The 192,275-nt window shown below is 54.9% G+C and carries 181 protein-coding genes and 3 pseudogenes; 92 read left to right on the top strand and 92 right to left on the bottom strand.

Features of this window, described 5'->3' with window-relative positions:
• The 3 genes from fdnG to fdnI all read left to right on the top strand — a co-directional run.
• On the top strand, nucleotides 1-2,214 hold a 2,214-nt coding region (gene fdnG / locus RTU33_RS08030; protein ID WP_312626492.1), incomplete at its 5' end, for a formate dehydrogenase-N subunit alpha.
• An 11-nt stretch (nucleotides 2,215-2,225) separates the two neighbouring features.
• Nucleotides 2,226-3,110, top strand: coding sequence for a formate dehydrogenase subunit beta (gene fdxH / locus RTU33_RS08025; RefSeq protein WP_312626491.1), 885 nt, complete (start codon nucleotides 2,226-2,228; stop codon nucleotides 3,108-3,110).
• Nucleotides 3,103-3,750 carry a formate dehydrogenase-N subunit gamma gene (gene fdnI, locus RTU33_RS08020; protein ID WP_312626490.1) on the top strand — a complete coding sequence of 216 codons (648 nt, stop codon included), beginning with the start codon at nucleotides 3,103-3,105 and terminating at the stop codon, nucleotides 3,748-3,750. Before fdxH ends, fdnI begins: the two co-directional genes overlap by 8 nt.
• A gap of 39 nt (nucleotides 3,751-3,789) precedes the next feature.
• On the opposite strand, the gene RTU33_RS08015 is transcribed toward fdnI, so the two are convergent.
• The 3 genes from RTU33_RS08015 to RTU33_RS08005 form a co-directional block, all read right to left on the bottom strand.
• Nucleotides 3,790-4,080, bottom strand: a complete 291-nt coding sequence (locus RTU33_RS08015; RefSeq protein ID WP_312626489.1) for a HigA family addiction module antitoxin — start codon at nucleotides 4,078-4,080, stop codon at nucleotides 3,790-3,792.
• The gene (locus tag RTU33_RS08010; protein WP_312626488.1) at nucleotides 4,080-4,358 is read right to left on the bottom strand and encodes a type II toxin-antitoxin system RelE/ParE family toxin; all 279 of its coding nucleotides are present in this window, start codon (nucleotides 4,356-4,358) and stop codon (nucleotides 4,080-4,082) included. Before RTU33_RS08010 ends, RTU33_RS08015 begins: the two co-directional genes overlap by 1 nt.
• Before the next feature lie 209 nt (nucleotides 4,359-4,567).
• Nucleotides 4,568-5,770, bottom strand: coding sequence for an FAD-dependent oxidoreductase (locus RTU33_RS08005; protein WP_312626486.1), 1,203 nt, complete (start codon nucleotides 5,768-5,770; stop codon nucleotides 4,568-4,570).
• Nucleotides 5,771-5,902: 132 nt separating this feature from the next.
• Here RTU33_RS08005 and RTU33_RS08000 point away from each other — a divergent pair, with 132 nt between their 5' ends.
• Nucleotides 5,903-6,412, top strand: a complete 510-nt coding sequence (locus tag RTU33_RS08000; protein ID WP_312626484.1) for an Rrf2 family transcriptional regulator — start codon at nucleotides 5,903-5,905, stop codon at nucleotides 6,410-6,412.
• A 50-nt stretch (nucleotides 6,413-6,462) separates the two neighbouring features.
• Here RTU33_RS08000 and adhP read toward each other — a convergent pair.
• The 4 genes and pseudogenes from adhP to sra all read right to left on the bottom strand — a co-directional run.
• A pseudogene (gene adhP, locus RTU33_RS07995) lies at nucleotides 6,463-6,606 on the bottom strand (alcohol dehydrogenase AdhP); the annotation flags it as partial.
• A 63-nt stretch (nucleotides 6,607-6,669) separates the two neighbouring features.
• Nucleotides 6,670-8,388 (bottom strand): ABC-F family ATP-binding cassette domain-containing protein, encoded by a 1,719-nt coding sequence (locus RTU33_RS07990; protein WP_312626483.1) that lies wholly within the window; start codon nucleotides 8,386-8,388, stop codon nucleotides 6,670-6,672.
• Nucleotides 8,389-8,716: 328 nt separating this feature from the next.
• Complete coding sequence (locus RTU33_RS07985; protein ID WP_312626482.1) at nucleotides 8,717-10,414, bottom strand: NAD-dependent malic enzyme; 1,698 nt, start codon at nucleotides 10,412-10,414, stop codon at nucleotides 8,717-8,719.
• A 205-nt stretch (nucleotides 10,415-10,619) separates the two neighbouring features.
• Nucleotides 10,620-10,760, bottom strand: a complete 141-nt coding sequence (gene sra, locus RTU33_RS07980; RefSeq protein ID WP_312626481.1) for a stationary-phase-induced ribosome-associated protein — start codon at nucleotides 10,758-10,760, stop codon at nucleotides 10,620-10,622.
• 264 nt (nucleotides 10,761-11,024) lie between these two features.
• Here sra and RTU33_RS07975 point away from each other — a divergent pair, with 264 nt between their 5' ends.
• The 3 genes from RTU33_RS07975 to RTU33_RS07965 all read left to right on the top strand — a co-directional run bounded on the left by RTU33_RS07975 (nucleotide 11,025) and on the right by RTU33_RS07965 (nucleotide 13,232).
• Nucleotides 11,025-12,071, top strand: a complete 1,047-nt coding sequence (locus tag RTU33_RS07975; RefSeq protein WP_312626480.1) for an NAD(P)-dependent alcohol dehydrogenase — start codon at nucleotides 11,025-11,027, stop codon at nucleotides 12,069-12,071.
• A 51-nt stretch (nucleotides 12,072-12,122) separates the two neighbouring features.
• Nucleotides 12,123-12,551 carry an OsmC family protein gene (locus tag RTU33_RS07970; RefSeq protein ID WP_312626479.1) on the top strand — a complete coding sequence of 143 codons (429 nt, stop codon included), beginning with the start codon at nucleotides 12,123-12,125 and terminating at the stop codon, nucleotides 12,549-12,551.
• 141 nt (nucleotides 12,552-12,692) lie between these two features.
• Nucleotides 12,693-13,232 (top strand): NUDIX hydrolase, encoded by a 540-nt coding sequence (locus tag RTU33_RS07965; protein WP_312626478.1) that lies wholly within the window; start codon nucleotides 12,693-12,695, stop codon nucleotides 13,230-13,232.
• A 93-nt stretch (nucleotides 13,233-13,325) separates the two neighbouring features.
• On the opposite strand, the gene RTU33_RS07960 is transcribed toward RTU33_RS07965, so the two are convergent.
• Nucleotides 13,326-14,750: an MFS transporter gene (locus RTU33_RS07960; RefSeq protein ID WP_312626477.1), complete on the bottom strand. Its 1,425-nt coding sequence runs from the start codon at nucleotides 14,748-14,750 to the stop codon at nucleotides 13,326-13,328.
• A 125-nt stretch (nucleotides 14,751-14,875) separates the two neighbouring features.
• Between RTU33_RS07960 and RTU33_RS07955 the strand changes: the two genes are divergently transcribed.
• The 4 genes from RTU33_RS07955 (at nucleotide 14,876) to RTU33_RS07940 (ending at nucleotide 17,600) form a co-directional block, all read left to right on the top strand.
• Nucleotides 14,876-15,781: a LysR family transcriptional regulator gene (locus RTU33_RS07955; RefSeq protein WP_312626503.1), complete on the top strand. Its 906-nt coding sequence runs from the start codon at nucleotides 14,876-14,878 to the stop codon at nucleotides 15,779-15,781.
• A gap of 117 nt (nucleotides 15,782-15,898) precedes the next feature.
• Nucleotides 15,899-16,414, top strand: a complete 516-nt coding sequence (locus tag RTU33_RS07950) for a hypothetical protein (protein ID WP_312626476.1) — start codon at nucleotides 15,899-15,901, stop codon at nucleotides 16,412-16,414.
• Nucleotides 16,415-16,590: 176 nt separating this feature from the next.
• Nucleotides 16,591-17,046 (top strand): hypothetical protein, encoded by a 456-nt coding sequence (locus RTU33_RS07945; RefSeq protein ID WP_312626475.1) that lies wholly within the window; start codon nucleotides 16,591-16,593, stop codon nucleotides 17,044-17,046.
• The gene (locus RTU33_RS07940; RefSeq protein ID WP_312626474.1) at nucleotides 17,043-17,600 is read left to right on the top strand and encodes an RNA polymerase sigma factor; all 558 of its coding nucleotides are present in this window, start codon (nucleotides 17,043-17,045) and stop codon (nucleotides 17,598-17,600) included. The genes RTU33_RS07945 and RTU33_RS07940 overlap by 4 nt, the downstream gene beginning before the upstream one ends.
• A gap of 68 nt (nucleotides 17,601-17,668) precedes the next feature.
• On the opposite strand, the gene RTU33_RS07935 is transcribed toward RTU33_RS07940, so the two are convergent.
• The 3 genes from RTU33_RS07935 to RTU33_RS07925 form a co-directional block, all read right to left on the bottom strand.
• Nucleotides 17,669-19,024 carry a glycoside hydrolase family 10 protein gene (locus RTU33_RS07935; RefSeq protein ID WP_312626473.1) on the bottom strand — a complete coding sequence of 452 codons (1,356 nt, stop codon included), beginning with the start codon at nucleotides 19,022-19,024 and terminating at the stop codon, nucleotides 17,669-17,671.
• A gap of 61 nt (nucleotides 19,025-19,085) precedes the next feature.
• Nucleotides 19,086-19,436, bottom strand: a complete 351-nt coding sequence (locus tag RTU33_RS07930) for a ProQ/FinO family protein (protein WP_312626471.1) — start codon at nucleotides 19,434-19,436, stop codon at nucleotides 19,086-19,088.
• A 281-nt stretch (nucleotides 19,437-19,717) separates the two neighbouring features.
• Nucleotides 19,718-20,035: a helix-turn-helix transcriptional regulator gene (locus RTU33_RS07925; protein ID WP_312626470.1), complete on the bottom strand. Its 318-nt coding sequence runs from the start codon at nucleotides 20,033-20,035 to the stop codon at nucleotides 19,718-19,720.
• Nucleotides 20,036-20,247: 212 nt separating this feature from the next.
• On the opposite strand from RTU33_RS07925, the gene fusA reads away from it, so the two are divergent.
• The 3 genes from fusA (at nucleotide 20,248) to yjjJ (ending at nucleotide 24,297) form a co-directional block, all read left to right on the top strand.
• A complete protein-coding gene (gene fusA, locus RTU33_RS07920; RefSeq protein WP_312626469.1) occupies nucleotides 20,248-22,350 on the top strand; it encodes an elongation factor G in 2,103 nt (700 codons plus the stop codon).
• A gap of 167 nt (nucleotides 22,351-22,517) precedes the next feature.
• Nucleotides 22,518-22,811, top strand: a complete 294-nt coding sequence (locus RTU33_RS07915; protein WP_312626468.1) for a VF530 family protein — start codon at nucleotides 22,518-22,520, stop codon at nucleotides 22,809-22,811.
• 181 nt (nucleotides 22,812-22,992) lie between these two features.
• Nucleotides 22,993-24,297: a type II toxin-antitoxin system HipA family toxin YjjJ gene (gene yjjJ, locus RTU33_RS07910; protein WP_312626502.1), complete on the top strand. Its 1,305-nt coding sequence runs from the start codon at nucleotides 22,993-22,995 to the stop codon at nucleotides 24,295-24,297.
• Nucleotides 24,298-24,446: 149 nt separating this feature from the next.
• Here yjjJ and RTU33_RS07905 read toward each other — a convergent pair whose 3' ends face one another.
• Nucleotides 24,447-25,112, bottom strand: a complete 666-nt coding sequence (locus RTU33_RS07905) for a hypothetical protein (protein ID WP_312626467.1) — start codon at nucleotides 25,110-25,112, stop codon at nucleotides 24,447-24,449.
• Nucleotides 25,113-25,114: 2 nt separating this feature from the next.
• The gene (locus tag RTU33_RS07900; RefSeq protein ID WP_312626466.1) at nucleotides 25,115-26,329 is read right to left on the bottom strand and encodes a hypothetical protein; all 1,215 of its coding nucleotides are present in this window, start codon (nucleotides 26,327-26,329) and stop codon (nucleotides 25,115-25,117) included.
• 336 nt (nucleotides 26,330-26,665) lie between these two features.
• Between RTU33_RS07900 and RTU33_RS07895 the strand changes: the two genes are divergently transcribed.
• The 4 genes from RTU33_RS07895 to RTU33_RS07880 all read left to right on the top strand — a co-directional run bounded on the left by RTU33_RS07895 (nucleotide 26,666) and on the right by RTU33_RS07880 (nucleotide 31,202).
• The gene (locus RTU33_RS07895; protein ID WP_312626465.1) at nucleotides 26,666-27,397 is read left to right on the top strand and encodes a hypothetical protein; all 732 of its coding nucleotides are present in this window, start codon (nucleotides 26,666-26,668) and stop codon (nucleotides 27,395-27,397) included.
• A gap of 22 nt (nucleotides 27,398-27,419) precedes the next feature.
• Nucleotides 27,420-27,926 carry a CS1 type fimbrial major subunit gene (locus tag RTU33_RS07890; RefSeq protein WP_312626464.1) on the top strand — a complete coding sequence of 169 codons (507 nt, stop codon included), beginning with the start codon at nucleotides 27,420-27,422 and terminating at the stop codon, nucleotides 27,924-27,926.
• Between the two features lie 53 nt (nucleotides 27,927-27,979).
• Nucleotides 27,980-30,445, top strand: coding sequence for a CS1-pili formation C-terminal domain-containing protein (locus tag RTU33_RS07885; protein ID WP_312626463.1), 2,466 nt, complete (start codon nucleotides 27,980-27,982; stop codon nucleotides 30,443-30,445).
• A 64-nt stretch (nucleotides 30,446-30,509) separates the two neighbouring features.
• Complete coding sequence (locus RTU33_RS07880; protein ID WP_312626462.1) at nucleotides 30,510-31,202, top strand: response regulator transcription factor; 693 nt, start codon at nucleotides 30,510-30,512, stop codon at nucleotides 31,200-31,202.
• A gap of 388 nt (nucleotides 31,203-31,590) precedes the next feature.
• Here the strand turns inward: RTU33_RS07880 and RTU33_RS07870 are convergent, their stop codons facing one another.
• Both RTU33_RS07870 and RTU33_RS07865 read right to left on the bottom strand, forming a co-directional pair.
• Nucleotides 31,591-33,888: an ATP-binding protein gene (locus RTU33_RS07870; RefSeq protein ID WP_312626461.1), complete on the bottom strand. Its 2,298-nt coding sequence runs from the start codon at nucleotides 33,886-33,888 to the stop codon at nucleotides 31,591-31,593.
• Nucleotides 33,889-34,002: 114 nt separating this feature from the next.
• Nucleotides 34,003-36,285 (bottom strand): ATP-binding protein, encoded by a 2,283-nt coding sequence (locus RTU33_RS07865; protein WP_312626460.1) that lies wholly within the window; start codon nucleotides 36,283-36,285, stop codon nucleotides 34,003-34,005.
• Nucleotides 36,286-36,976: 691 nt separating this feature from the next.
• Between RTU33_RS07865 and RTU33_RS07860 the strand changes: the two genes are divergently transcribed.
• From RTU33_RS07860 to RTU33_RS07850, 3 genes are all read left to right on the top strand, one after another.
• Nucleotides 36,977-37,957 (top strand): DUF1852 domain-containing protein, encoded by a 981-nt coding sequence (locus RTU33_RS07860; RefSeq protein WP_312626459.1) that lies wholly within the window; start codon nucleotides 36,977-36,979, stop codon nucleotides 37,955-37,957.
• Between the two features lie 27 nt (nucleotides 37,958-37,984).
• Nucleotides 37,985-39,016 (top strand): methionine synthase, encoded by a 1,032-nt coding sequence (locus RTU33_RS07855; RefSeq protein WP_312626458.1) that lies wholly within the window; start codon nucleotides 37,985-37,987, stop codon nucleotides 39,014-39,016.
• A 276-nt stretch (nucleotides 39,017-39,292) separates the two neighbouring features.
• Nucleotides 39,293-39,538, top strand: a complete 246-nt coding sequence (locus tag RTU33_RS07850; protein WP_312626457.1) for a DUF2543 family protein — start codon at nucleotides 39,293-39,295, stop codon at nucleotides 39,536-39,538.
• A gap of 332 nt (nucleotides 39,539-39,870) precedes the next feature.
• Here the strand turns inward: RTU33_RS07850 and msrA are convergent, their stop codons facing one another.
• The 3 genes from msrA to RTU33_RS07835 form a co-directional block, all read right to left on the bottom strand.
• A complete protein-coding gene (gene msrA, locus RTU33_RS07845; protein ID WP_312626455.1) occupies nucleotides 39,871-40,557 on the bottom strand; it encodes a peptide-methionine (S)-S-oxide reductase MsrA in 687 nt (228 codons plus the stop codon).
• Nucleotides 40,558-40,570: 13 nt separating this feature from the next.
• Nucleotides 40,571-42,322, bottom strand: coding sequence for a cytochrome c biogenesis protein DipZ (locus tag RTU33_RS07840; protein WP_312626453.1), 1,752 nt, complete (start codon nucleotides 42,320-42,322; stop codon nucleotides 40,571-40,573).
• A gap of 120 nt (nucleotides 42,323-42,442) precedes the next feature.
• Complete coding sequence (locus RTU33_RS07835) at nucleotides 42,443-43,186, bottom strand: SDR family oxidoreductase (RefSeq protein ID WP_312626451.1); 744 nt, start codon at nucleotides 43,184-43,186, stop codon at nucleotides 42,443-42,445.
• A 123-nt stretch (nucleotides 43,187-43,309) separates the two neighbouring features.
• On the opposite strand from RTU33_RS07835, the gene RTU33_RS07830 reads away from it, so the two are divergent.
• Nucleotides 43,310-43,657 carry a helix-turn-helix domain-containing protein gene (locus tag RTU33_RS07830; protein ID WP_312626450.1) on the top strand — a complete coding sequence of 116 codons (348 nt, stop codon included), beginning with the start codon at nucleotides 43,310-43,312 and terminating at the stop codon, nucleotides 43,655-43,657.
• A 62-nt stretch (nucleotides 43,658-43,719) separates the two neighbouring features.
• On the opposite strand, the gene RTU33_RS07825 is transcribed toward RTU33_RS07830, so the two are convergent.
• Together RTU33_RS07825 and RTU33_RS07820 are read right to left on the bottom strand one after the other, a co-directional pair.
• Nucleotides 43,720-44,904 carry a PLP-dependent aminotransferase family protein gene (locus tag RTU33_RS07825; protein WP_312626449.1) on the bottom strand — a complete coding sequence of 395 codons (1,185 nt, stop codon included), beginning with the start codon at nucleotides 44,902-44,904 and terminating at the stop codon, nucleotides 43,720-43,722.
• Nucleotides 44,905-45,088: 184 nt separating this feature from the next.
• Nucleotides 45,089-45,703: a class I SAM-dependent methyltransferase gene (locus RTU33_RS07820; RefSeq protein WP_312626448.1), complete on the bottom strand. Its 615-nt coding sequence runs from the start codon at nucleotides 45,701-45,703 to the stop codon at nucleotides 45,089-45,091.
• A gap of 112 nt (nucleotides 45,704-45,815) precedes the next feature.
• Between RTU33_RS07820 and RTU33_RS07815 the strand changes: the two genes are divergently transcribed.
• Nucleotides 45,816-47,015 carry a TCR/Tet family MFS transporter gene (locus RTU33_RS07815; RefSeq protein ID WP_312626446.1) on the top strand — a complete coding sequence of 400 codons (1,200 nt, stop codon included), beginning with the start codon at nucleotides 45,816-45,818 and terminating at the stop codon, nucleotides 47,013-47,015.
• Between the two features lie 14 nt (nucleotides 47,016-47,029).
• Nucleotides 47,030-47,668: a TetR/AcrR family transcriptional regulator gene (locus RTU33_RS07810; RefSeq protein ID WP_312626444.1), complete on the top strand. Its 639-nt coding sequence runs from the start codon at nucleotides 47,030-47,032 to the stop codon at nucleotides 47,666-47,668.
• Nucleotide 47,669: 1 nt separating this feature from the next.
• On the opposite strand, the gene RTU33_RS07805 is transcribed toward RTU33_RS07810, so the two are convergent.
• Entirely contained in the window at nucleotides 47,670-48,107 is a 438-nt protein-coding gene (locus RTU33_RS07805; RefSeq protein WP_312626442.1) for an Rrf2 family transcriptional regulator, read from the bottom strand.
• Nucleotides 48,108-48,226: 119 nt separating this feature from the next.
• On the opposite strand from RTU33_RS07805, the gene RTU33_RS07800 reads away from it, so the two are divergent.
• Both RTU33_RS07800 and RTU33_RS07795 read left to right on the top strand, forming a co-directional pair.
• Nucleotides 48,227-48,865 carry a class I SAM-dependent methyltransferase gene (locus tag RTU33_RS07800; RefSeq protein WP_312626441.1) on the top strand — a complete coding sequence of 213 codons (639 nt, stop codon included), beginning with the start codon at nucleotides 48,227-48,229 and terminating at the stop codon, nucleotides 48,863-48,865.
• 308 nt (nucleotides 48,866-49,173) lie between these two features.
• Nucleotides 49,174-50,448 (top strand): Glu/Leu/Phe/Val dehydrogenase, encoded by a 1,275-nt coding sequence (locus RTU33_RS07795; protein WP_312626439.1) that lies wholly within the window; start codon nucleotides 49,174-49,176, stop codon nucleotides 50,446-50,448.
• A gap of 53 nt (nucleotides 50,449-50,501) precedes the next feature.
• Here RTU33_RS07795 and RTU33_RS21860 read toward each other — a convergent pair.
• Together RTU33_RS21860 and RTU33_RS21855 are read right to left on the bottom strand one after the other, a co-directional pair.
• Nucleotides 50,502-50,750, bottom strand: a pseudogene (locus RTU33_RS21860) (acetyltransferase); the annotation flags it as partial.
• A gap of 18 nt (nucleotides 50,751-50,768) precedes the next feature.
• Nucleotides 50,769-51,116 carry a hypothetical protein gene (locus tag RTU33_RS21855; protein WP_409438229.1) on the bottom strand — a complete coding sequence of 116 codons (348 nt, stop codon included), beginning with the start codon at nucleotides 51,114-51,116 and terminating at the stop codon, nucleotides 50,769-50,771.
• A gap of 223 nt (nucleotides 51,117-51,339) precedes the next feature.
• On the opposite strand from RTU33_RS21855, the gene tam reads away from it, so the two are divergent.
• On the top strand, nucleotides 51,340-52,101 hold the full coding sequence (gene tam, locus RTU33_RS07785) for a trans-aconitate 2-methyltransferase (RefSeq protein ID WP_312626438.1): 762 nt from the start codon (nucleotides 51,340-51,342) through the stop codon (nucleotides 52,099-52,101).
• A gap of 156 nt (nucleotides 52,102-52,257) precedes the next feature.
• On the opposite strand, the gene RTU33_RS07780 is transcribed toward tam, so the two are convergent.
• The 11 genes from RTU33_RS07780 to sad all read right to left on the bottom strand — a co-directional run bounded on the left by RTU33_RS07780 (nucleotide 52,258) and on the right by sad (nucleotide 64,381).
• Nucleotides 52,258-52,698: a GNAT family N-acetyltransferase gene (locus RTU33_RS07780; RefSeq protein WP_312626437.1), complete on the bottom strand. Its 441-nt coding sequence runs from the start codon at nucleotides 52,696-52,698 to the stop codon at nucleotides 52,258-52,260.
• A 9-nt stretch (nucleotides 52,699-52,707) separates the two neighbouring features.
• Nucleotides 52,708-53,622, bottom strand: a complete 915-nt coding sequence (locus RTU33_RS07775; RefSeq protein ID WP_312626435.1) for a bestrophin family ion channel — start codon at nucleotides 53,620-53,622, stop codon at nucleotides 52,708-52,710.
• A 334-nt stretch (nucleotides 53,623-53,956) separates the two neighbouring features.
• Nucleotides 53,957-55,408 carry a tagaturonate reductase gene (locus RTU33_RS07770; protein WP_312626501.1) on the bottom strand — a complete coding sequence of 484 codons (1,452 nt, stop codon included), beginning with the start codon at nucleotides 55,406-55,408 and terminating at the stop codon, nucleotides 53,957-53,959.
• 116 nt (nucleotides 55,409-55,524) lie between these two features.
• Nucleotides 55,525-56,052, bottom strand: coding sequence for a GNAT family N-acetyltransferase (locus tag RTU33_RS07765; RefSeq protein WP_312626433.1), 528 nt, complete (start codon nucleotides 56,050-56,052; stop codon nucleotides 55,525-55,527).
• A 70-nt stretch (nucleotides 56,053-56,122) separates the two neighbouring features.
• Complete coding sequence (locus RTU33_RS07760) at nucleotides 56,123-57,103, bottom strand: sensor domain-containing diguanylate cyclase (protein WP_312626500.1); 981 nt, start codon at nucleotides 57,101-57,103, stop codon at nucleotides 56,123-56,125.
• 67 nt (nucleotides 57,104-57,170) lie between these two features.
• Entirely contained in the window at nucleotides 57,171-58,163 is a 993-nt protein-coding gene (locus tag RTU33_RS07755; protein ID WP_312626499.1) for a diguanylate cyclase, read from the bottom strand.
• Nucleotides 58,164-58,357: 194 nt separating this feature from the next.
• Nucleotides 58,358-59,794 carry a GGDEF domain-containing protein gene (locus RTU33_RS07750; RefSeq protein WP_312626432.1) on the bottom strand — a complete coding sequence of 479 codons (1,437 nt, stop codon included), beginning with the start codon at nucleotides 59,792-59,794 and terminating at the stop codon, nucleotides 58,358-58,360.
• A gap of 115 nt (nucleotides 59,795-59,909) precedes the next feature.
• The gene (locus RTU33_RS07745) at nucleotides 59,910-60,269 is read right to left on the bottom strand and encodes a DUF4186 domain-containing protein (RefSeq protein ID WP_312626431.1); all 360 of its coding nucleotides are present in this window, start codon (nucleotides 60,267-60,269) and stop codon (nucleotides 59,910-59,912) included.
• Nucleotides 60,269-61,189 (bottom strand): glutaminase B, encoded by a 921-nt coding sequence (gene glsB, locus RTU33_RS07740; protein WP_409438232.1) that lies wholly within the window; start codon nucleotides 61,187-61,189, stop codon nucleotides 60,269-60,271. The genes RTU33_RS07745 and glsB overlap by 1 nt, the downstream gene beginning before the upstream one ends.
• 54 nt (nucleotides 61,190-61,243) lie before the next feature.
• Nucleotides 61,244-62,833 (bottom strand): methyl-accepting chemotaxis protein, encoded by a 1,590-nt coding sequence (locus RTU33_RS07735; RefSeq protein ID WP_312626429.1) that lies wholly within the window; start codon nucleotides 62,831-62,833, stop codon nucleotides 61,244-61,246.
• 162 nt (nucleotides 62,834-62,995) lie between these two features.
• Complete coding sequence (gene sad / locus RTU33_RS07730) at nucleotides 62,996-64,381, bottom strand: succinate-semialdehyde dehydrogenase (RefSeq protein ID WP_312626428.1); 1,386 nt, start codon at nucleotides 64,379-64,381, stop codon at nucleotides 62,996-62,998.
• A gap of 103 nt (nucleotides 64,382-64,484) precedes the next feature.
• Here sad and ptrR point away from each other — a divergent pair, with 103 nt between their 5' ends.
• Nucleotides 64,485-65,363, top strand: coding sequence for a putrescine utilization regulator PtrR (ptrR, locus tag RTU33_RS07725; RefSeq protein ID WP_312626427.1), 879 nt, complete (start codon nucleotides 64,485-64,487; stop codon nucleotides 65,361-65,363).
• Here the strand turns inward: ptrR and RTU33_RS07720 are convergent.
• Both RTU33_RS07720 and RTU33_RS07715 read right to left on the bottom strand, forming a co-directional pair.
• Complete coding sequence (locus tag RTU33_RS07720; RefSeq protein WP_312626426.1) at nucleotides 65,360-66,148, bottom strand: PhzF family phenazine biosynthesis protein; 789 nt, start codon at nucleotides 66,146-66,148, stop codon at nucleotides 65,360-65,362. The two genes, ptrR and RTU33_RS07720, sit on opposite strands and share 4 nt — an antisense overlap.
• Nucleotides 66,148-66,948 carry a PhzF family phenazine biosynthesis protein gene (locus tag RTU33_RS07715; protein ID WP_312626425.1) on the bottom strand — a complete coding sequence of 267 codons (801 nt, stop codon included), beginning with the start codon at nucleotides 66,946-66,948 and terminating at the stop codon, nucleotides 66,148-66,150. The genes RTU33_RS07720 and RTU33_RS07715 overlap by 1 nt, the downstream gene beginning before the upstream one ends.
• A 192-nt stretch (nucleotides 66,949-67,140) precedes the next feature.
• Here RTU33_RS07715 and RTU33_RS07710 point away from each other — a divergent pair, with 192 nt between their 5' ends.
• Nucleotides 67,141-68,334, top strand: a complete 1,194-nt coding sequence (locus RTU33_RS07710; RefSeq protein WP_312626424.1) for a sugar transporter — start codon at nucleotides 67,141-67,143, stop codon at nucleotides 68,332-68,334.
• Between the two features lie 38 nt (nucleotides 68,335-68,372).
• On the opposite strand, the gene bla is transcribed toward RTU33_RS07710, so the two are convergent.
• Together bla and RTU33_RS07700 are read right to left on the bottom strand one after the other, a co-directional pair.
• Nucleotides 68,373-69,227 carry a class A beta-lactamase gene (gene bla, locus RTU33_RS07705; protein WP_312626423.1) on the bottom strand — a complete coding sequence of 285 codons (855 nt, stop codon included), beginning with the start codon at nucleotides 69,225-69,227 and terminating at the stop codon, nucleotides 68,373-68,375.
• A gap of 43 nt (nucleotides 69,228-69,270) precedes the next feature.
• Nucleotides 69,271-69,939: a MarC family NAAT transporter gene (locus RTU33_RS07700; RefSeq protein WP_312626422.1), complete on the bottom strand. Its 669-nt coding sequence runs from the start codon at nucleotides 69,937-69,939 to the stop codon at nucleotides 69,271-69,273.
• A 258-nt stretch (nucleotides 69,940-70,197) separates the two neighbouring features.
• Here RTU33_RS07700 and marR point away from each other — a divergent pair, with 258 nt between their 5' ends.
• The 3 genes from marR to marB are packed head-to-tail and all read left to right on the top strand — an operon-like array spanning nucleotide 70,198 to nucleotide 71,287.
• Nucleotides 70,198-70,632, top strand: a complete 435-nt coding sequence (gene marR / locus RTU33_RS07695; protein ID WP_312626421.1) for a multiple antibiotic resistance transcriptional regulator MarR — start codon at nucleotides 70,198-70,200, stop codon at nucleotides 70,630-70,632.
• 23 nt (nucleotides 70,633-70,655) lie between these two features.
• Complete coding sequence (gene marA, locus RTU33_RS07690; protein WP_312626420.1) at nucleotides 70,656-71,039, top strand: MDR efflux pump AcrAB transcriptional activator MarA; 384 nt, start codon at nucleotides 70,656-70,658, stop codon at nucleotides 71,037-71,039.
• Nucleotides 71,040-71,068: 29 nt separating this feature from the next.
• Complete coding sequence (gene marB / locus RTU33_RS07685; protein ID WP_312626419.1) at nucleotides 71,069-71,287, top strand: multiple antibiotic resistance protein MarB; 219 nt, start codon at nucleotides 71,069-71,071, stop codon at nucleotides 71,285-71,287.
• 40 nt (nucleotides 71,288-71,327) lie between these two features.
• Here marB and eamA read toward each other — a convergent pair whose 3' ends face one another.
• Nucleotides 71,328-72,227 carry an O-acetylserine/cysteine exporter gene (eamA, locus tag RTU33_RS07680; RefSeq protein ID WP_312626418.1) on the bottom strand — a complete coding sequence of 300 codons (900 nt, stop codon included), beginning with the start codon at nucleotides 72,225-72,227 and terminating at the stop codon, nucleotides 71,328-71,330.
• Nucleotides 72,228-72,421: 194 nt separating this feature from the next.
• Here eamA and ydeE point away from each other — a divergent pair, with 194 nt between their 5' ends.
• Nucleotides 72,422-73,615 (top strand): efflux MFS transporter YdeE, encoded by a 1,194-nt coding sequence (gene ydeE / locus RTU33_RS07675; protein ID WP_312626417.1) that lies wholly within the window; start codon nucleotides 72,422-72,424, stop codon nucleotides 73,613-73,615.
• 1 nt (nucleotide 73,616) lies between these two features.
• Here the strand turns inward: ydeE and RTU33_RS07670 are convergent, their stop codons facing one another.
• The gene (locus RTU33_RS07670; RefSeq protein ID WP_312626416.1) at nucleotides 73,617-74,450 is read right to left on the bottom strand and encodes a helix-turn-helix transcriptional regulator; all 834 of its coding nucleotides are present in this window, start codon (nucleotides 74,448-74,450) and stop codon (nucleotides 73,617-73,619) included.
• Between the two features lie 99 nt (nucleotides 74,451-74,549).
• Here RTU33_RS07670 and RTU33_RS07665 point away from each other — a divergent pair, with 99 nt between their 5' ends.
• The gene (locus tag RTU33_RS07665) at nucleotides 74,550-75,446 is read left to right on the top strand and encodes an SDR family oxidoreductase (protein ID WP_312626415.1); all 897 of its coding nucleotides are present in this window, start codon (nucleotides 74,550-74,552) and stop codon (nucleotides 75,444-75,446) included.
• A 95-nt stretch (nucleotides 75,447-75,541) separates the two neighbouring features.
• Here RTU33_RS07665 and urtE read toward each other — a convergent pair whose 3' ends face one another.
• From urtE to RTU33_RS07625, 8 genes are all read right to left on the bottom strand, one after another.
• Nucleotides 75,542-76,240, bottom strand: a complete 699-nt coding sequence (urtE, locus tag RTU33_RS07660; protein WP_312626413.1) for an urea ABC transporter ATP-binding subunit UrtE — start codon at nucleotides 76,238-76,240, stop codon at nucleotides 75,542-75,544.
• A gap of 9 nt (nucleotides 76,241-76,249) precedes the next feature.
• Nucleotides 76,250-77,047, bottom strand: a complete 798-nt coding sequence (gene urtD / locus RTU33_RS07655) for an urea ABC transporter ATP-binding protein UrtD (RefSeq protein WP_312626411.1) — start codon at nucleotides 77,045-77,047, stop codon at nucleotides 76,250-76,252.
• Entirely contained in the window at nucleotides 77,047-78,120 is a 1,074-nt protein-coding gene (urtC, locus tag RTU33_RS07650; RefSeq protein ID WP_312626409.1) for an urea ABC transporter permease subunit UrtC, read from the bottom strand. The genes urtD and urtC overlap by 1 nt, the downstream gene beginning before the upstream one ends.
• Complete coding sequence (gene urtB, locus RTU33_RS07645; RefSeq protein WP_312626408.1) at nucleotides 78,120-79,685, bottom strand: urea ABC transporter permease subunit UrtB; 1,566 nt, start codon at nucleotides 79,683-79,685, stop codon at nucleotides 78,120-78,122. The genes urtC and urtB overlap by 1 nt, the downstream gene beginning before the upstream one ends.
• A gap of 124 nt (nucleotides 79,686-79,809) precedes the next feature.
• Entirely contained in the window at nucleotides 79,810-81,081 is a 1,272-nt protein-coding gene (gene urtA / locus RTU33_RS07640; RefSeq protein ID WP_312626406.1) for an urea ABC transporter substrate-binding protein, read from the bottom strand.
• Nucleotides 81,082-81,283: 202 nt separating this feature from the next.
• Nucleotides 81,284-82,387 (bottom strand): cobalamin-independent methionine synthase II family protein, encoded by a 1,104-nt coding sequence (locus RTU33_RS07635; RefSeq protein WP_312626404.1) that lies wholly within the window; start codon nucleotides 82,385-82,387, stop codon nucleotides 81,284-81,286.
• Between the two features lie 143 nt (nucleotides 82,388-82,530).
• Nucleotides 82,531-82,926, bottom strand: a complete 396-nt coding sequence (locus RTU33_RS07630; RefSeq protein ID WP_312626402.1) for a rhodanese-like domain-containing protein — start codon at nucleotides 82,924-82,926, stop codon at nucleotides 82,531-82,533.
• A gap of 113 nt (nucleotides 82,927-83,039) precedes the next feature.
• Nucleotides 83,040-83,894 (bottom strand): 5'-methylthioadenosine/S-adenosylhomocysteine nucleosidase, encoded by an 855-nt coding sequence (locus tag RTU33_RS07625; protein WP_312626400.1) that lies wholly within the window; start codon nucleotides 83,892-83,894, stop codon nucleotides 83,040-83,042.
• A 184-nt stretch (nucleotides 83,895-84,078) separates the two neighbouring features.
• Between RTU33_RS07625 and ftrA the strand changes: the two genes are divergently transcribed.
• The 4 genes from ftrA (at nucleotide 84,079) to RTU33_RS07605 (ending at nucleotide 90,115) form a co-directional block, all read left to right on the top strand.
• Nucleotides 84,079-85,053: a transcriptional regulator FtrA gene (gene ftrA, locus RTU33_RS07620; protein ID WP_312626398.1), complete on the top strand. Its 975-nt coding sequence runs from the start codon at nucleotides 84,079-84,081 to the stop codon at nucleotides 85,051-85,053.
• 122 nt (nucleotides 85,054-85,175) lie between these two features.
• Nucleotides 85,176-85,271, top strand: a complete 96-nt coding sequence (gene mgtS / locus RTU33_RS07615; RefSeq protein ID WP_097163057.1) for a protein MgtS — start codon at nucleotides 85,176-85,178, stop codon at nucleotides 85,269-85,271.
• 982 nt (nucleotides 85,272-86,253) lie between these two features.
• Nucleotides 86,254-86,838 (top strand): S6 family peptidase, encoded by a 585-nt coding sequence (locus RTU33_RS07610; RefSeq protein ID WP_312626397.1) that lies wholly within the window; start codon nucleotides 86,254-86,256, stop codon nucleotides 86,836-86,838.
• Nucleotides 86,729-90,115, top strand: coding sequence for a S6 family peptidase (locus RTU33_RS07605; RefSeq protein WP_312626396.1), 3,387 nt, complete (start codon nucleotides 86,729-86,731; stop codon nucleotides 90,113-90,115). Before RTU33_RS07610 ends, RTU33_RS07605 begins: the two co-directional genes overlap by 110 nt.
• A gap of 113 nt (nucleotides 90,116-90,228) precedes the next feature.
• Here RTU33_RS07605 and dcp read toward each other — a convergent pair whose 3' ends face one another.
• Nucleotides 90,229-92,274 carry a peptidyl-dipeptidase Dcp gene (dcp, locus tag RTU33_RS07600; protein WP_312626395.1) on the bottom strand — a complete coding sequence of 682 codons (2,046 nt, stop codon included), beginning with the start codon at nucleotides 92,272-92,274 and terminating at the stop codon, nucleotides 90,229-90,231.
• 79 nt (nucleotides 92,275-92,353) lie between these two features.
• Nucleotides 92,354-92,878, bottom strand: coding sequence for a hypothetical protein (locus RTU33_RS07595; protein WP_312626394.1), 525 nt, complete (start codon nucleotides 92,876-92,878; stop codon nucleotides 92,354-92,356).
• 150 nt (nucleotides 92,879-93,028) lie between these two features.
• Between RTU33_RS07595 and ydfG the strand changes: the two genes are divergently transcribed.
• Complete coding sequence (ydfG, locus tag RTU33_RS07590; RefSeq protein ID WP_312626393.1) at nucleotides 93,029-93,778, top strand: bifunctional NADP-dependent 3-hydroxy acid dehydrogenase/3-hydroxypropionate dehydrogenase YdfG; 750 nt, start codon at nucleotides 93,029-93,031, stop codon at nucleotides 93,776-93,778.
• Between the two features lie 92 nt (nucleotides 93,779-93,870).
• Nucleotides 93,871-94,557 (top strand): GntR family transcriptional regulator, encoded by a 687-nt coding sequence (locus RTU33_RS07585; RefSeq protein ID WP_312626392.1) that lies wholly within the window; start codon nucleotides 93,871-93,873, stop codon nucleotides 94,555-94,557.
• Between the two features lie 124 nt (nucleotides 94,558-94,681).
• Here RTU33_RS07585 and RTU33_RS07580 read toward each other — a convergent pair whose 3' ends face one another.
• The 9 genes from RTU33_RS07580 to RTU33_RS07540 form a co-directional block, all read right to left on the bottom strand.
• Nucleotides 94,682-96,145: a mannitol dehydrogenase family protein gene (locus RTU33_RS07580; protein WP_312626498.1), complete on the bottom strand. Its 1,464-nt coding sequence runs from the start codon at nucleotides 96,143-96,145 to the stop codon at nucleotides 94,682-94,684.
• 148 nt (nucleotides 96,146-96,293) lie between these two features.
• Entirely contained in the window at nucleotides 96,294-97,628 is a 1,335-nt protein-coding gene (locus RTU33_RS07575) for an MFS transporter (RefSeq protein ID WP_312626391.1), read from the bottom strand.
• Nucleotides 97,629-97,652: 24 nt separating this feature from the next.
• Entirely contained in the window at nucleotides 97,653-99,035 is a 1,383-nt protein-coding gene (locus tag RTU33_RS07570; RefSeq protein WP_312626390.1) for an MFS transporter, read from the bottom strand.
• A gap of 52 nt (nucleotides 99,036-99,087) precedes the next feature.
• Nucleotides 99,088-100,107, bottom strand: a complete 1,020-nt coding sequence (locus RTU33_RS07565; RefSeq protein ID WP_312626389.1) for a Zn-dependent oxidoreductase — start codon at nucleotides 100,105-100,107, stop codon at nucleotides 99,088-99,090.
• Nucleotides 100,108-100,141: 34 nt separating this feature from the next.
• Complete coding sequence (locus RTU33_RS07560; RefSeq protein WP_312626388.1) at nucleotides 100,142-101,695, bottom strand: MFS transporter; 1,554 nt, start codon at nucleotides 101,693-101,695, stop codon at nucleotides 100,142-100,144.
• A 25-nt stretch (nucleotides 101,696-101,720) separates the two neighbouring features.
• Nucleotides 101,721-103,127, bottom strand: a complete 1,407-nt coding sequence (gene uxaC, locus RTU33_RS07555) for a glucuronate isomerase (protein WP_312626386.1) — start codon at nucleotides 103,125-103,127, stop codon at nucleotides 101,721-101,723.
• Nucleotides 103,128-103,162: 35 nt separating this feature from the next.
• Nucleotides 103,163-104,377 carry a starvation-sensing protein RspA gene (gene rspA, locus RTU33_RS07550; RefSeq protein ID WP_312626384.1) on the bottom strand — a complete coding sequence of 405 codons (1,215 nt, stop codon included), beginning with the start codon at nucleotides 104,375-104,377 and terminating at the stop codon, nucleotides 103,163-103,165.
• Between the two features lie 158 nt (nucleotides 104,378-104,535).
• Complete coding sequence (locus RTU33_RS07545) at nucleotides 104,536-105,819, bottom strand: MFS transporter (RefSeq protein ID WP_312626383.1); 1,284 nt, start codon at nucleotides 105,817-105,819, stop codon at nucleotides 104,536-104,538.
• A gap of 164 nt (nucleotides 105,820-105,983) precedes the next feature.
• The gene (locus RTU33_RS07540; RefSeq protein ID WP_312626381.1) at nucleotides 105,984-106,310 is read right to left on the bottom strand and encodes a YnfA family protein; all 327 of its coding nucleotides are present in this window, start codon (nucleotides 106,308-106,310) and stop codon (nucleotides 105,984-105,986) included.
• A gap of 111 nt (nucleotides 106,311-106,421) precedes the next feature.
• Here RTU33_RS07540 and RTU33_RS07535 point away from each other — a divergent pair, with 111 nt between their 5' ends.
• The 3 genes from RTU33_RS07535 to speG all read left to right on the top strand — a co-directional run bounded on the left by RTU33_RS07535 (nucleotide 106,422) and on the right by speG (nucleotide 107,690).
• Nucleotides 106,422-106,637, top strand: coding sequence for a hypothetical protein (locus RTU33_RS07535; protein ID WP_312626380.1), 216 nt, complete (start codon nucleotides 106,422-106,424; stop codon nucleotides 106,635-106,637).
• 101 nt (nucleotides 106,638-106,738) lie between these two features.
• A complete protein-coding gene (locus RTU33_RS07530; RefSeq protein WP_312626379.1) occupies nucleotides 106,739-107,080 on the top strand; it encodes a DUF1283 family protein in 342 nt (113 codons plus the stop codon).
• A 55-nt stretch (nucleotides 107,081-107,135) separates the two neighbouring features.
• Entirely contained in the window at nucleotides 107,136-107,690 is a 555-nt protein-coding gene (gene speG / locus RTU33_RS07525) for a spermidine N1-acetyltransferase (RefSeq protein ID WP_312626378.1), read from the top strand.
• Here speG and RTU33_RS07520 read toward each other — a convergent pair.
• On the bottom strand, nucleotides 107,684-108,364 hold the full coding sequence (locus RTU33_RS07520; RefSeq protein ID WP_409438231.1) for a YnfC family lipoprotein: 681 nt from the start codon (nucleotides 108,362-108,364) through the stop codon (nucleotides 107,684-107,686). The genes speG and RTU33_RS07520 overlap by 7 nt on opposite strands.
• Before the next feature lie 133 nt (nucleotides 108,365-108,497).
• Here RTU33_RS07520 and RTU33_RS07515 point away from each other — a divergent pair, with 133 nt between their 5' ends.
• The 8 genes from RTU33_RS07515 (at nucleotide 108,498) to RTU33_RS07480 (ending at nucleotide 116,853) form a co-directional block, all read left to right on the top strand.
• Nucleotides 108,498-108,755 carry a DUF1161 domain-containing protein gene (locus RTU33_RS07515; protein ID WP_312626374.1) on the top strand — a complete coding sequence of 86 codons (258 nt, stop codon included), beginning with the start codon at nucleotides 108,498-108,500 and terminating at the stop codon, nucleotides 108,753-108,755.
• A 131-nt stretch (nucleotides 108,756-108,886) separates the two neighbouring features.
• On the top strand, nucleotides 108,887-111,331 hold the full coding sequence (gene ynfE / locus RTU33_RS07510; protein ID WP_312626373.1) for a selenate/tellurate reductase subunit YnfE: 2,445 nt from the start codon (nucleotides 108,887-108,889) through the stop codon (nucleotides 111,329-111,331).
• A 166-nt stretch (nucleotides 111,332-111,497) separates the two neighbouring features.
• On the top strand, nucleotides 111,498-112,112 hold the full coding sequence (dmsD, locus tag RTU33_RS07505) for a Tat proofreading chaperone DmsD (RefSeq protein WP_312626372.1): 615 nt from the start codon (nucleotides 111,498-111,500) through the stop codon (nucleotides 112,110-112,112).
• A gap of 285 nt (nucleotides 112,113-112,397) precedes the next feature.
• Complete coding sequence (gene osmY / locus RTU33_RS07500) at nucleotides 112,398-113,111, top strand: osmoprotectant ABC transporter permease OsmY (protein WP_312626371.1); 714 nt, start codon at nucleotides 112,398-112,400, stop codon at nucleotides 113,109-113,111.
• Nucleotides 113,112-113,130: 19 nt separating this feature from the next.
• On the top strand, nucleotides 113,131-114,033 hold the full coding sequence (gene osmX / locus RTU33_RS07495; RefSeq protein WP_312626370.1) for an osmoprotectant ABC transporter substrate-binding protein OsmX: 903 nt from the start codon (nucleotides 113,131-113,133) through the stop codon (nucleotides 114,031-114,033).
• 9 nt (nucleotides 114,034-114,042) lie between these two features.
• Nucleotides 114,043-114,690, top strand: a complete 648-nt coding sequence (gene osmW, locus RTU33_RS07490) for an osmoprotectant ABC transporter permease OsmW (protein ID WP_312626369.1) — start codon at nucleotides 114,043-114,045, stop codon at nucleotides 114,688-114,690.
• Nucleotides 114,690-115,838, top strand: a complete 1,149-nt coding sequence (gene osmV, locus RTU33_RS07485; RefSeq protein WP_312626367.1) for an osmoprotectant ABC transporter ATP-binding protein OsmV — start codon at nucleotides 114,690-114,692, stop codon at nucleotides 115,836-115,838. Before osmW ends, osmV begins: the two co-directional genes overlap by 1 nt.
• A 202-nt stretch (nucleotides 115,839-116,040) precedes the next feature.
• The gene (locus RTU33_RS07480; RefSeq protein ID WP_312626366.1) at nucleotides 116,041-116,853 is read left to right on the top strand and encodes a DUF4225 domain-containing protein; all 813 of its coding nucleotides are present in this window, start codon (nucleotides 116,041-116,043) and stop codon (nucleotides 116,851-116,853) included.
• A gap of 466 nt (nucleotides 116,854-117,319) precedes the next feature.
• Here the strand turns inward: RTU33_RS07480 and tolA are convergent, their stop codons facing one another.
• Nucleotides 117,320-117,724, bottom strand: a complete 405-nt coding sequence (gene tolA, locus RTU33_RS07475) for a cell envelope integrity protein TolA (protein ID WP_312626364.1) — start codon at nucleotides 117,722-117,724, stop codon at nucleotides 117,320-117,322.
• A gap of 133 nt (nucleotides 117,725-117,857) precedes the next feature.
• Between tolA and clcB the strand changes: the two genes are divergently transcribed.
• Nucleotides 117,858-119,153, top strand: coding sequence for a voltage-gated ClC-type chloride channel ClcB (gene clcB / locus RTU33_RS07470; protein ID WP_312626363.1), 1,296 nt, complete (start codon nucleotides 117,858-117,860; stop codon nucleotides 119,151-119,153).
• Here clcB and bioD read toward each other — a convergent pair.
• From bioD to RTU33_RS07455, 3 genes are all read right to left on the bottom strand, one after another.
• The gene (bioD, locus tag RTU33_RS07465; protein ID WP_312626361.1) at nucleotides 119,106-119,801 is read right to left on the bottom strand and encodes a dethiobiotin synthase; all 696 of its coding nucleotides are present in this window, start codon (nucleotides 119,799-119,801) and stop codon (nucleotides 119,106-119,108) included. The two genes, clcB and bioD, sit on opposite strands and share 48 nt — an antisense overlap.
• A 127-nt stretch (nucleotides 119,802-119,928) precedes the next feature.
• Nucleotides 119,929-121,149, bottom strand: coding sequence for a sugar metabolism global transcriptional regulator Mlc (gene mlc, locus RTU33_RS07460; RefSeq protein ID WP_312626360.1), 1,221 nt, complete (start codon nucleotides 121,147-121,149; stop codon nucleotides 119,929-119,931).
• 93 nt (nucleotides 121,150-121,242) lie between these two features.
• Complete coding sequence (locus RTU33_RS07455; protein WP_312626359.1) at nucleotides 121,243-122,172, bottom strand: LysR family transcriptional regulator; 930 nt, start codon at nucleotides 122,170-122,172, stop codon at nucleotides 121,243-121,245.
• A 169-nt stretch (nucleotides 122,173-122,341) separates the two neighbouring features.
• Here RTU33_RS07455 and RTU33_RS07450 point away from each other — a divergent pair, with 169 nt between their 5' ends.
• Nucleotides 122,342-123,592: an MFS transporter gene (locus tag RTU33_RS07450; RefSeq protein WP_312626358.1), complete on the top strand. Its 1,251-nt coding sequence runs from the start codon at nucleotides 122,342-122,344 to the stop codon at nucleotides 123,590-123,592.
• 29 nt (nucleotides 123,593-123,621) lie between these two features.
• Here the strand turns inward: RTU33_RS07450 and RTU33_RS07445 are convergent, their stop codons facing one another.
• Nucleotides 123,622-123,714, bottom strand: coding sequence for a KPN_01571 family protein (locus RTU33_RS07445; RefSeq protein WP_312626357.1), 93 nt, complete (start codon nucleotides 123,712-123,714; stop codon nucleotides 123,622-123,624).
• A gap of 127 nt (nucleotides 123,715-123,841) precedes the next feature.
• Between RTU33_RS07445 and RTU33_RS07440 the strand changes: the two genes are divergently transcribed.
• The 3 genes from RTU33_RS07440 to RTU33_RS07430 all read left to right on the top strand — a co-directional run bounded on the left by RTU33_RS07440 (nucleotide 123,842) and on the right by RTU33_RS07430 (nucleotide 127,089).
• Entirely contained in the window at nucleotides 123,842-125,326 is a 1,485-nt protein-coding gene (locus RTU33_RS07440; RefSeq protein ID WP_312626355.1) for a carboxypeptidase M32, read from the top strand.
• 250 nt (nucleotides 125,327-125,576) lie between these two features.
• Nucleotides 125,577-126,005: an acid resistance repetitive basic protein Asr gene (gene asr / locus RTU33_RS07435; RefSeq protein ID WP_312626354.1), complete on the top strand. Its 429-nt coding sequence runs from the start codon at nucleotides 125,577-125,579 to the stop codon at nucleotides 126,003-126,005.
• 259 nt (nucleotides 126,006-126,264) lie between these two features.
• Nucleotides 126,265-127,089, top strand: coding sequence for a serine protease (locus RTU33_RS07430; protein WP_312626352.1), 825 nt, complete (start codon nucleotides 126,265-126,267; stop codon nucleotides 127,087-127,089).
• Here the strand turns inward: RTU33_RS07430 and RTU33_RS07425 are convergent, their stop codons facing one another.
• From RTU33_RS07425 to mdtJ, 3 genes are all read right to left on the bottom strand, one after another.
• Nucleotides 127,090-129,252, bottom strand: coding sequence for an EAL domain-containing protein (locus tag RTU33_RS07425; RefSeq protein WP_312626351.1), 2,163 nt, complete (start codon nucleotides 129,250-129,252; stop codon nucleotides 127,090-127,092).
• A gap of 104 nt (nucleotides 129,253-129,356) precedes the next feature.
• Nucleotides 129,357-129,686 (bottom strand): multidrug/spermidine efflux SMR transporter subunit MdtI, encoded by a 330-nt coding sequence (mdtI, locus tag RTU33_RS07420; RefSeq protein ID WP_312626350.1) that lies wholly within the window; start codon nucleotides 129,684-129,686, stop codon nucleotides 129,357-129,359.
• Nucleotides 129,673-130,035, bottom strand: a complete 363-nt coding sequence (gene mdtJ, locus RTU33_RS07415; protein WP_312626348.1) for a multidrug/spermidine efflux SMR transporter subunit MdtJ — start codon at nucleotides 130,033-130,035, stop codon at nucleotides 129,673-129,675. Before mdtJ ends, mdtI begins: the two co-directional genes overlap by 14 nt.
• A 398-nt stretch (nucleotides 130,036-130,433) precedes the next feature.
• Between mdtJ and RTU33_RS07410 the strand changes: the two genes are divergently transcribed.
• On the top strand, nucleotides 130,434-131,471 hold the full coding sequence (locus RTU33_RS07410; RefSeq protein WP_312626347.1) for an AI-2E family transporter: 1,038 nt from the start codon (nucleotides 130,434-130,436) through the stop codon (nucleotides 131,469-131,471).
• A gap of 272 nt (nucleotides 131,472-131,743) precedes the next feature.
• Here the strand turns inward: RTU33_RS07410 and RTU33_RS07405 are convergent.
• Both RTU33_RS07405 and RTU33_RS07400 read right to left on the bottom strand, forming a co-directional pair.
• Nucleotides 131,744-131,842: pseudogene (locus RTU33_RS07405) on the bottom strand (transposase domain-containing protein); the annotation flags it as partial.
• 34 nt (nucleotides 131,843-131,876) lie between these two features.
• Nucleotides 131,877-132,251: a hypothetical protein gene (locus tag RTU33_RS07400; RefSeq protein WP_312626345.1), complete on the bottom strand. Its 375-nt coding sequence runs from the start codon at nucleotides 132,249-132,251 to the stop codon at nucleotides 131,877-131,879.
• 137 nt (nucleotides 132,252-132,388) lie between these two features.
• Here RTU33_RS07400 and mdcA point away from each other — a divergent pair, with 137 nt between their 5' ends.
• The 8 genes from mdcA to mdcH all read left to right on the top strand — a co-directional run bounded on the left by mdcA (nucleotide 132,389) and on the right by mdcH (nucleotide 139,460).
• Nucleotides 132,389-134,044 carry a malonate decarboxylase subunit alpha gene (gene mdcA, locus RTU33_RS07395; RefSeq protein ID WP_312626344.1) on the top strand — a complete coding sequence of 552 codons (1,656 nt, stop codon included), beginning with the start codon at nucleotides 132,389-132,391 and terminating at the stop codon, nucleotides 134,042-134,044.
• Nucleotides 134,044-134,904 (top strand): triphosphoribosyl-dephospho-CoA synthase, encoded by an 861-nt coding sequence (locus tag RTU33_RS07390; protein WP_312626342.1) that lies wholly within the window; start codon nucleotides 134,044-134,046, stop codon nucleotides 134,902-134,904. The genes mdcA and RTU33_RS07390 overlap by 1 nt, the downstream gene beginning before the upstream one ends.
• Nucleotides 134,905-134,914: 10 nt before the next feature.
• Complete coding sequence (mdcC, locus tag RTU33_RS07385) at nucleotides 134,915-135,214, top strand: malonate decarboxylase acyl carrier protein (RefSeq protein WP_041145768.1); 300 nt, start codon at nucleotides 134,915-134,917, stop codon at nucleotides 135,212-135,214.
• Nucleotides 135,207-136,040, top strand: a complete 834-nt coding sequence (locus RTU33_RS07380; RefSeq protein ID WP_312626340.1) for a biotin-independent malonate decarboxylase subunit beta — start codon at nucleotides 135,207-135,209, stop codon at nucleotides 136,038-136,040. Before mdcC ends, RTU33_RS07380 begins: the two co-directional genes overlap by 8 nt.
• Nucleotides 136,040-136,840: a biotin-independent malonate decarboxylase subunit gamma gene (gene mdcE, locus RTU33_RS07375; protein ID WP_312626497.1), complete on the top strand. Its 801-nt coding sequence runs from the start codon at nucleotides 136,040-136,042 to the stop codon at nucleotides 136,838-136,840. The genes RTU33_RS07380 and mdcE overlap by 1 nt, the downstream gene beginning before the upstream one ends.
• Before the next feature lie 139 nt (nucleotides 136,841-136,979).
• A complete protein-coding gene (locus RTU33_RS07370; protein ID WP_312626338.1) occupies nucleotides 136,980-137,939 on the top strand; it encodes an AEC family transporter in 960 nt (319 codons plus the stop codon).
• A gap of 1 nt (nucleotide 137,940) precedes the next feature.
• Entirely contained in the window at nucleotides 137,941-138,558 is a 618-nt protein-coding gene (locus tag RTU33_RS07365) for a malonate decarboxylase holo-ACP synthase (RefSeq protein WP_312626337.1), read from the top strand.
• Nucleotides 138,558-139,460: a malonate decarboxylase subunit epsilon gene (mdcH, locus tag RTU33_RS07360; RefSeq protein ID WP_312626496.1), complete on the top strand. Its 903-nt coding sequence runs from the start codon at nucleotides 138,558-138,560 to the stop codon at nucleotides 139,458-139,460. The genes RTU33_RS07365 and mdcH overlap by 1 nt, the downstream gene beginning before the upstream one ends.
• Here mdcH and RTU33_RS07355 read toward each other — a convergent pair.
• The 5 genes from RTU33_RS07355 to ycgZ all read right to left on the bottom strand — a co-directional run bounded on the left by RTU33_RS07355 (nucleotide 139,450) and on the right by ycgZ (nucleotide 142,013).
• The gene (locus RTU33_RS07355; RefSeq protein WP_312626335.1) at nucleotides 139,450-140,376 is read right to left on the bottom strand and encodes a LysR family transcriptional regulator; all 927 of its coding nucleotides are present in this window, start codon (nucleotides 140,374-140,376) and stop codon (nucleotides 139,450-139,452) included. The genes mdcH and RTU33_RS07355 overlap by 11 nt on opposite strands.
• 92 nt (nucleotides 140,377-140,468) lie before the next feature.
• A complete protein-coding gene (locus tag RTU33_RS07350) occupies nucleotides 140,469-141,032 on the bottom strand; it encodes a LuxR family transcriptional regulator (RefSeq protein ID WP_312626334.1) in 564 nt (187 codons plus the stop codon).
• Between the two features lie 97 nt (nucleotides 141,033-141,129).
• On the bottom strand, nucleotides 141,130-141,396 hold the full coding sequence (locus RTU33_RS07345) for a biofilm development regulator YmgB/AriR family protein (protein ID WP_312626495.1): 267 nt from the start codon (nucleotides 141,394-141,396) through the stop codon (nucleotides 141,130-141,132).
• Nucleotides 141,397-141,439: 43 nt separating this feature from the next.
• Nucleotides 141,440-141,739 carry a hypothetical protein gene (locus RTU33_RS07340; protein ID WP_312626332.1) on the bottom strand — a complete coding sequence of 100 codons (300 nt, stop codon included), beginning with the start codon at nucleotides 141,737-141,739 and terminating at the stop codon, nucleotides 141,440-141,442.
• A 34-nt stretch (nucleotides 141,740-141,773) separates the two neighbouring features.
• Nucleotides 141,774-142,013: a regulatory protein YcgZ gene (gene ycgZ / locus RTU33_RS07335; RefSeq protein WP_312626330.1), complete on the bottom strand. Its 240-nt coding sequence runs from the start codon at nucleotides 142,011-142,013 to the stop codon at nucleotides 141,774-141,776.
• A gap of 335 nt (nucleotides 142,014-142,348) precedes the next feature.
• Between ycgZ and RTU33_RS07330 the strand changes: the two genes are divergently transcribed.
• From RTU33_RS07330 to RTU33_RS07320, 3 genes are all read left to right on the top strand, one after another.
• A complete protein-coding gene (locus RTU33_RS07330; protein ID WP_312626329.1) occupies nucleotides 142,349-143,569 on the top strand; it encodes a diguanylate phosphodiesterase in 1,221 nt (406 codons plus the stop codon).
• Nucleotides 143,570-143,789: 220 nt separating this feature from the next.
• Nucleotides 143,790-144,521: a MerR family transcriptional regulator gene (locus tag RTU33_RS07325; protein ID WP_312626327.1), complete on the top strand. Its 732-nt coding sequence runs from the start codon at nucleotides 143,790-143,792 to the stop codon at nucleotides 144,519-144,521.
• A gap of 36 nt (nucleotides 144,522-144,557) precedes the next feature.
• The gene (locus tag RTU33_RS07320; RefSeq protein ID WP_409438228.1) at nucleotides 144,558-145,523 is read left to right on the top strand and encodes a hypothetical protein; all 966 of its coding nucleotides are present in this window, start codon (nucleotides 144,558-144,560) and stop codon (nucleotides 145,521-145,523) included.
• Between the two features lie 245 nt (nucleotides 145,524-145,768).
• On the opposite strand, the gene RTU33_RS07315 is transcribed toward RTU33_RS07320, so the two are convergent.
• On the bottom strand, nucleotides 145,769-146,077 hold the full coding sequence (locus RTU33_RS07315; RefSeq protein WP_312626326.1) for a porin: 309 nt from the start codon (nucleotides 146,075-146,077) through the stop codon (nucleotides 145,769-145,771).
• Nucleotide 146,078: 1 nt separating this feature from the next.
• Here RTU33_RS07315 and RTU33_RS07310 point away from each other — a divergent pair, with 1 nt between their 5' ends.
• Nucleotides 146,079-147,857 (top strand): ATP-binding protein, encoded by a 1,779-nt coding sequence (locus RTU33_RS07310; RefSeq protein ID WP_312626324.1) that lies wholly within the window; start codon nucleotides 146,079-146,081, stop codon nucleotides 147,855-147,857.
• A gap of 97 nt (nucleotides 147,858-147,954) precedes the next feature.
• Here the strand turns inward: RTU33_RS07310 and RTU33_RS07305 are convergent, their stop codons facing one another.
• On the bottom strand, nucleotides 147,955-150,144 hold the full coding sequence (locus tag RTU33_RS07305; RefSeq protein ID WP_312626323.1) for a hypothetical protein: 2,190 nt from the start codon (nucleotides 150,142-150,144) through the stop codon (nucleotides 147,955-147,957).
• Nucleotides 150,145-150,660: 516 nt separating this feature from the next.
• Here RTU33_RS07305 and RTU33_RS07300 point away from each other — a divergent pair.
• Complete coding sequence (locus RTU33_RS07300; RefSeq protein ID WP_312626322.1) at nucleotides 150,661-151,164, top strand: NlpC/P60 family protein; 504 nt, start codon at nucleotides 150,661-150,663, stop codon at nucleotides 151,162-151,164.
• A gap of 48 nt (nucleotides 151,165-151,212) precedes the next feature.
• On the opposite strand, the gene RTU33_RS07295 is transcribed toward RTU33_RS07300, so the two are convergent.
• A complete protein-coding gene (locus RTU33_RS07295; protein WP_312626321.1) occupies nucleotides 151,213-152,349 on the bottom strand; it encodes an alpha/beta hydrolase in 1,137 nt (378 codons plus the stop codon).
• Nucleotides 152,350-152,520: 171 nt separating this feature from the next.
• Here RTU33_RS07295 and RTU33_RS07290 point away from each other — a divergent pair, with 171 nt between their 5' ends.
• Nucleotides 152,521-153,480, top strand: coding sequence for an omptin family outer membrane protease (locus tag RTU33_RS07290; protein WP_312626320.1), 960 nt, complete (start codon nucleotides 152,521-152,523; stop codon nucleotides 153,478-153,480).
• A gap of 156 nt (nucleotides 153,481-153,636) precedes the next feature.
• On the opposite strand, the gene RTU33_RS07285 is transcribed toward RTU33_RS07290, so the two are convergent.
• Both RTU33_RS07285 and RTU33_RS07280 read right to left on the bottom strand, forming a co-directional pair.
• Nucleotides 153,637-154,053, bottom strand: a complete 417-nt coding sequence (locus RTU33_RS07285; RefSeq protein ID WP_312626318.1) for a hypothetical protein — start codon at nucleotides 154,051-154,053, stop codon at nucleotides 153,637-153,639.
• Nucleotides 153,959-154,285, bottom strand: coding sequence for a hypothetical protein (locus tag RTU33_RS07280; protein WP_312626317.1), 327 nt, complete (start codon nucleotides 154,283-154,285; stop codon nucleotides 153,959-153,961). Before RTU33_RS07280 ends, RTU33_RS07285 begins: the two co-directional genes overlap by 95 nt.
• A gap of 458 nt (nucleotides 154,286-154,743) precedes the next feature.
• Here RTU33_RS07280 and umuD point away from each other — a divergent pair, with 458 nt between their 5' ends.
• The 4 genes from umuD (at nucleotide 154,744) to map (ending at nucleotide 157,617) form a co-directional block, all read left to right on the top strand.
• Complete coding sequence (gene umuD / locus RTU33_RS07275) at nucleotides 154,744-155,163, top strand: translesion error-prone DNA polymerase V autoproteolytic subunit (RefSeq protein WP_312626316.1); 420 nt, start codon at nucleotides 154,744-154,746, stop codon at nucleotides 155,161-155,163.
• A gap of 2 nt (nucleotides 155,164-155,165) precedes the next feature.
• On the top strand, nucleotides 155,166-156,428 hold the full coding sequence (umuC, locus tag RTU33_RS07270; protein ID WP_312626493.1) for a translesion error-prone DNA polymerase V subunit UmuC: 1,263 nt from the start codon (nucleotides 155,166-155,168) through the stop codon (nucleotides 156,426-156,428).
• 210 nt (nucleotides 156,429-156,638) lie between these two features.
• Nucleotides 156,639-156,857 carry a ParD-like family protein gene (locus RTU33_RS07265; protein WP_097163124.1) on the top strand — a complete coding sequence of 73 codons (219 nt, stop codon included), beginning with the start codon at nucleotides 156,639-156,641 and terminating at the stop codon, nucleotides 156,855-156,857.
• Nucleotides 156,838-157,617 (top strand): type I methionyl aminopeptidase, encoded by a 780-nt coding sequence (gene map, locus RTU33_RS07260; protein ID WP_312626313.1) that lies wholly within the window; start codon nucleotides 156,838-156,840, stop codon nucleotides 157,615-157,617. Before RTU33_RS07265 ends, map begins: the two co-directional genes overlap by 20 nt.
• 42 nt (nucleotides 157,618-157,659) lie before the next feature.
• Here map and smrA read toward each other — a convergent pair whose 3' ends face one another.
• On the bottom strand, nucleotides 157,660-158,223 hold the full coding sequence (gene smrA, locus RTU33_RS07255; protein WP_312626312.1) for a DNA endonuclease SmrA: 564 nt from the start codon (nucleotides 158,221-158,223) through the stop codon (nucleotides 157,660-157,662).
• A 372-nt stretch (nucleotides 158,224-158,595) separates the two neighbouring features.
• Nucleotides 158,596-159,507, bottom strand: coding sequence for a LysR family transcriptional regulator (locus tag RTU33_RS07250; RefSeq protein ID WP_312626311.1), 912 nt, complete (start codon nucleotides 159,505-159,507; stop codon nucleotides 158,596-158,598).
• A gap of 168 nt (nucleotides 159,508-159,675) precedes the next feature.
• Between RTU33_RS07250 and RTU33_RS07245 the strand changes: the two genes are divergently transcribed.
• From RTU33_RS07245 to uspE, 6 genes are all read left to right on the top strand, one after another.
• Nucleotides 159,676-160,986, top strand: a complete 1,311-nt coding sequence (locus RTU33_RS07245) for a M20 family metallo-hydrolase (protein ID WP_312626310.1) — start codon at nucleotides 159,676-159,678, stop codon at nucleotides 160,984-160,986.
• Entirely contained in the window at nucleotides 160,986-162,431 is a 1,446-nt protein-coding gene (locus RTU33_RS07240) for a M20 family metallopeptidase (protein WP_312626309.1), read from the top strand. The genes RTU33_RS07245 and RTU33_RS07240 overlap by 1 nt, the downstream gene beginning before the upstream one ends.
• 54 nt (nucleotides 162,432-162,485) lie before the next feature.
• Complete coding sequence (gene abgT / locus RTU33_RS07235) at nucleotides 162,486-164,012, top strand: p-aminobenzoyl-glutamate transporter (RefSeq protein WP_312626308.1); 1,527 nt, start codon at nucleotides 162,486-162,488, stop codon at nucleotides 164,010-164,012.
• A 9-nt stretch (nucleotides 164,013-164,021) separates the two neighbouring features.
• Entirely contained in the window at nucleotides 164,022-164,537 is a 516-nt protein-coding gene (gene ogt / locus RTU33_RS07230) for a methylated-DNA--[protein]-cysteine S-methyltransferase (protein WP_312626306.1), read from the top strand.
• 194 nt (nucleotides 164,538-164,731) lie between these two features.
• Nucleotides 164,732-165,484, top strand: a complete 753-nt coding sequence (fnr, locus tag RTU33_RS07225) for a fumarate/nitrate reduction transcriptional regulator Fnr (protein ID WP_152958553.1) — start codon at nucleotides 164,732-164,734, stop codon at nucleotides 165,482-165,484.
• A 138-nt stretch (nucleotides 165,485-165,622) separates the two neighbouring features.
• Nucleotides 165,623-166,573, top strand: coding sequence for a universal stress protein UspE (gene uspE / locus RTU33_RS07220; protein ID WP_312626304.1), 951 nt, complete (start codon nucleotides 165,623-165,625; stop codon nucleotides 166,571-166,573).
• A 77-nt stretch (nucleotides 166,574-166,650) separates the two neighbouring features.
• Here the strand turns inward: uspE and RTU33_RS21850 are convergent, their stop codons facing one another.
• The 6 genes from RTU33_RS21850 to pntA form a co-directional block, all read right to left on the bottom strand.
• Nucleotides 166,651-166,728, bottom strand: a complete 78-nt coding sequence (locus tag RTU33_RS21850; protein ID WP_409438230.1) for a YdiH family protein — start codon at nucleotides 166,726-166,728, stop codon at nucleotides 166,651-166,653.
• Nucleotides 166,728-168,419, bottom strand: a complete 1,692-nt coding sequence (locus RTU33_RS07215) for a methyl-accepting chemotaxis protein (RefSeq protein WP_312626303.1) — start codon at nucleotides 168,417-168,419, stop codon at nucleotides 166,728-166,730. Before RTU33_RS07215 ends, RTU33_RS21850 begins: the two co-directional genes overlap by 1 nt.
• 155 nt (nucleotides 168,420-168,574) lie before the next feature.
• Nucleotides 168,575-169,693 carry an S-(hydroxymethyl)glutathione dehydrogenase/class III alcohol dehydrogenase gene (locus RTU33_RS07210; RefSeq protein ID WP_312626302.1) on the bottom strand — a complete coding sequence of 373 codons (1,119 nt, stop codon included), beginning with the start codon at nucleotides 169,691-169,693 and terminating at the stop codon, nucleotides 168,575-168,577.
• 54 nt (nucleotides 169,694-169,747) lie between these two features.
• Nucleotides 169,748-170,386 (bottom strand): leucine efflux protein LeuE, encoded by a 639-nt coding sequence (gene leuE / locus RTU33_RS07205; RefSeq protein WP_312626301.1) that lies wholly within the window; start codon nucleotides 170,384-170,386, stop codon nucleotides 169,748-169,750.
• A gap of 107 nt (nucleotides 170,387-170,493) precedes the next feature.
• A complete protein-coding gene (gene pntB, locus RTU33_RS07200) occupies nucleotides 170,494-171,882 on the bottom strand; it encodes a Re/Si-specific NAD(P)(+) transhydrogenase subunit beta (protein WP_312626299.1) in 1,389 nt (462 codons plus the stop codon).
• Between the two features lie 10 nt (nucleotides 171,883-171,892).
• Entirely contained in the window at nucleotides 171,893-173,422 is a 1,530-nt protein-coding gene (gene pntA / locus RTU33_RS07195) for a Re/Si-specific NAD(P)(+) transhydrogenase subunit alpha (RefSeq protein ID WP_312626297.1), read from the bottom strand.
• Nucleotides 173,423-173,947: 525 nt separating this feature from the next.
• Between pntA and ydgH the strand changes: the two genes are divergently transcribed.
• The 3 genes from ydgH (at nucleotide 173,948) to folM (ending at nucleotide 177,215) form a co-directional block, all read left to right on the top strand.
• Nucleotides 173,948-174,898 carry a DUF1471 family protein YdgH gene (ydgH, locus tag RTU33_RS07190; protein ID WP_312626296.1) on the top strand — a complete coding sequence of 317 codons (951 nt, stop codon included), beginning with the start codon at nucleotides 173,948-173,950 and terminating at the stop codon, nucleotides 174,896-174,898.
• 176 nt (nucleotides 174,899-175,074) lie between these two features.
• Nucleotides 175,075-176,457, top strand: a complete 1,383-nt coding sequence (locus tag RTU33_RS07185) for an amino acid permease (RefSeq protein ID WP_312626295.1) — start codon at nucleotides 175,075-175,077, stop codon at nucleotides 176,455-176,457.
• 35 nt (nucleotides 176,458-176,492) lie between these two features.
• Nucleotides 176,493-177,215, top strand: a complete 723-nt coding sequence (gene folM / locus RTU33_RS07180; protein WP_312626294.1) for a dihydromonapterin reductase — start codon at nucleotides 176,493-176,495, stop codon at nucleotides 177,213-177,215.
• Here folM and RTU33_RS07175 read toward each other — a convergent pair.
• Nucleotides 177,212-177,547 (bottom strand): GlpM family protein, encoded by a 336-nt coding sequence (locus RTU33_RS07175; RefSeq protein ID WP_312626293.1) that lies wholly within the window; start codon nucleotides 177,545-177,547, stop codon nucleotides 177,212-177,214. The two genes, folM and RTU33_RS07175, sit on opposite strands and share 4 nt — an antisense overlap.
• Nucleotides 177,548-177,672: 125 nt before the next feature.
• Between RTU33_RS07175 and rstA the strand changes: the two genes are divergently transcribed.
• From rstA to tus, 3 genes are all read left to right on the top strand, one after another.
• On the top strand, nucleotides 177,673-178,392 hold the full coding sequence (rstA, locus tag RTU33_RS07170; RefSeq protein WP_312626292.1) for a two-component system response regulator RstA: 720 nt from the start codon (nucleotides 177,673-177,675) through the stop codon (nucleotides 178,390-178,392).
• A gap of 23 nt (nucleotides 178,393-178,415) precedes the next feature.
• Nucleotides 178,416-179,720: a two-component system sensor histidine kinase RstB gene (gene rstB / locus RTU33_RS07165; protein ID WP_312626290.1), complete on the top strand. Its 1,305-nt coding sequence runs from the start codon at nucleotides 178,416-178,418 to the stop codon at nucleotides 179,718-179,720.
• Nucleotides 179,721-179,792: 72 nt separating this feature from the next.
• Nucleotides 179,793-180,725, top strand: a complete 933-nt coding sequence (gene tus, locus RTU33_RS07160) for a DNA replication terminus site-binding protein (RefSeq protein WP_312626289.1) — start codon at nucleotides 179,793-179,795, stop codon at nucleotides 180,723-180,725.
• Here the strand turns inward: tus and fumC are convergent.
• A complete protein-coding gene (fumC, locus tag RTU33_RS07155) occupies nucleotides 180,715-182,118 on the bottom strand; it encodes a class II fumarate hydratase (RefSeq protein ID WP_312626288.1) in 1,404 nt (467 codons plus the stop codon). The genes tus and fumC overlap by 11 nt on opposite strands.
• Nucleotides 182,119-182,322: 204 nt before the next feature.
• Nucleotides 182,323-183,969, bottom strand: a complete 1,647-nt coding sequence (fumA, locus tag RTU33_RS07150) for a class I fumarate hydratase FumA (protein WP_312626287.1) — start codon at nucleotides 183,967-183,969, stop codon at nucleotides 182,323-182,325.
• 201 nt (nucleotides 183,970-184,170) lie between these two features.
• On the opposite strand from fumA, the gene manA reads away from it, so the two are divergent.
• Nucleotides 184,171-185,349: a mannose-6-phosphate isomerase gene (gene manA, locus RTU33_RS07145; RefSeq protein ID WP_312626286.1), complete on the top strand. Its 1,179-nt coding sequence runs from the start codon at nucleotides 184,171-184,173 to the stop codon at nucleotides 185,347-185,349.
• Between the two features lie 96 nt (nucleotides 185,350-185,445).
• On the top strand, nucleotides 185,446-186,981 hold the full coding sequence (locus RTU33_RS07140) for a YdgA family protein (protein ID WP_312626285.1): 1,536 nt from the start codon (nucleotides 185,446-185,448) through the stop codon (nucleotides 186,979-186,981).
• Between the two features lie 91 nt (nucleotides 186,982-187,072).
• Here the strand turns inward: RTU33_RS07140 and RTU33_RS07135 are convergent, their stop codons facing one another.
• Complete coding sequence (locus RTU33_RS07135; protein WP_312626284.1) at nucleotides 187,073-188,098, bottom strand: Mal regulon transcriptional regulator MalI; 1,026 nt, start codon at nucleotides 188,096-188,098, stop codon at nucleotides 187,073-187,075.
• Nucleotides 188,099-188,270: 172 nt separating this feature from the next.
• On the opposite strand from RTU33_RS07135, the gene malX reads away from it, so the two are divergent.
• The 3 genes from malX (at nucleotide 188,271) to add (ending at nucleotide 192,203) form a co-directional block, all read left to right on the top strand.
• Nucleotides 188,271-189,863 (top strand): maltose/glucose-specific PTS transporter subunit IIBC, encoded by a 1,593-nt coding sequence (gene malX, locus RTU33_RS07130; protein WP_312626283.1) that lies wholly within the window; start codon nucleotides 188,271-188,273, stop codon nucleotides 189,861-189,863.
• Between the two features lie 70 nt (nucleotides 189,864-189,933).
• Nucleotides 189,934-191,106, top strand: coding sequence for a MalY/PatB family protein (locus tag RTU33_RS07125; protein WP_312626282.1), 1,173 nt, complete (start codon nucleotides 189,934-189,936; stop codon nucleotides 191,104-191,106).
• A 98-nt stretch (nucleotides 191,107-191,204) separates the two neighbouring features.
• Nucleotides 191,205-192,203, top strand: a complete 999-nt coding sequence (add, locus tag RTU33_RS07120) for an adenosine deaminase (protein WP_312626281.1) — start codon at nucleotides 191,205-191,207, stop codon at nucleotides 192,201-192,203.
• Nucleotides 192,204-192,275 lie beyond the last annotated feature (72 nt).

The raw sequence follows: 192,275 nt of genomic DNA, 5'->3' as shown, positions 1-192,275 counted from the left end.
ACGGACATTACGTTCCTCTCCGGCGTGCTGCTGTACCTGATTGAAAACAACAAAATCAACGCGGAGTACGTGAAGCACTACACCAATGCCAGCCTGCTGGTGCGCGAAGATTTTGGCTTTGAAGAGGGCCTGTTCAGCGGCTATGACGAAGCGAAGCGCCAGTACGACAAATCGTCCTGGAACTATCAGTTCGACGGAAACGGCTTTGCGAAGCGTGACGAAACGCTGAGCGATCCGCGCTGCGTGTGGAATTTGCTGAAACAGCATGTTTCCCGCTATACGCCTGACGTAGTGGAAAACATCTGCGGCACGCCAAAAGCCGACTTCCTGAAGATCTGTGAAGTATTGGCTTCAACGAGCGCGGCCGATCGCACGACCACCTTCCTCTATGCGCTGGGCTGGACTCAGCATACGGTAGGCTCGCAAAACATCCGTACCATGGCAATGATCCAGCTGCTGCTCGGTAATATGGGCATGGCCGGTGGTGGGGTGAATGCGCTGCGCGGTCACTCCAATATTCAGGGCCTGACCGACCTTGGTCTGCTGTCGACCAGCCTGCCGGGTTACCTGACGCTGCCGTCTGAAAAGCAGACCGATCTGCAAACCTATCTGCAGGCCAATACGCCAAAAGCGACGCTGGCCGATCAGGTGAACTACTGGGGCAACTACCCGAAATTCTTCGTCAGCCTGATGAAAGCCTTCTACGGCGACAAGGCGCAGAAGGAGAACAGCTGGGGCTTCGACTGGCTGCCGAAATGGGACCAGGCCTATGACGTCATCAAGTATTTCAACCTGATGGACAAAGGCGAAGTGAACGGCTATTTCTGCCAGGGCTTCAACCCGGTGGCGTCGTTCCCGGATAAAAACAAGGTCGTGCAGAGCCTCAGCAAGCTGAAGTACATGGTGGTCATCGATCCTCTGGTGACGGAAACCTCAACCTTCTGGCAGAACCACGGCGAGATGAACGACGTCACCCCGGCAGATATCCAGACCGAAGTGTTCCGTCTGCCGTCCACCTGCTTTGCGGAAGAGGACGGCTCAATTGCCAACTCCGGTCGCTGGCTGCAGTGGCACTGGAAGGGTGCGGAACCACCGGGAGAAGCGCTGAATGACGGCGAAATTCTTGCCGGCATTTACCATCGCCTGCGCGAAATGTACGCGGCAGAAGGTGGCAAAGGCGTGGAACCACTGCTTAGCATGAACTGGGGCTACAAGCTGCCGGACAGTCCAGCTTCCGACGAAGTGGCAAAAGAGAACAACGGCTATGCGCTGAAGGATCTCTTTGACGCCAACGGCGTACAGCTGGCGAAGAAAGGCGAACTGCTGAACAGCTTTGCGCTGCTGCGTGATGACGGTTCAACGGCGTCTTCCTGCTGGATCTACACCGGCAGCTGGACCGAAAAAGGCAACCAGATGGCGAACCGCGACAACGCCGATCCGTCCGGACTGGGCAATACGCTCGGCTGGTCGTGGGCGTGGCCGCTGAACCGCCGCGTGCTCTACAACCGTGCTTCGGCGGATATCAACGGTAAGCCCTGGGATCCGAAACGGATGCTTATCCAGTGGGACGGCAAAAAGTGGGCGGGAAATGATATTCCTGACTACAACACCGCCGCACCAGGCAGCGCCACCGGGCCGTTTATTATGCAGCCGGAAGGGCTGGGTCGCCTGTTTGCGCTCGATAAGCTCGCCGAAGGGCCGTTCCCGGAACACTACGAGCCGATGGAAACGCCGCTTGGCACTAACCCGCTGCATCCGAAGGTCGTATCGAGCCCGGTGGTGCGTATTTATGAAGACGATATCGCGCGCCTCGGCAAAAAGGACAAGTTCCCGTATGTCGGTACCACCTATCGCCTGACCGAGCATTTCCACACATGGACTAAGCACGCGCGCCTGAATGCTATCGCGCAGCCGGAGCAGTTTGTTGAAATCAGCGAAGGGCTGGCGAAAAGCAAAGGCATTGCCAACGGCGACAAGGTGAAAGTGAGCAGCAAGCGTGGCTTTATTCGCGCGGTAGCCGTGGTGACCCGTCGTCTGCATACGCTGAACGTCAACGGTCAGCAGGTGGAAACCGTCGGTATTCCGCTGCACTGGGGCTTTGAGGGCGTGGCGCAGAAGGGCTATATCGCCAATACCCTGACGCCAAACGTCGGCGATGCCAACTCTCAGACGCCGGAATACAAAGCGTTTCTGGTTAACATCGAGAAAGCGTAAGGAGCGAAGCTATGTCAATGGAAACACAGGACATCATCAAGCGCTCGGCCACTAACGATATTACGCCTGCGCCCCGGGCGCGGGATTATAAAGAAGAAGTGGCGAAGCTTATCGATGTCTCCTCCTGCGTGGGCTGCAAGGCCTGCCAGGTGGCCTGCTCGGAGTGGAACGATATCCGCGATGAAGTGGGTCACTGCGTGGGCGTTTACGATAATCCGGCCGATCTGAGCGCCAAATCCTGGACGGTGATGCGCTTTAGCGAAACCGAACAGAACGGCAAGCTGGAGTGGCTCATCCGTAAGGATGGCTGCATGCACTGCGAAGATCCTGGCTGCCTGAAGGCCTGTCCTTCGGCGGGCGCGATCGTGCAGTACGCCAACGGGATTGTTGATTTTCAGCAGGACAACTGCATCGGCTGCGGCTATTGCATTGCGGGCTGTCCGTTCAACGTGCCGCGTCTCAATAAAGAGGACAACCGGGTTTATAAATGTACGCTCTGCGTCGACCGCGTCAGCGTCGGCCAGGAGCCTGCGTGCGTGAAAACCTGTCCGACGGGAGCCATCCATTTTGGCACCAAAAAAGAGATGCTGGCGGTTGCGGAAGAGCGCGTCGGAAAACTGAAAGCGCGTGGTTATCCTCACGCGGGGGTGTACAACCCGCAAGGCGTGGGCGGCACCCATGTGATGTATGTACTGCATCATGCCGACCAGCCGGAGCTGTACCACAAGCTGCCGAAGGATCCGAAAATCGACACGTCGGTTAATCTCTGGAAGGGCGTTCTCAAGCCGCTTTCTGCCGCCGGGTTTATCGCCACCTTTGCCGGGCTGATGTATCACTACATCGGCATTGGCCCGAACAAAGAGGTGGACGACGACGAGGAGAGCGACCATGAGTAAATCGAAAATGATTGTGCGCACAAAGTTTATCGACCGGGCCTGTCACTGGACGGTGGTGGTGTGCTTCTTTCTGGTGTCGCTGTCCGGGATTTCGTTTTTCTTCCCGACGCTGAAATGGCTCACCGAAACCTTTGGTACGCCGCAGATGGGGCGCATTCTGCATCCCTTCTTCGGCGTGCTGATTTTCGTGGTGCTGATGTTTATGTTCTTCCGCTTTGTGCGGCACAACATCCCGGATAAGCAGGATATTCCCTGGCTGAAGGGGATTGTTGAGGTGCTGAAGGGCAACGAGCATAAAGTGGCGAAAGTGGGCAAGTACAACGCCGGACAGAAGATGATGTTCTGGACCATCATGAGCATGATTTTTGTGCTGCTGGTGACGGGCGTTATTATCTGGCGGCCGTATTTCGCTGACTATTTCCCGATTCAGGTGATTCGCTACAGCCTGCTGATTCATGCTGCATCGGCCATTGTCCTGATCCACGCCATTTTGATTCACATGTATATGGCGTTCTGGGTAAAAGGTTCGATAAAGGGCATGATCGAAGGTAAGGTCAGCCGTCGTTGGGCACGGAAACACCATCCTCGCTGGTACGCTGAGGTGGAACAGCGCGAAGCGCAGCAGAAAACTACCGACTAAAAACTGAAAAAGCATGGCGCCTTAACCGGCGCCATTTTTTTATGCTTTGTGCGTTTTGAGCGGCTTTAATCCCGATACATCCACGCGTTTTTTCGCCTCAGCCAGGCTCCAGTTCTGCTGCACATTAAGCCAGGTCTGCGCAGTACTGCCGATCACCGCTTCAAGCCTGATAGCCATTTCTGGCGTTAATGCCGCTTTCCCCGTCAGCAGACGGCTGGCCGTGGATGGTGCAATATCCATCGCTCGCGCAAATTCGCGCAGGCTGACGTTCAGCTCGACCAGCGCATTCTGAATGATTTCTCCAGGGCTTACGGGGTTTGCCATTTTCATCAGTGATAGTCCTCATAATCTAACAGGTAAGCGTCACCGTTAATAAACTCAAACGTCAGACGCCAGTTACCTGAAACTTTTACTGACCACACGCCTTCACGGCCGCCTTTCAGCTCATGCAGGCGATAACCTGGTATGTCCATCGCTCTGGGGGGGGTGGCTGCCTGCAGTAGCGTTAGCTGTTCTTTCAAGCGCTTAACGTGCCAGGGATGAACACCTGCAGTTTCATCGTAATAGAACAAATTACGTAATCCTTTATGCCGAAAGCTCACGATCATCGGTTCCTCTCGTGTTCCTTCATGAGGAACGGTATATGAGTGTTGCGTTTCACGCAACGATTATTTTTTCGTCATGTAACAAGGGGCGGGAGGGATTTTTGTTCGGCGGGGGCGTGGCAACAAGCGGAACGGGAGGATTCTACGAGCCTCGCCGCAAAAGAAAAAGGCCTGGTATAACACCAGGCCTTTACAGAGGACAAAAGCCAAAACTAGACGAATTTCGCCAGTGGGTCTGCGGCAGCAAAGGCTACATCACGATCGGCTTTTGGCGGATAAATCAGTTCATTGGTGATAGCGATTTTCAGCTTTTTCGCTTCTTCCCGCACCATTTTCACTTCCTGATCCCAGCCTTCGGTATAGACCGCGCCCCAGGCGCCCAGATCGAGACAGGTCACGTAAACTTCCTGGCGATAGGGAAGGCCTTCAATACCAAGCAGGCTGGCGGCGGCGTTGTGCCCGGCGAATTTGCCCAGCTGAATGGCGTGCTGACAGGTCATCAACGCAGTATTGCCGAGGCTGTCGGTTTTAGCGTGTGCCATATCGCCGGTGGCATAAATATTGTTATAGCCCGGAATCTGGAGTTCTTCGGTGACCACAAAACGGCCCAGGTTATCGCGGTCGGCGGTGAGGTTCTCGCCAAACGCGCTGGCCTGAACGCCCGCAGTCCAGACGACGGTGGCGGCATCAATGCGGCTGCCATCCTGTAAAGTCACGCCCTGAGCGTCGACCACTTCAACGGCCGCGTTCAGGCGCCATTCAATGCCGAGCTCGTCGGAGGCATCACGAATGATATTGCGCAGCGCTTCGCTGTAGCGGCCACCAATCTGTGAACCTCGCTCAACTACGACTATTTTAGTATTTGTATCGTTACCCAGAAGCGATTTCAGGCGGGAAGGGAGCTCGGTGGCGAGCTCAATCCCGGTGAAGCCCCCTCCGCATACCACAACGGTATTACGGGCGGCACTTTCGGGCTGGCTCGCCAGCGCATTCAGGTGATCTTCCAGACGCTGAGCGGTGTACAACTGATCGATATCAAAGCCGTATTCGGCAATGCCTTTAATGCCAAAGTGGTGCAGGCGGCTGCCGCTTGCAATAACCAGCTTATCGTAGGGCATGAACGTCGACTCGGATTCCGGCGTTTTGTACCAGACGCCGTTTACAGCGGCATCCACACGCTCTGCGTGTCCGGCGATAAAACAAATATCCAGTTCGTCGAACAGCGGCTGTAAATCAGCGGTTAAGGTCGAGACGTTGGCTTCATAAAAACGCGGTCTGACACGCAGTTCCGGTTGTGGAGCCAGCACCGCGATTTCAAGGTCAGTGCTGCCCTGCAAATGTGCCACACGTGCCGCGCTGACTGCGGTCCACATGCCCGCAAAACCGCTGCCGATGATAAGAATACGTTGTTTCATGGTGATTCCTTTTTGTATATTTGGGCCACCTGGCCCCGATAACTGCCACTATACTTGTCGGAGTTAACTCCGACAAGATCTTTCTGAGTATCTGAGTTATCATCTGCCGCAGAAACAGCACAGGAGCACAAAATGGCGTTTTACAGTTCTGGCGTGGAATACGGTATTCATAGCCTGATAAGCATGGTTGATGCGAACGGCGACGCGCGTGATATGAGCGTGCGCGAACTGGCAGAGCTGCAGAATGTTCCGTATGACTATCTTGCAAAGATTTTTACGCGTCTCTCACGTGCGGGGCTGGTGGTGAGCACGGAAGGAAAGGGCGGTGGTTTCCGGCTGGCGCGGGCCAGCGAGCTCATCAGCGTGCTGGACATTGTCCACGCCATTGACGGACAGAAGTCGATGTTTGAGTGCAAAGAGATCCGCCAGCGGCTGGCGCTGTTTGATGAAAAGCCGCCCGCCTGGGTTTGCGATGGCCCATGTGGCGTACGTTCGGTGATGGACAGCGCTCAGCAGCGAATGGAAGAGGAGCTTGCGCGCCATACCGTGCTCGATCTGGCGCGTAAAATGTTCCGTAAAGCGCCGGATACCTTCAGCATTGAAGTCAAACAGTGGGTTAACGACAGGCGGAGCAAAGCTTAATCCAATACAAAAACGGCGCCCAATGGCGCCGTTAGTCATTTGAATCGCAATTAATGGTGCTGGTCGATGTCCATACGTCCGCGGATCTGCCTCTGTTCCATCTCTTTGAAGGTAGCGTTGATGTCGCCGAGCGGGCGCATTGTCTCTTTGGGCACCACTTTGCCTTCAGCAGCAAACTGGAAAGCCTCAACCAGCCTATGCGAACGGTAGGCCGGGCAAACGAAGTGCCGCCCGGCAATGCCGGGCGGTATCGAAAACTACAAAGACTCAATCCGGGCGTTAAGTAACCTGATTTCATGCTGGCACTGCGCCTGAAGCTGGGGCTTCTGGTGCTTAGGTTTTCTGGCCAGATCGTCTGCGAGCAGGGTTTCCAGCTCGATGAGTTTTTCCAGCAGATCGTCCGCAGCGTGGTTCGCGAGATTATCCTGTGCGACATCGGTCGCCACCAGGCTATCGGGAAGCGGTTCCCGCAATCGCTCCCACGCGGCATCCGCATCGTGCCACTCTTCCAGTGCGCCGTTTTCGATTAACCAGAAGCGGTTGCAGCTTGCTTTCAGCAGATGACGATCGTGGCTGACCAGCAGGACACCTCCGGCAAAAGAGTGCAGGGTTTCCGCCAGCGTCTCTTTGCCTTCCATATCCAGATGGTTGGTCGGTTCATCCAGCATCAGCAGGCTGTAGCGCGCCAGCGTCAGGCCGATAAACAGCAGTCGCGATCGTTCACCACCGCTCAGTGACGCCACACGCTGACCGTGGCGGGCAAACGCAAACCCTGCACCAATCAGCGCCATTTTGCGTTCTTCAGGAGCGGGCGCGAACGGCTCCAGTGCCTCAAACAGCGTTGCGTCATCTGCCAGCTGATGCAGCGTCTGGTCGTAATAGCCCAACGCCACGCGCGGGTGAATTTTAAGATCTTCCGCCTGCATGCCTGCCTGATAGTGCTGCCAGATCAGACGCAGCAGGGATGACTTTCCGCAGCCGTTGCGGCCGATCACCGCCACCCGATCGCCGCTTTTCAGGCGAGCGACCGGCGTGCGAAACAGAGGCGGTAGTCCGAAGGCTGGCGGAACAGGAAGATTATCCAGCTCCAGTAGCCTGTCGGCCCGCAGCGTATCGCCCTGAAGCTGCAATCGCCACTGGCTACCCGCGGTGACGTCGGTCTGGTTCTCTTTCAGCCGTTCCACCTGCTTTTCCATCTGTTTAGCCTTGCGGGAGAGCGCTTCGTTGTCGTAAACGCTTCCCCAGACAGCGAGCCTTTTGGCGCTGGTCGTCACCCGGTCTATCTCTTTTTGTTCTGCCTTAAAGCGCAACGCATCGCTGGCGTCCTGTTCTGCCAGCGCCTGACGGGCTGCGCTACAGGGAAGGGCAAAGCTGTGCAGCTTGCGATCGCGCAGGATCCAGCTGGTGTTCGTCACGTTGTCCAGCAGCTGCTGGTCGTGCGAAACGACAATAAAGCTGCCGTTCCAGCTGTTCAGGTAACGCTCCAGCCACAGCAGGGTGGGCAAATCGAGATGGTTGCCAGGCTCATCCAGCAGGAGGAGATCGGGTGAGGTCATCAACGCGCGGGCGAGCAACAGGCGGGTATGCTGTCCTCCGCTCAGCGTTGCTGCGGTTAACGCCCTCTCTGCCGGGCCGAAACCCATTTCTGCCAGCAGGGCCTCAGCTCGCCAGCGCTGAATTTCACGTTCTGCAACGGGCAGTTTATCCAGAACAGCATCAAGCATGGAAAGCGGGTGAAGCGAGTCCGGTAAATGCTGCTCAACGCGAGCCAGAAGGCAGTGGTTCGCCACCGAAACGGAGCCCGACGCGGGGGACAGCGAGCCGTCAAGCAGCTTCAGCAGGGTACTTTTCCCACAGCCGTTGTAGCCGATAAGCCCGACGCGATCGCCTTTTTTCAGGGTGAAGGTGAGGTTGATAAACAGGGGGCCGAAGGCCGTGTCGCTGCACAAAGCCTGTGCATTCAGTAGTGTGCTCATAGAACTTACTCAAGTGTTACTGGCGTAAAAACGCCTCGTCAAATAACGCCGACGATAACCCGGTAAGCCCGAGGAAGGGATTCAGTCTTTGGTGTCTTCGCTCAAGCCGAAGTTATCGCAGCACGGTACGGATAACGCTTGAGCAGGTGCGATCGCCAAAGGTATGTGAAATATCAAACATTTCACAGTACGGCATGGGGATCCTCCTTTTATATTCAGCAGGTTAACAGGTGAGCAGAGTGTAGCTAAGATTTCCCGACGGCGCTACGCTTGCCGGGCCTACGAAAATCCGTAGGTCTGACAAGCGCAGCGCCATCTGGCAACTGCATCAGATAGACGTGCGGCGGTAGCTGCGGTATTCCGGCTGCCAGAAGTTGTCGTCGATGGCCTGTTGCAGGGCTTCCGCTGAGGTTTTAATCGCCACGCCTTGCTGCTGTGCCATTTTACCCACGGCAAAAGCGATAGCGCGCGAGACGGTGTGAATGTCTTTCAGCTCCGGCAACACAAGACCTTCGCCGTTATTGACCAGCGGAGAGTGTTTGGCCAGCGTTTCACTGGCTGACATCAGCATTTCGTCGTTAATGCGCGTGGCGCCGGAAGCGATCACGCCAAGGCCAATACCCGGGAAGATGTACGAGTTATTGCACTGCGCAATCGGGTAGGTTTTCTCTTTCCATACGACTGGCGCGAACGGGCTGCCGGTGGCAACCAGCGCACAGCCTTCGGTCCAGGAGATGATGTCCTGCGGCGTGGCCTCCACGCGGGACGTTGGGTTAGAGAGCGGCATAACGATCGGGCGCGGGCAATGCTTGTGCATTTCGCGGATGATCTCTTCGGTGAAGAGGCCGGTCTGGCCGGAGACGCCAATCAGAATATCCGGTTTCACGTTACGCACCACGTCCAGCAACGACAACACATCTTCACCGCTGTCCCAGCCGCTCAGGTTGTCGCGTTTTTGCACCAGCTTAGTCTGGAACGGCAGCAGGTTTGGCATCTGATCGGTCAGCAGACCGAAACGGTCGACCATAAACACGCGGGATCTCGCCTGTTCTTCACTCAAACCTTCGCGCTGGGTCTGCGCGATAATCTGCTCAGCGATGCCACACCCGGCAGAGCCTGCACCGAGGAAGACAATTTTCTGTTCGCTGAGCTGGCTGCCCGCTGCGCGGCTGGCGGCAATCAGCGTTCCGACGGTGACCGCTGCGGTGCCCTGAATGTCGTCGTTAAACGAACAAATCTCATTGCGGTAGCGGTTCAGCAGCGGCATGGCATTTTTCTGCGCGAAGTCTTCAAACTGCAGCAGCACGTTCGGCCAGCGGTGTTTCACCGCCTGGATGAAATCGTCGACAAACTGATAATACTCGTCGTCAGTAATACGCGGATTACGCCAGCCCATATACAGCGGATCGTTCAACAACTGCTGGTTGTTGGTGCCTACATCCAGCACCACCGGCAGGGTATATGCCGGGCTGATCCCACCGCAGGCGGTGTAGAGCGAGAGCTTACCGATAGGAATACCCATCCCGCCAATGCCCTGGTCACCAAGGCCTAAAATGCGCTCGCCGTCGGTGACGACAATCACTTTGATGTTGTGATTCGGCACATTTTGCAGAATGTCGTCCATATTGTGGCGGTTCTCATAGGAGATAAACACGCCGCGGGAGCGACGGTAAATTTCCGAGAAGCGTTCACAGGCGGCGCCAACGGTCGGGGTATAGATAACCGGCATCATCTCTTCAAGGTGATTTTCGACCAGACGGTAGAAGAGCGTTTCGTTGGTGTCCTGGATGTTGCGCAGGTAGATGTGTTTGTCGATTTCGGTTTTGAAGCCCTGATACTGAATCCAGGCGCGTTCGGCCTGCTCCTCGATGGTTTCGACTACCGCGGGCAATAATCCTAACAGATTGAAATTGCGACGTTCTTCGAGGCTGAACGCACTGCCTTTATTGAGGAGCGGGAACTCAAGTAAAACGGGGCCTGCATAGGGGATATAAAGAGAACGGTTATTTTTAGGGTTGGGTAACATCTCACTGATCCTTTGTCATCACGGCCCGACCAGGCAGAGCGTGCAGGGCTGGCTGGGTCTTCGGCGGGGCAAAGTATAAAGCAAGTGTTAATAAAAAGGGAAAAAGCGGCGGTTGAGAAAGTAAAAAAAACACCATCTTTTGTTAAAGATGGTGTAGGTCTTTATCGAAACCTCTTTGCCGAAACGGCAGCCTTACGGCGCGGGGTTACTCGGTGCGACGCTTACGGCCTGTCGCATGAATGTGATTCTGCTGGGTTTCTGAATCGCCTTCGATAAGGACTTTTTTCTGGTTGGAGAGCTTGTAGTTCAAGCCGAGGATATGACGTGCCTGACGGTTCGATTTCATTCTGACTCCTTAATCCTGTGAATGGTTTCAAGGTCATTCCCGGTGGATCCGGGCGAAATTTACCCCATAGCGCGGGCAATTACTGTGTCTGCCTGCGTGATTGATACTTGACCATTCTGAATGAAATAGCAACACAAGATGGCGCTTTCAGGAACTCTCCGAGCTTTAACCCTTTGTGCGACCGTCATCACACCGCCATGTCATTGAACTATGCTTGAGGCTTCGCCCTGAGGTTTTTCGTTTTGCTTATCGTGAGGGTTGTCCATGAAAGTTTTAGGTTATGCCGCACAAAATCCCACTACGCCGCTGGCTCCTTTTTCATTTGAACGCCGCGCGCCACGACCGGACGACGTAACGATTGAAGTGCTGTACTGCGGCGTGTGTCACTCCGATCTGCACCAGGCCCGCAACGATTGGGGGTTCAGTACCTATCCGCTGGTTCCAGGACATGAAATTGTTGGACGGGTAACGTCTATAGGTGACAATGTCACTAAATTCAAGCCCGGTGACCTGGCTGCTATCGGTTGCATGGTGGATTCCTGTCGCGTTTGCTCGCCGTGTAAAGAGGGGCTGGAGCAGTATTGCGAAGAGGGGAATACCCAGACTTACAACGGCCACGACCGACATGACCATCAGCCTACCTACGGTGGCTATTCACAGTTCATTCTTGCAAGCCAGGATTTCGTGCTGCACGTGCCGGAGGGGCTTGATTTACAGGGCGCGGCACCGTTGCTGTGCGCCGGAATCACCACCTGGTCTCCGCTGCGTCACTGGAAGATTGGGCCGCACAGCAAAGTGGCGGTGATCGGTCTCGGCGGCCTGGGGCATATGGGCCTGAAGCTGGCGCATGCGCTGGGCGCGGAGGTTACGCTGTTTACGCGATCGCCGGGTAAAGAAGCCGATGCCCGACGCCTGGGTGCGCATAACGTGGTGCTGTCATCCGACGAACAGCAGATGGCGGCGGTGCATAACCAGTTCGACCTGATTATCGACACCGTGCCGTACGAACACGACATTAACCCGTATCTGCCAACGCTTTCGCTGGACGGCACCCTGGTGTTCGTTGGCCTGCTCGGCGATACGCCGGAGTTCAATACCATCCCGATGTTGATCAACCGTCGCTCCATTGCCGGATCGGCGATTGGCGGTATTGCTGAAACCCAGGAGATGCTCAATTTCTGCGCCGAAAAGGGGATCGCCGCCGACGTCGAAGTGATCAATATTCAGGATATCAATCACGCTTACGAGCGAATGCAAAAAAGCGATGTGAAGTACCGCTTTGTGATTGATATGGCATCACTTCAGGCCTGAGTCAGGTCCATGTTCTATACTTATCAGCCCACGGAAAAAAAGGAGTGAAAGATGACTATCCATAAGAAAGGTCAGGCCCATTGGGAAGGCGATCTGAAACGCGGCAAAGGTACCGTTTCCACCGAGAGCGGGGTGCTTAACCAGCAGCCTTATGGCTTTAACACCCGTTTTGAAGGCGCCAAAGGGACCAACCCGGAGGAGCTGATTGCCGCAGCGCATGCGTCCTGCTTCTCTATGGCGCTGTCGCTGATGCTGAGCGAAGCCGGATTTACCGCCACCTCCATCGACACCGAAGCGACCGTTTCGCTTGATAAATCCGACGCCGGATTCTCCATTACTAAAGTAGCGCTGCAAAGCAAAATTGCCGTGCCGGATATCGATCCAGGCACCTTCGATGGCATCATCCAGAAAGCAAAAGCGGGCTGCCCGGTGTCTCAGGTGCTGAAGGCCGAAATTACGCTGGATTATACGCTGAACTGATTTGGCCGATTGCCGGGTGGCGCTCACGCTTACCCGGCCTACTGATGCAAGCAGATTCATGCAAGCGCATGCCCCGAGGGCAGCATAACTTCCACAACCTATCCGGGGTGCCATCGCGTACAACGGTAAAAATGAGTGGCTATGAGTGAAATTAAGACCCTGAGTTCGCAGGAGATTTACAGCAATCAGTGGATGCGGTTGAAAGAGGATCGTATTGAACGCGCCGATGGTTCTCACGGCGTCTATTCCGTTATCGAGAAGCCAGATTTCGCGGTGATCGTGCCGGTGTCAGAAGGCGATATCTGGGTAGTGGAGCAGTACCGCTATCCATTAGGCAAGCGGACGCTTGAGCTGCCGCAGGGGTCGTGGGAGCTGAGCCCTGACGCTGACCCGATTGCCGTTGCCCGCGGAGAGCTGGCGGAAGAAACCGGATTACTGGCAAACAGCATGACGCAAATCGGTTACCAGAAGCTGGCGCAGGGTTATTCCAGTCAGGGCTATCACGTCTGGCTGGCAACGGATTTTGTTGCCACTACGCAAAACCTGGATGCGGAAGAGGTCGGGCTGACCTGCCGCAGGATGGCGGTGGCAGAGTTTGAAGCGCTGATAGCAGAAGGTAAAATCAGCGATGCCACATCAGTCACGGCCTTTTTGTTAGCGAAGCTAAAGGGGTATGTGTGACGTTGTCACCTGCATTTATTGCCCGGTGGCAGCTACGCCTTACCGGGCCTACGGTCCTGTAGGCCTGACAAGCGCAGCGCCATCAGGCAATCCTCAGACAACACCGTGATGCAAATAGCGCAATCGACTCACGCTGAACGCAATCGCCGCACCTGATGCGATAACCGCCGCCCACAAACTCATCCTCACGGCCAGCGCCTCCTGTGTGACAGGATTTGAGGACGCCATCGCCGCCAGCATGACCCCGACAATCGCGGCCCCCAGACACTGGCCGAACGTTCTGACGATCGCCAGCACACCGGAAGCATAGCTGCTGAATTCCCGCGCCACGCTGGACAACATCTCCCTGTTATTCGGGCTCTGGAAACAGCCAAATCCCATGCCGCAAATCAGGCTGCGCAGGCCAATATCCCAGGAAGCAGCGTGTGCAGGCAACATGGCCAGCAGCGCCAGTCCGATAACAAAAACCCCCAGTCCGAGAGTAGAAATCACCGACGGTGAGTATTTGTCCGCCAGCCTTCCCGCATGAGGCGCCACCAGTACAATGCCCACCGGCCATGGCGTGAACAGCAGCGCTGAGGTAAAGGCGCTGTAGCCATAAACGCTCTGGAACAGAAACGGCAGGGCGACAAACGTAATCCCCTGGCTGATAAACGACGCCAGCGACGTCAGTGCAGCAAGGGAAAAGCGCGTAGAGGTGAAGATGACCGGTGGCAGCAAAGGTGCCGCAGCTCGCCGGATGCGCCAGATAAATGCCAGCCCGCTGACCAGCGCCAGTAAACTCCAGCCGTACACGGCGGTATTCAGGGCATGCGTGGTGGCATGAGGCTCTGCAAAGCTGTTCGCCGCCATAATCAGGGAACCTAAAAGCGTGGCGGAAAGCACGGAGCCTGCCGCATCAAACTTCTGTAGTTTCAGGCCAGGCTGATGCGGAATCGCCTTCAACGCCAGCGCAATGGCCACCGAGCCTGGAATTACGTTCACCGCAAAGAGCCATGGCCAGCTGAGCGCGTCCAGCAACGTTCCACCGAGGACGGGGGCGATAGCGGTGCTGGAGGCAATTAACAGTGCGTTCAGGCCAAGGATCCTCCCAAGCAGCCTGCCCGGAAAGACGGATCGCAGTATTGCCGGAGCAATACTCAAGGTTGCAGCCCCGCCAATGCCCTGCAGGATGCGCATCGCAATCAGTATCTCAGCAGACGAAGCCACCGCGCAGCCCAGCGACGCCAGGGTAAAAAGCGTCAGGCCAAAAAGAAAGACTGCGCGAAAGCCAAAGCGCGTGGCCAGCGCCGCGAAAATCGCCAGCGTCATAGCAGCAGAGAGCAGATAGCCATTGGCAAACCAGACAGCAACGGAGGTGGTAACCTGTAAAGCGTGTGCCATCTGCGGCAGAGCGATATTCACCATCGAGCCGTCAAATACTGCCATCAGCGTTGAGGTCATTACCGCGGCCATCGCAAACGCCCGTGCACGCCCAGGCAGGCCGTCATCACCCGGTTGTTCAGAAAAAAGTGTCATCTCAGTGCCTCATCAGAAATTGTCAGAATGGGCAAAGGATAGGCCTGTCAGAAAGAAGGCGGAAGGCACAGCATTGATACAGTATAGTTGCATCAGACGCCTTATCTCTGCGAAAGGAGAATATGATGACCGATCCGGATTTTAACTTGCTGATAGCGCTTGATGCGCTGCTGACGGAAGCCAGCGTCGCCGGGGCCGCGCGGCGGCTGAATTTGAGTACCTCGGCAATGAGCCGCACGCTGGGGCGCTTGCGTGAGGTTACAGGTGACGCTTTGCTGGTGCGAGCGGGGCGAAATATGGTGCTGACGCCTTACGCGCAGGCCACGCGCGACAGAGCAAAAAACGCCGTGCTGGAAGCCCGGGCGGTTCTGCAACCCTCTGCCGACGTTCTCAATCTGGCAGAGCTGCAAAGAACCTTTACCGTCCGCGCGAATGACGGATTTATTGAATCCTTTGGCCCACCGCTGATTGCCGCCCTGGTGGCTGCGGCGCCAGAGGTCTGCCTGCGTTTTGCGCCGAAGCCGGAAAAAACGGCCCGCCATCTGCGTGAAGGCCTGGTGGATTTGGAAATAGGCGTGCTGAGTAACATGGGGCCGGAGATCAGGCTACAGGCACTGTTTCGCGACAGGTTTATTGGTGTGGTTCGGGAAGATCATCCGCTTGCGGCGAAAGAGAAGGTGAGTATCGATGACTATATAGCTTGGGGACATGTGGTGGCTTCACGCCGCGGCCAGCCGCAGGGCCCCGTGGATGACGCGCTCGCCGAACTGGGGCTACGGCGGAAGATTGTCAGCGTGGTGCCGGGGTTTCCCTCCGCGCTTGCGGTGGCGCAGGCCTCCGATCTGATTGCGCTGGTTCCGGCTTCATTTTTACGCCGGACGGCGATGCCGCTGCATCTCTTTGAGCTACCTTTTAAAACCCGCACCATTACCGTTTCGCAGATGTGGCATCCACGTATGGAAAAGGATCCGGCGCATCGCTGGCTAAGGCAAACGGTACTGGCTGTCTGTCAGGGGGAATATCCTTCTTAACCATATTTTGCGCTGCATCGCAGCGCTGAACGGGCTGATTCGCATTGTGAATGCCGTTGTGCCAGGCTTTTTCATTGCGGAGCAACGGCTCCGCTTATGCACCGGCAGGTACTGCGAATGGTCGATTTTATTGCGCATATGTTGGCTGATACGCCCGTCTGGGTGTACGTGCTGTTTGTGTTTTTACTGCTGCGCGGCATAAAAGCGCGCCAGCCCGCGACGGTTACGCTGGAAAGGCTGGCTCTCATTCCTCTGATATTTATCGTCTGGGATCTCTACGATCTGGTGGTTTACCGGCATCTGACGCCGGGTATTGTGGCGCTTTGGGTCGTCGGGCTGTTGGCTGGCGTGGTGCTGGGCTTCTGGCTGATTCGGCCTGAACGCGTGAGCCGGGCGACGCTGCCGCGGGCCATTAACCGCCAGGCCGACTATTCGGCGCTGCCGCTGATGATGATTGCCTTTGCCATTAAATATGTTTTCGGGGTGCTGACAGCGGTTTCACCACAGACGATGCAGCAACCTGCGGTTAGCGCCGCGGCGGTGATTGCGGGCAGTATTTTTGCCGGAAGCTTTGTTGGGAAGTTTACGCGCTATTTGCAGTGCTACTTTTCCCCGGTACGTTCGCTGAATTAAGACGATCCTTCCTCCAACGGGCTGGCAATATTCAGGTAGCAGACCAGATGCCTGGGATATCAGCACAACGTTTTCTCCAGTGTCGGTGACCAGCTATCTTCTTTTTTTCGTTTTTTCAGCAATATTTCGCAATCTCATTCGTCTACCTCAGTACGCAACGTAATGAGGAAAAAACCATGAGAGATTTTGATATGCATGAACACCGTCGTGGGCACGGCTTTGGCAGCCACCGGATGGCAAAACCGCTGGTCATTGGCGCGGTGATTGTGGCGGTCCTGGGGCTGCTGGTGATGTCCCTGTGGAATGCGCTGCTGCCCGCGCTTGTTGGCGTGAAAGCCATCGGTTTCTGGCAGGCGTTAGGGCTGCTGGTTCTGTGCCGAATTCTGTTTGGCGGTCTCGGCTTCCGTCCGGGCATGTTCGGCATGCGCCGCCGTATGCACGAGCGCTGGATGCAGATGACGCCGGAACAGCGTGAGGCGTTTATGCAGCACCGTCGTGAAGGATTTGGTCGTCGCGGTCATCATCACCATGACCACTGCGGCTGGCGCGGCCGTCGTGATGAACGCATGGATCCTCGTCCGGCGCCGGATGCTTCGACAACGGACACACCCGACAGCGAGCCACGCGGATGAAATCTGACGTGACAGGGGATTCACTGCTTGTCTCGGCGCTCAACGCCTGTCGTTCGCGGCTCACGGCATTTATCCGTGGACGAACGGCGGGGCGTGAAGATGCCGACGACGTTTTGCAGGAGATCACCTGGCAACTGATAAAGGTCGAACAGCCGGTGGAGAACATCGCCGCCTGGCTGTTTCGCGCCGCCCGCAATGAGCTGACGGACAGGTCGCGCAAAAAAAAGGAATTGCCGCTGTCATCCTTCTTTACGGCAGATGAAGAAGGGGATTATCCGGAGGATGAGCTGGCCGAAACGCTGTTTGGCGTGGCGCAGACCCCGGAAGAGGATTACCTGAAGTCGCTGCTCTGGGAAGAGCTCAACGATGCGCTGGCGGAGCTGCCTGACGCGCAGCGAGAAGTGTTTGAGCGCACCGAACTTGAAGGACTGAGTTATAAAGCGCTGGCAGAAGAAACCGGCGACAGCGTGCAGGCGCTATTGTCCCGTAAGCATAAGGCCGTGCTTTATCTTCGTACTCGCCTGCGTAGCGTGTATGACGACTTAATTGCCTGATGGCGCTCCGCTTATCAGGCCTACAAACATGTAGGCCCGCGCCCGCGGAGCGCCGCCCGTACATTCAATCAGCTTCCCCAGCGGCTCTTCAGATAGTTCACTGCCTGTTGGGCCTGCGGCTGATTCAGATTGTTTTCACGGAACAGAATCGTGCCGCTGATTTCCGGCAGCGTATCGTTGAGATCGAGCTGTTTTTTCAGCTCCGGCACGCCGCCCTGAACGCTCCAGTCTGGCTCATTTCTTGACGGCTCGCCGACTTTATACAGCGCCACCCCAATATAAAGCCGGGTGTGCGTTGGCTTGACGACGTTAGCCCACCATTTTGCCAGCACGTCATAGCGGGCGGCATCGCGGGCAAACGGCCAGTAAACCTGCGGCGCGATGTAGTCCAGCAATCCCTTTTGCACCCACAAGCGCGTGTCAGCGAATGATTCATCATATGCCGCAGCCCCTCGCGTATCGGAACCCGCCGGATCGTGCGAACGGTTACGCCACACGCCTGCCGGGCTGACGCCAAACTGCACGTTTGGATTGAGCTGTTTAATCGTACGGTAGACCTGCGCAATCAGCTCTTCCGTATTTTTCCGCCGCCAGTCGGCTTTCGACGCAAAGCCCTGACCGTAGGCGCGGAAGGTCTGAGTATCGTTGAGCATCGAACCGGGCGATTCGGTATAGAAATAGTCATCGAACTGCACGCCATCGACCGGGTAACGCGCCACGACTTCGGCCACGATACTGGTTATCCAGTCGCGGGCTTCCGGGATACCTGGATCAATAACATAGCGATCGCCAGAAGTGCGGATCCAGTCGCGATGCGTTACGAATACGCTTGCCGGATGGAGGGAACTCGTACCGTTGAGCGCGGCGGTAGTAGTAGATTTAATGTTCGTCGACACGCGATATGGGTTAAACCACGCGTGGACTTTCATCCCGCGCTTGTGTGCCTCATCGAGCATAAACATCAGCGGATCGTAGCCGGGATCCTGGCCAATTGTGCCGGTCAGCATATCCGACCACGGCAGAATTTTTGACGGCCAGAGGGCGGTGCCGTCCGGCTTCACCTGGAAGAACACGGTATTGATGCCAAGGCGCTGCAGGTTATCCAGCTTGTCGGTCAGCGCCTGCTTTTGCATGCGGACACGGGTGGCCGGATCGCTGACGTTCACTGACGGGATCGGCGGCCAGTCGAGGCGGGATACCGTCGTCAGCCAGACGCCACGCACTGGCTGGTGGTCTGATGAAGACGAATCTGGCAATGGATGTTTGGCAATCGGCGGTAGCGGCGTTACCAGCGATTTGGGTTGTTTTGAGCCACAGCTGGCGAGCACCAGCGCGGTGGCTATCAGAAGGCCAGCGCGGGTGAATCGGGCGGCTAACGGGAGTCGACGTGAGCTGATGATGGTGTCCCTACAGGTATCAGGCATTAACGAAGAACGTCATTTTCGTCCTCTTCTCCAGCCAGAGCAACAGATCTTCGTGCGGTTCTCAGCGCGGCTCTTTCTCTGGTAGCGATTTTTCTGCACCCTGCGGATAGTGCGGATTATTATTTAGCCAGGTTAACGCCATCTTACGCTGCTCTTCGGTCACCACGCCGTCGGGCTGGCCATCAATCCCGTAACGCAGAGAGCTGTTTGCCAGCGCCAGCTGATAAGGAATGGTACGCGTATAGCGCTTCAGGGCTTTACCAATGTCCAGCCCCGAAAAATCAATTTGTCGCTTTTCGGCATCGGCAATCAGGTCCTGCATAATGCCCGTTTTCATCGGCTTGAGCGGTTCCTGCGCAAAGAGCAGAGGCCAGCTCTCACGCAGCATCCTGGCGCGTTGGTTTTTGTCCAAAGTCAGTATCCATCGTTACGGTTTGTCTTTATCAGTATTAAACATAGTGAGACCTGGCGTTTTGTGCTGACAATCGAAAACGGTAATGCGCAAAATCGCTTAGGCTACAAACAGTATCGGACGGTCACGCGGAAAACTTAGGGAAAATCAATGGAAAGGGATGTTGATAATCGAATTGAGCAGGCCAATGCGCGGGAACGCCACCAGTACCGCTATCATCGTTGGATATTCAGAGGGCTCTTGTGGGCCTCCGTAGCCTGGATGATAGGGGACTTATACCGTCATTCCTGCCAGTTGTTACGAAGAGCGGCTTCTAACAGCGTGTCCAGCAGACCGGGGAAACGGGCGTCTAAATCTTCCCGGCGCAGTGAAATCAGATTTTCCCGCCCCTGAGGGCGCTGCCAGATAACGCCGCTGTCGCGCAACACGCGCCAGTGGTGAGTCATGGTCGATTTCGCCACGTCCTGGCGCAGGGCGCCGCAGCTCAGTTCGCTGCCGTCGGCCAGGGTTTTCACTATCTCCAGACGCAGTGCATTCCCGAGCGCAAAGAGCACATTTTCGAGGCGAATCTGTTCACGTTCCGGATGGTTGGCGATCATACTGTTCCTGTGTCTGCATAGCGGGCGCTGGTGGGCGGTAATATACCGAAAGCCCTGAATGAAAGCCACGCGCGTTCCCGCCGTTTCATCGATACCTGTGATAGGTAATATAGTTCGAATATACTCGTACAGTTGTACTATTATTGACAGCGTTAAAAGCAGGGCGGCGAATACCCGTCGCTCACTGACAGTCAACAGACTAAGGACGCATCATGCCCCGACCCATCCCTCTCGAACGTTATCGCAACATCGGTATCTCCGCGCATATCGATGCCGGTAAAACAACCACCACCGAGCGCATTCTGTTTTACACCGGAATGAGCCACAAATTGGGTGAAGTACACGATGGCGCGGCAACAACTGACTGGATGGCGCAGGAGCAGGAGCGCGGCATTACGATCACTTCCGCCGCGGTCAGCACTTTCTGGCCGGGTATGGACAGTAATTTTGAACCGCACCGGATTAACATTATCGACACCCCGGGCCACGTAGATTTCACCATTGAGGTGGAGCGTTCTATGCGCGTGCTCGACGGCGCGGTGATGGTTTATGACGCCGTCGGCGGCGTGCAGCCGCAGTCGGAAACCGTCTGGCGACAGGCCAATAAATATCACGTTCCACGACTGGCGTTCGTCAACAAGATGGACCGCCAGGGAGCGGATTTCTTCCGCGTGGTGCAGATGATGAAGGACCGCCTGAAGGCCAATCCGGTGCCGATTGTGATTCCCGTCGGCGCGGAAGAGCATTTCTCCGGCGTGATTGATCTCATTAAGATGCGCGAGATCCACTGGAACGATGCCACTCAGGGCATGACGTTCAGCTACGGGCCTGTCCCGGAAACGTTGCTGACAACCGCGCAGGAGTGGCGCGAGAAAATGGTCTCCGCAGCGGCAGAAGCCAGCGACGCGCTGATGGATAAATATCTGGAGACGGGCGATCTCAGCGAAAGTGAGATCGTCGCCGGTCTGCGGATCCGTACGGTTTCCGGGGAAATCCAGCCGATGCTTTGCGGCAGCGCGTTTAAAAACAAAGGCGTACAGCGCATGCTCGATGCGGTGGTTGAGTTTATGCCGTCACCGCTCGACGTGCCGGCTATCGACGGGGTGGATGAAAAAGGCCAACCGGCGGAGCGTCATCCGAGTGATGATGAACCATTCTCGGCGCTGGCGTTCAAGCTGATGACCGATCCATACGTAGGCCAGCTGACCTTTATTCGCGTCTATTCTGGCGTACTGCGCAAAGGTGACGCCGTGTATAACCCGGTTAAAGGTAAAAAGGAGCGAATCGGACGCATCGTGCAGATGCATGCCAACGACAGGCATGAGGTCGACGAGCTGCGCGCCGGGGATATCGCCGCCTGCGTGGGGCTGAAGGACGTTACCACCGGGGATACGTTGAGCGATCCGGACAAGGTGATTACGCTTGAGCGCATGGAGTTTCCGGAGCCGGTAATTTCACTCGCCATCGAGCCGAAAACCAAGGCGGACCAGGAGAAAATGGGTATCGCGTTGCAGCGCCTGGCGTCGGAAGATCCGTCGTTCCGCCTGCATACGGATGACGAGTCTGGCCAGACGATCATTTCCGGTATGGGTGAGCTGCACCTCGACATTATCGTCGACCGCATGAAGCGTGAGTTTGGCGTGGAGGCCAACATTGGCCGACCACAGGTGACGTACCGCGAGACGATCCGCAAAGCGGTGAATGAGATCGAAGGCAAGTTTGTGCGTCAGTCCGGCGGGAAAGGGCAGTACGGTCACGTTGTGCTCTCTCTCGAACCGCTGGAGCCGGGAAGCGGCTTCAAATTTGAGGATGCCACCAAGGGCGGCGTGGTGCCGCGCGAGTATATTCCTTCGGTGGAAAAAGGGCTGCGTGAAGCCATGAACACCGGTGTGCTGGCGGGCTATCCTGTCGTGGATGTGAAGGCGACGCTGACGTTTGGTTCTTATCATGACGTCGACTCGTCGGAAATGGCGTTTCGCATGGCGGCTATCTTTGGCTTTAAAGAGGGCGCGCGACGGGCAGATCCGATAATTCTTGAACCGGTAATGCACGTCGAAGTGGAAACGCCGGAGGAGTACGCCGGGAACATTATGGGCGATCTCTCTTCCCGTCGCGGCATGGTGCAGGGCATGGAGGAGCGCTTTGGCAGTCAGATCATCCGTGCTGACGTGCCATTGGCCGAAATGTTTGGTTATTCCACAACGCTGCGTTCGATGTCGCAGGGGCGGGCAACTTACAGCATGGAGTTCCATCACTACGCAGAAGCGCCACGCAACGTGGCGGACGAGATCATCGCCCGACGCGCTAAGTCATAATCAACACGGCAGCGTTCCGCAAGGAGCCTGCCGTTATTTTGGCTATCGTTACATCAACCGCCAGCCTCTGAAAATGACGTAAAGGGCGGGGCAGAGCCACTGCGTATTGCGCATCGCTTGCTGAGTCAGTAAGGTGTGCGCAAATTCATAAGCGACCAGGACCGACAATGACCGCCCAGCCTTCGAAAGATCCGTTACATGGCATCACGCTTGAAGCGTTACTCACGACGCTGGTTGAGCGTTACGGTTGGGCAGAGCTGGCAAAGCATGTCAACATCAACTGCTTTAAAAGCGACCCGAGCATCAAATCAAGCCTGAAATTTCTTCGCCGCACGCCATGGGCCCGCAAAGAAGTTGAAGCGCTCTATATCGATTCGCTGCAGGATGTGCAGCATGCAGAAACAGCCCCGGCTGATAATCCGTGGGCAAACTGGCAGAGCAAAAAGCCCTCAGAGCGCTGAGACCGACAACAAAGACTTCGCAGTCCCCTTCAGACGCCTGTCCCAACGCTCCCAAAAGAAATGAAATCCGTTCACCGATTCTCTGCCTGACTGGGCGGAGAAACGTCCTGCGCGGATGACATCTCAGCAATTAACTGTTAATTTATCTATTCACACATCTATTCATAAAGCGATTCGCATCATGATAAATCGATCCGATACGATCTGCCAGTTACTGCGCCAGGGGCCCATGCCTGCAAGGAAACTTATTGATATAATTGGCATTAGTCAGCCGACGTTGTCTCGTACCCTAAGAACACTCGGTGATGATATTGTTCGGATCGGCTCAGGTCCATCTATTCAATATGCGTTACGCGATGCTTTTCGTGGGTTCAGTTCTGCCCCTGTTTATCGCATATCCGAAACAGGCCAGATAAAACCGCTGGGCAAACTCATTCCGGTTTATCCGGACGGATTTGTCATGGAGCAGGATGACAAAATATGCCTCCATAGCGACGGCCTGCCATGGTGGCTATTTGATATGCGACCGCAGGGATATCTTGGAAGAGCTTATGCATCAACCTATTCAGCCGGGCTTGGCTTATCTTCTAATCCTGAAAACTGGACCGATTCGGATGTGATCAGAGCTTTGTTGTCTCATGGACACGACGCCGTAGGAAATCTGTTGATAGGAGAACAGGCAAGAAATCAGTTCGTGGATATGCCAACTCCCAGCCCCGTTGACCGCGCGACAACTTATCCTATGCTGGCGCGGGCTGTCAGCTCTGGCGAGGTGCCAGGTTCATCTGCCGGCGGTGAGCAACCAAAATTTTGCACTTATACAGAGCGTGGCCATGTGCTGGTGAAATTCACGGCTCTGGACGATAACCCCGTGAGCGAGCGCTGGCGCGATCTGCTACTGGCCGAGCATCTTGCCTTAAAAGTACTCGGTGTAGAAACAGAAGTGTTTGATTTTGAAGGACAGCGTTTCCTCGAGATCCCCCGGTTCGACCGTGCTGGCCAACTGGGCCGCATTGGTCTCTTTTCTTTGCGGGCGCTGGAGGCGGAATTTGTCGGGCGGGCGAGGGACCCATGGCCCATTCTGGTTAATGAGCTGGTTAAGCAGGGTTGTGTTCATCCTGATGCCGCCGTTGGCACGGCGCGGCTTTGGGCATTTGGGGGGCTGATCGGCAATACCGACATGCACCACGGTAATTTATCGTTCATCAGCGGTCATGGTCGTCCATACCAGCTTGCGCCAGCCTATGACATTCTGCCGATGGGTTTTGCCCCTAAATCGGGTGGTGAAATTGTGAATACGCTTCGGCCAGCGACGCTGCTTGAGGTGATTAGTGGGGAGATCTGGCGAGAAGCGCTCGAATTAGCCGAGAGCTTTTTGGCGTTAGCCCGTGACAGTAACCGCCTGTCTGCAAATTTTGCCCCTTGTCTTGTGGCGTTACGCAGCCATCTTGATGAAGCAAAGTCACGCATATCACGCCTGGAGTAATATCGCCGAGGTTAAGCTTTGCCAAAAGAATGTGCAGCCTCTGTGTTAAAGCGGTTTTTTTGTTTCTGCGATGGATTAAATAAAAAAACGCCCGATGAGGATCATCAGGCGTCGTCAGCTCTGTGGTCAGGTCTTAGCGGCGAGACGTCTTACTGGTATGAGTAATAAAAATCATCTCCGGCCAGTTGCCTTGCCAGCGGCAAGAGCTCCGGCTTGACGCCGGCAATCTGAATAAACTTGCCCCCGTTCCGATAAATTTGAAGTTGTTCCTGATTCTCTGGTTTAGCGATAAGTTCGTCCATCTCATACATTATGCCGTCGCATCCCCTGATAATGTGGTTATCTGTTCTGTCGAGACTGCATCCATCGATAACAATGCTACATCCCCGGGATTTCAGGTTCTTGATATTGGTTTTCAGATGTCGGCCCAGTGACGCCTTTTGTTCAGGAATGATGTGCAGGAGTATGGGGTTTGTGAGCTGTTTGAAGTTGATAATTCTGTCCAATAATTCCGGCAGGTCGGGGTAGGCGAGCCACTCATCGGTAATACTGAGCATCACGGGCGTAATTTCCAGTAAATCCATTCTGATTATCTCCTGCAGCAGCCGCAGGTTGAGTACCAGCTCCAGCCCGGTTGCTTCGAGAGTATTTATTTTTGTGCACAGCGCATCCAGTTCGACGCTGCATATCACGCGTTTACCACTCTGGCTATCGAGCCAGTAGTGGAAATCTTTGATGAGCGGGGTCGGATGGAGGAGGCGCTCAAGCAATTCGCTTTGCCCTACAGGGGCGTTAACGGAAAGCGGTATTGTCATTTTCAGGCTCCCGGAATAAACGGTAATTCAGAGTCAAAAATCAGCGTCGCGGCGCCTCGCCAGGTTGAGCCTAAATGTTCGACCATCAGAGCACTGGCCGGTTCACCGACGGTAAAATCAACGCTGCCAATTGTATTGACGTAGCTCACGGGTTCGATAACCGTTCCCACCACACCTCCCCGATATAGCGGAATGAAGGTATCCACAACGTCCCCCCCGGTCTCTCTGATACGCATTCCAGGAATAGTAAGGTTAACCAGCACAGGGACTTTTTCCGTTGAGCCATCCTTTTGCAGGGCGCAGGTGTTGAGGACACTGTGGGTGCATTCCACACTAAGGCTGAGCGGGGACGATGCCACTACAGTGAAGTTCCCGCGACCGCTGAGCTTGAAATCGGGGGCGCCGCCGTGATTCCAGTTGTCCCAGCCTCCCGGTGGTTGCAGGCTGATACGGGTGTTACCCAGTGTGCCAACTCTTAGCTCATGCTCAATGGTTGCTTCAATATTGATGCGCAGAACATTATCGCTGTAATCACCCTCACCCAGATCAATATCCATACCGCGACCAACCGAATATTCAATGGAGCCGCGAAAAGTACCGTTAGGCATAGTCATCGGGCTCGGACTACGGAGCTGGTAACCGATTGAAATTCTATCAATAGTGACATCATTACGAACAATATTAAGAATATTTTTGGTACAAACAGAACTGCTTGCTTCAGGGTGACTCCAGGCCAGATGATAAACATTCGTCGATACTGCGCCATTGTTACCGGAGCATGCCCCTTCCGGGTTGGCGCTGGCCCCCTGAAAGTCAGAGGTGGCCCAACTGACCTCCGGGCGGAAAAAGCGCTGAGCAAGCAAATTCAGGCGAAATTCAACAGTAACCCAGCGGCCAGATTCCCGGTGAAAAAGGTGCACCTCGCGCCACTCCGAACGGACTTTTTGATAGGAGTGCAGGCGCTTATCGGCGAGATTAGTGCTATCGATAACACGATTATTAACCATCAACCCGGTCAGAATGGAAAACCTTCCAGAAGCGCATGGATAAGTGGCGCAATGTCCGCTTTGCGGCGTATCGTTCTTAAAGTTATCGTAATCTGGGTTGTGTGCTGAAGGCCGGAAGGAGGCTGAAATAGTCAAATCCTCGGCGCTGGCACAGGCTGAAAGTGCGCCTAAAACACAGAGGGCACTAAATAGTGTTTTAATTTTTTTCATCAAGTATTCTCACTCTATTACAGTGTGTAATACACAAACGGCAAGTGATTTGGGGGAGTGCGTCCTATCATAAAGATCTCTCTTATAACGGAAACAAGACCACTCTCAAAAAAACGCTTTTAACTGTTTTTTGGCAAAAATCAATAAATAATAAAAAAATGTTATTTCATTGTTATGTTATTGGTTGTGGTTGAATTTTTATTTTTCCCTCTGAATTTTTTGAGAGTGGTCTTGTATGAGATCATTCTTGTCTTGATGCATATTAGCTTTCGTTAATTACGTGCCTCTTTTTCATACGTCAGGTCTGAGACAGGCACTTCAGCGTGTGAGGAAACTATGTTAAGAGTAACAGCTCTCATTTGTTTAATGAGTATTACCTGGGCGGCAAATTCTGCTCCCGTATTAAATGTTGGTGCTATGTACGAAATAGTCGATGGCGATAGAAGCACGCAACTCAAGCGTGTGCGTAATAATGGTGATAGCACCGCCTTTGTACGAGTAGAAGTCCGTGAAGTGACTTACAGCCCTGATGGTAAAAAACAGGAAACCCGCATCGATGCGCAGGATGCAGCGAAAAGTAATATTGACGGGCTTATTTTCACCCCGGGAAGGATGATTATTCCGGCCAAAGGGATGCAGTCTGGCCGTCTGGTTGTTACCGGCAATCGTGACCGTGAACGCTACTATCGCGTACGTTTTATTCCGGTCATGCCGAAAGATAAAAATGAATTTGGACAGTCGCAGAAAGAATTCGACGAATATTCTGCGAAAGTGAATGCCGGTATCAGTGTGCTAACGGGATATGGTGTGATGGTTATTGTGCACCCTAAAAACCCGCAGTATAAAACGGTATTTGAAACACAGGGTAATAAAATTATTGTTCATAACAAGGGCAATAGCAGTGTTAGCCTGGAAGATATTAAACAGTGTAAATCGGAGAAGTGCTCTGATCCCGTTTATACCATTGTTCGACCTGGCTCTCGCTATGAGCTGAAAAAAGAGATCAACGCCGTCACGCAATTTACGTTGCTTGAAGGCAAAAAGAAAACGCCGAAGTCTTTCGGATAACCCCGTCCTGTAAAGTTAAGGAATGATGATGAACTTTAAAACAACCGTAATGGCAGCAGTATTTGCAACTACCATGACCACCGCAGTTACGCCAGCAATGGCCGCTGACCCGTCAACGCTGACTTTTGACCTGGCAGCGACCATTCCAGTGGAGCGTTATTACGTGGTATTCAGCGACCCTTCTTTTTCTGGCGTCACGCATACCATGCCGTGGAATAACTATACGGAAACGCTGGAAAACGTGAGCACCTACCTGAAGGCGAAAAACACCTCCGGCAAGATCACGGCTCACCTGAGTGCAGCACCACAGCTTGTTCACACCACTGAACCGTTAAAGATTATTCCGCTGGATATCAAAATTAACTCCGTGACCCTGCCTGTGGGGTCTGGTACCCCGGCTGAAATTCTGTCTGCAGCGGAAACAGCGGAGCAGACATTGCCTCTGGTGGTGAGTCCAGGGACAGTATCAGCTTATGATGCGGGTGCTTACGAGGGTACGATCAATATGGTGTTTGACTACGAGATCTAACCCTTTTGCAGAGTTAAGGGCACGTTGTGCCCTTTTTTAATCTGGATGAATCTATGTCATTTCCTTGTAAAAATCAGCTGGCTCTGGCTGTGGCTATGGTGCTGACGTCGCTGTCGTGTGCTGCAATGCCCATGGACGATCTTTTTATGCAGGCAGATAATCTGCCTGAAGGATTTAGTGATCATATTTTCGGGGCGCCGCTCATTTCCAGAGTAGAACTGGATGGCCAGTACCTGGGGGACGCCACTATTTTACTGTCTCGCGCTAAAACGGTACAACTGGCGAATTTCACCGAAACTCAGAACAGTACAATATCATCCGCCATCCGTGGCCAGTGGGCGAAAGCGCTGGGTGATGCTTTTCCTTTAGGTAAGTGCGAAAGCGACTGCCCGCGAGACTTACAAAGCCTGTACTACAGCCTCAGCGCTGCCACGCTTTATATTGTCACGACGGCGGCCAAAGAGCCTAAAGGAAAAGCCAGAACCATCGCGCTGCCGGAAGAGGGTAGCCTTGGGATGATTCTGCGTAACCAAATGAACCTGGCCGGCGGGGAGCTTCAGCCCTGGTCCGGTTATCAAAACCTGCAGCTGGAAAGCAGTATCGGTCACTGGACCGGGCGGGCCAGCAGCCAGATTAGCCGCAGCGATCTGAAAGAGAGCGAGACCCAGGCGCGCATCAGCTCACTCTATTTGCAGCGCGAATTTCCGCATCATGCGGTACGTACCGGGTTATTTTTGCCGGATACGCAGGGTATTTTACGCCAGCCGGTTATGCCGGGGCGTAACAGCCAGAAAACGCTGGTTGGGGCAATGCTGAGCAGCTCCGATACGTTGCTGGAAACATCAGCGAGCGCCAGCCTTTACCCCATCTATATTACGGCGAACCGTGAGTCCGTTGCGGAGATCTATCGCGACGGGGTGCTCATCAATAGCCAGCCGGTGGATACCGGAATGCAGCAGCTGGACACGACGGTTCTGCCGCCGGGCATTTATGGCATTGAAGTCCGCCTGCTTGAGGATGGCCAGGAGGTTAGCCGTACGGAAGAGACAGTCTATAAGCCAGGTCACTGGAAGAACCCGGATCGCCGTCTGAACTACAATCTTTTCGGCGGTGTGGAAAAAGAACTGGGTAACCAGGAGCGTGATGAAGGTGAGAATAAAGCGGCGCTGGGTGCCAGTGCGAACTATTTGCTGACGCCGAGAGTCGTCCTTGGCGGCGCCGTACAGCGCAATGCACAGACGGATCAGATTGGTGCCTCAGCGGATATCCAGATGAATGACGCCACCCGTTTTTATGGCAGCGTGGGGACCAGTAACGACTGGGGAGCGCGCTACGATGCGCAGCTTAACTGGCAGTTTATGCCGCAAACCAGCCTGCTGTTGAATCACAGCCAAAGCTGGTATCAGTCAGAAGAGAGCCTGTGTTCAGCGACAAATTGTGACTTTAATCGTCAGCAGAATAGCGGCGTAACGCTGAACCATCGCTTCAGCAATGGCGACACGGTCTCCTTGCGGGGCGCTCATAGTAATAAACAGAGTGGTCTCGGGTTAGATGCCAGCTGGCGCTCCCGTTTTAAAGTTAAAAATACCCCCGTCAGCGTGACAGTGAATGGTTTTGACCGCCCATATAGCCAATATAGCGGAAAGCGTAATCGGGGAATGAATGTGAATTTTTCTTTCTCCTTGGGTGAAAGCAACCGGGCAGTGAATGCCAGCCTGGGAAGCCGAAACGACAGCCGCGGGGGCAGAGATTATTTCGCCAGCGCAGGCGTAACGCAGAGATTTGAAAGCGGGCCGGTTAAACATGCCAGCGTGGGTGCCATTGCGGATAAGTATGGTGTGGGCGGAAATGTGTATGCTGAATTTGACCATCGTTATGCCAGCGGTTCGGTATTTGCCCAGCAATCGACGTTAAATCAGAAGATGAGTGGTGGCATGAATATGAACAATACGCTTGCCATCGGCGGGGGGAAAATTTCCGTCAGCCATAGCCCCGAAAGCTGGGCCAGCCATACGGGAATGATTGTTGATGTTGAAAGCGATGACCCGAATGTGAAGCTGAAAGCCTGGGATAACAATGGCATGAGCAGCACTCTGCACGCCGGTCGTAATTTTGTACCCGTCAGTGCCTGGAAATCCGGGCAAATTCAGGTGGATTTCGACGGTAACGATGCGCCGCCAATGAAGATCTGGCCAGCTGAATTACCTTATCACCTCAATAAAGGCGGAGTAGCCTACAATAGCGTACGCGTGATGAGCACGGTAACGGTGGTCGGCCGTCTGGTTGACGGGAAAGGTGAACCGGTATCCGGTGTTAAACTGGCTAACCATGCAGGTTATGGTATATCTGAACACGATGGTTTCTTTGTGACCGACATGCATCAGAAAAACCGTGAACTGACGATTCATCATAAAGAAGGAAAATCGTGTACGGTTAAGTTAGATAATGCCCGGTTTAAGCAGGAAAATGGCACGCTTATGGTCGGCGATATTAGCTGCAATACAGGTGCAGAAAGCTAACATTACTCTATAAATAAGAAGCGGCAGTATATCTGCCGCGGATGCTTTCATGGGAAAAGTGATTATGAGTGTAAATAAATCGAGCCAGGTTCGCATTGTCACATTGGATGACCATGCGATTTTGCTGCATGGTATGAACGATATGCTGAGTCGGGAACCGGATTTTCATCTGGTTGGCAGCTACAGCAGCAGCCGACAGCTGCTTCCTGCGTTACAGAAAATGGACGTGGATGTTGCGGTGGTTGACTACGCGCTCGCCCCGGATGATATGGATGGTCTTAATCTGCTGAAAACATTGCAGATCCATTTTCCGTCACTCGTTGTGTTGGTTATTTCTGCTCTGTATAACAGCGCGACGGTTGCTCTGGCGCTGCGCAGCGGTGCGAAAGGGTTTATCGGTAAAAACGGGCCGATGAATGAGCTGATCCACGCTGTTCGGGTCGTCAGCAGTGGGAAAGTCTATATTGAACCAGAAATGGCGCTTCAGCTCGCACAATTGCAGGACACCACGCAATTTATGAATGGCCGTGAAAGCCACAGTACCGAAACGGTACAGGAGGCCGTAAAACTCTCTGTACTTTCACCTAAAGAGCAGGAGGTGATTCGCTGCTTTATGGAAGGGATGACGGTGACGGACATCGCGAGTAAATTTAACCGCAGTATCAAAACTATTAGTGGGCAAAAACAAACGGCCTTACGTAAACTGGGACTCAAAGCCGATCACGAGCTGTTTCTCATCCGCGACACGCTGAAATAAGCGCCCGCCAACTCACGAAATCATCAGTAAAATTATGTCATTGCCTGTCCAGTCATGGAGACAGGCAAATTAATGGCGCAGATGGATAACAAAATTTTATCCCTGTGCCCCCCCGTGAAATCCTCGCCCTGAAATATCACCCACACCGATATCCTAATGTCGCTGACGCCGTAACGTCGAATTGCCATTAAGAAACGCAAAATATTCCCGATAAATGACCCGATACGAAAGAGATTTATCTGGCAAAAAAGGATGCTGCGAGAAAATGGAGTATACCAATCCGGAACACACAGCCGGCAGTGGAGCGTTTTATTACCGGGTTCGGCGACCGCCTGAGCGATCGCCGTTAAGCGCGAGCCGTTACGCAGAATTCCGGGCGACCACTATCTTACATTTCCGATTCCCACCCCCTGAGTGCGATTGTCCAGGCGTCAATTTGTGCCGGAGTAGGGGGATTTCCCTCCCGAAGGGTATCTTCAATTTCTTTTGCATGACGTGCCAGTGGCATGAGCTGATAGAGATTCGCCACCCCGTTTAAACGGTGTACGTAATGCACCATCCAGCGTATATCGTGCTTTTCCGCTGCGGCACAAAAATGACGAATATCATCAGCAATGTACTGCCGGGGGTCATCCAGCGTCACTTCGGGTAAAGCGGCCGGTCGTTCGCTGTACAGCGGCTGACACCAGCGAGCCAGCATCTCGCTGAGGGCATAAATTGAAAGTGGCTTAGACAGCCACGCATCCATCCCGCTGTCACGGCACTGCTGCTGATGTTCCGGGCCGCTCAGCGCCGAGATGGCAACAATGGGAGTCGCCTGTCGTACGGTTATATTTTCAAACTCCCGTACCCGTTTAGCGACTTCATAACCGTCTATGTCCGGCAGGTTGCAATCCAGCAGGATGACGTCAAAATAATTTTCATCTTCAAGCAGTGCTAATGCGCTGGCGCCATCTCCGACGAGTTCATATTGACAGTTAAGGGCATCGAGCTGTGCTGCCAGCATTTTCTGGTTAGCAGGGTGATCCTCCACGACCAGGACGCAGGTGTCAGGGCTAAAGTGCCGGAGTGTTTCGATTGTTTGACTCTCGACGGGGGCTTCACAAAACGTTACCGGCAACTCTACACGAAAGACAGAACCCACCCCGGGCTCGCTCTGGCAGATAAGCGCTCCGCCAGCCAGTGACACCAGTTCATGACAGATATACAGCCCGAGACCGCTGCCGTCGTAGCGGCGTGTGGTGGCGTTGTCAGCCTGCGTCCAGGCTTCGAAGAGGGTACGCCGCGCTTGGGGGGAGATCCCAATGCCGGTATCGGCAACCTCAATGTGCAATATCGGATCGCCTTTTGCCGACAGATGCTGTTGCACATCGAGTGAAACGCACCCGTGGTCCGTGAATCTGATGGCATTTGCCAGCAGATTACCAATCACCTGCCGTATTCGATGCTCATCCGCAACGATCCACTGTTCCCGCAGGACAGGAGGAAGGCTGGCGCTAATCTGTAGTCCTTTCCGGTGCGCCAGCGGGTGATAAATGGCCTCCAGCTCTTCAATCATCTTACGTAGCAGAAAGCAGTGATTGTCCAGTTTTAGCTGATTTTGCGCCAGTTTGCAGTGGTCGAGAATGTCATTCAGCAAACCCTGCAGATTCTTAGAGGATGAGAGCGCCAGCTCCAGATACTCTTCTCGCTGTTGGGCGGCGGCAGGCAGGCGAAGCAGTTCAAGCGCGGCAACCAGCGCATTCATTGGCGTGCGGATCTCATGGCTCATCATGGCGAGAAACTGGCTTTTCCGCTCTTCACTGAGCACGGCGCGCCGCTTATGAACCAGCGCCCGACGCAGGGCCCAAATTAGACTTAACAGCAATAACATAATCAGTCCGATCTCCACTGGGTAGAGGGCGAAAATTAATTCAGCGGTGAGCTTTCCGGTTTTTAAATCGCCCACCCACTGACTGAAAAGCCGGTCGCTTTGACTGGCTGGCATACTGGCTAGCGCTTTAGAAAGGATGTTGCGCAGCGGCTCCCACTCTGGTGAGATGGCCATATGTAACCCGGTAACCATCTCAGGTAACTGACCGGCCACCACCAGTTTGTGGGCGTAACGGCGGTACAGTAGGGGGCGTAATACCAGATCCGCACCAATGGCGGCGTCCGCTTCCCCTGAGAGTACGCTCTGTAGCAGACTGCTCATATCCGGCTGTGGAGAGAGTTCGATTTCGGGATAATAGTGGGTTAGCCACTCTTCATATGGGCTGCCCATGCGAACAGCAACACGCTTTGTTCTGAGGTGGTCGAGAGTGCGGATATGATCAGAATCATGGCTTGTCACTACCAGAGCATTGGCGGTGACCCAGCGTTGGGCCCAATGCCATTTAGTACGCTCAGGCTCCGTCATTAAGGCCGCCGGCATGTTAGTGACAAAGGCGGGTGACTGTTGTTCACCGGCAAGCTTAAAGCGTAACCCCGTCATTTTTTCTATCTGCTCGAGGTACGCCCGGCTCAGGCCAAAATGTCTGCCCTGATCGATATAATCGAGCGGCCAGTCATCAATAATATCGTAGAAAATCACCGGATTTTCGGCAATCCAGGCGCGTTCTTTTTCGCTGAACAGCGGGGCTGCCTGTACGGTGAAGACGAGCAGGCAGTTTATCAGTAGCAGAATCGTTTTATACCAGGGCATCATGACCTTTCTTCAATCCTAGTGGCTGTCGCGGTATGCGAGCCAGTCTCTTGGGGCGAATGGGATTGAACGAAAATGGCCATGCAGAGCACACAAGAGCACTCTCAAAAGCTCTTATTAGGACAGAGTTGTCAGCTTATTGAGCATTAGCCCCCATGTTTGTGCCTGCCAGTGTTCGCGTGGCAGCCCGGCCCGCAGGCTCTCTTCCAGGGAGGCGGCGTACTCCGCGAGGTTATCAATCTGGTACATTTGCGCTACGCCTTTAATACGATGGATATGGTGCAGCATCCAGGATAGCTCCTGTTGCTCGGTGTAAGCGATAAACTTCCGGGTATCATCCTGAAGCGCCAGCCAGACATCCTCCCCGATCGGCAAATGAGTGGCCATCTGTACCGTCTGGCTACCCGCTGGCGTGCACCATTTTTGCAGGGTTTCCGCCAGTGTGTTCAGTCGAATCGGTTTGGTGAGGACATCATTCATGCCGCTTTCGAGGCAGCGTGCGAGATGCTGAGCTGAGCTTTGCGCCGAAATCGCTACCACAATCATGGCCTCCCGGTTTTGTTGCTGTTCAAGCATGCGGATCTTCCGGGTAGTGGTATAGCCATCGATACCCGGCAGGCCGCAGTCCAGCAGGATAATGTCGTAGTAGTTTTCGTCTTCAAGCAGCAAAAGTGCGCTTTCTCCATCCTCGGCGGTTTCAAAATGACACCCCAGACGGGCCAGCTGAGCGGTCAACATCTGGCGGTTGGCTGCGTGATCTTCCACCACTAATATGGAACATTGCCCGGCGAAATCAGGGAGTGTCATCGAGTCCGGCTTTGCGCTATCGTCCGGGGTGGTGCAGTGTTGTAGAGGTAAAACGATTGCTACGCGCGTTCCTTTGCCTGGTTCACTCACCAGTTCCATCGTGCCTTGCATCTGCTTTACCAGCGATCGGCAGATATAGAGCCCAAGCCCGCTGCCGCCAGCCTGATGCTCACCCTGTTGCCAGGCCTGCATCAGACGCTTTTGCACCGTTGGTGAGATACCGGCTCCCGTGTCCTCCACGGTCAATAGCAGCCTGTCCGCCGACTCGGCAAGATGAACGGAAACTCCGCCATTTTCAGTGAATTTTATGGCATTTGACAGCAAGTTATTAATAATTTGCCGTAATCGGTGTGCATCCATCATAACCCAACTGGCGGGAGCAGGGCGCTGATCCATGAACGTAAGATATAACGCTTTACGCTGTGCTGACGGCCGCTGGCTGTCGCATACCGTCTCAAGCAGGATACCAGGTTCCACCGGTTCAGGTTGAATCGCCAGGCGGTTATGGCTTATTTTTTCGTGATCCAACACGCTGTTGAGTAGGTCCAGCAGATCTTGCGAGGAAGAGTAGGCCAGATCAATATACTGTTGACTTCGTGAAGGGCTGCGGATCTGTTTCAGCAGCTCGAGCGCGGCAACAATGGCATTCATCGGCGTTCGAATTTCATGGCTCATTACTGCCAAAAAATCACTTTTGTGCCGCTCACTGCGTAATGCCCGACGTCGGGAAACCAGTGCAAAACGCACCGCGATCAGTAACAGAACAATTAACGAGGCGATAACCATCAGCGGATATCGATATTGCCAGAGAACAAAATTGAGCGTAGGCGTGCCTATGTCGACGATGCCAATCCAGTGGACAAACATATCCTGCGCATCGCCAGCCGTAATTTGCTCCATGCTTTTATTCAGAATCGATTGCAGCTCAGGATAAGCTGGATTAATCGCCATGCTGATGCCACTGGCCATCTCCGGGATTTGTGCAACGATCGCCAGCCGGTGGAGATAGTGACGCTGAAGGATAGGGAGCATGACCAGGCCGGAGGCAATAACCGCGTTGTTTTTACCTGATTCAACAGACTGTAAAGCAGTGAGGATATCGGGCTGCTCATCCAGATTCATGGCGGGGAAATGACGTTGCAGCCAGGGGGTAAAATCAGAATCTTTGACTACGGCAATCTGTTTATCCTGGAGCTGTTGCAACGTACGCACCTGAACAGCCTCTTTTTTACTGACGATCATCGGCATAGTATTGGCCCACGGAAACGTGAATAGCCATTTTTTCCGTTCTTCATCAGTAAGTAAGTTATCGTTAACAGCACTGACCATCATCACCGGCGTTTTTGCCATTTTATCTGGCGGCACAAACACAAACGTCAGGCCGGTGCGCTGGGAAACCGCATCCAGAACTTCACGGCTGATTCCGTTGTGGATACCATTGCGTACCGTTTCCTGGGGCCACAGATCTTTGACCGTGTAATAGACGCGCGGGTGAGCCGCTATCCAGGACTGCTCCTGTTGAGTGAACAGAGGCTCGGCCCGAAGCGTCAGGCTCCAGAACATGATCAACATGAACAGCGGAAACTTAGACATACTTTCCCTTTAAGGTTTATCAGAACGCATTGATACTTATCATTATTACAGAGGAGGAGGCGATATGGTTGGGATTTTAATGCATGATTTCTGGTCACCGGGATGTAGTGCATGAGCTTATTGCTCATGTGTCATGTGATTTAACATAATATACATTATGCGCACCAATATGGAATTAGACAGAATCCGGGGTTTTGTGGGCATCGTTGACCTGGTCGCTGATGGCCTCTGAACGCTCTTTCTTCCGTGTTGATCTCTTCGCTCTGTCCGTCTGATGGCTAATCTGCTCGCCGCAATGTTTTCCACGACGCACTTGTTCGTACGATTTCACTTTCCTCTATGCTCATCGGTCGTTCGCAAACGGCATGCTGACATGCTCCTGCTTGTCCAGTCCACAACGAACTAAAACTCTTTTTCCGGCATTTCGTCTCAGATTATGCGTACTTTGGTTACATCACCATCTCTGCTGCGGCAAACCGAGCGTTCACATTACGTCGCATTTCTCATGATGAAGTTGGCTCATGCAGCATTGAAATTTAGTCGCTTTCACTCCGCCACTGGCTCTGGCATAAAAGACATATGTTAATTAATTGATAACAAGAAAATGACATTGCGCTACTGCTCCCATCACGTACGGGTAAGCAGAAAACCAGCGCCATTTTCTGTTTAATCCTCAGGATGCCGCGTCACCATGAAAACAGATATCACATTTACGATTAAAAGCAGCCGTTTCGACGAGAACTATAACCCTTCTGAGAATACGCGTATTACGACCAATTTTGCGAATCTGGCCAGAGGACAAAACCGCCAGCAAAATCTGCGCAACACGTTGGTGATGATCGACAATCGTTTCAACAGCTTAGCTTATTGGGATAACCCTAAAAGCGATCGCTATAGCGTCGAACTTGATATTATTTCAGCTGAACTGAATCTCGGCGAGACTGGCGAAAGTTTCCCGGCAATTGAAATTTTACAAACCTGCATCATTGATAAAAAAACGAATGAACGTATTGAAGGCATTGTCGGTAATAACTTCTCCTCCTATGTCCGTGATTATGACTTCAGCGTATTATTGTTAGATCACAATAAAGGCCTGCGTGACTTCAGCATCCCGGATGATTTTGGTGATTTGCATGGCAATATCTTCAAACATTTCATCCATTCAAACGAGTACAAACAGCGATTTAAAAAGTCCCCGGTAATTTGCCTGAGTATTTCAAGCAAAGAGGTTTATCACCGTACAGGAAATGAACATCCGATATTGGGCATCGAGTATGAGCAAAAAACAGGCGCATCTTTAACTGAACAATACTTTAGTAAAATGGGGCTGCAGGTTCGCTATTTTATGCCTAAAAACAGCGTTGCGCCGTTAGCATTCTATTTTACCGGTGATTTACTTCACGATTACACTTCACTGGAGTTGATCGGCACTATCAGTACGATGGAGACCTTCCAGAAGATCTACCGCCCGGAAATTTACAATGCTAATTCGGCGGCAGGCCTGGTTTATCAACCCAGCCTGAATCATCAGGATCATTCATTAACAAAAATTGTTTACGATCGGGAAGAACGCAGCCAGCTGGCAATTATTCAGGGACAATTTACTGAAGAGCACTTTATTAAACCTTACAAGCATGTTTTTGAGTCCTGGTCTACTCACTACGCTCTTTAATTAACCGGAAATACAAGGCGCTTTATTATGACAATCTTACTTCCCACGTCCACCGCTGGCAGCTTACCGAAACCTTCCTGGCTTGCGGAACCGGAGAAACTTTGGTCCCCCTGGAAACTGCAAAATGAAGAGTTAATTGACGGGAAAAAAGATGCGCTGAGCCTTGCCCTGTTTGATCAACTGCGCGCGGGGATTGATATCGTCAGCGACGGCGAGCAAACGCGTCAACACTTTGTCACGACCTTTATCGAGCACCTCAGCGGTGTCGACTTTGAAAAACGCGAAGTCGTTAAAATCCGTAATCGTTATGAGGCGAGCGTGCCGACGGTCGTTGGTGCAGTTGAACGCCAAAAACCGGTATTCGTTGAAGATGCTCGTTTTTTACGTCAGTTAACCAACAAACCCATCAAGTGGGCACTCCCTGGGCCTATGACGATGATTGATACGCTTTATGATGCCCACTATAAAAGCCGCGAGAAACTGGCATGGGAATTTGCCAAAATCCTCAATCAGGAAGCAAAAGAATTAGAAGCAGCTGGCGTTGATATTATTCAGTTTGATGAGCCTGCCTTTAATGTTTTCTTTGATGAAGTCAATGACTGGGGTATTGCCGCACTGGAAAGAGCCATTGAGGGGCTAAAATGTGAAACGGCTGTGCATATCTGCTACGGATATGGCATCAAAGCCAATACCGACTGGAAGCAAACATTGGGCTCAGAGTGGAGACAATACGAAGAAGCGTTCCCTAAACTGCAAACGTCCAATATCGATATTGTTTCACTGGAGTGCCATAACTCACGAGTGCCAATGGACCTGCTCGAGCTTATTCGCGGTAAAAAAGTAATGGTTGGAGCGATCGACGTGGCGACGAATAATATCGAAACCCCTGAGGAAGTCGCGGATACTTTACGTAAAGCACTGCAATTTGTTGATGCTGATAAACTCTACCCTTCAACCAATTGTGGCATGACGCCGTTGTCCCGAAAGGTCGCAACTGGAAAACTTAATGCATTAAGCGCAGGCGCCGATATTATTCGCCGGGAACTGTCAGGAAAATAATGTCACCTGATAAGAGAACGGCGCTGATACGTTATATCAGTCCTGGGTTCTGAGCAGATATTTCAACTGAGCCGGGTCGCAATCGCCATTTCATGACCCAGGCTCTCACTTAGTATTACGGGATTTCCTGATGTGCTGACGGGTCCCGTCGCGTTTTTACCCGCCTCGATGCAGTAAGGTCCGCCCTGCTCTTTTCATTCAACGGGATGCTGCCGCCTTGCTAACAATGCTAAAATAGCACGCACATCCGCTGAATCGCCTTAAAAGGACGCGAAAATGAACAATGCAATCCCGCTGAAGTTTTACGACATCGTTGACGAATATTCAGACGAGACCGCCACGCCGGTGAAAGACGCCGAGCGCGATGCGCTCGCCCATTATTTCCAGGCGCTGATCACCCGCCTGAACAACAATGAAGAAATCAGTGAAGAGACCCAGGGCGAACTTGCCCACGAAGCCGGGATTGCTGACTTCCGCATCGACGATATTGCAAACTTCCTGAATCAGTGGGGAAATGAGTAAGCGTTGATTGCCGAGCGTCCGGCGTCCGCGGCTATGGTTTCACGGCCCCGGTCTGGACGCTCGTCGCTTCGCCTTCCGGCTGCAGGCCTTTCATTGCCTTCTGTTTGCGGGCGATTTCATCCAGAAGGAAGCTGCTCAAGATTGTCCACTTTCGCCGACGTTGGGCCTTACAGAACTTAATAATCATTATCTACAATGCCAAATTTGTTAAATGGTCTTCGCAGTGCCCACAACTGGCTAAACGCACTCAATAAGTCGCACTTTATGAAAGGTCGTTTTATACGACCTTTTCGTCTTCCAGAATTTTATAAACCGTTTTCGTGGCTTCACCCCTACTCTTTGACCAGGGTCGGATCCGATTGCCAGAGCGCAGGGAAAGCTGCTTTTAGCTGCTGTACTTTGGGCAGATCGTTGATGACGATGTATGGATAATCAGGATTGTCGTGAAGGAAATTCTGGTGATATTTTTCTGCCGGATAAAAGGTTGCCTTCGCCTCAATGCGTGTCACGATGGGCGCGGGGAAATAGTGCCCGGCGTTGAGCTGTGCGATGTAAGCCTTCGCCACTTTCTCCTGCTCCGGATTCTGAACAAACAGCGCGCTGCGATACTGAGTGCCATAGTCCGGCCCTTGCTTATTCAGCTCGGTCGGGTCATGTGTCACCGAAAAGAAAATCTGCAACAGTTGGCCATAGGTCACCTTCGTTGGATCGTAGGTGACGCTGACGGATTCAGCATGGCCCGTCATACCCGTGCTGACGGTCGGATAGTTGGCCGTTCGCGCTTTGCCACCCGCATAGCCTGACACGGCATTAGTCACGCCTTTTACGTGCTGGAACACGCCCTGTACGCCCCAGAAACAGCCACCCGCGAAGACGGCAGTTTCATTACCTGATTTAACGGGCGCTTCATCCTGTGCAGGTAACGGGATAGCCTTCGTTTGTGACCAGCCCGCGCTCTGGAATAATACGGTAGTGGTCAACACTGCTGCGGCGACGATAAAGCTTTTCAGGTTCATCATTTTCCCCTCCTTCTCAACCGAACGTGAAGGCGAAAGCTGTCACCCCAGGCTTGTCGAACTCAATGCTGAAGGTGTGCTCGCCTTCGCCGTCGGTCTGGCGAATCAGCTGATACAGACGCTGATCGGAAACCGTGCCGCGGCCATCCGGGGCAATGTCGCTGCCGTGCTGCGAGCCAGGTGCTTTACCATCCAGCATTACCGTAAAATTAATGGGCTGACCGTTGTCTCCCGGGCCTAAAACCAGATGCAGATCGCGCCCCCGGAACTGATACACAATCCTGCCTTTCTCGCCATCGAGCGTGATGTGTTCTCCGCCGATGGTCCAGCGCCCTTCCAATCCCCATGCGTTCAGGGGTAAAGCTACCGGCTTGTGATAATCCGCCGGTTCATCCTCGCTTACGCTGCCGGAGGCAAAATTTTCCGCGCGCTGATAGCCAAGATACGTTTCGGGCGAAATGTCATTCATCCCGCTCGCCGCCTGCTCCACGCCTTTACCCGCTACGTTTGCGATATTATCGTTAACGTTCTTTGCTCCAGCCTGGCGCAGCAGTTCCTGAATGACGCGTTCCGATTCGGCATAGTTTCCCTCACCAAAATGCATATAGCGGACATGCCCGTTGGCGTCGATAAAGTAGTGCGCAGGCCAGTACTGGTTGTTAAACGCCTGCCAGATGCTGAAGTTGTTATCAATGGCAATCGGATACGTCACGCCGAGCTTTTTGGCCTCTTTCGTCACGTTGCTGATATCGCGTTCAAAGGCAAACTCAGGAGAATGCACGCCAATCACCACCAGGCCCTGGTCGCGATACTTTTCAGCCCAGGCTTTAACATAAGGCAGCGTACGCAGACAGTTGATGCAGGAGTATGTCCAGAAATCCACCAATACCACTTTGCCCCGCAGCGATTCCGACGTCAGCGGCGGTGAGTTGAGCCACTGCACGGCTCCGCTCAGTGGCGGCATCATGCCAGCATCAATCAACTGCGGCGAATCGGAACTGGCGGCTGCCAGCGAAACCGGCGGCGCGGCCGGGGAAAGAGTGCTCTGTGGCTTCAGCTTTTCGACCAACGTCTGCTCAATACCGCCTGTGGACACGGTAGACAGCCTCGCCAGCACGCCAGTATCAAGACCGAGTGAAATCGCCGCCACACCGAGTAACATTGCCGCTCCAAGCCCACGGCGGAGCCATTCACCAACCCCCAGCGAGCGTTTCATTGCGCTGAACACTTTGCCGCCAATCAGCAATGCCAGCGCCAGCGAGGTGACGGCACCTGCGGCGTAAGCCAGCAACAACAGCGTTGAACCGGCGTTGGCTCCCTGAAGCGCGGCGCCTGTTAACACCAGTCCCAGAATCGGCCCGGCGCAAGGCGCCCACAGCAGCCCGGTCGCCACGCCTAACAGCAGCGAGCTGCCCGGCCCCGCAGAGCGGTTGGCGGCAATTTTTTCAGAGAGAGAATTACCGGCGTTGACCAGTGGGTGCATCAGCCGTTCGCCGAGCTGCGGAAACAGCAGCGTCACGCCAAATACGGCCATCAGCACCAGGGCGGCTATTCGCCCGTACTGATTGGCGGCGACAACCCATCCACCGCCCACGGCTGCAAGCGTAGCAAACAGCGTAAACGTCAGCGCCATGCCAAGCAGCAGCGGAAGCCCGGAACGGACAAAAGGCTGGTCCGAGCGCGCGAAAACAAAAGGTAACACCGGCAGGATGCACGGGCTGGCAATGGTCAGCAGACCGCCGAGATAAGCAAGGATAATAACCAGCATGGTAAAGGCCTCAGTCAGGACAACGGGATGTTGATGCCCTGACTGTAGCCGCAGAGTGATTACGGGATCCTCGCCAAATAATCACTTTTTTGTGATAACTGGCGGGCATAGCCGATGGGCTTACAAATTCCCTACTCCACCATCGACCAGTAAATCGGTACCGACCACATATGCCGACTCATCAGATGCCAGAAACACGGCCGCCTTCGCCATTTCCGTAGCGGTGCCGAGCCGCCCAATCGGGACCAGTGAACGGATTTCTTCGCGTAGTTTGTCATCTTCCACGCCGTTGCCGAGTTTCCCCAGCGCCGGCGTTTCCGTTGGACCCGGGCTTAAGCCATTGACGCGAATGCCACGCGGATGTAACTCTGCCGAGAGCGTACGCGCCAGCGACAGAATAGCCGCTTTACTCGCCGCATAGACGCTGCTCTGCGGTAGCCCAATTCGGGCGCTGACCGAGCCACAAACAATCACCGACGACGGGTTCGCCAGCAGAGGCAATGCCGACTGAATGAGGAAAAGTGGCCCTTTGAAGTTCGTATTCATCAGTCGCTCATAGGCGGCCTCATCCCACTCCTCCAGGCTGCGATGCGTGACGTCTCCAGCGTTGGCGAAAAGAATATCCAGCCTCGGCCACTGCGCCTGTAATGTTTTAATCAGTTCCTGCTGCTGAAAGACATTCCCCGCATCGCTCTGAAAAACAAGCACATCGCCAAGCTGCTGTCGTATTTCCTCCAGTGCCGTTTCACTGCGACCGGTAATCGCCACTTTTGCGCCCTCGGCCAGAAACTGCCGCGCGGTTTCCAGCCCGATTCCGCTGGAGCCGCCAGTGATTAATGCATATTTGCCGCTGAGTCTGCCCATTGCTGCCTCTCTCACTTTGTATTGGTGAAGGCATTATTTCCGCTATAGTATCCTTTGGGTAGTAGGCACCTTTTGGATACTAAGGCGCATCGTGGAATGCATTGCCGAATAGCGGGAGTTTGAATGACAAAAAAAATTTCTCTTATGCCTGGTACAGAACAGGCATGTCCGATGGTGAGTTTTGTGAACCTCATCGCCGGAAAGTGGGCTATCCCAATCCTGTATCGTCTGATCATGATTGATAGACCGGTCCGCTTCAGCGAATTGCAGCGTGCCGTTGAGCCTATCACTCAGAAAGAACTCACCAGACAGCTGCGCCAGTTTGAAGCGCGAGGTCTGGTTCATCGGCAGGTTTATGCGGAGGTCCCGCCGCGAGTGGAATATCAGATAACAACGCTTGGAAAATCACTGCGTCCGACGCTGGATTCACTGGCCGACTGGATGCGGGTTAATGCCTGTGAGATGGGCTAAATCTTGCCGGGTGGCGCTGACGCGGGCCCGACCTACAAAGTCAGGCCACACGACAATCGGGATTACAGCGCCGATTTCAAACGCTGTACTGCCTCAAACAGTTGTTCTTCAGTCGCGGTTGCGTAGGAGAAACGCAGCGTTTTCTTGTCGGCACGATCGCTGAAGAAAAATTCACCCGGTACATACACAACGCCTTTTTCCAGCGTCTGCTGCAGCCACTTCGTGGTGTCAAAATCGTAACGGAACTGCGCCCACAGGAACATCCCGCCCTGCGGCTGGTTGAAGGTGATGTGCTCGTCGAGCTCCGCCTTCAGGAAGCGGGAAAGCGCCTGGCACTTCTGCTTGTAGGCTTCGCGAATCAGTGCGATCTGCGGTTCGAGTCGGTTGGTGGAGAGATACGCCGCGACCAGAGACTGAGCGAAGGAGTTCGCGTGCAGGTCGGTGGCCTGCTTCACGATCGCCACTTTTTGCTTCATCCATTCCGGCAGAATAATCCAGCCCACGCGCAGGCCCGGTGCGAGAATTTTCGAGAACGTTGAGGTGTACACCACGCTGTCACGATCGCCCATTTCAGCGGCGGTCTGGAACAGGGTTTTCTGGCGCTCTTCGGTAAAGCTGATGGCGCCGTACGGATCGTCTTCAATAATCACGAAGTCGTGTTTTACCGCCAGTTTAACCAGTTTCTCACGACGTTCGGCGCTTAACGTTGTACCGCTTGGGTTACCGAAGGTGGGGACGATATACACCGCTTTAATACGCGTGGTGCTGAGCAGCGCTTCAAGTTCATCGACGATCATGCCGTCGGCATCGCTGCCAACCGACTGAACGGTGGCGTCTGTCAGACTTAAAATTTGCAAAGTAGCCAGATACGTAGGGCGCTCAACCACGAACACATCACCCGGATTTGCCAGCGCACGAATAAGCAGATCCAGCGCCTGCTGCGAGCCGGAAGTGATCAATAGCTGGTCTACCGAAGTTGTCATTCCACGCGCTTTGCACAGCCCGACCAGCTGCTCACGAAGCCCAACGTTGCCTTCGGTCAGGCCATACTGGAAGGCGTCGGCGAAGCTTTCATCAAGCACGCGCTGAGTGGCGCTTGCCAGCCCTTCTTTATCGAATAATTCGCCTGAGGGGATACCGCCCGCCAGGGAAATGACACCCGGCATTTTGCTGTGTTTGAGTAATTCACGGATGGCGGAAGGCTGAAGCTGCTGGATACGGTCTGCGAGGTGGTTGCTCTTGCTCATATTGTTTTCTCTGGTTTTTATTCATTTGAAATATACATAGCCCGCAAATGAATAAGCAATGCCTTTGACCAACAAAAGCAAAAAACCGTGCTGGCGTACTTTTCGATCCTGGCAGTGGCCTGTCCTGACACGATAAAACCTCCCAGGCGTTAACGAGCCTGCCCAGGAAATATTCGGGGCAGCCTCACTTCTCTCTTTGCGCCAGCCAAACCGTCCGCCCACCGCAGTCAGGATCCTCCGTTACCTGCCTCAAAACGCGAAAGCCATTATCTGCCAGCAGCTGCCGGTACTCATCGTGATCGAGACTCGCATGATAAAGAGGTTGCCCCATAAATTCGCCGATAGCTTCGCCGTTGTCGGGTCCGGAAGTAAACATCAGCACCGTTTCCTGTTCGCTGTGATGGTGAAAAACGGAAAACATGTGGCGCTGATCGCGGCGCGTCAGATGGAAAAAGCTGTCCCAGGCGAGAATGCCGCCGAACGTTTTACGCAATGCAATACGCCGCATATCCGCCAGATGCCACTCGGCATCGGGAAAACGCTGCTGGCAGAGTGCAAGCAGCGGCGCTGAGCTGTCGACGCCACAGACGTGATAGCCGTGCTGCACGAAATATCCGGCAATCGGATCGCCACCGCCGCAGCCCAAATCCAGAATGTGTGCTTTTGCCGGCAGCAAGGCACGGTAGCGTTCGAGCCACGCCAGCTCGATACAGTTCCCCTTTCGCACGCTGTCCCAGGCTTCCGCCCCTTCGTGGTACAGCGCGATGATGTTTTCCGCAGACGGATGATCGCGTTCCATTGTTTGCCCTTTTCAGACTGGCGTTGACAAGCGGTCAACGATCGCACAGAATTAAATTGTACTGGGTACATTTTTGTTCTGAGTATACTTTCTTACTTCTTTCGGGACACCTATGAATAAATCTTTGATTGTTATCTTCACAACAATCTGTCTTGATGCGGTCGGCATTGGCCTCATCATTCCGATCCTTCCCCGCCTGCTGGAAGATGTGGTGCATGCCAGCAACATTGCGCCCTGGATGGGCATTATGACGGCGCTTTACGCCGTGATGCAGTTTATTTTCGCGCCGGTGCTCGGTGCATTGAGCGACAATCACGGGCGCCGCCCAGTCCTGCTGGTTTCGCTGGCAGGTGCCGCGGTGAACTACCTGATTCTGGCCTTCTCGCCGCAGCTGTGGATTTTGTTTATCGGGCGTGCCATCGCCGGTCTCACCAGCGCCAATATGTCCGTTGCCACAGCCTACATCACAGATATTACTCCCCCGGACAAACGCGCTCGCCGCTTTGGTTTGTTCAATGCCATGTTTGGCGTCGGTTTTATTATCGGTCCGGTGCTGGGCGGAATTTTGGGGGATATCTGGATCCGCTTGCCGTTTCTGGTCGCCGCCGTGCTGACGGGCGTGAATCTGCTGATGGCGCTGTTCATTCTGCCGGAGTCGCGCACCCCGACGCATCATAGCCTTCATCTGGCGGCATTCAACCCGCTGAAACCACTGCGCTGGGCGTTCTCGATGCGCAAGCTGTTGCCTCTTGTCGCCGTGTTTTTCATTCTGAGCGGTATTGGCGAAGTGTACGGCATTTGCTGGGCGCTTTGGGGAACCGACACGTTCCAGTGGAACGGCATGTGGATTGGCCTGTCGCTGTGTGCCTTTGGGCTCTGTCAGGCGCTGGTGCAGGCCTTTCTGCCCGGCCCTGCGGCCCGCCTTTTCGGGGAGCGCGGTGCCGTGCTCGTTGGGGTTGCCTGTTCCTGCGTAGCGCTGACCATTCTTGCCTTCGCGCAGCAAAGCTGGATTGTGTTTGCCATTATGCCGCTGTTTGCGCTTGGCGGGATTGGCACACCGGCGCTGCAGGCGCTCGCGACTCGTCAGGTCGACGTAAATCGCCAGGGGCAATTCCAGGGCGTGTTAGGATCGGCTATCAGCCTGGCGTCGATCGTCGCCCCGCTCGGTTTTTCAGGTATTTACTACCTGGTTCAGCAGAGCTGGCCGGGCGCTATCTGGCTTTCCGTGGTCGGCGTGTATGCGCTGGCTGTACCGCTGATTATTCTTGGCACCCGCAAGGCTCCACCTGCGGAATCTGCCCCTGTCGCTTAATAAAAGGAGAAAAGATGAGTGACCTCGCCGATCGTCGCGCCAGAAAACGCCTGGAAACCCGTCGGGCTATTTCCTGGGCCGCCACGCAACTGTTCGCTGAAAAAGGGTTCGATAACGTCACCATCGACCAGATCGCCTCCGCGGCCGACGTCGGACGCATGACGGTGTTTAACCATTTCCCGCGTAAAGAAGATATGTTTTTCGACCGTGACGAGGAGATCCGCACGACGCTTGCTGAAGCGCTGCATCAGCGAAAACCGGCAGAATCGCCGCTGGAATCGCTGCGCCTGCTGGCACACCGTCTGGTCGCCGAAAAGCGCCCTTACCTGCAATTCTCTGAAGACAGCCAGGGGTTTATTGCCATTATTACCGCCAGCGAAACCCTGAAAGCCAGAGCAAGGGCCATTCGAGATGAGGTGGCGAACGGCATTGCCGCAGAGCTGGCTCGCGGAGCAGGCCGGGACGAAACTGACCCCGACGCGCAGCTGGCCGCCGCCCTGCTGCTGGCAACGTGGAGCGTGGCGCTGACTCGTGCCCATACAGAGTACGGCGAAAGCCGAGATGCAGAACAGGCCGCCGCCACGTTTCTGGCTCTGATAGACAAAGGCGCCGCCGGACAAAAAGCGGCTCTGGCTGGGACGCCTTACGCCTGAATCACTCTGCGAACTCTGATGCTGCACGCTTATCAAAGCGTTCAGCCAGGTTCGCCAGGGTAATTTCGCCGAACTTCGTCAGTAGCTTCTGTTCTGCCTCTGCCAGCACGCTGCCCAACTCTTCATTTACCGCCGCTTCGACGGCGCAGTTCGGGTGTTCGTCTCCACGGCCGATGGCAAAAAGCTGCTTTATGCCGACCCCCTGATAAATATCCAGTAGTGTTATCTCGCTGAGATCGCGGGCAATTCGCCAGCCGCCATGATGCCCCTTTTCCGACGCGACAAAACCCGCATCGCGCAGGCCTGCCAGGGTGCGCCTGACAACCGCGCTGTTGCTGCCGAGCATCATTGCGATCTGTTCTGAAGTGTACGCTTCGTTGTTTCTGGCCATGTGCAGCAGAACGTGCAGCATGCGTGAAAGTTTGTTGTCCTGACGCATGGTCAGTCCCTCCGGTTAACGTTTCATGTATCTTACAATGATACGTGAGATTGACAAGCTCTGAAGTCATGTGATTTTATAAGTCACGTGAAATAATCATTCTGCCATTGGAGAACGTCATGACTCAATCACTTACCTCAGCCCGGTTCTGGGACGATCGCTACGCCAGCGCTTCCCCGCATTCCAGCGGCAAACCCGGAACGGTGCTGGTGCGTTTCACTGAGCATCTCCCCGCAGGCCGTGCGCTGGAATTAGGCTGCGCCCGTGGCGATGATGCTGTCTGGCTTGCAAAGCAAGGGTGGCAGGTAAAAGCGGTCGATATTGCCCAACAGGCGCTGGCCTATGCCGCCGACAATGCTCGTCGAAATGACGTCGCCGGGCGCATCCGCTTCGAACAACACGATCTTTCACAAACTTTTCCAGAGGGAGAATATGATCTCGTCACCGCCTCGTTTCTTGAATCCCCCGTCGACTTTGGCCGTCCGCAGGTGCTGAGAAAGGCCGCAGCCCTTGTGGCACAAGGGGGTTCATTGCTCATCACCTCTCACGGTTCGGCGGCAACATGGTCCGACCATCGTCATACGCCCTTCCCCACACCTGAAGAAGCACTGGCGGAACTGCAGCTTGACGCCGGGGAATGGGAATCGGTTTTTGTCGGAAATATTGAACGGCTGGCGACCGGGCCTGCTGGTGAAACGGGTAAGATTCTTGATACCGTGCTGCTGCTGAAGCGGCGTCAGGCTCTTCGTCGATCGTGAAACAAAGTCAACACAGTTAATTATCATTATATTTACTTTTTGAGGTGCGTCATACTTCTGGTAAATAGCCGCCAGCGCTTATTATGCACTTAAAGTGAATGAATTTGGGCCTGAAAAGGGGCTATAACGCCTTTTCAGGCTGGATAACTATTCAATTCCTCTGTCAAAAATTAATTCCACTCCCTCTCATTTCCGCGTTTCGCCTGATGCTAAATTTTAAAAAAGTGTTAAATTTATACTCACATAGTGAGTAACACTATGCTCCACGGCTAATTAAGAACATATTACTTACAAAACTAAGGTTCATCATGGATAAGTTATCTTACGCTTCAGATAGCAACACATCTGCCTGGAATACCTACCTGCAACAAATCGAGCGCGTTGCCCCTCACCTCGGCGAACTTTCCCGCTGGGTTGATACGCTTCGTCATCCGAAGCGCGCCCTGATTGTGGATATTCCTGTTCAGATGGACGATGGCACCATCCGTCACTTTGAAGGTTATCGCGTGCAGCACAACCTCTCCCGCGGCCCGGGCAAAGGCGGTGTTCGCTACCACCCGGATGTGGATCTGAACGAAGTAATGGCGCTCTCTGCCTGGATGACCATTAAATGTGCGGCGCTGAACCTGCCCTACGGCGGCGCAAAGGGCGGTATTCGCGTCGACCCGTTCAAGCTCTCTGAAGGTGAACTGGAGCGTCTGACCCGCCGCTATACCAGCGAAATCGGCATCATTATTGGGCCGCAAAAAGATATTCCTGCGCCGGACGTCGGCACCAACGGCAAGGTTATGGCGTGGATGATGGATACCTATTCCATGAACCACGGCACCACCATTACCGGCGTTGTAACGGGCAAACCGATTCACCTCGGCGGCTCGCTGGGACGTGAAAAAGCCACCGGCCGTGGCGTATGGATCAGCGGTCGTGAAGTGGCGCGTCGTGCCAATATTCCGGTAGAAGGCGCTCGCGTGGCAGTGCAAGGTTTCGGTAACGTCGGCAGCGAAGCCGCACGTCTGTTCGCCGCATCCGGTGCTCGCGTGGTGGCTATTCAGGACCATACCGCGACGCTGTTCAACGCGACGGGTATTGACATGAACGCCCTCACCGCCTGGCAGATTGAGCATAAACAAATCGCCGGATTCCCGGGCGCGGACACCATCGCCAGCGAAGCTTTCTGGGATGTGGATATGGATATCTTGATTCCGGCCGCGCTGGAGGGTCAGATCACCCGCCACCGTGCCGAAGTACTGAAATGTAAGCTTATCCTCGAAGGCGCAAACGGCCCGACCTACCCGGATGCCGACGACGTACTGGCCAGCCGCGGCATTATCGTCGTACCGGACGTGGTTTGTAACGCCGGCGGCGTCACCGTCAGCTACTTCGAATGGGTTCAGGACATGGCGAGCTTCTTCTGGAGTGAAGAAGAGATCAACGAGCGCATGGACAAAATCATGACCGATGCCATGGTTCACGTTTGGGAAAAAGCGGCGGAAAAGTCCTGCTCCCTGCGTACCGCCGCATATATCGTGGCCTGTGAGCGTATTCTGCTGGCGCGTAAAGATCGCGGTATCTATCCAGGCTAAGGCCTGCACACCGGTGAGTCGTTTTGCGGCTCACCGTCGCTTCTGTTTGACGCTCAGCGATATTTCTCACAAAACCGCGAAACGTCATCCTGCTGAAAATCACTCAGTCGTCCGATAATTGTCTCCAGCGGCCAGTCCCACCAGGCGATACGCTGCAGCTCCTTAGCGATCTCTTCAGAAAAACGCATGCGCAGCACTTTAGCCGGGACGCCTCCGACAATGCTGTAAGGCGCAACGTCTTTCGTTACTACGGCTCCCGCCGCAAGTACGGCACCCTCACCCACTGTGACGCCCGGCAGGACAATGACCCCATGACCGAGTCAGACGTCGTGGCCAATCACGACCGTGTCCTGTCGGCGTGCCGCGAAGAAATCATGGTCGCGCGTGGCATCCGGAGAATAGTATTCCGGACAGTATGTAATACGGTGCTGTGAAGCTCGCTGCATCGGATGATTAGGCGCGCCAATACGCACCTGGTTGGCGATCGCCACAAACCGACCAATCTGCGCATCGGCAATCGTGCAATATTCCCCGACGTACGAAAAATCTCCCAACGATGCATATTCCATTACGCTGTGCGCCAGTACTTCGCACTGCTGGCCAATGCGGCACTCACGCAGACGCACGCTGCTGTCGATAGACGCTTCTGCCAGTTTTACGGTTTTCATGAACGGGTCACTCCGGTAACAAATACAGCCACTCTATTGCGCATTTATTAACGGATAATGACGAAGCAGCACGCCTTGCCCGATCTCAGTCGACGTACAGGGTGATTCAGGTTTTTTCGCCTGAATGGTCAGAATTCTTTCGGCGTGCTGCAAACTTTGTGGCTATCTTAAAGCATCGCTGGTCTAAGATTTGCTTCGTCTCAACAAGCCTCGAGGAACGAAAATGGCCGACTGGAATCCCTCTCTGTATTTGCAGTTTGCATCTGAACGTACCCGCCCGGCGGCAGAGCTACTCGCCCGCATTGCTAAACCCGCGGCAAAATATGTGGCGGATTTGGGCTGCGGCCCGGGTAACAGCACGGAATTGCTGCGTGCAGCCTGGCCAGAAGCAGTGATAACCGGCGTGGATAACTCTCCGGCGATGCTGGAAAAAGCGCAAAAGGCACTCCCGGACTGCCAGTTCGTCAACGCCGATATCAATCAGTGGCGGCCAGAGCAGCCTCTGGATGTCCTTTACGCCAACGCCTCGCTGCAATGGCTGAGCGATCATTCAACGCTGTTCCCGCACCTGACCACTTTGCTCGGTGATGAAGGTGTTCTGGCGGTGCAAATGCCGGATAACTGGCAGGAGCCATCGCACGCATTGATGCGGCAGACGGCAAGCGAGCTGGGGCATCCGGCGCGCGGCAGGGTTCCGCTTGAGAGTGTGCAGACGTATTACGATTTACTGAGCAGTAACGGCTGTGAGGTGGATATCTGGCGAACGACCTATTTCCATCCGATGGCGTCGCATCAGGCAATTATTGACTGGCTGAGCGCAACCGGACTGCGGCCTTATTTGCAGGATCTGGACAACGTCAGCCAGCAGGCGTTTCTGAAGCGCTATCTGCAACTGCTGGAAGAGCACTATCCTCGTCAACAAAACGGTCAGATCCTGCTGGCGTTCCCGCGCCTGTTTATCATTGCAAGACGGGTTACCAGCTAAAGTCGCGTACTAACGAGAGGTCCCAGGCCGTCGCAAACAGGGAAACAAAAATAATGATGTTTACGACGGTCTCTATTTTCTTTTCCATGATGATTCTCCTGATGGCCCGTTGACCATTACACAGTGAAAATCTTAATGATTTCTTAAAGGCTACGGCTATAGATTCATCCGATAAAGCACAAAATCCTCAACGTCGGTAAACTGGTCATACAGCTTTCTGGCAGGGTTACTTTCCCGCGTGTGCCAGTACAGCCGTGACCAACCCTCCGCTTTACCTTCATCAACCAAAGACTGAATCAGCTTTCGTGCAAGACCGCGGCCGCGCGTTTCAGGAGCAACAAACAGGTCCTCAAGATAGCAAATGGGGGCGATGACCCACGTTCCTTCATGCAGCACAATATGGGCAAAGCCCTGCACGTCCCCGTTCACTACCGCAACCCGGCCATAAATGGATGAACGTTCATCCAGTATGCGCTGCCAGGTTTTTTCGGTGATCGCTTCGCTGACGGTTGACGCATAAAACTGGTTATAGCCGTTCCACAGCGTGCGCCACTGAGCTTTATCTGCGGCCTGAATTTCGCGAATCACAACGTCCATCGGAAGTCCTTAAGTCAGCTGATAGCATTTGTCGGGAAGGATTTTCGCCGGAATATGGGTTTCGTTGTTCATCTGCAGCAGATCGATTTCTATGGTGTTGCTGATGGCATCCAGCGGCAGATCATTATTTTCCACGCCGAACGGTTCTTCAAGTTCTTCTGCCAGAACGTCCAGCGCGATAAAGGTGTAAGAAATTAGCATCGAAACAAACGGTGTCATGTAGTGGAGGTCACTCACCAGCGCAAACGGCAGCATGATGCAGAACAGATACACGGTACGGTGCAGAATTAACGAATAGGCGAACGGTACGGGCGTGTTCGCAATACGCTCACAGCCCGCCAGCACGACTGACATATCGTTCAGGCGGTTGTTGAGGCTATGGAAAAGAATATCCGACAGCGCGCCCTTCTGACGGTATTCCGCCAGCCAGTTTCCCATCAACAAAAGAATGTGGTTCGCGGGTGACTGTACCGCCACAACTTGCGCGAGCTGCTCGTCCGTCAGGTATTTCGCCAGCGTCTGTTCCTGCGGTAAACGCCGGAGCTGCATACGTAGCGAATGCACGAAAGCAACCTGCAGCCTGACAAACGGTCCGCAGTCTGTATTATCCGGCAGCGTATTTTTCACTTCACGCAACAATGAGCGCGAGGCGATCATCAGTTGCCCCCACAGCAAACGGGCCTCGACGTAGCGTGCGTAGCAGGCGTTATTGCGAAAGCCGAGAAAAATGGCAATTGCCACACCAAGAATACTGAACGGTGCGACGGTCAGCTTCACGCCAAGCGAGGTATACCACGGCAGCATGGCAATAACGGCCACGGAAAGCAGGAAATTCAGCAGCAGGCGTGAGAAAATTTTCGATAGCACCGAGCCATGCCAGACGAAGATGCGTGACAGCCAGTGTTCTTGAGGTCTGAGGATCATGAGTGAGGTTCTGCAAAAAGGAAGCGCGTTACTTTAACGTGATCCAAATCACTCTTTCAAGTTTATATCGACATTTCGCTACATTTTAATAACAAGATAAATTTTTACTTTCTACCGGAACAGGGGCTACTCGAAAAACCGCCAGGCCGTGGGCGTAATACTCGCTATCAGATTCGTTTTTCAGGCTGAGCCAAATAAAATGCAGATTCGGCTCATGACGCCCTTCCAGACGAATATTTGCAGAGGAGTTTGATGAGTAATAGTAAAGCAAACAAAATGTATGTTGTAACTAATTAGTTCTGTTTTAAACCCGGCACGATGGCCGGGTGTGTTATCAACAAAGCGGCTTAACGGCTTCCCGCATACCCTGCGTGAGGATTGCATCCAGATCGTGGGTGACCTGTTGCACCAGCCCTGGTACCTGCGTCAGATTCTCCTCCCAGTGCTCTTTCACCGCCAGTACCGACTCAACCAGCGATGCGGTGCTGATTTGCTTATCACGGTGTAGCATCCAGAGCTGTTGATAGCGCTCGATCCAGTAGGCGTCATCCTGAACGGGATAGCCCTCACCGTTACGTTCAGCCCGGTAAAACGCAATCAGCGCCGCAAGCGCAAAGGTCAGGCGTGGGGGGAGTTTTCCGTTTGTAGCCTGCCCTGCCAGCAGCTGCGGCAAAATACGGGTGCGGAATTTGGTCATGCCGTTAAGCGCAATCGACAGAAGCTGGTGCTTAATGTACGGGTTGCGGAAACGCCCCGTCACCGCACTGGCGAACGACGCCAGCTCATCTCGCGGTAAATCCAGCACCGGGATGATTTCCTGACAAATCGCTTTTTCAACAAACGCGCACACTTGCGCATCGTTCATCGCCTCACCGACGGTATCCAGCCCGGCCTGATAAGCGACCGGCACCAGCGCCGTGTGAGCGCCGTTCAGAATCGCCACTTTGCGCTCTTTGTACGGTTTGATGTCATCAACAATCAGCACGTTGAGCGGAAATTTATCAAGCCGCAGTTCGCTGGCCAGCGTTTTTGGTCCCTGAATAACGAATAAGTAGAAATGTTCAGCGGTATCAAGGAAGGCATCTTTATAACCCAGTTCTGCTTCAAGCTGGGCAGCCTCTTCTCGCGGATAACCCGTCACGATACGGTCGACCAGCGTGGAGCAAAACGCATTAGCGGTATTCAGCCATGCCACAAATTCTGCCGGAAGCGCCCATTCCTGTGCGTAGCGCAGTACCAGCTCACGCAGCGCCTCACCGTTGTAATCAATCAGTTCACACGGAATGATGATCCAGCCTTTATCTGCGGCACCGTTGAAGTAGCTGTAGCGCTCGAACAGCAGCCGGGTCAGTTTTGCCGGATAGCTCACGGCCGGCGCGTCATCGAACTTATCGCCCGCGTGATAGCTAATGCCCGCTTCCGTGGTGTTAGAGAACACGAAACGGATGTCCGGGTTGTGGGCCAGCCTGAGGAATTCGGCGTAATCGCGGTAAGCGCTGATTTCACGGTTAACGGAACGGATAAGTCTTGTCTCACTGACCGCTTCACCCTGCTCGTTCAGGCCGCGAATAAGGGTGGTGTAGAGGCCATCCTGGGTGCTGAGCGACGGCGGAAAGTCGCTGTCGATAGGACGAACCACCGTCACACCAGCGTTGAGATCGGTGTGTTCGTTCAGAAGGTCAATTTGCCAGTCGACAAACGCGCGTAAAAAGTTGCCTTCGCCAAACTGAATAATGCGTTCAGGGTACTGAGCGCCGGGAAAGTCGAGGCGGTTAACGGTTTTCATCATGGGTTTCCCTTATTGATTGGTCATATAGCCTTCGTTATTGGTCCAATAACTTAGCAGACTTTAAAACCAGGAAACCCTGTTTTGATCAAAGGGCGGCAGCTTTTCTGCGCGGTTTAAACAAATTTGTAAAACACCGAGGTCGCGGTGAGTTCCCCTTCCGGCATCAGCGCATAGCGTGGGATTTCCCCGGCCTTTTGCCAGCCGCACTGTTGATAGAAATGCTCCGCGCCGCTGCCGGTTGAAGTATCCAGCACAAGCACCGTTTTCCCCTGCCGCTTTGCTTCAGCTTCCAGCTCAGCCATCAGCTTACGGGCAATGCCCTGCCGACGACCGCGAGAGTGGACCAACAGCTTTGCCACTTCGGCCCGATGGGGTTGATTTTCAGGCAGATCGGTGATCAGCTGCACCGTCCCTACCAAAGTGCCATCAGCCTGTTCAGCGGCAAGAACCGTGCGTTCACCGGCGGCAACGCTTTGCGCAACCTTCTGCCAGAAGGCCACGGCTTTATCGGGATGGAACGGCAGCATAAAGCTGACGGAGGCCCCGCCGATAACGCTATCGACAAGCATCCCGGTCAGTTCAGGAAGGCGCTGTAAAATATCAGATTGTGAAAGGGAAATCAGACGAATGGACGAGGTCATGAGGGCTCCTTATGAAGACCCCTCACTATCTACTTAACAGTTTGATAACACAACGTTTCAGCCAGAGGGATTACTTATTCATCGGCAAGTCGGCTTCATGCTGCTGCTTCATGGCGTACATGCGTTTGTCCGCCGTGCGCAGCAGGCCTGATACGTCGCGAACATCATCATGGTTGACTTCACTCACTCCCCAGGAAAACGCCAGCGCCCAGGGTTTGCCGGACGTCTGGTTGAACGCATTGGCCTCTTCAGTCAGGTGCTGCATCGCGATCCATGCCCCGCTTTCGTCCGTATCGGAAAACAAAATCCCAAATTCGTCGCCACCATGGCGGACCAGCAAATCGGTATTACGAAACGCTTTAGTCAGCAGCCTCGCCATTTCCCTCAGCGCACAATCGCCTTCAGCATGACCATAGCGATCGTTAATCTGTTTGAATTTGTCGAGGTCGAGCCAGCCGAGCGTCAGCGGTTCAGCGCGACGTTCAGCGGAGGCAATGGCGAAGTTCGCCAGATGCTCGAAGCCACGACGGTTGAATAACCCGGTCAGGGAATCGGTGGTGGCTTCGCTTATCGCCTTAAATTCATCTTCCACAATCGCCGCCAGATCGTGCAGCAGCGCCTGTTCTTCGCTGCTAAACGAACGTGCGTCATGGCCGAGTAAGCAGAACGCCCCAACCATGGCTCCGTCAGGCAGTCTCAGCGGATGGCCAGCGTAAAAGCGGATATGCGGGTCGCCGGTCACCAGAGGGTTATCGCTGAAGCGCGAATCCTGCATTGCATCGGGCACAATAAGCGGGTTGTCGCTGAGAATAACGTGGCCGCAAAAAGAGAGCTGACGCGGCAATGTGGCATAGCACAGCCCGTCACAGGACTTAAACACCAGCGATTCGGCATCCACCAGGCTCACCATCGCCATCGGCACGTTGAAAAGGTGACGGGCAAGGCGCGTCAGGCGATCGAAACGAGCCGGTTCACCCGTATTGAGAATGCCAGACTCCCGCAGAGAGGTCAGGCGCTGGACTTCATTTGCCGGGATATCTGGACTCTTCATCATCTCTCCTCATGCAGAAGTATTAACAGCTTAGCCTGGATTGAATCGTTTTTACGGGAACGGAAAATCAGTGAGCGAAGATTTGATTCTTCCCACGCCTTTTTGCTTCATAAAGGGCGTCATCGGCGGCTTTCAGCCAGGCATCGACGTCCTCCATATCCGGCCGCGCGCAGGCCACACCGATGCTCAACGTCAGCGGTAGCTTGCTGTCCGGCAGCACGGTAATGACGGCGGTCGCTTCCATAATGCGGTGGGCAATCATGACGGCCTCTTCCTGCGAGGTATCAGGGAGCAAAACCACAAATTCATCGCCGCCAAGCCGGGCCGGCGTGTCGGTGCTGCGGGTGGCAACGTGTAAAATCTGCGATACCGTCTGGAGCATCGCGTCACCCACTTTATGACCATAACGATCGTTTACGTCCTTAAAGTTATCCAGATCGATAAACACCAGCGCCGAATCGCCGCAGGCATTTTGCAGGCGGCTCAGCTCCCAGGCGATACGTTTCTCCAGCAGGCGACGGTTGGCAATGTCCAGCAGTGGGTCCTTCATCGCAATCCGCTCCAGCTCCTGGCTTTTTTGTCTGAGCTTAGCCGCCAGAATGTCCGTTAATGTGCACAGCGCCAGCAGATAAATGGCGATCAGCGGCAGCGTGGCAAACATCGTTCGCGGCGATACGTCAGGGCGAATGTCCATTCCAGTGCAGAGCCAGGTAACGGCGAAAACGCTGAGCATTATCACTGCGGCTTTACGCATCAGCACCACGCCTCCCGCCGCCATGCGATCGGCGAGGAGGATCGTGGCAATCACTACGGAAGGCAGAGGGTTAAGCGCCATCATGGCTATCCAGAATCCGCCCGCGCCGGCCTCGATAAGCAGATTCTGATGTTCAGCCACCAGCGGCACGCGCGCATTGCGGGCGCGCAGATAAGCCAGCGTCGGCCAGACGAAAGCATTCACGGTCAGCAGCACACGCAGCCAGAGCGCACGATCGAGTTCATCGAGAGTGGAAAGAATGGGGAAAAAACAGAGAAATGTACCCAAAATGCGCATCAGATACATACGGCGAACGAACCGCATTCCGGGGACCTTATCATTCGTATTCTGTTGGTCAAAATCGTTCATTGAATGCAACTTTTCCGATGAGAGGTCAGCGTTATCGTATTTTCTTTGACCTGAGCCCACACGCTATCACTTGAGATAGTTGACTGTTTTGGCTCAATTATCAAGCCTGAAGGTGACAGTGTCACCCTGCATCAGGAGGCGACTGAATTCAGGACACCCTCTTCAGCGAGGTGTCGGGCACAGGTTTTGTTTCGCCCTGCTTTTTTAGCGCGATAAAGGTATTCATCGGCTTCCACCAGCAGTTCGTTAAAGACGTCAATCACCGCTCTGTCTCCCTGCGTTCCGTTGCCGGTACCAATGCTGACCGTCACGCGCAGCGGCTGCTGTCGCCACTGGAAGACATAAGACTCAATGCGCAGGCGAATTTTCTCTGCCAGATGAAAACCGTTCAGCGGATTGTCGGTTCTGGCCGCTATCACAAACTCTTCTCCCCCCATTCGAGCCACCAGCCCCTCATCTCCGACCGCATCATGTACCTGGCGGGCAAACGCGGCCAGCACGTAATCGCCGCATTCATGGCCATAGTTGTCGTTCACGCTTTTGAAGAAGTCGATATCCAGCAGCATCACCGTCAGGTGCTGTCCGGCGCTTCCCGACTGGTTTTTCAGCGCTTCATAAAGACCTGAACGTGAATAAACACGGGTCAGAAAATCGAAATCGGCACGTAGCGATACCTGACGAATCAGGTTATTGATGGCCGCCACGCTGGTCGCGACAATCACCGGGCTAATCGCAAGCGTGGCGATACCCAGACGCGTGGAAAACAGCTGTGGGGTTTGCAGGGGCCCGGAAACCGCAAGGTTGATAATCGAGTTCGCCACCAGGATGATTTCACTTGCGCCCGTCACCAGCGTCAGCGCACAGGTTACCGGCAGCGGGTAGCGAATGGCGCACCAGATAAGCGCCGGGAGTGGAAAAGCAAGGCTCCCCGCGCCGCCCACGGCGATGGCCGCTACAACGGAAAGCACCAGCGTTAGCGCCGGAAGAAGCAGATTCCAGCGAATGCGAGGAATTTCATGCGGCAGCGTCATGGTCATTACGCAAGGCAAAATCAGCACGCCTGTAGAAAATTGCTCGCTGAACCAGTCCGCAAACAGCGGCATAAAAGATTGCCGATCGATCCCCTCGGATCCTAATGCCCCCAACAGCGCACAAAAGACGGCTGAAATAAGGCAATAATAGAACAGCCGTAGCGCATTCATTGGCCCGGGCTCCGTTCCCGCCTGCCGCTTATCGCGCATCACCAGCTGCGCCACCATAACGATAAACACCATATTCGAGGCGTTAATCACCAGCGACGCCAGCCCCCATTGCGTGGTCATCACGTCAAAGAGCAGCATCGCGCCATAGCAGATGGCGTAATAATGCCAGCGGTTCAGCCAAACGTAGCGGGCAAATATTGCCGCCATAACTGCGTTCAACGGCCAGAATAGCGACAGCTCCTGCACAAGCCGAAGCATGGCCCCAACGGCGTAAAACAGCGTGGTAATAACAAACAGGAAAAAGGCATTACGCAGGGCGTGTGCTTCGCTGAATACGGTAAACCGGGGGACGGAAATCGAACGCATTAATTATCTTTCCATATAATCGCGAGGGGCAATTATTCAGGGAATTACAGGTAAATGATCGGTAATAGTATCTACTATTGATCACAATGCGCGTATTAACAATTCTCCGTGTTAGTTATTTGTTATTCATTTGCAATACCAACCAGTGGTGGATGACCCCGACGATATAGTGCTGTTCCTGCGAAGTGAGTTCCCTGCCCGCGTCAATGTTATGCCATTTCGCGAGGCAGCCCCGACAGCAGGTGGCTGTGGCATGCTGAGCGATAAATACCGGATGACCGCGCATGGGCGTCTGTTTGCCGTCATTATGCGGATGGGCAGGTGCAAGACGCTTTGCGACAAAATCGGCGGCGTGCTGGTCGATAACTTCCGCGCCTTTATCCCAACAGTATTGCCGCTCTTTCTCGCCTAAACGAAAGCGGGCACGAAACGGCGAACGGGAAAGTCGACCGAATAAGCTTTCCAGAGAAACCATCAGTAAATCGACCGCCCCAGACGCTGGGAAAGCTTCTCGAGCACCGCGATCCCCGCCAGGGAGTTCCCTGCCGCATCGAGCTGAGGGCTCCAGACCGCAATCGCCATTTCATGCGGCACAATCGCCACAATTCCGCCGCCCACGCCGGATTTCGCCGGCAGCCCCACGCGCCAGGCAAACTCTCCGGCGTTCTGATACATGCCGCTGGTCGCCATCAGGGCGTTGACCTGGCGGGTCTGTAATGGCGTGATAACAGGACGATCGCGCTCCGGGAAGTGGCCCTGGTTGGCGAGGAACAGGAAAGTGCGCGCAAGTTCAGCGCAGCTCATCTTCAGCGAGCAGTAATGGAAGTAGTTTTGTAAAACGGTCGTGACGTCATTATGAAAGTTGCCGAACGACTTCATGAGCCAGGCAATGGCGGCGTTACGAGCAGAATGATCGAACTCAGAGCGTGCCACTACGGCGTCATAGGCGATGTCGTCCACGCCAGAAAGCTCACGGACAATCTCCAGCATTCGCTGACGCGGCGCGCTGAGGCGGCTTTGCAGCATGTCGCAAACGACCAGCGCCCCGGCATTGATGAACGGATTGCGCGGGATCCCCTGCTCAATCTCAAGCTGCAACAGCGAGTTAAACGGCTGCCCGGAGGGATCTTTACCAACGCGCTGCCAAATCTCCTCTTCCTCGTAGTGATTCATCGCCACCACCAGGCTCAGGACTTTTGAGATCGACTGCACGGAAAAACGCTCCTGCGCATCTCCGGCACAGAAATACTGGCCGTCAACGGTGCTGATGGCGATCCCGAGCTTATTGCCATCCACGCAGGCGAGAGCCGGAATGTAATCCGCCACTTTGCCTTGTCCTATCAGCGGTTTTACCTCTGCCAGAATCGATGCCAGCATGTCGTTATTGATGACCATTGCCACTGTAGCTCCTTGCCCGCAGGCCTTTTTCGGCCTGCGAGTATAGCAGCGTCAGGCCGGCAGACGAAAGCGCATTACCGCCTGCATCAGCTGCTGTGCGCTGGTTTCAAGATGGCGGGATGAGGCGGCACTGGCCATCACCAGGTCTCCCGTTTTTCCGGCAACCTGATTAAGGGAATGCAGCTGGCGCGTCACCTGATGAATATTTTCACCCTGATTCAGCGTGGCCTGTGAAATCTCCGTCAGTAGCGTACTCAGATTGCTCACCAGCAGAGTCACCTGCTGCAGGTTATCTTCCAGTCGCCCGACCGCCTGTGAGCCCTCTTCAATTCCCTGTAATGAGTGATTGATGAGTCCCTGAATGGTCTGCGTCGATTCGCTGCTCTGTCGGGCCAGCAGCCCAACTTCTCTGGCCACCACCGCGAAACCGCGCCCCTGGTTGCCCGCATGAGCCGCTTCAATCGCCGCATTGAGCGCCAGAATATTGGTCTGAAACGCCACGCTGTCGATCATCGCAACGATCCCTCGCATTTCGGCGGAACGCGCCACGATTGCCTGCATGGAAGCGTTCACCGTGACCATCATGCGATCGCCGCCCGCCACCATCTGACTCGCCTCCTCCGCCCGCTCACGGGCGAGCCCCGCATAGCCGGCGTTCCCTTCCACATGCGATTCCAGTGAGGCAATATGACGCGTCACGTCGTCAAGCTCCTGCGTCTGCTTTTCTGCCTGCAGGGAGAGCGCCTCATTGCTCTGCGCCAGACGCGAAACATTACCGGTAATCGATCCGGTGGCATCGCTGACCTGGGCCACGAGCCGTTGCAGACCGCTTTGCATATCGGCAAGCGTAGTGCTGATTTGCGCCACCTCACGGTTTACCTGCGAAACTTGCGGCAACGGCTGAGAGAGATCGCCATCAGCCAGGCTTTTAATATGCGTGATTAAACGTCGCAGCGGCACGATCACCCAGCGCGACATCCCACGCCACATCAGCAGAGCCACCACAAGTAAAGCCGCCGGGGCCAGCATAAACAGCTGCTGGAGATGCGTAAGACTTGCCATCAGGGATTCACGCCCCTCTGAAGCTTGCCGTTCACTGGCGGCCTGAAAGCGGGCGTAGTTGTCGTTGAAGTCGCTCTGGAAAGCCTGCACCGGCACGGCAAAAAAGGCATCGATGGATTGCGTCTTTTGCAGGCCGTTAAGCTGCTCTTCAATAGCGCCATAAAACTGCTTATAGCTGTCGATCAAAGCTTCATCCCGCGGCGGGCTCATTGCCAGCCACGCCTGCCAGGCTTTTTGCGAGACCTTAAGACTCGCGCGTGCATCCTGCAGCAAGCCATCAGAGCTGCCCACCGAGCCTGTTTCTTTATCCTGCATGAAATAGACGCCCGCGCGATTGAGCAGATCGCTTGCCGCGAGCAAAGACACGCGAGCCCGATCGACGTGGACCTGCTGCAAATGTGCTCTTTGATTATGCTGCTCGCTCAGGCGTGCATTATGCAGCGACCAGGAGAGCAAAAACGAAGAGGCTATTTGCAGCGCGCAGAACAGCCCAATGATGGTAAACACGCCGGCAAGTAAACCAAAATGCTGCGGGAAAAAGCGACGGAGAAAACGACGAGGAATTTGTATTAAGTTCATAATTTTCATCTATAACAACATGTTAGACACGAGTGTACGAAATGAAAATGACAGAACCATGACAGGAAAGGTGTGGGATGTGGCTGGCGGCGCCGCTGCTTGCCGGGCCTGCAATATTGTAGGCCCGGCAAGCCTGCGCCGCCGGGCAAAGGATTCAGAGAATCAGTGACGATCCTTCCACACGGTTTGCACATTACAGAACTCGTGCAGACCAAAATGCGACAGTTCGCGGCCGAAACCGCTTTTCTTCACGCCGCCAAACGCCACGCGGGCATCCGAGGCGCTGTAGCCGTTGATGAACACGCCGCCGCACTCCAGCTCGTCAGCAAAGCGCTGCGCCAGCTTTTCATCCGCCGTGTAGACGGTTGCCGACAGGCCGAAGTCGCTGTCGTTCGCCAGCGCCAGAGCATGCTCGGCATCGCGGGCGACGGTAATTGCCGCAACCGGGCCAAACATCTCCTGACGGAAGGCCGTCATGGATGGCGTGACGTTGCCTAACACCGTCGCCGCGTAGTAGTTGCCCTTCCCGGCTATCTTCTCGCCGCCGAGCAGCAGGGTCGCGCCCTCTTCCAGTGTGGCCGTCACCTGGTTGTGCAGTTCATCACGCAGATCGTACCGGGCCATAGGACCGAGATAGTTTTGCTCGTCTTCCGGATTGCCCATTTTGAGCTTCGCAGCCGCAGCCACAAACTTCTCAGTGAAGGCATCAGCAATACCGGCTTCGACGATAAAACGTTTCGCGGCGGCGCAGACCTGCCCGGTATTCTGATAACGGCCAACTACCGCCGCTTTAACTGCCTCATCAATATCGGCATCGTTAAGGACGATAAACGGATCGGATCCGCCCAGTTCAAGCACGCATTTTTTGAGCGCCGCACCGGCCTGCGCGCCAATCACCTTCCCGGCACGCATGCTGCCGGTCAGCGTGACGGCGGCAACACGCGGGTCGTTAATCATCTGCGATACACCGTCATTGGTGGCATTCACCCAGCCGAACACGCCAGCAGGAATGCCCGCTTCCGTGAAGATCTCACCAATCAGCTTTGCACTGCCCATCACGTTTGGGGCGTGCTTCAGCAGGTAGCTGTTACCGGCCAGCAGAATCGGCACAGCGCCGCGCATTACCTGCCAAAGCGGGAAGTTCCACGGCATCACCGCCATAATCGGGCCCAGCGGGCGATATTCGATCACTGCTTTGTTCTGCTCGACCTGAGTCGCTTCGGTGGCAAGCATCGCCGGACCGTGCTCCGCATACCAGTCGCAGAGGTTGGCTGACTTGGCCACTTCACCCCGAGCCTGTGCAATCGGCTTGCCGATTTCACGGCTGATGAGCAGCGCCATCTCTTCAGCGTGCTGGCGGAGCACAGCGCCAACCTTGCGCAATGCATCTGCACGTTCCGCCACGGGAATACGTTTCCACTGGCGGAACCCAGAATCGGCCAGCGCTACGGCCTGGTTGACTTCGTCGCTTGTCGCCCACGGCAGACTGAAAAAAGTCTCGCCCGTTGCCGGGTTGAGGGAAATAGCGTGAGTTGCAGGTGATGTCATTTTGTTCTCTCTGTTCAGTGAGGCTGTTGCCTGATACTGCCCCACTCTGCTATTTATGAATAATGAATAATATTAACCACCCTATTCACAATATGAGAACACAATGGATTTGACCCAGCTTGAGATGTTCAACGCCGTCGCGCAGACCGGCAGCATTACCCAGGCCGCGCAGAAAGTGCATCGCGTGCCCTCAAACCTGACAACCCGTATTCGTCAGCTGGAGGCCGATCTGGGTGTTGAGCTGTTCATTCGTGAGAATCAGCGCCTGCGTCTTTCCCCCGCCGGGCACAGCTTTCTGCGCTACAGCCAGCAGATTTTAGCCCTGGTGGATGAAGCGAGGATGGTGGTTGCCGGAGATGAGCCGCAGGGACTGTTCTCGCTCGGCTCGCTGGAAAGTACCGCCGCAGTGCGTATTCCGCCGACGCTCGCGTTATATAACCAGCGCTATCCGAAGATTCAGTTCGATCTGGCAACCGGCCCGTCGGGTACGATGATTGACGGCGTGACGGAAGGCAGGCTCAGCGCCGCTTTTGTCGACGGCCCGGTGGTACATCCAAATCTTGAAGGCGTGCCGGTCTATCAGGAAGAGATGATGATCGTCGCCCCAAAAGGTCACCCGCAGGTTACGCGAGCCAGCGACGTCAACGGCACCAGCATTTACGCCTTTCGCGCCAACTGCTCCTACCGCCGTCATTTTGAAAGCTGGTTCCACGCAGACCGCGCGACGCCAGGACGCATTCATGAGATGGAGTCCTATCACGGCATGCTGGCGTGCGTGATTGCTGGCGCGGGGCTGGCGATGATCCCCCGCAGCATGCTGGAAAGCATGCCGGGACATCATCAGGTGGATGCCTGGCCGCTGGCCGAAAAATGGCGCTGGCTGACCACCTGGCTCGTCTGGCGACGCGGTGGCATGACCCGCCAGCTTGAGGCGTTTATTACCCTGCTGGATGAAGCGCAGCCTTCCGATACACAAGCTTAACGCAGCAGGATCTTGCCCTGCATCCAGGTGACCGCCGTGCCGCTCATCTGCACGCGGTCACCCCGGAGTTCACAGCGCACATCGCCGCCGCGTGCCGAAACCTGACGCGCCAGCATGGTCGTTTTCCCGAGTTTTTCACTCCAGTAGGGAATCAGCATCGTGTGCGCCGAGCCCGTGACCGGATCTTCAGGCACCGCCACGCCCGGCGAGAAGAAGCGGCTGACAAAATCGTACTTATCATCGCCCTTCGCCGTCACGCAAACTTTGTGTTCATCCGGGAGCATGGCAGCGAAATCAGGCATAAGCACCTCGACCTGCTCACGATTATCCAGCTCAATGAGCCAGGCGCGCCCCTTGCGTGCGTGGCGATAGTGCGTAACCCCAAGCGCTTTCAGCATATCAGGCGGTGGCGTCAGTTCTGCCGTTTGTCCTGCCGGGAAATCGAGCGTCATCCATTCCCCATCGCGACTGACCGTCAAACGACCAGAGGCGGTATCAAAATGAATGCGCGCATCCGGGTAATCGAGATGGTTAAAGATGACATGCGCGGTGGCAAGCGTAGCGTGACCGCACAGATTGACCTCCACGAGCGTGGTGAACCAGCGCAGTTCGAAGCCGCCTTTCGCCGGAATAAAGAAAGCCGTTTCGGATTGATTGTGCTGCTGCGCCATTTGCAACAGCTGGTCGTCCGGCAGCCAGCGCTCAAGCGCGCAGACGGCGGCAGGGTTTCCGGTAAAATTATTCTCGCTGAAGGCGTCGACCAGCCAGACGGGGAGCGTTTGCATCACATCTCTCCTTCACGCAGAAAAACGCTGCCGATCAGATAAGTGGTCGCCTGCCCGCCAATCAGCACACGATCGCCCTTCCATTCGCAGCGCAGCTCACCGCCTCTGGCGGAAACCTGGCGGGCCATCATCTGCGTTTTGCTCAGTTTCTCCCCCCAGTAGGGAATCAGCATACTGTGCGCCGAGCCGGTAACAGGATCTTCCGCCACGCTTTCGCCCGGACAGAAGAATCGACTCACGAAGTCATGCTTATCGCCCGGTGCCGTCACGCAGACCATTTTGCCAAGCGGCAGCATGGCATGGATATCGGGCGTGAGCGCCTCCACCTGATGCTGATTATTCAGCACCACCAGGTAATCCCGAGCGACACGTACTTCTTCATAGTTTTCAATGCCAAGCGCCTTCAGCAGAAGCGCAGGCGGATCCGCGGGTTCCGTTTTCCACGCCGGGAAATTAAGCGTCAGCCAGTCGCCGCTGCGGGTGACGATCAGCTCGCCAACAAAACGGGTAGAGAAACGGATTTCCGTATGGGGATAATCCAGAAATTCAAAAATAACGTGGGCGCTGGCAAGCGTGGCGTGACCGCAGAGATTGATTTCCCCCTGAGTGGTGAACCAGCGTAGCTCGAAGCCGCCGTCGGTTCGCACAAAGAAGGCGGTTTCTGACTGGTTATGCTCCTGCGCCATCTTCAGCAAAGTCGCATCCGGCAGCCACTCCACAAGCGGGCAAACCGCCGCCGCATTGCCGCCAAACGTGCGGTCGCTGAAGGCATCTACCATGTAAAACGGAATTTCCTGCATAGTCTCTATCCTTTGTTTTTATAACGACTTAGCAACATTAATAGCGCCTTTGGCGGCAAAATACGAGCGGATGACGCATCTTCGGCCACAAGCTTCCGTTATGCGATCTCAGTCACAAAACGATTGTGTTTTGCACAACGATGGTTTTAAGATCGCCTTCTCTTCCTCCCGCAAACCATCAAGACAAGTGCTATGACAACAAACACAGTCTCCCGCAAGGTCGCGTGGCTGCGCGTGGTTACCCTTGCCATCGCCGCCTTTATTTTCAACACCACTGAGTTTGTCCCGGTAGGACTGCTGTCTGATATTGCCCGTAGTTTCTCAATGGAAACCGCACAGGTTGGCATCATGCTGACCATCTACGCCTGGGTCGTGGCGCTGATGTCCCTGCCGTTTATGCTGCTCACCAGCCAGATGGAGCGCCGTAAGCTGCTGATCGGGTTATTTGTGTTATTTATTGCAAGCCATGTACTCTCTTTCCTGGCGTGGAATTTTAACGTGCTCGTAATTAGTCGTATCGGCATCGCATTCGCCCACGCGGTATTCTGGTCGATTACCGCATCGCTGGCTATCCGGCTTGCTCCGGCCGGGAAACGCGCGCAGGCGCTTAGCCTGATCGCCACCGGCACGGCGCTGGCGATGGTGCTTGGCCTGCCGATTGGTCGCGTCGTTGGGCAGTATTTCGGCTGGCGTACGACCTTCTTTGTTATCGGCCTCGGCGCGCTCATCACTCTGATGGCGCTGATCAAACTGCTGCCGAAGATACCGAGCGAGCATTCCGGTTCGTTGAAAAGCCTGCCGCTGTTGTTCCGCCGCCCGGCGCTGATGAGCCTCTATTTACTGACCGTCGTCGTCATCACTGCCCATTACACGGCCTACAGCTATATCGAACCTTTTGTGATTAACGTCGCCGGGTTTAACGCCAACTTCGCCACCTTGCTGCTGCTTACCCTTGGCGGTGCGGGCATTATCGGTTCAATCGTGTTCGGTAAGCTGGGTAATCGTCATGCTTCATCACTCGTCAGCGGTGCCATCGCCCTGATGACGGTCTGCCTGGTGCTGCTGCTGGCTGCGGCGCAAAGCGAACTACACCTGACTCTCCTGAGCATTGTGTGGGGTATTGCCATTATGGTGATCGGTCTTGGAATGCAGGTGAAGGTGCTGGCGATTGCACCCGATGCCACGGACGTGGCGATGGCGTTGTTTTCGGGGATCTTTAACATCGGGATTGGCGCCGGTGCGCTGGTCGGGAATCAAATAAGTTTGCACTTATCCATGGCCGATATTGGCTATATCGGCGCGGTGCCCGCGCTGGCCGCACTTATCTGGTCGGTGATTATTTTCCGCCGCTGGCCGGTGGCGCTCGAGGAACAACCGCAGCAGTAAAAAAAGGTGGCGTTTGCCACCTTTTTCTTTCTACCAGCTTACCAGTGTTTAATCAGCGCATCGCCAATCTCTGCAATCTGAGCATTACGCTCGTTCATCGTGGCCTGGGTCTCGGTTAAGTAAATCACCACAATGCGTGAAGGTTTTCCGTCAGGCCCCATCGCCGCCACGATGCCACGAGCGCCGCGCTCACCCGCCCCGGATTTGTCGGCAATAAACCATCCCTGAGGAAGCACCGAGCGCAACAGTGGCCCCGCGACTTTGTCCGCTGTCATCCAGTTGATTAATTGCTTTTGCGAGGCGGCAGTCAGCACATTACCGGTTAAAAGTTGACGCAGCGTCTGCGCCATATGCTCCGGGGTCGTTGTATCACGGCTATCGCCAGGTAGCGCCTCGTTCAGTTCAGGCTCCCAACGGTCGAGGCGCGTTACATTGTCACCCGCTTTACGCAAGAAATCGGTGAGCTTTTGCGGGCCACCAATGGCCTTAAGCAGCAAATTCGCCGCTGTGTTATCGCTCATGGTGATGGCGGCTTCACATAATTCGCCGAGGGTCATCCCGTCAGTCAGATGTTTTTCAGTCACGGGTGAGTAGACGATAAGATCGCTTTTTTGATAGCTGACACGTCGATCGAGTTGTTCTTTACCTTCGTCAACCCGGGCCAGAACCGCGCCGCAGAGCAGCACTTTGAACGTACTCATCATCGGAAAACGTTCAGTAGCACGGTAGCCACTCAATACTTTACCGCTGGAGAGCTCCAGCTCTGCATAACCCACGCGCGCTTTAAGTTGCGTCTCCGCTTCTTTGGCTTTATCCAGAGGCAGCGTCTGGGCAAACGCTGGCACGCAAAAAGCGGCCAGCAGAGGAATAAGAGAAAGACGAACAAGTGGCATAAAATACTCTTCCTTGGGTGTGAATGATGCTTTTAAAATAAGATCATGCCGGATACGTCGAAATAATTTCCAGCACGCCGTTAATAATGAACTGCACGCCCATGCAGACCAGCAGGAAGCCCATCAGGCGGGAGATGGCTTCGATGCCGCCCTTTCCGACCAGGCGCATAATTGCCCCGGAGCTGCGCAGACAGCCCCACAGAATCACTGACACCGACAGGAAAATCAGCGGCGGGGCTATCCATACCACCCAGTCCGGGAAATCGACGCCGTGCTTCACGGTAGACGCCGAACTGATGATCATCGCAATCGTCCCCGGCCCGGCCGTACTTGGCATCGCCAGCGGCACAAAGGCGATATTCGCCGTTGGCTCATCCTCCAGTTCTTCCGACTTGTGCCGCGCTTCAGGCGAATCGTGGGCTTTTTGCTGCGGGAACAGCATCCGGAAACCAATAAACGCCACGATAAGGCCACCGGCAATACGCAGACCGGGAATAGAGATCCCGAAGGTGTTCATCACCACCTGGCCGGCGTAGTACGCCACCATCATGATCGCGAACACGTACACCGAGGCCATCAGCGACTGACGATTGCGTTCGGCGCTGTTCATATTCCCGGCAAGGCCAAGGAACAACGCCACGGTGGTCAGCGGGTTTGCCAGCGGCAAAATTACCACCAGCCCAAGGCCAATGGCTTTAAACAAATCCAGCATAAAAAACACTCCTGTGATAGCAGTCACCTGCCGGCTGAGTATAAGAGCATTCCCGCAGCCCATGCCATGGTTAAATGTTGTCTTTTTTTTGCCATGCAAACACATAACGGACAGTTATCAAATAAGCAGAATAAAGACGTAAAAGTGTGATCCATCTGACTTTAGCAAAAAGTGTGATTAGCTTATTCATTCGATTGACTTATGGTTGCCTGGGCAATAATATCGCCAGCAACTAAACTACTTGCCAGGGCAACCTTTGTGAAAAGCACCAGTGACCTGTTTAACGAAATCATTCCACTTGGTCGCTTGATCCATATGGTCAACCAGAAAAAAGATCGTTTACTGAACGACTATCTGTCGCCAATGGATATCACCGCTTCGCAGTTTAAAACGCTTTGTTCTGTTCGCTGCGCAGTGTGCATCACTCCGGTTGAGCTGAAAAAAGCGCTGTCGGTCGATCTCGGTGCCCTGACCCGAATGCTTGACCGCCTGGCTTGCAAAGGCTGGATTGAACGTCTGCCTAACCCGAATGATAAGCGCGGCGTGCTGGTGCAACTGACACCGGACGGCGCAGCAATATGTGAGCAATGCCACCAGCTGGTGGGACAGAACCTGCATCAGGAATTAACAAAAAACTTAACGGCGGACGAGGTCGCAGCCCTTGAGCTTCTGCTCAAGAAAATCCTGCCGTAACAGAAGAAAAAAGAGGTAAGACGATGTCCAGACGTAATACTGACGCTATCACTATTCATAGCATTTTGGACTGGATCGAGAGCAATCTGGAGTCACCACTGTCGCTTGAAAAGGTGTCAGAACGCTCCGGTTACTCGAAGTGGCACCTGCAGCGGATGTTCAAGAAAGAAACAGGACACTCCCTGGGGCAGTATATTCGCAGCCGTAAGCTCACTGAAATCGCACAGAAGCTTAAGCAAAGCAACGAGCCGATCCTGTATCTGGCCGAACGCTATGGTTTCGAATCCCAGCAGACGCTGACGCGCACCTTTAAGAACTATTTCGACGTACCGCCGCACAAATACCGCATCACCAATATGCCCGGCGAGTCGCGTTATCTGATGCCACTAAACCACTGTAATTGTTAATCGCCTGCACAAGACGTATCGAGGAAAAAATGAAACTGTTCGCCTCCGCCGCCCTCACCTTATTGGTGCTGGTCTCCGGCCAGAGTTTTGCGGAGCAATCCACGTTACCGGCGAGTCACGGTAGCCACGACACCATGATTATGCCGTCAACCCAGGACAAGTCACCGTTTGACTTCAACCACATGGGTTCCGGCAGCGACAAATCCGACGAACTGGGCGTACCTTACTATAACGGAAACTCCCAGTAACTTTTTTGCCCCGCTTTTGCGGGGCTTTTTTCTTTTAGCCTTACCCCTGCACTGCTTTTACCCGCCGGATCCTCAGGCCAAACACGTTGATATACAGCCCCGCCATAATCAGCAGCGCCCCCAGCAGCTGAAGCGTTGACAGCGTTTCACCCAGCAGCAGTGCCGCGCTGGCAATTCCGACAACCGGTACCAGCAAAGAGAGCGGTGCCACGCGCCAGGTTTCATAACGTCCCAGCAGCGAACCCCAGATGCCATAGCCGATAATGGTCGCCACAAACGCAAGATAGACCAGCGACAAAATCGTTGTGAGATCGATGTTCACCAGGCTTTGCACCATCGCCGTCGGCCCCTCCAGCAGATAAGAGGCCAGCATAAACGGCAGAATCGGGATCAGCGCACTCCACACCACCAGCGACATCACCGCCGGACGCGCCTCATGCTGCATAATTTTCTTGTTAAAAATATTCCCGCATGCCCAGCTGAAGGCTGCCGCCAGCGTCAGGAAAAAGCCGAGTATTGCGACGTGCTGCCCGTTGAGGCTGGCCTCAATCAGCACCAGCACACCAAAGACGGCAAGCGTAATGCCCGCCAGCTGCTTGCCCTGAAGCCGTTCACCGAAGACAAATGCGCCAAGAATAATGGTGAAAAACGCCTGCGCCTGAAGCACCAAAGAAGCCAGCCCGGCGGGCATTCCAGATTTAATGGCGCAGAACAGGAAGGCAAACTGACCGAAGCTGATGGTCAGGCCATAGCCGAGCAACAATGAGAGCGGAATTTTCGGGCGGGCGACGAAGAAAATGGCGGGCACGGCGACCAGCATAAAACGTAAACCGGCCAACATCAGCGGCGGCATGTTGTGCAGCCCTAGTTTGATGACCACAAAGTTCAGTCCCCAGACCACCACCACCAACAGCGCCAACAACCCGTCTTTCCGCGTCATACCCTGCCTCTGAATTATTAAATTTTTGTAAACAGATTCAAGGTAACGAAAAAAACGCGCGAGGAACAGATCATTAATTCTGGCAGGTATTCAAGGCACTGATGAATAAATTGGGGTCTGTACAAGCCCCTTAGCGCGTGATAATCCTGATACGACACAACATAACGATCACATAAGCAATTGTCGGATAAACAATGACACCCTCTGTTAAGCGTTCAACCTCAGCGTTGCTGGCGTCGTCGTTGCTGTTAACTATCGGCCGCGGTGCGACACTGCCCTTCATGACCATTTATCTGACGCGCCAGTACGGCATGAGCGTCGAAGCGATTGGCTACGCCTTAACGGTAGCCCTGACCGTCGGGGTGTTATTCAGCCTCGGCTTTGGCATTCTCGCCGATAAGTTCGACAAAAAACGCTACATGATCGTCGCCATTGAGGCTTTTATCGCCGGTTTTGCCGCCATACCGCTGGTCAACAACGTCATCCTTGTGGTGTTTTTCTTTTCGCTGATCAACTGCGCCTACTCCGTCTTCTCCACGGTGCTGAAAGCCTGGTTTGCCGATGTGCTGAGCGTCGGTGAAAAAGCGCGTATTTTCTCACTCAACTACAGCTTTCTGAATATCGGCTGGACCGTGGGGCCGCCGATTGGCACCTGGCTTGTGATGTACAGCCTGCAGTTGCCCTTCTGGCTTGCTGCCGTCTGTGCCGCCTTCCCGCTGGTATTTATTCAGTTTTACGTCCAGCGCAGCCAGGAGAGCAGTGAAGAGAAAGTTGCCACCGTCTGGCAGCCTTCGGTGCTGCTGAAGGATAAAGCGCTGTTCTGGTTTACGCTCTCCGGGCTGCTGGCCTCTTACGTCGGTGGCTCGTTTGCCACCTGTATTTCGCAGTATGTGCTGACGGTGGCCGATGACGCAGATTTCGCGCAAAAGGTAGTATCGGTTGTGCTGCCGGTGAACGCCGTGGTGGTGGTCAGCCTGCAATATGTTGTTGGCCGGAAGATCACGGCCAGCAACATTCGCCCATTGATGGTCGTGGGGACGCTCTGCTTCCTGCTGGGCCTTGGCGGATTTATTTTCTCGGGCGAAAATTTGGTGTACTGGGGCATTGCCGCCGCGGTGTTTACCATTGGTGAAATCATCTATGCGCCTGGCGAATACATGCTTATCGACAGCATTGCGCCGCCGGGCATGAAGGCGAGCTATTTCTCTGCTCAGGCGCTGGGCTGGCTCGGCGCGGCAGCCAACCCGATGATCACTGGCCTGATTCTGACTTCTCTGCCGGCCTGGACGCTGTTTGCCATCATGATGCTGGCTATCGTCCTGGCCTGGCTGATGATCCTGCGCGGGATGAGCGTCAAAGCGTGGGATCGCGAGCTGAAAACCGCCTGACTCAGCATCGGAGCGGGTTCGTGGCGATCCAGCGCTCTATTTTCTCTTTACTGTCCCCGGTTGCCGGATTGAAGACCATCATCGTCAGGTCCGGCCGCCCTTCAACCGAGAAGGTGGAGAACTCCAGCGCAATGGTCCCGATTTGCGGGTGGTTCAGCCGCTTTAACCCTTCCCCGTGCCCGGCGACATCGTTATTACGCCACAGGCGGGCAAAATCGGCGCTTTGAGCGGACAGCTCCGCCACCAGTCGATCGATTTCGTCTGAAGCGCCCAGGCGCGCGGCATCCGCCCGAAAAGCATTGACGATAAGCCGCGCCACGCCCTCCCAATCTTCCTGCATCTCCTTCGCTTCCGGGTCAGTGAACAGCAGGCGCAGAATATTGCGCCGCCCGGGCTCGAGCTGACCATAATCCTTCAGTACAATCGATGCCGGGTGGTTCCATGCCACCACGTCCCAGGTCGCGGTTTTGATAATCGCCGGAATCATCATGCTGTCCAGTACGCGCTGTAACCGCGGCGTGATGCTGTCGGAGGGGCTCACCCGGTTTTCCGGTGGATGCCCAAAAGCCAGGATAAACAGATGATCGCGTTCGGGCGACGTCAGCCGCAGCCCGGCGGCAATACGGTTAAGCACCTCCCGGGAAGGGGCACCTCCACGGCCTTGCTCAAGCCAGGTATACCAGGTCGGGCTGATATTGGCGAGCTGGGCCACCTCTTCGCGGCGCAGGCCCGGCGTGCGGCGACGTCCGGGTAAAAAGCCAAACGAAGCCGGGTCAATGCCCAGACGACGGGCCCGTAAAAACTCACCCAATGGATTCTCAGAAAGCAGCGTCATAGATTAGCCTGTTAATGTTTATACCCTGATAAAGTCACTACTTTAATAGTAAGAGATCCGGGCTTACGCTGTCCCGGTAAATCACTCAGGAGACAGGCTATGCGTATTTTTGTAACCGGTGCGACGGGCTTTATTGGCTCGCGTGTGGTATCGACTCTGCTGGCACGTGGCCATCAGGTGACAGGGCTTGTACGTTCGGAGGAAGCCGCCCGTCAGTTGACCGACAAGGGCGCAACCGCCCAGCACGGCACGCTGGAAGATCCACAGGCGTGGGTAGCAGGCATTGAACACTGTGATGCGGTGATCCACACCGCTTTCGATCATGACTTCAGTCGCTTTGTAGAAAATTGCGAGAAGGATCGCCGCGTTATTCGCGCTATCGGTTCTGTGTTGCAGGGCAGCCAGCGCCCACTGCTTATCACTTCCGGCACGGGAATGGGCGATAATGGCGACGGCCAGCCTGCTCTTGAAAAGTATTTTAACCCGGCCCATCCGAACCCTCGCGTAGCCTCAGAGCTGGAAGGCAATCAGTTGCTGGATTCCGGCATCGACGTGCGCGTGGTGCGTTTGCCCCAGGTACATAACACGGAGCGTCAGGGCTTAATCAGCTATTACATTCCGCTTGCGCGGGAAAAAGGCGTCGCAGCGTACATTGGCGAAGGTGAAAATGCCTGGTGTGCCGCACACGTGGATGACGTGGCTGAACTCTATGTGAAAGTGCTTGAGCAAGGCAAACATGGCGAACGCTATCATGCGGTGGCGGAGGAAAGCATTACCTCACGGTTGATTGCGGAAACCGTGGCAACAGGGCTGGGCATCCCTGCTGTTTCGCTGAAACCGGAACAGGCCGCGGAGCATTTCGGCTGGTTCGCCGCCTTCGCAACAATAGATTTGCGTGCCAGCGGTGAGTGGACGCGCCAGCAGCTCGGCTGGCAGCCGCAGGGCCCAGGGCTTATCGCTGATTTGAGCAAAATGGATTATTCAGCCCAATCTTAAACCCAGCGCCGGGTAGCGGCTTTCGCCTTACCCGGCCTACAGTTCCTGAATAACGCACAGGCCCGGCCAGCAAATCGCCACCGGGCAACAACAAATCAAATCGTTACCATTCCCCGCACGCCGTCATTTTCCATGTTTTCTCCGCGCCCCTGCTGAACGATCGTGCCGCGAGACATCACCAGATACTGATCGGCCAGACCGGCAGCAAAATCGTAGAACTGCTCCACCAGCAGAATAGCCATCTCACCACGTCGGGACAGCTCACGGATCACTTCCCCGATCTCTTTGATCACCGATGGCTGGATGCCTTCCGTCGGTTCATCCAGTATCAGCAGCTGAGGCCGACTGGCCAGCGCGCGACCGATAGCAAGCTGTTGCTGCTGCCCTCCGGACAGATCGCCCCCTCGGCGGTGTTTCATTTCCCGCAGCACCGGGAAAAGCTGATAGATGTCTTCCGGCACCCTGGCCGCTTCGCGGGCCGAAAAACGGGACATGCCCAGCAGCAGATTTTCTTCTACCGTCAGGCGCGGGAAAATCTCTCGCCCCTGCGGAACATAGGCCATTCCGGCCTGCACACGCTGGTGTGGCTTGCGCTGAGTGATGTTGCTACTTTGCCAGTTTACCGTGCCGCTACGCGCCGGAATTAGCCCCATCAGGCATTTCAGCAGCGTGGTTTTTCCGGCCCCGTTTCGCCCCAGCAGGCAGGTGATTTCCCCCGGCTTCGCCGTAAAGCTGACGCCGCGCAGAATATGGCTGCCGCTGTAGTACTGATGCAGTTCCTGAACCTCTAACATCCCGCCTCCTTAGCGCCCTAAATACACTTCAATCACCTGCTCGTTGGCCTGTACGTCCTTCAGCGAGCCTTCCGCTAACACCTGTCCCTGATGCAGTACCGTAACGCGATCGGCGATGGTTTCAACAAACCCCATATCGTGCTCAACCACCATTAATGAATGCCTGCCGGATAGCGTGCGAAACAGCTCAGCGGTGTATTCGGTTTCCGCGTCGGTCATGCCCGCAGCCGGTTCGTCGAGCAGCAGCAGGTGTGGCTCCTGCACCAGCAGCATGCCGATTTCCAGAAACTGCTTTTGGCCATGCGACAGCAGTCCGGCTCGCCGCGCACGCTCGCCCTCCAGACGCAGTAATTGCAGGACTTCATCGATTCGGTCCTGCTGCTCGCCGGAGAGTTTTGCCCGCAGGCTCGCCCAGACGGACTTATCGCCACGCATTGCCAGCTCCAGGTTCTCCGCCACGGTTAAGGCTTCGAACACCGTTGGCTTCTGAAACTTTCGACCGATGCCCTGACGGGCGATGGCTATAGGGTTCAGCGTGGTCAAATCCACCGACTGGTCGTAAATGGCCCTGCCGCTCTGGGGCCGCGTTTTACCGGTGATCACGTCCATCAGCGTGGTTTTACCAGCACCATTCGGACCAATCACACAGCGCAGTTCGCCTACGCCTATCTGTAATGAGAGGTTGGTCAACGCCTGAAAACCGTCGAAATTGACGTTGATATTTTCCAGCAACAGCACCGGATCCGTTTGGTCGCGATAGCGATCCCCTGGCAGCTGGCGAGTAAAAAGTCCTTCATCGGGATGCATTATTTATCTCCTTTGCGCAGCAGGCCAATCACGCCACGGGGCAGAAACAGCGTCACCCCGATGAAAATCAGGCCGAGGAACAGCTGCCAGTACTCCGGCATCGCCACCGTAAACAGGCTTTTTGCGCCGTTCACCAGCCCGGCGCCAAGAATAGGCCCCACAAGCGTACCGCGACCGCCGAGCGCTACCCAGATAGCAGCCTCAATTGAGTTGGTCGGCGACATTTCTCCGGGGTTGATAATGCCAACCTGTGGCACGTAAAGCGCGCCTGCAAGGCCGCACAGCACGGCAGAAAGCGTCCACACCAGCAGCTTGAAGCCACGCGGATCGTAGCCGCAGAACATCAGCCGGTTTTCCGCATCGCGCACCGCCGTCAGGATGCGGCCAAACTTGCTGCGGGCGAGCAGCATGCCGATGGCAAGCGTCACCAGCAGCAGGATCACCGTGGCAAGAAACAGCGCTGCGCGTGTGCCGGTTGCCGTCACCGGGAAACCCAGAATGGTGGTAAACCCGGTAAAACCGTTGTTGCCACCAAACCCGGTTTCGTTACGAAAGAACAGCAGCATGCCCGCGTACGTCAGTGCCTGAGTCATGATCGAGAAATAGACGCCTTTGATTTTCGAGCGAAAAGCGAACCAGCCAAAAACCAACGCCAGTAGACCTGGCACCAGCACGACCAGCAGCATCGCCCAGGCAAAATGCTGCGTACCCCACCAGAACCACGGCAGGTCGTTCCACGATAAAAAAGACATAAAAGCAGGCAAACCATCGCCCGCAGCCTGGCGCATCAGGTACATGCCCATTGCATAACCGCCCAGCGCAAAGAATAAACCGTGCCCCAGTGACAGCATCCCTGCGTAGCCCCACACTAAATCCAGCGCTACCGCGACCACCGCGTAACAAAGGATTTTCCCCACCAGCGTCAGCGTCCAGGTGGAAACTGCCAGCGGGTGCGAGGCAGGCAGCAGCGCCAGAAACGGCATCATCAGCAGTGCCAGAACAGCGAAAATGCCGGCCCAGCGCAGCGGTTGCGGCGCCCGGCGGGCAAGCGTTAAGGTGAGTGGCTGGCTCATCAGTCAATGACCCTCCCTTTCAGTGCAAACAGCCCCTGCGGACGCTTCTGTATAAACAGAATAATCAGCACCAGAATCAAAATCTTGCCCAGTACAGCGCCCATCTGCGGCTCAAGAATTTTATTGAAGATCCCAAGTCCAAATGCGGCCGCCACGCTCCCTGCCAGCTGCCCGACGCCGCCGAGCACCACCACCAGGAAGGAATCAATAATGTAGCCCTGGCCGAGTTCCGGCCCAACGTTACCTAACTGAGAAAGCGCCACGCCGCCGAGACCGGCAATACCGGAGCCGAGCCCAAAGGCCAGCATATCGACTCGCCCTGTCGGCACGCCGCAGCAGGCCGCCATCGCGCGGTTTTGCGTTACTGCCCGCACGCGCAATCCGAGCCGGGTTTTGTTAAGGATGAGCCAGGTAAAGCACAGCACCAGCAACACAAAGCCAATGACCACGATGCGGTTCCACGGCAGAATGAGGTTCGGCAACGCCTGAATCCCGCCAGACAACCAGGCCGGGTTGGCTACCTCGACGTTCTGCGCGCCAAACAGCATGCGCACCAGCTGGATTAGCATCAGACTGATACCCCACGTCGCCAGCAGCGTTTCCAGCGGACGACCATAGAGATGGCGGATCACCGTGCGCTCCAGCAGCATGCCGATCCCTCCGGTGACGGCAAAAGCCACCGGCAGCGCCAGCAGTGGATAAAAGGCCAGCCACTGCGGTGCAAACTGGCTGAGCGCCTGCTGCACCAGCCAGGTGCTGTACGCTCCAAGCATCAGCATTTCACCGTGCGCCATGTTGATAACACCAAGCAGGCCATAGGTGATAGCCAGCCCCAGTGCGGCCAGAAGCAGAATCGATCCCAGCGAAATCCCCATAAACGCCTGACCAAGAATGTCCCCCCAGAACAGACGATGCTGAATTTGCTTCAGGCTTTTTTCTGCCGCCACGCGCACGCTGGCATCCGGTTCGTGCTGTTCATCAGTAAAAGGCTGAAGGCGCGCCTGGGTTTCCGGATCGGCTGAGTGCCCCAGCAGCGTCATCGCTTGTCTGCGAACCGCGGCATCCGGGCTGGTGAGCTGTAAATTGGCGAGTGCCAGTTCCAGCTGCTGCTTCACGGTGGCATCCGTTTCCACGGACAGCCGTTTTTGCAACAAAGGGATAAGATCCGGCGAGGCGTCTCGCTGAAGCGTTTTCGCCGCCGCCAGACGTTTAGTGACACTGTCACTCACCAGCTGATGCGGAGCCAGCGCGCCCGCGACTAAATTGCGCAGACGGTTGGTCAGGCGCACAGGTTTCAGTTCCCCCTGCGACCGGGCTGCGGAATCCAGCGCGCGGGGTTCACCTTTGTCCAGTACAAAGGCGTGGCGGGCGCTGTCAGAACGCAGATTCTCCGCGCTCAAAGCCTGTAGCAATGGTACGCGTTGCGGCTGCGGATCTGCCGCCCATTTTTCCAGCAATGCCGACTGCTGGCTGCGGTTTGCCGCCACGAAGTCATCTGCGTCGCCCGCATGGGCGAAACATGGCAGCAGCCAGGCGACGGTAAGCAGCCTGCGAATCAATGTCATGGTCGCCTCCTGTGGCACCGTTTCATTTTGAGTGGCGAAAGTGCGATTCAATGTCCTGTACGCTCCCTCTCCCAAAGGGAGAGGGAGAAAGGCAGCCTCACTATTCATCCACCAGACAGCCCTGTCAGTTGCTCGCCATTTTCATTGGCCGATCCGGCTTTTTGTCGTTGCCAGGAATGTACGGACTCCACGGCTGCGCGCGAACCGGTTTGTCGGTCTGCCACACCACGTTGAACTGGCCGTTGCTTTCGATTTCGCCGATCATCACCGGCTTGTGCAGATGGTGGTTGGTGGCATCCATCGTCAGCGTATAGCCCGACGGTGCTTTAAAGGTTTGTCCGGCCATCGCAGCACGGACTTTGTCGACGTCCGTGGTGCCCGCTTTCTCCACCGCCTGCGCCCACATATGAATGCCGACCCAGGTCGCCTCCATTGGATCGTTAGTCACTACGGTATCGGCATTAGGCAGCTTGTGCGCCTTCGCGTATGCGCGGTAGTCCGCGACGAAGCTTTGGTTGGTCGGATTGTCCACGGACTCGAAATAGTTCCACGCGGCCAGATTGCCGACCAGTGGTTTGGTATCAATGCCGCGCAGCTCCTCTTCACCTACGGAGAACGCCACTACCGGCACGTCAGTGGCCTTCACGCCCTGGTTAGCGAGCTCTTTATAGAAGGGAACGTTCGAATCGCCGTTAATGGTCGAGACCACCGCCGTTTTGCCCCCTGCGGAGAATTTCTTGATGTTGGCGACGATAGTCTGGTAATCGCTGTAGCCAAACGGCGTGTAGACCTCTTCGATGTCTTTATCCTGAACGCCTTTAGAATGCAGGTAAGCACGCAGAATTTTGTTGGTGGTGCGCGGATAGACGTAATCCGTGCCCAGCAGGAAGAAGCGCTTAGCCGCCCCGCCGTCTTCGCTCATCAGATATTCCACCGCAGGGATGGCCTGCTGGTTTGGCGCCGCTCCGGTATAGAACACATTCGGCGACATTTCTTCGCCTTCGTACTGCACCGGGTAGAACAGCAGGCCGTTCAGCTCCTCAAATACCGGCAGGACCGATTTCCGTGACACGGACGTCCAGCAGCCAAACACGACCGCGACTTTATCCTTGGTCAGCAGCTGGCGGGCCTTTTCGGCAAACAGCGGCCAGTTCGAGGCCGGGTCCACCACCACAGGCTCCAGCTTTTTGCCGAGCACGCCACCTTTGGCATTGATTTCATCAATGGTCATCAGCGCCACGTCCTTCAGCGGCGTTTCTGAAATCGCCATGGTGCCGGAGAGCGAATGCATGATCCCCACTTTAATGGTGTCAGCCGCATAGACGCTGACGCTAAAACCCAGGGCAATCGTGGAGGCAGAGAGAGCAAAAGCTTTAAGCAGTGTTCGACGGCGCATGGTTCACTCCTGAGATAAAGGCAACAAGGATTAATAACATCGGTGTAGTCATCAGGAGTCAGGCAAAAAGGATGCCAGGTCGTAAAGGTTCAGAAAAACAGGTGGTTTGCAGGCGGGGTATCGCTGTGATTACAGAGTAGAACGGCAAATTCAGCGGCAGCGCTGCTTTAAAACGGTGCAACGCTGCCTCCTTTTGAGCGGATTACCAGATCTGAGCGGCGATCTCCGTTACCAGGCGTACTTTTTGCCACTGCTGAGCTTCGCTCAGGCTGTTGCCTTCTTCAGTTGAAGCAAAGCCGCACTGCGGGCTCAGGCAAATCTGTGATTTCGCGACAAACTGCGCGGCTTCCTCAAGGCGAGCCTTCACCCCTTCCGGGTTTTCCAGCTCGCCGTTTTTAGTGGTTATCAGCCCCAGAACCACCTGCTGATGGCCTGGACGCACGAAGCGCAGCGGCTGGAAATCACCTGAACGGTCGTTGTCGTATTCGAGGAAGAAGGCATCGACGTTCACGGTGCCGAACAGCACCTCCGCCACGGGCTCGTAGCCACCGGAAGAGATCCAGGTTGAACGGAAATTGCCCCGGCAAACGTGCAGTCCAATGGTCAAATCATCCGGCTTGCCTTCCAGCGCTTTATTCAGCACGCGGGCATAGGTTTTTGCCAGCTCATCCGGATCGTCGCCGCGCTCGCGCACCTGCTGACGCTGCTCGTCGGAGCACAGATAGGCCCAGACGGTGTCATCAAGCTGTAAGTAGCGGCAGCCTGCATCGTAGAAAGCACGGATGGCATCACGCCAGGTCGTGGCAAGGTCGTTGAAATAATCGGCCAGATCGGGATAAACGGTGGCATCAATGTCTTTACGACCACCGCGAAAATGCAGCACGCTCGGGCTCGGAATCGTCATTTTTGGCTGTGCATTACCGCTGATGCTTTTCAGGTAGCGGAAGTCATTGAGCATCGGGTGGTCGCCGAAGCCCAGTTTCCCGGTGACGCGCACGCCGTGGGCTTTTGTCTGAACGCCGTTGAACTGAATCCCCTTGTCTGAGTCATAACACTCAACGCCCTGGAGGCCATCGAAAAAATCGAAATGCCACCAGGCCCGACGAAACTCACCGTCGGTCACTACATGCAGGCCGCAGTCGCACTGCTGTTGAACCACACGCAGGATCGCTTCATCCTCTACGGCGCGCAGCGTCAGGGCATCAATTTCCCCTTCTGCAAACTGCTGACGGGCGTGCTTAATGCTGTCCGGGCGCAGGAAACTGCCGACAATATCGGCGCGGTATGGTGCAGCGAACTGGGTCATGGTCTCTCCTTGACGCCAGGCAACTGATTGCCTGGCGTGATAATTAACGATATTAATTTAGACTTCTGGATGGCTATATATTCAACTTGCCATGCGGGAGAGGCGCAGGCAAACGAGATAAATTCATCAGCCGTGAAGAAAATTCATGATGTCGCGAAGGCTAATCCTTCATCCTCCCAACCGGTCAGTCCACCGATCATAAGCTTCACGGGCCTGCCGAGCTGTGCCAGCTTCAGTGCGGCCCGGTCCGCCCCGTTGCAGTGCGGACCAGCACAATAGACGACAAACAGCGTCTCCGGCGGCCATTCGTTCATTCGTTCGGCGGTCATCAGGCGATGCGGCAGATGCAGTGCTCCAGGAATATGCCGACGGGCAAAAGCCTGCGCAGAGCCGACCACATGCAGCAGAACAAAGTCCATATCGTGATTTTCGATAGCGGCATGTACGTCCGCGCAGTCCGTCTCGACGTTCAGGCGACGCTGGAAATGGGCAATGGCTTCATCAGGAGTGGCAGCAGAGAATTCAGAAACATAGCTCATGGTTTTTCCTTTGGCTTGTGTTAACAGGCCACTATCTCACCATGAACCAGCATCCCCTTGCCGCCCTCACTCCGGCCAAAAATCGCCAGGATCGTGACAATCCTGGCGGGTCTTTACTCTTTCGCGGATGGCAGCTTGCTTATGTAGGTCTTCACCACCTGATAAACATAGTCCTGGCAGGCCAGTCCCGTATTGGGATCGTACTTGCCGTTGTTGGTGATGTTATTGGACAACACGCGGATGCCGATGAACGGCACGGAGAACGCCGCGGCAACCTGGGCTGCTGAAGCAGTTTCCATCTCTTCAACTGAGGTCTGATAATCCTTATGGAAATGGCTGATGCGATCGAGCTCGCTGTTCCAGAGATCCGCCGAACCAATAACGCCTTCAACTACTTTTCCTTTGCTGTAGCTGTCTTTAACGCTCTCAGCGATCGCCAATAGCTGCGGGTCAGCCGGGAATTTGCGGATAGTATGCGGGTTTTTATCCTCCCCGGCGCTGCCCTTCGACGCCAGAAGATCCATCGGTTTCCACTGCGTGGAATCGCTACCTTCCCCTTTCAGCTTATGCGGCGTTTTGAATGCACCGAGGTTGACCGAATACTTGCCCAGCACGATGTCATAAACGTTCAGCGCAGGATCGTGCCCACCTGCGGTACCCTGATTGATAAACGCCGCAGGCTGGAACTGCGTGGCGGCAATCGCGGTAGCCGCCGCCGCGTTGGACATTCCCTTCAGCGTTTCGGATACCACCACCGGATAGCCATCCACCGTACCGCGCCAGAAGCGCCACTCGCCAATGTGTTCCTCTTTCGCATTGTCCAGACGTTGAGCAAAACGTTCAGCCTCAACAGGCATAGCGCCCTGTACCACAATCGGCCTTTTTTCCTGAGATTGTGCAAAAGTGATTACCGGGAGCGTCAGGCAACAGGCGGTTATTGCCTGAAAAAGTACTTTTTTAGGGTGCATTCAATTAATCCTCCATGCGCAAACGTTTACCTTAACAAAGTTCGGCCCGGGCAGTTATGTTTTTCACCCTGTTCATGCATGGACTGATGGTTTTATCCTCAGCTTCGGGAAGGGAAGCCGTTTGACTTGAAGCTGCCGCCACAGGCATGTTAAAGCCTTCTGAGTTATTGAGATGAAACCGCCCATGACCGCGCCTGGCTGCCCTGCCGCTTCCCGACCGCTTGTTGTCACTCTCGCCTATGATGGCCTTTGCACATTTGAATTTGGCGTGTCCGTTGAAATTTTCGGTTTGCCACGCCCGGAGCTTGGCGATAGCTGGTACCGCTTTGCGGTGGCGGCCGTCGATGAAGGCGAGCTGCGAGCCACGGGCGGCGTGCGGCTGATGACAGACGGTGGCTATGAGCTGCTTGAACAGGCCGATACGATTGTTATCCCCGGATGGCGCGGTGCGAATATGCCTGTGCCGGAAAAGCTGTGCAGTGCCCTGCGCCTGGCGCATCAGAGAGGTTGTCGGCTGATCTCAATCTGCTCCGGCGTGTTCGTCCTTGCGGCAAGCGGCCTGCTGAACGGACAGCAGGCCACCACTCACTGGCGCTATACCGATGAACTTCGTCAGCGTTTTCCGGCCATAAAGGTGGTGGACGATGTCCTGTACGTGGGTGACTCGCAGCTAATGACCTCGGCGGGCAGCGCCGCAGGGATCGATTTGTGCCTGCACGTGGTGCGTGAGGATTTTGGGTTAGAAGTGGCGAACAATGTCGCCCGCAGGCTGGTGGTACAGCCGCACCGGGATGGAAGGCAGACGCAGCATCTTGAACGGCCGGTGGCGCGCAGCCGGGAGAGCGAGCGACTCGGCCAGCTGTTCGACTGGCTACATCTGCATCTTGCAGAACCCCATTCGCTGGCGTCACTTTCACGCCGCGTCGGCATGAGTCAGCGCACGCTGCTGCGCCGCTTCCGGGAAGCCACCGGCGTTACCCCTGCCCACTGGCTGCTTAATGAGCGCCTGCGTCAGGCTCAGCAGGCGCTTAGCGAGAGTCGCATCAGCATTGAGCAAGTCGCCCTGAACAGTGGCTTTGGTAGCGCCAGCGCCTTACGTCATCATTTCCAACAGCAGTTCGCCATTAGCCCACAGGCTTATCGCAAAAAATTTACGTAATTAACAAAATAGTCCACATAATTCATGATTCGTTTAGGTTGATTCGGTTAATCTGTGTTCATCGCGGCTAAAAAAGGTAAGAGAGGCGTTATCGTTTAACTTTAATTTCAATGGAGGTTACCATGCTCGGAAATATGCATGTCTTTATCGCAGTATTAGGAATCATCGTTTTTTCCGGTTTCCTTGCTGCATATTTCAGCCATAAATGGGATGACTGATGAATACTGACAATCCCCACCCTTAACAGCCCCTTGCTGCAGTCTGTGCAAGGGGCTTTTTATTTGCCCCGAAAAAGACGAAAAAAACCGCCAACGGTGTGGCGGTAAATGCTTGCATGGATAGATTTGTGTTTTGGTTAGTCTGCAGTACAGGCTATTCCTTGCCTGGTTGCATCGTGATGTAATCCTATCACGCATAACCTCAATAAAGACTAAACGAACAGGGTTCAGCCTCTCACGCCCTTTGCCATGCCTTTTTCTTCGTGTGGCTGTCGCGCTGTCCTGGCCAGCAGCGTCGGAAGAGCATGAGAACAGGCACACAAAGTGCGCACCTGAACGGAATGAGCAGACCGCAGGACTCGACACTTTCTTATATGACTTCAGATAACTTTCCGCACTCAAACTGAATTTTTCCCGCCGCTACCTGATATTCCTGTTGCATCAACCAGCCCGAGAATATTCTGAAAAAAAACGGAAGGTTACAGCTGCTAATCACGCAGGCCGGGGGAAATAAATAAAACGTCACTAATCATTCCTGTGGAATATTCCTAAAAAAGGATCCTCTTCAGAAAAACGCTCATCAAAGTCAGGCGAACTAACATCCGATGCCAGCCACAATCTGGCTATTATTTGCCGATGAAGGCTATTTGGCTTCCGCTCAGCTTGTTAAGCATTGCTACATATTTACTTTCTTTCCGCTGGCCCGCAATGACGTAATCTGCCCGTTCCCTTAGTCTGTTCGCCATTGACACGATCCGCGCTCATTGCCAGGATACATTCCACCTTTCAGCCTGACCGCTGCGGCTATATTTAATTTCTGTGGCGCCGCCACGGCAGCAGAAATATGCACACACATTCGGATGTGGGTTTGCAAAAATGGAGTGCAGTACCTCAGGGAGAATTATCGCGCACTATCACTCCTGAAGCCATATTGCCCCTCTTCGGAATAATAAAAATAATTGATGGATACTAAGGCTTAGCTTTGAAAAAAATAAACACGCTCTTTTATTGTTCCCTGGCGGTTTCTGCCGGAACGTGCGCCAGCGTTATGCGCCATGATATTTCCGTTCAGGACTACAGGGACTTCGGAGAAAATCTGGGTAAATACCAGGTTGGAGCTACCCATATACCGGTATATCGAAAGGACGGCACGCTTGATGACTATCTGCAATTTCGTATTCCTGATTTCGGAATGGTCGTAAACGGCGGCTATTCCACGCTGGTTTCGCCTTCCTATGTTGCCAGCGTTCGCCATAATACAGGGTATCAAAGCGTCTCATTTGGCAATGGTGCAAAATACGCGGCCAGCTATAAGCTCATCAACCGAAATGAAAGCCAGATATCCAATATCGACTTCCACCTTCCCCGCCTGAATAAAGTCGTGACGGATGCAGCCCCGGCGACCATCGTCGATAAATCCACTATTCGTTCAGGCGACCGGGCGCGCTATTACTGGTATGCCCGCACCGGCGGCGGCACGCAGAAGCAAATCAGCGACGATCAAACAAACCGAGGAACTGGCGATCGCCGGTGCGTACAAGTGGAAAAGCGGCGGTACCTTCGCTAACGCCTCAGTGACTCTGCCGGATGGCACCCTGCGCTGGAAGAACGACGGGCCGGATACCCCAAACTCCACCCCTTTCAGTGCCGCCGCGATTAGTGGCGATAGCGGAAGCCCAATTTTCGTTTATGACGAACTGGAAGAAATGTGGAAGCTGGCGGGCGTACATCACGCCAGCATCAGTAACAAAGGCATCTACCAACGCATCAGTGGCGCAGAGTACATACCGGATAATTATCTGCAGGATATCCCGGCCATAAATAGCGTTCCCGATGTCACCGATACAACCGGTACCGGAGACATCCTCTGGGCGCAGGATGCTATCACCCAGGGCAGCAGCCGCTGGCGCTGGGCGGGGCTTGCTGAAAAATATAAAAATCTGGCCCCGTCACAGGCGAGCAATGAGGAGCTTGACGCAACTAAAGATCTTCGCTTTAACGGCGCCGGCGGCCGCCTTATGCTTGACGACGCCATTAATATGGGTGCCGGTAAGCTACAGTTTTCTGCCGATTACGCCGTTCAGCCCGGTAGCAATCCGGCGGCAACCTGGGCAGGAGGCGGGATTGAGGTCGATGCAGGACGCCAGGTTCTGTGGGGAGTCAATGGCGTTGCCAGTGATGCGTTGCATAAGATCGGCAAAGGAACGCTGCGCGTCAACGCTATCGGAATTAACCCTGGCTCCCTGAACACCGGTGACGGCACCGTCGTACTTGACCAGCAGCCGGACGGCGCGGGAAACAAGCAGGCATTCTCCTCCGTCACTCTGGTCAGCGGACGCCCAACGGTGGTGCTCGGCGATGCGAATCAGGTCAGCCCCGATGCTATCTTTTTTGGCTACCGCGGCGGCTCGCTGGATTTAAACGGCACCAGCCTCAGCTTTCGGGAGATAAACCACACTGATGACGGCGCCACGCTGATAAACCATAGCCTTTCTGCCGCCTCCACGCTCACGCTGACGGGCCACTCCCGGGATGAAACAGAGATACACAGCTGGACCTCGGCCCGTAAAGGAACGCCCGGCGATCTTTATGTCTATAACAATCCCCACAGCCATAAGACCGAGTATTTCCGACTGAAAAAGTCCTCCTACTCCTATTTCCCGACAGACGGAATGAGTACTGATACCTGGGAATATATGGGAGAAAATCAGGAGCAGGCCGTCTCTGTGATTACAGGGGAGCGCAATCGTCTGGTGTTCCGGGGCTTCCTCGGCGAGCGGGATCCGACACGCTCCCAGGGCACACTGAACCTCAACGTAGCGATGCCTGAAAGCACCCGTTCGGTGATGGCACTGACCGGCGGCTCGAACATCAACGGCACCATTAACGTGAAGGCCGGAACGCTGCTGCTCTCCGGTCAGCCGGTTCCCCATGCGGGGAGCGTGGTCTATGACGACGACTGGCAGACCGCCGATTTCAGGGCCCGTGCCATCAACGTTCAACCGGGTGCCGCCCTGCAGGTCGGTACCTGGGCCCGGGTAGATGCGAATATCAACGCCGCCAACGGGGCACAGATTATGCTGGGGTATCGTGATGCAGAAGACGGCGGCTCACCGTTGTGGCGCTGCTTTGCCGTGATAAACGCCGCTGATGCCAGCTGTGGCCAGACCCCTCTTTCGCAGGCGGTGGCAGATGCCCTGCCGCAGAGCACTCTCCGGGGCGATATTACTCTCGACAACGGCGCGTACCTCCAGCTTGGTAAAGTCGCCTGGCAGGGTATGCTCAGCGGCCAGGCGCAGAGCAGCATGAACATGGCGAAAACCTCCCTGTGGCAAATGACGGACAGCAGCACGGTCTCATCTCTGGCCGCGGTGTCGGGAAGCCGAATCTCTTTTTTACCGGCACAGAACGCCGCCTGGCGCGCCAAAACACTGACGGTCGACGAACTCAACGCCACGGGCGCGCTGCTGAGCTTAGGTCTGGATGCCGCCGCCGGAACCAGCGATACGCTGACGATCCGCAATAAAGTCACCGGCGGCAGCAATACGCTGAATATAGTGCCCGAGGGCGATATTCAGAATTTATCGTCGCTAAAACAGAACGTGGTGTTCGCCGACGCGCCAGGAGGAACGAGCCACGACTACTTCCGTCTGGCCTCGATGCCTCGCGGCTTCACGCTCTACACCCCTGACTATCAAATTCAGGATGCTGACGGGCGAGTACGGTGGCTGCTTCGCGGTGAGGAGGAACACAAACCTGATGACGACACCACCCCACCGGATAACGGCAGTGATATTCCGTCTGATAACGGCAACGCAACCCCATCGGACAACGGTAGTAACACTCCGCCTGATAACAACACCGCCTCACCGGACGATGGCCACGAGGTAAAACCGTCACCAGAAGCTAAGCCGGATGAAAAACCTGCACCAGACAGCGACAAGGGAAGCTGGCTGATTGCCAGCGATAATCTCCGCCTTATTCAGGATACGCGGACGCTGATGGACACGCGCCGCTATCTTCTGGACAGAGCATCGAATGAGCTTCAGAGCCGCCCGCGTCAGCTGCACCAGGCGGAGTCACCGGACGGGGCCTGGGCAAACATAGAGCAAACGCGCGGTGGATATGGCCGGTCGGATATCACCCGCAGCGTGCTGAACGTGGGCGTAGACAATTTTGTCGATAACCAGCTGTATGGACTCAGCGCCAGCATTACTCAGGGCAACGTCAAAGGCGCTGGACGCGAGCAGCATAACCTCTATGCCGCAGGTGCCTACTACGGTTGGGAAAGCCAGGGACTGAGCGTCGATCTTTCAGCCCAGTATATGCGCCTGACACAGGACTTTAGCCTCGATCCCTCTCTGGAGATGGGGAAACAGAAACAGGACAGCGACATTCTGGCCGCCAGCCTGCGCACAGGCTACCGGCTTCCGGTCAGCCCATGGGGATTCACGTTGACCCCATACGCGGAGCTGGGTGCTGCTGCGGTTTCCGGCTATTCGATGACAGGGAAAGATGCCCGAATTTCGCTAAGTTCCGGAACGCCCTGGCGCTTTGCCTCCGGCCTGTCAGCAAGTAAGCCGCTGGGCGAATTGCCGCTGGCGGTAACGGCCGATCTCGCCTGGCAATATTCAGGTGATGAAGGAGGATCCACGCTGATGCTTACCGACAGTCACGGAAGCAGGTCCTACAGGGAGGGCACCGACAGCAGCATGCTTGCAGAGCTGGGGCTCCAGGGACAGCTCGCGGCGAACTGGTCGGCCAGCGCCAGAATGAGCTACCGTACCGGTACGCTTTTCAGCGACGAAGCCGGAGGAGGCATAGGCATTAACTATCAGTTCTGACTTACATCGGCGAAAGCGGCGGGCCGAACGGCACCGCCTGTTCGCTTGCTGACGACTGACGCAAAAAAGACCCCGGAGGGTCTTTCACGTAACGCTTACGCCAACATGAGATGTTATTCACTCAGCCCGCGGTTTTTCAGCATCGGTTCCGGGCGTGGATCGTGCCCGCGCCAGCTGTGGTAAAGCGCTTCCAGATCGCTGCTGTTTCCGCGCGACAAAATACCTTCGCGGAAGCGCTGACCGTTTTCACGGGTTAATCCACCCTGCTCCACAAACCACTGATAGCCGTCATCTGCCAGCATTTGCGTCCAGATATAGGCGTAGTAGCCCGCCGCATAGCCGCCGCCAAAAATATGCGCAAAATAGCTGCTGCGGTAGCGTGGCGGCACGGCTGCCATAGTGAGTCCTTCAGCCTCAATGGCCTGCTGTTCGAACAGGTTTACGTCATCGGGAAGGCTGTCGGTATTCAGGCTATGCCAGTGCATGTCGAGCAGCGCTGAAATAACCAGTTCGCTCATGTCGTAGCCCTTATTGAAAGTGGCTGCACGCATCATGCTGTCGCGTAATGCATCCGGCATCGGTTCACCTGTCTGCCAGTGACGGGCGAAGCGCACAAACACCTGCGGATGACGTGCCCAGTGCTCATTGATCTGTGAGGGGAACTCCACAAAGTCACGCGGCGTGCGGGTCCCGGAAAGGCCAGGATAGCGTTGAGTGGCGAACAAACCGTGCAGCGTGTGGCCGAATTCATGGAACAGCGTGACGACATCATCCCAGTTCAGCAATGCAGGATGACCCGGCATCGGCTTTGGATAGTTGCAGACGTTGTAGATTACCGGCCGCTGTGCCAGCAGCGTGGACTGCTGAACGAAGTTGTCCATCCACGCGCCACCGCCTTTGGAATCACGGGCAAAGAAATCGCCGTAGAACAGCGCCAGCCCTTCACCATTGGCGTCAAAAATTTCCCAGACCCGGACATCAGGATGGTAGACGGGGATATCAAAGCGCTCGACAAAACGGATGCCAAACAGCGTGGAGGCCGCCCAGAACACGCCTTCCGTCAGCACGCGGTTCAGCTCGAGATAAGGCTTAATTTGGGCTTCGTCCAGAGAGTAGCGGGCCAGACGCACCTGCTCGGCGTAGTACGTCCAGTCCCAGGCCTGAGCGGTAAATCCGCCCTGCTGCTCGTCGATAATATGCTGAATATCTGCCAGTTCACGCTCCGCCCGGGCACGAGCTGCAGGGGCAATTTTACGCATAAAGCTGAAGGCGGCTTCCGGCGTTTTCGCCATCTGATCCGCCATGCTCCAGCTTGCATAATCCGGATAACCAAGCAGTTTTGGCTGCGCAGCCCGTACGTTCACCAGTCGCAGGATAAGGGCCCGGGTATCGTTGCGATCGCCCTTCTCGTTACGCATCCAGCCCGCACTGAACAGATTTTCACGGGTCTGTCGGTCGCGAAGCTGCGCGAGCATCGGATGCTGAGTGAAGTTCAGCAGCGGAATCAACCATCTGTCATTCAGCCCTTTCTCCACCGCGGCGCTGGCGGCGGCGGAAATTTCTTCCTCCGTCAGACCGTCCAACTGATGGCGATAATCCAGCACCAGCCCGCCAGATTTGGCCGCAGCCAGCAGGCTCTGGTGGAATCGGGTGCTGAGGGTGGCGGCTTCGGTATTCAGCTCACGCAGCTGCGCTTTTTGCGGTGCGCCGAGCTTCGCGCCTGAGAGAATAAAGCGTTGATAAACTACCTCCACCAGGCGCTTCGATTCAGCATCCAGACCCAGCGCTTCACGCTGTTGCCAGACTTGCTCGACGCGGGCGAAAAGCACGTCATTCAGATAGATATCGTTGGCAAGCTCCGCCAGTTCGGCAGAAAACTGGGCATCAAGCTGCTGGAGCGTGTCGTTCGTGTGAGCGTTGGTCATCGCAAAAAAGACCGATGTGACGCGCTCCAGCAGCTCACCACTTTTTTCCAGCGCCTCAAAGGTGTTTTCGAAAGTGGCCGTATGTGGGTTGCCGGCAATGGCAGCAATCTCTGCCCGCTTGCGCCGCAGGCCTTCATCAAAGGCCGGACGGTAGTGTTGATCCTCAATCAAATCAAATCTCGGTGCCTGATACGGCAGCAGGCTTACGGTCAAAAACGGGTTTTCTGAGCTCATCTCTTACTCCGGAACGCAGGATTTTCCTTAGATTAGGCAACCCCTTGATAAATCGCAATGATTTCACTGGCCTGAGCAACTACCCCAGCCTGTACGCAAAAACGTGAATCATATTGGCCGCTAAAGGGTAAATCCCCAGAGACTCGGTTCTCTCCTTTGCTTCGTTGAGCGTAAGCCCGGATACGGGTTCACGCCCACCCCAGATGAGCAGCCCCTTTTTAGCGTAGTCTTCCACGACTTCGAGGGTTTTCCCATTGTTAAGCTCTATCACCACATTTTTACTTGTCAGTGGAATCAGATGGCCATTGTTTTCAGAAATGAACAGATCCATTTTTATGGGGCTCATTACGTTTTCACGGCACGGCGCGACGATAATCCCATTGGCGGCCACGGAAGTAATATTAAGTTGGGCGTGTTTTATGGCTGGCGCGTGCTCTGAGGGTTCCCGCCCTCCCCAGATAGTCATACCGTCGGGTATGGCCGGAGGCAAAGGTTGCTGACTATCCGTCAGTTCCAGTATTTTGCCGTCTTCAAACTCTGCCACCACGCTTCTTCCCTGCTGAGGCTTAAGAGCGCCATCCTTCATAACGGTAAAAATTTTCATCTGCTCTCCTCTTCAGCATTTTTCCCTGGTCAATACAATAGCCGATTCCCCCCTCACTGTACGATGTGACTGGAAACAAAGTTCCGTTAACGATGGCCAGCGGTGCGTGCTATGGTATGAGTTCAGTTAAAGCATTGAGGAACAGGAAGAATGATTGTACTCGTTACCGGAGCCACCGCCGGGTTTGGTGAAAGCATCACCCGCCGTTTTATCGCTAATGGTCATAAAGTGATTGCCACGGGTCGCCGCCACGAGCGCCTGCAGGAGCTGAAAGAGGAACTCGGCGATAACCTGTTAACCGCACAGCTCGATGTCCGCAACCGTGCGGCGATTGAAGAGATGATTTCCGGCCTCCCCGCCGACTGGCGCAACATCGATATTCTGGTCAACAACGCCGGGCTGGCGCTGGGCATGGAGCCTGCGCAAAAAGCGAACGTTGATGACTGGGAAACCATGATCGACACCAACAACAAAGGTCTGATCTACATGACCCGCGCGGTGCTGCCGGGCATGGTGGAGCGTAACGCCGGCCACATCATCAATATCGGCTCAACTGCCGGCAGCTGGCCATATGCGGGCGGCAACGTTTACGGCGCGACCAAAGCGTTCGTTCGCCAGTTCAGCCTGAATTTGCGCACCGATCTGCACGGCACCGCCGTTCGCGTCACCGACATCGAACCAGGCCTGGTAGGCGGCACCGAGTTTTCCAACGTTCGCTTTAAGGGCGACGATGCAAAAGTCGGGAAAACCTATGAGAACGCCAATGCGCTGTCTGCGGAAGATGTGTCCGAAGCCGTGTGGTGGGTGGCAACGCTGCCAAAACACGTCAACATCAATACCCTTGAAATGATGCCGGTCAGCCAGACCTACGCCGGGCTGAGCGTCCACCGTCAGGGTTGATACCGTTCTGCCCTCCCGGCTACGTGCCGGGCTGGGCGCAGCGTTAAAATCAGCGTAAAATAACACACTTCTTTCAGGATCAAGACAGAGCAATGACCGCAGAATCGCAACTCAATCCGACACAGCCCGTTAACCAGCAAATCTACCGTATTTTGCGCCGGGATATCGTGCATTGCCTGATAGCGCCGGGCACGCCGCTGTCTGAGAAAGAAGTGTCAGTCAGGTTCAACGTATCGCGTCAGCCCGTCCGTGAAGCCTTTATTAAGCTTGCCGAAAACGGTCTGATTCAGATTCGCCCACAGCGTGGCAGCTACGTGAACAAAATTTCGCTCTCACAGGTGCGCAACGGCTGTTTTGTGCGCCAGGCCATCGAATGTGCCGTGGTGCGCCGCGCGGCCACGCTCATCACCGATGCGCAGTGCTATCAGTTAGAGCAAGACCTGCACCAGCAAAGAATTGCCATCGACAGACAGCAGATTAACGACTTCTTTATGCTTGATGACGAGTTTCACCAGCGGCTGTCGCAAATTGCCGATTGCCAACTCGCGTGGGATACCATCGAAAATATCAAAGCCGCCATCGACCGCGTGCGCTATATGAGCCTGGACCACGTCTCCTCCCCGGATATGCTGCTGCGCCAGCATCAGGACATTTTCAGCGCGCTGGAGAAACGGGACGTTGATGCAGTCGATAAAGCGATGACCGTACATTTGCAGGAGATCAGCGAGTCGGTGCTGTTGATTCGGCAGGAAAACCGCGACTGGTTTAGCGAAGAATAGTTCTGCGAAATGCCGTTGCCTGGCGGCGCTACGCTTGCGCAAGCCTACAGGCCTTGCAGGCCGGGCTGGCAATAGCTCCCCGGCAAAAAAGAGAATGCCGCCCCGAATGAGGCGGCATTTTTTATTACAGCTTCGCAGTAAACTCCGCCACGGTCGCTTTCGCTCCCTTCGCCAGCAGCGTGAGATAAGCTTCTGTAACCTGCTGCACAAAGCGGGTTTCCAGCAGCAGTTCTTTACCGAAAATCGCTTCGATGCCCAACAGCGCCTTCACACGAGCCTCGCCCTGCTCGCTGGCATTGACAGCAGCCTGAATGGTGGTCAGCAGCGGGTCGCACACCTCAATGGCTTCGCCTTGCTCGTCGGTGCCGTCAACGTAGCGCATCCAACCCGCCACGCCCAGCGCCAGCAGGGAAAAATCGCTATTTTTCACCAGATGCCAGCGGACGGAATCGAGCATACGCTGCGGTAATTTCTGGCTGCCGTCCATCGCAATCTGCCACGTGCGGTGACGCAGCGCCGGGTTGCTGTAGCGATCGATAAGCAGGTCGGCATAACGGGCCAGATCCACCCCTTTCACTTTCAGCGTCGGCGCCTGCTCTTTCAGCATCAGCGCATGAGCAGCACGGCGGTAGTTGTCATCTTCCATGCATTCGTTAATGTGCTGATAACCGGCCAGATAGCCGAGGTATGCAAGGAAGGAGTGACTTCCGTTCAGCATGCGCAGCTTCATTTCCTCAAACGGGATGACGTCGTCCACCAGTTCCGCGCCTGCTTTTTCCCACTGCGGACGTCCCGCCACGAAGTTGTCTTCAATCACCCACTGACGGAATGGCTCACAGGCCACACCAGCCGGATCGCGCACGCCGGTGATGGATTCGATTTTATCCAGCGTATCTGGCGTAACGGCAGGCACAATACGGTCCACCATGGTAGACGGGAAGGTGACGTGCTTTTCAATCCATGCGGCCAGATCTGCATCCAGCGCGCGGGCATAGGCGCGTACCACGTTGCCAAGCACATGGCCGTTTTCCGGCATATTGTCACAGGACATCACGCTGAACGGTGCCAGGCCAGCCGCTTTACGGCGAGCCAGCGCTTCCACCACCACGCCAGGTGCGGACGTTGGCTGGTGTGGGTTTTGCAGATCGGCGGCGATCATCGGGTGATCGAGGTTCAGCTCACCCGTGGCAGGATTATGGCAGTAGCCTTTTTCGGTGATGGTTAACGAAACGATCGCCACCTGCGGCTCGCACAGTTTTGCAAAAACCGCTTCCAGACCATCAACCTGGGCGTGCAGCGCGTCTTTCACTACGCCAACTACGCGAGCGGTCCAGGCATCGGCGGACATTTCCGCCACGGTATAGAGGTTGTCCTGACGTTTCAGGTCAGCAATCTGCTGCTCGCCGCCAATCAGGTTAACTTCGGTGTAGCCCCAGTCGCTGCCGTGCTCCTGGGCAAGAATATCGGTATAAACGGCCTGGTGCGCGCGATGGAATGCGCCGAAGCCGAGGTGAACGATGCGGGAGACCAGCTTTGTACGGTCGTAGTTCGGGAGTGACGCTTTAGCTTTCAACAGGTTATTAGTCATCATGAGGCTCATTGTTGTGAGAGGTCGTCGAACTTTAGGCTGTAGACCATCTCATGCAATTGGTATGACATCTTTGATTTTCATCAACTGCCATACAAGAAGGGAGTTGCAGAGCAGGCAAATGCGACCTGCCCCGCAAAACGATTAGCTACTTTTCTCCCCAGTGTTGATATTCTGCCTTCCTTTTAAGCGGTGCGGTTTCCGGCATCAGCGCCAGCCCCACCAGGGAAACGGCGCCGAGCACAATTACGTAGGTAGCCATTCCGTAGTAATGTCCGCCCGTCGCCTGCAGGATTTTCACCGCGACCAGCCCCAGAATGCCGCTGCCAATCAGCGACCCCAGTTGCCAGATAAGTGCGATACCGCTACAGCGAATATGGGTTGGAAACAGCTCCGGGAACCAGGAGGCCTGAGGGGCATAACACATGCTGTGGCCGAAGGTGATCACCAGAATCATCGCCAGCTGCGTCAGCCAGAAGCTGTCCTGATTAATCGCCAGAAAGAACGGGACGATCGCCAGGACCTGAATGATTGCCCCGGTGATGTAAACAGGTTTTCGCCCGATACGGTCGCTTAGCGCGCCCATTGCGGGGATCGCGACAATTTCCAGTAAAACGGCCACGATCATTGCATCCATCAGCCAGGTGGCATTGAGCTGGTTCGCCTTTCCATAGGCAAGCACGATCACCGTGAACATCGCAAAAGTGCAGGCTTCGATGAGTTTGGCGCTGACCCCCTTCACCACCAGCCCCGGATAGTCGCGTATAACCTCCACCACCGGACGCGATTCTGCCGCTTTGGTATCGCGGATCTGGGCAAAGACCGGCGATTCATCAATTTTCAGACGGATAAACAGCCCGACAAACACCAGCACCGCACTCAGCAGAAAAGGAATGCGCCAGCCGTAATCCATCATCTCTGTACTGGTCAGGGTCATATTCAGGATGGCAAACAGCGCCATCGGCAAAAGAAAACCTGTCGGTGCCCCAATCTGTACCCAGCTGGCATAGAATCCCCGCCGCGACGGCTCGGCATATTCGGCGGTCATTAACACTGCGCCAGCCTGTTCGCCCCCTACGCCAAAACCTTGCAGCACGCGAATGAAAATAAGCAAAGCGGGAGCCCAAAAACCAATTTTCTCATAAGTGGGTAACAGCCCGATGCAGAACGTCCCGAGGCCGACGATGAGAATGGTGATCACCAGCGCTTTTTTGCGCCCGACTTTATCGCCAATATGCCCGAATACGATGCCACCCAGTGGCCGGGCAAGGAACCCTACGGCATAGGTAGCAAATGCTGCCAGCGTGCTAATCAGCGGATCGCTGCTTGGGAAAAACAGGTGGCCGAAAAACAGGACTGCTGCGGTGCCGTAAGCGAAAAAGTCATAATACTCTGCCGCCGTACCGATCGCCGATGCCGTTGCAACACGGCGGATTGTCGACACGTTACTCGTCTGATACGAAATATTGTCTATGTTCGCCATATCATTAACCTCAGTAAAGTTGTACTAGCGGTTCACTGTTTGCCCATACGGCACCGCAGTGCGTTCAGGCGCTTGCTCCGCAGCATCCTGCAACAGACTCAAATCGCGATCGCGCACTTCTGGCATCAGCGCAGCAGAAATCAGGCCTATCAGCGAGTAGCAGATAATCATCGCGACCATCGGCCACCAGCTTCCGGTCAGGTTGCAGAAAATCCCCGCCAGCAACGGACCGAATCCAACGGCCACCAGCCCACCCGCCTCTTTGGCAATGGCCATCCGGGTAAAGCGATTTCGCGAGCCAAACATTTCCGCCATGGTGATATTTTCCAGCGCAAACAGGCCCAGCACCGCCACGTTATGGATAACAATCAGGCTGGTCATGATGACGCCCGGCGCGTGGCTCTTGTCGACGATAAGCGCCAGCATCGGATAAGCCAGAATGATGGCCGAGATATTGAGAATGATGTACGGCAGGCGGCGGCCATATTTGTCCGAAAGCCAGCCCAGCAGCGGGATGGTGATAAAGCCAATGACTGAACTTATCATCAGGGCGTCGGTGGGAATCGCCTTATCAAACACCAGGGTTTGTACCAGATACCCCGCAAGGAACGTCTGAATCAATCCTGAGTTACCCGCCTGCCCGAAACGCAGCCCTGTCGCCAGCCAGAAGGTTTTGCTGCGGAACATCGCGCCAAGCGTGTTTTCCTCATGCTGACTCTGGTTTGCTACGGCCCCGCTCTCGCTGACTTTCTCAAACACCGGGCTCTCTTTGAGATTCAATCGCAGCCAGATAGCGAAAATCATCACCACTACGCTTGCCAGGAACGGCACGCGCCAGCCCCAGGCCACCAGCGACTCGCGATCGAGTACGAAGAACATCAATGCCCAGATGGCCGTGGCGCTGAGCGTACCGCAGTTAGTACCCATCGCCACCAGCGAGGAGATAATCCCGCGTTTACCTTTCGGCGCGTACTCAGCCAGCATGGTGCCCGCACCGGAAATTTCGGCCCCGGCTCCCAGCCCCTGAATGATGCGCAGCGTCACCAGCAGCACCGGCGCGAAAATACCAATCTGTGCGTAAGTCGGCAGCACGCCGATAAGCGTGGTGCAGATCCCCATCATGGTGATGGTGATAAACAGCACCTTTTTGCGCCCGATCCTGTCACCCATTTTGCCGAAGATAAAGGCTCCGATGATGCGGGCAATGTAGCCCGCGCCGTAGGTGCCCATCGCCAGAATCAGCGCCATCGCCGCCGACTGCTCCGGGAAAAATATTTCATGGAAAACCAGCGCAGCCCCAAGCGAATAGAGTTGAAAATCCATGAACTCCAGCGCGGTGCCTAGCCAGCCGGAGACCGCGGCGCGGGTTAAATCTTTCGTGCTTCGTACAGGTTGATGTTGCGTCATAGTGTTGTTCTCGAAAGTAAGAGGCGTACGGCTCACTCGCTCTCTGTTTTAATTATTCTGCAAAGGTCAAGAGCACCTTGCAGCAACGCTTCTGGTCTTTTTCAAACACCCCGATGGCCTCACCGACCTGTCGGTAATCCATGACGTGGGTAACCAGCTTGTCCGGGTCTATAAGCCCTTTCTCCAGCCAGTCGATAACCACCGGGAACTTGTTGGCGTTGAGGCGCGAGGAGTAGACCGTCAGCTCTTTGCCGGTGATCCCCTGCTGCGCCACCTGGGAAGGTTCTCCAGAGAAGCCCATCAGCACGATTCGCCCTGCCGGAGAAGCCAGGTTCACGGCCTCCTGCAAAATCGACGGATGACAGGCCGCGTCGATAATCAGCGTTGGCTTGATACCTTTTGCCTCAAGCTCCACCTGTAACGACCGATCTGCATTGTTGATCGCCCAGTCCGCGCCGCTTTGCTCAGCCATCGCGAGGCGCTCCGTAATACGATCGACGACAATCACCTGGCTGACCTTATAGACGCCCTTCAATGCCTGGACGGTCACCAGCCCCATCGGCCCGGCGCCATAAACCAGCGCTACGTCCTGCGGCGTCGGTTTTGCTTGCCCGGTCACGTTCGCTGCGATGGTGAATGGTTCCACCATGACCGCGTGCTTGTCCTGAATAGCGTCCGGAATCGGCCAGGCGTTCTTTGCGGGCACGACGGCGTACTCACTGAACCCACCGTCCCGATGCACGCCCAGCACCACAAGCGAAGTACAGACGTTCGGTTTGCCGACCGAACACGGGTAACAGTGGCCGCAGCTGATGACCGGGTCGACGCTGACTCGCTCGCCCAGGCGGGCGTCGCTTATCCCTTCGCCAACCGCGTCGATGACGCCAAAAAATTCGTGACCAATCACGCGTGGGTATTTCGCAAACGGGTTGTGGCCGCGGTAGATATGACTGTCGGAGCCACAAATCCCCGCCAGCTTCACTTTTACCCTCACCTCACCAGCAGCCGGAGTCGGCAGTGTGCGCTCTTCAATCACTAATTCATCAGGTTGACGAATGACTATGCTTTTCATTTTGTAGGTTTCCTGTAATCACGACGTCATTGCGTCAGTGAGCTGATGTAACGGATGCTGTCTTCCGGTTGCCTGCCCGCATCGCAGTGTCGTTTTCAAGCCATAGCGCGTCATAGCTGTAGCCTGTTAAATCTTCAACGACCTGACGGGTCTCGTCGCTGACGTCGCTCTTCAGCCCGCGAGCCTTCAGCCGCTCCACTTCGTCGACGAAAATCTTGTGTGTGCGCTTGTTAAGATGGAATGTGCATGCCTGCCACAGAGCTATGATCAATAGCCCTCCCGTACCGATGAACAGCATTGCAGCAATGGTGGAGATCGCTTCCTGAGGCTGGACCAGACTGCCTTTCACAAACCCGCCGCTTTGCAGCATCACGCCAACGACAAACGTCGCGATGGCTACCGTCGTCTTACGTGAGAAGGTCATGACTGCGGCAAACAATCCCTCACGACGCTGCCGGGTGATCATCTCGTCAATATCGGGAATAAACGGGAAGACGTTCCAGGGGGTAAACTCAAGAACGCAACGCCCAATCTGATAAACAGCGGCAAGGCAAAGGAGTACTGTCACTTTGTTATCAGGCGGGAACTGATAAACCATAAAGAGACCCGCCAGACACAATAGCATCGTGGTATAGGCAAAAACGTACAGTCGGGACGGTCCGAACTTAATGATGGCGACGCCCGCCAGTAACGTCACCGGCAGCCCCACAATACTCATTGACAGCAATGTTCCCGAAAGCGATGAAGAGACATTCAGGCAGTACACACAAAAGAAGACAAAGACGGTGTTATAAACATCCTTTGCGGTAAAGGAGAACAGATAGATTGCCAGATGTTTACGAAACGCCCTCACCTTTAAGGTTGATAAATATTCCCTGAAGAGATTCCCTACGGTGGCAATTTTTTCATTCAGTGAACGTGGCGCTGTCTCCTTTTCCATTTCCGCGAGCATTTCAGGCGTCAGTTCCCGCTCCCATGTCACCTTCCAGGAGATAAATACGCAAACCATAAACAGCACGGCGAATACCACACCATTAATAAAGTATGCGTCAGGATCCTGTTCACCAAAATGACCGATCAGCAGTCCTGGAATAAAGGTTGCCAAAAACGTTCCTGACGCCGAAAGGAACATCCGGCACGTTGAAAGTTTGGTCCGCGAGTTGAAGTCCTTAGTCATTTCCGAAGGAAGCGTTTCCCATGGAATTAAAACCATGGCGGCAATCACTTCAAACGCAAGGTAAACGGCGAGGTAGAACCAGAAGTTCATTCCATTTACCCAGAGCAGTATATAGACCAGCATCAACGGCGCCCCAATCAGCAAGAAGAAGCGGCGGCGACCAAATCGTTTACCCAGCGCATTTTTATAAAAATGATCGGTAAAACTCCCCATAAACAAACTGACTATTGCATCCACGACTCTGGCAATAGCCACAATGGATGCGGCCTCCATGGGAGAGAGGCCAACAAAAGTGGTGTAGTAAAATAATAACCATGCACCGATAACGGTAAACGCACCGCCGCCCATAATATCTGTCAGACCATAACCGATGCTGACAGGTATTGTTATTTTTTTAAAGGTACGAGCCATGTTCTATCCTCTTACGAGAAGATTTTTAAAATTTGAAGTAGTTACAGGCGTTATCGTGGCAAATATTTTTAACCATTCGGGTCAGGATATTATTATTATCAGGGACCTCGCCCCGCTGAACCCACTCGCCTATTAAGTTGCACAATATTCGACGGAAATAATCATGTCGCGGATATGAAACAAGGCTGCGCGAATCCGTCAGCATTCCCACAAAGTGCATTAGTAATCCCTGGTCCGCCAGACAAGTTAACTGGTTCTCCATACCTCTTCGCGTATCGTTAAACCACCAGCCTGAACCAAACTGAATGGGGGACTTAATCCCATCTTCGGCTGACTGGAAGTTGGCGATAGTCGTCGCCACCACATCGTTGTAGCTGGCGTTAAGGTTGTAGATAATCGTTTTTGGCAGGCCTGCATGCTGGTTCATTGCGTTAAGCAACTGATTCAGATTCAAGGCCAGTCCGTTTTGATCGCTAATGGAATCGAACCCCGTGTTGATTCCGAGCTTGCTGTACATGTCACTATTATTATTCCGAAGCGCGCCGAAATGAATTTGCATCGCCCAGCGGTATTTTTTGTAATGCGCAGATAACATGACAAACATCGCACTATTTAACTGTGCATGCTCATGCCCGGTGAGTTCTTCCCCAGCGCATTTTCTTGTAAACAGACTGGCAATACATTCAGGTGTAGCGCTGCAATAAGTGATATTAACGGGGCCGTGATCGGAGATACGACAGCCGGACTGATGGAACCACTCAATTCGCTGCGCAATGGCTTTATCAAAATCAGCAAATGACGCTATCTTTACATGGGTTAACGCAGCCAGTTTATCCACAAAGGCAGAAAATACTGCCGATGATTCTTCAAAAATGTCGTCTGGTCGAAATGTCGGTAATACTTTTGTGCTAAAGGAATTATCTTTTTGAAGCAGACGATGATATTCCAGTGAGTCCAGGGGCGCATCTGTTGTACAAATCACTTCTACATTCGAGCGCGTAATTAAACTCCGTGGTCTGAATGCCTCCGTTTTTAACAGTCGATTGCAATGTTCCATCACCTCACGCCAGTTACTGCTATCCAGAAGAAGATGACAGGAAAAATATTTACTCAGTTCCAGATGGGTCCAGTGATAAAGCGGATTGCCAAACGCCGATTCAACGGTTTCAGCCCATGCTTTAAATTTCTCTTCTGAGGTAGCATCACCTGTAATAAAACGTTCATCCACACCATTCGCCCGCATCGCGCGCCATTTATAATGGTCGCCGGAAAGCCAAAGCTGTGTAATATCTTTTATTTCTTTATTTTCATAAATTTCTTTTGCGTCAAGATGGCAATGATAGTCGACGATCGGCAATTGCGAAGCTACTTCTTTATAAAGCCGAACACCGACTTCATTGTTGATCATAAACCGATCGTTAATGAAGTCCATGTTTGTTTCCCTTATGAATGAATGTGCTTAATTCCTTACCAGTTCCATAAAGTCCCGTCTTCAAGTCTCGCTACCGGAAGATAAGCCGGATCGTAGGGATATTTCGCAGCCAGCTTTTCATCGAACTCAATGCCAAGACCCGGCTTGTTGCCTGGATGCATATAGCCGTTGTCAAACGTCCAGCTGTGCGGGAAGACTTCCAGCATCTGTTCGGAATAGCCCATATATTCCTGCACGCCGAAGTTAGGCACCCACAGGTCAAAGTGCAGCGCAGCAGCCATGCACACAGGTGAAAGGTCTGACGGGCCATGCGAACCCGTGCGGACCTGGTAAAGCGAGGCAAAATCTGCAATGCGGCGCATACCGGTGATCCCACCCGCGTGCGTTATCGTGGTGCGGATATAGTCGATAAGCTGCTCTTCTATCAGCTGCTTGCAGTCCCAGATGCTGTTAAATACTTCACCCACCGCAATCGGCGTGACGGTGTGCTGACGAATCAGGCGGAAACACTCCTGATTTTCCGCAGGGGTCGGATCTTCCATCCAGAACAGACGGTAGTCTTCGATGCTTTTACCAAAACGCGCAGCCTCAATCGGCGTCAGGCGGTGGTGCATGTCATGCAGGAGGTGTTCGTTGAAGCCGAATTTTTCGCGCACGGCGTCAAACAGCTTTGGCGTGAAGTCGAGGTATTTTTCCGTCGACCACAGCTGCTCTTCCGGCCACTGGCCTTTGGTCGCCGGTTCATACGCCAGCCCTTTTCCTTTCGCCATGCCGTAGGTGGTTTTCATGCCCGGCACGCCACATTGCACACGAATGGCTTTAAAGCCCATCTCTTTGTGCCGCGCGTAATCTTCCAGCACGTCGTCAATGGTGTGCCCGGTGGTGTGACAGTAAACCATAACGCCTTCGCGTGACGCGCCACCGAGCAGCTGATACAGCGGCATGTTGGCGGCTTTGGCCTTGATGTCCCACAGTGCCATATCAACGGCAGAAATGGCCGACATGGTGACCGGCCCGCGGCGCCAGTAAGCTCCTTTATAAAAGAACTGCCAGATATCCTCGATTCGGTGAGCATCCCGCCCTATCAACTGCGGGCAAAGATGATCTTTCAGGTAGGATGCTACGGACAGCTCGCGTCCGTTTAACGTGGCATCACCAAGACCGGTGATGCCTTCGTCGGTGGTGATTTTCAGCGTAACGAAATTACGCCCTGGGCTGGTGACAAATACCTCTGCGGCTACAATCTTCATTTTTGATCCTTAGGTCTCATCGTCTATGGGCGAAACTTAGCGCCTTTGATAACTACCATACAAGTATATTGATCAAAAAGAGTTCAGCAGATCACAAAAAAGAAACCAGCGAGGGAGTGAGAAACCCGGCAGCAGATCTGCACCGGGCCAGAGAGGGGTTATTCGATGCGGTCTTTAACGATGAAGAAATAGCAAAGCGCACCGGTAAAGGTCACACAGGCGGCAATCACCAGTGCGAGGTTAAAGGAGTGCGTGGTGTCGACCACCCAACCGGTGACAATGGGCGCGAAGGAAGCAAAAACAAAGCTGCCAAAGTTCTGGATAGCCGCAACGGACGCCACTTTGGTTTCTGCGACCATCACCTGCACCAGTCCCCAGGCGGACGTTCCGGCAAAATGCACGCAGAACAGCGCCATCGAAATAAAGGCCACGGCCTGGGCAGGAGAAGACGACTGTACCACCAGCAGCGTGCCCAGCGCCGAGAGGATGAGACCCAACACGATGGCCGTTTTACGCGTTTTCGCAAGGTCATAGCCGCGTCGCGCCAACGCATCCACCACCAGGCCATTAGTCCACATGCCTACCGCCGCGGCCAAAAACGGTATCGCAGCAACCCAGCCTGTTTTCGCCAGGCTGAGGCCCTGCTCCGCCTGCAGGTATCCTGGGAGCCAGGCAATGTACAGCCAGCCGGTATAGTTCACGCCAGAAAAGCCGAGGATCATGCCCCAGGTGGTCCGGCGTTTAAATAACGCCAGCCATTCGCTGAACGCCAGCTTTGGCTTCGCCACTACGGGCGCGGAGAGGTACTCACGTTCGTCCTCGTTCAGGGTGAACTGCGCGCGGTTGCGATACCAGGCATACCAGCAGATTCCGACCAGAATCCCCGCCAGGCCAATCACCACAAACATCGTTCGCCAGCCCCAGGCCAGCTGCATCACCACCAGCGCTGGCGGGGCGATGGCCTGCCCAATCACCGTTGAAGAATTAAAGATACCCAGCGCCGTGCCGCGTTCTTTTTGTACGTACCAGTCACTGATCGACTTTACCCCCGCGGGCATAAACGGTGCTTCGCCGATGCCAAGACCAATACGCAGTAAAATGAAGTGGCTGAAGGAGTTAACTACGCCGGTCAGCGCCTGCATGGCGGACCAGAAAATCAGCCCGGCTCCGAGTACCACGCGTGGCCCGAAGCGGTCGAGCAGGATCCCCGCAGGCAACTGCGAAAAACCGTATGAGAGTGAGAAGGCTGAAAGCAGCACACCAAATTCCGTCGCCGAAAGGCCCAACTCGCCGCGGATGGCCTCCCCGGCAACGCTTAGCGATGAGCGGTCGAGAAAATTCACAATCCCGGCAATAAACAGCAGTGCCAGGGTCACCGTCTGAATCGTTTTTATTCGGGCAGGCTTTGCAGGCCCCGCCTCTGCCACCACATCAATTGCCATACGCGCTCTCCTGTCAGTCTTGAGTGCGCACCGTTCAGGATGCGCAAAGTAGCGGAACAAATCCGGCTACTACCATACAAGAACAACAGGTAAGAAAATGCAGAACGATCACAATTATGAAACATTCAGGAAACCCTCACCGTCCCACAGTGAGGGAAACAGGGTCAGGCTCGACCCCAGCCCGCCACGATAATTAACATACCGCACAGGGCAGTCGCCGCCCCGGCCCAATCGTAGACGCTCAGACGCACGCCATCAACATAGCGCAACCACAGCAGCGCAGTGCAGACATAAACGCCGCCGTACGCGGCATAGACCCGACCACTCGCCGCCGGATGCAGGCTCAAAAGCCAGACAAACAGCGCCAGCGAAACGCCCGCGGGTAGCAGCAGCCACACTGTTGCCCCGCGTTTTAGCCACAGCCATGGCAGGTAGCAGCCAATGATTTCGCATAGCGCGGTGGCAAAGAAGAGCAGACTCGTTTTCAGCATGAAGGATTATTTCCATCCACAGTCGGCAAAGTTCTTAAGGATAAATTAATCTTTATAAAGGGAGAATCGCTTTTCTCTCTGAAAGTCCCGAGGCCATTGAGGTGCAGTAAGATGAGTATCGACAGAATGGCGAAGATGGTGCTCCGCCGCCAGGGCATTGGCGTAAAGGATAAAGTCGTGCGGTTTCGCGGGAGTACGATTGTGTTTCGCTACAACCTGGACGGCTACGACATTTTCATCAACGGGCAGAAAATCAGCTTCGTTAAAACCAAAGACGTAAACGAGGCCGTGCGAATCTATAAATCCACGCTTAGCAGTCCTTGCTGACCCTCCCAGCGTCAGCTCGCCAGGCGGCTATTCCCTGCTCAGGAGTTGGTGTAAACTCTGCGTGTGGGATTACCGTTTTTATCACCCTAAAGGAAACAGCAATGAAAGTGACCCTTAGCAAACGCCTGTGCCTGACGGCTATGCTGGCACTGGGTGCCATCGTGTATACCGCGACTGCATCTGCGGACACCAGCAAACTCATCATTGAGTCCGGTGACAGCGCGCAGAGTAAGCAGAATGCGGCGATGGACAAGGAGCAGTGGAACGATACCCGTTCCCTTCGTCAGAAGGTGAACACCCGCGTTGAGAAAGAGTGGGATAAAACCGACGTGGCCTTTGATACCCGCGACAAGTGCGAGAAGAGCGCAAACCTGAACGCGTACTGGGAACCGAATACCCTGCGCTGCCTCGACCGCACCACCGGTCGTCCGCTAGTGCCGTAATTCCTCAAGGGCGCCCATCGGCGCCCTTCTTCTGTCGACTTAAAAAGGACATCACATGGCCGATGCTTATACCGTTAGGCTGCGCCCGCTGGAACGCGAAGATCTGCGCTTTGTACATCAGCTGGATAACAACGCCAGCGTTATGCGCTACTGGTTCGAGGAACCCTACGAGGCGTTTGTTGAGCTTTCTGACCTCTACGATAAACACATTCACGATCAGAGCGAACGACGATTTGTTATCGAGTGCAACGGCGAGAAAGCGGGTCTGGTGGAATTAGTGGAAATTAACCACGTTCACCGCCGCGCCGAGTTCCAGATCATCATTTCCCCGGACTTTCAGGGTAAAGGGCTCGCCACAAAAGCCGCGCAGCTGGCGATGGATTACGGCTTCACCGTGCTCAATCTCTACAAACTCTACCTGATTGTGGATAAAGAGAACGAAAAAGCGATCCATATCTATCGCAAGCTCGGTTTCCAGGTGGAAGGCGAACTCATCCATGAGTTTTTCATTAACGGGGAATACCGCAACACCATTCGTATGTGCCTGTTCCAGCATCAGTATCTGCCCAAACACAAGGGCCACACGCTGCTGAAACCCACGGCTCAATAATATTCAATGGTGTTTTTGATGGTGTAATGCCGGGTAACAGGCGGCTTTGCACTGTCATCCACTATCTCTAAATCACAGCTCAGCGGGTTGTTGTGCCTGTCGTAGTCGCAGGTCTGCGCCACGTTACCGATCGTTTTGTCATTCAGCAGGCTGACCGCAGTGTAGTCCAGCTTTTTAAGCGCGTCTTTCGGCGGCGCGGCGATCACCTTCAGCGTTTCTTTGCCGCTGACGGTCGTTTTACCCAGCGGATAGCCGTCTTTGTCATAGCGATAATCCACGGTAAATTCTTTGCCGTGCGCGGCAACGATAAAGCCGTTGTCGTCCGTATCCCACGTTACGCCCGCCGTCGGCATCCCCGCAAGCTGGCATTTGCCCTGCAACAAAATGCGCTTTTCCTGAGTTGTGCCGTCGAGATAGTAGTTGGCGTCCAGCACGAGCGTCGCCCCGGTATTATTCTCCAGATCGTGCAGCTCAATGAGATCAAAGCAGCCCTCTTCAGAAAGGCGGGCGCTGACGCGCTTAGTGACTTCACCCTTTTCATTCATCAGCGTCTGCCTGAAATCTTTGACCGGCCCACGCAGGGGATCGAAATCAAACTCATTGGAAAAACTGGCCATCTCCGGCGTAAAGGCTACCGGCCCCGAGGCATTGTCGCAGGCGGTGAGCAGGCTCATCAGCGGTAGCACGAACAGCAGTTTCTTCACAGCGCGTCCTTCACGTTAGAATTTTCTCAATCATATTAGCAAATACAGCACTTTACACTAAGGGTGCTATGCTTTTATCTCACTCAGCGATAAGGAGATGCGTATGAAAACGACTCACTGTCTGGTTGCCCTGCTGCTGGCCGTGTCTGCGCCCGCCTTCGCCGCGGCCCCCGAGTCCTGCGAGCGCGTAAAGGAAGACATTCAGCAGAAAATTGTGAATAACGGCGTGCCGGAGAACGGCTTTACGCTGGACATTGTGCCCAACGATCAGGCCGATCGTCAGGATGCTCAGGTCGTCGGCCACTGCGCCAACGATACCTTTAAAATTCTCTATACCCGCAGCGGCAACGATCAGCAATAGCCCCCTGCAAACGAAAGATATTATCTCTGGCTTGACCAGGGATAATATCTGCATACTCCTAAGTAAGTAACATCCCTCCATCCAAAAGCCGCGATCGCGTCCGGCTAATAATGACAACGATGGAGTGAACAATGTCTGAACAAAACCAGCATGAACACCCAGGCGGGATCAGTCGCCGTTCTTTGATCAAATCCTCCGCACTCGGTTCTCTGGCGCTCGCCGCCAGCGGCATCTCTTTACCTTTTACCCTTAAAAGCGCAGCGGCAGCCGTCCAGCAAGCCACTCAGGCTGACGATAAAGTCGTCTGGGGTGCCTGTTCGGTTAACTGCGGCAGCCGGTGTGCGCTGCGTCTGCACGTGCGCGATGATGAAGTTTATTGGGTTGAAACCGATAACACCGGCGAAGACATTTACGGCGATCATCAGGTCCGTGCGTGCCTGCGCGGGCGCTCCATCCGCCGTCGCATTAATCACCCGGAACGCCTGAACTACCCGATGAAACGCGTTGGCAAACGCGGAGAGGGAAAATTTGAGCGCATCAGCTGGACGGAAGCGCTGGATATACTGGCAGACAGCCTGAAGCATGTGGTTAAAGAGTACGGCAATGAGGCCGTCTACATAAACTACACATCCGGGATCGTCGGCGGCAACATCACCCGCTCTTCTCCTTCCGCATCGCTGGTGGCACGCCTGATGAACTGCTACGGCGGCTCCCTTAATCAGTACGGAACCTACAGTACAGCGCAGATTGCCTGCGCCATGCCTTACACCTATGGCTCCAACGACGGCAACAGCACTTCGGACATTGAAAACAGCCAGCTGGTGGTGATGTTCGGTAATAACCCGGCGGAAACGCGCATGAGCGGCGGCGGCATCACGTACTATCTGGAACAGGCGCGTGAACGTTCCAATGCCCGCATGATCGTCATCGACCCGCGCTACACCGATACTGCCGCAGGCCGTGAAGACGAATGGGTGCCAATCCGGCCGGGCACGGACGCCGCGCTGGTCGCCGGTATGGCATGGGTGTTAATCAGCGAAAACCTCGTGGATCAGCCTTTCCTTGATAAATACTGCGTCGGCTACGATGAAAAAACGCTGCCGGAAGGCGCACCCGCTAACGGCCATTACAAAGCCTGGATTCTGGGCCAGAGTGATGATGCAACAGCCAAAACACCGGAATGGGCTTCACGCATCACCGGTATTCCGGCGGATAAAATTATCAAGCTGGCGCGTGAAATCGGTACCGCTAAGCCGGCCTATATCTGCCAGGGCTGGGGCCCACAGCGCCAGGCCAACGGCGAACTCACTGCCCGCGCCATCGCAATGCTACCCATCCTGACCGGTAACGTCGGTATTAGCGGCGGCAACAGCGGCGCACGTGAATCCACCTACACCATCACCATCGAGCGCATGCCGGTGCTGACAAACCCGGTAAAAACCGCCATCTCCTGCTTTACCTGGACCGATGCCATCGAGCGCGGAGCCGAAATGACCGCAACCCGTGACGGCGTGCGCGGCAAAGACAAGCTGGACGTACCAATTAAGTTCATCTGGAACTACGCGGGTAACACCATCATCAACCAGCACTCGCAGATCAACCGCACTCATGACATCCTCCAGGATGACAAAAAATGCGAGATGATTGTGGTCATCGAAAACTTCATGACCGCCTCAGCGAAATACGCCGATCTGCTGCTGCCGGACCTGATGACCGTCGAGCAGGAAGACATCATCCCCAACGACTACGCAGGCAATATGGGCTATCTGATTTTCATCCAGCCCGCCACCCGCGAGAAGTTCGAGCGTAAGCCGATTTACTGGATCCTGAGCGAAGTGGCTAAACGGCTTGGCGCAGACGTTCACCAGAAATTTACTGAAGGCCGCACCCAGGCCGAATGGCTGCAGTACCTGTATGCCAAAATGGTTGCCAAAGACCCGCAGCTGCCGTCTTACGAAGCGCTTAAAGCGATGGGCATCTACAAGCGCAAAGACCCCAAAGGCCATTTTGTTGCCTACCAGGACTTCCGCAAAGATCCAGAAGCAAACCCGCTGAAAACACCGTCGGGAAAAATTGAAATCTACTCTGAACGGCTGGCGAAAATTGCTGAAAGCTGGGATCTGGAAAAAGATGACACCATCAGCCCGCTGCCGGTTTATGCCTCCACCTTCGACGGCTGGGATGCCCCCGAGCGCCGCGAATATCCGCTCCAGCTGTTTGGCTTCCACTACAAAGCCCGGACCCACTCCAGCTACGGCAACGTCGATGTGCTGCAGGCCGCCTGCCGTCAGGAAGTGTGGCTGAATCCACTGGACGCGGCCAAACGCGGCATCCGCAATGGTGATAAGGTGCGCGTGTTTAACGATCGTGGCGAACTGCGCATTGAGGCGAAAGTCACACCGCGTATCATGCCGGGCGTCAGCGCGATGGGCCAGGGCGCGTGGCACGACGCCAGCATGAGCGGCGATCGTGTCGATCATGGTGCCTGCATTAACACCCTGACAACGCATCGACCCTCGCCGCTGGCGAAAGGTAACCCTCAGCACACCAACCTCGTGCAGATTGAGAAGGTGTAGAACCTTCAGTCTCGCCCGGCGGCACGTTGTTTGCCGGGCCTACATATTCCTGTAGGCCCGGTAAGCAGAGCGCCACCGGGCAATGCTCCCCGCGCTGTCTGTTGGTTATAATTACTCACATTGAAAACCCGGCGGAAGGTATCCCGCCGACATCAGGAAAATCGTTATGTCTCAACCGAAATTCGTTAAAGCCATTGCCGTTACGGGCCGCGTGCTCGGCGGTCTGTTTTATTACGACCCACAAAGTGAAAACATGCGCCCGCTGGTCAGCGCCTTTCGCGACGGCAGCTGGGCGCAGGAGTGGCCAGAATCCATCCCCTTCAATGCAGCGCTGATCAACGCCTTTCAGGCTGAATCCCCGGAGCCGCTAAGCGACGCTTTTCAGCGTCTTTTCATCGGCCCTTACGCATTGCCCTCACCGCCATGGGGCTCCGTCTGGCTGGATCGGGAAAATGTGCTGTTTGGTGACTCTACTCTCGCTCTGCGTCAGTGGATGCGCGAAAACGGGGTTGCTTTTGAAGCCCAGCAGAACGAACCGGAAGATCACTTTGGCACGCTGCTGATGCTGGCCGCATGGCTGAAAGAAAACCAGCGCGAGGAGGCGTGGCAACAGCTCCTGAGCTGGCACCTTCTGCCATGGTCAGGCCGATTTCTTGAGGAGTTTGTGGCCCAGGCAGGTCATCCGTTTTACGAAGCACTCGGCAAGCTGACGCAGCAGACTCTGGCTTTCTGGCAAACGCAGCTGCTGGTGCCGGTGGCCGACAAAAAGCTTTACCGCTAATGCCCTTACGCCCGCCGCATGCGGGCGACTTAACTTAAATTTCAGCCACCTGCCCGCCCTAAATTGTGACAATGTCACTTTTCCTTTTCCGTTTTAAGACTTTTCTGTTCATTGACCCTTCAGCCGTTATGCTCTAAGGCGTAACACCTCATTTACAATCAGCGCCCTGCTCGCTTATTTCGGCCTCTTTCTGGAATCCTTCCCAATCGCTTGCTATAGGTCTGAAACCCTGCCGGAACATGGCATTACAACACTTATAAGCATGCACAGGGAGACACATCTGCAATGCAAAGCTCATTACTGACCCGCGCGCTGCTGTTTATCGGCGCAATTATCGTGGTCCTGGCGTTACTCACGTGGGGAATTGGCCTGGAGACGATCCGCGAACGTAAAGTAGATTTGCTCTATCTCGGCCAACAGCACCTGATCCTCGTCTTTTCCTCGATGTTTTTCGCACTGTTAGTCGGTATTCCCAGCGGAATTTTGCTCAGCCGTCCTGCTGCCAGGGGCATAGCGGAATACGTGATGCAGATTTTCAATATCGGTAACACCCTGCCTCCTTTGGCGGTGCTGGCGCTGGCAATGGTGGTGGTTGGCATCGGCGATAAACCCGCCATCGTGGCGCTGTTCCTTGCTTCACTTCTGCCCATTGTGCGCAATACCTACGCCGGGCTGCGTTCAGTGCCAGGATCGCTGCTGGAAGCCGCCAACGGTATCGGCATGACCAAGTGGCAGCGGCTGATGCAGGTCGAGCTGCCTAATGCCTGGCCCGTGATGCTGTCGGGCATTCGTATCGCTACCGCCATCAACGTCGGTACGGCACCGCTGGCGTTCCTGATTGGCGCCAGCAGCTACGGTGAGCTGATTTTCCCCGGCATTTATCTCAATGATTTCCCGACGCTGATTCTGGGTGCGGTCGCCACGGCGCTGTTTGCGCTGATCCTCGATACGCTGCTGGCAGGTCTCGGTCGTTTACTCAGCCCGCATACCGTCGAATAACAACAATAAGGAGCTAACCATGAGACGACTGACACGCCTGTTTGTCGCCGCCGCTACGGCTGCGCTGCTTGCCAGCCAGGTACACGCAGCCCCGCTGATTCTGGCAACCAAAAGTTTTACCGAGCAGCATATTTTGTCGGCCATGACCGTGCAGTACCTGCGCAAGAAAGGATTTCAGGTTCAGCCTCAGACCAACATTGCTACGGTTATTTCTCATAACGCAATGATTAACAAACAGATTGATATTACATGGGAATACACCGGCACTGCGCTAATCATCTTCAACCACATTAACAAACGCATGTCGCCGGAAGAGTCATACGAAACGGTGAAACGCCTGGAAGCGAAGCACGGCCTGGTGTGGCTGAAGCCTGCAGAGATGAACAACACCTATGCCTTCGCGATGCAGCGTAAGCGCGCCGAAGCAGAAAACATCAACACCATGTCGGAAATGGTGGCGAAGATTGAGCATATCCGTCAGACCGACCCAAAGAATAACTGGCTGCTTGGGCTCGACCTCGAGTTTGCCGGACGCAGTGACGGCATGAAACCACTCCAGCAGGCCTATCAGATGCCGCTCGACAGGCCGCAGATCCGCCAGATGGACCCGGGTCTGGTGTACAACGCCGTGCGTGACGGGTTCGTCAATGCCGGGCTGATTTACACCACCGACGGGCGGGTAAAAGGCTTCGACCTGAAGGTTCTGAAAGACGACAAAGGCTTCTTCCCGAGTTACGCCGTCACGCCGGTGGTGCGCAAAGACACGCTGGAAGCCAATCCGGGTCTGGAAGAGGCGCTGAATACGCTGTCCGGGTTGCTGAATAACGAGGTGATCACCGAGCTGAACAAGCGCGTGGATATCGATCACCAGACGCCGCAACAAGTGGCGCAGGACTTCCTGCGCAGCAAAGGCCTGGTGTAAGGAGAACCCATGGAAACGCTGCATTACATGATTGATAACTGGGGCTATCTCGCCACCCTGACCTGGCAACATCTGTGGCTGGTTCTGCTGGCTGTGGGGCTGGCGATCGTGATTGGTGTTCCGCTGGGCGTACTGATCGTGCGTCACAAATGGCTCGCCACGCCGATTCTGGGAGTGACCACGATCTTGCTGACCGTTCCCTCCATCGCCCTGTTTGGCCTGATGATTCCGTTGTTTTCGCTGATCGGTCAGGGTATTGGTGCCCTGCCCGCCATTACGGCGGTCTTCCTCTACTCGCTGCTGCCGATTGTGCGCAATACCTACACGGCGCTGGATAGCCTGCCACCGGGGCTGCGTGAAGCGGGCCGCGGCATCGGTATGACCTTCTGGCAACGCCTGCGCTGGGTGGAAATTCCGATGGCGCTGCCGGTTATCTTCGGCGGCATTCGTACCGCCGTCGTCATGAATATCGGCGTGATGGCGATTGCCGCAGTCATCGGTGCCGGTGGCCTTGGCCTGCTGCTGCTGAACGGCATCGGCGGGAGTGATATTCGTCTGTTAATTGCCGGGGCGCTGATGATTTGCCTGCTGGCCATTGTGCTCGACTGGTTGCTGCATCGCCTGCAGATTGTCCTGACACCAAAGGGGATCCGATAATGATAAAGTTAGAAAATCTGACCAAACAATTTACGCAAAAGAACGGCCAGAGCTTTAACGCCGTAGATAACGTCAATCTCAACGTGCCGGAAGGCGAAATGTGCGTTCTGCTGGGCCCGTCCGGCTGTGGTAAAACCACGACGCTAAAGATGATTAATCGTCTGATCCCGGCAAGCAGCGGGAAAATCCTGATCAACGGCCAGGACACCAGCGAAATGGACACCGTCAGCCTGCGCCGCAATATCGGCTACGTCATCCAGCAGATTGGCCTGTTCCCGAACATGACCATCGAAGAGAATATCACCGTCGTGCCGCGCATGCTGGGCTGGGAGAAAGCCCGCTACAAGGCTCGCGCCGAGGAGCTGATGGATATGGTGGCGATGGATCCAAAGAAATTCCTCAGCCGCTACCCGAAAGAGATGTCCGGCGGACAACAGCAGCGTATCGGCGTGATTCGCGCGCTGGCGGCCGATCCTCCGGTGCTGCTGATGGATGAACCGTTCGGTGCGGTCGACCCCATCAACCGCGAGGTTATTCAGAACCAGTTCCTTGAGATGCAGCGCCAGCTGAAGAAAACCGTCATGCTGGTGAGCCATGATATCGATGAAGCGCTGAAGCTTGGCGATCGCATCGCCGTGTTCCGCCAGGGCCGCATTGTGCAGTGCGCCAGCCCCGATGAGCTACTGGCGAAACCGGCGAACGAGTTTGTCGGCTCATTTGTTGGTCAGGACAGGACGCTGAAGCGCCTGCTTCTGGTTTCTGCGGGTGACGTCACCGATCGGCAGCCAACCATTACGGTCAAGCGCGATACCGCCCTGCCGGAAGCCTTTGCGACGATGGACGATAACGATATTCGCGCTATTACCGTGGTCGATAACGGAGGTAAACCGTTAGGCTTCGTCAAGCGCCGCGAAGCGCGCAATGCATCAGGCAGCTGTGCGGATCTCCTGCACCCGTTCCGCGCCACGGGCAAAGCGGACGACAACCTGCGCGTGGTGCTCTCGAAGCTGTATGAAAGCAACACCAGCTGGATGCCGATTGTCGATGAGGAAGGACGCTACAACGGCGAGATTTCCCAGGATTATATCGCCGACTATTTAAGCTCCGGCAGGACACGACGGGCGCTGAATATAGGCTCGGAGGAATAGAGTATTGCCCGACGGAGATAAAAGTAAAAAGCCACCTTCTGAGAAGGTGGCTGGTGCTGGTCGCTCCTCTCCCGCTTTCTGGCGTACCCGCCGGGACCATAAGGTGCTTATTCCTAAAAAATAGCCAATTGTTTGATTTTTAATCAGCTCAGTAACAAAATCCGCGTACATATGACCTTCAGATATAACAGGGAAAATGCAAATGGATACAGCGTTACTTGAGATGGCAGGCCCAGGCAGAAGAAACAAAGCCTGGGCAGAAAGCATGGTTAACCTTGAGGCCAGAAAGCTGGTGAGTACAGCGAATACGCTGTCTGCCTTCCACCTTAAGGACAGCCTGATACGAATAAATTTTGTCCGGGATATACAGGCCGTTGTTGAACAGCAGTTTGCCATCGCCAGACGGGCAAAATCAGACGAAGAATGTATGGTATGCGTCAAAAATCTGAGGGCAGAAACCGAAAACCTTGAAGAGCAGGGAAGGATGCTGCGGATGAAAGCAGCTAAACTGTACGCCAAAGTGGAGTTCGTTCGGGAAAATAACAAGATTGTCGGGTATATGATCAGCGCCGTTAAAGTTGTGGCATCTGGATTAACAGCCATTGCCGGCGGTGTAATGCTCGCAACCATGCAACCTATAGGAATGCTGGCAGGTGCAATACTTATTGTTGATGGGGTTAATGGTATATCAAAAGAAATCAACTCGTTGTTAAATGGTGATAGATCCAATACAGAAGGATATTTTGCGGATAAAAGCATGGAGTTAGCCAGGTTTATGGGATTCAAAAACGAGTCAGGGCTTGCTGTATATAATGCCATTTCATTAGCATCCAGCATTTATAGTATTGCTGGATTATCCAGAAGACCAGAAGCCTGGCGACTTTTCCGTTACTTGCCAGCCGACTTTTACAGAAAAGTAAACACTATGAGCACCCCAAAACTGACTATGAAGATAGTCGGTTACGGTGTGAAGGCCAAAGTGATATTTGACCTTATCAACACCGATAAGAACTAAATTTATTTTCCCCTACAAAACCGCCAGCATTTAAATGAGATGACTGGTGGTTGAAGGAATACAATAAGTACAGATACAATAGCAAAAGATAGTCCAAAAGAGATGATCTCATTCATAGAGTCAAACAATAGAACATAAATAAAAAAAACAAAAAGAAACATAATCATAAAAAATATCCTTTTAAATCTTTTCGCTAAATCCCTGATAACGTCCTCAATCGTTCCCCCGAAGTTATCAATATTGTTCTGAAGCTTCTGTAACTCCTTCGCAGTAAACCCTGAAGCCAGAAGACGTTCTTTGCTAAAATCTATTGTCATTACATCAACATCCTTATCTGTATAATTTAACCTGTCTAATAATCACAAAATCAGCCCGAATTTGCCATAACATCTGCTACCAGCACTGCCCTCGTATTTCATGGTGCTCACCCAGAATACATTCAAGTTTGCACAGCCGGGCAGCACTATCAGAATACAAAATCCAGACGTGCATTGTTGAAACGCTGATAAACCTTCTCGTCAGGGGCCGGAGGTATTTTTGCCTGACGGACTGCCTTCAGAATAGCTTCACAGAAGGCGGGATCGCCCTCTACAGCCCGGGCATTTTTCACGGTGCCATACCGATCCAGCGCTATCTGAACTGAGCAAGCTTTGCCTCTGAATGCATCCCCCATACGCACTTCTTTCTCAACAGCCGCTTTAAGCTGTGCCGCATATCCGTTAATGCCTTGCCGATCTTGCTTGCCCAGTGACGCCAGTAAATCGTCCACCTGCACATCAATCTGTTGATCAACCGGAACGGGCGTTGTGCTCTGCCCCGCAGACTGACACCCTGCCAAAATCAGCGTGGCTACCAGTAAAAACGTTTTCATGAGTTATCTTCCTTAATGGCGATTCCGATGGTGAAACCTGAGGGCTGATTTTCTTTCGCTTAATGACATTTATCAATCGTCATCAGCGTGTTGTGTATATTATTCAGTATCCTGTTGCTGACCTGTTGACCTCATGCGCCGTCTTCACGCTTACCCCGATATTCAGGCTATCTTTCGCCGACTGCTGATTGCGACACTTGTCGGCATGCTTGCCGCGCTCGCCGTCGCGTTGTTTCGCCATGCCATGTACACCCTGGAATGGCTGCTGCTCAGCAACGACAGCCGCAGCCTGGTCAATGCAGCAGGCAATCTGCCCTGGTGGCGACGTCTGCTAACGCCCGCACTCGGCGGGCTGGCGGCAGGTTTGTTACTGTGGGGCTGGCAGCGCTACACGCGTCAGCGTCCTCACGCCCCGACCGACTACATGGAAGCGCTGGAAACGGAGGACGGCAAATTCGACTTCGGCGCAAGCCTGGTAAAATCGCTGGCATCGTTACTGGTGGTTGTCAGCGGCAGCGCCATTGGCCGTGAAGGGGCAATGATCCTGCTCGCCACCCTCGCCGCCTCTTTCTTTGCCCAGCGCTTCACGCCGAAAACGGAATGGAAGCTGTGGATTGCCTGCGGTGCCGCAGCCGGGATGGCCAGCGCCTATCATGCACCGCTGGCAGGAAGCCTGTTCATCGCCGAAATCTTATTCGGCACCCTGATGCTGGCATCGCTTGGGCCGGTGGTTGTTTCTGCGGTGATCGCCCTGCTGGTGACGAATCTGCTCAGCGGCGGTCCGGCGCTGCTGTACAACGTTCATGTGGATGCGCCGCACAGCGCGGGCACCTACGCAATGATGCTGGCAACAGGCCTTATCGCAGGCCTGTGCGGGCCGCTGTTCGTCTGGCTGATGGGCGCAACGCACAATCTGTTTTTACACCTGAAGCTTTCTCCCCCGTTGCAGCTTGCACTCGGCGGCACCGTTGTCGGTTTGCTGTCGTTGCTGACGCCAGCGGTATGGGGCAACGGCTACAGCGTGGTGCAAAGTTACCTGCTCGCACCACCGCTGTTTGCGGTGATTGGCGGCGTGTTTATCTGCAAACTGCTGGCCGTACTCGCCAGCAGCGGATCGGGTGCACCGGGCGGTGTCTTCACGCCGACGCTGTTTGTCGGTATGGCAATCGGCATGCTGTTTGCGAGGATGTGGGGGCTATGGTTGCCGGACGGCAATGAAATGGCGGTTCTGATGGGATTGACGGGGATGGCCACGCTGCTGGCGGCGACCACCCACGCGCCGATAATGTCGACGCTGATGATCTGTGAAATGACCGGGCAATATGCGCTACTGCCCGGTTTACTGATTTCGCGTGTAGTAGCGTCGGTGCTGTCACGAACCCTACGCGCTGACTCCATCTACCGTCAGCACGTCGCCGAACATGGTTAAATCAATATACTGGCTCAGTTCGCGCTGTTCCGCTCGCGGCAGATAAGGCAGCTCGCCCACCAGCGGCGCGGGCAGTTTTTTACTCAGCACATCAATGATCCCGGCGTAGTGCGCAAGGCCCGGGTTGATGCGGTTCGCCACCCAGCCAATCAGCGGCAGATCGTCATTGGCAATCGCCTGAGCCGTCAGCAACGCATGGTTAATGCAGCCTTCCTGGATACCAACTACCAGTAATACCGGTAGCTGCTCCTGAACGACCCAGTCAGAGAGCGGACGCAGATCGTTCATCAGGCTGCGCCAGCCGCCAGTGCCTTCAATCACCACGTGATCGACGCGCTGGCTCAGTGCGGCGAGCCCTTCCGACAGCAGCGAATAGTTAATCGGGCAGCTGTGCGCCACGCTGCTTTCATCTTCGCTCAGCGCGACAGGATTGATGGCGCTATAGGGTAAATCGGGGGTGGAAACGCTTTGCAGCACCAGCGCATCTTTGTTGCGCAACCCTTCCGGCGTTTCCTTGCTGCCTTTGGCGACAGGCTTGTAGCCCGCAACGCTGCCGCCGCTCGCGGCCAGCGCCTGCAACAGTGCGCGAGACACGACCGTCTTGCCCACAGAGGTATCCGTACCCGTAATAAAGAAACGCTTAAGCATGTTCACTCCACAGCTTTGACGGTGAATATATAAATCAGGGTGATAATTCAGAGCGGGGAGAGTGTACGTGATCGACCTAAAAGCCAGCTTGAGTTAGCGCAATTTTTAGCTTAACAATGAAAATTTGCTACCCCTGTAACAGTCTGATTAGCAGAGAGCCGTTATAGAGCGCGTCTTTCACCAGCGCCGCGCCGGTCATCGTGCCACGGTTGCGGAACTGGGTGCTTTCGACGCTAATATGCTTGCTGTAGGCAGGCAGAGACTGCTGACGGATGCAGGCGCTGATGGCGGGAAAGAGAATGTCTGAGGCCTGGTTGAACGGCGAACCGATAAGAATTTTTTGCGGATTAAATAAATTCACCATAATCGCCAGAATGCGCCCGACGTGGGTGCCCACGCCGCTGATGATATCTTTGGCCAGCAGATCGCCCTGCTGCGCCGCCTGGCACAGCCACTCCACCGTCAAAGGCTGCTGGTGCAGCATCGAGCTCATCGACTGTTTCATGCGGACCTGAGTGAGTTCCAGCACGCTCTCAACGCTTGCGATAGTTTCCAGACAACCGTGGTTGCCGCAGTAGCAACGCTTGCCGTAAGGGTCAACCTGAGTGTGACCTATCTCGACCAGACTGCTGCTGCCCGCATGCAATAAACGCCCGTCGGTGATCACGCCCGCCCCTACGTTGTGATCGATAACCACCTGAATCACGTCTCTCGCACCGCGTGACGCACCAAACAGCGCCTCTGCCATGGTCCATGCGCTGATATCGTGTTGCAGATAGACCGGCACGCCGGTGCGGGATTCAAGCGCTTCACCGAGCGCTACGTCCTTAACGTCATCGTAAAACGGCATGCGGTGGATAATGCCGTTTTCAGTATCAATAATGCCAGGGAGCGTTATCGCAATAGACGTTAATCGCTCCAGTTTTTGCTGATGGCGAATAAAGAAGCAGTCGATGTGCTCAATGACCCGGTCGAGAAACGATTTATCATCAACCAAAGGCAGGGTTTGTTCTTCTTCCACAACGAGTTTGCTGCTGAGATCGCGCAGCGCCAGATTGATTTCCCCCCGGCTGATGCGCAGCGACAGATAGTGCCAGGCCTCGGTTTCCACCATCAGCCCTACCGCCGGGCGGCCACGACTGCCGGGCTCCTGGATTTCAGTTTCCTGCACCAGATGGGCTTCAAGCATTTCGCGAACGATTTTGGTGATGCTGGCAGGAGCAAGCTGGGCGAGGCGAGAAAGGTCAATGCGGGACACCGGGCCGAGCTGATCAATTAGGCGATACACGGCGCCTGCGTTGGTCTGCTTAATCTGATCGATATGCCCTGGCTGACTTTCTGCTACCACCGCAGACTCCCTTATTTTCGCGCTTCGAAATAAACTTTTGCTATGTTGAATCACTTCGACGCAACACGTCAAATTTTTACTTAGGCTTGTGATTTACCGCACATTTTTTCGTGCCTTTTCGGCAAAAAAGTCGACGCTGGCCGCCGCCAGAAGCTGCTCACGAAAACGCTGTGCCGCCTGCGTTTGTTCATGATGGCGGGACCACACCAGCCACATTTCTGACACAGCCTCTTCGTCCGCGATCGGCAGCCAGCGCATTTCATTCAGCTGCACTTTTTTGAAGGAAGCCGGAAGAATGGACACGCCCAGCCCGGCGGAAACCAGCCCGATGATGGTCATGGCCTCACCCACTTCCTGAGTGATGATCGGCGCGCCATAAGGCCGCAGCAGGCCAAGGATATCGTCGTAAAGCCCGGTGCCCACGCGAGGATCGAAAAACACCAGCGGCTCCTGCACCAGTTCGGCCAGCGTTACCGCATCGCACTGCGCCAGGCGGTGATCGCGCGGCACCATGGCCAGCAGCGGCTCACGCAGAATAACCTGCCAGTCCAGCGTGTCCGGCAGCTGGGTTTTACGCATCAGGCCAAGATCGAGCGCGCCCTCATTCAGCGGAGCAATTTGCTCCCGGGTATTGCTTTCACGCGTCTGAAGATGAACGTCCGGATACTGTCGCCGAAAGCGTGACAGCGTATCGGATACCGCCTGAATAAATGGCGCTGAGGAGGTAAAACCAATTCGCAATTCTCCCGTTTCCCCGTGGTGCAAACGGGCCGCTCGGGCAGCAGCTTCCTCTACCTGCATCAGAATTTGCCTGGCATCATTAAGAAATTGCTTCCCGGCGGCGGTCATACTGACGCTGCGGTTCGTTCGGGCGAACAGCCGGGCGCCAATCTGCTGCTCAAGGATTTGAATCTGCTGACTTAACGGCGGCTGGGAGATGTTCAACCGGGCGGCAGCGCGCCCAAAGTGCAGCTCTTCAGCCACCGCCACAAAGTAGCGTAAATGTCGTAGCTCAATATTCATATTTTAGATGTATCATTTGAGATTATTAATATATTAGACAGAATATTTACATTTTCCTACTCTGTTATTCATCGCATCATCATCGCCCGGTGGCGCTGCGATTACCGGGCCTCCCCGTCTCATCCAGGCCCGCCACCTGGCAAAAAACGCATCAATACAAGGATCTTCCGTGAGCCGTACTACCACCGTTGACACCGCCCCGGCCCGTGACGTCAGCGATATTCGTCTTCCTGCGCCGGGCCAGTTTATTCAGCGCGGTACGCCGCAGTTTATCCGCGTCACCCTCGCGCTCTTCTCTGCCGGACTCGCCACCTTCGCCCTGCTTTACTGCGTGCAGCCTATCCTGCCGGTGCTTTCGCATGAGTTCGGTGTTTCGCCCGCCAGCTCAAGTATTTCACTGTCGATATCGACCGCGCTGCTGGCGGTCGGGCTACTGTTTACCGGACCGCTTTCCGATGCCATCGGCCGCAAGCCGGTGATGGTTACCGCACTGCTGCTTGCTTCCTGCTGCACTCTGCTGTCAACAATGATGACCAGCTGGCACGGCATTCTGATCATGCGCGCGCTGATTGGCCTCTCCCTGAGCGGCGTCGCAGCCGTCGGCATGACCTATCTCAGCGAGGAGATTCATCCGAGCTTTGTCGCCTTTTCGATGGGGTTATACATCAGCGGCAACTCGATTGGTGGGATGAGCGGTCGTCTGCTGACCGGGGTGATGACCGACTTCTTTGGCTGGCGCGTGGCCATTGCCATGATTGGCTGCTTCGCGCTCGCCGCAGCCCTGATGTTCTGGCGTATTCTGCCGGACTCCCGCCACTTCAAGGCCGCCTCGCTGCGCCCGAAATCGCTGTTCATCAATTTCCGCATTCACTGGCGTGACAAAGGGCTGCCTCTGCTGTTCGCCGAAGGATTTCTGCTGATGGGTGCGTTCGTGACGCTGTTCAATTATATCGGTTATCGCCTGATGATGTCGCCGTGGTCACTGAGCCAGGCGGTGGTAGGCCTGCTGTCCGTTGCCTATCTCACCGGGACATGGAGTTCGCCGAAGGCAGGTGCCATGACCCAGCACTATGGCCGCGGTCCGGTGATGGTTGGCTTTACCGCCGTGATGCTTTGCGGTTTGCTGCTGACCCTGTTCACATCGTTGTGGCTGATTTTCTTCGGCATGCTGCTTTTTTCCGCAGGCTTCTTCGCCGCCCACTCCGTTGCCAGCAGCTGGATTGGCCCTCGCGCCCGTCGCGCACGCGGGCAGGCCTCATCGCTCTATCTGTTCAGTTACTATCTTGGCTCAAGTATTGCGGGGACGCTCGGCGGGGTGTTCTGGCATAGCTGGGGATGGAATGGCGTAGGCGGATTTATTGCAGCAATGCTCGTCCTGGCGCTGATTACCGGCTCTTGTCTGCACAAACGCCTGCACTAATTCGGGTTGCCCGCGCCCGGCGGGCTGCTCTACAACTGGCTGAATATGGCGGTTAAGCCGCCCATATCCTGCACTGCGCCAATCGACAGCAGCGTGATAAAGATCCAGACGAACGGATTCATAGTTTGCCGCCCCCTGTTGACCTGTGATAGTGATCATCATGATCTAAAAATCGCACTTCGCCTCATACTTTCGTCGCATTTTTCACCATTCGCGTCGTCATATTTCACTTTTTTGGATTAAGGCAAAATGGCAAATAACGCTTACCCGCAACTCACCCGTATTTTCCAGCGCTTATCGCATTTCTCACACCTGTCCGCCATCGCTGGCTGGGATATGGCCGCCATGATGCCGCCGGGCGGCAGTCAGGCTCGTGGTGAAGCACTGGCAGAGCTCGGCGTGCTTCAGCACCAGATCCTGACCGACAAAAACGTCGCCGTCCTGCTTGATGCAGCCCAACAGGAAAACCTGAGCGACGATGAACGCGCCAACCTGCGCGAAATGGCGCGCTCATACAACCAGGCGGCCCTTCTGCCGGAGAGTCTGGTGGAAGCGAAATCCCTGGCCGGGAACCGCTGCGAGCACGCCTGGCGTACTCAGCGTAAAAACAATGACTGGGCAGGCTTCGCACCAAACCTGAAAGAGGTGGTTCGCCTGAGCCGCGAGGAAGCGAAACTCCGCGCAGAAGCCAGCGGCGGTTCCCGTTACGACGCCCTGCTTGATATCTACGAACCCGGCATGACCAGTGCGCGCCTGGACGTACTGTTTGCCGATCTGAAAAGCTGGCTGCCGGACCTCCTGCAAACCGTAGTCGATAAGCAGGCCAGCCGGTCGCTTATCAACCCGCAAGGCCCGTTCGCCACGGAATCACAGCGCGATCTCGGTCTTGAGGCGATGAGCCTGCTCGGCTTTGATTTTAACGGCGGTCGGCTGGACGTCAGCACCCACCCCTTTTGCGGCGGTGTACCTGAGGATGTCCGCATCACCACGCGCTATGACGAAGACGATCTGCTCAGCGCCCTTTTCGGCGTGATCCACGAAACCGGCCATGCACGCTACGAGCAAAACCTGCCCCGCCAGTGGGCCGGACAGCCGGTGGCGCTTGCCCGTTCAACAGGCGTACATGAATCACAAAGTCTGTTCTTTGAGATGCAGATCGGGCGCAGTGCAGCCTTTCTGAAGCACATTCTGCCGCTCATCCAGCAGCGTTTCGGCAATCAACCAGCCTTTACCCTGGACAACTTTATCGCCTGGAGTCAGACCGTTGAGCGCGGATTCATTCGCGTAGATGCCGATGAAGTCAGCTACCCGTCGCACGTCATTCTGCGCTACGAAATCGAACGTGCGCTGATTGACGGTGACATTGAAGTGGATGACATCCCGGGACTGTGGAATGAGAAAATGCAGCAGTACCTGGGGCTGTCAACAGAAGGCAACTACCGAAACGGCTGCATGCAGGACATTCACTGGACCGACGGCGGCTTCGGCTACTTCCCGTCTTACACCTTAGGTGCAATGTACGCCGCGCAGCTGTTCCAGGCCGCGCGCAAAGCGCTGCCAGACCTCGACAGTCAGCTGGCCGAAGGCAACTTCAGCCCACTGTTCAGCTGGCTGCGTGAGAATATCTGGCAGCACGGCAGCCGTTTCAGTACCTCAGAGCTGATTACCCGCGCAACCGGGGAAGACCTCAACAGCCGCTATTTCCGCGAGCATTTGACGACTCGTTATTTGTAATCCTTTGCCGGGTGGCGGCTCGCGCCTTACCCGGCCTACACGTTGCCCCGGCCCTCCCTCAGGGAGAGGGAGCACACGCTAAAAAAGGCGCTTTAAAAGCGCCTTTTTGCTTTTACCTCCGTACACCTTGTACAAACGGTTACACGCCGATACCAATCACTCACTGAAAGCGTTGATCCACAAGTCTATAGTTCATTTCAACGGCCCCGCAGTGGGGTTGAACATAGAAACCAAATTCGAGGATTTCAGAATGAAAAAAGTATTAGCTCTGGTTGTTGCCGCTGCTATGGGTCTGTCTTCTGCCGCTTTCGCTGCTGACACTACTGCTACCGCTCCGGCTGCTGCACCTGCTGCTACTCACGCGGCTCCAGCGAAAACCACTCATCACAAAAAACACAAAAAAGCAGCGCCAGCGCAGAAAGCTCAGGCTGCCAAAAAGCACCACAAAAAAGCCGCTGCAAAACCAGCAGCAGAGCAGAAAGCTCAGGCCGCTAAAAAGCACCACAAAAAAGCAGCAACTAAACCCGCTGTAGCTCAGAAAGCTCAGGCTGCTAAAAAACACCACAAAAAAGCAGCAACCAAACCCGCTGTAGCTCAGAAAGCTCAGGCTGCTAAAAAACACCACAAAAAAGCAACTAAACACGAAGCTGCTAAACCAGCCGCTCAGCCAGCTGCATAAGTTCGCAACCGGTAGTACGGTCTTGTCTACTAAATCGGCGCTGTTACAGCGCCGTTTTTTTCTGGAGAGCAATGATGTTGCGCCGCTATCGCTTTGAGCTCATCCTTTTATTGCTGATCGTCTGTGCACTGGTAGCCACCCGGTTCTTCCTGTACTGAGTGTAGTGCGCTGATTTTACTCCCACTTTTCATTCATCCCGTCTATAGTAATCTCATTGGGTTTACCTTTTAATAATCATAATCGCCCTTCAGAGAGTGTTATGCGCAGATCCATAGTGGTTGTACTGGGAGCCGTTTGCCTTTTTTCTCCCCTGACCCACGCTGACGACGACAGCGACGATACAGGCATCAGTGCCAAAGATCTTAAAACCTTATTTTTCGGTCATGACGACCGCGTCAGGGTGACGAATCCAGGGCAATCTCCCTGGGATGCAATTGGGCAACTCGAAACCGCGAGCGGTAACCTGTGTACCGCCACGCTGGTTTCCCCACACCTGGCCCTCACCGCCGGACACTGTCTGCTGACGCCGCCAAAAGGCAAGTCAGACAAAGCCGTGGCGCTGCGCTTTATTTCGCAAAAAGGGGGCTGGCGTTATGAGATTCATGACATTGAAGGCCGCGTGGAGCCGTCGCTGGGGAAACGCCTGAAGCCAGATGGTGAGGGCTGGATTGTTCCCTCATCCGCCGCACCCTGGGATTTTGGGCTGATTGTATTGCGTAACCCTCCTTCCGGGATCACCCCGCTGCCGCTGTTCAACGGCGATAAAGATGCGCTCACCGCGGCATTAAAAACTGCCGACCGCCAGGTTACGCAGTCGGGTTATCCTCTCGATCATCTGGATTCCCTTTATACGCATAATAATTGTCTGGTGACGGGCTGGGCGCAAAACACCGTGCTGTCGCACCAGTGCGATACCCTGCCGGGCGACAGCGGTTCGCCGCTGATGTTGAAAACCGAAAATGGCTGGCAGCTGATTGGCGTTCAGAGCTCTGCACCCGCGGCTCAGGACAGATGGCGCGCCGACAACCGCGCGATCTCCGTCACCGGTTTTCGCGACAAGCTCGAGGCACTGGCGGGCGAGTAATCAGCACTGTCGCTGCTGGCGCAACTGCAGCAGCGACGCTATTGGCATCGGCTCGCTGAACCAGAAGCCCTGCAGCTGATCGCACCCTGCAAGCCTCAGCAGCTTCATCTGTTTTTCGTTTTCCACCCCTTCGGCAATCACCGTCATCCCTAACGCACTGGCAATGCGGATAGTGCCGCTCACTAAGGCGGCTGCCTGATCGTCATTGTCTACCAGCCCCGCCAGAGATTTATCAATTTTTATGGTGTCGAAATTGAAGCGCCGCAGATAGCCAATGCTGGAGTAGCCCGTCCCGAAATCATCGAGCGCCACGGCAGTGCCAAGCTGCTTAAGCGTGGAGATCGCCCCGCGCGCCCGTTCAGGATTTTCCAGTACATAGGTTTCAGTGACTTCAAGCTGTAACCGATACGGCGGGAAGTGGCTGGATTCAAGGACCTGAGCCACTTTGTTTTCAAACTCCGGATCGCGGAACTGCGCAGGCGAAATATTTACCGATAGCTTAAGGTCTTCCAGCGCCTGTAAATCGGCACATGCCCGGCGCAGCACAAACTGGCCGAGCGAGTAAATCAGCCCGCTGGTTTCGGCGATGGCGATAAAGGCATCGGGTTTGAGTTCACCTTTTGGCCGCCGGGGCCAGCGTACCAGCGCCTCCACGCCGGTCATTTTCTGCGAACGCGCATCAACAATCGGCTGATACCAGACCTCAAACTCATCGTTATCCAGCCCGTCACGAATGTCATTTTCGATACTGAGCTGGTATTCGCGAGCGCTGTTCAGTTCAGCGTCGTAATGCGTGATCCGCCCTTTCCCGGTCATTTTCGAGTGATACATGGCGATGTCCGCCCGGCGAAACAGCTCTGAGCTGCCGCTGCTGGCGAGCGTTCCGCTGGCTATTCCGATACTGGCGCTAATGTGAATGGTGCGTTCGCCGAGACGAATTGGGGTGTTCAGATAATCGAGCACGCTTCCGGCAAACGCAGCCGCTTTTTGCCCCGCCTCTACGCCGCTGACCGTCATGGCGAACTCATCTCCGCCAAGCCTTGCCAGCATGCCGCCCGGCGGTACCTGCGTTTGCAGAGTATGGGCGATGTGCACAATCAGCGCATCGCCCACGTCGTGGCCGTAAATGTCGTTCACATCCTTGAAGCCGTCCAGATCGATAAACACCACCGTTTTCAGTGCATCTTCACTTCGCAGGCTGGGCCGTTCCAGATGCTCAATCAGCGCCCGGCGATTAGGCAAATGGCTCAGCCAGTCGGTGAGCGAAATGTCTCGCGCCTGTTTTTCGCCACGCGCCAGCTTGTACAGCCCCAGGCTGCTCAACATGATGAACAGCAGAATCAGCCCCGCCGCCAGCGCGACAATTTTCCGGATTTCCGGCGAGGCCGCCATCGCCGCTTCCGCGCCCGGCAAACGTGGCTGCCAGTTAAGATAGCCCACGGTTTCACCGCCGGACGTTTTGAGCGGCACGCTGGACTCGCTGTACTTTTGCGGCGTGAAGTTAAGATTGGCTATCTGGAAGGTATTTCCCAGATCTTTCAGAATTTGTGGATTGAGATGGCGGGTAATCACCAGATAACGCCGGGTGGCGTCGTAGACCTGCAGGCGACTGGTCATCGGGCGGATCAGACCTATCCCGATAAACGCCACGCCTTCCCGCGTGCGGGTGATCCCGGCATAGATATTTTTCCCGCTCGCCAGGTCGGCTTTGTGTTTCATAATCAGCGCCTGCAGTCCTTCGCCGAAAAACGCCAGATTGCGCTCATTAAACGGCTGGCTGTGAAACGATCCCCACAGCACCTGGTAATTCTGGTCCAGCACGAAGGTGCCGTCGTAGAGATTATTGATTTTAAAACCCGCGCCCCAGGTATCGTACAGCCAGCGGGTATCAAGCTCCGGGGGATAAACTTTATGCACCGCGTCATCCCAGATAGCGTTATCAACGACAAGTGACAGCACGCGGTTTACGGATGTCTGAATAGCGCCATCCACCGACAGCGCCGAACGGTGCGCGTCTATCGCATTGGTTTTGCTGCTGATCAGATGCTGGGAGAGGTAGAGCAGAGAGACAACGGAGACGATGAGACCGATGCCGGCCATAAAGAGCATCACGAACAGGACTCTGGCAGTGGCGAGATTACGCCAGCGAGATGGATTAAACATTCACAACCCTCATGCACGCAACAGGCATCGGGGAAATGCACCCTATTCAGATAGCGTAATACACCTGACATTTTTCGCTGCCCGCATTTGCGGGCAGCGTCACGTCATGCAAGTTTAATCATCACCATACCGGCGATTAACAAGCCTAAACCAATCCAGCCTTTGTTGTTCAGACGCTGACCAAAGAGGATCCAGCCTGCGGCAAGCGTGGCCGCCACGCCAAAACCACCCCAGATGGCATACGCCACGGAAAGGTCGATCCCTTTCACCGCTTGCGACAGCGCGCTGAAGGCCGCCAGTACCGCCGCCAGTGACAAAATGCCATACAGCTTGCGACGAAAACCGTCTGAGAATTTAAGGAAAATATTGGCGACAATTTCCAGCACAATCGCCCCCGCCAGCCAGACCCCGTGAATCCACTCAAATTGCGGCATGATTCACCTCCGCAGGCTGCTTTTCCGCTTTGCGGGTGCCCGATTTAATCAGCACAATCCCCGCCACCAGCGTTGCCAGCCCCGCCACTTTCATCACGGTGAGCGTTTCATCAAACAGCGTCACGCTGAACAGCGTAATCAGCAATATCCCCACCCCCTCCCACAGGGCATAGGCCACGCCGAGGGCGATTTTTTTTACCGCGAAGGATAAGAATATATAGGAAAGTGCAATCATGCCGAGCATTAAAATATAACCGGCGTGACCGTTGCTGACGCTGGCCCATTTCATGGAAAGCGTACCAATAATTTCCGTGGCGATCGCCAGGGCTAATAATATCCAGTAAAACATACGACTTCTCCTGCCTGAGAATATAATCCGTTGCAGCTTGCGAAACGCGCAAACCGAATAAAAACGATTAAAATTTAGCTCAAACGAAGAAGGAAACTATAGCGCAGAGCGCCAGTGCTGCTCACCAGATTGCGTAGCAAAGGAAGGAAAAACAATAAATTGACAGGAAGTTCGGGTTTTGAACAGGATGTCCATAAAATTACAATTATCCGCGGTATTGCTTCTCGTCATTGCGGATGAAAATTGTCCTCAGTAGTTAAACACAGCGCAATTCTGGCATAGCGCCACAATAAACTCAAAGTCTTTTCAATTCTTTACTGAGGCGGTTTAGCCTTTATTCGTTTATTCTCAACCCATCCACCTTTATGATGTTGCTAAACAGATTAAGGAAGCGTGTCATGGCAAAAACGGGTATTACGCTCAATGGATTAAAAATAGCCATCATGCTGGGAATGCTGGTGATTATTCTCACCGGCATTCGTTTCGCCGCCGATATCGTGGTGCCGTTTATTCTGGCGCTGTTTATCTCAGTGGTGCTCAACCCGGTGGTGCAGTGGCTGGAGCGCCTGCGCGTACCGCGGGTACTTGCAATAAGCCTGCTGATTGGCCTGATAATCCTGGTGGCGGTGCTGCTGCTCGCCACGCTGGGCACCTCACTGAACGAACTGGCCCGTACCCTGCCGCAGTATCGTTCATCACTGGTTGTTCCGCTGCAAAATCTGGAGCCGTGGCTTCAGCGGTTTGGTATCGAAGTCTCGGTCAACGAGCTGGTGAAGTATATTGACCCGAACGCCGCCATGACGTTCGTCACCAGCCTGCTGACCCAGCTCACCAACGCTATGTCGTCTATTTTTCTGCTGCTGTTAACGGTGGTGTTTATGCTGTTCGAAGTGCCGCAACTGCCCACCAAACTGAAACAGATGATGGTGCGTCCGGTGGAAGGTATGGCGGCGATTCAGCGGGCTATCGACAGCGTCTCCCACTATCTGGTGCTGAAAACTGCCATCAGCGTGGTCACGGGCCTGGTGGCCTGGGCAATGCTCGCCGCGCTCGACGTGCGGTTTGCCTTTATCTGGGGGCTGCTGGCATTCGCACTCAACTATATTCCCAATATCGGATCGGTGCTCGCCGCTATTCCGCCGATTCTGCAGGTGTTGGTTTTCGGCGGGCTGTATGATGCGCTGGTCGTGCTGGCAGGCTACCTGGCCATCAATATGGTGTTCGGCAATATACTGGAGCCGCGAATCATGGGGCGCGGGCTGGGGCTTTCAACGCTGGTGGTGTTCCTGTCGCTGATTTTCTGGGGCTGGCTGCTCGGCCCGGTGGGCATGATGCTGTCGGTGCCGCTGACGATCGTTGTTAAAATCGGCCTGGAGAACACCGAAGGAGGGAAAAGCATCGCGGTACTGCTCAGTGACTTAAGCAAAAAGGCGTAAACGCCCGGCAGGCTGACGTGAAAAGTGCACTCGCGCTCACATGATCAGCCTGTCAATCCAGCCTGCAAGGATGGCCTGTCGCGCCAAAAAAATCAGTGCTGCCCAGAAAACAATCAACTTTACCACCGCCGCTCCCTGCTCTTTCATTTTCACCACCTTCTCTGCATGCCGTCCTGGCACAGAGTAAAGCCCTGCGGGTATATGTAACATAAACAGAACGCCCCTAAATTGCAGGGTAAGCGTACACCGAGGGCCGTATTGACGGGGATGTGTTATTCAGTTGGCAGTGTGATGCGCCAGGGTAGCAGTTCGCTGACCCGATTGACAGGCCAGTCGGCTATGACGTCAAGCACATAGCGGAGGTAGCCTTCTTTTGGTGTACACCACTTTGTCGAATACATCAGGTCATGACCAGACGGTTCTCGCTGTACGCTTACATTGCAGGAACATATACGGATGGTGAATATGTGAAATCAGACAGGTTTTGGCGGCGTGCCGGCTACTCTTTGCTCGCCTTTCTGACGAAAAAATCAACGAAAAAACAGGGCTGAATAAAACAATATCATCCAACGTTTGTATAAAAATAAATAAACCATCGCTTGTCATTGCGCGCGCTTTATTGCGAAAGAGTACATTAATCCAGTCACTCAGATTTATTTTGGGAACCACGCATTTCCTCTGTCCGTTATCTGAACACTCCTCTCGCTTTACTGAATTTTCACCTGCTCCTGTCTCCCTGTACACATAGTCTACACTTCCCATTCCGACTTCGATCGCCATCACATAATTCCGCAGGCAATTATTACTCTTAGGCTAACAATCTGTCCCCCGGGTTAATTGATGGGTTACTCCTTACGGAGCAGACTAACTGCAGCATAAATCCAGGCAAAATGATTTGCTGAATCAGGAGGTTAATAATGAATGCTGGCCAAAATCCAGCCCGAAACTGGAACACACGCCGCAGCGAAAAAGCGCGCCGTGTCGCTTCCCTTTCGGTGCAGGGGAAAGTCATTCCCACTGACGGTCTGGTGGACGCACTGGAAAAACTGATTGCCCCAGGCGACCGCGTGGTACTGGAAGGTAACAACCAGAAGCAGGCCGATTTTCTCTCCCGTATGCTTGCTGAAGTGAGCCCGGCAAAAGTGCACGATCTGCATATGATCATGCCAAGCGTCGGTCGCAGCGAGCATCTCGACATCTTCGAAAAAGGCATTGCCCGCAAGCTCGATTTCTCCTTCTCCGGTCCGCAGAGCCTGCGCATTTCGCAACTGTTGCAGGACGGTCAACTCGAAATCGGCGCCATCCACACCTATATCGAACTTTACTCCCGCCTTTACGTCGATCTCTGCCCCAACGTGGCACTGATTGCCGGGTATAAAGCCGACCGCAAAGGCAACCTCTATACCGGGCCAAGTACCGAAGACACCCCGGCGCTGGTTGAGGCCGCCGCCTTCCGCGACGGGATCGTTATCGCGCAGGTTAACGAAATCGTCGATGACGAATGTGACCTGCCGCGCGTCGATATTCCGGGCTCGTGGATTGATTACGTGGTCGTCGCCGACAAGCCGTTCTTTATCGAACCGCTGTTCACCCGCGACCCGCGCCTCATCAAGCAGGAGCATATCCTGATGGCGATGATGGCAATTAAAGGCATCTACGCCGAACATCAGGTGCAGTCCCTGAACCACGGCATCGGCTTCAACACCGCCGCCATCGAGCTGCTGCTGCCGACCTACGGCGAACAGCTTGGCCTGAAAGGCAAAATCTGTAAGCACTGGACGCTCAACCCGCATCCAACGCTTATCCCTGCCATTGAAAGCGGCTGGGTGGAAAGCGTGCACTGCTTCGGCGGCGAGCTGGGGATGGAAGAGTACATCCGCGCCCGTCCGGACATTTTCTTCACCGGTGCCGACGGCTCCATGCGCTCCAACCGTGCCTTCTGCCAGCTGGCAGGCCAGTACGCGGTGGACATGTTCATCGGCTCTACCTTGCAGATTGATGGGCTTGCTAACTCCTCTACCGTGACACGCGGTCGTCTGTCCGGCTTCGGCGGCGCGCCGAATATGGGTCACGATCCGCACGGTCGCCGTCACGCAACCCCTGCCTGGCTGAACATGATCACCGAGCCAGACCCAATGCAGCGCGGTAAAAAACTCGTCGTGCAAATGGTCGAAACCTTCCAGGCGGGCGTGAAGCCAAGCTTTGTCGAGCAGCTGGACGCCGTTGAAGTGGCGAAATCCTCCGGGATGCCGCTGGCGCCGGTGATGATTTACGGCGACGACGTCACTCACGTATTGACCGAAGAAGGCATCGCCTACCTCTATCGCGGTGAAAGTCTTGAAGAGCGTCGAGCAATGGTTGCTGCCGTCGCCGGGATCACCGATATCGGCCTTGGCGTGGATGCCAAACGCGTCGCTGAGCTGCGCAAAAGCGGCAAAGTGGTCTACCCGGAAGACATGGGCATCCGCCGTTCTGACGCCACCCGTTCCCTGCTCGCCGCAGGCAGCGTGGCGGATCTGGTCGAATGGTCCGACGGTCTTTACAACCCACCTGCGAAATTCCGGAGCTGGTAATGAAACTCCTGTCACAGACTCATGCCGAGGTGCAGGCAGAAAGGCTGGCGTTCATCGCCCGCGACTGCCTGATCGACGAAGCGCGATTAAGCCCGAAGCCGGGTCTGGTGGACAGCCGGGGAAACGGTGCCCATCACGACCTCTCTTTGGCGCTGATGGAGCGCTCGGCACACAGCCTGACCCCAACGTTTCTGCAACTGGCCCAGCAAAGCTGGCTGCGTCCCACCGACATCGCCCTGCGCGAAACCGTCGGTCGTTTAGGGCGCGAAGGCGAACAGCAGATGATGGCCGCCACCCATGGCGTGAATACCCATCGCGGCGCCATCTGGGCACTCGGCTTACTGGTCAGCGCCGTGGCGATGCATGGCGGTAACGCAGGCGCACAGCAGATTGCACAATCCGCTGCCCTGCTCGCCCGCCTGCCGGACGGCGCTGCGCCGAAGACCTTCAGTAAAGGGCTGAAAGCCACGCATCAGTACCGGGTGCCGGGTGCACGTGAAGAGGCGCAACAGGCGTTTCCGCACGTGATGCAGCTCGCGTTACCGCAGCTGTTACGCAGCCGCGCAATGGGTGCGAACGAGAGCGAAGCCCGCCTTGATGCACTGATGGCGATCATGACCTCGCTCAGCGACACCTGCGTACTTTCGCGAGCGGGCATGCCCGGTCTGGAAGCGATGCAGGCCGGAGCCCGCACGGTGCTGAATGCAGGCGGTTGCGCCACGGCACAAGGCCGCGAAGCGCTCGCTGAACTCGATGCTCAGATGCTCGAACTTAACGCTTCGCCCGGTGGTGCTGCGGATCTTCTCGCCGCCACGCTGTTTCTTGACAGGGTCAGCCAGCCCGCGTCTTGCTCAATTTAAAGAGGATGTTATGGAACACATTACATTGTCATTTCCTGCCAGCCGCACCTTCAGCGGTAAAGCACTGGCAGGCGTCGTAGGCTCCGGTGATATGGAAGTGCTGTTCACCGCAGCCGCCGGGGAAACCCTCAGTATTGATATCACCACCTCCGTGGACAACAGCACCCGCCGCTGGAATGCACTGTTCGATCGCCTGAATCTGATCAACGGCCTGCCTGCGGGCAAGCTGATCATTCACGACTTCGGCGCAACCCCTGGCGTGGCGCGCATTCGTATCGAACAGGTATTTGAAGAGGTGGCTCATGCGTAACGATCGCAGCTTTATCGAATTACGGGCCCGCGAACGTGCCCATGCGCTGCTGGACGAAGGCAGCTACCGTGAATTGCTCGACCCGTTCGAAGGCATTATGTCGCCATGGCTCGCACCGCAGGGCGTTGTGCCGCAGTCCGACGACGGCATGGTGGTCGCTCGCGGCACCATCAACGGCCAGTCCGCGGTGGTGATTGCCATCGAAGGCACCTTCCAGGGCGGCAGCATGGGCGAAGTCTCCGGTGCCAAAATGGCAGCCGCGCTCGAACTGGCGGCAGAAGATAACCGCAACGGCATTCCCACCCAGGCCGTGCTGAGCCTTGAAACCGGCGGCGTGCGCCTGCAGGAAGCCAACCTCGGCCTGGCAGCCATTGCCGATATCCACGCCGCGATTGTCGATCTGCGTCGCTATACCCCTGTAGTCGGCATCGTGACCGGTACCGTTGGCTGCTTCGGCGGAATGTCTATTGCCGCCGCCCTTTGTAGCTACCTGATTGTTACCCGCGAAGCGCGCCTTGGCCTCAACGGCCCGCAGGTTATTGAGCAGGAAGCCGGGATCGAAGAGTACGACTCCCGCGATCGCCCATTCATCTGGAGCATGACCGGCGGTGAAATCCGTTACGCAAGTGGCCTGGTCGATGCGCTGGTCGATGACGGCGTTAACGCGGTGAAAACCGCCATGAACGACGCTATCGCCAAAGGCGTTCCGGCACAAAACCGCAGCGACAAATATGCCGACTTCCTGACCCGTCTGAGCAACTTTGACACCCGTCAGCAGGCCGATACCGCGCAGATTAAACAGCTTTTCGCCGGGGAGGTGAAATGATGACTCAGTCCAATAGCCGTGGAGCCTTGTGGCTGGAAAAACTGGCGCCAAATGCGCCGCGCATGACTGGCCTGTGCCCTTCAGTACGGGTCGCCGACGGTGAACTGAACAATGAGGCCGTACGCTTCATCGCCGTCGTACCCGATGCCAATAACCACTATCCGCGCGCCGCGAAAGGCGAAGTGGGCCTGCTGGAAGGCTGGACGCTGGCAAAAGTGGTGAATGAAACCATCGATGCCGACGCGAACAGCGACGTGAAGCGCCCAATTGTGGCGGTGATCGACGTTCCAAGCCAGGCCTATGGTCGCCGTGAAGAAGCGTTCGGCATTCACCAGGCGCTCGCCGGTGCCGCCGGTGCCTATGCGAAAGCGCGCCTGGCGGGCCATCCGGTGATCGGTCTTATCGTCGGCAAGGCGATGTCCGGGGCGTTTCTGGCGCACGGTTATCAGGCTAATCGCCTGATTGCTATCAACGATAAAGGCGTACTGGTGCATGCGATGGGCAAAGAATCCGCCGCGCGTATCACCCTGCGTACCGTCGACGCGCTGGAAAAACTGGCAGCGACCATTCCGCCAATGGCCTATGACGTCAGCAACTACGCCACCCTCGGCCTGCTCTCCGACCTGCTGAACCTCAGCAACCCGGACGCGCCGTCCGATGCTGACCTGGCGCTGGTGGAGCTCACCGTGCAGAAGGCAATTTCTGATGCACGTAAAGACCCAAGCCTGAAAAATCGTCTCGGCGCGGAAAATCGCCGCAGCTCTGCCCTGGTACGCGAACGGATGCGCGCCAGCTGGTAACGGGCAACCTCAGAAGTACGTAAAAAAAGACCTGCCGAAAGCGGCAACCGTCGGGCGCAGCATAGCGCCCACGGCAAGCCGCTTTTAGAAAATTATAAACATCGCAAATGTTCTCTATTTTTCTTACTACAGGTGATCTATGACTTATGTAATTGTTCATGCCCTTGCGCCGATTTTTCTGATCATGCTGCTGGGCTTCTGGGCCGGCAAAGCCAAAATGGTCGACAACAAAAACGTGTCGCTGCTCAATATCTTCGTAATGGACTTTGCCCTGCCCGCCGCGCTGTTCAGCGCCACCGTGCAGACCCCATGGGCAGGTATTGTCGCCCAGTCACCGCTAATTGTGGTGCTGACCGGCGCAATGTGGATCACCTATGCGGCGATCTACTTCCTGGCTACCAGCGTATTTAAAAAATCCCCGCAGGATGCTGCCGTGCTGACCCTCACCGTGGCGCTGCCGAACTATGCCGCGCTTGGCCTGCCGATTCTCGGTAGCGTGCTGGGTGAAAGCTCCGCGACGTCTCTTTCCGTCGCCGTCTCCATCGCCTGCGGCTCCGTGCTGATGACGCCGTTCTGCCTGCTGATTCTGGAGCGTGAAAAAGCACGCGCTGCCGGTGAAAACAGCGGTTCTACGCTGGCGATGCTGCCGGTGCTGATGTGGCGTTCGCTGAAGAAACCTATCGTGATGGGCCCGCTGCTCGGCGTGATCCTCTCGGCGATTGGTATCAAAATGCCGGATCTGGTGCTGGCTGCTATCAAGCCGCTGGGCCTGTCGGCAACCGCTGCCGCGCTGTTCCTGACCGGTGTGATTCTGTCAGCCCGTAAGCTGCAGCTGAACGCCATGGTGAGCATTGCGACCATCACCAAGCTGCTGATCCAGCCGTTTATCGCCTGGGCTATCGTTCTGGCTTTCGGCCTGCACGGCTCCGTGGCGATCACCGCTATCCTGATGATTGCGCTGTCCGCGGGCTTCTTCGGCGTGGTGTTTGGTAACCGCTTTGGCGTACAGTCGCCGGATGCCGAAGCCGTGCTGCTGTTGAGCTCCGTTCTGTGTATCCTGTCGTTACCGCTGTTCATCACTTTAACTTCAGGTATCTGATATGACATTCACCTCGCGCCCTCACGATTTGCTGTGGCTGAAAAGCCGCGACGCCCTGCTCAACGTTGAGGAGGCGTGGGTGGCCAGCCAGTGGCAACCGGGCCTGCCCGTGGTCGTACGGCGCGACGTGAATGACAGCGGCGATATTCCGGTAGGCGTGCGCGGCATGAAGCGCGAACAGCGCGCGGCCGGATGGGTTAAAGCAGAGTCCGTTTCCCGCGTCATCACACCGGAAGCACTGGCCGAACGCCAGCACCTGCTGCACTCGCCGTTTGTTTCCCAGCCGCCTGTTCAGGCGGCTATTTTGCTGACCACCTTTGCGTGGCCGTGGCTCTGGGGCATTACCGGCAGTACGGCCTATGCCCTTGCTACCGAAATTCCCGTGCTGCACGCCGACAGCGATCTCGATTTACTGATTCGCGCTCCTGAACCGCTGACCAATGACGAATTGCGGCAGTGGCAGGCGCAAGTGGATAAGCTGCCGTGCCGCGCCGACACCCAGATTGAAACGCCCTTTGGCGCATTTGCGCTCAACGAATGGCTGCGCGAAGGACGCGTTCTGCTGAAAACCGCCACCGGACCGCAGCTCACCGCGACGCCGTGGCACAGGGAGTCATGATGAAAATCCTCTTTACCTTTCCCGGCCAGGGCACCCAACGTCCGGGAATGCTGCAAAATCTTCCCGACGGTGAGGCCATTCTTGCCGAAGTCCACGCCGTACTTGGCGATGAAGCCTACCAGCTCGACACAGCCGATGCGCTGAAGCACACCCGCGCGGTGCAGCTTTGTTTGCTTATTGCGGGCGTGGCGTGGGCTAACGAGCTTATTCGCCACGAAGTCAAACCGGATATCGCAAGCGGCCTGTCGATTGGCGCTTACCCTGCGGCGGTAGTGGCTGGCGCGCTGGATTTTCGCGACGCGCTGCGGCTGGTCGCCCTGCGCGGTGATTTAATGGAACAGGCGTATCCGCACGGTTACGGCCTGATGGCTATTGTTGGCCTCACGCTGAATCAGGTTGAAAAGCTGATGGCGGAAAGCGGAACTTACATCGCCAACCTCAATGCCGAAACGCAGATAGTGATTGCCGGTCGGGATGAGGATATGGCGGAGGTTGCGAGAAAAGCATTGGCCGCCGGAGCCAGCAAGGCGACCCGGCTTGCGGTAAGCGTACCCTCACACTGTGCCTTGCTGGATAAACCGGCGGCAGAATTAGCTCAGGCGTTTGAATCCGTGACGTTGTCACGCCCATCACGTGCGTATCTCAGCGGATCAACCGGTCGTGTACTGTGGGAACCGCAGAAAATTGCCGTGGACTTAGCCTTCAACATGGCGCGCACCGTACAGTGGCAGGATGCGATGGTTTCCGCCAATCAGCGCGATGCACGGCTGGCGATTGAGATGCCGCCCGGTAGCGTGCTGACCGGGCTGACGCACCTCGCAGGCTGGCAGGGCGATGCCATCTGTATGGAGCGTAACAGCGTTGAAGTGGCGCAGCATCTGGCGAAACGCCTCAGCCGTTGAGGCTTCGGGCGTACATCCGTCCTTCCGCCGCCAGCGCCAGTAAATCCTGATCGCGCTCGCGGTGGTGTGAATAGACAATCGAAATCAGCTGGCGCATCTGGTACGGCTCCGCCAGCTTCAAAAGCTGAACATCATTCTCGTACACTTTCTTCATGCGGCCCGGGATGAGCGCAAAGCCGACTCCCGCCTGCACCAGGCTTATCATCGAGAAGATATCATTTACGCGGGTGACGATTTCCGGCTCAAAGCCAGCAATCTGAAATGCTTCCTGAAAACCTGCGTAGGTGGCGAACCCTTCCGCAAGCGAGACGAACTTGCGGTCGCCGTAATCGCGCAGATCGGCCGCCTGTGAGGTATTCAGTTTGATGCTGGCGGGTGCGGCAAGAAAAATATCGTCATGGAACAGCGGGATAACATCAAATTTTGACCCGGCGAATTCACCTTCATTGGTGGAAATCAGAATCGCATCCAGCGCGTCGTCCTCCAGCATATCCAGCAGCATCTGGTTGGATCCCATGGTCAAATCCAGCTCCAGCGATGGTCGGCGCAGCTTCATGCCCATGATGATTTTCGGCACTGTCTCCAGCGTGAGCGAATAGAGCGTGCCGATGCGTAGCCGACCCCGGCCCACGCCCGCTACCTTGCGGGTCTCCTCCAGTCCTTTACTCATCAGGCTTATGACATCCTGACAGTACTCCAGCAGCGTCCATGCTGCCGGAAGCGGCAGTAAATTACGCCCTTTATGAATAAACAGCGGGCAGCCAACGCCCTCTTCCAGCGTATGCAGCGCCCGGTGAACGCTGACGCTGCTGAGCTCCAGCGCTTCCGCCGTACGGGCAATATTGCCTTTACTCATAAACATCATAAAGACGCTGAGTTTACGAAAGGTAATGTCCTGATTGATATCGTCTTTCATCGCTGTCCGTTTCTCCCGGGCTGAAGGCAGTCATTATACCTGCTTTTCGTGATGACCCGTTGAAACGATCTCGCGGCTGGATTATTTCAGCATCAATGATATTGATGGCTTTCCATCAGCCAGTTTTTAAAGATATCGCTGCGCAGCGTACGCAATAGATCAATGGCACCGGAACAGCCTATCTTTTTAATCAGCGTCTGGCGTGTCTGATAAACGGTTTTGATATGCAGATTGAGGTATTCCCCCATCTCCGCCATTTTTTTACCTTCTTTTATCAGGTCAATAAGCCGCCGTTCCCTGGCAGTCAATAAAACAGGCTTTTTTGATTCCAAAGGTTTATCCGCAAGATAACTAATGGAAATAACGAAGTTTTGTAGCTCGTGTACCGTCACCCTTTTAGGTAGCTGATAAAAAGGAGCCGTATTAAGAAAATTAAATGATGTTCCTTCCGTGAGCAGCACAATACGGTTTTTAGTCAGATCGTAATTATGCTTTAACACATCGGTGTAGTGATGTTCCGTTAAAAAGACATATCGTAAACCAGTATTATCAAACTTAATTTTTTGCAGAATGTTCTCTAAACCCATTCTGAGATAGTTATCCGTCAGCCAGATATCGGCGTGATCGTGCTGTGTGTAGTCTTCACCGCGCATCATTCACATCGCCTTTTTCAGGAAGCAGAGATCGTAAGACCAGTGATATCACAGGCCCGTCAAATAGGTGAAATACGGTTTAAAACAGAAAAAGAATGTGTTAAATATCATCCATAGTATGGCCAACGACAATTTCAATCGTTTTGCGAATCACGTCGGCCTGCACCACATCTTCCGTTGATTCCAGGCGGCGAATCAGCGCCAGCATAATATTTTTATTATTAATACTCTCCCCGGCGATAATCACATTACGAATTGCAGCACCCAGCGCTACAGATTCTTCAGCCAGAATATCACCGGCGTGGCGAAAATAATCAGATAACGCGTTATCGGCCAGAGCACTATAAATATCAGGTTGTTGAATCATTGCTGTATTCATCTGTTTCACCATTATGAAATGAAATCGCTTGCTAGTGGATTTTGCCTTTGCCCGACGCAGACATCCCGTCCACCATCATTTGCGCACTCTCCTTATGCTGACGTTTTGTTGTGGGCGTTTCCTGCTCACTCTTATCTGTCATCACTGCTTCGATATAAGCGACAATCAGCGGAAGGGCTCCGCGTCTGCGGGGATCCCGCTCTACGGCCTGCATGTTACGTAGCTCTGTAAGTAGAGCCATTGAGCTCACCGGCGCCTTGCGTTTCAGCAGAGACAGCACTGCCTCGCCGATCAGTTCATCTGTGAGTTGTTCAATGTCGCTTCTGTTCATCACTAACGTCTCTGCTTGCCGTACAACCTGACGATCAGCGCTCGAACAGCAGACCAATCAGGGCATTATAGTGGCCTTCCTCTTCCGGGCAGGAAGCCTGGTCGAGCCGGCGCAGTAATTTGGTGCACAGCGATTTACGGTTGAGGTTGCGGCCATCGTTCAGAATTTCCACCACAATCTGCCCCAGCGTTTCCTGTTGAGTCGGCATATTGACCTTAGTGAAATACTGTGCAATCGCGGTAGCGGTATCCGGGATGTAACCATTCTGCTGCATATGTCGCTCCTGTACGAATCAGTAAAAGGGTTAAAAGTTCGTTATTCAAACTTAGAAAAATTGTACATAAAATCTGTACAAGTGCGTTATTGATTTTTAGCAAAAAGTGCTAATTCAATGATTTCAATTCGTTATAAACATCAAACAGGACCAGCGCCTCAATTTATCCGTACATCAATCACCTAAAACCCTGTACAAAAACTGAGACAGAATTTCACCATGTCTGTACAACGTCATTTTACTGTAAAACGTTTGTTAATTTAATGTGTTATATAACAAGACATCCTGCTGCCTATCTGCCAGGATTAAGTCTCTTCTTCTCTAAGTGAAAAATCATGCTCACCACCATTATTTACCGCAGCCACTTTTGCGATGACGTCCCCGTTAAAGCGCTCGAGAGCATGGTTGCTGCCGCCAGTATCAAAAATCGCGATGCGGACGTGACCGGCATCCTTCTTTTCAACGGCACCCATTTTTTCCAGCTGCTCGAAGGGCCGGAAGAGAAGGTAAAGGCGATTTATCAGACGATTTGCGAGGATCGCCGCCACTACAACGTGGTGGAACTGCTGTGCGACTACGCCCCGTCCCGCCGCTTCGGCAAAGTAGGCATGGAGCTCTTCGATTTGCGGGAGCACGACCGTGATGAGGTATTGCAGACTATTCTCGACAAGGGCACCTCGAAATATCAGCTCACCTTTAATGACCGGGCCCTGCAGTTCTTCAGAACCTTCGTTGAGGCGACGGAAAAAGAGAACTACTTTGAGATCCCGGTCGATAACGGCTGGGCGTTTATTCCACAGGGTAACGCCCGACGCGTCGATCCGCAGGTCGCAATGCAGCTTGCAGAGTGCGGATTTGCCTTTCAGCCCATTATCGACCCGCTCTCTCAGGAGATCGTTTCGCTGGAAGCCCTGTTACGCACCGCCTCCGGTGATTCGCCAAAAGCTTTTTTTGCCGCCCTGAGCGGCGAAGCTGTTTATGAAGCCGATCTCAGAAGCAAGCAGGCGGCTTTTGCGCTGGCCTCGGCGCTCGATCTGCATGAACAGACCATCAGCGTAAACCTGTTGCCAATGACGCTGGTGAAGATTCCCAATGCCGTTCCGACTCTGCTGCAGGCCATTGAGCTAAACGGCCTGGTGCCTGAGCAAATCATCGTCGAATTCACCGAAAGCGAGGTGATTTCCCAGTTTGACGCCTTTACCCAGGCGGTGCGTTCTCTGAAAGCTGCCGGGATAAGCGTTGCCATTGACCACTTCGGAGCAGGGTTTGCCGGACTTTTGCTGCTGGCCCAGTTCCAGCCAGATCGCATCAAAATCAGCCGTGACCTGATTCGCGACGTACACAAAAGCGGCCCGCGCCAGGCTATCGTGCAGGCGATTATCAAATGTTGTGCATCGCTCGAGATCGCCGTTTCCGCCGTTGGCGTCGAGAAAGCGGAAGAGTGGATGTGGCTTGAGTCGGCCGGCATCTTCCAGTTCCAGGGCCACCTGTTTGCCGAGCCTTGCTTCTGCGGGATCCCGCCTGTCGCCTGGCCGGAAAAGAAAAGCCTGTTGTAATTTCCCACAGAAGAACCCGCTCGCAGTCAGCAGTTCACGCGAGCGGGGTACTCACCTTTTGATTTCCCCCTAATCGTAATTTCAGATTTTGTTCACCTTTTGTTAAGGATTTTGTTGCTACCCTTAGGATGAGCTGCTGTACAATAAATAATAAATTGTACAAGCCAGTCTGATTCGTTAGTTTAGGCACGGACGTATCGGTATTCGTATGAGGGAAACTATGGCCTTTTACAGCATCGGCGATGTCGCCGAACGATGCGGTATCAACCCCGTGACTCTGCGCGCCTGGCAGCGACGCTACGGTTTACTCAAACCCCAGCGCAGCGAAGGCGGGCACCGGCAGTTCGATGAGGAAGATATTCAGCGCATCGAAGAGATCAAACGCTGGATTAAAAACGGCGTGCCGGTCGGCAAGGTCAAGGCGCTACTTGAAGAGAGTAAAGTCGCCGCGCGTGACGACTGGGGCACGCTACAGGAAGAGATGATGGCGGCGCTGCGTTCAGCCCACCCGGCAAAGTTACGAGCCAAAATCGTGGCGTTAAGCCGTGAGTACCGCGCAGACGATCTCATCGACCATGTCTTCATCCCTACCCGCCAGCGCCTGAGCCTTGATCACAATACCGCCCGTATCATGTGCAGCATGCTGGATGGCGTACTGATTGAGTTTGTCGCCATCAATCTCGCGGAATTGCGCAAGAAAGCCGGGAAAGACGCCCTGCTGATCGGCTGGGATACCGAAGACAGAACGCGGCTGTGGCTTGAAGCCTGGCGCCTTTCTCAGCAGGGCTGGCACATTGCCGTGCTGGCCGAGCCGCTCGATTCCCCGCGCCCGGAGCTGTTTCCCGGGCAGCAGCTTATCGTCTGGACAGGAATCACCCCTACCCGCCGCCAGCAAGAGCTTTTACAGCACTGGCATGAGCAGGGCTACTCGCTTATTTTTCACCAGCCCTGAACCAGGGTCGGGAGTGAAGCACGCCCGGAGAGAAGCATGCACCGCAGGATGAATATCGTCGTTTTATCGGCACTGGTTGCCGCCCCGACAGCGGGCTTCGCCGCCCCACAAAACTATCTCTATACCTCCTCCGGCGAACTGGCAGAGCACCGCACACTCCTGGAACGCCCGGACATTCAAGGTGTACAAATCGTCTATTCATGGAAACAGCTGGAAACGGCCAAAGGCGTTTACGACTTTTCGGCAATTGAACAGGATCTTGCGCAAACGGACACGCTGCATAAAAAGCTGTTCATCCAGATCCAGGACCGTTTTTTCGAAGCTCAGGCACGCAACATTCCCGCCTACCTGCAAACGCCAGCCTACGGCGGTGGCTTAGTGGCGCAGACCGATAATCCCGGCGAAAACAAAGCCCCCGCACAAGGCTGGGTGGCGATGCAGTGGAACGCGCAGGTTCGTGAGCGTTACCAGCAGCTGTTAACGGCGCTGGCGGCGAAATTCGATGGCAAAGTAGCGGGCATCAACCTGCCGGAAACGGCAATTGATATCGACATGAAAGACCCAAAAAGCGGCTTCACCTGCGATCGTTATTTCAACGCCACTCTCGACAACATCCGCTTTGCCCGCCAGGCCTTCACCCGCTCGCACGTGGTGCAATACGTGAATTTCTGGCCGTGCGAATGGAACAACGACAAACGGTATATGTCGCGCCTGTTTGCTACCGCAGAAAAAAATCACATCGGCCTGGGTGGCCCGGATATCGTGCCGAACAAGCAGGCACAGATGAAAAATGCCTATCCGTTTTTCCATCAATACAAGGGCAAGCTGAGCCTTGTAGCAATGGCGGTCCAGGAGCCGACGCTCAGCTACACCAACCCGAAAACCGGAAAGAAATTTACTCGTGAGGCGTTCACACAGTTTGCCGACGATTATCTGGGGGCAGACATCATTTTCTGGAGCACGCAGTCTCCATGGCTCAAGCCGCCACGCGCGGCGTTTTAAGCCCGTCCGTACTCTGCAACCTCTGTCATCTGCAAGACGCCAAAGCCCACCTGCGACATTTCAGGTTAGTTGCAGGCTCCGCGTTGTAGGGGCATGATGCCCCACTGTTCCGCTACTTCAATTGTTTAGCCAGGAAACTTGCCAGCCGGCAACAATCCGCTATATGAGTAACATTGAGGAAAGCTCATGTAATACCGGCCGAAGCCATTCTGCCGGTATTACATGTTTCAGAAGGAAAAGAGCGATCAGAAGTGATAAACCATGCCGGCTGCGGTGACGTTAGCGCTGCTTAGCTCATGCGCTCTCACGGCATCCGATCCGCCGTTCAGCCGGTTAATTTTATGGTCGACATACAGGGTGAAATGCTCGTTGAGATCGTAAAACAGCGCCAGATCGAGATATTTAACCCTGTTGAAGCGAGAATGCTCCGGCGTGTACGCCACGGACTGGAGCCACGCGATGGACGGGCGGAACCCGGACTCAAACTGATACTGTCCGACAATCTCAAGATTTTTTGTTTTCTGCGCCATCGCGCCATCATCAAGCGCCGTCATATTGTGCGTTTCCCCCCAGCTCACCGCCATTGAGCACATCGAGTTCGATCTGGCGGATATCGCCACCCGCTCCCTGGCCATTTTCGCCCCCGTGGCTCAGGCCAAAGGGGTTACGCTTGTCGGTGAGCCCGGCAGCACGGTTACCCTGCCGATGACCGGCGATCCCACCTGTCTCCAGCAGGTCCTCAATAATCTGCTTTCAAATGCCCTGAAGTTTACCGAGAGAGGACAGGTTGTACTGCGTCTGCGCGTTGATAATACGGCCGGTGAATTACACATTGAGACAGAGGATAGCGGCATCGGCATGACCGCCGAGCAACAGGCGCTGATTTTCAATCCCTTCAGCCAGGCGGATGAAACCATCAATCGTCGCTACGGCGGCACCGGTCTGGGGCTGGCGCTGTGTATGCGGCTGGTGCACACCATGGGTGGTGCGATTTCAGTCACCAGTGAGCCGAATAAAGGTAGCCTGTTTCGCATTACCTTCCCGCTCTCCGCCTGCACCGGGCAGGCAGAAAGCCCCCGCTTTGACGGCCAATCGGTGACCCTCATTTGCGCCGATCCCTCACACCGAGCCTGGTTGGTTCAGGCATTGCAGACCTGGGGACTGAGCGTCGAGGACTTTCAGCATCCGGCGCTTCTTGATGACGGGGCATTATCCCGCCTGTCTACCCTGATATTGTGGGGCGATCGCAGCACCTGGCATCCGGACGACGAAAACCGGCTGGTCGAAGAGGCCAGCCAGGTTATCGATTGTCTTCTCGGTGGGCCGCAAACGCCCGTCAAAACCGGACGCCTGCTCAGTACATCGGTGTATGGCCTGAGAGGCCTGGCGCAGGCCCTGGGGCATGTGATGCAGGGCGCTCCTTTACCGGCCGAAGAGAGTCCTGAGACAGGATTTTCCCGCTCGCTGCACGTCCTGGTGGCAGAAGATAACCCGGTAAACGCCCAACTCTTCGAAGAGCAGCTACAGCTGTTAGGCTGCTACACGACGCTGGTTACGGAGGGAGAAGAGGCGCTACGACAGCTGCGGCAGGCAAAGTTCGACATTCTGCTCACCGATTTGTCGATGCCGGGTATGGATGGCTACACCCTCGCGAGGCGGGTCAAAGCCGAGTGGCCGGATCTTCCGGTAATGGCCATTACCGCCAACGCCACCGAGCAGGAGTATCAGGCTTGCGAGGTCGCCGGAATGACGCGGGTACTGACCAAACCATTGCTGCTGGCGGAGCTGAAAGACGTGCTGTCCGGGATTATGAATGACGACGAAAACGCCACTGATGCGCACGAAGACTCTCTACCGCTGTATATTCCCTCGCGCCCCGCACCCGCTCCGGGTTTTCTCGGCGGCAGCACTCTTCCCGATGACGTGAAGATTATTTTTGAGAAAACCTGTGCCGATTCCCTGCTTGCCATTGAACTGGCCCGTCACCATGATGATGCCGACACCATCTTCCAGCAGATACACTCTCTCAGCGGCGCGTTCGGCGTGTTTGAGATGAAGGGCATGATTGATCTGGTGAATGAGGCGGCGCACGTCGTGAAATCGTCAGGTGTTCGGGCAGCAGATGTGCAGCTGGAAACGCTTTGTCAGGCGCTGGCAAAAGTGGTGAAAGGTGAAAGTGTTGAAGTGCACAACAGCAAGCCGGAGGTTTATCTGTTGCTCGACCAGATAGTTGCACTGGCGAACGCTACCGCGCCCCCTGAAGTCAGCACACAGATAGCCAGGCTGGAGCAAAAGCTTCGTCTGTTATTGGCCGTTAATACTCAACCGGATTGAGCGAAAAAAAAACGGTAACCCGACTGGCGGATTACCGTTTGATTTCATGTTGCCGGATGGCGGCGTTATCGCCTTATCCCGCCTACAAAACGACGAGTTACATCACCGTCACGTGGATATTCTGTTCAACCAGTACTTCCGTTGAGCCAGATACCCAGGTGTGATAAACCACGCCGCCGACTTCAGCCGCACCGGTTTCCGTCCAGTTATCCGTCTGGGTATCAACCAACTGCAGGCTGTTGGAGCCATCGCCGTTCACCACGAACTGGTTCTTACCATCGGCAACCATCAGGTCCTGCTGGCCGAGGCCTTCCAGGGCACCCGCGCTCAGGCTCAGGCTGTTGGCGTTCCCCTGGCCGAGATCGATCTTCTCGATACCGGTGATACGGCTCACCAGCGCATCCAGATCCAGCGACATGTTTTTGCCGTCCAGCAGCAGCGTGTCGATACCGTCACCGCCGCTAATGGAGGTAAACGCCGTGCTGGAGATGCCAATCACGTCATCACCTGCACCACCGCGTACCGAAGTCAGCGAGTCGCTGCTGAGCAGCAAACCGGACTGTGAACCATCGTCAAACAGCATCCACAGGTCGCCGTGGGCCGCGCCGTCTGTAAGGCTGAAATCATCGATACCTGCCTGAACAGACGTCTGATCCGGAGTGACTTCCAGGCCGAGGCTGGTATCCAGATCGATAAGACGACCTTTCACCGCCGAGCCACTGCCGTCACCCACACCGTTGTCGGTCCAGGTGACAAACAAGCGACCATCATCAAGGAACGTCGCATCAGGGCTAACCTGATCGCCTTTCATCAGTTGATGAATACGGATCTCCTGGCCGATGCGGTGGCCCGCATCGTCAAAGAACTGAGCGTAAATACCGTAGCTATTAGCACCCGGCGCGATGTCCGCCGCCGACAGGTACAGGGTCACGAACCCGCCGCCCGGACGGTAAATGGTCACCGGCTGCTGCTGATTGCCAGGCGTATAGGAGTTTATCAGGAACTCATTGCTGACGGCTTCGCCCTGTGGATTATAAATACGCCCCCAGGCTCCCCATCCTGACTGGTCAAGGCCAGAATTGTCGTTAGAATCCCAGGTCACAACAAAGTTACCATTAGCGAGTTTCGCAATGTTAGGTGTTCCCTGTGTGCCATTAGTCGTTTGGTTTGCCCGAATTTCCTCGCTGTAAGTTTTTGTTTTCGTATCATAAATACGGAAATAGGCATCACCACTGGTGGTATTTTTAGCGTATGTAACAACAACCAGCCCGTTATCCAGTGAAGTCACCCCAGCGCTAGACGCAGGTTCTGCCCCGCCCCAGTCTATGCTAGTGACCTGCATCTGGCTTCCCGCAACCTGCTGACCTTGAGCAGTATACTGAGCACTGCAAATCTGCCATGTTCCGCCATTACTTGCCTGCCAGACCAGCATGTAGCCACCGTCCTCCAGAGCGGTCATTACCGGGTTATGACTGTATTTCAGGTCCGCTTGCGAAATGATTTGCTCATCGCCTAACGTAACCACCCCGCTGATCTGTCCATTTTGATCGTAAGTGTAACCATAGTGCTGAGTACGGATGAAGTCGCCCGCCCCTTCCTTGCTGTGGTAACTCACAACAAACGAACCGTCGCTCAGGGTGATAACATCCGGTTTGCCCTGGAAGTTCGAGGTAACGCTGTTATTGACCCGGAATTCATCTCCGACAGGCATACCTGTGGCATCAAAAACCTGCGCCATCACGTCAAAATTACCCGTCTGATAACTTTGCCAGACCACAACGAAGCCACCGCCTGGCAGTGAGGTCGTTGATGAATTCGACTGCTCGTTGGTCATTGTCCGGTTGACCTGGAATTCAGAATAGAAGCTGGCATCAATATCAATTGTGACCCCTTCAATACCGAATTTGTTGCCATCGATCTGATCGCTTTGCCAGGTGATGAAGATATCGCCATTGTCCAGTACAGCGGCATCGATAATATTGAGCAAATCAATATTATCCCAACCAGCACCCTGGTTCCCCAGAATGGTAGGGTTGACCAAAAATTCATGCCCTACCCATTTCGCCGCATCACGGGAGGTGATAACCAGGTTATCCCCCACGCGTTCTGCCTGCAGGATCTCCTCAATAACACGACCGTCGGCCTGGTGGATAACATAAACACTGGAGGAGGCGTACAGCAGATTTTGTGCCGGATTCGCCTGGCTGGCATCCAGAGAATAACTCTGAATGAGTGACTCATCAGTGATAACGGAGAAGTAGAGAGAACTGTCAGTAATGTTTTTCATTTAAATACATATCATCAGATAATAAATAAAGGAGCTTCTAAGATGGTCCGCAAAACCATAAAAGTTTCCCCAGTGGAATAACCTGTAGCGCAACGGTGTGAGCAATATCAAAGATAAAAGGATCGATGCTCTTACCGTTTTCATCAGGCATGCCGGGCTGAGGCTGCTTAGAAAATGTTGCGACTTGGCGCGATGAGAAGATTACGGTGGGTGGCTAAAAATAAATACCTGACCAGTTCGAAATCACGCCAACCTGAAGGCTTACCGGAGATGATTTTCACTTTTCAGGGGCAGACCTGGAGCCAACGTGCGGCTTTCACGTTCGGAGCGGGAGGAAGTTATCAGCTCATACTGCCAGCACAATGCTATCGAGGGGGAGTGGGCCAAATGGCGCTGGCAAATGAAAGTCATATTCTGCATTCCATTTTTTAGTACTAGTAATATTGTCCCCCCCTCCCCATCAGGTTACTTTTTAACCACACCCCGTTTTTTATTTTTCACATGAACTAATTAACTATGTATTATCCATTTATAACGCTCTGCTTTTTATTATCACTGTTTCTTTCTTCTGATGTAAAAGCCTCAAATTTTTATATTAACGTCGAGCGAACGCCTTCTCACACCAAAGTCAAAGAAGAGGATATTCGCAAGAAGATACTCTCACAATATTCCCACTGGCAGGGCGTGAAATATCAATTTGGCGGAACTACAAAAAAGGAAATTGACTGCTCTTCATTAATGCAGCAGATATTCCATGCGGCCTTTCCGGATACGTTGCGCACCCGCCTTGCGCGCACCACGGCAGAGCAAATCAAGCAGGGAGCTCAGGCCTCTCCTGTTAAGCTCATGCCCGGCGATCTGCTGTTCTTTCAAATGTCGCCCCGTGAGCGTCATGTCGGCGTTTATATTGGTAACGAGCAGTTTGTGCATGCCTCAACAAGCAAAGGCGTTATGATTTCGGATCTGAAAAACGATTACTGGAAAATACGCTTTAAAACCGCCAGCAGGGTTATTTCATAATTAAAGTATGCTAAAACTCAGCCCGCGCGAAAGGCGGACTGAACCGGATTATTTCTCTGCCTTCAACCCCAGCACAAATGGCACGGAGTCCCGCAATGACGGATTAACGGTGCCGCTGTGATCGAGGCCCGGATAGAGATGTTCGCTCACCTGCGTGCCTGCCGCACGAACGTCGCGGGCAAACTGCTGCTGCATTGCTGTAGGCACGTTGATGTCATCCCCGCCGATGCCGATAAACACCGGATGTTTCAGGTGCAGCGTCGGGTACGAAAGCGAACTGACGGAGGCGTTCAGCAAATCCTGAATCCCCGGCCTGAGGCTGTTCTCCATCGTCAGTTTGTCTTTCATCACGCTTTCCGTTAATGGCGTTATGCACTGGCTTTTCGCCTCGCCGAGCAGAGCCAGCGCCGCAGTCTGGAAATAGTCTGCCGCTTTCAGGTTCGGATCCCGGTCTGCCGCTGAGTGATAAATGTAGAACACGTAAGGGATTTTCGGGTCGCCGGCGGTGCGCTGCTTATCGCCTGTGGTGGTAAAGAGGCCGGAGACCTGGCTTTGCGCGGTGAAGTACGGCGTACCGGTTAGTACGGTGCCAATGATATTCAGCTCCGGCGCATAGGCGGGCTGGTAACCGGCGGTAGCAAAGGCGGCATGTGCGCCCTGCGACTGCCCCACCAGCACCAGCTGATTTTTCAGCGGAAACGCTGCCAGCGCTGCGCGAATGCTGTCGAGCGTGCTCCACGCTTCAGCACGGGCATCCAGATAGTGGTGCAGCCCGGCGGAGCCGAGCCCCGGATAGTCGGGCGCCACAATGGCATACCCAAGCGAAAGCCAGGTGTTGAGATACTGGCTGTCACGCGCGGTGCGCGGGTTCAGAGACGGCGCGCAGCTATGGGCAATGCCCACGGTGCCGTGCGTCCACACAACTACCGGCCAGCCGCCTTCCGGGGTCGGGCCTTCGGGTAAAAAGACCGCGGCGCTGTCCACACGCATCCCTCTTCCTCGCACGCCATCCATTGAGCGGTATTCCACGCGGTACTGGCTGGCTGCCTCCTGCAGGCCTGCCGTCTGTGCCAGAATGGATTGACTGACGATCTGTCCCGTTTCAGCAGCAAACGCAGCGCTTAACGGTGCCAGCAGCAGACAGGCCAGGAGGTTTTTCCTGAGCGATCCTGTGACTTTGTTCATCAACAACTCCCTGATCGATTTTTGTGTTCAGAGCACTATTTTACGCCACAGAAGACTGAACCGTGGGTCAACAAGGGGGGTGAAAGCAGCAGAATGGCATTTCGGGCAAACACGTATAAACTTTCGGTATTCTTCAGCGGCTTCGTTGCCCCCTGACCTCTACGAGACCTCATGAAAACTCATCCGCTACTTTTTCTGCTCTCCGTTACCGCCTCTTTTTCCACCTGCGCAACGCCCTATCTCACCGGTGAACCGACGCAATATGAACATGATGGCCTATCGCTGAACGCGTCCCTGGGCTACCTCAGCGGAGAATCAAAGGAGTTTGTCTATTATCAGGGGCAGCAGCTCAGCCGCCTGGACTGGAAGCTGAAAAATGCCGCCATTATTAAAGCGGAAGCTAACTATGATGCCCTGCCCTGGCTTAGCCTGAATGCCCGGGGCTGGACGACGCTCGCCTCCGGCAGCGGTCATATGAACGACTACGACTGGCAGGATCTGAATTCGAGTCACTACACCGACAGTTCCTCAAGCCCGGCGACCGTTAACGAAGCCAACGAGTACGATCTCAGTCTGCGCTTCTGGATGTTCAATCAGCCTTCCTACAAATTCGGCGCGGTGGCAGGCTATCAGGAGAGCCGCACCAACTGGCTGGCAAGCGGTGGCACCTATGATTACGCGGGCACCGATGCCAACGGTGACTATGACCCGAACGCTCCGCGTGAGCAGGGTTCCTTCAAGGCAGGACAGCCCGCAGTCGGCTATCGCCAGGTCTTTAAGACCCCCTATATTGGCCTCGCGGGCTACTATTCTCTGGCGCAGTTTGAGCTCAGCGGATTGCTGAAATACAGTCATTGGGTAGACGGCACGGATCATGACGTCCATTACATGACCAACGCGACCTCCACCACCAGCACCAACAGTGGCGAGCTCTGGGCGGGCGTGGTCAATGCGGGATACTGGGTCACTCCACAGGCCAAAGTCTTTACCGAAGCCGCATACACCTATTACCCGAACAAGCACGGCGATGAAAACCAGTGGGATGAAGATGGCCATGAATACGGCCCTGGCGGCGGCGGATTGCAGAGCCGGGCCTGGAGCCTGTCGGCAGGCGTGCAGTATTTGTGGTAAAACGGGCCTTGATCCCCCCCTCTTTCCGCGATACTGATTATTTATACAGTATCGCGGAAAATTATCACCATGTTCGCCCTTGTCGACGATGCGCTGTCTCACGGAAAGTCATACTGTCGTACCCGTTTCCTGGAGCCATCGATCAGAACTGCCACCTTACCCCGCCGGTATAACCCCAGCCTTTGGCTCCATTGCTATTGAATTCTTTGCGATAATCCACCTCTGCGTACAGATTGCGCCCCCGTTGGCGCCAATCATCTCCAGGGTTTTTCCGGCAGCCACATTGACCCTTGCATTCGGACCGCTGGCATTAATGACAATGCGATTGCCGATGGCCTGCGCGACATCGTCCGTCGGGTCATCAGCGGAAATGCGGTAATCCACTGCGCTTCTACTGCGGGTAAAGGCTTTATTGAATTCAGTGAGGTAGGGCATTTTGTCGAGGTTGCCCGTTTTAAGCTGGGCGATCAGCCAGTCGTTATAGTTTTTCAGCCCTGCCGCCGTCGACGTTGAACAGCGTGCTCTGCTTGGCTGCCAGCGTCCGGCCGTTGGTTGACGCGCTGGATGTCGCATTGTTCTGACCAATATTGACGTTCAGCGTACCGTTCGTCACGTCGGCAATCCGCATATTGATGTACTGGTTGTCCTGAATACTCCCCACATCGGCACCCAGTACGCCACGATCGTTAACAATACGATTGATCCCCTGGCGTGTGCCAATCGTCGTACTTACCGAGCCATCCACTCCGGGTTGAAAAAGCTGATTACCGGTTAAATCAACCAGCAGACCATCCGAGACCGACATGTGTCCATATAACTGATCGTTATCGACGGGGTTATAGGCCTGTAATGTTACGGCAGCCGCAGGAAGCGGAAACAGAATGATTGACGGGGAAGAAAGTGAAGAAAAGACAGCAAGGGTGATTCTGGACAGACGTAAACGTGAGTACGATACAATATGCGTAATGGTCTTATTAAATCCCAATGTTGTATTGGGATTAATCAATGTATAGATGCAGTTGTTTCATTTATCAAAGGCAAGTTGGAAACAGTAAAGGCTTAGGATTTTTATGGTTTATGGGTAAGCGTATACCGACTGCTTACGACTTCGCTGCTGCAAACTTACTCAGCTTACTGCTTACAAGGTAAAACCTAAATTCTTCGCAACTTCAAACGGTTCCAGAAACCTGCTTAGAAGAGGGTTGAACGTGTGAAAAACTCAGTGATACTGTATATAAACACAGTTACATTGAGTTCCTCACCATGCAGCTTTTTTATCCCACAGAGATTGCCCCCGCCATCCATCTTCCTCTTTTTACGGAGCGAGTATCTTGTGGTTTTCCTAATCCCGCACAAGACTACGTCGAAGATAGGCTGAATCTCAATACGCTTTTAATAGCCCATCCTTGCGCCACGTATTTTATTAAAGTAAGCGGTGACTCGATGACGGGTGCTGGAATTGGAGATGGTGATCTTCTGGTCGTTGATCGTTCGCTGTCGGCAAGCCATGGCGATATTGTGATTGCTGCTGTAGCCGGCGAGTTTACTGTCAAGGAATTACGTACGCACCCAGCCTTGCAGCTGGTTCCTTATAATGACAATTACTCGCCGATTACATTTCATAACCCAGAAGATCTCGAAATATTTGGCGTAGTGACATTTTCAGTGAAGTCACATAAATGACGATGTTTGCTTTGGCCGACGTCAACAGCTTTTATACGTCATGTGAAACGGTATTTCGCCCGGATTTAAAGGGAAAACCCGTGGTGGTGGTCTCTAACAACGACGGCTGCGTCATTTCGCGTTCAGCAGAGGCAAAGACGCTCGGCATCGCTATGGGAGAGCCTTTTTTCAAACTGAAAAAGAAAACGTTCTCATCTGCAGTGCACGTATTCAGCTCGAACTATGCTCTTTATGCTGACCTCAGTGCGCGAGTTATGCAGACGCTGATGGAGATGGCGCCAGCCATTGAGATCTATTCAATCGATGAAGCCTTTATCGACTTATCCGGCGTAGCCAACTACATGTCGCTGACAGAATTTGGCAAGGCCATGCGGAACCAGGTGCTTAAAAATACCGGGCTCACGATCGGAATCGGTGCTTCGCAAACTAAAACGTTAGCAAAATTAGCAAATTATGCAGCCAAACGATGGCCGGGTACGGGAGGCGTGGTTGATTTATCCGACATATCACGTCAGCGGAAGCTGCTAGATCGCGTGCCTGTGGAGGAGGTATGGGGAGTCGGAAGGCGCATCAGCAAAAAACTGAACAATATGGGGATCAGTACAGCGCTGGACTTAGCCAATAGCTCACCCTGGGTCATCAAAAAACATTTCAACGTTGTTCTGGAAAGGACGCTGCGTGAGCTGCGCGGTGAATCGTGTCTGGAGCTTGAGGAGTTCGCGCCGAATAAACAACAAATTATGTGCAGCCGCTCTTTTGGGTATCGCATTACCGAGTATGCAGATATGCGCCAGGCTATCTGCACCTATGCTGAACGCGCTGCAGAAAAATTACGTAGCGAACACCAGTTTTGTGCTTTTGTTAGCGTCTTTCTACGCACCAGCCCGCACGCAGATAATGAAATTTATTATGGGAACCAATCATCTACGAAACTACTGATACCCTCTAATGATACACGTGACATTATACGTGCATCTACAGAATCACTGGATCGGATATGGGTCGATGGTTATCGCTACATGAAAGCTGGCGTAATGCTTGCTGACTTTTTTAGTCGCGGCACTGCACAGCTTAATTTTTTTGATGATCTCGCCCCCAAGGCTAATAGCACTGCACTAATGACGGTAATCGATGGTATTAATGCGTCGGGAAAAGGGAAAGTCTGGTTTGCTGGTCAAGGTATCCAGAAGCCCTGGGCAATGAAGCGTGAAATGCTATCCCCGGCTTATACTACGCGCTATTCAGACCTGCCTGTCGCTAAATAAGAACGAGAGCTGGCCTTTCAGGCTCGGTTGCTGTAGCGATACTTTCTCCCGCTGCGCCAGCGCAGGCTGATGGCGCGTACGCCGGTGGAAGGAGTCTGGGGCGTGGCCCCCCCCCCCCGGTTGAGCGACGTTCCACGCACAATTGACTAAAGACATCCTCATGCAAACAATATACGATTTATATATGTTTCATATACGGTGTGTATATTTATGGGAATCGTCAAAATTTCGGACCTGCTGCACGAGGACATTCGTGATGCCAGCAAAGCGATGTCGCGTTCGGTCAACGCACAAGCGGAATACTGGATCCGCCTCGGCATGATGAGCGAACTCTATCCGGAGCTGAACTATCAGCAAATCAAAATGATGATGCTGAAATCAGGATCTGACCGCTTACTGGAGGTGATCAATGCCATCAATTCCCATTAAAACCGCCGATGAGCTCGCCCGCCAGCGTCATGCCGGTGAGCTGCTGGCCTCCGTCTTTGACATGCTGGACGTCTTTATTCAGCCCGGCGTCACCACCATGGCAATCAATAACAAAGTCGAAGATTTTATCGTCAACGAGCTGCATTCGCGCCCGGCCAGCAAAGGTCAGTATGACTATCCTTACGTGCTGAATACCTCGGTTAACGAGGTGGTGTGTCACGGTATTCCAAAGGAGACGGAGCATCTGCGTGCCGGAGCCATCGTCAACGTCGATATCACCCTGGAAAAAGACGGCATGATTGCTGACTCCAGCAAAATGTACCTGATTGGCGACGTCTCCCCACTGGCCCGCCGCCTGGTGAACAAAACCTATGAAGCAATGTGGAAAGGCATTCAGGTGGTGAAGCCCGGCGCCACGCTCGGTGATATCGGGCACGCCATTCAGAAATACGTTGAAGATAACGGCTACAGCGTGGTGCGCGAATACTGCGGACACGGCATTGGCAAAGAGATGCACGAAGATCCGCAGATCCTGCACTACGGCAAGCCAGGCGTTGGCGACGTGCTGCGCGAAGGGATGGTCTTTACCATCGAGCCGATGGTGAATCAGGGCGACAGCAAAATCAAAACCAAAAAGGACGGCTGGACGGTGGTGACACGCGATAAAAAGCTGTCGGCGCAGTGGGAACATACCATTGCCGTTACGGCCGACGGCTTTGAGGTGCTGACGCTGCGTAAAGGGGAAAGCATTCCGGCATAAGCGTTTAAGATATTGCCCGGCTGCGCCAGATGCAGTGTGGCATTAGCGGCTGCGCTTGGCGTGGCGTTCCCAGTTATCCAGTTTTGCCTGTTCGGATTTTTTCAGCGCCACATAGCACGCTCCGCTGCCGCCGTGATGCGGTAGCGCGCAGCAAAACGCCTGCACGTCTTCAAATTCCGTGAGCCATCGCGCCAGATAGCTACGAACAACATTGGCGTGTGAGCCATCTGCTTTGCCTTTGCCGTGGACAATCAGAACGTTTCGCAGTCCGTCCCGGTGGGCCTGAAGAATAAACGCATACAGCATCTGTCGGCACTGTTCCACGGAGTGGCGCAGGAGCGTGAGGCTCGCCTGCTGGCTGTATTTCCCGGCGCGCAGCTTATCCAGTACGCCGTTTTGCAGCCCTTCTCGCTTAAACTCCAGCGGTGTGTCGAGCGGAACAATATCGAGAAAACCGGTGGTGAGAAAGTTATCGAGCTGTAGCGTGTCGATGTGGGCCGGAGCACGGGTATTACGGGTTGGCTGCCAGTTCGCCTCGTTGTTACGCTTCAGGGGCTGTACGTCCTCCATGGCGTCAAGAAACAGAAATTTGTCGTCAGGGTTCATCGTTACCTCCTCCCGCTACCTTCACTGCCGGAAGGCTACTATAGCCGCGCCCTGTCCTGCGCTCAACGCTTTTGGTTATTTCTGGAAACAGATTTCCTGAAGAATATATTCTGGTTCGAAAGTGAAGCGAATAAAGGAAAAAATAGTTAACCATTACTTAACTAAAATTAATTGACGTTAACATGCAACACACTATTAACGAAACGTGAAATATATCACCCAAGAAACTGGTATTTATGCCTGAATTCGCTATAACTGTATTACCTGCACGGGGGAATCAGGGGCAGGAAGACGGTATGGAAATATTGCTGTGTATACTGTGGGATCTGGCGGATGTCGGCAGATCCTGTTTTTTTATTTAGCTATAAATAATCACCCCTGGAATAATTGCTGACTTTGTCGGCGAAATTGCGTAATCAGCGATGCGGCAAGCGGCGTCTGCTGCGCATCCCGGCGCTGAATCAGGTAGTAAGCGGCTTTCGGTAAAGGCTCCACCACCGGGATCATCACCAGACGGTGCGCAATCAGCGGGTCAGTGCCTAACTCTTCCGGCAAAATACTTAAGAAATCACTTTGCGCAACCAGGCTAATACAGGATGAGAACGTTTCACATACCACGCCGACGGTCGGTATTTGTGCCCGATGGCTGAATAACTCCTCAAGCTGTTTGTAATAACTGCCGCGCGGAGTCGGCATCGTCCAGTTATATTTCAATAGCGCACTAATGGATTGCGCACCCTGCGCAGGATGATCGCGCCGGGAAAATATCGCGAAGTTTTTTTCAAATAATTTTTCAAACGTAAATTCGTAATCGTAAGGGCCCTTATAATAACTGTTGATGGTGAAATCCAGTTCGCCCTGACGTAATTCATTGATCATCGACACCAGCTGCCCTTCCATGATCCTGACCTTCACGCCCGGGTGCTGCTGGTGAAAGCGGTTAATCACCGGCGGCATCAGCGTGCGTGCCACGCTTGCGCCCATCCCGATATTTATCTGCCCGGTTAATCGCCCCTGGCGCTGCTGAATTTCCTCCTGCGCCGCACGCAGCTCTTCCAGAATTAAATTAGCGTGCTGGTAGAAACTTTCCCCGCATTCGGTTAATGCCACGCCTTTGCTGCGGCGAATAAAGAGCTGGGCTGAAATCCCCTCTTCCAGCTCTTTTATCGATTTGGTGAGCGCGGGCTGTGAGAGCTGAAGCGCACGGCTTGCACCACGAATACTGCCCTGCCTCGCGACCTCCACGAAGGCCCGAATTTGATGAATTTTTACCTGAAAGGTCATGCCCGCTCCGCGATAACCACTGTTTATCAGACACAAGAAACTGGCATCTACTGTAATGCAAAGGGATATGGCAGGGTAATGAGCGAAACGTTAAAAAATTATTACTGATAAGTAAAAACTATCGCACCGTGAAGCGATTCACACTTTTTACCGATAACAGGAAACGTTATGTCATTACTTACCGAATATGTGGCGTCGCTGGCGACGGATCTGCGTGCCTGGCGCCGTGAATTTCATCATTATGCCGAATCCGGCTGGCTGGAATTTCGCACTGCCGCGCGCGTGGCGGAGATCCTCGACGGCCTGGGTTATCAGCTGGCCGTTGGTCGCGATGTGGTGGATGAGCAGAGCCGGATGGGTCTGCCGGATGAAACGACTCTTGCGCAGCAATATGAAAGAGCCCGCCAGCAGGGTGCGCCTGAGCGCTGGCTGCCTGCTTTCGAAGGTGGTTTTACCGGCGTGGTCGCCACGCTGAATACCGGGCGTCCCGGCCCGACTCTCGCTTTTCGCGTTGATATGGACGCACTCGACCTCAATGAGCATCAGGACGACAGTCATCGCCCTCACCGGGACGGATTCGCCTCCTGTAATGCAGGCATGATGCACGCCTGCGGCCACGACGGGCATACCGCCATCGGTCTCGGCCTTGCTCATGTGCTGAAGCACTTTTCCGGCGAACTCCGCGGCACGATCAAACTGATTTTCCAGCCTGCCGAAGAAGGCACTCGCGGCGCTCGCGCAATGGTCGCCGCAGGCGTGCTGGACGATGTGGATTACTTTACAGCGGTGCATATCGGCACCGGCGTGGAAGCTGGCACGGTTCTGTGCGGTGCCGATAACTTTATGGCTACCAGCAAGTTTGACGTGCGTTTTACCGGTGTTGCCGCGCACGCAGGCGGAAAACCGGAGGAGGGTCGCAACGCGCTGCTGGCTGCGGCGCAGGCAGCAATATCCCTGCACGCGATTGCCCCGCACAGCGCGGGAGCCTCACGGGTGAACGTTGGCGTGATGCAGGCCGGGACCGGGCGCAACGTAGTGCCTTCATCAGCGCTGATCAAAGTGGAAACGCGTGGCGAGAGCGAAGCCATCAATCAGTACGTTTTTGACCGGGCTCAGAGCGTGATTGCAGGTGCTGCGGCGATGTACGAAGTGAGCGCCGATGTAAAACTGATGGGCGCAGCGACGGCAAGTTCCCCTTCCCCTGAATGGGTAAGTTTCCTGCGCGAACAGGCGGTTCAGGTGCCCGGCGTGGAAAAAGCGATAGACAACGTGCCCGCTCCGGCAGGATCGGAAGACGCCACGCTGATGATGGCACGCGTCCAGGCGCGCAACGGCCTCGCATCATACATGGTGTTCGGGACCGATCTGAGCGCCGGGCATCACAACGAAAAATTCGATTTCGACGAGCAGGTGCTCGGCATCGCCGTGGAAACCCTTGCCCGCGTAGCGATGGGCTGTGCACAGAAAGGAGTCAATTAATGCAGCAGATATACGATTTTGTAGCCGATACCCTTAACGCCCGCCATCAACAGTTCAGCGATATCGCCGACGAGATTTGGGATCATCCGGAAACGCGCTTTGAGGAGTTCTGGTCCGCCGAACGGCTCGCGAGCGCCCTGGAAGCCGAGGGCTTCAGCATCACGCGCGAAGCGGGCGGTATTCCGAATGCCTTTATCGCGAGCGTAGGCAGCGGAAAACCGGTTATTGCCGTGCTGGGCGAATATGATGCGCTGGCAGGCCTCAACCAGCAGGCGCACTGCGCGGAGCCCACTTCATCGACCCCAGGCGCGAACGGCCATGGCTGCGGACATAACCTGCTGGGTACAGCGGCTTTTGCTGCCGCCGTTGCGGCTAAAGCATGGCTGGAACAAAACGGTCGTGAAGGCACGCTGCGTTTTTACGGCTGCCCGGGCGAAGAAGGCGGCTCCGGCAAAACCTTTATGGTGCGCGAAGGCCTGTTCGACGACGTGGACGCTGCCGTCACCTGGCATCCTGAGGCTTTTGCGGGGATGTTCAGCACCAGTACGCTGGCGAATATTCAGGCCGCCTGGCGCTTTACCGGCGTCGCGGCGCATGCGGCAAACTCACCGCATTTAGGCCGCAGCGCGCTGGACGCGGTGACGCTGATGACCACCGGCACAAATTTCCTCAATGAGCACATTATCGAAAAAGCCCGCGTGCACTACGCCATTACCGACACCGGCGGTATTTCTCCCAACGTCGTGCAGGCGCAGGCCGAAGTGTTGTACCTGATTCGCGCGCCAGAGATGGCCGACGTTCAGCAGATTTACCAGCGGATTGAGAAAATTGCTCAGGGCGCGGCGCTGATGACGGAAACGACGGTCAGCTGTCGTTTTGAGAAAGCCTGTTCCAGCTACCTGCCCAACCGCACGCTGGAGGCGGCAATGTATCAGGCGGTTCAGCACTACGGCACGCCAGTATGGAGTGAAGAGGAACTGGAATTTGCCCATGCGATTCGCACCACGCTAAGCGAAAACGATCTGCAAAACAGCCTGCAAAACATCGCTCGCACCGGCGCGCAGGAAGGTATTAACTTTGCCCGCCGTCATCAGAAAACGCTGCTTATTGATGAGGTTGCGCCGTATGTGCCCAATAGCGAAGTGTTGCCGGGGTCAACGGACGTGGGTGACGTCAGTTGGAAAACCCCTGTCGCGCAGTGCTTCAGTCCCTGTTTTGCCGTCGGCACGCCTCTGCATACCTGGCAGCTGGTCAGCCAGGGCCGCACATCCATCGCGCATAAAGGCATGCTGCACGCCGGGAAAATCATGGGCGCAACGGCCATTAACCTGTTTGATGACCCGGCACTGCTGGAAGCCTGCCGGACAGAGCTGGCACAGCAGCTTGAGGAGCGGCCATATCACTGTCCGATCCCGAAAAACGTGACACCGTCACCACTTAAATAATCATTATAAAACAACTCATAACACAACAAACACAACGACACCCGAGGAACGCCCATGAGTATGTCTTCCATACCTTCGCATTCCCCCACCGGTAAGCTGTATGGCTGGGTAGAAAAGATTGGTAATAAAGTGCCGCACCCTTTCCTGCTGTTTGTGTACCTGATTGCGGCATTGATGATAGCCACTGCCGCGCTTTCGGCTTTCGACGTGAGCGTAAAAAGCCCAGCGAACGGCACCACCGTTGTGGTCAAAAACCTGCTGAGCGTGGAGGGGCTGCACTGGTTTTTGCCGAACGTCATTAAGAACTTCAGTGGGTTTGCGCCGCTCGGTGCCATCCTCGCGCTGGTATTGGGCGCAGGCCTTGCCGAACGCGTCGGGCTGCTGCCCGCACTGATGGTGAAGATGGCTTCCCACGTCAGCGCGCGTTACGCAAGCTATATGGTGCTGTTTATTGCCTTCTTCAGCCATATTTCGTCCGACGCCGCGCTGGTGATCATGCCGCCGATGGGCGCTCTGATCTTTCTCGCCGTTGGTCGACATCCGGTTGCAGGCCTGCTGACCGCCATTGCAGGCGTTGGCTGTGGTTTTACTGCGAATTTGCTGATTGTTACCACCGACGTTCTGCTCTCCGGTATCAGCACCGAAGCCGCGAAAACCATGGACGCCGCGATGTACGTCAGCGTTATCGACAACTGGTATTTTATGGCAAGCTCGGTAATTGCGTTGACGGTTGTCGGCGGTCTCATCACCGATAAAATCGTCGAACCGCGTCTTGGCCTGTGGCAAGGCAACGATGAGGAAAAGCTGGAAACCCTGAGCGCCGAACAGCGCTTTGGCCTGCGGGTGGCGGGAATTGTCTCGCTGCTGTTTATCGGTCTGATTGCGCTGCTTATCGTTCCCGAAAACGGCATTCTGCGCGATCCGGTCCTGCACACCGTGCTGCCGTCACCCTTCATTAAAGGCATCGTGCCGCTGATCATCTTTTTCTTCTTCGTGATCTCGCTGGCGTATGGCCTGGCGACAAAGAAAATCCGCAGTCAGGGAGACATTCCACACCTGATGATCGAGCCGATGAAGGAGATGGCCGGGTTTATCGTCATGGTCTTCCCGCTCGCCCAGTTTGTGGCCATGTTTAACTGGAGCAATATGGGCAAGTTTATGGCGGTTGGCCTGACCGATATTCTGGAAGCCGCAGGCTTGAGCGGCGTGCCTGCGTTTGTCGGGCTGGCGCTGCTCTCTTCTTTATTGTGCATGTTTATCGCCAGCGGCTCGGCAATCTGGTCGATTCTGGCGCCGATATTTGTGCCAATGTTCATGCTGCTTGGCTTTCACCCGGCGTTCGCGCAGATCCTGTTTCGGGTGGCGGATTCCTCTGTGATCCCGCTGGCACCGGTATCTCCGTTCGTGCCGCTGTTTCTCGGCTTTCTCCAGCGCTATAAGCCAGAGGCGAAGCTCGGTACCTACTATTCTCTGGTATTACCCTATCCGCTTATCTTTTTAGGGGTATGGTTGCTGATGCTGGTGGCGTGGTATCTTGTCGGCCTCCCCATTGGGCCGGGGGTTTACCCGCGGCTGAACTAAGGAAATGTGATGCTGAGATTGCTGGAAGATAAAATCGCGACCCCGGTCGGGCCGCTGTGGATCCTGTGTGATGAACAGTTCAACCTGCGCGCCGTCGAGTGGGAAGAGCACAGCGATCGTATGGTGCAGCTGTTGGATCTGCATTATCGCGCGGAGGGCTATGAGCGAATCCCTGCCAGCAATCCTAACGGGCTGAGTCAGAAGATGAGAGAGTACTTCGACGGCGATCTCAGCATAATCGACTCCCTGCCAAGCGCTACGGGCGGTACCGACTTTCAGCGTGAAGTCTGGCAGGCGCTGCGCTCTATTCCCTGCGGTCAGGTGATGCGCTACGGGCAGCTTGCCGAACAGCTCGGACGACCAGGCGCGGCGCGGGCTGTAGGCGCGGCCAACGGTTCGAATCCGGTAAGCATCGTCGTGCCCTGCCATCGCGTGATAGGCAGCAACGGTACCATGACCGGTTATGCTGGCGGCGTGCAGCGAAAAGAGTGGCTGCTGCGCCACGAAGGCTACCTGCTAATTTGATATTTAGTGCCTTTCTGGAAATATCAGACAACTTTACTGACAGCAGGCTCCAGTTTAAATTCATAGATTTCATGGGGATATAACCCTTCGGTTATTTCCCTTGCTTATATTACGTGAATCGGATTTTGAAGGCTTACTTGCTCCCCAAAAAGATGTTAAAATTGACCAATATCAATTAAAGCCTGAGCAAATCTATGATCCCGGAAAAGCGAATTATTCGACGCATCCAGTCTGGCGGTTGTGCTATCCACTGCCAGGATTGCAGCATCAGCCAGCTCTGTATCCCGTTCACCCTCAATGAACATGAGCTCGATCAGCTTGATAATATCATCGAGCGTAAAAAGCCGATTCAGAAAGGGCAAACCCTGTTCAAAGCAGGCGATGAGCTGAAATCGCTGTATGCCATCCGCTCCGGCACGATCAAGAGCTACACCATCACCGAACAGGGCGATGAGCAGATTACCGGTTTCCACCTGGCAGGCGATCTGGTCGGTTTCGACGCCATCGGCACCGGTCATCACCCAAGCTTCGCGCAGGCGCTGGAAACGTCCATGGTTTGCGAAATCCCGTTCGAAACCCTGGACGATCTTTCCGGTAAAATGCCGAACCTGCGCCAGCAGATGATGCGTCTGATGAGCGGCGAGATCAAAGGCGACCAGGATATGATCCTGCTGCTGTCGAAGAAAAATGCGGAAGAGCGCCTGGCAGCGTTTATCTATAACCTCTCCCGTCGTTTCGCCCAGCGCGGCTTCTCTCCGCGTGAGTTCCGTCTGACCATGACCCGCGGTGACATCGGTAACTACCTCGGCCTGACGGTAGAAACCATCAGCCGCCTGCTCGGTCGTTTCCAGAAAAGCGGCATGCTAGCGGTAAAAGGTAAGTACATTACCATCGAGAACAGCGATGCGCTGGCCGTTCTGGCCGGACAGGCCCGCAACGTCGCCTGATCCCCCTTTTTTTCCGTTCGCCGGATCGCTAAATTTTTGTGATTTATTGATCTGGCGAAGGTTATCCCCTGTTTCAATCACTCCGGATGGGTTATCTTTTATTTACAGACTGTGGTGACAGTTGTAAGGAGACCCTGTATGGCAAAGTATCAAAGCATGCTGGTAGCCATCGATCCTAACCAGGACGATCAACCCGCATTACGGCGCGCTGTGTACCTTCATCAACGGATTGGTGGAACCATTAAAGCCTTTTTGCCGATCTACGATTTTTCGTATGAGATGACCACCCTTCTGTCGCCTGACGAGCGCACGGCTATGCGTCAGGGCGTCATCAGCCAGCGGACCGCGTGGATCCGCGAACAGGCAAAATTTTACATAGATGCCGGCGTGCCGATTGACATCAAAGTCGTCTGGCATAACCGCCCCTTCGAAGCCATTATTCAGGAAGTGATGAGCGGCGGGCACGATCTGCTGCTCAAGATGGCCCACCAGCACGACAAACTGGAAGCGGTGATTTTCACCCCCACCGACTGGCATTTACTGAGAAAATGCCCCTGCCCGGTGTGGATGGTGAAAGATCAGCCGTGGCCGGAAGGCGGCAAAGCGATTGTGGCAGTCAATCTCGCCAGCGAAGAGGAGTATCACAACGCCCTCAATGACAAACTGGTACGGGAAACGCTGCAGCTTGCCGAGCAAATCAACCACACCGAAGTGCATCTTGTGGGCGCCTACCCGGTCACGCCAATCAATATCGCGATTGAGCTGCCGGATTTCGACCCGAGCGTGTACAACGACGCCATTCGCGGCCAGCATCTGCTTGCCATGAAGGCGCTACGGCAGAAATACAGCATTTCAGAAGAGATGACCCACGTCGAGAAAGGCCTGCCGGAAGAGGTCATCCCGGATCTGGCTGAGCATTTGCAGGCGGGGATTGTGGTACTGGGCACGGTTGGACGCACAGGCCTTTCTGCCGCATTCCTTGGGAATACCGCGGAACAGGTTATCGATCATCTGCGCTGCGACCTGCTGGCGCTGAAGCCGGATCAGTATCAGACCCCGGTCGAGCTTGACGACGAAGAAGACGACTAAGCATCCAGCCTTAGTCTCTTAAAAAAAGAAAAACCCGGTGAGCTTCCTCACCGGGTTTTTTATGTCTGACAGAGGGATCAGTGGATACCCAGACACCAGGCGTAGTTGATCTCTTCTTTGAGTTCGAAGGATGACAGTGCCACCGGCCTTTTCATCAGAACGTTTCCCAGTTATCGCCCTCGGCAAGTGCCGGGCGCTGTGGCTGATAGCGACTGGCGGAAGGCGCAGGCGGCTGGCGATTTATGCTACCCGCGTGCTGCAAACGAAACGCACCGACTGCCTCCGTGAGGCGTGCGGCCTGCTCTTCCAGTGAACCAGCCGCCGCAGAGGCCTCTTCCACCAGCGAGGCATTTTGCTGGGTGACGTTGTCCATCTCCGTAATCGCCTGACTCACCTGCAAAATCCCCCGACTCTGCTCATCCGAAGCCGCGGCGATTTCCAGCATGATGTCGGTGACGCGTTTGACCGCCTCCACGATGTCACTCATGGTGCTGCCCGCCGCAACGACTTCTCCGGAACCGCGTTCAATCAGCATGACGGATTCACTGATAAGCCCTTCAATCTCTTTTGCTGCCTGGGCGCTGCGGCTGGCGAGCGTGCGTACTTCGCTTGCGACCACAGCAAAACCTCGTCCCTGTTCCCCTGCACGCGCAGCTTCCACCGCGGCGTTCAGCGCCAGAATGTTGGTCTGGAAAGCAATGCTGTTAATCACAGCGGTAATTTCAGATATTTTCTTCGAACTGGCAGAGATGTTGCCCATCGTCGACACCACGCCGGAGACAATCTGCCCGCCGCGCGTAGCTTTCCCGGAGGCATCTTCCGCCAGTCTGGAGGCGTGATGCGCGTTATCGGCGTTCTGTTTCACCGTGGCGGTCAGTTGCTCCATGCTGGCGGCTGTCTGCTCAATCGCCGCGGCCTGCTCTTCAGTACGGGAGGACAAATCCGTGTTGCCTGCGGAAATTTCGCTGGTACCGCGATAGATCTCTTCGGTGCCCTGACGCACGGTGCCAACGGTTTGCGCCAGCGCGTGCTGCATTTTTTGCAGGTCGTGGCTCAGCTTACCGATTTCGCTGCGGCCCGTCGCTTCATCGGCCAGCGTCAGATCGCCATCCGCAATTTGCTCGATACGGTGCAGAGCGCGACGCAGAGGATTAATAACGGTTCGGCGTAACGCAACAAACGTAAGCAACGTTAAAACCAGCGCCAGCACAAAGGCCCCAACCATAAAGGCGAGACCAAGCTGGGTGCGGCTGTGTGCCGTTTCGGACAGATGACGAGCCCGTTCGCTGCGGATCTGAATCGCCTTAAGCAACACGTCGTTGTAAGCGGCATCCAGTTGGCGGGCGTGCTCGTTTTCATGGTTGATGATCGCCTCAAACATACCGTTTTTGGCATATTTCAGCATCGGCTGCATGCCATCGATGTAGGCTTTGTAGCGCGCATTGATCTCACCATCCAGCGCTTCATCAGCCGGTGTTTTCACTTCACGATTCACGTACTGCGCGAAGCCTTCCTGAGACTGTTTGATGCGCTGCTCCGCTTCGGCGATATTGCGCTTCATATCATCCATTTCGGCAATGCGGCTGGCGGCGCCGGCGTGGATCAGGTTGATACGTGCTGTTCGCAGATGGTTTGAGCTGTTCGATAAACCCATGCGAACTTCTAATTCCTGAGTAACGTCACCCTGGTCACGATCGGCCTGCAGCAAAAAATAGCCCGCAAGGCCCGAGCTCAGCGCGAACAGCAGCAGGATCCCCCCGAGAATGGAGGAGAACAGCGGCACGAGACGGATATGGTGTAAAAAACTGACGGTTTGCGACTTTTGCCCTACGGCTGATTTATCCATGGCTTATCGACTCTCTTATAGTAAAGACGTATCAAAACGTCCGTAAGATTGTCATCGGCCCGGCGCGCCGATTGCTTACCGGTAAAAGCGCTACGTGGGTCACATTTTGAACATTAAAAAGGAAAGCCAGCGGACGAACGCCGCTGGCCTGCGCATCAGTTATCGCCGAAATGGATAACGGTGCGGATAGATTTACCTTCATGCATCAGATCAAAAGCTTTGTTGATCTGATCCAGCGGCAGACGGTGGGTAATGAACGGGTCGAGGTTGATTTTGCCAGCCATCGCATCTTCTACCATCCCCGGCAGTTGAGTGCGCCCTTTCACGCCGCCGAACGCCGAACCGCGCCACACGCGCCCGGTAACCAGCTGGAACGGGCGAGTTTTGATCTCCTGGCCTGCGCCCGCCACGCCGATAATGACGCTTTCGCCCCAGCCTTTGTGGCAGCATTCAAGCGCCGCGCGCATGACGTTCACGTTGCCGATGCACTCGAAGCTGAAATCAACGCCGCCGTCGGTCAGTTCAACAATCACGTCCTGCACCGGTTTGTCGTAATCGTTCGGATTGATGAAATCGGTCGCGCCCATTTCACCCGCCAGCTTAAATTTTTCCGGATTGGTGTCGACGGCAATGATGCGGCCCGCTTTCGCCTGAACGGCTCCCTGAATTACCGCCAGGCCAATCCCACCAAGGCCGAACACGGCCACGGAATCACCCGCTTTCACTTTAGCAGTATTGTGCACTGCCCCAATTCCAGTGGTGACGCCGCAGCCCAGCAGACAAACTTTGTCGAGTGGCGCCTGCGGGTTCACTTTCGCCAGAGAAATTTCCGCGACAACGGTGTACTCGCTGAAGGTGCTGGTGCCCATGTAGTGGTAAATCGGTTCTCCGTTCAAGGAGAAACGCGTAGTGCCGTCCGGCATCAGGCCTTTGCCCTGAGTCGCACGCACGGCCTGGCAAAGGTTAGTTTTGCCGGATTTGCAGAACTTACACTCGCGGCATTCCGCTGTGTACAACGGGATAACGTGATCGCCCGGCTTCAGGCTGGTGACGCCTTCGCCGACTTCAACCACAACGCCACCGCCTTCATGGCCTAATACCGCCGGGAATACGCCTTCAGGGTCGTCACCGGAGAGCGTGAAGGCATCCGTGTGGCAAACGCCCGTGTGGGTGATCTTAACCAGTACTTCGCCCTTCTTCGGCGGCGCGACGTCGATTTCGACAATTTTCAGCGGCTGGCCCGGGCCAAACGCAACTGCAGCACGTGATTTCATCTTCCGTCTCTTCCCTTGTTGTCAGTTATTTTAAATACGATGGTAGCAGAGCTATTAAGATTGTAACGATGCCAGGCGCGCGGCGAAGCCCACAAACACCAGGCCAATCAGGCTGTTGCCAAGCTTCACCAGTTTCTTGCGGCTACCCACAAAGCGGGTCACCAGCGTGCCGGACACAATCAGGAAGCTGAGATAGATAAAGCTCACCGTCTCCAGCGTAACGCCCAGGATCAGGAACGCCAGCCCCGGCGTACTTGAGTTCACGTCGATAAACTGCACGAAGAACGAAACGTAAAACAGAATGGCTTTTGGGTTAGTCAGGCTCAGCGTCAGGGCGCGCTTAAAGATGGTGCTGCGCTGTTCGGCATGGTGCGCGTGCTCGCCGCCCTTCTGTTTGATGACCGCCCACAGCATTTTTATGCCGAGATAAAGCAGATACAACGCGCCGAGATAACGAACGATGTTAAACAGCACTGGCGTCGTTTTAATGAGCGTGGCAACGCCCGCGTACGAAAGAAACATCAGCACCGCATCGCCGATAAATACCGCCAGCGCAGCGAGGTAGCCTGTACGAATGCCGTACGCTGCCCCGGTTTTGAGCACAAAAAAGGTATTTGGCCCAGGCACCAGAATGATAAAAATCGCGCCCACCAGGTAGGTCCAGTAATTCAGTACGCCAAAATCCGCAAACACGCCGTTCTCCCTTCACCGTTGTTTTCAAATGTGACGGCCATCATAACAAAAAAGCCGCCTTCCTTTCACGGGAAGACGGCTTTAAGCGCACAAACCTGTAAGCCGATTTACAGCGCTTTCAGAATCGCATCCACGCTGGCTTTAGCATCGCCAAACAGCATGTGGGTGTTCTCTTTGAAGAACAGCGGGTTCTGAACGCCTGCGTAGCCGGTGTTCATGGAGCGCTTGAACACGATAACGTTCTGCGCTTTCCATACCTCCAGCACCGGCATACCGGCAATCGGACTCTTCGGATCGTCAAGGGCCGCCGGGTTCACGGTGTCGTTGGCGCCAATGACCAGCACGGTGTCGGTATCGCGGAAGTCGTCGTTGATTTCGTCCATTTCCAGCACGATGTCATACGGCACTTTCGCTTCCGCCAGCAGTACGTTCATGTGCCCTGGCAAACGCCCCGCTACCGGGTGAATGCCGAAACGCACGTTGATGCCACGTGCGCGCAGCTTCTCGGTGATTTCAGCCACCGGATACTGCGCCTGAGCCACTGCCATGCCATAGCCTGGGGTGATGATCACCGAATGCGAGTTTTTCAGCATCTCAGCGGTCTCTTCAGCGCTGATTTCACGGTGTTCGCCCACTTCTTCGTCTACACCGGTGGAAGAGCCGTCAGTACCGAAACCACCGGCGATGACGCTGATAAACGAACGGTTCATCGCCTTACACATGATGTAGGACAGGATCGCACCCGACGAACCAACCAGCGCACCGGTGACGATCAGCAGGTCGTTGCTCAGCATGAAGCCCGCTGCCGCCGCTGCCCAACCGGAGTAGGAGTTCAGCATGGAAACCACTACCGGCATATCCGCCCCGCCGATAGACGCCACCAGATGCCAGCCAAACGCCAGCGCGATAACGGTCATGATCAGCAGCGCCAGCACCTGCAGCCCTACGCTTTCGGTGCGCACAAACACCACCAACAGCAGGAAGGAAACCACCAGCGCCGCGAGGTTCATTTTGTGACGGTTTGGCAGCATCAGCGGCTTAGAAGAGATCTTGCCGCGCAGTTTACCAAAGGCCACGATAGAACCAGTGAAGGTCACCGCACCGATGAAGATGCCGAGGAACACTTCCGTCAGGTGAATGTTCACCAGAATCGGTTCCAGACCCGGCTCGTGATACAGATAGCTGTTAAAGCCCACCAGCACCGCTGCCAGACCCACGAAGCTGTGCAGCACCGCTACCAGCTCCGGCATTTCGGTCATTTCGACGCGTTTTGCCAGGCGAATACCGATTGCGCCGCCAATGATCATCGCAACAATTATCCACGCCACATTGCCGGTATCCGGCCCGAAAATAGTGGCGATCAGCGCGATCGCCATCCCGGCGATACCGAAATAGTTGCCCTGCTGAGACGTTTCATGTTTCGAAAGCCCGGCCAGGCTGAAAATAAACAGGATCGCGGCAACAATGTATGCAGCTGTAACTAATCCTCCAGACATGTGCTACCCCTTACCCTTTGCGGAACATTTTCAGCATGCGCTGAGTCACGGTGAAGCCACCGAAAATATTGATGCTGGCGATCAGCACGGCGATGAAGCTCAGGAAGCTTACCCAGCCGCCGTGACCAATCTGCAACAGCGCCCCGACCACGATGATCCCTGATATCGCATTCGTGACCGACATCAGCGGCGTATGCAACGCATGAGAGACGTTCCACACTACGTAGTAACCCACCACGCAGGAAAGCGCGAACACGGTGAAGTGACCGAGGAACTCTTTAGGTGCGACATCGGCAAGCCAGCCGAACAGGATAATCGCCAGCGCCATCAGGGCGTATTTGCGCCACGGTGAGGCTGGTTTTTTCTCTTCAACCGGGGCCGCTTCAGCTTTTGCCGCCGCTTTGGGCTGTGCGGAAACCTGAATCGGTGGCGCAGGCCAGGTGACTTCACCTTCGCGCACGACGGTTACGCCGCGGATCACCACGTCGTCAAAGTCGATGATGATATTGCCGTCTTTCTCTTTGCACAGCAGCTTCAGCAGATTCACCAGGTTGGTGCCGTAGAGCTGGGATGACTGCGTTGGCAGACGTCCAGCCAGGTCGGTATAGCCAATCACCTTCACGCCATTGGCCGTGGTGAAGACTTCACCAGGCACGGTATATTCGCAGTTGCCGCCGTTCTGCGCGGCGAGATCGACCACCACGCTGCCCGGCGTCATGGAATCAACCATTTCTCGAGTGATTAACTTCGGTGCCGGCTTGCCCGGAATCAACGCCGTGGTGACGATGATATCGACCTCTTTTGCCTGCGCGGCAAAGAGCGCCATTTCTGCTTTGATAAACGCTTCGGACATCACTTTGGCATAGCCATCGCCGCTACCCGCTTCCTCTTCGAAATCGAGTTCGAGGAATTCCGCGCCCATACTCTGAACCTGTTCTTTCACTTCCGGACGGGTATCAAAGGCGCGCACGATGGCACCAAGGCTGTTAGCCGCGCCAATGGCTGCAAGACCGGCAACGCCTGCGCCAATCACCATGACTTTAGCTGGCGGAACCTTACCGGCGGCGGTGATTTGCCCGGTGAAGAAACGCCCAAACTCGTGGGCTGCCTCAACAATCGCACGATAACCGGCGATGTTCGCCATCGAGCTCAGGGCGTCGAGGGACTGCGCGCGCGAAATGCGCGGCACGGAGTCCATCGCCATCACGTTGATATTACGTTCGGCCAGTTTTGCCATCAGATCCGGATTTTGCGCCGGCCAGATAAAGCTAATAAGCGTGGTGCCCGCGTTCAGCCGTGCAATTTCGGTATCGGTTGGGGCATTGACCTTCAGAATAATGTCAGATTGCCAGATGGCTTCTGCGCTAACGACTTCCGCACCTGCCTCGGTAAAAGCACGATCCTCGAAGCTCGCAAGCTTCCCGGCCCCGCTTTCTACGGCCACCGTAAACCCAAGCTTCAGCAACTGTTCCACCGTTTTCGGCGTGGCTGCAACGCGGGTTTCCAGGGCCAGCGTCTCTTTTGGTACCGCAATACGCATAGTTTTCCCTTCCATCGAGTGTAATGATGGTTTGTTGTCTCATCGGGTTCCGTCACTAAGAGCATCAGCTTTCGAAGAGGCGAAGCACCCGCAATAAATAAAACAGTAACAAACTTTCTATAACCTACTGAAAATAACGGCTGTGATCCACAGCCCGTAAACAGTAATTTTGATTTTATTAGGGAAAAGTCACTTTCACTGCGCTCAGGCAGCAATATTTACCTGATTTTGTCAGGCAGGCCTGATAATTCGCTTAAGCGAAGCGGTAAAACATGATTATTCTCGGCGATGTTACCGCATTTTAACATTACATTAACTTATAAAAGCTATCATGATTATCGGTTTTACTGGTCAACTGCCCATTTCTGCAACATATCATGAAAAGTTATCGCGCGAGTCTCCGCAGGTCGCACAAGATGAACAAAATCACGCAGACAGTGATGCAGATTAAATGCAATAATCATCGGCGTTTTAGTCACTAACAACTACCAGCATCTGGTTTGCGCAAGGCGAAGGATTATTTTTATGAAGCTTAAGAACACCCTCCTGGCGTCCGCTCTTCTCTCCGCAACGGCATTCAGCGCCTTTGCTGCCACCGAGCTAACGCCGGAGCAAGCGGCGGCCCTCAAGCCGTACGATCGTGTCGTGATCACCGGTCGTTTTAATGCAATTGGTGACGCTGTAGATGCCGTTGCACGCAAAGCCGATAAAGAAGGCGCAGCATCTTTTTACGTCGTTGATACCTCTGATTTCTCCGGCAGCGGCAACTGGCGCGTCACCGCAGACTTCTATAAAGAAAATGCGCCAAAAGCCGATGTGGTTAAAAACCGTATGATCGACGGCGTGATGGAGTTGCCAAAGGATCAGGCGGCGCTGATTGAGCCTTTCGACACCGTAACCGTACAGGGCTTCTACCGCAGCCAGCCTGAAGTGAACGAGGCCATTGCCAAAGCAGCGAAAGAGAAAGGCGCGGCCTCCTTCTATATTGTTCGCCAGGTCGATGCAAACCAGGGCGGCAACCAGCGCATCACGGCTTACGTTTATAAGTCAGACGCGAAAAAACGTGTCGTCCAGAGCCCGGACGCTATTCCAGCCAACTCTGATGCAGGTAAAGCCGCTATTGCTGCGGGTGGAACTGCCGCCGCGGCTGTGGAAATCCCAGGCGTGGCCTCCTCTTCTACCGTAGGCTCCAGCGAAGGCGTCGGCCGCTTCTTCGAAACGCAGTCAACCTCAGGCGGACGTTACAGTGTCACACTGCCTGACGGCACAAAAATCGAAGAGCTGAACAAAGTTGCTGCCGCGCAGATGGTGCCTTTCGATAGCGTTCAGTTCACCGGTAACTACGGCAATATGACCGAGATCTCCTACCAGGTAGCGAAACGCGCAGCGAAAAAAGGTGCGAAGTTCTATCACATTACTCGCCAGTGGCAGGAACGCGGTGGCAACATGACCATCAGCGCCGATCTGTACAAGTAATCCCCTCTTTATGTCCTGAAAGGCAGCTTCGGCTGCCTTTTTTATTTTTTTCTGCCCACGCGCATTGCATGCCTGCACCTCTCTCCGTAAAATCGCGCGCCATAGCGCAATCCTCCATGATTATGCGTTTTTACCAAATAAATATTCTGGATTTTAGTTCCTTCAACAGGATGCCCATGGAAAAGAAACTTGGCCTCAGTGCACTGACCGCCCTGGTACTTAGCTCAATGCTCGGCGCTGGCGTATTCAGCCTGCCACAAAACATGGCCGAAGTGGCCAGCCCGTCAGCATTGCTTATCGGCTGGGCAATCACCGGTGTCGGCATTTTGTTCCTTGCTTTCGCGATGCTGCTGTTAACCCGCATTCGCCCGGATCTGGACGGCGGCATTTTCACTTACGCCCGCGAAGGGTTTGGCGAGCTGATTGGATTCTGCTCCGCCTGGGGCTACTGGCTGTGTGCAGTGATCGCCAACGTCTCCTATCTGGTGATCGTCTTTTCAGCGCTGAGCTTCTTTACTGATACACCAGAACTTCGCCTGTTTGGCGACGGCAATACCTGGCAGGCGATGATCGGCGCTTCCGTACTGCTGTGGGTCGTGCATTTTCTCGTGCTGCGCGGGGTGCAGACGGCGGCAAGCATCAATCTGGTCGCGACGCTGGCAAAGCTGGTTCCGCTCGGCCTGTTCATTGCATTAGCCGCAATGGCGTTCAAAAGCGAAACGTTCAGCCTCGATTTCAGCGGCGTGGCGCTGGGCGTTCCCGTTTGGGAGCAAGTGAAAAACACCATGCTGATTACCCTGTGGGTGTTTATCGGCGTGGAAGGCGCCGTGGTCGTTTCTGCCCGCGCACGGAATAAAAACGACGTAGGCCGAGCAACATTGCTGGCCGTGCTTTCCGCACTCAGCGTCTACCTGCTGGTGACGCTGCTGTCGCTCGGTGTGGTGCCTCGCCCGGAACTGGCTGAGCTGCGTAACCCATCAATGGCGGGCCTGATGGTGCGAATGATGGGCTCCTGGGGTGAAGTGGTCATTGCCGCAGGGCTGATTGTGTCGGTGTGCGGCGCGTACCTGAGCTGGACAATCATGGCCGCAGAAGTGCCTTATCTGGCCGCCACGCACAAGGCGTTTCCGCGCGTGTTTGGCCGTCAGAATAAAAACAATGCTCCGGCTTCTTCGCTGTGGCTGACCAACATCAGCGTGCAGGTTTGCCTGATCCTGATTTGGCTCACCGGCTCGGATTACAATACGCTGCTGACCATCGCCTCCGAGATGATTCTGGTACCCTATTTCCTCGTCGGCGCATTTCTGCTGAAGATGGCGACCCGACCGCTGCACAAAACAGTGGGTATCGGGGCCTGCATTTATGGCTTATGGTTACTGTATGCTTCCGGCCCGATGCACCTGCTGCTTTCCGTAGTACTTTATGCACCTGGCCTGCTGGTGTTTATCTACGCTCGTCATACGCACCAGTTGGATAACATGCTCAAACGCCGTGAAATGGCGATGATTGGTCTGTTACTGGTTGCCGCAATCCCGGCAACGTGGATGTTAGTGGGGTAAGGCACTTGCCCCATCGCGACGTTAAGGAGAGAACGATGGGAAAAAGCCTGACCCGCCCCGTCCTGATTACCGGAGGAGGCCGCCGCATCGGCCTCGCCCTTGCCCACCATTTTCTGAATCAGCAGCAGCCGGTGATCGTCAGCTACCGCACGCGATATGACGCGATCGGCGTGCTGGAAAAAGCCGGTGCACGGTGCATCGCTGCCGACTTCTCAACCGATGAAGGCATTCTTGCTTTCGCTGACGCCGTCAAATCTCATACCGACGGACTGCGGGCAATTATCCATAACGCCAGCGCCTGGATTGCCGAAAAACCGGGCATCTCCCTGAGCAACGTCATGCAGCAAATGATGCAGATCCACGTTAACGCGCCCTATCTGCTGAACCACGCGCTGGAACCGCTCTTACGCGGCCATGGCCATGCGGCAAGCGATATCATTCACTTCACCGATTACGTAGTCGAAAAAGGCAGCGACAAGCACATCGCCTATGCTGCCAGCAAAGCCGCGCTCGATAATATGACCCGCTCATTTGCCCGCAAGCTTGCGCCGGAAGTGAAAGTGAATGCGATTGCGCCTGCGATGATCCTGTTCAACGAAACGGATAACGCTGAATACCGCCAGAACGCGCTGAATAAATCGCTGATGAAGGTTGCGCCCGGCGAGAAAGAGATCCTCGATCTGGTGGATTACCTGCTCACCAGCTGTTACGTCACCGGACGCTCGTTTGGCGTCGACGGTGGTCGCCCTCTGCGCTAGTGAAACCGGCTCCAGAGCGCAATCAGCAGCCAGGCGCTGAGACTCCAGCACACCACTGCGCCCGCCAGCGCCAACGGCAGGCGCAGAAATCCGGTGAAATACCAGAGCGAAAGCAGATAGAGAAAATAAGGAATGATTGACCACATCCCAAATACGATAGTCGTGCGCAGCGCCTCAGTGCCCCGCTCACTGGCGACAATATAATGGGCAATCAGAGCAAAAGTCGGAAATAAAGGAATCAGTCCGGCAATATAATAATTCTTCGTTTTTGCCAGTACGCCGATCAGTAACACCACCAGCGCGCCCAGCACCGCTTTAATCAGTAACCCCATGACTCAGCCTGAAATTTATCTCATGAATGCGTTGAGGATAACGGAAGTTACATTGTTTATGAAAGATTAATAGCACCCTACAGAACGGCGGTGTATTTTAGCTTTTTTCGTCGCGCTGAATGGTTATGAATAAGATCGTTTTTGTGGAAGACGATCCGGAAGTCGGATCGCTGATTGCCGCTTATCTCGGTAAACATGATATGGACGTTATCGTTGAACCCAGGGGAGATCGCGCCGAAGAAGTGGTGCTGCGTGAACAGCCCGATCTGGTGCTGCTGGACATTATGCTGCCCGGTAAAGACGGGATGACCATTTGCCGCGATCTGCGTGCCCAGTGGCAAGGGCCTATCGTACTGCTGACCTCGCTCGACAGCGATATGAACCACATTCTGTCACTGGAAATGGGCGCAAGCGATTATATTCTCAAGACCACGCCGCCGGCGGTACTGCTCGCCCGTCTGCGCCTGCATTTGCGCCAGCACGTTGTCGCGCCGATGAGTGAAAAATCTGCTTCCGGCCTTACGCCACACAAAGCCATTCGTTTTGGCTCGCTTTCCATCGACCCCGTTAACCGTCAGGTTCAGCTGAGCGGCACCAACGTTACGCTCTCGACGGCTGATTTTGACCTGCTGTGGGAGCTGGCTACCCACGCCGGGCAAATCATGGACCGCGACGCGCTGCTGAAAAATCTGCGCGGCGTAACCTACGACGGTATGGATCGCAGCGTGGACGTTGCCATTTCTCGCCTGCGCAAAAAGCTGCTCGACAGCGCTACCGAGCCATACCGTATAAAAACCGTGCGTAACAAGGGCTACCTTTTCGCGCCCCACGCCTGGGATAACTGATTTTTGCCGTCACGGGGCCAGAAATGAAAAAGTTGTTCGTGCAGTTTTATCTGCTGCTGTTTGTCTGCTTTCTGGTCATGACCATGCTGGTCGGGCTGGTGTATAAGTTCACCGCCGAACGCGCAGGCCGACAGTCCCTTGACGACCTGATGAAGAGTTCGCTGTACCTGATGCGCAGCGAACTGCGAGAAATTCCACCCCGCGACTGGAGCAAGACGCTCAAAGAGCTCGACCTCAATCTCTCCTTCGATCTGCGCATTGAGCCGCTGAACAAATTCCAGCTGGCGGAAAGCTCCATGGAGCATTTGCGCCGCGGCGATATTGTCGCGCTCGACGATCAGTACACCTTTATCCAGCGCATTCCGCGCAGCCACTACGTGCTCGCCGTCGGCCCCGTGCCGTATCTCTACTATCTGCACGAGATGCGGCTATTGGACGTAGCGCTGCTGGCGTTTATCGCCGTCTCGCTCGCCTTCCCGGTGTTTATCTGGATGCGTCCGCACTGGCAGGACATGCTACGCCTCGAAACGGCAGCTCAGCGCTTTGGCGAGGGCCACCTGACCGAACGTATTCACTTTGACAGCATGTCGAGCTTCGAGCGGCTCGGCGTGGTATTCAATCAGATGGCCGATAACATTAATGCCCTGATTGCCAGTAAAAAACAGCTGACGGACGGCATTGCCCACGAGCTGCGCACGCCGCTGGTGCGCCTGCGCTATCGGCTTGAAATGAGTGAGAATCTGACGGATGCCGAATCTCAGGCGCTGAACCGCGATATCGGCCAGCTTGAAGCGCTGATTGAAGAACTGCTGACCTACGCACGCCTCGATCGTCCGCAGAACGAACTGATTCTGACCACGCCGGATCTGCCCGCATGGATAACGTCCCACGTTGATGACATTCAGACCGTCAACCCTCAGCGCGACGTGACGCTGGTGCAGCTGACACGGGGCGATTACGGCGCGCTGGACATGCGTCTGATGGAACGCGTTCTGGATAACCTGGTGAACAACGCCATGCGCTACAGTCGTCAGCAAATACAGGTAAGTCTTTCCCTGCTCGCCGGGCGCGCCACGCTGATAGTGGATGACGACGGTCCTGGCATTGCTCCAGATGAACGCGAACGCGTGTTCGAGCCGTTTGTGCGCCTCGACCCTAGCCGCGATCGTGCCACTGGCGGCTGCGGTCTGGGCCTGGCGATTGTGCACTCCATTGGCCTTGCGATGTCCGGCGAAGTCACCTGCGACGCAAGCCCACTCGGCGGTGCGCGTTTTTGCTTCAGCTGGCCGGTATGTCATCAGGTCAGCACCACCATCGCCGCTGCCTGACCGAACGTTGCACAATGCCCGATACGGCGCTACAGTTAAAACAATTAGGATGTTGTAACTAATGAGAGCGCCATGGCCGATTACGATCTGATTGAACGCCTGACCACCACCTTTCGCCAGATGGAACACGAGCTGCTGGAACTGCAGCAGATGCTGGCCGACAGCCATCTGCTTACCGCCCGGGTGTTTGAGCTGCCGGAAGTGAGTAAAGAGAAGGAACACGATCCGCTGTCGAACATTGCGGTCACCCAGCACCTGGGAGAAACCGCACGGCAGATGGCGCTCAGACACTTCAGCCACCTGTTTATTCAGCAGCAGTCGGAGCACCGCAGCAGCAAGGCCGCCGTGCGCCTGCCAGGCGTAATTTGTTTACAACCCGGTACAGACCAGCTTGCGGCGCTGGAGAGCAGGATCGGTAGCATCAACGCGCTGAAGGCGGCATTTGAGCATATGGTGACCGTTGAATCGGGCCTGCCTTCTGCCGCCCGTTTTGAATGGGTGCATCACCATCTTCCCGGCCTGATGACGCTCAGTGCCTATCGCTCACTGACGCTGCTGCGCGATCCGGCGACAATCCGCTTCGGCTGGGCAAACAAACATATCATTAAGAACCTGACTCGCGATGACGTGCTTAAGCAGCTGGAAAACAGCCTGCGTTCGCCGCGTTCAGTGCCACCGTTCACGCGCGAGCAGTGGCAGGCGAAGCTCGAGCGGGAATATCAGGATGTCGCTGCGCTGCCGCAGAAAGCGAAGCTAAAAATTAAGCGGCCGGTGAAGGTGCAGCCGATCGCCCGCGTGTGGTATGCCGGACAACAGAAGCAGGTGCAGTACGCCTGTTCCGGTCCGATGATCGCGCTGATATCCGGCACGCGGGGCGTCAGCGTGCCGGACGTCGGGGAATTACTGAATTACGACGAAGATAAAATCCAGTATCGCTACAAACCCGAGGCGCAGTCGCTGGAACTCATTATTCCGCGTCTGCACCTGTACGTGGCTAGTGACTGAGCTTCATGCTGCCGACCATTGCTTCCGGGCGCACCCATTCGTCAAATTCGGCTTCCGTCAGGTAGCCGAGCTTTAAAGCCGAGGCCTTCAGCGTCAGCCCTTCCTTATGCGCCTTTTTGGCAATTTCTGCCGCCTTATCGTAGCCAATATGGGTATTGAGCGCCGTCACCAGCATCAGTGATTCATTAAGCAGCTGATCGATACGCGCCCGGTTCGGCTCGATGCCTGCCGCGCAGTGCTCATTGAAACTCTCCATACCGTCCGCCAGCAGGCGCACAGACTGGAGGAAATTATGAATCACCATCGGGCGATAAACGTTCAGTTCAAAGTTCCCGGACGCGCCGCCCATGTTCACCGCCACGTCATTACCCATTACCTGACAGCACAGCATGGTCATCGCTTCGCACTGCGTCGGATTCACTTTCCCCGGCATGATCGAGCTACCCGGCTCATTTTCCGGAATCGACAGTTCACCAATACCACAGCGCGGCCCCGAAGCCAGCCAGCGAACGTCATTGGCAATTTTCATCATCGATGCCGCCAGCCCTTTCAGCGCACCATGCGCATGAACCAGCGCATCGCAGGTTGCCAGCGCTTCAAACTTATTCGGCGCAGTCACAAACGGCTGACGGGTGATGGCCGCCAGCTCCTCAGCGACGCGCTTTGCGTATTCCGGATGGGTGTTCAGTCCGGTCCCGACCGCCGTGCCGCCAAGCGCCAGTTCACTAAGATGCGGCAGCGTGAGCTCAATATGCTTCAGGTTATGTTCCAGCATCGCCACCCAGCCTGAAATTTCCTGACCCAGCGTCAGCGGCGTGGCATCCTGCAAATGGGTACGTCCGATTTTCACGATGTCCGCGAAGGCGTGAGATTTATTGCTCAGGGTTTTCTTCAGCACCTGAAGCTGTGGGATCAGATGTTCGCGCAGGGCAATGACCGCCGCGACGTGCATCGCCGTCGGGAACACATCGTTCGAACTCTGGCTTTTGTTGACGTCGTCGTTAGGGTGAATTTTGCGTTCCATACCGCGTACGCCGCCGAGCAGCTCGCTCGCACGGTTCGCCAGTACTTCATTCATATTCATATTGCTTTGGGTACCGGAACCGGTCTGCCAGATAGCGAGCGGGAACTCATCGGCGTGCTTTCCGGCGAGCACCTCATCTGCGGCGCTCACGATGGCATTGGCTTTTTCATCCGACAGCAGCTGCAAATCCTGGTTCACCTTGGCGGCGGCGCGTTTGGTCAGCGCAAGGGCAGCGATCAGCGAGACGGGCATTTTTTCAGTAGAGATGCGGAAATGTTCGAGCGAACGCTGAGTTTGCGCCCCCCAGAGTTTGTCGGCTGGCACCTCAATCGCGCCCATGGAATCGCTTTCGCGGCGATGGGTAGTCATGTCTTACTCCTTGATAACACAGTGATGTGAATGGCCTTGCTCACAGGGCTTCAAAGAATAAAGTATTGATGACTTCAGGAATCGTGCATGGCGCTTTGTGCGCTCTTTTATTTGTCTCTGGATTGCCCGGCGGCGGCACAGCCTTACCGGGCCTACAAAACCTCATGCAGGCCGGGTCAGCGTTAGCGCCACCCGGCAACAGGGTTATTTCACACAGGCAGAGCACTGGCCGGATTTAATCTGCTGGAAGAAGTCGTTCCCCTTATCGTCCACCAGAATGAACGCCGGGAAATCCTCCACTTCGATTTTCCAGATAGCTTCCATCCCCAGTTCCGGGTACTCGACGCACTCCAGGCTCTTGATGCTGCCCTGCGCCAGCACGGCTGCCGGGCCGCCGATACTGCCGAGGTAGAAGCCGCCGTGCTTGTGGCATGCGTCCGTCACCTGCTGGCTGCGGTTGCCTTTAGCCAGCATGATCATGCTGCCGCCTTCAGACTGCAGCTGATCGACGTAAGAATCCATACGTCCTGCCGTTGTCGGGCCGAGAGAACCGGAGGCATAGCCTTCAGGCGTTTTCGCCGGGCCCGCGTAGTAAATAGGGTGATCTTTGACGTACTGCGGCAGCCCTTCACCTTTGTCCATACGCTCTTTAAGCTTCGCATGGGCAATGTCGCGCGCCACGATAATAGTGCCGTTCAGCGACAATCGCGTGGAAACAGGGAAATCAGAAAGCTGCGCCAGGATCTCTTTCATTGGGCGATTCAGATCGATGCGTACAGCCTCGCCCTCGCCTGCGTTGCGTAATTCTTCGGGGATGTATTTCCCCGGATTGTGCTCAAGCTTCTCAATCCACACGCCTTCGCGGTTGATTTTCGCTTTGATGTTACGGTCTGCGGAGCAGGAAACGCCCATGCCAATTGGGCAGGATGCGCCATGGCGCGGCAGGCGGATCACGCGAATATCGTGGGCGAAATACTTGCCGCCAAACTGCGCGCCAAGGCCCAGGTTCTGCGCTTCCACCAGCAGCTCCTGCTCAAGCTGAATATCGCGAAAAGCCTGACCATGCTCGTTCCCTTCGGTTGGCAGGCCATCGTAGTATTTGGTCGACGCCAGCTTCACGGTTTTCAGAGTAGCTTCTGCGGAAGTCCCGCCAATCACGAAGGCAACGTGGTACGGCGGACAAGCCGCAGTGCCAAGCGTACGCATTTTTTCGACCAGGTAGTTTTTCAGCTTCGCCGGGGTGATCAGCGCTTTGGTTTCCTGGTAGAGATAAGTTTTGTTAGCAGAGCCACCGCCTTTGGCGATGCACAGGAATTTGTACTCGTCGCCATCCACGCTGTAGAGATCAATCTGCGCCGGCAGGTTGGTGCCGGTGTTGACCTCTTTGTACATATCCAGTGGCGCATTCTGCGAATAGCGCAGGTTGTCTTCGGTGTAGGTTTCATACACGCCGCGAGCGAGGGCGGCTTCGTCACCGCCGCCGGTCCAGACGCGCTGGCCTTTTTTACCGACGATGATCGCCGTGCCGGTATCCTGGCAGGTCGGCAGAATGCCTTTGGCCGCAATATCCGAGTTACGCAGGAACTGCAGCGCCACGTATTTGTCGTTTTCGCTGGCCTGCGGGTCGCTGAGAATATCCGCCACCTGCTGCTGGTGCGCCGGGCGCAGCATGAATGAAGCATCGTGGAAGGCGTGCTTAGCGAGCAGCGTCAGCGCCTGCGGGTCAACTTTGAGGATTTGCTGGCCTTCGAATTCGGCCATGGAGACGTGATCTGAGCTGAGGAGATAGTATTCAGCGTCATCCTTTTTCAGTGGAAAAGGATCCTGCCAGACAAAAGGTTTATTCGACATTGTGCTCTCACTTACGACATTGGCTGATTATTATCGGGCAACTTTCCGTTCTGCCCAGGAGAAAAGCGAGTCCGCATATCCTACACAATTTTTTAACAAAAACTGAGACAAGGACGACTTTTTCCCTGAGAAGGTGACTTCTGCGCGGTTTTATTGGTTTAATACGGGCAGTTAATTTCCTTATGAATACAGGGCTTGATAATGCAAAAACTCATCAACTCAGTGCAGAACTACGCCTGGGGCAGTCATACTGCGTTAACGGAACTCTACGGCATCGCCAATCCGGACAATCTGCCAATGGCAGAGCTGTGGATGGGCGCGCACCCGAAGAGCAGCTCAAAAATCACCGATGCCAGCGGTCAGACCCGCAGCCTGCGCGATGTGATCGACGCCGATAAAGCCACCCTGCTGGGGCGTAACGTCGCTGAGCGTTTCGGCGAGCTGCCGTTCCTGTTCAAAGTTCTGTGCGCCGACAACCCGCTGTCGATTCAGGTGCACCCAAATAAGAAAGCCTCCGAAGAAGGGTTCACCAAAGAAAACGCCGCAGGTATTCCACTGGATGCTGCCGAACGTAACTACAAAGATCCGAACCACAAACCGGAGCTGGTTTTCGCCCTCACCCCGTTCCTTGCGATGAACGCCTTCCGTGAGTTTTCCGATATCGTTTCCTTGCTGCAGCCCGTCTCTGGCGCACACGCCTCGATTGCGCATTTCTTACAGGAGCCCAACGCCGAACGCCTGAGCCAGCTGTTCGCCAGCCTGCTCAATATGCAGGGCGAAGAGAAATCCCGTGCGCTGGCCGTGCTGAAAGCGGCACTGAACAGCCAGCAGGGCGAGCCGTGGGAAACCATCCGCTTTATCGCCCAATTCTACCCGGATGACAGCGGCCTCTTCTCTCCGCTGCTGCTGAACGTCGTGAAGCTCAAACCGGGTGAAGCGATGTTCCTGTTCGCTGAAACCCCGCATGCCTATTTGCAGGGCGTGGCGCTTGAGGTGATGGCGAACTCCGATAACGTTCTGCGCGCGGGCCTGACGCCGAAATACATCGATATCCCGGAGCTGGTCGCCAACGTGAAGTTTACGCCAAAACCGGCCGCAGAACTGCTGACGCAACCGACTAAGCACGGCGCTGAGCTGGACTTCCCTATTCCGGTCGACGATTTTGCCTTCTCTTTGCATGACCTCACAACTCAGGGTGCCGACGTGGCTCAGCAGAGCGCGGCAATTCTGTTCTGCCTGGAAGGCGAAGCGGTGCTAAGCAAAGGCGAACAGCAGCTGGTGCTGAAGCCAGGCGAATCTGCATTTGTGGCCGCAAATGAGTCACCGGTCCGCCTGAGCGGCGTCGGTCGTGTCGCCCGCGTTTATAATAAGCTTAAGTAAATACTGAAGATCTGAGGAACTCTTGCTAAGCTTGAGGTTGCCTTACGACATCACAGGCGGTTGATTCCGCCTGTTTTCATTTTATGGACAAACGCTATGAAAAAATCGCTGGTTGCAGTTGGCATTATTGTGGCTTTAGGAGTGGTATGGACCGGGGGCTCCTGGTACACGGGTAAACAACTGGAAGGTCGTCTGGCCGATATGGTGGCGCAGGCAAACGCACAGCTGGCCAGCACCGCGCCGGAGGCGGGTATTCAGCTTGCGTATCAGAACTACCAGCGCGGCGTGTTCAGCAGTCACTTACAGATGGTCGTGAAGCCCGCTGACGGCGCGAAAAGCAGCTGGCTGAAGCCGGGGCAGACCGTCGTTCTGGATGAAAATGTGTCTCACGGCCCCTTCCCGCTGGTCTCGCTGAAGTCATTCAACCTTGCGCCAGCAATGGCGACCGTCAACTCTCAGCTGGTGAACAACGACACCACCAAACAGCTGTTTGACCTGGCCAAAGGCCAGTCGCCGTTCGATATCAGCACCCGCATTAGCTATGCCGGTGACACCCGTTCAGACATCAACCTCAAGCCGCTGAACTACGAAAAAGGCGAAGAGAAAGTCGCCCTCAGCGGCGGTGACTTCAAACTCGATGCCGACAAAGACGGCAACGTCTTCTCACTGAACGGTAACGTTGAAAGCGGCGTGATTAACGCGGTCAACGAGTACAACCAGAAGGTCCAGCTCACCTTTAACAACCTCAGGACCGAAGGCGACAGCAAGCTCACCTCTTTTGCTGAGCGCATTGGCAATCAGAAAGTCACCCTCGATAAAGTGTCGGTCGGCGTGGAAGGTAAAGAGCTGGCGCTGCTTGATGGCATGACGCTTGACGGCAAATCCGCACTTTCTGATGACGGCAAAAAAATTAACACTTCGCTGGATTACACCCTCAACAGCCTGAAGCTGCAGGGGCAGGACATGGGCAGCAGTAAGCTGGCGCTGAAGGTCGGTCAGATTGACGGCCAGTCCTGGCATCAGTTCAGCCAGCAGTATAACGGCGAAGTCCAGGCGCTGCTCGCGCAGCCGGGCATGATGGATAACCCGGAAGTGTACCAGCAGAAGGTGACCGAGGCGTTCTTCAGCGCCCTGCCGCTGCTGCTGAAAGGCGAACCGGTGATCACCATCGCGCCGCTGAGCTGGAAAAACAGCAAAGGCGAAACCACCTTTAATCTTTCGCTGTTCCTGAAAGATCCGTCTACGGCGACCGTTGCCCCGCAAACGCTGGCGCAGGAAGTCGATCGCAGCGTGAAGTCGCTCGACGGTAAGCTGGTGATCCCGATGGACATGGCGACGGAATTTATGACGCAGGTGGCGCGCCTGGAAGGCTATCAGCAGGCCGATGCAGAAAAGCTGGCGAGCCAGCAGGTGAAAGGCCTGGCGGCAATGGGCCAGATGTTCCGCATCACCACTCAGCAGGACAACAACATTCAGACCAGCCTGCAGTATGCCAACGGCCAGGTGACGCTCAACGGGCAGAAGATGCCGCTGGCGGATTTTGTCGGCATGTTTGGCGTACCTGACGTGGCGATTCCTGCCCCGCAGGGAGATGCCGCACCGGCCCTGCAGGATCAGTCCGCACAGCCTTAACCGCCCGCGGATTTCCCGGAGCCACCGGCAGATAGCCAGGATTGATCGCTCCCATAAACAGCAAACCGGCTGCATGATGCAGCCGGTTTTTTTATATCTGTTTGACCAGCCGCGGCGGCATGATCTGATTTCGCGTGGAGCTTTTACCGTCCACAATACGCTGCAGCATTCGCTCCGCAACGCTTTGCCCCATCTCTCTGGCTGGAGTAATTGCCCAGCTCATTGGCGCGTCGTCCAGGCTTGCCTCCGGCACTTCTGCGAAAGCGGCAAGCGCAATTCGCTTATCGTAGTAATCGACAACTTCATCGCCGCTTTTCCAGCCCGCACGCATCAAACCGAGCCATGCACCCATCGCCACTACGCTGTTGTAGCAAACCACGGCGGTAATGGTCGGATTATGGCGCAGCAGCGTCGTCAACGCCTGTGACGCCTGTTTTTGCGTGGCTTCACACTCGATAACCCATTCACTGTGGAACGGCAAACCGAATTTCAGCAGCGTGGCACAGTAGCCGCCAACGCGTTCTGCACGTGTCAGCGACGCACTTTGCCCGCCAATCCAGGCGATGCGCTGATGGCCTTTGCGAATAAGATGTTCGGTCAGCATTTGCGCCGCCTGCATGTTGTCCGGGCGAATTAAATCGACGTCGTCGAGATAGCTTGCCCGGGAAGCGAAGACCAGCGGCACGCCGTTCTCTTCAGCCTTATCGCGCAGTTCCGCACCTCTGTCCACCGCCCCGGCAATCACCACACCGTCTACGCCCTGTGAGACCAGCGTGTCAAAGCGCTGAAGCATATGTTCGCCCTTGCGCCCGCCCTGGGTGAGAAACACCATTTTGCCCCGGGACTCCAGCGCCTCAATCATCCCGGCGGCAAGCTCTGCGTAAAATGGCGCACAAAGATCGCCAACAATAAGCCCAATCACGCCCGTTTGTCCGCCGCGCAGCGAGGCCGCCTGGCGGTTACGCACAAAGCCAAGTTGTTCTATCGCCTGGTTGACGCGCTCACCGGTGGCAATCGAGATACGCCCTTTACCGCTTAATACCAGCGATACGGTGGCCACGGAGACCCCCGCCGCCTGTGCGACATCGTTGATGGTGACTTTTTTTGCAATGGCCATGCGCCGATGCCACTCCCGTGTAGCGATAAAACGTTTTATCAATGGGTTATATTTATAAACCTTATTATCGTTTGATTATGTGATTTTGCTCGCACTAAAATTAGGTAAAACGTTTTATCTTTCCGCTGCATTCTACAACTACAACAGTTTTATCGGGACAAGGAGTCGTTTTATGACGGCGAAAGCAGCACCTAAGACCACCGTCTGGGAATTTTTCCAGCAGCTGGGTAAGACCTTCATGTTGCCAGTGGCACTTCTCTCTTTCTGCGGGATCATGATGGGGATCGGCAGCTCGCTGAGCAGCCATGACGTCACCACGCTACTGCCGTGGCTGGACACTCCGTTCCTGCAGGCGCTCTTCATGTGGATGAGCAAAATGGGCTCGTTCGCCTTCAGCTTCCTGCCGGTGATGTTCTGTATCGCCATCCCGCTGGGGCTGGCGCGCGATAACAAAGGCGTCGCGGCATTCGCGGGCTTTGTGGGTTACGCAGTGATGAATCTGTCGGTCAACTTCTGGTTGACCGCGAAAGGTATTCTGCCGACAACAGATGCGGCTATCCTGAAAGCCAACAACATCCAGAGCATTATTGGTATCCAGTCCATCGATACCGGTATCCTGGGTGCGGTAATTTGCGGCGTTATTGTGTGGATGCTGCACGAGCGTTTTCACACCATTCGTCTGCCGGATGCGCTGGCATTCTTTGGCGGCACCCGCTTTGTGCCAATCATCACCACCCTGGTGCTCGGCCTGGTCGGTCTGGCTATCCCGCTTATCTGGCCTTTCTTTGCTAAAGGCATTAACGGCCTGGGCTATGTGATTAACAGCGCGGGCGAATTCGGGCCAATGATCTTCGGTACCGGTGAACGCCTGCTGTTACCGTTCGGCCTGCAGCATATTCTGGTTGCCCTGATTCGCTTCACCGAAGCGGGCGGCACCATGGACGTCTGCGGTCATTCCGTCAGCGGCGCGCTGACTATCTTCCAGGCGCAGCTGAGTTGCCCGACCACTCACGGCTTCTCTGAAAGCGCCACCCGCTTCCTGTCTCAGGGGAAAATGCCTGCCTTCCTCGGCGGCCTGCCGGGTGCGGCACTGGCGATGTACCACTGTGCTCGTCCGGAAAACCGTCACAAAATTAAAGGGCTGCTCATCTCCGGCGTGATTGCCTGCGTCGTGGGCGGGACTACAGAGCCGATTGAATTCCTGTTCCTGTTCGTGGCTCCGGTATTGTTTGTTATCCACGCGCTGCTGACCGGCCTTGGCTTCACTGTGATGGCTGTTCTGGGTGTGACCATCGGTAACACTGACGGCAACGTCATCGATTTCGTGGTATTCGGGATCCTGCACGGCCTGGCCACCAAGTGGTATCTGGTGCCGGTTGTTGCGGCTATCTGGTTTGCGGTTTACTACGTTATCTTCCGCTTCGCCATCACCCGCTTTAACATCAAAACGCCGGGCCGGGATATCGAAACTGCGTCCAGCGTAGAAAAAGCGGTCGCAGGCGTGACCGGGAAATCCGGCTACAACACCCCGGCGATCCTCGCTGCGCTCGGTGGCGCGGAGAACATTTCCAGCCTCGACAACTGCCTGACCCGTCTGCGTCTGTCCATTGAGGATATGAGCAAAGTTGACGCTGATGCGCTGAAAGCCAACCGCGCTATCGGTGTGGTTAAGCTCAACGAGCACAGCCTGCAGGTTGTGATTGGGCCGCAGGTTCAGTCGGTAAAAGATGAATTATCCTCACTGATGAGCCCTGTTCAGGCGTAAATCCCCTTTCCCCCTTCGTCCTGGAGGGGGAAAATGTGTTATTCCTCGTTTGACCGAAATGGAGTTTCCCATGTTTGATTTCTCAACGGTTATCGATCGCCACGGCACCTGGTGTACCCAGTGGGATTACGTTGCCGACCGCTTTGGCACCGCCGATTTGCTACCCTTCACCATCTCCGACATGGATTTCGCCACCGCGCCTTGCGTGCTGGAGGCCATCAGCCAGCGTCTCAGCCACGGCGTGCTCGGCTACAGCCGCTGGAAAAACGATGAGTTTCTCGGTGCAATCCAGCACTGGTTCCGCAAGCGTTTCGACAGCATCATCGATACCGACCATATCGTGTACGGCCCGTCGGTTATCTACATGGTTTCGCAGATGATCCGTCAGTGGTCCGACGAAGGCGACGGCATCGTGGTGCATACCCCCGCTTACGATGCCTTCTACAAAGCCATTGAAGGCAATAAGCGCAATATCGCCGCCGTGCCGCTGCACCACACCGGCGAAGGCTGGTTCTGCGATATGGCGCTGCTTGAAAGCGTTGTTGCAGAGCCACGCAACAAAATTCTGCTGCTGTGCAGCCCACATAACCCGACCGGCAAAGTGTGGACGCGCGAAGAGCTGAGCACGATTGCCAGCCTGTGCCAGAAGCATAACGTCAAGGTTATCAGCGACGAAATTCATATGGATATGACCTGGAACGGGCGTCGCCATATTCCCTGGTGCGAGGTGGCGCAGAACGACTGGGCACTGTTTACCTCCGGCTCGAAAAGCTTCAATATTCCAGCCCTTACCGGAGCTTACGGGCTGATTGGTGAACAATCCTCCCGCGACGGATACCTGAATGCCCTGAAAGGCCGTGACGGGCTCTCCTCGCCATCGATTCCGGCGGTTATCGCACACATTGCCGCCTACGAAAAAGGTGAATCCTGGCTGGATGCCCTGCGGGATTATTTGCAGGAAAATATGCGCTATATCGCCCACGAGCTGAATACCGCTTTCCCGGAACTCAACTGGCAGCCGCCAGAGTCGACTTACCTGGCGTGGATTGATTTACGCCCGCTACACGTTGACGACAAGCTACTGCAAAAAGTACTGATTGAGCAGCAAAAGGTCGCCATCATGCCAGGATATACCTACGGAGAAGAAGGTAACGGTTTTGTACGTCTTAATGCCGGGTGCCCACGCAGCAAACTTGAGAAAGGCGTTCAGGCGCTGATTAACGCACTGCACGCCGTCCGCTGATTCTGTTGCGCAACAGAGTTTTTCGTTGCGCAAAATAGCTTTTAGCGCCGTTTTGGCTTTATAATGTGTCGCACTTTACCTAAAAAAAGAGTGCGACCATGATTCATAAAGACCTGCCCCTGACAGACATTCACCGCCACCTTGATGGCAACATTCGCGCACAAACCATTCTCGAACTCGGTCGCCAGCATAATATTGCCCTGCCTGCTGACTCGCTGGACGCGTTGCGTCCGCACGTGCAGGTTACCAGCCTTGAACCCGATCTGGTGAGCTTCCTCAGCAAACTCGACTGGGGGGTCAAAGTCCTGGCCGATTTAGACGCCTGTCGTCGCGTTGCATGGGAAAACATTGAAGACGCTGCCCGCAACGGCATTGATTACGTCGAGCTGCGCTTCTCCCCACGCTACATGGCAATGGCCCACAATCTGCCCGTTGCTGGCGTGGTGGAAGCTGTGATCGCCGGCGTGCAGGAAGGCTGCCGTGATTTCCCGGTAAAGGCAAACCTGATTGGCATCATGAGCCGCACTTTTGGCGAAGCCGCCTGCGAACAGGAGCTTAATGCCCTGCTTGCCCACCGCGATGGCATTACCGCGCTCGATCTGGCGGGCGATGAACTCGGTTTCCCGGGCAGCCTGTTCCTGAATCATTTCAACCGCGCACGCGATGCAGGCTGGCGCATTACCGTACACGCCGGCGAAGCCGCTGGCCCGGAAAGCATCTGGCAGGCGATTCGTGAACTGGGCGCGGAGCGCATCGGTCACGGCGTGAAGGCCGTTGAAGATCCTGCCCTGATGGATTTCCTCGTTGAACAGCGCATCGGGATTGAATCCTGCCTGACCTCCAACATTCAGACCAGCACCGTAGCAGAGCTGGCGCGTCATCCGCTGAAAACATTCCTCGAGCACGGCGTGCTGGCCTCGCTGAATACCGACGATCCGGCAGTTCAGGGCGTTGATCTGATTCATGAATATGAGGTTGCGGCTCCGGCAGCAGGTTTGTCGGCGGCACAAATTCGCCAGGCGCAAATTAACGGGCTGGAAATCGCGTTTCTTTCGGCGCAGGAAAAACAGGCGCTGATGAAGAAAGTACAGGCGTAAAAAAGCCGGGAGAATGTCCTAATGCTGGTCACTTAAGGTGATCAGCAGTTTTTCTCACCGGGTATTTCTGGG

The sequence above is a fragment of the Scandinavium sp. genome (assembly GCF_032012665.1).
GTDB lineage: Bacteria > Pseudomonadota > Gammaproteobacteria > Enterobacterales > Enterobacteriaceae > Scandinavium.
Note: the sequence above shows the minus strand (reverse complement) of the source record. Positions and strands in the feature narration are given on the sequence as shown.

Bases quoted from the DNA above. Each gene is read 5' to 3' on its own strand.
- fdxH (WP_312626491.1), top strand. From the start codon at position 2,226: ATGTCAATGGAAACACAGGACATCATCAAGCGCTCGGCCACTAACGAT.
- fdnI (WP_312626490.1), top strand. From the start codon at position 3,103: ATGAGTAAATCGAAAATGATTGTGCGCACAAAGTTTATCGACCGGGCC.
- RTU33_RS08015 (WP_312626489.1), bottom strand. From the start codon at position 4,080: ATGAAAATGGCAAACCCCGTAAGCCCTGGAGAAATCATTCAGAATGCG.
- RTU33_RS08010 (WP_312626488.1), bottom strand. From the start codon at position 4,358: ATGATCGTGAGCTTTCGGCATAAAGGATTACGTAATTTGTTCTATTAC.
- RTU33_RS08005 (WP_312626486.1), bottom strand. From the start codon at position 5,770: ATGAAACAACGTATTCTTATCATCGGCAGCGGTTTTGCGGGCATGTGG.
- RTU33_RS08000 (WP_312626484.1), top strand. From the start codon at position 5,903: ATGGCGTTTTACAGTTCTGGCGTGGAATACGGTATTCATAGCCTGATA.
- RTU33_RS07990 (WP_312626483.1), bottom strand. From the start codon at position 8,388: ATGAGCACACTACTGAATGCACAGGCTTTGTGCAGCGACACGGCCTTC.
- RTU33_RS07985 (WP_312626482.1), bottom strand. From the start codon at position 10,414: ATGTTACCCAACCCTAAAAATAACCGTTCTCTTTATATCCCCTATGCA.
- sra (WP_312626481.1), bottom strand. From the start codon at position 10,760: ATGAAATCGAACCGTCAGGCACGTCATATCCTCGGCTTGAACTACAAG.
- RTU33_RS07975 (WP_312626480.1), top strand. From the start codon at position 11,025: ATGAAAGTTTTAGGTTATGCCGCACAAAATCCCACTACGCCGCTGGCT.
- RTU33_RS07970 (WP_312626479.1), top strand. From the start codon at position 12,123: ATGACTATCCATAAGAAAGGTCAGGCCCATTGGGAAGGCGATCTGAAA.
- RTU33_RS07965 (WP_312626478.1), top strand. From the start codon at position 12,693: ATGAGTGAAATTAAGACCCTGAGTTCGCAGGAGATTTACAGCAATCAG.
- RTU33_RS07960 (WP_312626477.1), bottom strand. From the start codon at position 14,750: ATGACACTTTTTTCTGAACAACCGGGTGATGACGGCCTGCCTGGGCGT.
- RTU33_RS07955 (WP_312626503.1), top strand. From the start codon at position 14,876: ATGACCGATCCGGATTTTAACTTGCTGATAGCGCTTGATGCGCTGCTG.
- RTU33_RS07950 (WP_312626476.1), top strand. From the start codon at position 15,899: ATGGTCGATTTTATTGCGCATATGTTGGCTGATACGCCCGTCTGGGTG.
- RTU33_RS07945 (WP_312626475.1), top strand. From the start codon at position 16,591: ATGAGAGATTTTGATATGCATGAACACCGTCGTGGGCACGGCTTTGGC.
- RTU33_RS07940 (WP_312626474.1), top strand. From the start codon at position 17,043: ATGAAATCTGACGTGACAGGGGATTCACTGCTTGTCTCGGCGCTCAAC.
- RTU33_RS07935 (WP_312626473.1), bottom strand. From the start codon at position 19,024: ATGCCTGATACCTGTAGGGACACCATCATCAGCTCACGTCGACTCCCG.
- RTU33_RS07925 (WP_312626470.1), bottom strand. From the start codon at position 20,035: ATGATCGCCAACCATCCGGAACGTGAACAGATTCGCCTCGAAAATGTG.
- fusA (WP_312626469.1), top strand. From the start codon at position 20,248: ATGCCCCGACCCATCCCTCTCGAACGTTATCGCAACATCGGTATCTCC.
- RTU33_RS07915 (WP_312626468.1), top strand. From the start codon at position 22,518: ATGACCGCCCAGCCTTCGAAAGATCCGTTACATGGCATCACGCTTGAA.
- yjjJ (WP_312626502.1), top strand. From the start codon at position 22,993: ATGATAAATCGATCCGATACGATCTGCCAGTTACTGCGCCAGGGGCCC.
- RTU33_RS07905 (WP_312626467.1), bottom strand. From the start codon at position 25,112: ATGACAATACCGCTTTCCGTTAACGCCCCTGTAGGGCAAAGCGAATTG.
- RTU33_RS07900 (WP_312626466.1), bottom strand. From the start codon at position 26,329: ATGAAAAAAATTAAAACACTATTTAGTGCCCTCTGTGTTTTAGGCGCA.
- RTU33_RS07895 (WP_312626465.1), top strand. From the start codon at position 26,666: ATGTTAAGAGTAACAGCTCTCATTTGTTTAATGAGTATTACCTGGGCG.
- RTU33_RS07890 (WP_312626464.1), top strand. From the start codon at position 27,420: ATGATGATGAACTTTAAAACAACCGTAATGGCAGCAGTATTTGCAACT.
- RTU33_RS07885 (WP_312626463.1), top strand. From the start codon at position 27,980: ATGTCATTTCCTTGTAAAAATCAGCTGGCTCTGGCTGTGGCTATGGTG.
- RTU33_RS07880 (WP_312626462.1), top strand. From the start codon at position 30,510: ATGAGTGTAAATAAATCGAGCCAGGTTCGCATTGTCACATTGGATGAC.
- RTU33_RS07870 (WP_312626461.1), bottom strand. From the start codon at position 33,888: ATGATGCCCTGGTATAAAACGATTCTGCTACTGATAAACTGCCTGCTC.
- RTU33_RS07865 (WP_312626460.1), bottom strand. From the start codon at position 36,285: ATGTCTAAGTTTCCGCTGTTCATGTTGATCATGTTCTGGAGCCTGACG.
- RTU33_RS07860 (WP_312626459.1), top strand. From the start codon at position 36,977: ATGAAAACAGATATCACATTTACGATTAAAAGCAGCCGTTTCGACGAG.
- RTU33_RS07855 (WP_312626458.1), top strand. From the start codon at position 37,985: ATGACAATCTTACTTCCCACGTCCACCGCTGGCAGCTTACCGAAACCT.
- RTU33_RS07850 (WP_312626457.1), top strand. From the start codon at position 39,293: ATGAACAATGCAATCCCGCTGAAGTTTTACGACATCGTTGACGAATAT.
- msrA (WP_312626455.1), bottom strand. From the start codon at position 40,557: ATGATGAACCTGAAAAGCTTTATCGTCGCCGCAGCAGTGTTGACCACT.
- RTU33_RS07840 (WP_312626453.1), bottom strand. From the start codon at position 42,322: ATGCTGGTTATTATCCTTGCTTATCTCGGCGGTCTGCTGACCATTGCC.
- RTU33_RS07835 (WP_312626451.1), bottom strand. From the start codon at position 43,186: ATGGGCAGACTCAGCGGCAAATATGCATTAATCACTGGCGGCTCCAGC.
- RTU33_RS07830 (WP_312626450.1), top strand. From the start codon at position 43,310: ATGACAAAAAAAATTTCTCTTATGCCTGGTACAGAACAGGCATGTCCG.
- RTU33_RS07825 (WP_312626449.1), bottom strand. From the start codon at position 44,904: ATGAGCAAGAGCAACCACCTCGCAGACCGTATCCAGCAGCTTCAGCCT.
- RTU33_RS07820 (WP_312626448.1), bottom strand. From the start codon at position 45,703: ATGGAACGCGATCATCCGTCTGCGGAAAACATCATCGCGCTGTACCAC.
- RTU33_RS07815 (WP_312626446.1), top strand. From the start codon at position 45,816: ATGAATAAATCTTTGATTGTTATCTTCACAACAATCTGTCTTGATGCG.
- RTU33_RS07810 (WP_312626444.1), top strand. From the start codon at position 47,030: ATGAGTGACCTCGCCGATCGTCGCGCCAGAAAACGCCTGGAAACCCGT.
- RTU33_RS07805 (WP_312626442.1), bottom strand. From the start codon at position 48,107: ATGCGTCAGGACAACAAACTTTCACGCATGCTGCACGTTCTGCTGCAC.
- RTU33_RS07800 (WP_312626441.1), top strand. From the start codon at position 48,227: ATGACTCAATCACTTACCTCAGCCCGGTTCTGGGACGATCGCTACGCC.
- RTU33_RS07795 (WP_312626439.1), top strand. From the start codon at position 49,174: ATGGATAAGTTATCTTACGCTTCAGATAGCAACACATCTGCCTGGAAT.
- RTU33_RS21855 (WP_409438229.1), bottom strand. From the start codon at position 51,116: ATGAAAACCGTAAAACTGGCAGAAGCGTCTATCGACAGCAGCGTGCGT.
- tam (WP_312626438.1), top strand. From the start codon at position 51,340: ATGGCCGACTGGAATCCCTCTCTGTATTTGCAGTTTGCATCTGAACGT.
- RTU33_RS07780 (WP_312626437.1), bottom strand. From the start codon at position 52,698: ATGGACGTTGTGATTCGCGAAATTCAGGCCGCAGATAAAGCTCAGTGG.
- RTU33_RS07775 (WP_312626435.1), bottom strand. From the start codon at position 53,622: ATGATCCTCAGACCTCAAGAACACTGGCTGTCACGCATCTTCGTCTGG.
- RTU33_RS07770 (WP_312626501.1), bottom strand. From the start codon at position 55,408: ATGAAAACCGTTAACCGCCTCGACTTTCCCGGCGCTCAGTACCCTGAA.
- RTU33_RS07765 (WP_312626433.1), bottom strand. From the start codon at position 56,052: ATGACCTCGTCCATTCGTCTGATTTCCCTTTCACAATCTGATATTTTA.
- RTU33_RS07760 (WP_312626500.1), bottom strand. From the start codon at position 57,103: ATGAAGAGTCCAGATATCCCGGCAAATGAAGTCCAGCGCCTGACCTCT.
- RTU33_RS07755 (WP_312626499.1), bottom strand. From the start codon at position 58,163: ATGTATCTGATGCGCATTTTGGGTACATTTCTCTGTTTTTTCCCCATT.
- RTU33_RS07750 (WP_312626432.1), bottom strand. From the start codon at position 59,794: ATGCGTTCGATTTCCGTCCCCCGGTTTACCGTATTCAGCGAAGCACAC.
- RTU33_RS07745 (WP_312626431.1), bottom strand. From the start codon at position 60,269: ATGGTTTCTCTGGAAAGCTTATTCGGTCGACTTTCCCGTTCGCCGTTT.
- glsB (WP_409438232.1), bottom strand. From the start codon at position 61,189: ATGGTCATCAATAACGACATGCTGGCATCGATTCTGGCAGAGGTAAAA.
- RTU33_RS07735 (WP_312626429.1), bottom strand. From the start codon at position 62,833: ATGAACTTAATACAAATTCCTCGTCGTTTTCTCCGTCGCTTTTTCCCG.
- sad (WP_312626428.1), bottom strand. From the start codon at position 64,381: ATGACATCACCTGCAACTCACGCTATTTCCCTCAACCCGGCAACGGGC.
- ptrR (WP_312626427.1), top strand. From the start codon at position 64,485: ATGGATTTGACCCAGCTTGAGATGTTCAACGCCGTCGCGCAGACCGGC.
- RTU33_RS07720 (WP_312626426.1), bottom strand. From the start codon at position 66,148: ATGCAAACGCTCCCCGTCTGGCTGGTCGACGCCTTCAGCGAGAATAAT.
- RTU33_RS07715 (WP_312626425.1), bottom strand. From the start codon at position 66,948: ATGCAGGAAATTCCGTTTTACATGGTAGATGCCTTCAGCGACCGCACG.
- RTU33_RS07710 (WP_312626424.1), top strand. From the start codon at position 67,141: ATGACAACAAACACAGTCTCCCGCAAGGTCGCGTGGCTGCGCGTGGTT.
- bla (WP_312626423.1), bottom strand. From the start codon at position 69,227: ATGCCACTTGTTCGTCTTTCTCTTATTCCTCTGCTGGCCGCTTTTTGC.
- RTU33_RS07700 (WP_312626422.1), bottom strand. From the start codon at position 69,939: ATGCTGGATTTGTTTAAAGCCATTGGCCTTGGGCTGGTGGTAATTTTG.
- marA (WP_312626420.1), top strand. From the start codon at position 70,656: ATGTCCAGACGTAATACTGACGCTATCACTATTCATAGCATTTTGGAC.
- marB (WP_312626419.1), top strand. From the start codon at position 71,069: ATGAAACTGTTCGCCTCCGCCGCCCTCACCTTATTGGTGCTGGTCTCC.
- eamA (WP_312626418.1), bottom strand. From the start codon at position 72,227: ATGACGCGGAAAGACGGGTTGTTGGCGCTGTTGGTGGTGGTGGTCTGG.
- ydeE (WP_312626417.1), top strand. From the start codon at position 72,422: ATGACACCCTCTGTTAAGCGTTCAACCTCAGCGTTGCTGGCGTCGTCG.
- RTU33_RS07670 (WP_312626416.1), bottom strand. From the start codon at position 74,450: ATGACGCTGCTTTCTGAGAATCCATTGGGTGAGTTTTTACGGGCCCGT.
- RTU33_RS07665 (WP_312626415.1), top strand. From the start codon at position 74,550: ATGCGTATTTTTGTAACCGGTGCGACGGGCTTTATTGGCTCGCGTGTG.
- urtE (WP_312626413.1), bottom strand. From the start codon at position 76,240: ATGTTAGAGGTTCAGGAACTGCATCAGTACTACAGCGGCAGCCATATT.
- urtD (WP_312626411.1), bottom strand. From the start codon at position 77,047: ATGCATCCCGATGAAGGACTTTTTACTCGCCAGCTGCCAGGGGATCGC.
- urtC (WP_312626409.1), bottom strand. From the start codon at position 78,120: ATGAGCCAGCCACTCACCTTAACGCTTGCCCGCCGGGCGCCGCAACCG.
- urtB (WP_312626408.1), bottom strand. From the start codon at position 79,685: ATGACATTGATTCGCAGGCTGCTTACCGTCGCCTGGCTGCTGCCATGT.
- urtA (WP_312626406.1), bottom strand. From the start codon at position 81,081: ATGCGCCGTCGAACACTGCTTAAAGCTTTTGCTCTCTCTGCCTCCACG.
- RTU33_RS07635 (WP_312626404.1), bottom strand. From the start codon at position 82,387: ATGACCCAGTTCGCTGCACCATACCGCGCCGATATTGTCGGCAGTTTC.
- RTU33_RS07630 (WP_312626402.1), bottom strand. From the start codon at position 82,926: ATGAGCTATGTTTCTGAATTCTCTGCTGCCACTCCTGATGAAGCCATT.
- RTU33_RS07625 (WP_312626400.1), bottom strand. From the start codon at position 83,894: ATGCACCCTAAAAAAGTACTTTTTCAGGCAATAACCGCCTGTTGCCTG.
- ftrA (WP_312626398.1), top strand. From the start codon at position 84,079: ATGACCGCGCCTGGCTGCCCTGCCGCTTCCCGACCGCTTGTTGTCACT.
- mgtS (WP_097163057.1), top strand. From the start codon at position 85,176: ATGCTCGGAAATATGCATGTCTTTATCGCAGTATTAGGAATCATCGTT.
- RTU33_RS07605 (WP_312626396.1), top strand. From the start codon at position 86,729: ATGCCCGCACCGGCGGCGGCACGCAGAAGCAAATCAGCGACGATCAAA.
- dcp (WP_312626395.1), bottom strand. From the start codon at position 92,274: ATGAGCTCAGAAAACCCGTTTTTGACCGTAAGCCTGCTGCCGTATCAG.
- RTU33_RS07595 (WP_312626394.1), bottom strand. From the start codon at position 92,878: ATGAAAATTTTTACCGTTATGAAGGATGGCGCTCTTAAGCCTCAGCAG.
- ydfG (WP_312626393.1), top strand. From the start codon at position 93,029: ATGATTGTACTCGTTACCGGAGCCACCGCCGGGTTTGGTGAAAGCATC.
- RTU33_RS07585 (WP_312626392.1), top strand. From the start codon at position 93,871: ATGACCGCAGAATCGCAACTCAATCCGACACAGCCCGTTAACCAGCAA.
- RTU33_RS07580 (WP_312626498.1), bottom strand. From the start codon at position 96,145: ATGACTAATAACCTGTTGAAAGCTAAAGCGTCACTCCCGAACTACGAC.
- RTU33_RS07575 (WP_312626391.1), bottom strand. From the start codon at position 97,628: ATGGCGAACATAGACAATATTTCGTATCAGACGAGTAACGTGTCGACA.
- RTU33_RS07570 (WP_312626390.1), bottom strand. From the start codon at position 99,035: ATGACGCAACATCAACCTGTACGAAGCACGAAAGATTTAACCCGCGCC.
- RTU33_RS07565 (WP_312626389.1), bottom strand. From the start codon at position 100,107: ATGAAAAGCATAGTCATTCGTCAACCTGATGAATTAGTGATTGAAGAG.
- RTU33_RS07560 (WP_312626388.1), bottom strand. From the start codon at position 101,695: ATGGCTCGTACCTTTAAAAAAATAACAATACCTGTCAGCATCGGTTAT.
- uxaC (WP_312626386.1), bottom strand. From the start codon at position 103,127: ATGGACTTCATTAACGATCGGTTTATGATCAACAATGAAGTCGGTGTT.
- rspA (WP_312626384.1), bottom strand. From the start codon at position 104,377: ATGAAGATTGTAGCCGCAGAGGTATTTGTCACCAGCCCAGGGCGTAAT.
- RTU33_RS07545 (WP_312626383.1), bottom strand. From the start codon at position 105,819: ATGGCAATTGATGTGGTGGCAGAGGCGGGGCCTGCAAAGCCTGCCCGA.
- RTU33_RS07540 (WP_312626381.1), bottom strand. From the start codon at position 106,310: ATGCTGAAAACGAGTCTGCTCTTCTTTGCCACCGCGCTATGCGAAATC.
- RTU33_RS07535 (WP_312626380.1), top strand. From the start codon at position 106,422: ATGAGTATCGACAGAATGGCGAAGATGGTGCTCCGCCGCCAGGGCATT.
- RTU33_RS07530 (WP_312626379.1), top strand. From the start codon at position 106,739: ATGAAAGTGACCCTTAGCAAACGCCTGTGCCTGACGGCTATGCTGGCA.
- speG (WP_312626378.1), top strand. From the start codon at position 107,136: ATGGCCGATGCTTATACCGTTAGGCTGCGCCCGCTGGAACGCGAAGAT.
- RTU33_RS07520 (WP_409438231.1), bottom strand. From the start codon at position 108,364: ATGAGCCTGCTCACCGCCTGCGACAATGCCTCGGGGCCGGTAGCCTTT.
- RTU33_RS07515 (WP_312626374.1), top strand. From the start codon at position 108,498: ATGAAAACGACTCACTGTCTGGTTGCCCTGCTGCTGGCCGTGTCTGCG.
- ynfE (WP_312626373.1), top strand. From the start codon at position 108,887: ATGTCTGAACAAAACCAGCATGAACACCCAGGCGGGATCAGTCGCCGT.
- dmsD (WP_312626372.1), top strand. From the start codon at position 111,498: ATGTCTCAACCGAAATTCGTTAAAGCCATTGCCGTTACGGGCCGCGTG.
- osmY (WP_312626371.1), top strand. From the start codon at position 112,398: ATGCAAAGCTCATTACTGACCCGCGCGCTGCTGTTTATCGGCGCAATT.
- osmX (WP_312626370.1), top strand. From the start codon at position 113,131: ATGAGACGACTGACACGCCTGTTTGTCGCCGCCGCTACGGCTGCGCTG.
- osmW (WP_312626369.1), top strand. From the start codon at position 114,043: ATGGAAACGCTGCATTACATGATTGATAACTGGGGCTATCTCGCCACC.
- osmV (WP_312626367.1), top strand. From the start codon at position 114,690: ATGATAAAGTTAGAAAATCTGACCAAACAATTTACGCAAAAGAACGGC.
- RTU33_RS07480 (WP_312626366.1), top strand. From the start codon at position 116,041: ATGGATACAGCGTTACTTGAGATGGCAGGCCCAGGCAGAAGAAACAAA.
- tolA (WP_312626364.1), bottom strand. From the start codon at position 117,724: ATGAAAACGTTTTTACTGGTAGCCACGCTGATTTTGGCAGGGTGTCAG.
- clcB (WP_312626363.1), top strand. From the start codon at position 117,858: ATGCGCCGTCTTCACGCTTACCCCGATATTCAGGCTATCTTTCGCCGA.
- bioD (WP_312626361.1), bottom strand. From the start codon at position 119,801: ATGCTTAAGCGTTTCTTTATTACGGGTACGGATACCTCTGTGGGCAAG.
- RTU33_RS07455 (WP_312626359.1), bottom strand. From the start codon at position 122,172: ATGAATATTGAGCTACGACATTTACGCTACTTTGTGGCGGTGGCTGAA.
- RTU33_RS07445 (WP_312626357.1), bottom strand. From the start codon at position 123,714: ATGAATCCGTTCGTCTGGATCTTTATCACGCTGCTGTCGATTGGCGCA.
- RTU33_RS07440 (WP_312626355.1), top strand. From the start codon at position 123,842: ATGGCAAATAACGCTTACCCGCAACTCACCCGTATTTTCCAGCGCTTA.
- asr (WP_312626354.1), top strand. From the start codon at position 125,577: ATGAAAAAAGTATTAGCTCTGGTTGTTGCCGCTGCTATGGGTCTGTCT.
- RTU33_RS07430 (WP_312626352.1), top strand. From the start codon at position 126,265: ATGCGCAGATCCATAGTGGTTGTACTGGGAGCCGTTTGCCTTTTTTCT.
- RTU33_RS07425 (WP_312626351.1), bottom strand. From the start codon at position 129,252: ATGTTTAATCCATCTCGCTGGCGTAATCTCGCCACTGCCAGAGTCCTG.
- mdtI (WP_312626350.1), bottom strand. From the start codon at position 129,686: ATGCCGCAATTTGAGTGGATTCACGGGGTCTGGCTGGCGGGGGCGATT.
- mdtJ (WP_312626348.1), bottom strand. From the start codon at position 130,035: ATGTTTTACTGGATATTATTAGCCCTGGCGATCGCCACGGAAATTATT.
- RTU33_RS07410 (WP_312626347.1), top strand. From the start codon at position 130,434: ATGGCAAAAACGGGTATTACGCTCAATGGATTAAAAATAGCCATCATG.
- RTU33_RS07400 (WP_312626345.1), bottom strand. From the start codon at position 132,251: ATGGCGATCGAAGTCGGAATGGGAAGTGTAGACTATGTGTACAGGGAG.
- mdcA (WP_312626344.1), top strand. From the start codon at position 132,389: ATGAATGCTGGCCAAAATCCAGCCCGAAACTGGAACACACGCCGCAGC.
- RTU33_RS07390 (WP_312626342.1), top strand. From the start codon at position 134,044: ATGAAACTCCTGTCACAGACTCATGCCGAGGTGCAGGCAGAAAGGCTG.
- mdcC (WP_041145768.1), top strand. From the start codon at position 134,915: ATGGAACACATTACATTGTCATTTCCTGCCAGCCGCACCTTCAGCGGT.
- RTU33_RS07380 (WP_312626340.1), top strand. From the start codon at position 135,207: ATGCGTAACGATCGCAGCTTTATCGAATTACGGGCCCGCGAACGTGCC.
- mdcE (WP_312626497.1), top strand. From the start codon at position 136,040: ATGACTCAGTCCAATAGCCGTGGAGCCTTGTGGCTGGAAAAACTGGCG.
- RTU33_RS07370 (WP_312626338.1), top strand. From the start codon at position 136,980: ATGACTTATGTAATTGTTCATGCCCTTGCGCCGATTTTTCTGATCATG.
- RTU33_RS07365 (WP_312626337.1), top strand. From the start codon at position 137,941: ATGACATTCACCTCGCGCCCTCACGATTTGCTGTGGCTGAAAAGCCGC.
- mdcH (WP_312626496.1), top strand. From the start codon at position 138,558: ATGAAAATCCTCTTTACCTTTCCCGGCCAGGGCACCCAACGTCCGGGA.
- RTU33_RS07355 (WP_312626335.1), bottom strand. From the start codon at position 140,376: ATGAAAGACGATATCAATCAGGACATTACCTTTCGTAAACTCAGCGTC.
- RTU33_RS07350 (WP_312626334.1), bottom strand. From the start codon at position 141,032: ATGATGCGCGGTGAAGACTACACACAGCACGATCACGCCGATATCTGG.
- RTU33_RS07345 (WP_312626495.1), bottom strand. From the start codon at position 141,396: ATGATTCAACAACCTGATATTTATAGTGCTCTGGCCGATAACGCGTTA.
- RTU33_RS07340 (WP_312626332.1), bottom strand. From the start codon at position 141,739: ATGAACAGAAGCGACATTGAACAACTCACAGATGAACTGATCGGCGAG.
- ycgZ (WP_312626330.1), bottom strand. From the start codon at position 142,013: ATGCAGCAGAATGGTTACATCCCGGATACCGCTACCGCGATTGCACAG.
- RTU33_RS07330 (WP_312626329.1), top strand. From the start codon at position 142,349: ATGCTCACCACCATTATTTACCGCAGCCACTTTTGCGATGACGTCCCC.
- RTU33_RS07325 (WP_312626327.1), top strand. From the start codon at position 143,790: ATGGCCTTTTACAGCATCGGCGATGTCGCCGAACGATGCGGTATCAAC.
- RTU33_RS07320 (WP_409438228.1), top strand. From the start codon at position 144,558: ATGCACCGCAGGATGAATATCGTCGTTTTATCGGCACTGGTTGCCGCC.
- RTU33_RS07315 (WP_312626326.1), bottom strand. From the start codon at position 146,077: ATGACGGCGCTTGATGATGGCGCGATGGCGCAGAAAACAAAAAATCTT.
- RTU33_RS07305 (WP_312626323.1), bottom strand. From the start codon at position 150,144: ATGAAAAACATTACTGACAGTTCTCTCTACTTCTCCGTTATCACTGAT.
- RTU33_RS07300 (WP_312626322.1), top strand. From the start codon at position 150,661: ATGTATTATCCATTTATAACGCTCTGCTTTTTATTATCACTGTTTCTT.
- RTU33_RS07295 (WP_312626321.1), bottom strand. From the start codon at position 152,349: ATGAACAAAGTCACAGGATCGCTCAGGAAAAACCTCCTGGCCTGTCTG.
- RTU33_RS07290 (WP_312626320.1), top strand. From the start codon at position 152,521: ATGAAAACTCATCCGCTACTTTTTCTGCTCTCCGTTACCGCCTCTTTT.
- RTU33_RS07285 (WP_312626318.1), bottom strand. From the start codon at position 154,053: ATGCGACATCCAGCGCGTCAACCAACGGCCGGACGCTGGCAGCCAAGC.
- RTU33_RS07280 (WP_312626317.1), bottom strand. From the start codon at position 154,285: ATGTCGGTCTCGGATGGTCTGCTGGTTGATTTAACCGGTAATCAGCTT.
- umuD (WP_312626316.1), top strand. From the start codon at position 154,744: ATGCAGCTTTTTTATCCCACAGAGATTGCCCCCGCCATCCATCTTCCT.
- umuC (WP_312626493.1), top strand. From the start codon at position 155,166: ATGTTTGCTTTGGCCGACGTCAACAGCTTTTATACGTCATGTGAAACG.
- RTU33_RS07265 (WP_097163124.1), top strand. From the start codon at position 156,639: ATGGGAATCGTCAAAATTTCGGACCTGCTGCACGAGGACATTCGTGAT.
- map (WP_312626313.1), top strand. From the start codon at position 156,838: ATGCCATCAATTCCCATTAAAACCGCCGATGAGCTCGCCCGCCAGCGT.
- smrA (WP_312626312.1), bottom strand. From the start codon at position 158,223: ATGAACCCTGACGACAAATTTCTGTTTCTTGACGCCATGGAGGACGTA.
- RTU33_RS07250 (WP_312626311.1), bottom strand. From the start codon at position 159,507: ATGACCTTTCAGGTAAAAATTCATCAAATTCGGGCCTTCGTGGAGGTC.
- RTU33_RS07245 (WP_312626310.1), top strand. From the start codon at position 159,676: ATGTCATTACTTACCGAATATGTGGCGTCGCTGGCGACGGATCTGCGT.
- RTU33_RS07240 (WP_312626309.1), top strand. From the start codon at position 160,986: ATGCAGCAGATATACGATTTTGTAGCCGATACCCTTAACGCCCGCCAT.
- abgT (WP_312626308.1), top strand. From the start codon at position 162,486: ATGAGTATGTCTTCCATACCTTCGCATTCCCCCACCGGTAAGCTGTAT.
- ogt (WP_312626306.1), top strand. From the start codon at position 164,022: ATGCTGAGATTGCTGGAAGATAAAATCGCGACCCCGGTCGGGCCGCTG.
- fnr (WP_152958553.1), top strand. From the start codon at position 164,732: ATGATCCCGGAAAAGCGAATTATTCGACGCATCCAGTCTGGCGGTTGT.
- uspE (WP_312626304.1), top strand. From the start codon at position 165,623: ATGGCAAAGTATCAAAGCATGCTGGTAGCCATCGATCCTAACCAGGAC.
- RTU33_RS21850 (WP_409438230.1), bottom strand. From the start codon at position 166,728: ATGAAAAGGCCGGTGGCACTGTCATCCTTCGAACTCAAAGAAGAGATC.
- RTU33_RS07215 (WP_312626303.1), bottom strand. From the start codon at position 168,419: ATGGATAAATCAGCCGTAGGGCAAAAGTCGCAAACCGTCAGTTTTTTA.
- RTU33_RS07210 (WP_312626302.1), bottom strand. From the start codon at position 169,693: ATGAAATCACGTGCTGCAGTTGCGTTTGGCCCGGGCCAGCCGCTGAAA.
- pntB (WP_312626299.1), bottom strand. From the start codon at position 171,882: ATGTCTGGAGGATTAGTTACAGCTGCATACATTGTTGCCGCGATCCTG.
- pntA (WP_312626297.1), bottom strand. From the start codon at position 173,422: ATGCGTATTGCGGTACCAAAAGAGACGCTGGCCCTGGAAACCCGCGTT.
- ydgH (WP_312626296.1), top strand. From the start codon at position 173,948: ATGAAGCTTAAGAACACCCTCCTGGCGTCCGCTCTTCTCTCCGCAACG.
- RTU33_RS07185 (WP_312626295.1), top strand. From the start codon at position 175,075: ATGGAAAAGAAACTTGGCCTCAGTGCACTGACCGCCCTGGTACTTAGC.
- folM (WP_312626294.1), top strand. From the start codon at position 176,493: ATGGGAAAAAGCCTGACCCGCCCCGTCCTGATTACCGGAGGAGGCCGC.
- RTU33_RS07175 (WP_312626293.1), bottom strand. From the start codon at position 177,547: ATGGGGTTACTGATTAAAGCGGTGCTGGGCGCGCTGGTGGTGTTACTG.
- rstA (WP_312626292.1), top strand. From the start codon at position 177,673: ATGAATAAGATCGTTTTTGTGGAAGACGATCCGGAAGTCGGATCGCTG.
- rstB (WP_312626290.1), top strand. From the start codon at position 178,416: ATGAAAAAGTTGTTCGTGCAGTTTTATCTGCTGCTGTTTGTCTGCTTT.
- tus (WP_312626289.1), top strand. From the start codon at position 179,793: ATGGCCGATTACGATCTGATTGAACGCCTGACCACCACCTTTCGCCAG.
- fumC (WP_312626288.1), bottom strand. From the start codon at position 182,118: ATGACTACCCATCGCCGCGAAAGCGATTCCATGGGCGCGATTGAGGTG.
- fumA (WP_312626287.1), bottom strand. From the start codon at position 183,969: ATGTCGAATAAACCTTTTGTCTGGCAGGATCCTTTTCCACTGAAAAAG.
- manA (WP_312626286.1), top strand. From the start codon at position 184,171: ATGCAAAAACTCATCAACTCAGTGCAGAACTACGCCTGGGGCAGTCAT.
- RTU33_RS07140 (WP_312626285.1), top strand. From the start codon at position 185,446: ATGAAAAAATCGCTGGTTGCAGTTGGCATTATTGTGGCTTTAGGAGTG.
- RTU33_RS07135 (WP_312626284.1), bottom strand. From the start codon at position 188,098: ATGGCCATTGCAAAAAAAGTCACCATCAACGATGTCGCACAGGCGGCG.
- malX (WP_312626283.1), top strand. From the start codon at position 188,271: ATGACGGCGAAAGCAGCACCTAAGACCACCGTCTGGGAATTTTTCCAG.
- RTU33_RS07125 (WP_312626282.1), top strand. From the start codon at position 189,934: ATGTTTGATTTCTCAACGGTTATCGATCGCCACGGCACCTGGTGTACC.
- add (WP_312626281.1), top strand. From the start codon at position 191,205: ATGATTCATAAAGACCTGCCCCTGACAGACATTCACCGCCACCTTGAT.